This is a genomic window from Saccharopolyspora halophila (assembly GCF_039531955.1).
Lineage (GTDB): Bacteria > Actinomycetota > Actinomycetes > Mycobacteriales > Pseudonocardiaceae > Saccharopolyspora > Saccharopolyspora halophila.
Genome location: NZ_BAAARA010000002.1, coordinates 56,646 through 287,331 on the forward strand (window position 1 = coordinate 56,646; position 230,686 = coordinate 287,331).

Sequence of the window (230,686 nt, forward strand, 5' to 3'; positions counted from 1 at the left end):
GCACTGGCCCACCAAGGAGCAGCTGTTCGAGTCGCTGGTCCTACGCGAGTCGCTGGGCCTGTTCGCCGAACTCACCGCAGCGCTGCGCGCCGAACCGGAGATCATCCGCCCGCACCGGTACTACCCGCTGGTCTTCCTCGCGACCCGGCGCAGCCCGCTGCTGCACGCGGTGGTCACCGGCGACACCGAACTGCTCGGCAACCTCAAGCGCTCGGCGCACCACGAGGAGACCGCTGGCGCGAGCGAGACCTACTACCGGCTGCTGCTCGATCGCGGGCTGCTCCGCGACGACGTGCCGCAGCTGCAAGCGGCGCTCAACGCCACCCTGACCGGATTCTTCATCACCGATCAGATCAACCCGGCCTACGCCGAGCTCGACGACGCGACCAAGGCCGATGCCCTGTCGCACACGATCCGGCGAGCGTTCGAACCGGACGTCGCCCCGGACCACGCGTCGCTGGTCGACGCGGCGGCCCGGACCACCGAGCTCTACGACGAGCTCACCGCCAGGTTCCGGACCTGGATCTACCGACCACCCCGCTAGGAGGGGACCGATGACCGCTCTCGCCGACATCTGGGGAATCAACGAGGCGCAGTTCTGGCTGCGCGAGGGCCTGCCGGAGCACAAGGTCCGCTACGACGAGCCCACCGGCGTCTGGGACGTCTTCGGCTACCCGGAGATCCAGCAGGCAATCACCGATCCGTCGACGTTCTCCTCGAACTCCCAGCGCCTGACGCCGAACGCCGACCAGCGTCCCAGCGAGGGCGTCCTCACCCAGCTGGATCCGCCCGAGCACCAGAAGCTGCGCAAGCTGGTCAGCCACGCGTTCACGCCGAAGGTGGTGGCCGATCTGGAGCCGCGCATCACCGAGCTGACCAACGAGCTGCTGGACGGGATGTCCGGCCGGACCGAGCTCGTGGAGGACCTGGCCTACCCGCTGCCGGTCATCGTGATCGCCGAGCTGCTCGGGGTGCCCGCGGCGGACCGGACCCTGTTCAAGCAGTGGGTGGACTCGATGTTCACCACCAGCGACCGGTTCTCGCTCAAGGAGCGGGCCGCGGAGCAGGAGGAGTACCTGGCCAAGGCCCTCGAGGACGTCGAGCAGCTCACCGACTACCTGCGCGAGCACATCCGGGAGCGGCGGGCGAAGCCGCGCGAGGACCTGCTGTCGAAGCTGGTGCGCGCCGAGGTCGACGGGCAGCGGCTCACCGACGAGGAGGTCGCCAACTTCGGCCTGGTGCTGCTCGTCGCGGGCCACATCACCACGACGATGCTGCTGGGCAACACGCTGCTGTGCTTGGACGCGCACCCGGAGCAGTTCGCCCGGGTGCGGACCGACCGCTCGCTGACGCCCTCGGCCATCGAGGAGTCGCTGCGGTTCCTGAGCCCGTTCGCGGCCACCGCGCGGTCGACCACGCGGGAGACCGAGCTCGCAGGCCAGACCATCGGCGCTGATCAGCTGGTGCTGCTGTGGCTGGCGGCGGGCAACCGGGACCCGCGGCAGTTCACCGACCCGGACGTCTTCGACGTCACCCGGGATCCCAACCCGCACCTGGCCTTCGGACGCGGCATCCACTTCTGCGTGGGCGCGCCGCTGGCCCGCCTGGAAGGCCGGGTGGCGCTGAACCTGATCATGGATCGGTTTCCGGACCTGCGCACCGATCCCGAGGCCCCGCCGGTGTTCATGCCCAATCCGAACATGACCGGGATCCGAGAGCTCCCGCTGCTGCTGTAGTCGCGGCGTGCCGGTCCGCACGCCACGACTGAATGCCCCGTACGGCGGCTCCTGCCGTGCACGATTCGTGACGCCACCACTCACTCGTAACCAACCGCCCCCAGCAGAATGGGTCAAACCACTCTTTCGGGTCTCGAATTGCAGCCATTGCGTATCCGCTCTTATTTTTTCCGCCGCCGCCCCGCGAAGAAATTGATAACGCGAGCGCGACACGTTCCGGTGAATGGCGACGTCCAGCAATGCAGCAGCTCCGGAGCGCCGGTAGAAAATGAGTCGGCACGGAAAGTCGGGTCCGCCAGATCCGCCGATACGCCGACATTTCGAATTGAGAGGAAGGCAACCCATGCGTTCGCTGTCTCGAGCCGTTGTTGTTAGCGCCCTGACCCTGCCCCTCGCCTTCGCGGGAGCAGGCCTGGCCAGCGCGGGTGGTGGCGGCCACCACGACCAAGGCGGCCACAAACACTGCGTCTACTACTCGTGCAACTCCTGGTGGCAGGCCACCACCACGGTGAACGATCAGGACGTCATCAACGCCGGCATCATCAACGGCTGACCCGACGCGGGGTCTCGTCGGGCGCACCGACGGGTGGCGTAGAAGAGATGGCGCGGGATGCGATCATTCGCACCCGCGCCATCTTTTCGCGCACGAGTCCGCCACCTCGAGCACCGGCGTCCGTTGAACGAACGAATTCATCCACTTCCCGGAAATGACCGATCAGGCGAAATGGGAACGATCGCGGACCGAATTCCAGCGATCCCGCGACCAGCACATCCAATCCCCATCAGCAACGCTCAACCGGCACCGCCGAACGCGGCCCGCTGGGCGGCGAGCAACCCGCGAACCGACATCGCACCCACCGAAGCTGCAACCCCCGTGCGGCCTCCTCGCGGGAGCACAGCAACGCGCCCTCCCCCGCTGCCCGGCGCGGGCCGCGCAGCGGACGGTCGAGGCACCGCCCGTCGCGCGGGTGGGCGGTCTGACAGTTTTGCCTAAAACTGTAGCGTGATTATGCCCGCTTTGTCCGGACAGTTTTAGGCAAAACTGTGGCCCCGCCAGCGTTGCGGGTGGTTTCCGGCGACGGATACGGTGTTACGTCTAGTAACAGATACTTTCCGCCTCGAGGGAGCTTCGCCATGCCTGTCCCGGACGCGTTCTCGAAGGCCGTCGGCGCCGCCTGCACGCAGACCAGCGAACTGGCCGGACAGGTCCGCGACCAGGCATCCGACCAGATCGCGCGGTTCTCCGGCCGGGCCGCGGGCTGGGTCGATCAAGCCGGTGCCGCGGTCGCCGAGTTCACCGAGCAAGCCGCCGCGAAGACCGCCGAGATCGGTCAGAACAGCGCCGAACTCGCCGGGAACGTCACCCGGCAGGCGTCCGGCAAGATCTCGCAGCTGACCGTGCACTGCGCGGACAGCCTCAGCGAACGGCTGGTCGAGGTCGGCGAGCGGTTGTCCCGCCGCGACTGAGCCGCCGCCCCCGGGCCGCGCGGTCCTGCTTTCGTGGAGGATGGAAGCACGTCGACCGCGGAGGGTGCACGTGAGCGAATTAGGGGCGTTGCTCGCCGGCCGATACCGGCTGGAGGAGCAGCTCGGCAGCGGCGGCATGGGTGTCGTGTGGCTGGCGACCGACGAGCTGCTGCAGCGCCGCGTCGCCGTCAAGGAGCTGCACGCCGTGCTGGCCGCCGACCCGGCGGCCGCCGAGGAGGCGCGGCAACGAGCCATGCGCGAAGGACGCATCGCGGGCAGGCTCAACCACCCGAACGCGATCGCGGTGCACGACGTCACCGAGCAGGACGGCCTGCCGGTGCTGGTGATGGAGTACTTGCCATCGCGCAGCCTCGCCGACGTCCTCGCCGAACAGGACCGGATGGCCCCGGAGGCGGTCGCGAGCATCGGCGCGCAGGCCGCGGCGGCCCTGGCCGCGGCGCACGAGGCGGGCATCGTGCACCGCGACATCAAGCCGGCCAACGTGCTCATCGGCGACGACGGCACCGTGAAGATCACCGACTTCGGGATCTCGCACGCGGCCGACGACATCGCGATCACCAAGACCGGCATCCTGTCCGGCACCCCGGCCTACCTGGCTCCGGAGATCGCCCGCGGCCAGGCACCGACCCCGGGATCCGACGTCTACTCCCTGGGCTCGACGCTCTACACCGCCGTCGAGGGCGAACCGCCGTTCGGCTACGACGCGGAGAACTCGATCGCTCTGCTGCACGAGGTCGCCGGGGGCGAGATCCGCCCGCCGCAGTCCGCGGGGCCGCTGACCGCTGTGCTCAACCGGATGCTCGCCGCCGACCCCGCGCAGCGCCCCGGCCCGCAGCAGGCCCGGGAAGCGCTGCAGGCCGCCGCGGCCGGACGTTCGCTGCCCACCGACGCGGACCTGACCCAGCCGATGAGCGCCCTCGCGGCCGACACCACCCCGAACGCACCGGTGGCCGCAGCGGGCAACGGCACGCAGCTGGACAACCGGCCCGTCGCGGAACCGCGGCGGCGCCGCAGGCTTCCCGTGCTCGCCGGTGCGGCGGCCGCGGTCGTGCTGCTCGTCGGCATCCTGCTGATCTCGCTGCTCTCCGGCGGCCAGGAGCAGCGGGCGAACCGCACGGCCTCTCCCGCGCAGATGGAGCGGCTGGTCGCCGACTACTACGCCCTGCTGCCCGAGCACACCGGCAACGCCTGGACCCACCTGGGACCGGAGATGCAGGCCGTGGGCCGGGAGCGGTACAACAGCGCCTGGCGGCCGGTGACCGAGGTCTCGGTCTTCGCCGCCCCGACGACGGTCGGGCGCAACACCGTCCAGGTCGGCATCGAGAAGACCCTGACCGACGGCACCCGCGTCCGCGAGCTGCACAAGCTGGGCATCCTCGTCAGCCGCGGCACCCCGCTCATCAACACCGATGGGGTCCTCAACAGCGAGACCATCGCCCCGCCGCCCCCGCCACCGGCACCGGAACCTCCGCGGGAAGAGCCGGAGGAGAAGGAGCAGGAGAAGAGGGACGAGGGCGACAAGGGCAAGGGCAACGGCAACGGCAACGGCAACGGCAAGGGCAACGGGCGCAAGGGCGAGGACGAGAAGAAGGGCGAGAACGGCTGACGCCCCGGTCGGTCAGTCGCGGCGCAGCAGCTTGATGATGAACTGCCCGACGATGAACCAGATCAGCGCGGCCAGGCCGTAGTTGAGGATCACGCCCAGCAGTGCGTCGTCGGGCGTGAAGACGTCCCCGAGGCCGAGCACGAAGGTCTGCGCCAGGGTGTAGATCAGCGAGACGAAGCCGTTGCCCTGGTTCGCGTCCAGCACGACGAACAGCACGTGCAGCGCGAAGATGATGACGACCACGGCCACCACCATCCGGACGACTTTGGCGGCGGTCTCGCGGCCGTCACCGCGCCGCCTGCCCGGCGAACGTCCGTCGTAGTAGTCGTCCCGGCGCGGGTACGGCTCGTGGTAGCCGTCCCGGTAGGGATCGTTCGCGTCGTACGGGTCGTTCCCCCGCGGCGGCCGGTAACTCATGATGCGGATTCTCTCGGCGATCATCGGGGTCGACAACTCGGGCCGACGCCCGCCGCACGACGCGCCGAGAAGAAGAAAGACCCCTCCGGAGAGGGGTCTTTCGAGCCGGGAGGTCCGACCCGGATTTCAAGCGGAAGATTTCCCTCCCGCTGGCTCCGCTGCGGTTCACCGCAGAATCGAACGCGCGTCCAAGATCTCGCCACCTCGCCGCGAGCGGATTCTCCGATTCCGGAAAGCGCGGGAAGAAATCAGCGGCGGCGAAGCGCCTTGATGATGAGCTGACCGCCGACGGCCCAGACCAGCGCGGCGAGGGCGTAGTTGAGCACGACGCCGAGCAGTTCGTCGCCGGGGGTGAAGACGTCCCCGAGGCCGAGCACGAAGGTCTGCGCCAGGGTGTAGATCAGCGAGACGAAGCCGTTGCCCTGGTTCGCGTCCAGCACGACGAACAGCACGTGCAGCGCGAAGATCGCGACCACCACACCGACGACCACCCGGACGATGTTGGCGATCGTCTCCGCTCCGTCGTCGCGGCGCTGATCCGGCGGAGGCCCTTCGTAATAACCGGGATGATTCGGCGGATGCGGGCTATAGCCCTGCTGGGGCGGAGGGCCTTGGCGCGGGTCGTAATTCATGGTTGCGGATTGTGTCCACCGTCCCCCTTATGGGGCAACCCCATGATTCATCGACGCATCGAGAGAAGGGCCACCTGTTTCCTTGGCGACTGCGAATTCGGGCGCCGTTGATCCCTCAACCAGGAAATACGTAAGTTTGTGTTTGGAAACTAAATTGCAAATGGGGCGCCGCATTCGATGACTCACCGTAGGGCATAATTCACCCTATTGGCGATTCGCGCGAATTATGCTGTTCCCCGTTCGTCTCCTCGAAGGAACTTCGGGCGAGGTTCTCGAGCAGGCGCTGGACCACCGGGGCAGGTCGTCGCCCATGACGTCGGCGGGTTCGAAGTTCTGGCTGTGGCCTTCGAGCCGGCTCAGGTCAACGCAGCTGTCGAGATCGCGAACCCCGAGCATCCCGCCTTCGCGGTCGTCACCGAGCACAAGCGGCGGCTCGGTCAGCGACTCGCCGAACTGGTCGCCGAGGCCGGGATCCCCGAGCCCGAGCAGGTCGCCGCGGACATCGTCGTCATCTACGAGGGCACGATCACCGCGTTGCTGCTGGACCTCGATTCGGCCCCGTTCGAACGGGCACGCCGCCTCGCAGGCGAAGCGCTGCGCGCAGCAGGGCTCTGAGCGCGGATCACGGGCGCCGAAGGGGCCTCCCGGGCCGATGCCGACGCGCTCGCCCCGGTTGCCGATCAGGGAAACAGCGCGAGGCTGGCGAAGCTCCGCCGCCGGCCTCGATCGCAGCGTCGGCGAGACCACCCGAACAGCAAGAAGCCCCTGCTCAGCGAACTGAGGGGGGCTTCGAGCTGTCTCGACCAGACGTGCGCCCGTAGGGATTCGAACCCCAAACCTTCTGATCCGTAGTCAGATGCTCTATCCGTTGAGCTACGGGCGCCTGTTCAATTGTTGGACCCTACCCCATCGGGGTCGACTCCCTTGCGGAGGCTCCGGGATTTGAACCCGGGAGGGGGCGTAACCCCCAACCGCATTAGCAGTGCGGCGCCATAGACCAGACTAGGCGAAGCCTCCCGGCGTCCTTCGCGGCCACCGGAAAGTACTTTACACACCCGCTCCGCGGCCCAAAACAGGGGGGTCCCCTCAAGGCGCCGGGAGGCCTCGCTCATTCCGCTCGATCAGCGCTGAGCTGCACGAAAGGATCCAGCGCGGCCGGGTTCTGCAAGGCGTCCCGGCTGACGGCCTTCTCCGGAGGGGTTCCGGCGAGGATCTTCTTCACCGGAACCTCGAGCTTCTTGCCGTTCAGCGTCCGGGGCACCTCGTCGACGACGATGAAGCGGTTCGGCACGTGCCGCGGGGACAGCTCGCTCCGCAGCGCGGACTTGAGCTCGCCCTTGATGTCGCCGAACCGCGCGCCCTCGGCCAGGACGAGGAAGCAGAGGAGTTCGCCGTCGGTCTCGCCCGCGCCGGAGGTGTCGATCACCAGGGAGTCGGCGATCTGCTCGAAGCCCTCCACGACCCGGTAGAACTCGGCCGTGCCCATCCGGACGCCGCCGCGGTTGAGAGTGGAATCACTCCGGCCGTAGATCACCAGCGATCCGCGATCGGTGATCCGGACCCAGTCGCCGTGCCGCCAGATTCCGGGGAAGGTGTCGAAGTAGGCGTCCTGCAACCGGGATCCGTCCGGGTCGTTCCAGAAGAACACCGGCATCGTCGGCATCGGCTCGGTCAGCACGAGCTCGCCGACCTCGTCGTGCAGCTCGTCGCCGCGCTCGTCGTAGGCCGCCACCGCAGCGCCCAGCATCGGGCAGGAGATCTCGCCCAGCCACACCGGAACGTCCGGGGCGGCGCCGACGAACGCGGTGCACAGGTCCGTTCCGCCGGAGACGCTGGCGATCTGCACGTCGGCCCCCACCGCGTCGGCGACCCAGCGGAAGCCGTCGGTGGTCAGCGGAGCTCCCGTGGAGCCCACCGCGCGCAGGGCCGACAGGTCGAACGCGTCCTTCGGGCGCAGCTCCCGCTTGAGGCAGCTCTGGATGAACGGCGCCGAGGTGCCGAAGTAGGCCACCCGGTAGCGGGCGGCCAGCTCCCAGAGCACCGAGAGCGACGGATGGCCCGGGCTGCCGTCGAAGAGCACCACCGTCGTGCCGGTCAGCAGTCCTCCGACCAGGAAGTTCCACATCATCCAGCCGGTGGTGGTGTACCAGAAGAACCGCTCGCCGGGCCCCAGATCGAAGTGCAGCCCGAGCACCTTGAGGTGCTCCAGGACCATGCCGCCGTGCCCGTGCACGATGCCCTTGGGCAGGCCGGTGGTACCCGAGGAGTACAGGATCCACAGCGGGTGCTCGAAGGGAACCGGCGTGAACTCCAGCGCCGCTCCCCTGTTGTGCGCCAGCAGCTCCCGCCAATCCAGCGCGCCATCCAGCGGCCCCTGGCCGAGGTAGTCGACGAGCACCGCGGTGGTCTCGGGCATCTCGGCGCGCAGTTCGTCCACAGTGGAGCGGACGTCGAACCGGCGGCCGCCGTAGCAGTAGCCGTCCACCGCGATGAGCACCTTCGGCTCGATCTGCACGAACCGGTCGGCGACCGCGCGGGCGCCGAAGTCCGGGGAGCACGACGACCAGGTCGCGCCCAGGCTCGCGGTGGCCAGGAACGCCACCAACGCCTCCGGGCAGTTCGGCACCAGGGCCGCCACCCGGTCCCCCGCCCGCACGCCCAGCTCCACGAGCGCGGAACGCGCCGCCGCGACCCGGTCGCGCAGCTCGCCGAAGGTGATCTCCTCGCTGCGACCGTCCTCCCGGACGAACACCACGGCGAGGTCCTCGTCCGCCTTGCCCTCGCCCTCGCGCAGGGCGTGCTCGGCGTAGTTCAGCGTCGCGCCCGGGAACCACCGCACGTCCGGCATCCGCTCGCCCGCCAGCACCCGCTCGGCGCGGTCGTGGAAGCGCACCTCGAAGAAGTCCGCGATCGCCTGCCAGAAGGCGGGCAGGTCGTTCACCGACCACTGCCACGAGGCGTGGTAGTCGGGCAGATCGACATCGCGCTCACGGCGCAACCAGTCGCGGAAGGCGGCCATCCGGCTGGCGGCCACGCGCTCGGGGCTCGGTCGCCACAGCAACTCGGGTTCCATGGATTCTTCCTAACCCATGCCGGGGAGGTTGAGCCAGATCTCGATGCCCGTCGTCGACCTGTCGTGCGCGCGGCGTCGAGCGAGCCCTCAGCGCAGGTGCAGGTCGAACCAGTTGCGGGCGCGCTGCCATGCCTCGCGGGCGGCGTCGACGTCGAGGTCGAAGCGGTGCCCGGCATCGGGGAAGCGCACCACGTCGGTGGCGACCTCGGCCGAATCGGCGACCTCGCGGAGCTTGTCCACCTCCCCCGCCGCCAGGTCGTGCCCGTAGAGGCCCAGCCAGGGACAGGACAGCTCACCGGCGACGTCGACCAGCGGTGGCAGCTCGCCCGCCAGCGGCTCCACGATCCCGCTGCCGCCGACGCTGACCGCGGCTCCGATCGTGCGGCTGGCGGCCACCACCAGCGCGGCCGAGCCGCCCACGTCGAAGCCGATCACGCCCTGCAGGTCGGTCGGCACGCCGCGGTCGGACAGCCACAGGAACGCCGCGTCCGAGTCGGCCAGCAGCGCCTCGCCGGAGAGCTTGTCCAGCAGCTCCTCCTCGTGCCGATCGGCGGCGATCTCGTCGGTGTGGTCGCGGTGGTAGAGGTGCGGCACCGCGGTGAGCCAGCCCTCCTCGGCCAGCGCGGTGGCGATGGCGCGCACCCGCGCCGTGACGCCGCGCGCCTCGTGCAGGAACACCAGGCCACCGCGCACCACGTTGTCGGGTTCGGCCACGGTCAGGCGCAACCCCGTGCCGTCGGTGAGCGCGACCGTCTCGGTCCGGGTTCGGGTCATGCGTCGCAGCGAACCATGAGCAGGTGAACCGCGGATAACCACTTCCACCGAACGGGGCAACGATCTGCCCCACGATCACCGAACCGGACCAACCACCCCAGCACACCTCGCGCTCCCCGCGCCCGGCAGCACGGAACCGTCCCGGTGGCAATGCTCCGTTGCGGGCGCCCCGGCGAGTTGGGGGCAGGTGCGGTGCGCGCGCGGCCGCGTTGGGGCTAACGTCCGAGGGAACGTTCGAGCGCCCGTCGTCGAACTCGTGGCCGCGACGCCGCTGGCCGGAGCCACATCGGCGGTGTCCGGAGCCGGACCGGGCGCCCGCACCGCGACGAGATCGACGACGGGTCGAGGGAGTAGGAGATTCGATGAGCGCGCGCACCCGTGCCGACCTGGAGCAGTTGCCGGCTTACGTGGCCGGTCGGACCGTCCCGGGTTCGATCAAGCTGGCCAGCAACGAGGTCTCCGAGGGGCCGCTGCCCGCCGCGGTCGCGGCGATCAACGAGGCGGCGACGCAGGTGCACCGGTACCCGGACATGGGCGTCGCGACGCTGACCGGAGCACTCGCCGAGCGCTACGACGTGGCGCCCGAGCAGATCGCCGTCGGGTGCGGCTCGGTCGCGCTGTGCGAACAGCTCGTGCAGGCCACCTGCACCGCCTCCGACGAGGTCGTCTTCCCGTGGCGGTCGTTCGAGGCCTACCCGATCATCACCCAGGTCGTCGGCGCCAAGCAGGTGCGCGTGCCGCTGACCGGTGCGCACGCGCTCGACCTGGAGGCGATGCTGGCGGCCATCACGCCCGCCACCCGGCTGATGTTCGTGTGCACCCCGAACAACCCGACCGGCACGTTGCTGCGCGGGGCCGAGCTGGACGCCTTCCTCGACCGGGTGCCCTCGGACGTGCTGGTGGTGCTCGACGAGGCCTACTTCGAGTTCGTCGACGACACGGACGCGCCGGACGGCGTGGAGATCACCCGTGCCCGGGACAACGTGGTCTCGCTGCGCACCTTCTCCAAGGCCTACGGCCTGGCGGGCGCGCGCGTCGGCTACGCGATCGCGCAGCCGAAGATCGCCGAGGCGCTGCGCAAGGTGTCCATCCCGTTCAGCGTGAACGCGCTCGCCCAGGCCGCCGCGGTCGCGTCGCTGCGGGCGCCAGAGGAACTGCGCCGACGCTGCGCCGACGTCATCTCCGAGCGCGCGCGAGTGCACGCCGAGCTGACCGCGCTGGGCTACGAAGTGCCGGAGACGCAGGCGAACTTCGTGTGGCTGCCGCTGGGTTCGCGCACTCCCGCGTTCAACGAGCACTGCCTGGCGAACAAGGTCGTGGTGCGGGCCTTCGGCGAGGAGGGCACCCGCGTCACCATCGGCACTCCCGAGGAGAACGACCGGCTGCTCGCGGCGGCTAAGTCCTTCCCCGGCTGAGGAGATGCTTCGGTCTCGGATTGGCCTGCGGGCACCGGGATCCGCGACTCGAGCATGTCGGAAGGGATCCGGAAAAGAGCAACGGTGGTGGTCAGCGAAGAGAGGGGGAGTACTTCGCCGACCACCACCGTTGCGGTGCGGTCGTTTGAGCCGAAACGACCTTTCCTGCGTGCGTAGTGAGCTACGCAGCACCGGAATGTAGTGCCGTGCCGGGGCTCTCGCCAGCGATCACGAGTCGTTCCACTCGTTCAGGTGGCAAGAGCCCCCGGACGGGCGGGGTCAGCCAGTGACCGCGTGGTGCCCTTCCACGACGACCGGGGTCGGGGCTTCCGGCAGCTTCGACGGGCTCTCGCTGGCCGGGGGCTCCTCGGCCGGGTGCTCGTCGGCCGGGGGCTTCTCAGCCGGGGGCTTCTCAGCCGGCGGCTCCTCCTCGGCCGGCGGCTCCTCAGCGGGCGGCTCCTCCTCGGCCGGGGGCTCCTCGCCCGGGTGGTCGACGATCGGGGCGTTGGTGCACACCACGTTCTGCGGCGACGCGATCGGGACGACCGCGCCGAGGACAGCGATGTTGTTGCCGCACAACTGGATCGGCAGCACGCTCGCGTTGTTGTCGTTGCCGATGTTCACACCGTCGTTGTCGGTGCTGTCGGCGAACGCCGTGCCGCCCGTCAGCATTCCGGCACTGACGATGAACGCACCGACCGTGCAAGCCGTCTTGCGCATAGATCGCATCCTTTTCCTAGTTCTTCCGGGAACGAACCCGCGGCCGAGTCACCGCAGGTGGACCAACGTGCCGAGGGGCAACGAGGTCAACAACCGCAGAGCGTCGGAGGGGACCCGCACGCAACCGTCGCTGGCGGCCTTGCCGAAGACCGAAGGGTCCGGCCAGGTGTGAAACGCGACCGTGCCAGGGCCGCCGCCGTAGGTGTTGTAGGTGTCCGAGTGGATGCCCATCGGCAGAATGATCGGACTGAACTTCGTCACCGTCTCCTCGATCGCGGCCATCAGGTAGGTCCGGCCGCGCGGCGTCGGCGAATCCGCCGACCCCACCCCGGCCGTCCACTGGCCGATCACCGACCCGTTCTTGCGCACCTCGAGGTGCCGGGCATCGACGTCGACGTTCACGACGTACGGACTGCGGGCGCGTTCCACCTTCCCGTCGGTGCGCACCCAGCCGGTGGCACCGTTCGGACGGGACGGCAACAGCACCTGCGCCCACTTGCCGCGCTCGGCGACGATCGGCACCCAGGTCGGGTTGTTCAACTGCTTCGCGGGCAACTTGGCGAAGACCTGGCCACCGGGTGACTGGTGCACCGCCAAGTCGTCGAGCACGTGCAGCACCACACCGTCAGTTCCCGCTTTTGGCGCGGAATCCTTTGGCGCGGCGGGAAAATCGGCGAACGTAGTCGCGTCCGGCTGCATCCCCAGGTCGGCCTTGGCCATGGCACGCGGCGGGTCGGCAGCCGGCTCGGCGGCCACCCCGCAACCGGAGAGAGCAAGGCAAGCCAGCACAACGGCCGACAGCGACCGCGTGGTTCGTCCGGCCGCTGCGCTACCCCTCCGACGAATGCTCATGATCGACTCCTGGCCCCTGTCGTACGGCTCGCAGGGCATCCGCTTCGGACCCGCTACGGAAAAGCCCCGCGATGGCACTGACCTGCAGAAGATCAAGCGCCGACGGGAAAGCTATCCCGCACCCGGAACCGCAACCAGCCAGACCGCACAATGTGAATCAGCATCGACACCTGCGCTGATCAGGAAAAACGTGATCTACTTCTGGATGCGAGCAAGACGTTAGCCAGAGATCGCCACACCATCGTGTGGATTTATTTACCTCGTTAGAGTTACCTTTTCCGTTCCGCTCCTTCGAGAACGGGACATACAGAACGAAAACTTTGAGCCCGGAAAGCCGTTCGTGTGACCCCGGGAGAGGTCAGTCCATGGCGCGGCGGAGGAAGAACTTCACGCCCAGCACGCCGAACACCCCGATGGCCGCCAGCAGCGCCAGCACGCACACCCACGCGGGCATGTGCGGGATGCCCGGCAGCAGCGCGCCGCGCATGCCCTCGCTGACGTAGGTCAGCGGGTTGAACGCGCAGACCACCTGGAACCAGCGCAGGTGATCCAGCTGCACCCACGGGAACTGCGTCGCGCCGGTGAACATCAGCGGCGCCAGGATCACCGAGAACATGATGTTGATCCGCCGCGGCGGCACCGCGGCACCCACCGTCATGCCCACCGCCGCGCCGGCGAACGCCCCGAGCACCATGCACAGCAGCGCGAACGGCAACCCGGCCAGGTCCCATTCGATGCGGCCGAGCATCCACATGCCCAGCGGCACCATCAGCACCGCGGCGAAGATCCCGCGCAGCGCGCCGAAGAGCATCTTCTCCACCGCCACCCAGGACACCGGCATCGGCGCCAGCAGCCGATCCTCGATCTCGCGGGAGTAGGAGAAGTCCAGGACCAGCGGGAACGACGTGTTCTGCAGCGAGACCAGGAACGCGTTGAGCGCGATCATGCCGGGCAGCAGGATCTGCGCGTAGCCGGGCTGGGTGTAGCCGAGCTCGCCGAGGACCTTGCCGAAGATGAACAGCAGCGCGACCGGCTGCACCAGCACCTGAGCGAGGAAGCTGGGCAGCTCCCGGCCGGTGACGAAAACATCCCGGCGCAGTACCGCGACGAAGGCGACCACCGAGCTCAACGGAGTTCCCTCCCGGTCAGCTCGATGAACACGTCCTCCAGCGTCGCCTGCCCGAGCGCCAGGTCGCCGACCGGAACCCGGTGCTCGTGCAGGGTCTGGGCGACCGGGCCGAGCAGCGCGGCCGCCTCACCGCCGACGTAGAGGCGCAACCGCAGTTCCTGAGCACCATCGGTGAGGGCGCGCTCCCCGATCCGCTCGACGCGTTCCACGCCGTCCACCGCCGACAGCAGCGCGGCGAGCTCGCCGGGGTCGAAGCCGTTCGGTCGCACGGAGGCGTCCAGCGTTCCGCTGCCGGGCAGCGACTTGATCAGCGCTTCCGGGGTGTCCAGGGTCAGCAGTTCGCCGTGGTCGACCACGCCCACCCGATCGGCGAGCTTCTCCGCCTCATCCATGTCGTGCGTGGTCAGCACCACGGTGACGCCCTCGGCGCGCAGGTCGTTGATCCGGTCGTGGACGAACAGCCGCGCCTGCGGGTCCAGGCCGGTGGACGGCTCGTCCAGGAACAGCACCTCCGGCTTGTGGATCAGCGCGCGGGCGATCATCAACCGCTGCGCCTGGCCCCCGGAGAGGTCGTCGATCCGCGCCTTGCGCTTCTCGGACAGCCCCATGCGGTCCAGCAGCTCGTCGGCCAGCCGATTGCGCTCCGCGCGACCGACGCCGTGGTAGATGGCGTGCCAGACCAGGTTCTGCCGGGCGTTGAGCGACCGGTCCAGGTTCACCCGCTGCGGCACGACGGCGACCTTGCGCCGCGCCCCGACCGGATCGGCCGCCACATCGACCCCGCCGACGCTGGCCCTGCCCCCGGTGGACAGGACCCGCGTGGTGAGGATGCCCACGGTGGTCGTCTTGCCCGCTCCGTTGGGCCCGAGGAGACCGAACACCTCCCCGGCGTGCACCTGGAAGCTCAGCCCGCCGACCGCGTCCGCCTTGCTCTTCGGATAGCGTTTGCGCAGGTCGCTGACTTCAACCGCGACGGTCACAGGCACCTTCTCTCGGTTCGCGCGGCAGCCCCAGGCCCCGGCGCCGCTCGATGGTAGCCAGCCGCACCGGCGAGCCGACACACACTTTTCGCCAACCCGCCCCCAGGTCAGCCCGCGCTCGGTAACCTGAACAGGTGACCAAGGCGACGGAACAAGCCGAATGGCTCAGCGAGACCGAGATGGCGGCGTGGCGCGCCTACATCGTCGGCAGCGCACTCCTGGAACACCGGCTCAACCGCGAGCTGCAGCTCAGCTACGGGTTGTCCATCGCCGACTACGAGATCATGGTCCGGCTCTCCGAGTCCCCGCAGCACGAACTGCGGATGAGCGAGCTGGCCAGCGAGATCGCGCACTCCAAGAGCCGCATCTCGCACCAGATCCGCAGGCTGGAGAAGGAAGGTCTGGTCTACCGGCGGGAATGCCCGGAGGACGGCCGCGGCGTGCTCGCGGTGCTGACCGAGAAGGGCATGACCAAGCTCCGCGACGCCGCCCCCACGCACGTCGCGGGCGTGCGCGAGCACATGATCGACCTGCTCGAACCCGAGGAGCAGGAGACCCTGGCCAAGATCTTCACCCGCCTCACCGACCGGCTCCGCAGCCTGGAGTGAGCCCGGACCGGCTGTAGTCCGATCATGCCCGATTGGCTAGGCTGCGCCCCGGGGAAGCGTGGCAGAGCGGCCGAATGCACTCGCCTTGAAAGCGAGCGAGCCGAAAGGCTCCGGGGGTTCGAATCCCCCCGCTTCCGCTCGATCGACCAGCGAAGACAGGGTCCGGTTGTGGATATCCGCACCGGGCGCTGTCCCGTCTCAGCTCCGGTCTCGGCAGCGCTTCGGCCCGGCCTTCTCCCGTCGCGGAACGTGCGACTGTCGCTCTCGGAAGGGGCGCCATTCCCGGTCCGCCGATTCAGCTTCGCGCTGCTTCTTCCCTGGCGCCAGCCCGCAGGATGACCAGCAGCAACTCCCCCCGGGGGTGGCTCATGACGATGCCGCGCACCGCGGAGCCCAAGGTCCAGGGCGTCTCCCCCAGGAACAGCTGCAGCACCACCGCCAGCCTCGAGGCGTGCTGAGCCACCTCGGTGCCCAGCAGCAAGTGAGCTGTCTAGCCGATTTGACGATTGCGCGTCTAGCGGGCTAGACATAGAGTCGTGGTGAACAGGCGACTACGGCTGCGGGCGCTGCTTGCACTGCTGCGGCGACAGGCCCGTCAGCACGGGTTCCGGGTCGAGGAGCTGCCTGGACGCGGGAAGGGATCACACCGCACCTACGTGCTGATCGATGCGGAAGACACCGAAGCAGGACGGATCACGCTGCCCGACCACCGTCGAGAGCTTTCGTGGACGGTCCTTCGCAGCACCGAAACCAGATTGGCGCCGCAGCTCGGCGACCGGTGGATGGAGGAGAAGTGAACGAGCAGCGCCCGGTCTACACGGCAACCATCTCCCGCGAGGACAACATGTGGGTGGCCGTCGTTGACGAGCTTCCAGGCGGCGCGACGGACACCCCGAACTTCGCGGATCTCGAGGTCTACGTACCGGACATGATCGCCTCGCTGACCGACACCGAACCCGCGGACTTCACCGTGCGGTGGCGGTACGAGCACGGTGGACGCGATCTTACCGAGAGGCTGGCGAACTACCTGGAGTGGGAGAAGTGGTGCGGGTTCGCCGCCGCCGAGCGCGATCAGGCTCGACGAGCTGCGATCGAGGAGATGCGCGCAGCGGGGTTGAGCCTGCGCGCGATCGCCGACGTGGTCGACCTCTCGCACCAGCGAATCGCACAGATCGCGGGCGCCGAACCACCGGCCCCGGAAGTCTCCTACCCCCAGATATCCATCACGGCCGAATTCGTCCAGCATGCTCTGCACGCCTGGAAGGCGCAGGAACGCGGCGATGCGGGACTGGCCGATCGCGAACACGCGCAGGCGCACGCTTCCGCACGACAGATCCGGGAGACGAATGAGGACTACCGGCCGGACATCGCCGGTGCACCTTCCCAGCTCGCCGTGAACGCCCTGGCCGCCTTGCTGACCCGAGCGCTCAGGACCGACGCCGATGAGCGGCGAAGTTTCCTCGCGGCGGTGTCGCACGTGCTGACAACAGCGGCGGAAGAACCGGGCGTCGCCTGACCGCCTTCCACGGATAGCGCCGTACCGTCGGGCGATGTGGATCGAGCAGGTTGCCGTCGTGGTCGATGACTACGACCGAGCGATCGAGTTCTTCGTCGGCTCCCTGGGGTTCGAGCTGGTCGAGGACTCGCCTTCGCTGACCAACGACGGGCGCGTGAAGCGGTGGGTCGTGGTGCGTCCTCCCCGGGGCCCCGACCGGATTGCTGCTCGCGCGAGCCGACGGGGATCGGCAGGCCCAGGTGGTCGGCGATCAGTTCGCGGGCCGGGTCGGGCTGTCCTGCGGGTCGAGGACTTCGACGCGCAGTACCAGCGGATGCGAAGCGCCGGGGTCGAGTTCGTGACCGAGCCGCGGGATGAGCCGTACGGGCGGGTCGCCGTGTTCCTGGATGTGGCCGGGAACCGGTGGGACCTGCTCGGTGCCGGCGGCCGGGAAGCTACCGCCAGCCCGCCCGATGGGGTCTGAAGCGGGCGGTTCACCGGGTTGACATTCGTTGGTGGTGGGCTCGGGGTCCGGTGTTGCGGTGGTGCTGCGAGGATGGGGTTCGTGGACGAGATGCGAGAGACGAAGACACGGCCCCGCGCCGTTGCGGCGGTCTGCGCGCACCTGGGCATCGGGGTCGACGACGAGCAGGCGAAGCTCGCGCGGGATCGGCTGAACAAGTCGCTGGCCAACTACCGGGTCGCGCTGCTGCCCGAGGAGTCCGCCGACGCTGAGACCGTCAAGTCCTGACCCGCGCACGACCGCGGGCCCGGCACCTCCCGAGGGAGGCCGCCGAGCCCGCGGTGGTTTCGCGAATCAGCTGGCGTTGTGGCCGTGCGGGATGGCCCTGCCCTCGTCCGCGGCGAAGGTGGCGGCCTGCGCGCGCAGGCGCGCCCGCTCCTCGCGGGTCTGCATCCCGTTGACGGCCTCGGTGCTCTGCGAGTAACCGTCGATCACGTCGGCCAGTGCCCTGGCGTTGCGGTCCAGCGCAACCCGGTCGACGTTGCCGAGGTCATCGCCTTCCTGGTGGTAGTTCGGGTCGTAGGCGACGCCTGCCTGCCCGCCCCACTTGGCGGCCTGCTCCTCGGTCTTGACGCCCTCCGCGCCGGTGAACAGACCACCGGCCGGGATGCCCACCGAGATGAACTCGCCGTAGTCGGAGCGCCCGTTGAAGTCGGTGCCCTCCAGCTCGACGCCCCGCTCGGCCATCGCGTCGACGAAGTCCTGCTCGATCTGCGCCGAACCGTGCGGCCCCGGGCCCGCGCCCTCGCCATCGGAGTCGTCGCCGTCGTAGGCGAAGTAGCCCGCGTTCGGCGAGCCGATCATGTCGAAGTTCAGGTACAGCGCGATGTCGAGCTGCTGCTCGAAGCTCAGGCCCTGCACGTACCGGGTAGAGCCGATCAGACCGGACTCCTCGGCGCCCCACCAGGCGAACCGCACGGCGTTCTCGACCTGCGGTGAACCACCCATCCGCAGAGCCGACTCGAGCAGCGCGGCGCTGCCGGTGCCGTTGTCGTTGATGCCCGCGCCCTCCGGGACGCTGTCCAGGTGCGAACCGGCCATCACCACGTTGTCGGCGCGTCCGGTGCGGGTCTGCGCGACGACGTTGCGGGTGGTGACGGTCTCCAGGCGGGACTGAACGTCCAGGTTCACCTCGGCACCGGCCTGCCCGGCCAGGGTCTCGCCGACCTGCTGCGTCACCCCGGCGGTGGGGATCACCGCGTCGGCCGGATCGCCCAGCGTCCCGTTCAGCGGCCCCTCGACGTTGTTGTAGATGATCGTGGCGGCCGCGCCGTGATCGGCGGCGTTCTGCGCCTTCTTCGCGAAGGTGCAGGCACCGCGGGAGATCAGCACGACCGAGTCCGCGACGTCGGTGCCCTCGAAATCGGCCGCCTCGCAGCCCGGCGTGTCGTCGACGGGGATGACCGACAGCGGGGCGGTGAGACCGCCCTGCGGAGTGGCCGGGGAGTACTCCAGCGCATCGCCCTCGGTCGGCTGGCCGTCGACGGCCAGGTCGAAGGAGTCCAGGTAGAACGCGTCGTAGGTGAACTCCGGCGTGGACACGTCGAAACCGGCGTTGCGCAGCTTGCCCGCCACGTAGTCGACGCTGGCCTCGTAGCCCGGCAGGCCCGAGGCGCGGTTGCCGTCGTTCTGGTCGGCGATGCGCTGCAGCGCGATCAGGTGACGGTTGACCGCGTTGCCGTTGATGGTGTCGCCGAGGCTCGGCGCGGCGGCGCCAGCCGGATTGGCGGCCAGCAGCGCCGAAGCGCAGGTGAGCGCCACAGCCGCGGCCGTGCGTCTGGAGGTGATTCGCGAACTCATCATACTCCCCGATTGGGTGGATTTGGGTCGTTTGATCAGATTTGGGGGCATTGCCCCGGTCCAGTCAAGACGAACCGACCGATCTTTAAAAAGCACGAGTATTTCCCATATTTCCCCCGTTCGACGCCGCCTCCTGTTTCCGCGGCGCGCCTCGCTGGCTACCGTCGCGGGCATGCATGGGATTTCAATCCGCGAGCCCGGTGAGCCCGACGTCCTGGAGTGGACCGAACACCCCGACCCGCGCCCGGGCCCGGGTGAAGTCGTCATCGACGTCGCCGCGAGCGCGGTCAACCGCGCCGACCTCAACCAACGTCAAGGGAACTACCCACCGCCCAAGGGCGCGAGCGAGATCCCCGGATTGGAGTGCTCGGGGACCATCGCCGAACTCGGCCCGGACGTCACCGGCTGGCAGGTCGGCGACGAGGTCTGCGCGCTGCTGGCCGGTGGCGGCTACGCCGAGCGCGTCGCGGTGCCCGCCGTCCAGGTGCTGCCGAAACCCGCGGGGATCGACCTGGTGGAGGCGGCCGGGATTCCCGAGGTCGGCTGCACGGTCTGGTCGAACGTGGTGATGGAGGCAGGGCTCCGGCGCGGACACCTCTTCCTGGTGCACGGCGGCGCGGGCGGCATCGGCACCTGCGCGATCCAGGTGGCCAGGGCGCTCGGGGCGCGCGTGGCCGCCACGGCCGGTTCCGAGCAGAGCCGGGCGCTGTGCGCGTCGCTGGGCGCGGACCCGGTGATCAGCTACCGGGACGAGGACTTCGTCGCGGTGCTCAAGGAGCTCGGCGGGGCGAACGTCATCCTGGACAACATGGGAGCGTCCTATTTGGACCGCAACCTCTCCGCGCTCGCGATGGACGGGCACCTGGCGGTCATCGGCCTGCAGGGCGGCCGCAAGGCCGAGCTGGACATGGCGAAGATGTTGATGAAGCGCCTGCACATGTCGGCGCTGGGACTGCGCGGGCGCCCGCTCGACGGGCCGCAGGGCAAGGCGGCGATCGTCGCCGACGTGCGGGAGCGGCTGTGGCCGATGATCGAGAGCGGCGACGTCCGGTTGCCCGTGCACGCCCGGGTGCCGATGACCGACGCGTGGAAGGCGCACAGCACCCTGGAATCCGGGGATGTGCGGGGGAAGATCCTCCTGGTCCGGTGACGTCCCGCCCGGTGCGCCCGGCTCGCCCCCGCGAGTCGGGCGGCTCCGATTGCCGGGGCTCGGCATACTGGAGCCATGCAGCGTGACGAGGAGGGGCGGCCGGACGTGTTCGTCGTGGGTGATGACGGCAATCCCGTCGGCGCCGCAGCAGGAAGCGAAGCCGCCGAGAGCGAGCAGGAAGACGTCAACGGGCTCGTCGAGCAGCCCGCGAAGGTCATGCGGATCGGCACCATGATCAAGCAGCTGCTCGAGGAGGTCCGGGCGGCGCCGCTCGACGAGGCCAGCCGCAACAGGCTCAAGGAGATCCACCAGAGCTCCATCAAGGAACTGGAGCAGGGGCTGGCCCCGGAGCTCGTCGAGGAGCTGGACCGGCTGTCGCTGCCGTTCACCCAGGAGACCACTCCCTCCGACGCCGAGCTGCGCATCGCGCAGGCTCAACTGGTGGGCTGGCTGGAGGGCCTGTTCCACGGAATGCAGACGGCGATCTTCGCGCAGCAGATGGCCGCTCGCGCACAACTGGAACAAATGCGGCGGGGACTTCCCGCCGGTACCGGCCAAGGCGAATCCGACACTTCGGGCCGTAGCGGAACGGGACAATACCTGTGACCGTCCGTAGCACGCGGCGTCAAGCAGGCACTACGCATTAGAGTGATGCCCAACCCGAGCGTGCCCACGGATAGTCGGTACTCTTTCGCACTGTGCAGGCTACGAGCACGCTAGACAGCGATTCGGTACCGGCCGAACTGTCGTCGCGAACCTGGCGCAGGGCGTTCCAGGACTTCCACGACGGTATCCGGCAGCGGCAGCTATGGGCCCACCTCGGCTGGCAGGACATCAAGCAGCGCTATCGCCGCTCGGTCATCGGACCGTTGTGGATCACCATCGGCATGGGCATGACCGCGATGGCGCTGGGGCTGCTCTACTCGCAGCTCTTCGATCAGGAGATCGCGGAGTTCCTGCCCTACCTCACGGTCGGGTTCATCGTCTGGAACTTCATCCGCGACTGCCTGACCGAGGGTACCGAGGTCTTCATCTCCAACGAGGGCCTGATGAAGCAGCTGCCCGCGCCGATCAGCGTGCACGTGCTGCGGCTGGTCTGGCGGCAGACGCTGTTCTTCGCGCACAACATGATCGTCTACTTCGTCGTGCTGGCCATATTCCGGATGGACATCAGCTGGACGGTCATCTTCGCGATCCCGGCCTTCGCCCTGCTGATGGCCAACGGCGTGTGGGTGGCGCTGCTGTTCGGCATCGTCGCCACGCGCTTCCGCGACATCCCACCGGTGATCAACAGCCTCACCACGCTGGTGTTCTTCATGACGCCGATCGTGTGGAACGCGGACATCCTCAAGGAGAAGGCTCCGGAGCTGGGGTGGCGGGCCAACCTGGCCGACATCAACCCGCTGTACCACTACATCGAAATCATCCGCGATCCGCTCACCGGGGCCAACCAGGAGCTGTACCACTGGCTCATCGTCCTCGGCTGCACGATCGTGGGGTGGCTGCTCGCCCTGGTGGTGATGCGCAACTACCGCGCTCGCGTCACGTACTGGGTCTGATCGGGAGCGAACAACAATGGTCAGCATCGACGTCTGGAACGCGGCGGTCGACTTCCCGATCTTCGACGCGAAGTCCCGCTCGCTGAAGAAGGCCGTCCTCGGCAAGACCGGCGGCAAGATCGACAGCGACAACCGGGTACCGATCATCGAGGCCCTGCACGACATCAACCTGTCGCTGGAGCACGGCGACCGGGTGGCCCTGGTCGGCCACAACGGCGCGGGCAAGTCCACGCTGCTGCGGCTGCTGTCCGGGATCTACGAGCCCACCCGCGGCGGTGCGCGCGTGGTCGGCAAGGTCGCGCCGGTGTTCGACCTCGGCGTGGGCATGGACCCGGAGATCTCCGGGTACGAGAACATCATCATCCGCGGCCTGTTCCTCGGGATGAGCCGCAAGGAGATGGAAAAGCGCATAGACGAGATCGCCGAGTTCACCGAGCTGGGCGACTACCTGGCGATGCCGCTGCGCACCTACTCCACCGGTATGCGCGTGCGGCTGGCCCTGGGCGTCGTGACCTCGATCGACCCGGAGATCCTGATCCTCGACGAGGGCATCGGCGCGGTCGACGCGGAATTCCTGGAGAAGGCGCGCGACCGGCTCAACAGCCTCGTGCAGCGATCGGGCATCCTGGTCTTCGCCTCGCACTCCGACGAATTCCTCGTAGAGCTGTGCACCAGCGCCATCTGGATGGACAAGGGCGGGATGCGCGAGCAGGGCTCGCTGCGCGAGGTCCTGACCAACTACAAGGGCTACGACCCCTTCAGGAACCTGAGCGAGGAGACGCTGGCACGCATCGGCGCGTCCTCCAACGACAAGATCGGGAACAACGAGGGCTCATGACCACCGACTCCGCACAGCAGCTGCCCGCCGGTTCCGTCGTCGCGGTCGTCGTCACCAGGCACCGCCGCGAGTTGCTGGCCGAGTCGCTGAAGGTCGTGGCCGGCCAGACCCGGCTGCCCGACCACCTGGTCGTGGTGGACAACGGCCCCGACCAGCCCGCCAGGGACGTGGTCGATGATTGCCCGGTTCCGGCCACCTACATCCCGTCCGAGCGCAACCTCGGCGGGGCGGGCGGCTTCGCGCTGGGCATGCTCACCGCGCTCTCGCTCGGCGCGGAGTGGATCTGGCTGGGCGATGACGACGGCCGCCCCGACGACGAGCACGCGCTGTCGACCCTGCTGGAGGTCGCCGAGCAGCGGCGGCTGGCCGCGGTCTCGCCGGTGGTGGTCAACATCGACACCCCGGACACCCTGGCGTTCCCGCTGCGCCGCGGCCTGACCTGGAAGCGCAAGGTCGACGAGCTCGGCGGCGAGGACTTCCTGCCGGGCATCGCCTCGCTGTTCAACGGCGCGCTGTTCCGCGCCTCCACGCTGGACGTGGTGGGCGTACCGGACTACCGGCTGTTCTTCCGCGGCGACGAGGTGGAGATCCACCGCAGGCTCGGGCGCTCCGGGCTGCCCTTCGGCACCACGCTACGCACGAAGTTCCTGCACCCGGACGGGTCGGCGGAGTTCAAGCCGATGCTCGGCGGCCGGTTCCACGCGCAGGACCCCTCGGACGCGAACAAGCGCTACTACACCTACCGCAACCGCGGCTACCTGCTGTCCCAGCCGGGCATGCGCAAGCTCGGGATGCTCGAGGTGCTGCGCTTCGGGCTGTACTTCATCGCGCAGCGGCGCGACCCGAAGGCTTTCCGGGAATGGCTGGCTCTGGTCGATCAGGGTCGCAAGGAACGCTTCTTCCGTCGCTGAACGAATTGTCGTCCTGCACCCGTCGAGTCGCGGGAGGACGAACCGGCAATCGACTTCTGCCGCTGGTGTAACCGCGCGGTCACGGAATCCTGAGGCAGTCCTGAGAATTGACTGAGTTCCCAGCTCACCGCGTTACCGGTCGTGTCGATTTGCACATCTCCGGAACGCCGCGAAGGCACCCGGACCAGCAACTACTATTCTCCATTCGTGCTCAGTGGCCATGAGGAAAGCCGCCGAACGGACGATGGTTCGGCGCCGACCGAGATGAACGGCAACGAACCGTCGACGAAACGGCTGAAGCTGTTCGCAACGGTTCTCGGCGTGCTCGGCACGGTGCTCGCGCTCGCGGTGCCGTTCCTGCCGGTCAACTACGACATCACCACGCTCAAATGGCCGACCGCCGAAGGCACCAAGGACGTCTCCGCGCCGCTGGTCGCCTACGAGCCGGTGTGGCTCAAGGCCGACGTGCCCTGCCAGGCCGCCCGCAGCCTCGACGCGCGGAGCAACGGCCCGGCCGTGCTGCTGAGCACCAACCCGCCGAAGTCGGACTACGGCGACCTCACCGGCATGGTGCTGCAGATCAACAACGGGCAGCTGACCATGCTGGTCAAGGGCCAGCAGCTGGGCTCGGTCGCGATGCCCGGCGGCGACTGCTCGCTGCGGGTCAACTCCACCGCCTACGGCCTCAAGTCCACCGTCGGCGACCAGACCCTGGTCAACATCGCGGGCGACCGGCGGCCGCAGGTCACCGGCATCTTCTCCAGCCTCGACGACGAGCGGGACGACATCAGCGGGCTGTCCTTCGAGGCCCGCGTGGACACCCGCTACGAGAGCCAGCCGACCCCGCTGAAGCTGGCCGTCATGGCCGGCGCGGTGCTGTGCTTCCTCGGCGGCCTGGTGTGCCTGCGGCGACTGGACGTGCGGGCCGGGCGACGACCACCGCGCTGGTTCGCCACCGGCTGGTGGAAACCGACCCTGCGCGACGTCGCGGTGCTCGGATCGCTGCTGATCTGGTGGGTCATCGGAGCGATGACCTCGGATGACGGCTACATCCTGAACATCGCGCGAGCGCGCGAGAGCTTCGGCTACATCAGCAACTACTACCGCTGGTTCGGCGTGCCCGAAGCGCCGTTCGGCTGGTTCTACGAGCTGTACGCGCTGTGGGTGCAGGTCTCCACCGCGACACCGTGGGTGCGGCTGCCCGCGCTGATGATGGGCATCATCAGCTGGCTGCTGATATCCCGCGAGGTGCTTCCGCGGCTGGGCCAGCAGGTGCGCCGCAGCCACGCGGCGGGCTGGGCCGCCGCGGCGGTGTTCCTCGCCTTCTGGCTGCCCTACAACAACGGCCTGCGCCCGGAGCCGGTCGTGGTGCTGTTCTCGCTGCTGGCGCTGTGCGCCGTGGAGCGGGCGGTGGCCACCAACCGGCTGATGCCCGCCGCCCTGGGCCTGGTGGTGGCCGCGCTGTCGGTCGGGGCGAACCCGCACGGCCTGGTGTCCGTGCTGCCGTTCATCGCCGCGCTCAAGCCGCTGTTCCGGCTGGTGCAGAAGCGGGCGAACGAGTTCGGCTGGGTACCGGTGCTGGCACCGATCGCGGCGTCCGGGTTCGTGATCCTCACGCTGGTCTTCTCCGACCAGACGTGGCAGTCGGTCATGGACGCCACGAAGCTGCGCACCGAGATCGGCCCGAGCCAGAGCTGGTACGAGGAGCTCAGCCGCTACAGCCTGCTGTTCAGCCAGACCCCGGACGGCTCGATGACCCGCCGCTTCCCGGTGTTGCTGGTCATCCTGTGCCTGGTCACCTGCGCGGTCGTGCTGCTGCGCCGCGGCAAGATCCGCGGTTCGGCGCTGGGACCGAGCAGGCGGCTGCTGGCCGTGACCGCCATGTCGTTCGGCGTGCTGGTGCTGACCCCCACCAAGTGGACCCACCACTTCGGTCTGTTCGCCGCGTTCGGCGGTGCGCTCGCCGCGCTCACGGCGCTGGCGACCAGCAGCACCGTGCTGCGGTCCAAGCGCAACCGGGCGGTGTTCTTCGCCGGGCTGATGGTGATCCTGGCCTTCGCCACCACCGGGCCGAACGCCTGGTGGTACGTCTCGAACTGGGGCGTGCCCTGGTACAACATGCCGCCGCAGCTCCAGGGCTACCACGCCAGCACGATGCTGCTGGTGATCGCGGGCATCTCGCTGGTGGTGGCCTTCATCGAGCACCTGCGCATCGACGAGCACAACCCGAAGGTCGTCGACGAGCGGTTCGGCAACGAGGAGGGGCGCAGCCGGGCCCTCCGGATGGGTACCGCGCCGCTGGCGATCGTCTGCGCGCTGCTGGTGCTGTTCGAGCTGGTCAACTTCGGCAAGGTGATCCACAAGCAGTGGGGCAGCTACAGCCTCGGCGCGGACAACATCAAGCAGATCACCGGCTACAGCTGCGGCCTGTCCGACTACATCTACGTCGAGACGAATCCGCAGTACGGCATGCTGCGCGTCTCGGATTCGCAGCCGAGCGCGGCCGCGCCGAGCGAGAGCGAGCGCATCGGCATCCCGCCGCGCAGGCTGGAGGACAAGGAAGACGCCGCCCAGTACCTGCAAGCCAAGCTGGAGGGCTTCAACCGGCCCGGTTTGCCGTCCGGCGACGGCAGCGACCCGCAGGAGCCGGACTGGAACCCGCCGCACAACTTCGGCAACGACAACGCGCCGGTGTGGGGCAGCTACGACAACGCGGGCGTGGGCACCGGCGAGCTCCGCACCCAGTGGTACGACCTGCCGGAGCGCGCCCGCAACGGCGAGGTGCCCGTGGTGCTGTCGCTGGCGGGCACCGAGCTCGGGGCGAACTCCGTGGCCCTGGAATTCGGCCACGAAACCCCGAACGGCTTCCTGGTCACCGAGCGCAAGTACGTCACGGAGGCGGGCGCGCCGAAGTGGCGCGACTTCCGCTACACCCTCGGTGAGAAGGAGAAGGACGCCACCAAGATGCGCGTGGTGGCCGTGGACAACGCGCTCGGCCCGCGCGGCTGGGTGGCGGTCAGCGCGCCGCGCGCACCCCAGCTGGTGAACATGACCGACTTCGTCGGCGATCAGCCCGCGTTCGTGGAGTGGACGGCGGCGCTGACGCACCCGTGCCTGCAGCTGCCGCAGGTGCACCACGGCGTCGCGGAGATCCCGAAGTTCCGGGTCGCGGCGGGCGCCGAGGTGCGCGACGTCGGCCAGGGCTGGTCCTCGCCGGACGCGGGCGGGCCCTTCGGCTGGCTGAGCGTGGCGACGAGCATGCGCGAGCTGCCGACGTACCTGAAGAACAACATCCACCGGGACTGGGGCTCGCTGTACGCGGTGGACCCCTACGAACCGGACGCGCTGCCCGCGCAGTCGGCGATGGACGTGCACACCGAGCGGCACTGGGGCAACTGGCGGCCGGGCCCGCTGACCAAGACGGTCCAGCTGCCCGGCGACGTCCCCAGCTCGGACGACCGCAACGACGTGAAGAACTTCGCGCCGCCGGAGAACTCCGGTTCCGACCAGTGACGGTCGTTCCCGTTCGGGGTGATCGGGTCAGCTTTCGGTGAAACCGGGTTCCGGGGCCCACCGGGAGGTGCTGTGTTGGTGTCGGCCGCCCCGGACGGGGCGGTCCTCGCCAGCTGGAGGTTCCGATGTCCGAAACCCGTCCCGGCCTCGTGCTGCACCTCGCAGGGGTCCCGCAGCCGTTGCACATCGCCCTGGACGCGGGCGAAGCCGAGAACCTGACGACCCAACTACCGGACCTGATGAAGATGGGGCGGACCAGGACCCTGGGGACCGCGGACGGTGGCCACTTCACGGTCAACTTCACGCACGTCGCCACGGCGCACATCGAGCAGACCCGCTCCGACGCGAACGCCTACGGGGCTCCCTCCCGCGCCACCGGCTTCCGGGGCTAGGAGCCCGTGACAGTTTTGCCTAAAACTGTCCGGACATTTCGGACGCGAAGAGCTTGCAGTTTTAGGCAAAACTGTCAGAGCTGTCGCGCTCAGCGGCTCACCGCCCACGACCGCCGAGCAGGTGGTGAGATGCGCCCGGCTGATCGGCCGGACGCCCTTCTCGCGCGCTTCGGGCAGGTCAGTCGCGGAAGACCAGCAGCTTGAGCATCACGAAGTTGATCATCGTGCCGAGGCCCTGGGAGATGACCCAGAAGAGGGTGAACTGCCAGGGCTCGTGGGCGTTGAACGCCAGCACGAGAACCTGGTTGGAACCCATGTTGACGAAGAAGGTCGTGGTGTAGAGCACGGCGAACGCACCGGCCTTGGCCGTGGTGTTGCCGGTGCCCGCGCCTTGGAAGGTGAACTTGCGGTTGATGATGTAGGACGCGGTCGTGCCCAGGATGAAGGAGATCGACTTCGACACCCACACCGGCCAGCCGACCACGCCGAGCAGCAGCGAGTAGGTGGAGAAGTCGATGACGGCGCAGCCGCCGCCGATCACGATGAATCGGATGAGCTGGTTGAGCAGACCGATCTTCTTCGCATCGGCGCTGGCTGCGGACTCGGCCACGGTCACGGGGTCACCTCTGAATAGACGGCAGGGCCGGCGAGGGCGGAACGGGAACCGTCCGGCGGCTCGCCGAAGACGTGCTCCGAGCCGGGGGCGGCCTGGACGAACCCCCCAGAACAGCCCCGACACCGTCGGCACGAGGCGCGCACACGTCCCTCGCAAGTGTAGCGAGCGGACTTGACACCGCAGTCACGGCCATTAGCACCCGGCGGTATTCACCCCCGATACGCGGATAGACTCGGCTGGGTGGGATCGGTTAAGGACGAGCCTCAGACGCTGTTCCATGGCGAGCGCACCCCGCTCACCTGCGCTTACGCGCACGGCGTCACCGCCCGCCGGCTCGGCCGCAGTTACCGCGCCCCCGCTTACAACGAGACGGTGCCGGTCGCGGGCGGTCGGCGAAATCCGGCCAAGGAATCCGGCACCGGCTTCGAAATGATCGAGAAAATGGACCCCGGACGCGCCGAATGGGAAGAATTCATCCCATCGGTCGAATCGGACAACATTTTCGTTTCCGACCTTTCGCGAAGGCTGGGCCTGTGACCGCCGAATTCGTTACCAAAGACCTCTACGGCTGGGGCCGCACCGCGCCGACGCGGGCGCGCGTGCTCAGCACCAACGACGTCGAGAAGATCGCCGAAGCGGTGCGCACCGCCGATGACCGCGGCGTGCTCGCCCGCGGCCTGGGCCGCAGCTATGGCGATGTGGCGCAGAACGCCGGTGGCGTGGTCATCGACATGACCCCGCTGAACCGCATCCACGACATCGATCCGGACACCGCGATCGTCGACCTCGACGCCGGCGTCAGCCTGGATCAGCTGATGAAGGCCGCGCTGCCCTACGGCCTGTGGGTCCCGGTGCTGCCGGGCACCCGCCAGGTCACCATCGGTGGCGCGATCGCCAACGACATCCACGGCAAGAACCACCACAGCGCGGGCAGCTTCGGCAACCACGTGGTCTCCATGGACCTGGTCACCGCCGACGGCCGGATCCGCACCCTCACGCCCGAGGGCGAGGACTCCGAGCTGTTCTGGGCGACCGTGGCCGGCATCGGCCTGACCGGCATCATCGTTCGGGCGAAGCTCAGGATGACCCGGACCGAGACCGCCTACTTCATCGCCGACCTGGAGCGCACCGAGAACCTCGACGAGACCCTCGAGCTGGTCACCAACGGCTCCGAGGACAACTACACCTACTCGTCCGGCTGGTTCGACGCGATCTCCACCGACCACCGGCTCGGGCGCGCCGCGTTCAGCCGGGGCTCGCTGGCCAAGCTCGACGACCTGCCGCCGAAGCTGCGCGCCGACCCGCTGAAGTTCGACGCCCCGAAGCTGGCGACGTTGCCCGACGTGTTCCCGAACGGGCTGGCCAACAAGCTCACCTTCAGCGCGCTCGGCGAGGCGTGGTTCCGCAAGTCGCCGAAGGTCAAGCGCGGCGTGGTGGAGAACCTGACGGCCTTCTACCACCCGCTGGACATGTTCGGCGAGTGGAACCGCGCCTACGGCTCGAAGGGCTTCCTGCAGTACCAGTTCAGCACCCCGCTGAACGCCAACGAGGAGCTGCGCCGGATCCTGCTCAAGATCGCCAACTCCGGGCACTACTCGTTCCTGAACGTCTTCAAGCAGATGGGCGAGGGGAACCCGGCGCCGCTGTCGTTCCCGCACCCCGGTTGGATGGTCTGCGTCGACTTCCCGATCAAGCCCGGCCTGTCCAGGCTGTGCAACGATCTCGACGAAATGGTGCTGGGCGTCGGCGGCAGGCTGTACACCGCGAAGGACTCGCGGGCCAGCGCGGAGACCTTCCACAAGATGTATCCGCGGGTCGAGGAGTTCCGCAAGATCCGCCAGTCCGTTGACCCCGAAGGCAAATTCGCCTCAGACATGAGCCGGAGGCTTGAACTGTGATCGACGCCGTTGGCAATCCCCAATCCCTGCTGGTGCTCGGCGGCACCTCCGACATCGCGCTGACCACCGCGCGCAAGTACGCCGAGAACCAGCCCCTGCGGATCATCCTGGCCGACCGGCCGGAGGAGTCCGAGCGCCTCAACGCCGCGGCCGAGGAGCTGCGCAAGACCGGTAGCGAGGTGTCGATCCTGAACTTCGACGCCCGCAAGCCGGAGACGCACGCCGAGGTCATCGACAAGGCCTTCGCCGACGGCGACGTCGACGTCACCCTGATCGCGTTCGGCATCCAGGGCGACAACGAGCAGGGCTGGACCGACTTCGAGTCCGCCCGCGCGGTGGCCGACATCAACTACGTGGCCCCGGTCGGCATGGGCGTGCTGCTCGCGAACAAGCTCAAGAAGCAGGGCCACGGCAGCATCGCGGTGATGTGCTCGCCCGCCGGTGAGCGCGCCCGCCGGTCGAACTTCGTCTACGGCTCCTCCAAGGGCGGCCTGGACGTGTTCTACACCGGTCTGACCTACGCGCTGGAGGAGCACGGCGTGAAGGTCACCGTGATCCGGCCGAACTTCGTGCACACCAAGCTGACCACCGGCTTGAAGCCCCCGCCGATGGCGCAGACCCCGGAGCAGGTCGCCGACTGCATCATCGACGGCGTCGCCAAGGGCAAGGAGCAAGTCTACGCCCCGGGCCAGATGCGCTGGGTCATGACCGCGCTGCGGCACGTCCCGCGCAAGATCTTCCGCAAGCTGCCGATCTGATCGCACGCGCGCGAGCGGGGTCGCCGGATTCGTCCCGGCGGCCCCGTTTTTCGTGTCCGGCTTGACCTGGGGCCGGGACTGCCCGAGACTGATCGTCGCCGGTGCCCGTTTTGCCCGGACCCCGAAAATTTGTCCGCATCGGGCAACGTTTCGTCGCCGCGAGACGACTGTTGTAGGGGACGGGCTGATTCGGCACTGTCCCACGAGCAGCGCCTGGCGCTGCCCGCGTGAAACGCGGGCCCGGAGAAGTGGGGTTCAACGGACCCGCGGCCGTGGGTCCCCCGCCTGCCTGTTGGGGGACCCACGGAACACGCCGGACGACCCCGGGCCGTCGTGCGCGACCCCTCGCAGCCACCCCAGATCGCAGCACCCTATACGGGTTGCACAGTTTTGCCTAAAACTGTGCGTGATCAACGTCCGATTTGCCGGGACAGTTTTAGGCAAAACTGTGAACTCGTCCAAGCACACAGACCTTGATCCCAACCGGTCGAAGCTGCAGTTGACCAGCGGCAGTGTCGACCTGCACAGACTCCCGACTCTGCGGTGGTTCATTCAGCCTTCTCCTGGAGCCTGCTTCTTCTGGACATCGTCCTTAGATGCGCCTTCGCCAAATGAAGGTGATTGCAACTAACACAACTGCGGTCAGCGCTGTCGAATTGGTCACCAGCCAGTAGATCCCTGGCGGAGGGTCGGCCACTTGCACAATCAGATTAACCGAAGGCACTATAAAACCGCCGACGATGCCACACACCCACCATGCACTTGGAAATCCTACTTTCTTGCGATCAGCAAGCAGCTTACTGGAATCCATCCCGTTTCCGCTTACGAAGTCCCCACCTGATGCAGTACAACTGGACCGCCATAAACACTACGGATACCAGGCTGTAAATCAGGACAACCGATGAAAACGGGGGGTCCTTCAATGAAACCACCACCATCGCGACAGGCCAAAGAAGCCCCGCACCGGCAGAGGTCGCCCACCAAGTCAACGGGAGCTTTAGGTTCCCACTCGACGCCATTCTTCAACATTCCTGACATGTCAACTTTTGAGGACGGTCCACTCAGGTTTCGGTACTTCTTCTTAATGCTGCTTCCTTCGCCGCGCCCGTACCGTGTAAGTCGAGATAAAGACCACCACAGCGACGGCTGCACACACAATGAACGGGAGCGTGTTTTGAGCATCCCCCCACGGAACGATCCTGAAATATTGTAAAATGTACAACGGAAGCGACATGCCCAGGATGATCAACGAGGATCTGAATCCTGTAGCCACAAGGTCGCGACCTTTTTTCATGATATCCACCAACCCGTTCAGCAAATGACCATCGTGATGGCCAGCAACGCAACGCCTGCACCAACAGATCCCCAAGGACCGAAGGCCGCGCCCCATGTAAAACCTTGGTATACGCCCACACTTCTAAGAACCCATCCACATGTGGTGGAAATCTCTTCTTCCTCTTCAGGGCAGATAATTTGTTCTTTTGTCCCGTCCTGGTGGACGCGGTGGCAGGACTGATCTCGATAGGCGATCTGTTCGATTTCGTGTTCGGTGGCATCTGGTGGGGTTTGGATGGACTCCTGGTACTCAGCTTTGCGTCGTTCGATTTCGTCCTGCAAGGCTTGTTCGGCGGCTGCTGCCGCGGCTACGGCGGCTTCCGCAGAGTCCGAATCCTCCGCAGCTTCCAATGCATCGGTCCGGGCCTGGTCAGCAGCGACGTACGCGCTGCACCCAGTCAGCCGCCAGCATGATGGTGGGGTTGACGCCAACTATTTGATTGGACGTCAACCCCACCTCTAATACTAATCCAAGCAAGCAGATCTACTGGAATCCATCCCGTTTCCGCTTACGTAGTGCCCACCTGATGCAGTACAGCTGGACCGCCATAAACACTATGAATACTAGACTGTAAGTCAGAACAACCCAGCCAAAAGGTGGATCATTAATAAAAACCGCTGCCATCGCAGATGGCCAAAGAAGGCCCACCCCCACAAATGCCGTCCACCAAATAAACGGGAGCTTTAGTTTCCCTCGCGACGTCATTATTCATGCAGTCCTAACAAACCAAATTTCCTGCGATTCCCAATCCGATATCTAAAGCGCCAGTAGCAACGCCCGCACCTGCCGCCAATGCCCCTGCTCCTGCCGAAATACCAAGCCAAGCCGCGCCAACCCCCGTAGCTAAAAAGACCGCACCAACGCCAACAAAGGCCCATTGGCACGAGTTCATTCCTAGAAATGTAGGCTCTTCCTCTTCAGGGCAGGTAATTTCTTCTTCTGTCCCGTCCTGGTAGACGCGGTAGCAGTACTGGTTTTGATAGGCGATCTGTTCGATTTCGTGTTCGGTGGCATCTGGTGGGGTTTGGATGGACTCCTGGTACTCAGCTTTGCGTCGTTCGATTTCGTCCTGCAGGGCTTGTTCGGCGGCTGCTGCCGCGGCTGCGGCGGCTTCCGCGGAGTCCGAATCCTCCGCAGCTTCCAATGCATCGGTCCGGGCCTGGTCAGCAGCGACGTACGCACCGTCAGCGTAGGTGTGCGCTTGGCTGGAGTAATACCGCGCCCGGAACACCGACTTCGCCGCATCCCGCGCACTCCGCCGGGCGGAGTCCGCCGCGTTCTGAGCAGTGACCATTGCGGCCTGCGCCTGCTCCGACGAGGCCAGAGCCTCCTCCGCTGACGCTCGTGCCTGGTTGGCGTAGTCAGCCGCTTGCGCGGCCGAGTCCTGGGCTTGCTGGGCATACCCGGCAGCTTCGTCGGCTGCGTTTCGGGCTTCGGCGGCGGCTTGCGCGGCGGTGGACGCGTCCTGCATAGCGTTGGCTGCCGCTTGCATACCACGGCTCACCAGGCGGTCCATCTCCGCAGCGTGTGTGACGGCCCTTTGATCTCGCTGCTGGTACAGATGCTGGCCAGATTGGACGAATTCCTCGGTCCAGCCGGGCGGCCCGTCCAACGCGGCCTCTGCTGCGGCCTGCGTGCGCGGGCCTCCAGCGTCCTTGATCCGTGCCGCGTTGATCCGCATATCCGTATTACGTGCGGTGAACTGGCCCTCCTCCAGGAACTGCCGCACATCCTCCGGAGTTCCGTCCAGCGCGGCTTCGGCGGCCTCTGCGACTGCCGGCCCGATCGCGGCATCCTTGATCTGGACTGTGCGCAGCCGGTCATCGGTGACCCGGCCTTCATAGTCCTGGGTAGCCAGGAACTCCTGCACCTGAGCATCCGTACCGGCCAAGGCGGCTTCGGCAGCCTGACGGAGTCCGTCCCGGTCAGTCGTCTCCGCGATGCGTGTGACCGTGGCCCGATCATCCTGGACCACGGCGGCCTCGCGGCCGGTGTCCAACCACTGACGAATATCGGCGTCCGTACCGGACAGAGCATGCTGAGCAGCACGTTTACTCCACGTACCACCCGTTTTCAAGATGTTCACCGCAGCCTGTCGACCACTGGTCGACACGGTTTCCGAATCCGCACCTTCCGCAGTCGCGGCCTCCAACAACCGCTGCGTTTCGGCACTTATGCGTTTCCTCTCAGCCGCGTCCCAAGCTTGAAGGTCCTGCTGCTCTTTCCAAACCTTGCGCGCTTCATTCGCAGCGTCGACCAACTGCTGCTTGTCCTGTTCGATCCGTTCGGCCTCCGCATCGCGAGCCAGCGCCACTACCTGCTTGGCCTGCTCGGCCGCAGCCACTGAAGCCTTGGCGGCTTCGATCGCGGCATTGGCATGTGCGGTGGCCTCAGCAGCAGCGTCCTGCGCCTCGCCTGCGTGCTCCGCAGCCGCCTCCGCCGCTGCTGCGGCGTTGTTCGCGTGTTGGGCGGCTGAATCAGCCGCTCCGGCCGCGGTATTGGCCGCCGCCACCGAGCGGTTGGCCAGATCCGTTGCCGCATTGGCAGCCAGCTGGGCGCGCTCTGCCTGGGCCTGTGCCTCCGCGCCTGCCGCAGCCGCACGCTCAGCCTCCTCGTCAGCCACCCCGGCATACCGACTGGCCTCGGAGGCAGCCGCACCCGCCGCAGCCGCATTACCCGCAGCGCTGGCGGCAGACCGAGCAGCGCTCGCCGCCTGCTGAGACGCAGAACCAGCAGCACGAGCGGCATCCGCAGCCCGGTTCGCCCCCACCGCCGCGTTGCGCGCCGCCGCAGCCGCATCCCGTGCCGCCTGCGCCTGAGTGGCATCCATGGCCGCCGCCGACGCGGCCGAATACGCACGAGCGGCGGTCTGTCCGGCCATGCCTGCCGCAGAGGCCGCCCTAGATGCCGCATTCGCCGCGACCCGTGCTGCTTCATCGGCCGCGCTGGCCGCGTTGATCGCCGTGCGAGCAGCATCAGCGGCCTGCTCTGCGGTAGCCGCTGCCTCGGCCGCCGCAGCCGAGGCCCGAGCGGCATCGCCCTCGGCTGCTTCGGTTTCGGCGCGTGCCCGCTCCGCCGCGCGCTTAGCCTGCTCAGCTGCCTTCAGCGCGCGGTCTGTCGCCTGCTGGGCTTTCACGGTGTGCTCGTGCGCCTGCTGGCCGGCCTTTTCGGCACGTTCGACCAGCTCGGTTACCGTGGCCTTCTCTTGGTCGCGCGCCTGAGCGACTTCCCAGTCATGTTCCAGGAACCGGGTAAGCGCAGCATCGGTGTCAGCGTCCAGGGCACGTTCGGCGGCTTCCTGCACATGTGGACCGCCGACCGACTTGGCCCGCACCACCTGGATGCGCAGGTCGGTGTGATGCGGAGCCTTCCATCCCTCCTCCAGGAACGCCTCGAGCGCTTCCTCGGTGTCGGTGTCCAGCGCTTCCTCCGCAGCCACTGCCACTTGCTCGCCACCGGCATCCTTGACTCGCACCGTCCGAATGCGCAGGTCGGTGTGGTACGGAGCGCGGAAGCCTTCCCGCAGGAACGATTCCAATGCTTCGACGGTGTTGATCTGCAGAGCGTCGTTGGCGGCGGCCTTCGTGCTCGGCCCGCCCATTTCCATCATCTTCACGACTCGGTTGCGTAAGTCCTGCAGCCGGGCCACATCCGCCCCGCTGCTCAGGAACTCCCGCAGGTCAGCGTCGGTTCCGGCCAGGGCCGCGCCAGCGGCCTCGCGCATGGTTTCCCCGCCGTTGAGCCACATCTGCATGACAGCGGCTCGGTCCTCAGCGGTCACCGTCTGCTCCTGCGCCACCGCTACCGGGGCACTGCCCAATCCGGCCACCACGAAGCTGAGCACAGCGGCAGTGACGACACCCGCGCGAGCCGTACGTGCGCATCGTCTGCGCCTGTATTCGTATCTCTTCACGTCACTCCCCCAGATCGTTCCCATTTTCCCCAAAAAACTCTGGGAATGAAGCTAAATACACAGCGCACCACGCTGGGGCTATTGTCCGGTTTGCGCAATACTGCATTTGGACTAAACCCCTTTAAAGTGAAATGCGGCACATTCTGTAACACGACCCGGGATCCCAAAAAATGTGATGCGCAACATTGCGTCGAAGTAGCGGCGTTATGCCCGTTTCGTTACGGTCATTCCTCGCCTCTAAAAATCGATACTTGGATCCGCATGAAGTTCACGCCAAAACTCTTCGGCCTGTTCTCAATGGCAGCGCTGCTCACTGCTTCTGCGGGCGCCGCATCCGCTGTGAACAGCGAAGACAAGCTGACGAACGACGTAGCGGCCGAAGCCCCACCGCCCGCAGTCGAGCAGTACAACTACCCCGGCGCCGACCAGATTTTCACCGAACGGAGCATTCGGCTGCTCAGAGGTGACGGAAACATCGTTCTAGTCGACTGCGGCGCCGAGAAGACAGTCATCAAGGTGGAAGCCGTCGAGGTAGGAATCTCGTGCTACGAGGTCCTCGGCGAAACCGGCTGGCTCACGCTGGAAATTCCTCGCGTTTACACGATCGAGGGCGACGAACACAACGTCGTCGCGCACCTTACGAGCAACGGAAAAACGCAAGTGGTCGATATCGACCCCGGTGAACACACTTCTGTCGGCGAAGGTCAAGCCGACGGGGACCCTTCGACGCTCGTCAAGTTGCACGCTTCGTGAGCCGCTCATCGCCCGCCAAGGAGCTTCCATTGACACGCCCAGAGCATTTCCGGCGGCTCACGACCATGGCCGCCACCGTCACGAGCGCGGCATTGCTGGCGACGGTTCCCGCGCACGCCGTTTCCGGAGGGAACGTCACCGACACGGGCGCGCAGCCGTACCTGGCGAAGATCGACATCGGTTCCGATGAGGTCACCTGCTCCGGTGCGCTGCTCGCGCCCGAGTGGGTGGTGACCTCGGCGGCCTGCTTCGCGGCTGTCCCCAGCCAGCCGGAAGCCCCCGAGCCCGGGGCACCGCACACACCGACCACGGCCACGATCGGTGGCCTGCAGCGGCAGGTGGATCGGATCGTGCCGCGCGACGACCGGGACGTCGCACTGGCCCACCTGGCCAGACCGGTCACCAGCATCGAACCAGCCGCTCTGCCGACCACCGCACCGGCCCAGGGGCAAGCGGTGCAGACCTCCGGTTACGGCCGCACAGCCGACCAGTGGGTGCCCGACCAGCCGCGCACCGGTGAGTTCACCATCGGATCGGTCGCCACCGGTGCGGTGAACCTGCGGGGCACCGCCGCCGGAACCAGCATCTGCAAGGGCGATGCCGGCGGCCCGGTGCTGCGCGACGGCCAGATCATCGCCGTCGCGGGCGGCTCCCACCAGTCCGGCTGCCTCGGTGAAACCAGCGAGCAAACCGGCGCGACCGCCGCCCGGGTCGACAACATCATCGACTGGATGGCGGCCCAGGCCATCGACCTGCACGCCACCCCGGCGACCAAGAACGCGATCAACCTGAGCTGGACAGCTCTGGACGGCGCGGCCGCTTACGGCGTTTTCACCGCGACGACCGAGACCGTTGCCCTGATCGAGGACAACAAGCTCGGCGAGACCGGCGAAACCGCGTTCACCCACACGCGACTCCCCGCGGGGCAGGCGCGGTACTACCGGGTTGTCGCGTTCGATTCCGCAGGTGCCCAGATCGGCGTTTCCACCACCGTGCGGGCCACGACCCCCACCGATACGCGCACCGACTTCAACGGTGACGGCATGGACGACGTGGCCGCGTTCAACGGTCCCACCACCTCGGTGGCCCTCTCCGACGGTCAGGGGTTCGGTTCCGCCTCGCAGTGGAGCAGCCAGCTCGCCGGTAACGGTGCCGTCCCCATGTCCGGCGACTTCAACGGCGACGGCATCAGCGATGTGGCGACCTTCAACGACGGCGAGGTCAACGTCGCCCTGTCGGACGGCACCGCGTTCAGATCCCGGCAGCTCTGGCACAACCACTTCGGCCTGGCCAGCCAGGAAACGGCCGTCGGTGACGTCAACGGTGACGGTCTCGACGACCTCGTCGCCTTCGACCCCAGCGGCGATGTCTTCGTCGTCTTCTCCGAGGGCGACCAGTTCAGCATCGACGTCCACAAGTGGCACGACGGTTTCGCCACCGACACCGGCTCGCCCACCACGGGCGACTTCAACGGAGACGGCAGGGACGACATCATCGTCTTCAACGACGACGGGAAGACGCACGTCTCCCTGTCGGACGGCACCCGCTTCGTGCAAACCGGCTCGATCTGGCACCCGCTGTTCGCCCCCACCGGGGAAATCCCCGCTGTGGGCGACTTCAACGGCGACGGCATGGACGACATCGTCACCTTCCTGCGCGGCGACACCGGCGATGTGTACGTGTCGCTGTCCCAGGGCGATCACTTCCGGGACGATGACCAGCTCTGGAGCGACTTTTTCTCGATCGAGGACGAATGGCCGGGCGTCGGCGACTTCAACGGTGACGGCAAGAGCGATGTCGTGACCTTCACTCGCGGTGGAGAAGCCCAGGTCTACGTGGCCAGCTCCGCCGGAACCGCTTTCGAAGAAGGCACCCCGTGGCACGGTTCGTTCGTCGCGGGCGCGGAAGTCCCGCTGCCCAGCGCACAACGGTAGGTTCCCGGCGTGCCGCCCTCGGTCCCCTGCCGTGGGCGGCACGCGCGCTTCCCGCCCAGCGGCGTGACGGTTACCAGCAGTTTGGCCTGAAACCACATCCCTTCTGCGGGTGTGGTTTCAGGCCGAACTGCTTTTCTCCGGGGTACCGAAAGCCCGGCTTGGTGCCCTGGCGGGCGGGTTCACCCAGAACCGATCGGAAGATGGTTCTGGGCGAAAACCGCCCGCGGGTTCATGCTTCGTTGAGGCCCGGCGAGCCGTCCTCGACGACGAACGACGCCGCGGTCCGCACCGGAGCTCCCGGCTCGGTGACGTACGGAAGGACCTTGTAGTCCGCGCGCAGCTCGCCCGCGGTGATCTTGGTCGAGACGTACCCGCGCTGGTTGGCGTAGTAGCGCACGTGCGGGTTCTCGGCCAGGTACGTCTTCTCCCGCTCGGTCAGCTCGGCCGAACCGTCGCCCTTGCTGGTGATCGACGTGGTGGTCAGCTCGGTGCCGACGATCGCGTCCCCGTCGTGGATCTCGTTGGCCCAGTGGGTGTGCACGTCACCGGTGAGCACCACCGGGTTGCGGGTGCCCGCCTGCCGCCAGCCCCGCATCACTCGCTCGCGGGAACCGACGTAGCCGTCCCAGGCGTCCGGGTTGTAGCCCTTCTCGGCGCCGTTCTGGTAGTCGATCTCGGCGAACATCACCTGCTGGCCCAGCAGGTCCCACCGCGCCCCGGAGGACCGCAGCCCCTGCAGCAGCCAGCGCTCCTGCTCGGCCCCGGTCAAGCTGCGCTTCGGGTTCAGCCGTTCCGGGTCCTGGGTGGGGAACTGATCGTCGCCGACCTGGTCGTCGCGGTACTGGCGGGTGTCGAGCATGTGGAAGGTCGCCAGCGAACCCCACTGAACCCGCCGGTGCAGCCGCAGGTCGATACCGCGCGGCACCTGAGCGCGGCGCAGCGGCATGTTCTCGTAGTAGGCCTTGAAGGCGGCCTTGCGCCGCTCCAGGAAGTCCGGCTGCGGCTCCTCCGGGTTCTCGTGGACCTCGTCGGCCCAGTTGTTGTCCAGCTCGTGGTCGTCCCACACCACGACCCACGGAGCCGCGGCGTGCGCGGCCTGCAGGTCCGGGTCGGTCTTGTACTGCGCGTGCCGCTGCCGGTAGTTCGCCAGCGTCACCGTCTCCGGGCCCGCGTGATCGCGCGGGTTGCCGCCCGGGATCTCGTAGTCGCCCGCCTGGTACTCGTACTGGTAGTCGCCCAGGTGCAGCACCAGGTCCGGGTGCTCCTCGGCCACGTGCCGGTAGGCGGTGAAGTACCCGTGCTCGAACTGCGCGCAGGAGGCGAACACCATCGACAGCTCGCTCATCGCCTGCGGTAAGGGCGTGGTGCGCGCCCGCCCGGCAGGCGAAACCGATCCCTCGGCGCGGAACCGGTAGAAGTAGTCGCGGTCGGGGCGCAGGCCGGACAGCTCGACGTGCACGCTGTGGCCCATCTCCGGCGCGGCCTGCTCCTCGCCGCGGCGCACCACGTTCCGGAACCGCTCGTCGGTGGCGAGCTCCCACTGCACCGGCAGCGCCTTGTTCGGCATCCCGCCCATGCCGTCCTCGGCCAGCGGGTCGGCGGCGAGCCGGGTCCACAACACGAAACCGTCCGGGGCCGGGTCGCCGGAGGCGACACCGAGGCCGAACACCTCACCGCGGCGCGCGGCACCCGCGCCGGGCAGGGACCAGGCCGCGGGCGCCGCGACACCCAGCGCACCGGCGGCGGCAGCACCACCCAGCAACACGCTGCGGCGGGAAACGGGGAATTGGGGCACGAACAACCTCCCGATGTCGGAAAACGCACCACTATCACCGCAGCGGGTGAACCCGCCGGTGACCGCCGAGGAACCGGCACCCCAACTTCTCGCGAAAAAGACGGCGGCGCCCCCGGTTGCCGTGAACCGGGGGTGCCGCCGCAGCGGAAGGACNGCCGGCCAGGATCAGGCCGAGCACCATCAGGACCTTGTCCTTGAGGACCACTTCCTCCGGCTCGCCCGCGACGCCCTTGTCGATGTCGACCGCGTAGCGCAGGATCGCGATCACCATCGGCACGATCGAGATCAGGCCCCAGCGGGACATCTCGAACTCGCGGATGTCGTAGGCCCACAGGGCGTAGGACATGATCGTGATCGCGGCGGCGATGGCCCACACGAACCGCAGGTAGGACGGCGAGTACGCCTTCAGCGACTTGCGGATCTTGGCGCCGGTCTCGGCAGCCAGCTTCACCTCGGCGTAGCGCTTGCCCGCCACCATGAACAGCGAGCCGAACGCCACGATCAGGTAGAACCACTGGGTGATCACCAGGTGCGCGGCCGCGCCGCCCGCGATCGCGCGCAGCAGGAACCCGGAGGCGACGATGCACAGGTCGATCACCGGCTGGTGCTTGAGGCCGAAGCAGTAGCCCAGCTGCACACCGATGTAGACGGCCATGACGATCAGCAGCGGGGTGCTGACCAGTGCGGAGATCAGCAGCGACCCGCCGAGCAGCAGCACGCACACCGCGTAGGCGATCGGTACCGGGATCAGCCCGGCCGCGATCGGCCGGTTGCGCTTGGTCGGGTGCTGCCGGTCCGCCTCGACGTCGATCGCGTCGTTGACGAAGTAGATGCCGGAGGCGGCCATCGAGAAGACGATGAACGCGACGGCGGCGGCCAGCACGATGTTCGGCTGCAGGATCGCGCCTGCGGCGAACGGCACGGCCAGCACCAGGACGTTCTTCACCCACTGCTTGGGGCGAAGCTCCTTGATCAGACCGGTGACCAGCCCGGCTGGCGTTCCGGCCTTCTCGGTCACCTTCGCGTGGTAGGCGTCCGAGGACTTGTCCTTGAGGTCGTCGGTCTTGGCCGCCTCGCTCTCCAGGACCTCGCCGCCGAACTCGGAGCCGATGCTGCCCTCGGCGTCGGCCTCCACCTCGGCCCGCTTGGCGGTCTCGTCGTTGGCTTCCTCGGGTGTTTCCACCGAGGCTTGCTTGTTGTCAGGCACGGTTCCTCCGCCGTCGGATGACTCGCCGGAAACCCAGCGCAACGGCCCCGCCGAGCGCCGAGCCGGCGACCACGTCGCTCGGATAGTGAACCCCCAGGACGAGGCGGCTGACCATCATGGGCGGCACCAGGGCCGGGGTCAGCTTCTTGCCCGTCAACCCGCCGTAGAGCACCGCGGCGGCCGTCGTGGACGTCGCGTGCGAGGACGGGAAGCTCAGCTGGCTCGGCGTACCGACCAGCACCTGGATCTCGGGGTCCTTCGGGCGCGGGCGGCGGACCACCCGCTTGACCGCGATCGACGCCGCGTGCGCGGCGGCGACTCCGGCAGCGGCGGTGACCCACTCACCACGCCGCTCGCGGTCCACCAGAGCCCCGATCGCACCGATGGTCAGCCAGCCGGCCGCGTGCTCGCCGAACAGCGACATCGCGTGCGCGGTCTTCACCACGGCCGGTTTGGCCAGTGCGCCCTGCACCTTCCGCAGGGCAACGGTCTCGGGGGTGACCGTCGCCGGTGACTCCTCGTCGTGGGCGGCGACAGCCCTCTCGGGGGCGCTCGCCGTCGTCAGCTCTGCCACTACGTCTCCGCGAAAACTAGGGATCACTTCGAATCAAAGACTTGCTTCCAAGCGTCCGCACTCGTCAGCTCCGGAAGCGCGGCGCGGTACTCCTCGACCAGCCGGTCCCATTCCTGGGCCAGCCGCTTGTAGTTGGCGACCGACTGCCTGCCCAGCCGCTTGAACACCTCCGGGTCCCGCTTGCGGAACGCGACACCGCTGCCGTCCGCGTTGGAGACCGTCGCGCTGTCCAGGTTGCCGAGCAGGAACCAGCGGGCCGCCGCGGCGGGCACGTTCAGCTGCGGGCGCTCGCCGGAGTGCTGGTCGGGCTCCTTGACGTTGTGCAGCAGCGCCTTGGAGGCGCGCGCCGCGATCACCACCGGGTTCACCGGCGGGTTGAGCAGGCCCTCGGCCATGATCGGGTCCGCCGACGGCGGCGGGAACTCGCGGGCCGAGGAGACCGTCTTGGCGTCGTCGTAGTCCTTGCGCAACTCCCGCACCTCCGGCAGCGCCGTGCGCAGGCTGTCGAACAGCCCGGACGGGCCCGCCAGGAAGTCCTCGATCGCCTTCTGCTGCACGGCGACCGTGGAGTACTCCATCGACAGCAGGTGCCGCAGCGTCAGCTTCAGGCCCTGCTTGACGATGTTGTTCTTGACCTCGCCGGGGCTGTGCAGCGCGGCCAGGATCAGCCGGTTGCGGGTGTGGAAGTACGCCGTCCAGTCGGTGGCGTCGTTCTTGTCCGTCCACGGCATGTGCCAGATGGCCGCGCCCGGCAGCGTCACCGTCGGGTAGCCGTGGCCACCCGCCCGCAGCGAGTACTCCGAGTCGTCGTGCTTGATGAACAGCGGCAGCGGCATCCCGGTGCGCTCGATGACCTCGCGCGGGAACAGGCACATCCACCAGCCGTTGTAGGTGGAGTGGATGCGCTGGTGCAGCTTGGCGGTCTTGCGCAGCGGCTTCTTGGCGAAGTCGTGATCGGTGACCGCGCCGGGCGCGGCCCGCCAGATGCCCTGTCCGAGGTCGACCACTTCGCCCATGGTGTGCAGTCGCGAGCGTGCTTGCAGGTTGAGCATCTGCCCGCCGACGATGACCGGCTGGGTGGCCGCCCGCGCGAACGCGTTCGCGCGCAGCACGCCGTCCGGCTCCAGCGCGATGTCATCGTCGAGGACCATCACCTGGGCGGCGTCGGAGTTGTGGATGCCCTCGTACATCACCCGGCCGAACCCGCCGGAACCGCCGAGGTTCTCTTGCTCGATGACGTGCAGCTTGTCGCCGATGGCCTTGGCGGCCTCGTCGAAGCCCTCCACCTCGTGGATCTTCTGGGGGCCCTGGTCGGCCACGATGACCCGCTCCACCACGTGCATGACCTGCGGGTCTTCCCCGAGGGTCTTGAGCGCCTCGATGCACTCCGAGGGCCGGATGGTGGTGGTGCCGACCACGACCTGCTGCCGCGGCATCGGCTGGTCGGTGGTCCAGGCGCCTTCGCTGATCTCCAGCTCGGCGTCGTTGGTGAACAGGTCGAACCAGATCCAGCCGCCGTCCTCGAACGGCTGCAGCGAGACGTTGAACTCCAGCGAGCTCCACTCCTCGCTGGACACCGGCGTGCCCTGCAGGTGGACGCTGTCACCGTTGGCCTTGGAACGGTAGACGTCGAGCCGACCGGACCCCTTGACCTTCAGCCGCAGCACGACCTCTTCGATCCTGGTCCAGCGCTTCCAGTAGCTGGCCGGGAAGGCGTTGAAGTACGACGCCAGCGAGAGCTTGCTGTGCGCGGGCACGCGCAGGTGCCTGCGGGAGACCACGGTGGCGGTGCTGGCCAGCGCCTCCGGCTCGTCGATGTAGAGCGGACGCACGTCCAGCGGGTCCTCTCCCCGGGGGAAGACGATCCGCTGCAGCACCTGCTCCGCAGCGACATCAGAGGTTCCGGCGCGCACCGAAGTGACGTCGCTGAGCTTGCTCTCACCAGCGGCGTTGGGCTCTCGGGGGGTCCGGTCGGTCACGTCAGTCCTCCAGCGAGCCGTCCAGCGAACGGCCCTCGGTGAAGTATGGAGCAATCTTGTTGTCGAACATGCTCAGCGCCGAGCCGATGGCCATGTGCATGTCCAGGTACTTGTAGGTGCCCAGACGACCACCGAAGATGACCTTGCGCTCCTTGGCCTCCTGCTTGGCCAGTTCGCGGTAGGCCCCCAGCTTGCGCCGGTCCTCCGAGGTGTTGATCGGGTAGTACGGCTCGTCGCCGCTCTCGGCCGACCGCGAGTACTCGCGCACGACCACGGTCTTGTCGTCCGGGTAGTAATCCCGTTCCGGGTGGAAGTGCCGGAACTCGTGGATCCGGGTGTAGGGGATCTCCTCGTCGGCGTAGTTCATCACCGACGTGCCCTGGAAATCCCCGGTCTCCTTGACCTCGGTCTCGAAGTCCAGGGTGCGCCAGCCCAGCTCGCCCTCGACGTAGTCGAAGTAGCGGTCCAGCGGGCCGGTGTAGACGACCGGGACGTCTGCGGACAGCTCGCCCAGGACGTCGAAGTAGTCGGTGGACAGCTGCACCTCGATGTTCGGGTGCTCGGCCATCTTCTCCAGCCAGGCGGTGTAGCCGTCGACCGGCAACCCCTCGTAGGTGTCGCTGAAGTACCGGTTGTTGAAGTTGTAGCGAACCGGCAGCCTGCTGATGATCGACGCGGGCAGTTCCTTGGGGTCGGTCTGCCACTGCTTGGCCGTGTAGCCGCGGACGAACGCCTCGTAGAGCGGGCGACCGATCAACGAGATCGCCTTCTCCTCGAGGTTCTTGGCGTCCGCGGTATCGATCTCGGACGCCTGCTCGGCGACCAGCGCCTTCGCCTCGTCCGGGCTGAAGGCGCGCCCGAAGAACTGGCACAGCAGGCCCAGGTTCATCGGGAACGAGTAGATCTGCCCCTGGTGCTTGGTGAACACCCGGTGCTGATAGCTGGTGAATTCGGTGAACTGGTTAACGTAGTCCCACACGCGTTTGTTCGAGGTGTGGAACAGGTGCGCACCGTATCGGTGCACCTCAATACCGGTCTCGGGCTCCGCCTCGGAGTAGGCGTTGCCCCCGATGTGGTCACGACGGTCTAGCACCAGCACCCGCTTGTCCAGCTGGGTGGCGGCGCGCTCTGCGATCGTGAGGCCGAAAAATCCGGAACCAACAACGATCAGGTCATAGCCTGCGAAGCTCACATGCGTGAGGGTAGCTGGGCCAGAACACGACCCCGAAACCGCGTTGACGTTATTGGCCGCATACGACCACGAAGCGTGTCGATATCACTTCTATTTTCACGCCACTGCCGTTTGCGCTGCCCTTTTACACCCCACGACGAGTGAATTCGGACACCGGGTGCAAACCACTTCGCCATAGCCGTTTCTCGATTGGGCGACGAACCGGGCGAGTCGCGACCGGATACCATCGCGCCGACATCCACGCGCCCGGCACCGACCTTCCCGGCCCTGGTCATCGCGACGCACGGGCGCATCTACCAGCGGGATGGTGAGTTTTCGGTGGCACGCACTCGTGATGGGCGTCACCTGCTGATCGCGTTCATCGTGATCGAGGTTCTGGCGATCTGGTTCGTCCACTGGATCGACACCCGCGGCTACATGGACACCGAGATTTATCGCCTCGGCGCTCGTGCGTGGCTCAACGGTTATCAGCTCTATGGCGATCTGACACCTGAGTCCCCGGATTCGTCGACGCTGCCGTTCATCTACCCGCCATTCGCGGCGATCTTGTTCACCCCGCTGAACTGGATGTCGGTCGACACCGCCGTGTTCACCGTGGCGGTGTGCTCGCACCTGGCGATCCTGACCACCGCCTACGCCTTCGCGAAGTCCTCGCCGCACCTCGCGCCGCGGGCCGGGCTGGTCGCGGTGGCCACCGCGGGTCTGATGCCGTGGCTGACCCTGCTGGAGCCCGCGCGCGAGACGCTGAACTACGGCCAGATCAACCTCGTGCTGATGGCGCTGGTGGCCGCGGACTGCCTGCTGCCGCGCACCCGCTGGCCGCGCGGCCTGCTGGTCGGCCTGGCCGCGGCGATCAAGCTCACCCCGCTGGGCTTCCTGCTGCTCTTCCTGCTGCGCCGGGATCACCGGGCGATGGCGGTCAGCGCGGCCACCTTCGCGGCGACCGTGCTGATCGGCTGGCTGGCCATGCCGCGGGACGCGGCCGAGTGGTGGCTGGACGAGATGTGGTCGACCACTGAGAGCTTCGGCACCGTCTACGCGGGCAACCTGACCCTGCGCAGCCTGCTGGCCAAGCAGGAGCTGAGCGGGGTCGCCCTGGACGTCCTGTGGGTCACCGGGTCCGCGCTGCTGCTGGTGCTGGCGGTGCTGGGCATCCGGTACGCGCTGCGCGCGGCGGACGTGCCGCTGGCGCTGGTGATCAACGCCGCGTGGGTGCTGCTGGCCTCCCCGATCTCCTGGTCGCACCACTGGGTCTGGGTCGCACCGGCGCTGGCGCTGGTGTTCGCGATGTCGGTGCGCCGCCGCTGGTACGGGATGACCTTCGCGGCGGTGCTGTGCGCGCTGACCGTGGCGATCGGCCCGCAGTGGTACCTGCCCTACACCAACGATCGCGAGATGGACTGGACGTTCTCCCAGCAGATCGTGGGCAACGCCTACACGCTCATCGGCATCGGCTTCCTGGTCAGCGCCGCCGTGGCCTACGTGCGCTTCCGGCCGGTGACGCCGTCGCCGATCCCCAAGGCGCCGAGGACGCGCGAGCGGACCTGACCACCCGCGCGACGGTGCTGGTCCATTGCGGACGGTCGTCCTCGATCGTCCGCAACGGGCGAGATCACCGGAACGGCCGCATACTCGCTTCTCGGTAGATCGCCGCAGATCACGGTGCCGACCCCCGAAGCGAGGTCCTCGATGCCCTTTCGCACCGCCGCCCGGCTGGGCACGTCCGCGCTGCTGACCGCCGCGCTGCTGCCGCTGGCCAGCCCCACCGCGACCGCCGAACCCGCCCCGAAGACCGAGACCGTGCACGTCCCGCTGCGCGAGGTCACCGCCGCGCGCAGCGGAGCGCACCGGGTGCGCACCGATACCCCGTTCAAGATGGTCGGCCTCACCTGGTCCGGAGCCGATCCGGATCGCATCGAGGTGCGGACCCGCACCGGCGGCGGGTGGGGCGCTTGGACACCGCTGGAGACGCTGCCGGAAAGCCGCGCCACGGAGGCGTTGTGGACCGGTTCGGGCAACGACGCCGAGGTGCGCGCCTTCCGGGACCGCCGGAACGTCACCGCAGAGCTGGAGTTCGTCGGGATCAACCCGCCCGCGACGGCGCCGTCGCGGACCTCCCCCGGCGCCCTGCCCGGCGCGCCGCCGGTGATCACGCGGGCGCAGTGGGGCGCGGACGAGAGCAAGATGATCTGGCGTCCGGAGCGAACCCGGCTCGAAGCGGCCGCGGTGCACCACACCGCGGGCAGCAACGACTACAGCTGCGCCGACTCCGCGTCGATCGTGCGCGGCATCTACCAGTACCACGCGGTCGAGCTGGGCTGGGGCGACATCGGCTACCACGCGCTGGTGGACAAGTGCGGCACGATCTACCAGGGCCGCGCGGGCGGGCTGGCGGGCAACGTCGTCGGCGGCCACGCCGGAGGCTTCAACGAGCACACCTTCGGCGTCTCGATGATGGGCAACTACCACCGGGTCGACCCCTCGCCCAAGACCCTCGACTCGGTGTCGCGCATCACCGAGTGGAAGCTCTCCGGCGCGGGCGTCCGGGCCGACGACCGCGTCCGCCTGACCTCCGGAGGCGCGCGCAGCTCGAAGTACCCGGCGGGGACCTCGGTGGAGCTGCCCGCGATCTTCGCCCACCGCGACGTGAGCAAGACCGTCTGCCCGGGCCGGTACGGCTACGCGCACCTCGGCGAGATCCGGTCCCGCGTCGCCGACCTCCAGCGCGCCCCACAACCCTGAACTGCGGGCCGTTCCTGCTGGTCACAGGACTCTCGGCACGGCTTCACCTGATCGGGTCGAAGAGCGGTCGGTCGGGGCAGTACCGTCGGTGCCGTGCGAGTTGGGATCGTGATTTTGCCCGAACACCGGTGGTGGGCCGCCGAGCCGCTCTGGCGGATGGCCGAGGAGTACGGCTTCGACCACGCCTGGACCTATGACCACATCGGCTGGAAATCCCTGGTGGACAAACCGTGGTTCGACGCGGTCCCCACCCTGACCGCGGCGGCCACCGTCACCTCGACGATCCGGCTGGGCACCCTGGTCGCTTCGCCGAACTTCCGGCACCCGGTGCAGTTCGCCCGCGAGCTCACCGCGCTCGACGACATCTCCGACGGCAGGCTCACCCTCGGCGTCGGCGCGGGCGGCACGGGATTCGACGCCCAGGTCCTCGGCCAGGACGAGTTGTCGGCCGAGCAGCGCTCGGAGCGGTTCGGCGAGTTCGTGGAGCTGCTCGACCGGATCCTCACCCACGACGTGACCGACTACGACGGCCAGCACTTCAAGGCCGTGCAGGCCCGGCGCGCGCCCGGCTGCGTGCAGCTGCCGCGGATCCCGTTCGTGGTCGCCGCGAACGGCACCGCCTCGATGCGCCTGGCCGCGCAGCACGGCCAGGGCTGGGTGACCACCGGCCGCGGCGGGGACACCGAGGAGGCCTGGTGGCAGCGGGTCGCCGAGCTGTCGCTGCGCTTCACCGACATCTGCCACGAGCACGGGATCGACCCGCTCCGCGTGCCGCGCTACCTGCAGGCCGACGCGGCGCCGGAGTTCACGCTCGACAGCGTGGAACGCTTCCGCGACGTGATCGGCCGCGCGACCGAGCTCGGCTTCACCGACGTCATCACGCACTGGCCGCGCAACGAGAGCCCGTACGCGGGCTCGGAATCGACCATCGAGGAGATCGCCACCGAGATCCTCCCCGAGCTCTGAGGATGCGGGCAGCGGATCCTCGGACGCCGCCGGGCTCCGGGATCCGCCGCTCGAGCGGCGACCAAGCGCGAGCCGGGCCCGCCGGACGGCGGGCATGTGTTGCCGGCTCGCGCCGCGGGTAGTCCCGTCCGCAGAGGCCGTCGCGGCGTGGAGGTGGCGAGCATGTCGATGGAAACCAGGGTTCGATGCCTGCTGGACGAAGCGGGGACCACGTTCGCCGCCGAAGCGGGCATCAGCCTGCTGAACAAGCCCCGGCCGCTGTACCGGCTGCTGATGCTGTCGGTGCTGCTCTCCACCAGGATCAAGGCTGAGCTGGCGATGTCGGCCGCGCGCGAGCTGTCCGAGTTCGGCACCCCGGAGCGGATGTTCGAGGCGACCTGGCAGCAGCGCGTGGACGCGCTGGATCGCGCGCACTACACCCGCTACGACGAGAGCACCGCCACCGCGCTCGGCCGCGGCGCCGAGATGCTGCTCGACGACTACCGTGGTGACCTGCGGCGGATGCGGGCCAAGGCGGACGGCGACGTCGAGGAGCTGCACCGCCTGCTGACCGAGCTGCCCCGGCTCGGCCCGGTGGGCGCGAACGTGTTCTGCCGCGAGGTGCAGCTGGTCTGGCCGGAGCTGCGGCCCTACTTCGACGACCGGGCGCTCTCCGGTGCGGAAAAGCTCGGACTGCCCACCGATCCGCACCGGCTGGCCGAGTTCGTCGAGGGCCACGAGCTGTCCCGGCTGGCCGCCGCGCTGGTGCGCACCAACAAGAGCCGGTCGCTGACCGCCGAGATCACCGAGCTGGCCACGGCCTGACCGCCCGCGCACCGGGCGCGGGCGGATCGGCTCACTTCTTGGACTTGAGCGGCTCGAGCAGCTCCCGGCCGCCCAGGAACGGGCGCAGCGCCTCCGGGACGCGGACGGAACCGTCGGCCTGCTGGTGGTTCTCCAGGATCGCCACGATCCAGCGCGTGGTGGCCAGCGTGCCGTTGAGCGTCGCGGCGAAGCGGGTCTTGCCGTCCTCGTCGCGGTAGCGCGTGTTCAACCGCCGGGCCTGGAAGGTGGTGCAGTTCGAGGTCGAGGTCAGCTCGCGGTAGGCCTGCTGGCTGGGCACCCAGGCCTCGCAGTCGAACTTGCGGGCCGCGCTGGAGCCGAGGTCGCCCGCCGCCGTGTCGATCACCCGGTAGGGCACCTCGATCTTGGCCAGCATCTCCTCCTCCCAGTCCAGCAGCCGCTGGTGCTCGTCGCGCGCGTCCTCCTCGCGGCAGTAGACGAACATCTCCAGCTTGTTGAACTGGTGCACGCGGATGATGCCCCGGGTGTCCTTGCCGTAGGACCCGGCCTCCCGGCGGAAGCAGGTGGACCAGCCCGCGTAGCGAGCCGGGGCCTCGCCGAAGTCCAGGATCTCGCCCGAGTGGTACCCGGCCAGCGGAACCTCGGAGGTGCCGACCAGGTAGGCGTCGTCCTCCTCCAGGTGGTAGATCTCGCTGGAGTGCGCGCCGAGGAAACCGGTGCCGTCCATGATCTCCGGACGCACCAGCACGGGCGGGACGACCAGCGTGAAGCCCGCGGCGGTGGCCTGCGCGGCGGCCATGTTCAGCAGCGCGAGCTCCAGCTGCGCGCCGACACCGGTGAGGAAGTAGAACCGGGCGCCGGAGACCTTCGCGCCGCGCTCCATGTCGAAGGCGCCGAGCGCGTTGCCGAGGTCGAGGTGGTCCTGCACCTCGAAGTCGAACGCGGGCGGGACACCGACGTGCTTGAGCACCGCGAAGTCGTCCTCGCCACCCGCCGGCACGCCCGGCTCGACGATGTTGGACAGCGTCTTCTGCAACCGCTGCAGCTCGGCGTCGGCCTCGTTCTGCTCGGCCTCGGCCTGCTTGACCTGCGCGGCCAGTTCCTTGGCCTGGGCCAGCAGCGCGTCGCGCTCCTCGCCCTGGGCCTTGCCGACCTGCTTGCCGAGCGCCTTCTGCTCGGCGCGCAGGTTGTCCGCGCGACTGACCGCGGACCTGCGACGCTCGTCGGCGGACAGCAACGCGTCCACTGCGGACGCGTCCTCACCCCGTGCGCGCTGCGAAGCGCGCACCGCTTCCGGATCATCGCGTAGCGTCTTCAGGTCGATCACAGCTGGTCAGCCTAGCCGCTCCGCCGAACGATTTTCGTGCGGGGTGCGCGCAGGCTCGCGGCGGGACGGACGCGCTTCGAGCGACCGCTCGCGGCTCATCCCCGGATCCGGTGCGGCACGAAGGCCGCCCCGTTGTCGGTCACCAGCCCGGCCGTCTCGCGGATCCCGAGCCCCGCGGACTCGTCGCCGATCACCCACGCGCCCAATGCCGGGCGCATCCCGTCGAACTCGGGCAACGGGTCGAATGCCTGGTAGACGAAGCCCTCATCGCCGTAGACACCGCCGACGTGGGTCTCCCAGCCGGGGGCCACGATGCTGACGTTGTTGCCCTCCCTGCCCAGCTTCGGCTTGCGCACGTACTCGGTGAGCAGTCCGGGCTGGTCCAGGAACGCGGGCAGCAGGTTCGGGTGGCCGGGATGCATCTCCCACAGGATCGCCAGCAGCGCCTTGTTGGACAGCAGCATCTTCCACAGCGGCTCGATCCACTGCGTGGTCGGCAACGAGTGCACCGCGTGCTCGCCGAAGGTGTCGTCGACCATCCACTCCCAGGGATAGATCTTGACCACCGAGTTCATCGGCGCCTCTTCGAGATCCACGAACCGCTCGAGCAGGCCGTCCCAGCCGATCTCCTCGATGGCCAGGCCGACGGTGTCCATCCCCGCCTCGGCAGCCGTCTCCTGCAGGTAGGCGGCCGTGATGTGGTCCTCGCCCGTGGTCTCCTGCCCGGACCAGCTGAAGTGCACCTCGTTGGTGGCCAACCGGTCGGAGATCTCCGACCAGCGCTCGACGAGCTTGTCGTGGATGGAGTTCCACTGGTCATCGCCCTCGTGGCACTCGGTGAGCCAGTGCCACTGCACGACCGCGGCCTCCAGCAGCGAGGTCGGCGTGTCGGCGTTGTACTCCAGCAGCTTGGCCGGTCCTGAACCGTCGTAGCGCAGGTCGAAGCGGCCGTAGAGGTGCGGATCGCCGCGCTTCCAGGACTCGGCGATGTGCGGGCCCACCCAGTCCGGGAGGCCGAAGTCCTTGTACCGCTCGGTGGTGATCACGTGGTCGACGGCCTCCAGGCACATCGACTGCAGCAGCTCGACGTCGGCCTCCAGGGAGAGCACCTCGTCGAGGCCGAACTCGTAGTGCACGCCCTCGTCCCAGTAGGGCCGTGCGCTGCCGTCCGCGTTGCGCGCCGGGGTGCCGAAGACCAGCCCCAGCTCTTCGGTCTTGGCCTGCCAGTCCGGCCGTCGGGCCGTGGTCCTGCGCTCCACTCGTCAGCTCCCGCTGCCACCGGTCTTGCTGGAGATCCCGAACCCACCGCGCTGGATCGTCGAACCGGAGGTGCTCTTGATCGTCGAACCGGAGGGCTTGTTGAAGGTCGAGCCGGTGGCCGTGGAGCCGACCGGCGGTGCCGAAGCCCCGGAAGGGGTGTAGGCGTAGCGGTACTGCGGGACCATCGGGCCGCCCATGAACAGCGGCATGAACATCATGCCGCCGCTGACGTAACCGCCCTGGCTCTCCACGTACTCGGGGTCGCACTTCTCGTCCTCGGCGCGCGGGCCCGGTTGCTGCGCGCCTTCCTCGACGGCCGCGCAGTACTGCGTCTGAGCGTTCGCGCTCGCGCTGACCTCGGAGGCGCTGTACATGGCGGCGACCAGCGCGACCACGCCGACCGTGGCACCGCCGCCGATGAGGGCCTTGCGGCGCTTGGCGGTCTTGGCCGCCTCGGCCTCCTGCGCTGCCCGCTCCTCGTCCAGCCTGCGCTGCTCGGCGCTCTTGCGGGCGCGCCGCTCGGCGAGCGTGGGCTCGCGCGGTGTGGTGCTGTCCGGGTCCTGGTAGCGGATGCGGCCCTTGCCCTCGTCGGACTCGGGCACCTGCTGCCTCGGCTCTTCGGCGTTGTTGTCGCCCTCGGGCTCGTTGTCTGCCACCGGCTTCTCCGTCGTCACCACTACTCCCGCACGCCACAGTACTCGCACAGGTGACGCATCTGGCAACGAATCGGTTCCAAACAGCGAGGCGATGCCGCGCACTCGGGCGGGTGATTCGGCATGATGTGTTCGATGCCCTCCTCAACCCGGTCGAGCCGCCGCAAGCGGCGCAACACCACCATCGTGATGGTCGCCGCCGCCGTCGGCGCGCTGGCGATCCTGGTGGCCAGCCTGCTGCTCAACTGGCCGACCAGCGACTCGGACAACGCGGGCAGCGGATCCGGGACGTTCGGCTCGGCCCCCGCGCCGGACGTCGCGTTCGAGGCGAAAGCCGGCGAATGCCTTACCTGGTCGGAGTCGGACGCCTCCGACATCCGCAAGGTCACCTGCGCCGAGCCGCACCTCTTCGAGGTCACCGGACCGTTCGATCTCAAGGCCGAGTTCCCGCCGCAGGCGCCCTATCCGAGCGCCGAGCACTGGCAGCGGCTCAAGGAGGAGCGCTGCATCGAGGTCACCGACCAGTACCTGCAGGGCGAGTTCGACCCGAACGGCCGGTTCAGCATCGGCGCGTTCACGCCGAGCAAGGAGAACTGGGAGGACGGCGACCGCACGCTGCACTGCGGGCTGCAGCAGCCCGGACCGTCCGGCAAGCTCTACCCGGTCGAGGGCGCGGCCGGCGAGATGGACCAGTCGAACGTCTACCCGGCCGGTCGTTGCCTGGGCATCAGCGGCTCGCAGGTCTGGGACCCGGTGGCCTGCTCGCAGCAGCACGCGGTGGAGATCAGCGCGGTGGTCAACCTGTCCGAGGAGTTCACCGAGGGCTACCCGTCCGAGGACGACCAGGACACCTTCCTCGCCACCAAGTGCGAGGAGCTCACCGCCGGTTACGCGGGCGGGCCCGAGGTCGCCGAGGACAAGGGGCTGATCGTCTTCTGGGACACCATGCCGGAGGAGAGCTGGAACGTCGGCTCCCGCCTGGTCAACTGCAAGCTCGGCGTGCCGTTGCCGGACGGCAGCGGGCTGGCGCCGGTCACCGGCAGCGTGAAGAACCAGGTCAAGATCGGCAAGCAGCCCGCGGGCGAGCGCACCACCCCGACCCAGCCGGGCGCGCCGGCGACCAGGCCGCGCTGATGCCGGTGGAGATGACCCGGGCGCGGTTCGAGGAGCTGGTCTCCGATGCCCTGGACCTGCTGCCGCAGGAGTTCGCCCGCGCGATGAACAACGTCGTGGTGCTGGTCGAGGACCACCACCCGGAGGAACCGGAACTGCTCGGGCTCTACGAGGGCATCGCGCTCACCGAGCGGGACCACGACTACACCGGCGTCCTGCCCGATCACATCACGATCTACCGGGAGCCCCTGCTGCAGATGTGCGAGACCGAGCAGGACGTGATCGACGAGGTCGCGATCACCGTGGTGCACGAGATAGCCCACCACTTCGGCATCGACGACGACCGCCTCCACCAACTCGGCTGGAGCTGACCGCTCCCCACCCCGCCGGAACGCAACCGGGACACGCCGAGAACCCATCCCCAATCGGGGCCAACCCACCGAAAACCCTCGAAAACGCGACCCCGAATTCCAGGGAATTCCGTACCCCGATTTCCAGGGAATTCGGGTGGTGGAGGTCTAGGGGGTGATGCCGTCCCAGGTGTGGCAGGTCCAGCCCGTTCTGGTGTCGGGCGTGGATTCGAGGACGATCAGGCCGGTGTTCGGCAGGTGCTTGGCGTTGGCCTCCTCGCCCGGGACCGTGTCGACCAGGGTGCGAGCGGCGATCCGCAGCATCGCGCCGTGGCTGACCATCACGACCGTGCCCGTGTCGACGCCCTCGATCGCATTGCGGGCTCCGTCGAGGAACCGGGCCGTCGCCTCGCGGGCCGTCTCCCCGCCGGGCATGGCGAGATCGTGCTCACCCAGGTGCCAGCGCTCGTAGATGGCGTCGAAGACGCCGAGCGCCTCCGGCCCGCCCTGGGCCTCCAGGTCGCCCACGTAGATCTCGTGGGTTCCCTCGACGACCTGCACGTCCACGCCGTGCAGGTCGGCCAGCGGCGCCGCGGTCTCCTGCGCGCGCAGCGCGCGGCTGGCGTGCACCGCGACGACCTTCTCCTCGGCCAGCCGTTCGGCGAGCCCGCTCGCCTGGGTGCGGCCGAGCTCGGTGAGCCCCGGCCCCGGCGGCAGGGTGTCGATGATCTGCGCCACGTTTGACGGGGTCTGGCCGTGGCGGGCCAGGATGAGCCGTAATCCCGCCGGAGCGGTGAGTTGCAATCCGTCGATCACGCCAGACGTCCTTCCCGTACTGCTTCCAGCCATCTCGCCGACTTCTCGAAGGCCTGTTCAGAGGCGGCCGAGCGGATGTAGCCCGGCTTGCGGTCCGCCTTCGGGTACGAACCCAGGAACCGGACCGTGGAGCAGCGGCGCTTGAGCGCGGCCAGCGCCTCGCCGATCCGCGTGTCGGCCACGTGGCCGTCGAAGTCCAGGAAGAACCGGTAGTGCCCGAAGCGGTCCTTGACCGGCCGGGATTCGATGCGGCTCAGGTTGATCCCGCGCAACGACAGCTCGGCCAGCATATCGGCGAGGGTACCGACCTCGTCGCTGATCACAGCGCAGATCGAGGTGCGGTCCGCTCCGGTGGGCTCGGGCAGCGTCCCCGGCCGGCGCACCAGCAGGAAGCGGGTCACCGCGTCCCGGACGTCGGCGAGCCCGGCCGCCAGCCGGGTAAGCGACGGGTAGTGCTCGAGCGCGACCTCCGCCGAGACCGCCGCGTCGAACTCGCCCCGGGCCACGGCTGCTGCGGCGGCGGCCGTGGAGGCGACCGCGTGCTGCTCGGCCTTCGGCAGGTTCTCGCCCAGCCAGTCCCGCACCTGCGCGAGCGCGTGCGGATGGCTGGCCACGGTCTCCGCGCCGGACAGCGTCGTGCCGGGCCGGGCCAGCACGTCGAACTGCACCGGAACGACCGTCTCGGCGACCGCCACCAGCGGCTCGTCCGCCGTCAGCGCGTCCAGGGTGGCGGGAACCGAACCCTCCACGGAGTTCTCCACCGGTACCCCGGCGGCCAGCACCTCGTCGGAGCGCACCGCGGCCAGCGCCGTCGACACGGTCTCGTAGGGGACGAGATCGGATTCGAATTCCGCGGTCAGCAGCCGGGTCGCTTGCTCGGTGAACGTGCCCGGCGGCCCCAGGTAGGCGATTTCTGGCACGCGACCAGATTACGGCCGCGCGCCACCTCGCCGGTCATGGCCCGCACCAACGCTGCGTGACCGGAGCCGGGAGCCGCCCGCCGCTCGAACGGCACGTCGTGGCGGATGTGACGTACCCGATGCCACTACGCGGCGCATTCCTGCGATGCTGTGTGACGTGACCGCAGATTCGGAGCGCTCATCGGCGGAAGGAGCGGAGCCGGAGCTGCAGCTCGTCCTCTGCGCGTTGGACGGGCCGCTGGCCGCAGCCTGGCACGGGATCGCAGACGGCCGGCCCGGGCTTTCCGTGCACCAGGGATCGGTGCTGGACACGCAGGTGGATGCGGTGGTCAGCCCGGCCAACTCCTACGGCTGGATGCGCGGTGGCATCGACGCGATGTACGCCCGCGCCTTCCCCGAGGTCGAAGAACAGGTGCGCAGCGCCGTGCTGGCCTACCACGGCGGCGAGCTTCCCGTCGGCGAAGCGCTGCTGGTGCCCACCGGAGCGCCCAGCCCCATCTGGCTGATCAGCGCGCCGACCATGCGCGAGCCGGGCGACGCGCTTCCCGCCGACACCGTGCACCCCTACCTCGCCGCGCGGGCCGTGTTCCGGCTGTGGGCCAGCGCGATGCTGGACAACGGCGCACCCGTGCACCAGGTGGTCCGCTCGATCGCGATGCCCGGGCTGGGCACCGGGATCGGCGGTGCCGCACCGGAGCTGTGCGCGCACCAGGTGGCCGCCGCGTGGGACGAGGTGTTCGCCCGAGTCGATCTCCGATGATCAAGCGCGCACCGCGCGCAGTGAGTACCGTCGGGCGCACCGGCTGACACCGAGGAGGTATGAGCGAATGCTGATTCGCCGTTTGGCCCGACCGATGCTTTCCGCGATCTTCATCTTCGGCGGGATCAATACCCTGCGCGATTCGCAGAACCACGCGAAGGCCGCCGAGCCGCTGCTGGACAAGGCGCGCCCCGCCGTCGAGGCGCTGCCCGCCCAGGTTCCCACCGACGCCGAGACGCTGGTGCGCATCGACGGTGCGGTCAAGGTCGGCGCCGGGGCGCTGCTGGCGCTGGGCAAGTTCCCCCGCCTGTCGTCGTTGCTGCTGGCCGGCAGCATCGTGCCGACGACGCTCGCCGCGCACTCCTACTGGGAGATCGAGGACCCGCAGGAGCGCGCCGCCCAGCAGATCCACTTCCTGAAGAACACCGGTCTGCTCGGCGGGCTGATGCTGGCCGCGGTCGACACCGGCGGCAAGCCCTCGGTCGGCTACCAGGCCAAGAGCAAGGCCAAGAAGGCGAAGAAGAAGGCCGACAAGAAGACCGCGAAGGCGAAGAGGTAACCCTCGCCGTCCGGTCCGCCGGAAGCGTTCACTAGCGTGGGGTGCGTGCCGGTACGGGTGCTTTTGGTCGATGACCACGAGGTGGTTCGGCGAGGTCTGCGCGACCTGCTGGACACCGAGGACGACGTCGAGATCGTGGCCGAGGCGGGCGGCGTCGGCGAGGCGCTGACGCGCGCCCGGGCCGCCGAGTTCGACGTGGCGGTCATCGACATGCGGCTGCCGGACGGCGACGGCCTGCAGCTGTGCTCCCAGCTGCGGGGGCTGCCGAACCCGCCGTACTGCCTGGTGCTGACCGCCTTCGACGACGAGCAGGCGCTGGTGGGCGCGATCAACGCCGGCGCCTCGGGCTACCTGCTCAAGCAGGTGCGCGGTCAGGATCTGGTCAACGCCGTTCGCGAGGTCGCGGACGGGCGGTCGCTGCTGGACCCGGTCACCACCGGCCGGGTGCTGGCCAGGCTGCGCCAGTCGAGCAACCCGGAGCCGGACGAGCTCGCTGCGCTGACCGAGCGCGAGCGCCGGGTGCTGGACCTGATCGGCGAGGGCCTGACCAACCGCCAGATCGCCGAGCGCCTCTTCCTCGCCGAGAAGACGGTGAAGAACTACGTCACCTCGGTCCTGGCCAAGCTGGGCATGGAACGCCGCACCCAAGCGGCCGCCTGGGTAGCCCGCCGCCAGGAGAACCCCTGACGACAGTTTTGCCTAAAACTGTACGGACATTTCGGGCGCCGAGGCCTGACAGTTTTAGGCAAAACTGTCACCGCTGCTGCGCGGACCGGGGTCGGCTCAGGTCGGTAGGGGGACTTCCCAGGTGACCGTGGTTCCGCTGTCCGGGGAGCTGGCTACGGCGCAGCGCCCGCCCGCGGCGACCGCTCGTTCCTCCAGGTTGCGCAGACCCCGTTTGCTGACGTCGCGGGGGATCCCGCAACCGTCGTCGACGACCTGCAGGCGCAGGCCCGACGACGAGCGGCGGACGCGGACCAGCACGGTGCGCGCGCCGGAGTGCCGGACGATGTTGGACAACGCCTCCCGCAGCGCGGCGCGAGCGTGGTCGGCCACCTGGACGGGGACGTCCGAGAGGTCGCCGTCGATCTCGAGCTTCGGCGGGCGGCCCAGCAGTTCGCCCGCGATCTGCACCTCGGAGCGCATCGAATCGTCCAGCGCCGGCGCCTGCTCCGAGGTGTCCGGATCCGGTGCGCGCAACGTGCGGGCGGTGGCCCGGACCTCCGCGATGGCCTGATCGATCTGCTCGACGGTTTCGGTCAGCCGCTCCGCGTCGGCGCTCTCCAGCCCGCCGGAGACGCGGCGCTGCAGCACGTCGAGCTGGACCCCCGCGGCGTAGAGGCGCTGCACGATCACGTCGTGCAGGTCCCGGGCGATGCGCTCGCGCTCCTGGTAGACCGCGATGCGCTGGCGGGCGGTGGACCCCTCGGCGAGCACCAGGGCGAGACCCGCCTGCGCGGCGAACGAGGTCAGCACGTCCACCGCGACCCGGTTGAAGCTGTTCGCGCCGCGCCGCCGGTAGACCGCCAGCGCGCCGAGGCGGCGCTCGTTGGTGCCGAACGGCGCGACCGCGAACGGCCCGTAGACGCGCAGCGAAGCGGGCACGTAGGGAGCGGTGAGCGGATCGTCGATGAGGTCGTCGACCACCACCGGGACGCCGCTGCGCGCCACGCGCGCGGCCGCCGATCGCGAGGAGAGCACCGTGCCGACGGGATCGGCGAGCGGTCCGGTGGCCGTGGGCGCGCCGTAGGCGGCTTCGACCGTCAGCCGGCCGTCGTCGGCGCGCACAGTGACCACGCCCAGATCCGCCTCGGCGAGCTCCGCGGCGCGGCGGACGACCAGCGGCAGCACGTCCTCCGGGTCCTCCGAGGACAGCGCGGCCTTGGTGATCTCGGTGGACGCGGCGAGCATCCGACTGGCGAGAGTGGCATCCATGTCCCCCTCGAGGCTATACATCCCGGCCTGGTCACGCCGGGTCCGGCCGGTGCGGTTCACGACACACCGCGCAGCGCTCGGAGGCCGCCGCCCGTCGCGTGCAGCACCAGGTCGGCCTCGTCGGCCTCGCCGCGGCGGTGCGTGACGTGCACGACCGTCCGGCCTGCCAACTCGGTGCGCAGCCGCTGCAGCAGCGCTTCGGCGGTGGGCTCGTCGAGGTGGGCGGTGGGCTCGTCCAGCAGCACCACGTCGGCGTCGGCGAGCAGGGCCCGCGCGAGGGCCAGCCGCTGGGCTTCGCCGCCGGAGAGCTCCGTCCCGCCGCTGCCGACCAGGGTTCCCAGCTCCCATCCGGGCAGCCCCGCGGTGGCCAGTGCCCCGCTGAGCTCGTCGTCGGTGGCGCGCGGCGCCGCGAGCTTGAGGTTCTCCCGGATCGTGGTGGTGACCAGCTGCGGGTCCTGCGGGCACCAGGCCACCCGCGCGGGCGTGCGGGCGCGGCCGCGCTCGGCGGGCAGGAACCCGAGCAGCAGGGCGAGCAGCGTGGACTTGCCCGCACCGGACGGGCCGACGACGGCCACGTGCGCCCCGGCGGGCACGTGCAGGTCCACCTCCCGCAGCACCGGCGCGGCACCGGGCCAGGCGACGTCGACACCGGTGAGCTCGATCTCGCCGTCGGTTCCGCCGCGCTCCTCCGGCTCCCCGGCCTCGGCCAGCAGCGGGACCAGGCGCGCGTGCGCGGCGCGCAGCGATCGCCACTGCTGCGCGGCGGGCGGTAGCAGCGCGACCGCTTCGGCCGCCGCCAGCGGGACCAGCGCGAGCAACGGGGCGAGTTCGGGGGCCAGGCGGCCCTGGTCCACGGCGATCGCGGCGAAGTACGTGCCGCCGAGCACGGCCAGGCCGATCAGCAGCGTGTGCACCGCCGTGGCGGCGCCGGTGCCGAAGGCGGCGCGGCGGGCTCGCCGGGCCAGTCGTGCGTCGGCGTCGGCCAGCTCGGCGCGGTGCCGCGAGTGCGCGCCGAAGGCGAGCAGCTCGGCGGCGCCGTCGAAGAGCGCGAGCACCCGGGAGGCGACCTCGCGGCGGCCATCGGCGACGGCGGCGGTGGCGCGGCGTTCGGCGACGACGGCCGCCAGCGGCGCGGCCACGACGGCGATCAGCACCGTCCCGGCCAGCACCAGTCCGGCTTCCGGGAGGACCAGCACCTGCAGGATCACGGCCGAGGTCAGCACGACACCCGCGATCAGCGGCGGCAGCAGCACCCGCGGGACCAGGTCGCGGACCGCGTCGACGTCATCGACCAGCCGGGCGACGCCCTCGCCGCGGCGCAGCCCGGCGGTGCGCACCGGGCCGAGGCGAACCAGCGCCGCCCACAGCCGTTCCCGCAGTTGCCCGGCCAGCCGGAACGCGGCGTCGTGGGTGACCAGGCGTTCCAGGTAGCGCAGCACGGCGCGGGAGAGCGCGAAGGTGCGCACCCCGACCACGGCCACCGACAGGGTCAGGATCGGCGGTTGCTGGGAGGCCCGCGCGATCAGCCACGCGGACGTGGCGGTCAGCGCCAGACCGGAAAGCAGCGACAGCGCCCCGATTCCGGTCCCGGTCAGCACCCGCCAGTCGACGAGGTCGCGCAACCGGCCGCGGCGCGCGGTGGTTCCGGTATCGACCGCGTCGGTGCCCGGGGCTTCCGGAGCGCTCGACGGCGGTTCCTCGGCGAAGCGGTGCCCGGCGAGGACCACGATCGCGCCCGCATCAGCGGCGCGCTCCACGGCGGCCTCGACCCGCGCCGCGGTGGACGGGTCGAGGTGGGCGGTGGGCTCGTCGAGCAGCAGGATCGAGGCGGTGCCGCGCAGCCGCAGGAAGGCCCGCGCCACGGCGACGCGCTGCCGCTCCCCGGCGGACAGCTCGTCGATGCGGCGATCCCGGAGGTGTTCGGCGGCGGCTTCGGCGAGCGCGTCGTCGAAGTGCGCGGACAGGTCCGGCTGGTCGGCGGTGGCGACGGCGAGCTCATCGGCGACCGTGCCGCCGGTGAAGCCGGGCCGCTGCGGAACCCAGGCCAGGTGCCTGCGCCATTCCCGCACGTCCGGCACCTCGCCGCCGAAGGCGATGGTGCCCGATTCCGGCGCCGTGAAGCCCAGCAGCACCGAGAACGTGCTGGACTTCCCGCTGCCGCTGGGACCGATGCCGTCGAAGCCCGCCAGCCGCAGCACCCGCCCGGGCAGCGCGGTGAAGCTCAGCCCGTCCGGCGCGAATCCGTCCCGGCGCCGCACGCGCAGCCCGCTCACCCGCAGCCCCGGTTCTTCCGAGGAGGTCACCGCGAAGCCCGGTTCGTCCGCGTCCTGCAGCGCCCGATCGACGCGGCGGACCGCTTCCACGCCGTCCTCGCTGGCGTGGTGCGCGGCACCGACCGCGCGCAGCGGCAGGTAGCACTCCGGGGCCAGGATCAGCACCAGCAGCCCGACGGACAGGTCGAGGTCGCCGGAGACCAGCCGCAGCCCGATGCCGACGGCCACCATCGCCACCGACAGCGAGGCCAGCAGCTCCAGCACCAGTGCGGACAGGAACGCGATGCGCAGCGTCGCGACCGTGCCGCGCCGGTGCTGTTCGCTGACCTCGCGCACGACCGCCCGCTGCGCCCGCGCGCGCCCGAACGCGGTCAGCACCGGCAGGGCGCGGACGAGTTCCAGCAGCCGCGCCGACAGGCGGTGCTGGGCGTCGGTGGCCCGGGCGGTGCGCTGCTCGGTGAACTTGCCGACCAGCCAGGCGAACAGCGGGATCAGCGGCACGGTCAGCACCACGACCAGTGCCGAGACCCAGTCCGAGAACAGGATCCAGGCGCCCACCATCGCGGGCACCACGGCGGCGGTGACCAGTGCGGGCAGGTACTTGGTGAAGTAGGCGTCGAGCGCGTCGAGGCCCTTGGTGGACAGCGAGGTCAGCTCCGCCCGGCCCAGCCGGGAGATCCATTCCGGGCCGCGCCGCAACGCGGAGTCGAGCAGCAGCCCGCGCAGCTCCTCCTTGGCCCCGGCCGCGGCCCTCGCGGAGACCGCCTCGGTGGCCCAGCCCAGCGCCGAACGTGCCACCACGGCGATGGCCAGCACCACCAGCCGATCGGTGATGCCCGCGACCGGCACGTCCCGCACGACCACATCGGCCAGCGCACTGCCCAGCGCCCAGGCCTGCGCGATCAGCGCGACCGCGTTGCCCGCGGCCAGCAGCCCGCCCACGAGCAGCGCGCGCCGGGCCGCCGCGGACAAGCGCGGCAGCGCGCCCAGCGGGCCGTTCACGGCGCGTGCACCGGCGGGATGTGCTTGGTCCCGATGCGCTTGCTGAACACCCAGTAGGTCCAGCCCTGGTAGACCAGCACCGCCGGGGTGCCGAAGGCGGCCACCCAGGTCATCACCACCAGCGGGTAGTGGCTGGCCGCGGTGTCCGCGATGGACAGCGAGAACGCCGGGTCCAGGGTGGACGGGATGACGTTGGGCCACAGCGTGCCGAACAGCGTCACCACCACCCCGGTCAGCGCCAGGCCCTGCAGGAAGAACGCCTGCCCCTCCCGATCGGCGGCCACCCTGGCCAGCCCGAGCAGCCCGGCGAGCACCGCGATGCCGAGCGGGATCCAGGTCCAGGACGCCCCGCCGCGGAACTGGGCGATCAGCACCAGCGCGACCACCGGCAGGAGCAGCGGCAGCCCGGCGCGCAGCGCGAACCTGCGGGCGCGCAGCCGCATCTCGCCCTCGGTCTTGAGCGCCAAGAACACCGCGCCGTGCAGCATCGAGAAGCCGACCACGGCGAGCGCGCCGACGACGCTGGGCACGGTGAAGATCGTCCACCAGCCGCCGACGCGGTCGCCGTTGGCGTCCAGCGGCAGGCCGAAGACGTTGGCCGACAGCACCAGTCCCACCACGGCCGGCGAGATCCAGGACGCCAGCACGATCACGGTGTCCCAGGTGCGGCGCCAGCGGTCGGTGTCGACCTTGCCGCGGTACTCGAAGGCGACGCCGCGCCCGATCAGGGCCAGCAGCAGCACCAGCAGCGGCAGGTAGGCGGTGGAGAACAGCGAGGCGTACCAGCCAGGGAAGGCGGCGAAGGTGGCACCCGCGGCCACGATCACCCACACCTCGTTGCCGTCCCAGACCGGGCCGATGGTGTTGATCAGGACCCGGCGTTCGGTGTTGTCCCGCCCGAGGACGGGCAGCAGCATTCCGACGCCGAAGTCGAAGCCCTCGAGGAACAGGTAGCCCAGCCACAGCAGGGCGATCACGAGGAACCAGAAGGTGGGCAGATCCATCTCGTGCCTCTCAGTACGCGAAGGACAGGGCGTCGTCGGAATCGGCGTCGTCCCCGGACTTCTCCGGTGGCATCACGGCCTCGAAACCGCCGCGGGCGAAGCGGATCATCAGGAAGACCTCCACGATCAGCAGCACCCCGTAGAGCGCGGTCAGGCTGATCACCGAGGTCAGCATCTCGCCGGGGCTCACCCCGGAGGAGACGGCCGCGGCGGTGTACATGTAGACGCCGTCCACCCCGGAGGGATTCGGGTTCGGCGCGACCACGAACGGCTGGCGGCCCATCTCGGTGAACACCCAGCCGGAGATGTTGCCGAGGAACGGCGCGCCGATGCCCAGCAGCGCCAGCGGCGCCCAGAACTTGCCCTTCGGGAAGCGCTGCTTGCGGGTCAGCCAGAGCACCACCACTCCGCCGAGCGCGGCGAGAGCCCCGAAGCCGATCATGAGCCGGAATCCCCAGTAGGTCACGGGCAGCAACGGCTGGTAGTTGATGGGCTGGCCCGCGTACTGGCCCAGTCGCGGATCGTCCGGGTAGTGCGTGCCGTAGGCGGCCTGGTACTCCGGCGTCAGCTCCTGCACCCCGTCGACCTTGCTGGTGAAATCGCCCTCGGCCAGGTAGGACAGGATGAACGGCACGGTCAGGCTCTTGACGTCCTCGCAGTTGGGGCGGCTGACGTCACCGACGGCGAAGATGGAGAAGCTGGCGGGCTGCTCGCTGTGGCACAACGCCTCGGCGGAGGCCATCTTCATCGGCTGCTGATCGAACATGAGCTTGCCCTGCACGTCGCCGGAGATGGCCAGCCCGGCGAAGGCGACCACCGCGACCCAGGCGCCGAGGCGCATCGAACCGTGCCAGGTGCGCCGATCCTCCTCGTCGATCTCCTCGCCGGTGCTGTCGGCCCGCTTGCGCTGCCGCGCGATCTGCCAGGCGGCGATGCCGATCAGGAACCCGCCGGCGACGGCGAAGCAGCCGAAGACGGTGTGCGGGAAGGCCGCGAGCACGGTCGAGTTGGTCAGCACCGCCCAGATCGAGATCAGCTCCGGCTTGCCCTCGACCATCCGGATGCCCACCGGGTGCTGCATCCAGGAGTTGGCGGCCAGGATGAAGTAGGCCGACAGCACGGTGGCCAGCGAGAACGCCCAGGCGCACGCCAGGTGCACGCCCTTGGACAGCCGGTCCCAGCCGAAGATCCACAGGCCGAGGAAGGTCGACTCGACGAAGAACGCCAGCAGTCCCTCCATGGCCAGCGGCGCCCCGAAGACATCGCCGACGAACCGCGAGTAGGCGCTCCAGGCCATGCCGAACTGGAACTCCTGCACGATGCCGGTGACCACGCCCATGGCGAAGTTGATCAGCATCAACTTGCCCCAGAACTTGGTCATCTTCAGGTAGCGGCGGTTGCCGGTGCGGTACCAGGCCGTCTGCATTCCGGCGACCAGGATCGCCAGTCCGATGGTCAGCGGCACCATCAGGAAGTGGTAGACGGTCGTGATCCCGAACTGCCAGCGAGCGATGTCGAGCAGATCCACGACCCCAGCCTGCCGCCCGCACACCGCGAAGCGCAGAGGCGGGATGCCCGATTCCCACGGCCGAGTGTCCCGAGCTGAGCAGGACCAAGGTCCTGAAGCACCCAGAGCGAGCACGGACCGGGGCAGATCAAACGATCCGGCGACATTACACCGACGAACAGGTGCCGCAACAGGCCGAAAACGACCTTCCGCCCCGCGCACCCGTCCCGCCCCGCGAAGCGGGCCCGGCACGCCGGAGAAGTGCTCAGCTGAGCGCTGCGGCGACCGCCTCGGCCGTCTCCACGACCAGCGGTCCGACCTCGTCCACGTCGAACGGCTGCAGCGCCACCACACCGACCGAGGCGCGCAGACCCGCGACCGCCCGCACCGGCGCGGCCACCCCGAAGGCGCCCGGCTGGAGATCGCCGGTGCTGACCACCCAGCCGGGACCACCGGGCGGCAGGTCCACCGCGCGACCGGCGGCGCCGCGCTGGACCGGGTGCCGGGTGCCCACCCGGTAGGAGAGGTGATAGCTGGTCCACGTCGGTTCCACCACGGCCACGGCCTGCGCCTCGGTCCCGTCGGCGACCGTGAGGTGCACCGTGGCGCCGACCCGCTCGGCCAGTCCGCGCAGCGCGGGCGAGGCGGCGGCGCGCAGCTGGGGCTGCACCCGCCCGGCCAGCCACAGCACGCCCAGCCCGAGACGGACCCGGGACCCCTCCCGGCGCACCAGACCTCGCGTCTGCAGCGGCCCGAGCAGCCGGTACACCGCCGCGCGGCTCACCCCGATGCGGTTCGCGAGGTCGCTGATCGTGGGCGCCTCGCTCTCGGCATCGGCCACCGCCTGCAGCAGGCTCAGCCCGCGCTCCAGGGTCAGCGAGCTTTCCCTGGCCGGCTCCCCGGGTACGGCCTGGACCGGGTCGGGTCGAGCCACCGCGTCACCTCCGAACAGCCGCGAGCACCGTTCCGGTCACCTCGCCCAGGCCGACCACCGAACCGTCCGGCCCGGGTGCGCTCCCCGACAGTGTCACCCGGTCGCCGTCCTGGAGGAAGGTCCGCTGCTCGCCGTCGGACAGCGTGATCGGGTCGGAGCCGCCCCAGGTCAGCTCCAGCAGGCAGCCCCGCTGCTCCCGCTCGGGCCCGGAGACCGTGCCGGAGGCGAACAGGTCGCCCGGACGCACCGGCGCGCCGTTGACGGTCAGGTGCGCCAGCTGCTGCGCCGCCGACCAGGCCATGTGCTCGAAGCGCGGTTGCGCCAGCGGTGTCTCGTTGCACCGCACGCCGAGCGTCAGGTCCAGGCCCCACGGCTCGTCCTCGACCAGGTAGGTCTGCAGCGGGTGCGCGGGTGGCGGCACCGGGATGCGGGCGTGCTCCAGGGCCTCCAGCGGGGTGATCCAGCCGGACATCGAGGTCGCGAAGGACTTGGCCAGCAGCGGCCCCAGCGGCTTGGACTCCCAGGACTGGATGTCCCGCGCCGACCAGTCGTTGATCAGCACGGCGCCGAAGACGTGATCGGCGAAATCGCCGGTGGCCAGCTGCGCGGCGGGTTCGCCACCGCAGACGAACCCGACCTCGGCCTCGAAGTCCAGCCTGCGGGTCGGGCCGAACGCGGGCTGCACGTCGCCCGCGGTCTTGCGCTGGCCGGTGGGCCGGTGGACATCGGTGCCGGAGACGCAGATCGTGCCGGACCTGCCGTGGTAGCCCAGCGGCAGGTACTCGAAGTTCTCCGGCAGCGGCGAGGAACCGCGGCTCATGATCCGCCCGGCGTTCTCCGCGTGGTGCCGGGAGGCGAAGAAGTCGACGAAGTCGCCGACGGTGAACGGCATCGCCAGCGTGTGCCAGTCGGTGCGCACCAGGTTCGCCCCGCGCGGCGCCGAGTCGGCCGTGACGATGGCCTGCAGCCGCTCCCGCAGTTCCCGCCAGGCCTCCCGGCCCGCGGCCAGCAGCGGGTCCAGGGAATCGCCGACGACCAGCTCGGCCACGCGCGGCCCCAGCTGGTCGGCCACATCGCGCAGCGGCAGCGCGTGCCGCCCGACCCGGACGGCGACCACCGGGCCGTTCCCGGTGGTCAGCACCCCGTACGGCAGGGTCTGCGGGCCGAACGGGCGATCCGGCGCGAACTCGGCGTCGGCGATCCAGGTCACAGCAAGCCCAATCCTTCCAGCTCGGCGACGGGATCCTTCAGCGAGCAGGCACCGTACGAGGAGAACACGTCCCGCACCGCGTTGGCCGCGTCGTCGGACAGCGCGCGTGCCTCCTCGGCCAGCGCGGCGCCGTCGGTGCTTTCCAACGCCGCCCGCACATCCTTGCCGGAAAGCGAGCGCGCGGTCGCGACGAGCAGGTTGAGGAAACCGTGATGGGTGAATCCGGTGTCCGGATCGGTCGCCCGCACGGCGGTGTGCATGCCGGTGGTCGACTTGAACGGCACCTCCAGCGAGCCCGCCATCGTCAGGAAGTCGCTGACCTCCTCGATCGACGGGATCGCGCCCGCGGTCTGGCCACCGGTGCGCAGCTTCGGCCAGCAACCGTGCTCGGCGACGCGGCGGACGGCCTCCAGCCAGCCCTCGCTCCCCCGGCGGGGCTCGACGACCCGGATGATGTCCTCCGGCACGAACTCCGAGACCCGCTCCAGCCAGACGTCGTCGACGTCCGGCGGGCAGGGCATCTCGACCATCCGCAGGGCCAGCAGTTCCTGGCGCCCCTCGATGATCGACAGGGACTTGGGCAACCCGCCGAGGCCGGTGTCGCACACCAGCGACAGCGGTACCGGGTTGGCGGGACGGGCCTTGGCCAGCTCGGTGATCAGCTCGGCGAGCCGGGACGCCTTGCACAGCATCGGGCCGAGCAGACCGGCGTAGCCGCCGGCGCGCGCGTCGAGGTGCTCGACGACGGCCTGCTCCACCGCGACGCCCACCTCTCTGGGAGTCCCCGGTGGGAACAACGCAGCGTCGTCAACAAGACGGGCGAACAGTGGTGGGATGCCGCGCGGACCGGGCGCGCGAAGCTCTACAGCGCTTGACACGGAAGACACGCTATTGCAGTCGCGCCGAGTGAACAAAGATGCCCGATAAACGGACGCCCGGGCGGGTCATGCACGCCTCCTCAATCGAATTCGGCCGTCATCATGCACCCAGCGCAATCGGCCATAGCCACCCCCTCAGGGGACGGTACGCATCGGCACGCCGACGCGCCGGGAAGAGTCGGCCCGTTTGGCCGCCCCGCGGTAGCCGCACCCCTGGTAATAAGGGAGGGCGCGCACCGGACGCGGGTTTGGACACCCGCAGTATTCGATGTTAAGTTAGGCTTACCTAAGCAGGAGGTGAGCGGTGGGCGAGACGAAGACCCGCAGGCCGGCCAGGCCCAGTGCCGCGGAACGCGCCAGAAGCATCGCCAAGCGCGGCGGCAAGGCCGCCCTGCTGCAATCCGGCGCGTCCGCGGAGCGGGTAACCCCGCACCTGCACCACGTGCACCCGGACGGCACCGCCACGATCCTGCTGCCGGACGACCACCCGATGATCGGCGCGGCCTGGCACGCGCCGCGCGGCGAGGTCGCCGCCGTGCTGGAGCTCGCCGACCCCACACCGGTCCGCCTCCGCGAACCCGTCCGCGGCCTGCTGTGGCTCACCGGCTGGCTGCGCCTGCTCGACCCGGACGAGGCGCACCACGAGGCCCTCTCGGTGGTCGACGACCGCCCGGACCCGCGACTGCTCGACGCGGGGCATACCGCGAAGGTCCTGCGGCTGGAGTCCGCGTCGATGGTGCTGGCCGACGCCGAGGGCACCTCCTCGATCGAGGCGCCGGACTTCCGGTCGGCCAACCCGGACCCGTTCTGCACCTACGAGGACGCCTGGCTGCGGCATCTGGAGGGTTCGCACCGCGACGTGGTGGGGCTGCTGGCCCGCCACCTCCCGGAGAACCTGCGCGGCGGGCACATCCGCCCGCTCGGCCTGGACCGCTACGGCCTGCGGCTGCGCGTGGAGTCCGCCGACGGCGACCACGACGTCCGGCTCGGCTTCTCGCAGCCCACCGACACCACCGAACACCTGGGCCGGGAGCTCCGCAGGCTCGTGGGATGCCCGTTCCTGGCCGAGCAGCGACGCGGCGAGCCCTAACGCCGGTGACAGTTTTGCCTAAAACTGTGAGGTTCTGGCGTCCGAGATGTCCGGACAGTTTTAGGCAAAACTGTCGCCCCTGGGCGACGCGGGGATCAGGTGACCTCGTCCGAGAACCAGGTGGCCACTCGGGTGATCCGCCCGTCGCGGAAGCGCAGGCGCTCCGATCCGCAGCCCTGCAGCACCGCTTCGGAGATCTCCGGGTTGCGGGTCACCAGCCAGAGGAAGGCGTGCGCCACGGTCCAGGCCCGGCCCTCGCTGGTGCCGTCGGCGAAGTGGACCTGCAGTCCGCCCGGCTCGCAGTGGCGCAGCTCGATCAGGACGCCGTCGCGGATGGCGAAGAAGTCGCTGTCCTCGCCCGCGCTGTTGAACGAGTCGAAGGCCCGCACCCCGCCGAGCGCCCGCGCGGCGATCGCGGGCAGCTTCGCCGAAGCCGGTCGGGCCGCGGGGGTGCCCCACAGGAATACGTCCACGTCCACCTCCGGACTCGGCTCCATCGATCAGACGTGACCACCGCGCCAAGTGGTTCCGATGCAAGCTCTTGCCGTTCTCAACGGATGACCGGATTTCCCTAGCGGACAACCGGATTCCGCTTCTGCGCCGATCGCACCAGCGGTGCGGTGCGCGGAAGCGGCACTCCGCGTGCGGCAGTGTGGCATGGCGGTGCCGGTACCGTGCGCGGGGTGAGCACCTTGCGCGCCTGGCTGAGCCCGACCCACCCCGGCCGACCCGCTGCGATCACCGATCCGGCCGAGCGCCGGGCCATCGTGATCGAGCTGGTCCTGGTGTTCACCGTGACCCTCGGCCTGGCCGGGTTGCAGAGCCTGCTGTCGCTGCTGGACTCGCTGCTGCGACCGGCACCGCTGTCCGAGCAGCAGGTCGCGATCAACGCACCGCAGGCCGACCTGGGCCTGCTGGACATGCTCGCCCAGCTGGCCGGGGCGCTGCGGCTGGTGGCCTGGGGCGGGCTCGGGCTGTACCTGCTGTGGCGCGGCGGGATGGCGCTGTGGCGGATCGGCCTGGACCGGTCGCGCCCCGGCAAGGACGCGCTCGCGGGAGCCGGGCTGGCCGCGCTGATCGGGATCCCGGGGCTCGGGCTGTACCTGGCGGCGCACGCGATGGGACTGAGCCTGACCGTGGCGCCCTCCACCCTCGGGGACGCGTGGTGGCGCGCCCCGGTGCTGGCCCTGTCGGCCTTCGGCAACTCCTTCGCCGAGGAAGTGCTGGTGGTCGCCTACTTCCTGACCCGGCTGCGACAGCTGGGCTGGGGCGAGAACCGCTCCCTGCTCGTGGCGGCGATCCTGCGCGGCAGCTACCACCTCTACCAGGGCTTCGGCGGTTTCGTGGGAAACCTGATCATGGGGCTGGTCTACGGCCGGATCTGGCAGCGCACCAACCGGCTCTGGCCGCTGATCGTCGGTCACGCGCTGATCGACATCGTCGCCTTCATCGGCTACGCGAGCCTGCGGGGGCAGGTGTCCTGGCTGCCGTAGCCGCGCGCCTTCGGTCCGCGCAGCAGGACGCAACGGATCGCTGTTTCAGGCGACCTTCCGGTTAATGATCGCGCGAAATGCGGTGCAACCGACGACGGTTCGGTGCGTCCGGCGCTAGGCTGCCGAATGTGACTCGACCGCATGTGGAGAGCGAGGTCGGGCCGTTGCAGTCGGTGGTGCTGCACCGGCCCGGTACCGAGCTCAAGCGCCTGACCCCGCGCAACAACGACCAGCTGCTCTTCGACGGGATCCCCTGGGTGGACCGCGCGCAGGAGGAGCACGACGCCTTCGCCGAGGTCCTGCGCGGCCGCGGCGTGGAGGTGCTGCTGCTGCGCGACCTGCTCGTCGAGGCCCTCGCGGACCCGCGAGCGCGGGCGGCGGCGGTGCACACCGGCGTCGATGAGCGCAAGCTCGGCATCGGCATCGCCGACACGCTGCGCTCGCACTTGGCCCGGGCCGATGACGCGGAGCTGGCCGAGATCCTCATCGCGGGCATGACGTTCGAGGAGCTGCCCGCGTCCGAGGGCGCCTCGCTGGTGCGGCGGATGCACCACCCGCACGACTTCGGCATCGAGCCGCTGCCGAACCTGCTCTTCACCCGGGACTCCTCGGCGTGGATCGCGGACCGGGTCGCGATCGCGGCGCTGGCCATGCCCGCGCGCAGGCGCGAGGCCGCGCTCACCGACCTGATCTACGCGTACCACCCGAGGTTCCGGCACGCCGCGCGCGCCTACGGCGCGCATTCCGCACCCGTCGAGGGCGGCGACGTGCTGCTGCTGGCCCCCGGGGTGGTCGCCGTCGGCGTCGGCGAGCGGACCACCCCGGCGGGCGCGGAGTCGCTGGCGCGCTCGATGTTCGCCGACGATCTGGCGCACACCGTGCTGGCGGTGCCGATCGAGCAGCAGCGCGCCTCCATGCACCTGGACACCGTGTGCACGATGGTCGACACCGACAAGGTCGTGATGTACCCGGCGATCCGCGACTCGCTGCAGGCGTACTCGCTGCGCCCCGCCGACGGGCGGCTGGAGGTCTCCGGTCCCGAGCCGTTCCTGGACACCGCCGCGGCGGCGATGGGCATCGAGCGGCTGCGCGTGATCGACACCGGGCTCGACCCGGTCACCGCCGAGCGCGAGCAGTGGGAGGACGGCAACAACACGCTGGCGGTCTCCCCCGGCGTCGTGGTGGCCTACGAGCGCAACGCGGAGACCAACGCGCGGCTCGAGGAGGCCGGAATCGAGGTGCTGCGCATTTCCGGTTCCGAACTCGGTTCCGGGCGCGGCGGACCGCGCTGCATGTCCTGCCCGATCACCCGCGCCCCGCTCAGCGACTGAGTCGACCCACTGGATCGGGTGAAATTTCGACCGTGCGGCAGATCATATTTCCGGAACAGCCGAACACCGAAAGAGCGAGGTGGCAGCCGACCAGGTTCTCGCGAATCGGAACGGATCAAGGTTTTCGCAGCTAACGGCGCTGCGCGAAGATCGAACCAGCGAGGTTTGCCTTGACTCATTTAATTTAGGCAAACCTTTCTGGAGGCCCGCGTCAGCCAAGGGAAACCAAACCATTCTTAGGTTTCCCTGCGATGAATCTTGAGCAATTCCAGAGTACCTTGATGGCATGGCTGTCACCGCGAAGAAAATCCAGCACAAGGAATCGCAGTTCGAGAAGCTGCTGCAGGAACAGGTCCGCAACGAGCTCACCGCTTCGCAGCAGTACATCGCGGTCGCGGTCTGGTTCGACGACAACGATCTCCCGCAGCTGGCCGCGCACTTCTACCGCCAGTCGCTGGAAGAGCGCAACCACGGGATGATGATCGTCCAGTACCTCATGGACAACGACATCACGCCGCAGATCCCGGCGATCGAGCAGGTACGCAACGAGTTCTCCGAGACCCGCGAGCTGATCGCGCTGGCCCTGGAGCAGGAGCGCGAGGTCACGCGCGAGATCGAGACGCTGGCCAAGACCGCCCGCGACGAGGGCAACTACCTGGGCGAGCAGTTCATGCAGTGGTTCCTCAAGGAGCAGGTCGAGGAGGTCTCCTCGATGTCCACGCTGCTCAACGTGGTCGATCGCGCCAAGGGCGACCTGTTCAGCGTGGAGACCTGGCTGGCCCGCGAATCCGTCGGTGACGGGGGTCAGGACCCGACCGCGCCCAAGGCCGCCGGCGGCGCCCTGTAACCCTCGGCGACCCGGTTCACGAGTCCCGCGAGCCCGTCGCACCGGGCTCCGCGGACTCCCGGGGGACCACTGGCACCCCGGTCGGCTCAGCCGTCCGGGGTGTTGTTCTCTCCGGAGGGGGTCTCCTGCGGCGGGCCCTGCTGCGGGTCCTGCCCCTGCTGCCCGTCGCCGTCGCTGCCGCTCGGCGAGTTGGGTGCGGTCCCCTCGCCCGACGGGGCCGATTCCTCCTGCCGCTCCGGGGTGCTCGGGGGCGTCTCCACCGGACGGCGCAGGATCGACGGTTCCGGGGGCTCGCTGGTGCGCCGGGGATCCGGCCGCTCGGTGCGCTGCGACGGCTCGGTGCGGTCACCGCCGCCGCCACCGCCACCACCGCCGGGCGGGACCCACCGCGGCGGCATGCCCGGGCTGTGCCCGCTCGGGGGCTCGGGACGCGTGGTGCCGTGCGGCGGGCTCGGCGCGGGCGTCGGGTGCTGGACCACCGGCGGAGCGGGCCCCGGCGCGGGCTCCTGCGAATTCATCTGAACGACGGCGATGCCACCTCCGGTGCCCAGCACCGCCAGCAGCGCGGCCGCACCCGCGGCCAGCGCCGCGTTGCGATGCCTGCGGCGACGCGCGGCGGCCACCATCGACCACTCGGCGCCGGTGCGCACCGGGACGTCCAAGCGCTCGTCGCGCAGCACCCGCCGCAGCTCGTCCTCCGGGTCCATCACGCGTCACCTCCCTCCGCCGCCGGGCCGAGCCGTTTGCGCAGCGCGGACATCGCCTTGCTGGCCTGGCTCTTCACCGTTCCGCAGCTGACCCCCAGGGTCTCGGCGATCTCCACCTCGGAGAGGCCCTCGTAGTAGCGCAGCACCACCACCGCGCGCTGCCGCGACGGGAGTTCGCGCAGCGCCTCCCAGATCGGCTCGTTCTCCAGGCGATCCTGCTGCGGGACGGACGGGACGTCGGGGAACTCGGCGAGCAGCGTCTCCTTGCGGGTGCGCCGCCAGCGGCTGATGTGCGCGTTGGCCATCGCCTTGCGCACGTAGGCGGTCGGGTCCTGGCAGTTCGAGCCGATCCTGCTCCAGCGCGCACCGACCTTCTCCAGCACCGTCTGCACCAGGTCGGCGGCGTCGTGCGGATTACCGGTCAGAGCGTGTCCGTAGCGCATCAGCCCGGGTAGAGCCACCCGGACGAATTCGGCGAAGTCGTCTTCCGTCGCTGCCATGTCCCCCCGGCGCGCGTGCCCCAGTCGCATCCCGGGCGTCTCGGCGGCGGCAACGGCGGGCGAGTGCGCGGTCACACCTCCACCTCCAGACATCCGGTCCAGCTGTGGAGGACACGCGTCCGGAAGCGCGCGGGTTGCCCGATCGCCCGAGATCACCCGTTCCGCGCAGCGGTGCGATCGCCCGCACCGCTGCGCGGTGGTGAGTTCCGGACGGTCAGCGGATGGTCACCTGGCGACCGCGCAGACCGTCGCGGGCACGCCGCTCCGCGGCGTCCAGCGGCTGCTCGTCGAGCGAGGTCAGCGCCTCGTCGAGCCTGCGGCCCAGCGCGGCGGCGGGCTCGTCCCACTCGCGGGCGTGCATGTCCGGGTCCAGGTCCCACACCGGCACCAGCAGCCCGTGCGCGCGGAACGATCCGGCGTAGCGGCTCTCCTCGCCCAGCGCGAGCTCGCCGCGCGCGGACAGCCGGGCCATCGCGCTCAGCAGCTTCTCCTCCGGCTCCGGGCGGACCCAGCGCAGATGCGCCTTCTCACCCGCGTCGACCCAGTACGCGGCCTCCAGGCCGTGGAGCCGCTCGGTGGGCATGATCGCCGCGTTCGCGCGCTCCAGCGAGAGCGCGACCTCGCCGGTGGGTTCCACGTCCTCCGGCAGCCACCAGGCGAAGTCCGAGTGCAGCTCGATGTCCAGCTTGGCGTCGACGTCCAGGACGTCCTGCAACCGCGGCGGGATGCTCCCCGCCTCGGCGGTTTCCGGCCCGACGACCGGCAACGACTCGCCCACCTCGGCCTGGCCGACCCACTCGATCGCACGGGCCAGATCGCGGCTGATATCGCCGGAATGGGTCTGCACCTGCATCCCGACGAAGGCCACGTCGTCGTTGCGGCGCAGCGCGGCGGCGGCCATCGGCAGCACGCTGGCCAGGGTGACCGGCGAGCCGTCGCGCAGCGGGAGCTTCGCGGTCGCCGACGGCACGAACTCGCGGAGCGCGACGAGCTCGGGCTCCATCGCCAGGCCCTCGAAGGGCCTGGTCACGATCACGTCAGCGGCGCCACCGGCACGGCCGTGGCAGTTCTTGTACCGCTTGCCGGAACCGCACGGGCAGGGCTTGCGCGGACCGACGGCGCCTTCCGGCTGGGGCTGGGTCGCGGCTCGCTTCGACACGGCAGATCCAATCGCTAGCAGTGACTACTCAGCGACGCTACCGAACCTGGCCAAATCGGGATCATCCAGGTGGGAACGGGTGGCGTCGGGCCGGTTCGTCGCCACGTAGCGCACTCCCGACCGCTTGCACAGCTCGATGTCGGCGGGCTCGTCGACGGTCCAGCAGTAGGTGTCCCGTCCCAGCGCAGCGACCCGGGAGACGAAACCCGGATCGGCGCGCAGCAGGCGTACGTCCGGCCCGGCCACGTCGGCCCAGGTCGGCAGCACCCCGCCGCGACGCACGCCGCGGATCTGGGAGAGCAGCAGCACGGTCGGCACCCGCGGCGCGGCCGCCTTGAAGCGCCGAACTGCGGCCTCGGCGAACGACATCATCAGCACCGGCGCGTCCGCGCGGACCCGGGGCGTGGTCAGGCCGTGCCGGGCCAGCAGCGCGGCCAGCTTCCGCTCGACCAGTCCCCCGTAGCGGGCCGGGTGCTTGGTCTCCACGAACAGCCGGGGCCGATTCCGCAGGTCAGCCAACATGCCGAGCAGTTCGTCGAGGGTGAGCACGCCGTGCTCCGGTTCGTGCGGGTGATGCCAGGATCCGAAGTCCACCCCGGCCATCTCCGCGACGGTGAGGTCGCTGACGGCGCCGCGCCCGTTCGAGGTGCGATCGATGCGGCGATCGTGCACGCAGACGAGCTGCCCGTCCCTGCTGACCCGGACATCGCATTCCAGCCCGTCCGCCCCCTGCTGGAGCGCCTGCTCGAAGGCGCCCCGGGTGTGCTCGGCGCGCGACGCGGAGGCTCCCCGGTGCGCGACGACGGCGGGAAACGGCTGGGGCACGCGACCCATTATGCGCACCGGCGCGCAATCGCCCCGGGACCCAGCCGGGCGGCGTGTCCGATTTTCACCCGATGAACGCATTCGACGCCGGTCAGCGAGGCGCGGTGCGCGGACGTTCCGGGCGCTCCGGTTGTGGTGCCGCGCGCACTCCGCGAACGCGGAACAACCGCAGCTCGGTCGGGTCGAGCGGGGTGAGCAACCTGGTCAGCTCGTGCACCACCCGCGCGGTGAGCACGGCCAGCGCGGTGACCAGCGCGGCGTTGATCGCGTGCAGCACCACGCCGTCGGCCATCGCCTGCACGCCCTCGCGGAATCCCCAGGCGAACGCGAGCAGCCCGAAGATCAGGGTGGCCGCCCACAGCACCCACCAGAACCGGACCGCGAGACTCGGCGACGGACGGGCACCGGGCTCGCGGGCTCCCTCGGCGACCAGCACCGAGTGCTCCAGCTCGGCCAGCACCGAACCCGGCACGAACAGGTTCAGACCCGGCACCAGCACGCCCACCAGGACCTGCCAGTCCGGGCGCGCGCTGCGCAGGCCGGAGCGCTCGGTCGCGGCGGCGCGGGCGCGCAGGCCCCAGAGCACGACGAACACCCCGCAGAGCACGCCGAGCAGCCAGAGGATCAGCCCGGTGGTGCCGACCAGCGCATCCGAGATCGCCAGCACCGGACGCGAGAGCGTCCCGTCGCGGCTGATCACCAGCAACGCGTAGCGCCAGATCTCGGCGGCGGTGGCCAGCGCGGCGACCCCGGCGGTGACCCACAGGACCGCGATGGCGGTGCCGGCGGCCGCCTCGACGCGCTCCATCGGGTCGGCGCCGCGGCGCGCGGGCAGCGCCAGCGGCCAGCGCCACGCGAGCTGCGGAAACCCCCAGCGCGGCACCGCCGGGTAGGACGGCGGACCGGCGTACGGCCGCGGCTTGCGCCGGGGCGGAACTCGGCGCGGACCGCCGGGCGGAGTGGCGACCCACTCCGTCCGGGGCTGCTGCGGGGAGTTCGTCACAGCACGTAGGGCTCGCTGCCGGTTTCCTCGGACACCATCGGCTTGCCGATGGCCGACCAACCGTTCATCCCGCGCTCGACGTTGACCGCGTCCCAGCCGTTGGCGTTGAGGTAGGCGGCGACCTTCGCGGACCGGCCGCCCGAACGGCAGACCACGTAGACCTGGTCGGCCTGCGGGATCTCGTCGAGGCGCTGCACCAGTTCGCTCATCGGGATGTGCACGGCCTCGGGCGCGTGCCCGACCTGCCACTCGTTGCTCTCGCGGACGTCCAGCAGCGCGCTGTTCTCCGGCAACCGCTCGGGCAGTTCCTCGGGCTGCACGCCGGGCACCGGCCCAGGAGGTGGAGTAGTCACCCCGCCGATGGTGCCACGTGCGGTGTCAACTGCGCGTGAGGGGACACCGAGCCGTGACCTCCGCGCCCCGCCGCGCGGGGGCGAACGGACGAAGCGTCCCGGACCGACCGGCCCGGGACGCTCCTCCTCGAACTCGTTCGCCCGCTGGAAGCGCGGGTCAGGACGTCAGTGGCTGACCTCCTTCTCGGCGCCCGCCCCGGTCAGGGAGCGGACCTCCATCTCGGCGTACTTCTCGCCGCCGTCCTCATCCTTGCTGAAGATCGTGCCCAGGTAACCGAGCAGGAACGACAGCGGGATCGACACCAGACCCGGGTTCTGCAGCGGGAACACCGCGAAGTCCGCACCGGGGAACATCGCGTCCTCGTTGCCCGACACGGCCGGGGACAGCACGATCAGCACGACCGTGATGATCAGACCGCCGTACATCGAGGACAGCGCACCGGTGGTGGTGAACCGCTTCCAGAACAGCGAGTACAGCAGCGTCGGCAGGTTCGCCGAGGCCGCGACCGCGAAGGCCAGCGCGACCAGGAACGCCACGTTCTGCCCGTTCGCCGCGATGCCGCCGAGGATCGACAGGATGCCGATGACCACCGCGGTGATCCGGGCGACCCGGACCTCCGCGTTCTTGTCGTCGACGGCGCCCTTCTTGATCACGTTGGCGTAGATGTCGTGCGCGAACGACGCCGAGGCGGTGATCGTCAGACCGGCGACCACCGCCAGGATGGTGGCGAAGGCGACCGCGGAGATGAAGCCGAGCAGCAGCGGACCGCCCAGGTAGGAGGCCAGCAGCGGCGCGGCCGAGTTCACCGCGCCCGGCGCGTTCTTGATCTTGTCGGCGCCCACCATGGCGCCCGCCCCGTAGCCCAGCACCAGGGTGAACAGGTAGAACAGGCCGATCAGCCAGATCGCCCACACGACCGAGCGGCGCGCCTCCTTGGCGGTGGGCACGGTGTAGAAGCGCATCAGCACGTGCGGCAGACCCGCCGTGCCCAGCACCAGCGCGAGGCCCAGCGAGAGGAAGTCCAGCTGGCTCGTCGGGGACTCGCCGTACTTGGCGCCCGGGTTGAGCACGCCCTCGCCGCCGACCTCGGCCGCGTGACCGAGCAGGCCGGAGAGGTTGAAGCCGTAGATGGCCAGCACCCAGGCGGTCATCACGAAGGTGCCCGCGATGAGCAGCGCCGCCTTGATGATCTGCACCCAGGTGGTGCCCTTCATGCCGCCGATCAGCACGTAGACGATCATCACGGCGCCGACCACGGCGATCACCAGGGACTGCGCGGCCTGGCTGGTCACGCCGAGCAGCAGGGCGACCAGACCGCCGGCACCGGCCATCTGCGCGAGCAGGTAGAAGAAGCTCACCGACAGCGTGGAGATGGAGGCGGCGGTGCGCACCGGACGCTCCTGCATCCGGAAGCTGAGCACATCGCCCATCGTGTACTTGCCGGTGTTGCGCAACAGCTCCGCGACCAGCAGCAGGGCCACCAGCCAGGCCACCAGGAAGCCGATCGAGTACAGGAAGCCGTCGTAGCCGTTGACCGCGATGGCGCCCGCGATGCCGAGGAACGAGGCCGCCGACAGGTAGTCACCGGAGATCGCGATGCCGTTCTGCCAGCCCTTGAACGAGCGACCCGCCGCGTAGTAGTCGGCAGCCGTCTTGGTGTTCTTGCTGGCCCGGAACACGATGACCAGCGTGGCCACCACGAACGCCGCGAAGATGCCGATGTTGAGCAAGGGGTTTCCACCGGTCGCCGCCTGGGCGAGCGGCAGGGACGCGTGCACGAGGTTCACTTGTCGCCTCCCTCAACCGTGTCCTTGATCTGTTCGGCGATCGGGTCGAGGTTCTTGTTCGCGTAGATCACGTACCAGGTGGTGATCGCGAACGTGGAAACGAACTGCAGAAGACCGAGCACCAGGCCGATGTTGATGTTGCCCACCAGCTTGATGCTCATGAATCCGTGCGCGTAGTCCGCGAGCAGCACGTACACCAGGTACCAGGCCAGGAACAACGCCGATACCGGGAAGATGAAGTTACGTAGCTTGCGACGCAAGGAAGCGAATTCGGGGCTGCTTTGCGCAGCGGCCCAGGTTTCGGCGTTGATACCGGACCCGGACCCGTCTTGGTCCGTGGCTCCCACGGCACTCCTCCCACCAAACAGATGTCCACGCCCCGTGCAGGTCACGGAGCCGCGAACCGGAATGTCAACAACGCCGGAACGCTACGGACCTGCAGGATCTGATGTGAAGGACCGTTAGGAGTAGGAACGCTAACGATCGAGTGAAGAACTGTAGCCGAAATAGCAGCGGGAAGAATGCGTCGATTGGGCGATTTTTCACTCGGTCGGCCTATTGATCGACGAATGCGATCGGACGATTAGCGACGGAAAGTTGTTGTTTGCGCGAACAATGATTCTTCTGCAGCAGAAGTCCCGCCGAACGGAGGTACGCGATGCGTCCCTCCACCACCTGACGAATGCGACTACCGCTGGTGCCGTCCGCCGGACGGCCCAGAGCCCTCGGTCGGGGGCATGTTCACGAAACCGAGCCGATCCGGCGCGTGCAACCGCAGCATCAGCCGCGCGACACCGCTGGGGATGCGGTTCCGGGTGGCGCGGCTGACCCCGTAGGTCACCGCGAACGCGATCGGCACCGTGACCAGTGCGGGCTGGCCCGCGAGCTCCGCCCACCAGGTGCCCGGTCCGGCCAGGCCGGCCAGCGCGAAGGCCGCGACCAGCACCCCACCGGTGATCATCCCGCAGGTGGCGCCGATGTCGGTGAGCCCGCGCCACCAGATGCCCAGCACCAGCACCGGGCAGAACGTGGACGCGGCCATCGCGAACGCCAGCCCGACGCTCTGCGCGATGTCGTGGTCCTCCAGCGGCAGCGCCAGCAGCACCGGAACCACGCAGGACAGCGCGGCGCCCGCCCGGAAGCTCATGGTGCGCCCCCACAACCCGTCGCGGGACGAGAGCACCCCGGCGAGGCTGACCACCAGCCCGGAGGAGGTGGACAGCAACGCCGCGAACGCGCCCGCCGCGGTCACCGCGGCCAGCACCCCGCCGAGCCAGTTGCCCAGCATCGCGTGCGGCAGCAGCAGCACCGCGGCATCGGTGTGCCCGGTGACCAGCAACCTCGGCGTGTACAGCCGGGAGAGCAGCCCGAAGATCGTCGGGAACAGGTAGAACGCGCCCAGCAGCGCAAGCACGTAGAGCGCGGTGCGCCGCGCGCCCTCACCGGAGGGGTTGGCGTAGAAGCGGCCCAGCACGTGCGGAAGACCCATCGTGCCCAGGAACGTCGCGATCAGGATCGAATAGGTCTCCAGCAGCCCGGAGACCCCGTCGCGCTGCGGCAGCAGCCAGTTCTCGTTGTTCGGCTCGGCGTCCGAGACCACGGGAACCGCCGCGCCAGCCGGGAAGCGCAGCTCGCTGCCCGCTTCCACCAGGTGCGTGCCCGGTTGCAGGTAGACCGCGCCGGGCTCGCCCCCCGGATCCGACTGCGCGAGCCAGACCGGTTCGCTGACCTGCAACCGCACGTCGGTGTCGATGTGCACCGCGGTGTCGCGCGGGAACACCGGCGGCACCGGTTCGCCCAGGGACTGCTGCTGCTGGCCGGTGACGAACACCAGCAGCAGCGCGAAGGCGGGCAGCGTGATCGCGAACAGCTTCACCCAGTACTGGAACGCCTGAACCAGGGTGACCGCGCTCAGCAGGCCGGTCATGATGCTCACGTACGCGATCACCGCGACCACGATGATCCCGAGGTGGTGGTAGCGGAATCCGCCGATCGCCGAGAGCGTCAGACCGGCCGCCTGCAGCTGCGGCACCAGGTACAACCAGCCGATGATCACCACGAAGACGGTGCACAGCGAGCGCAGGTTGAGCGAGTTCAACCGCGCTTCGACGAAGTCCGGCATGGTGAAGGCCCCGGAGCGGCGCATCGGCGCGACCACGAACAGCATCAGCGCGAGGTACCCGGCGGCGAATCCGATCGGGTACCAGAGCGCGTCGACGCCGTCCTTGAGCACCAGCCCGGCCACACCGAGGAACGAGGCCGCGGACAGGTATTCGCCGGAGATCGCCGCCGCGTTGCGCTCCTCGCGGACGGGCTTGCGGGCGGCGGAGAAATCCCTGGTGCGCGAGGTTTTCGATCCCCACATGCCAACGCCCACCGTCGCGATCACGATCAACACGACGCCGGTGAGGGACCACAGATCGGAAATCATCGCACCATGCCGCCCAACGGAGCACTTCCGTCGAAGATCATGCCAGACCCGGCGGGCGGATTGAACTGGTCGCGCGAGGCGGCGCGAGGAGCCGGGCCGGACGTGCCGCCCGGCGCCGAGGATCGCTGCTCAGCCGTGCGACGCGGACGAGCCGATCACTCGTCGAGCATGTTGGCGAAGTCCTCTTCGTTGCGCTCGGCCACGCGCGTGCAGACCAGGCCGATACCGACCAGCACCGGGTAGATCAGCACGCCGAGCACGAGCCACGGCACCCGCAGGCCGAAGGGCTGGAACTCCCCGATCTCCGGAACCAGCCAGAACAGCAGCGGAAGGCCGAACAGCACGAGCACGGTGATCCCGGTGAGCAGCAGTGCGACCCGCAGCTGCCGCTCCACCAGATCGCGGACGAGTCCTTCCAGCGCCCCGGTCTGCTCCTCCAGCTCCACCCGCACGCGCGGGACCTGGCGGCCGCGCCGGTCGGCCAGCACCACCCGCTTGCGGCGCGGCCGCGGTGCCGAATCCCCGAGCTTGGCCCGGATGTCGAACCCCTCGGGACTCATCGGCGGCTCACTGCTCGTCCCAGTTCTGCCGGGGTGCCCGCACCAAGCGGTCCTTGAGCTCGCGGGTGTGCCTGCGCGAGACCGGCAGTTCGGTCTCCGAGCCGCCGCCGAGCACCACCGAGTAGCCCGACGAGGACATCCGCAGCTCGGTGACCAGGTCCAGCGACACCAGGAAAGACCGGTGGATGCGCAGGAATCCGGCCTCGGACCAGCGCTCCTCCAGCTGCGCCAGCGGGATTCGCACCAGGTGCGAGCCCTCGCTGGTGTGCAGCCGGGCGTAGTCGCCCTGCGCCTCGACCCAGCGCACCTCCTTGCGCGGGATCATCCGCGTGGTGCCTCCGAGCTCGACGGGGATGACCTCGTCGTCGTCCGGAGCGGGCGCTTCCAGCTGCCGCTGCGGCTGCCGGTCGTCGCCACCACCGTTCTGCTGCTTGTTCCGCTCGATGGAACGCAGCGCGCGATCGACCCGCTCGGAGTTCGCCGGCTTCATGATGTAGTCCAGCGCCCCGACTTCGAACGCCTCGAGCGCGTTCTCCTCGTGTCCGGTGATGAACACCAGCGCGGGCGGGTTCCGGAAGGCGGCGAGCACGCGGGCGAGTTCCATCCCGCTCAGTCCCGGCATCGAGACATCGGCGAACACCGCGTCCACGATGGACTCATCGCCGTCGCGACGACCGGCCAGCTCGGCGTCGTCGCTGCGCATCAGGCGCAGCGCCTCGGCAGCGTCGAAGGCCGTCAGCACCCGCCCGACGCGTGGGTTGCTGCCGAGCAGGTAGTTCATCTCGTCCAAGCCGGCGCGTTCGTCGTCCACGGCGAGGACGACGAGCCCTGCGGGATTCTCTCGTGTACTCAAAGCAACCCAAATCGTGCCGCGCCGTTGGCGCACCTGTCCATGTCCCGATCCGGTACCACGCTCGGCGCTCGGAGACTCGTTGTTAGCGCGGTCTACCCGGCCGTGGCGAGCATTCGGCACCATTTCGGGCGCTGTGGAGCGATTTTTCGCCCGTTTAGCGTAAGAAACTACTCTGAACAAGTTACGCGATCAACGCCGCAGCGATCCTCCGTCCGGCTCAATTCCACGGCCCGACGGAGGACCGCCGGAATCGGGGCTCAGAGCCCGAAACGACTCCACAGCGCGCGGTGCTCCAGCGCGTCGAACGTGGACAGCACGCTCTCGGCGGGGCTTCGGCCCATGACCGCCGAAGCGCTCATGCCCAGCCGCGCGAGCAGCGGCTTGCGTGCCTCCACCGTCTGGATGTGCGCGTCCGGGTACTTGCTCTCCACGATCTCGCGCAACGTGCCGACGCCGTCGACGAGCCCCAGCTCGGCTGCCTTCGAACCGGTCCACACCTCGCCCGAGAACAGCTCGCTCTCCGAGCCGGAGAGCTTCGCCCCGCGCCGCTTCCGCACCCAGTCGGTGAACTGGCCGTGCAGCTCGTCCTGCAGACCGCGCAGCCACCGCACGTCCTCCTCCTTCTCGGGGCGGAAGGGGTCGAGGCGCACCTTGTTGTCGCCAGCGGTGTAGACGCGTCGCTCGACGCCGAGCTTGTCCAGCAGCCCGGTCATCCCGAAGCTCGCGCTGACCACGCCGACGGATCCGACGATCGAGGTCTGGTGCGCGTAGATCTCGTCGGCGGCGCAGGCCAGCCAGTAGCCGCCGGAGGCCGCGACGTCCTCGCAGAACGCCAGCACCGGCACGTTCTTCTCCGCGGCCAGACCGCGGATCCGGTCGGCGACCAGCGCGGACTGCGTCGGCGCACCACCGGGCGAGTTGATCGACAGCACCACTGCGGACAACCGGTCCTGGCTGAACGCGCGGGTGAGTGCGGACTCGGTGGTCTGCGTCGAGATCGTGGGCCTGCTCATCGGCGAGGGCTGCGGGGTGATCGGCCCGTGCAGCTTGACCACCGCGACCACTGGACCGCGTTCGGCCTTCTCGGCGAGCTTGCCCGGCAGCTTTCCGGTCACGTTGCTCACCAGGTCGGTGAGCTTGTGCGGCGTGTTGTCGTTCATACCGAAACGCTACCGGCTGATCGCCGGTCCGGCGGCCAACCCCACGGGCTGCTCGGCGACCGGGTGCGCGGCCGGGCGAACGCCGGGGGCGAACTTGGGAACCCGCATCATGACCTTCATGCCCGCGCCCTGCTCGGTCTCGACGACCAGGCCGTAGTCGTTGCCGAAGGTGGCCCGCATCCGGTTGTTGATGTTGCCGAGGCCCACGTGCGCGCCCGTGAGGTGCGCGCTGGCGAGCTCCTCGTCGAGCAGTTCCGGGTCCATCCCGATGCCGTCGTCGTCGACGCTGATCAGCGCCTCCGAGCCGTGGTCCTCCGCGGTGACCGAGACGGTGCCCCCGCCGGGCTTGTTCGCCAGCCCGTGCCGCACGGCGTTCTCCACCAGCGGTTGCAGCGCCAGGAAGGGCACCACCACGGGCAGCACCTCGGGAGCGATCTTGAGCTCGACGCTGAGCCGGTCCGGGCCGAACCGCGCGCTCTCCAGCGTCAGGTAGCGGTCGATGTTGCGGATCTCGTCGGCCAGCGTGGTGTAGAGACCGCTGTTGCGGAACGAGTAGCGGGTGAAGTCGGCGAACTCCTGCAGCAGATCCCGCGCGTGCTCCGGATCGGTGCGGATCAGCGAGCCGATGGTGTTGAGCGCGTTGTAGATGAAGTGCGGGGAGATCTGCGCGCGCAGCGCCCGAACCTCGGCCTGCGCGAGGCGTTCCTTGGACTCCTGCAGCTCGGCGAGCTCCAGCTGGGTGGACACGTAGTGCGCCACCTCGCCCGCGGCGACCATCAGGCGCTTGCGGTCACCACCGGCGATCACGCTCAGCGCGCCGCGCACCTCGCCCTCGACGGTCAGCGGCACCACCGCGCCGTGCCGCATCGGGCAGGGGCGCTGCTCGCACACCACGTCGCCGTGGTCCAGGAAGTCCCGCTTGCCCGTCCGCAGCACCTGCTCGATCTTGGTGCGCAGGTCGGCGTAGTGGTGGTTGGCTTCGCCGTCCCAGCTCAGCAGCGTGCCGTCGGCGTCGACGATGCCCACCGCCACGCAGGACAGCAGCCTGCGCAGGTGCGGGGCCGCACCGTCGGCCGACTCCTGGTTCAGGCCCTCGCGCAGGAAGGGCGCCACGCTCGTCACCCCGTGCAGGGCCGCCAGCGTGGCGTCCTCCACCGAAGTGCTCACCCGGCGTGCGCGGCACAGCAGGACGAACATGCCGAGCACGGCGAGGGCCGCGAGCGTGGTCAAGACCGTCCGCTCTGTCAACAACTCCGCCACAACATCAATCTGCCCGACCCGTGCGCACAGAAGCAAGACGACTACGGTAAGTGCGATATTTCCGTCGGTGAACGGTCCAGATCGTTCTGCTCAGCGGAAGAGCCGCCCCTGCGCAGGAATGATGACCTGTGCACAACTCGGCGAGTTGTCCACAGGTTGTGGACAGGTCACTTCAGCAGCCGGGACATCCGCCGGTCCGCCAGCTGTTTTCCACCGGTTTGACAGGTCGGGCAGTACTGCAGCGACCGGTCGGTGTAGGAGACTTCCCGGACCGTGTCACCGCACACCGGGCACGGCAAACCGGTACGGCCGTGCACCCGCATCCCGGAGCGCTTCTCGGCCTTCAGCCGCGCGGCGTCCTGCCCCACCGAGCGCTGCACGGCGTCACCGAGGATCTGCTGCGCACAGGAGTGCAGCCGGTCGACCGCGGCGTCGTCGAGCCTGCCCGCAACGGCGAACGGGGACAGCCGAGCGGCATGCAGGATCTCATCCGAATAGGCGTTGCCGATGCCGGCGAGCGCGGACTGATCGGTCAGCAGCGTCTTGATCCGCTCGGTGCGGCCCCGGAACAGTTCGCCGAGCCCTCCGGCGTCGATCTCCAGCGCGTCCGGGCCGAGCCGGGCCAGCCCCGGCACCTCCGCCGGATCGGTGACGACCCAGATCGCGAGCCTCTTCTGGGTGCCCGCCTCGGTGAGGTCGAATCCCGGCCCGCCGAGGTGCACCCGCAGCGCGATCGGGCTCTTGCCCGGTTTCGGCGGCGCGGGTGAGAGCTCGTCGGACCAGCGCAACCAACCCGCCCTGGCGAGGTGGCACACCAGGTGCAGACCGTCGCAGTCCAGGTCCAGGTACTTGCCGTGCCGCCGTGCGTCGGTGACCGCCCGGCCCCGCAGATCGGAGTGCGGTGGCCGAACCGTCTTCAGCGCGCTCATCGACGCGGGATCGACGCGCGTGACCGAGCGCCCCACCGCGTGCGCGCGCAGGTGCTGGGCCAACGCCTCCACCTCGGGAAGTTCCGGCATCACCCCAGTGTGCCCAAGAACCGGCCGCCGCACTCGGCTCGCGAACGCGGCGGCGGGCGAACCCGAGCTCGGCCGTCCCGGCTATCGCGGCCATCGCGGCTATTCGGTGGGCTGGAGGCTGCCGTTCATGTCGGGCTCGGCGTAGAGCTCGATCTCGCGGGCCACCTTGGAGACCTCGGTGCGGGCGTCCACGTAGCCGCGCACCACGCCGACCCAGGTCTCCGGCGGGTTCTCGTCGGCGTCACCGGGAGTCGCCGCGTAGACCGACCACGGGCGGTGGACCAGCCACCGCACCGGGAAGAACAGGATCACCAGGACGAGCAGCGTGATCAACCACCAGGGGACGATCACCTCCTCCGGGGTCCACACGATGAACAGAACCACCAGGAACCCCAGCGCCGCGCCGACGATGATCGACGGTCCCGAACCACCGTTGACCTCGTGCTCGAACTCGTCCACCGAAATCGGGTTGGACCACTCCAGATTGGCCTTGATCGTCCACTCGCGGCCGTCGGAGCCTCGCACCACCCGGTTCATCGTCGCCTCCCCGCCCACCCGGGCTGGTCACTGGAACACCAACTCGTCGCGACCGGTGGTCACCCGGCGTGGGGCCACCGTACCGACTCCGTCATCGACGGCACGGCCATTGTCGATCATGACCCCTGGTCACGCCAAGCGGAGCCACCCCGCGTCACCCGTCCGCCGCGCAGTCCGGGGCCCCCCATGAACACCCGTTGAACGGTGCGCTAAAGTACTTACTAACAGCGAACGGGGCGGCGAGCTCCGGGATGCACTGAATACGCGGATGTAGCGCAGCGGTAGCGCATCACCTTGCCAAGGTGAGGGTCGCGGGTTCGAATCCCGTCATCCGCTCTCACCGAGAACCCCCGGTCGATACTTCGGCCGGGGGTTCTCGCTGTTCGCTCCGGGCAACCGCACCCGCGCGCAGGCCCCGCCCACGCAGTCCCCCGCACACCGCGCAGGCGTGCCGGGCGTTCTCGGGTGCCCGATGCCTCGACCGGCCGCAGCAACGGGAAAGCCCCAGCCGGAGCTGGTCTGCCGTGCGGATCGGCGTGGTCGGAGAGCTGGGCGAGGACCGGCTCGGAGATGCACCGGCCCCCGCCCGGACCGCGGCGACCCCTGGCCAAGACGCGCGCCGCGGTGGCTGGCGGCCGGGGTGTCGGGGTCACCCCGGCCGGGACCGGTGCCGGTGTCGGCTGGGGGTGGCAACACGGGCACCGGGGTCTACAGGGCGGCGAGCCCTTCGAGCAGCCGCAGCAGCACCTCGGGCTCGCGGCACCACCCGGCACCGGCGAGCGGCGACGGCGGCGCCTCGTCCAGCGACGGCGGCAGATACAAGCGGTCGGTGCGCTCGGCTGGCGCTTCGGCGGGCGGCCCGGCTGGCGTTTCGGCTGGCGTTTCGGGAGGCGTTTCGGGCGGCGGCAACGTGCCGGACCACGACACGGCCCGGACTCGCGGACCTGCGACCGGGAGCGGTGGCGCGATCACTGCTCGACCGCCGGAACCGCGCCACCCTCGACGACCTCGGGCGCCTCCTCCGGCCGCACCATCTGAGCCAGCGCGGAGAGCCGGTCGGCGAGGTTCTCCAGCTCGGAGTCCGGCACCTCACCCCGGGGCATCCGGTGCGCGGCGTCGTCGAGCGCCCACTGCACCTCCCGCATCCGCAACGCCGCCTGCGCGTTCTGCCCGCTCATCGGGCATTCGCCAGCGGCATCGGCACACCCGCCACGCGGTGCGCCTCGGCGTTGCAGGCATCGCAGGTCGGGTGCAGCCACGCCGCCTCACCGCAGTCGGCGGTCGTCGTCACGCCGCACAGGGACTCGAACCGGGCGCCGTCGCGGGGCATGTCCTGCGTGGTCGCGTGACGAACCCGATCGGCACCGGGTCGCCAGCTGAACGGATGCGGTCGGAACACGATGAGCCCCCAAAGCTACGGTGTGAGCGCAATAACAATCTGTGCCAGTGCCGATAGGCTGGCATCAATTGGCACACCCGGCAATGGCCCGATCGAAGGACGATCGACATCGCGCTACGCCGCGCTCTAGGGTTGCGGGCATGGCTGTCACCGCCACCACCCAAACCAGGGCCCTCGGATTGCGCCTCCGTGAGATCCGCGAATCCGCAGGTCTCAGCACCCGCGCGCTCGCCACACGACTCGGGATAGACCGGTCAACGATCTCCCGCTGGGAGTCCGGTAACCGCGTGCCTGGCACCGCCGAGGTCGCCCGTGCCCTGGATGCCTGCGGTGTCACCGGTGACGCGCGAGACGAAACCCTCAACCTTTCCCGGGGCCAGCACGAACCCCAGTGGCTGGCGGTCTCGGCCGGAGACCGCAGCAGACAGCTGTCCGCACTGATCGACCTGGAACGGAAAGCGCGCCGGATTACTAACGTGTCGCCGTCGCTGATCCCCGGGTTGCTGCAAACCTCCGACTACGCCCGCGCCATCATGCGTGCCGCCGAGGTGCCACCAGGGGAGATCGAAACGCGGGTGGCCACTCGCATCGGCCGTCAGGAGATCATCACCGGACGCCAGCCCGTCGAGCTGCACGCCCTGATTGGCGAGGCCGCACTCTGGCAGCACATCGGCGGCGCTACCGTGCTGGCCGACCAGCTGCGCTCCCTGCTCGATCTAAGCCGATACGAGCACGTCACCGTTCAGGTCATCCCCGCCAAGGCCGGCTGGAACCCAGCCCTTGAGGGCCAGTTCGTGTTCCTCGAATCGTCCCTGTACCCGCCCATGGTGCACATCGAGAACAGGCGTGCAGGGCTGTTTTTCCACGAGGACGCAGATACCGCCGAATATCGATCCGCAGTGGAAACAGTAGAGAAAACGGCGATGAGTCCCGCCGCGTCCGTGGAGCTCATCGCTGGTGTCATCAAGGAACTGGAGACGACAGCATGAGTTTAACGCGGACCCCGACGGGCTGGCGGAAGTCGAGCCGCAGCGCAAACACCGACACGTGCGTCGAGGTCGGCCGCATCGACGACGGCGCTGCCGTGCGCGATACGAAGGACCGCAGCCTGGGCTACTTCACGGCCAGCCGTGAGCAGTGGGCCTCGTTCCTCGACGCAGTCAAGTCGGACCGCTTCGACGGCTGACAGCCGACGCAGAAGCACCCCCTCGGCCTGCCCGGTCGAGGGGGTGCTGCTGTTTCGGCTGGGTCAGCTCTGGATGCCCAGGCCAACCGGGCAGGAGACGCCGGTGCCGCCGAGGCCGCAGTATCCGTTCGGGTTCTTGGCGTCCGAGAGGTACTGCTGGTGGTAGGTCTCGGCGTAGTAGAAGGCCTTGAGCTCGGCGATCTCCGTGGTGATCGGGCCCTTGCCCGCCTCGGCCAGCGCTGCCCCGAACGCGTCGCGGCTCGCCTCGGCCTCGGCCTTCTGCTGCTCGTCCGCGTAGTAGATGGCCGAGCGGTACTGGGTGCCCATGTCGTTGCCCTGGCGCATGCCCTGGGTCGGGTCGTGGTTCTCCCAGAAGGCCTTCAGCACCTGCGAGTAGCTGATCTTCGCCGGGTCGAACACGACCAGCACCGCCTCGGTGTGCCCGGTCAGGCCGGAGCAGACCTCCTCGTAGGTCGGGTTCGGGGTGTACCCGCCCGCGTAGCCGACCGCTGTGCTCCACACGCCCTCGGTCCGCCAGAAGACCCGCTCGGCACCCCAGAAGCAGCCCATGCCCACCACTGCGGTGGCCATGCCCTCGGGGAACGGGCCGACGATGCTGCGATCGGTGAACACCGCGTGCTGCGGGTCCACCGGCATCGGGGTGTCCCGGCCCGGAAGAGCCGACGCCGGGTCGATCATGCTCGTCCTTGCACCGAAAAGCGCCATGTCCGCCACGATACGCCCCGCTCAGCGCGGGTCGTCCCGATTGGGATCCACACCTCGCGGGCGAAACGGCCGGGTCTCCTCGAGGTCCGGCCGCGGCGGGCGCACCGGGCGCTGCGGTCCGCCCGCTTCCCCGGACAGCCGTCTGGTCAGCGGCGATTCCTCCCGTGGGGCCGGACGCCGCGGTGCGGACGGTCGGCGACCCGGCGGAGGCGCCGGGACCTGCCTCGGTGGCGGACGCCATGCCGAACCAGGCGTCGCCTGCGGTTCCGCGGGGCGGGGCGGTCCCACCGGGCGGGGCGGTTCCGCTCGGGAGGGGCGTTCGGGTCGCGGTGGCGGCTCCGCACGAGCGGGACCTCCGGGCGCCGGTGGCGGTTCGACGTGATGGCGTCCCGTGCGCGCGGCGGGCTCCGGATCGGCGTCCTGCTCGGCCTCCGGGGGCGCCGCGGGAGCGGCGGGCTCCGCTGGGGCCACTGGGGCCGGGGTGAGCAGGTGCCGCAGCCGCATCGTCGGGTCCTCGACGTACTTCCACGACAGCGTGCCCAGGACGTAGGCGATGGGAGCGGCGCAGGCCAGCAGCAGCCACTCGTTGCGGATACCGCCCAGCGCCAGCAGCTGCTGCGTTGGGAAACCCCACACGTAGACGCCGTAGCTGCCGTTGACCCACACCCCGGGAACCGTCAGCCGGTCCGGCCAGAAGTGCCCCGCGACCACGACCGCGTAGCCGACCGCGAACGCCATCAGGAACGACGCCGCGATGCTGTTCGGCATCGCAACCAGCACCGCGATCCCGGCGATCGCCGCCAGCGGGGACAGCGGAATCCGGTACAGGTTGAGCACCACGCCCAGCGCGAACGCGACCAGGAACGCCACCAGCGACTCGATCGGCACGCTCAGCAGCGATCCGGCCGACTCGGCGCCCGGCGCCTGCTCCAGGTAGCGGTCCCACACCACCAGCCCGGCCAGCGCGAGCACCGCCAGCCAGCGCCGGTTCTCCTTGGCCGCACCCACTCCGAGCAGCACGAACAGGCCCGCGTAGGCGAGCAGTTCCATCGGAAGCGTCCACAGCGAGCCGTTGACCGCGTCCGGCCACGGGTTGTCGGTGAACACACCCGGCAGTTCGTGCTGCAGACCCAGCAGCCCCGCGTTGTTAACGACGTAGCCCCAGGTGCCGTGCGCGCTGAAGTACTCGCCGGCGGGCAGCTCGCTGATCAGCGGGCCGACGATCAGCGCCATCCCCACCGAAGCGGTCAGCATCGGCGGCCAGAGCCGCAGCACCCGCTTGACCCCGAACCTGCCGAGGTGCGGATCGCGCATCCAGCTCTCGGTGATCTGGAAGCCGCTCATCGCGAAGAAGCCCATCAGCACGCCCTCGTCGGGCTGCACCGGCCACCAGGCCGGGAACAGATCCCCGTGGCCGGACAGCGGCGAGCTGTGCCCGTAGATGACCACCAGCGCGCCGATCATCCGGATCCACGCGAACCCGTGCGCCGGATCGGCGAACAATTCCGGGCGAGCGTGCTCGACGCGCGCTGCCCCCACCCGAATCACCTCGTTACCCGACCCTCGCCATGAACAGGGATAGCCTATCCGCGGCCGGTGATCGTCCGGGGCGCTTTGCCCGAGTCACCGGAAGTCGGCGGGTCGTTTCGACGTGCGGCGGAGTCGCGGTTTCCGGTTCCGGACGGCGCGCTACCCGCGCGGCACCGCGCACCACGCCCTGAATCGGCTCCTGAGGCTGGGCACAGACCTATTTCGTTATCCGGACAGCGCCCCGATCATCCGTGCCGGGGTGCCAGAATGTCGTGGCATCGGGCGATCGCGAACATCCGGAAAGGGCCTATCGGTGACCTGGCAAGACGAGCTGCAGAACCTGGACGCCGAACTCGCGGCGGGACGCATATCCGCCGAGGAGTACCGGCAGCGCCGCGACGCTCTGCTCGCCCGGGACCCGAACGGATTCCCGGAAGAGGACGCGACCAAGACCGCCGAGCCCGCGGTCGGCGAGGAATCGACCACCACCGTGGGGCCCGTCACCGGCGAGGAGTCCACGACGACGGTCGGCCCCGTCACCGGCGAGGAATCGACCAGGGCCGTCGAGCCCGTCGCCGGTGAGGAATCGACCAAGCAGGTCGAGCAGCCCGCGCAGCAGCCTTCGCAGCCCTCCGCGCAGAAGGACCCGTTCCCGCCGGCCTTCAGCTGGAGCGATGCCGCCAAGCAGGGCGTCCAGCAGCCGCAGCAGGGAGCGCAGCCCTCCGGTGCCGGCGAGGAGACCACCCAGGTGGTGCGCCCCGTCGCCCCGCAACCGCCCGCGGACCCCACCGGAGCGCCGGGCAGCAACACCCCGCCCCCGCCGCAGTGGGGACCGCCCCAGCAGCGTCCGCAGGCGCAGTGGCCGCCGATCCACCCGCAGTCGCAGCCCCAGCCGCAGCAACCGCCCTGGGGACCGGTGGAGACCACCGGCACGCCGTGGGGCGATGGCCTGCCCGGCGCGGCCGAAACCGGCGACGCGCCGTGGATGCGGCAGGGCCCGGAGGTCTTCGAGAAGGCGGCCAAGCCCGGCAAGGGCAAGCTCATCGCCGGGCTGTCCATCGGTGGGGCGCTGCTCGTCGCGGTGATCGTCGCGGCGGTGTTCTTCTTCACCAGCCAGAGCGACGACCGGGCGGCCGGGGAGAACCAGACCGCTGCTCCGCCGCCGCCCGCGACCTCGACGTCGAAGCCGCTTCCCGAACCGCCCGCGGCCAAGCCCGCGCCGCCCGGTTCGCGGGAGGCGCTGGTCGCGGTCCCCGGACCGCCGCACCCGTGGGCCGGGTTCCTGGACGTGCCGAGCGTGCAGGGCGAGAAGGCGAACCTGCTGCTGCCCGTCACCGAGACGGCTCTGCAGAACGGCCTGGTGGACGGCTGGTTCAACGGCACCGAGGGCACGAGCCCGAAGAGCACGCTGATCGCGCTGAAGCTGCCCGATCAGCAGGCCGCGAAGACGGTGGTCGAGAAGTACCTCGCCGGCCAGCGCGGTCTGTCGAAGGTGAAGTCGCTGTCCTACCAGGGCGTTCCGGTCGTCTCCACCGATGCCACGTTCCGCACGGCCTACGTGGCGCACAACTACGCCATCATCCTCGACGTCTCCGGCGACCCGGCGGCCGAGCAGGCGCAGCAAGCGGCGCAGGACACGTTCGAGAACCTGCTCGACCAGCAGCTGGCCCAGACCCCGCCCACCGCGCGGGAGTAGCCCCGCAGCACGTCGAACGGCACGTCCCCCGGCCGGAAGCCGGCGGACGTGCCGTTCTCGTCAGTCCCGGTCGAGCTCGGCGAGCAGGTCCTGCAGCGCCGATTTCGAGGCGTCCGGGCCGAATTGCCGCGTCACGGCGGCCTTGCCCGCCGCGGACAGGTTCGTCCAGCTCTCGTCGTCCGAGAGCAGGGTGAGCACGCCGTCCGCGAGGGACTCGGCGTCCGCACCGATCAGCACGTCCTCGCCCGGCCGCAGGTGCATGCCCTCCACCGCCACCGGTGTTCCCACCACGGGCACGCCCAGCGCGAGGCTCTCCCCCACCTTGCCCTTCACGCCCGCGCCGAAGCGCAGCGGCGCCAAGGTGACCCGGGCCGCGGCGTACTCCGGTTCCAGGTCCGGGACCCAGCCGCGCACCCGCACGCCCGGGCCTTCCAGGGCGTTGACCTCCTCGGTGGGGTTGCTCCCGATGACGTGCAGCACCGCTTCCGGGCACTTCCGCCGGACCAGCGGCATGACCTCGCGCGCCGCCCACCGCGCCGCGTCGACGTTCGGCGGGTGGTCGAAACCGCCGACGAACAGCACATCGCGGCGGCCCGACGGGCGCGCCTGCTCATCGGGGATGTGGTGAACATTGGACAGCAACCGGACGTCGGCCTCCGGCACGAGCTCCCGCAGCAGCGCCTGCTCGACCTCCGAGACGACCAGGGTGACGTCGCAGGCCCTGGCCAGGCCGAGCTCCATCTGGCGGGAGGCGAACGCCTTGCGGGTCAGCGCCTTCGCCGTGTCCCGCTCGCCCTGCTGCTCGGCCAGCTCCGCCTCCCGCTCCAGCCGCAGGAAGTGCACGTCGACCGTGTCGAAGGCGATCACGGCCTGCGGGGCGCGGGTGCGCAGCTCCTCCAGCAGGCTCCACGCGACCTGCGGGCGCGACAGCAGCGCCAGCGAGATCTCCGAACCGGCCTCGTGCACGAAGGCCTGCTGCAGCTCGGGCGCGGAAAGCACGGTGACGCCGAGCTGCTGCAACCGCTCGGTGTAGGGCTGCAGCGGAGCGTGGTTGGCGGGCATGAACACCACCCGGCAGCCCAGCTCGACGAGCTGGGCGAGCACCCGCTGGATGCGCACCGAGCCGGAGTCGTAGTCCGGGCGCGGCACCTGGTGGTCCTTGACCAGCACGATCGGCCCGTGGTGCCCGCGCGAACCGCGCTGCCGGGCCAGCCACAGGTTGCGCGGCGAGGCCTCCGGCAGGTGTTCGGCGGCCAGCGTCGCGGACCACTTGTCGACGAAGACCCGCCGGTTGATCTCCTGGTGCCGCTTCACCCCGGAGCTCTCGTCGGTTCCGTTGGACACGCCCTCGTGGTGCACGACCACGGCCTTCGGCTGCACGACGGTGCGGTAGCCGGCGGCGCGGACCGCGAAGGCCAGGTCGGTGTCCTCGTAGTAGGCGGGCGCGAATCGCGAGTCGAAGCCGCCGACCTGCCGGAACACGTCGGCGCGCAGCAGGATCGCCGCACCGGAGCAGTAGTCGACGTCGCGCAGCACGTTGAACTCGGCGCCCGCCGCGTCGCGGTCGCGGCCGTAGTTCCAGCCGGTGCCGTCGGACCACACGATGCCGCCGCACTCCTGCAACCGCCCGTCCGGGTAGACGAGCTTCGCCCCGACCATCCCGATGCGCTCGTCGGAGCGGGCGGTCTCGACCAGGACGTCCAGCCAGGACTCGGTGACCTCGGCGTCGTTGTTCAGGAAGAACAGGTACTCACCGCGCGCGTGCTCGGCACCGAGGTTGCAGGCCCCGATGAAGCCGAGGTTGCGCTCGGCGCGTACCAGCCGAACGCCCTCGCACTCGGCGAGCTTGGCCGCGCTGTCGTCCGGGGACGCGTCGTCGACGACGATCACCTCGAACGGCACGGACACGATGTGCCCGCCCAGCATCCGCAGGCACTGCCGGGTGTAGGGCCACTTCCCGTGCACCGGCACGATCACGCTGACCAGCGGCTTGTCGCTGCGCGGCACGGGCAGCGGTCCGGTCTCGGGCTGCTCGGCGACCTGCGGGACGCCGGGCTCGCGGCCGAGCAGGAGCTCGTAGGCGTCCCGCCTGCCGGTGCCGCGCGGCGCGACCCGCTCCACGACTTCGCGGTACTTGCCGACCGCCCGCTGCACCAGCGCGGAGTTCTGCGCGGCGAGTTCGGCGTTGCGCTCGCCCAGCTCGGAAGCCTGCCGCTCGGCGTCGGCGACGCGGGTCTCCAACCCGGCCACGGTGTCACGCAACCACTCGATGCGCGCCGCGTCCCGTTCCCCGTCCCGCTCGCGCCGTTGCAGCTCATCGGTCAGCCGGGCGAGCTCGCCCGCTGTCTCGTCGGCCCGCTCCTCCGCCGACTTCCGCAGCTCCTCGACCCGGGCGACCGCCGACTTGAGCTCCTCGGACTCGGTGCGACTGCGCTGGTAGAGCTCGTTGAGCCTGGACACGTCGGCCACCGCGGCATCGCGCTCGCTCTCCAGCGAACCCACCTCGGCACCGCGCGCCAGGGTCAGCGCGGCATCGGTGAGCACCGCCGCGGCGGGCAGTTTCGGCAGCTGCCGGTTCGAAGCGATGCCCAGCAAGTAGGTGTGCGGCACGCCCTGCCGCACGGTCCACGAGCCCTCCCCCGGTTCGAGCGTCTGCAGCCGCACGCCCTCGATCGCGGTGTCCGGATCGCCGTGGTCGAACGGCACCAGCAGCGAACCGGCGGTGACGTTCTGCTTGAGCACCGCCACGTGCCGGAAGTTGTCCTCCAGCAGCGAGTGGTACTGCTGCGCGGTGAGTTCCCGCACGTGGAACGGGTTCTCGTTGCCGTGGTCGTGGCTGTAGACGGCGGTGTCCGGGGTGCTGCTGAAGAACAGCCCGTCCTGGGTCAGCTTGGACTTCACCAGCGCGAGCACCGCGTCGTGGTCCTCGACGTGCTCGATGGCCTCGAAGCAGACCACCACGTCGAACGGCGCGGCGTCGGCGAGCAGGTCCGGGTCGGTGATCGAACCGACCCGGAAGTCGGCCCCGGGATAGTTGCGGCGGGCGTGCTCGATGGTGCGCTCGTCGATGTCGATGCCGACGACCTCGGCGCCTTCGGCGGCCAGCAGCGCGGCACCGTAGCCCTCGCCGCAGGCCAGATCGAGGACGCGCTTGCCGCGGACGAAGCGGGCCGCCAGCGCGTACCGGTGGTAGTGCTCGTAGACCACCTGCACGTCATCCGCCCAGGGAACGCAGCGCTCCCCGGTCCAGTCGATCAACCGCTCGTCCATCGAACCCCTCACCGAATCGACAAATCCACCCGCAGGTTAGTCCCCGCCCTGCCCTGATCGGGGCCGGTTCGACCTTTCCGCGCAGAACGGACATCCGGGCGAAGATGAGAATGTTTTCATCCCCCTTTCACACGTGGTTGGCTCGGGCTGAGCAGAGTGGAGACATGCGTTCCGTGCCCAAGGGCGTCCTGGTGCTGGCCGCGCTTGCCCTCCCCGTCGCGGCGGTGCTGATCAGCTTCGCGCTCACCGACTCGCCCCGCGCTCCGCAGGTTCCCGAGAGAGTGCAGATCGGCAGCACTCCGGGACCGGACCCGACCTCACCCACGGTCGAGCCGCCACCCGGTCCCGGATCGGCACCCGCCCCGCCGGCCGATCTGCCGCCGCCAGCGCCCAACGACGACGACGGCGACGACGACCTGGACGACCATGACGACTGAGGCCCCGGCCAATCCCGTCATCAAGATCGCGAACCGCAGGGGCACCCGCGTGCCCGCCCGGGCTCAGATCATGGGCTGGCTGCTGCTGGTGCTCGTGGTCGTGCTGCTGGCGATCGTGCTGATGGTCCGCAACTACCTGCACGACCAGGTCGAAGATCGGGCCACCTCGGCGATGGAGCAGGAGGCCCGGGAATTCGCCAAGTTCGCCGAGCGCGGGCGCGATCCGATGACCGGCAGGCTGATCACCAGCCCGGAACAGCTGCTGCGCACGTACCTGAGCCAGCAGTACCCGAGCGCGGACGAGGCCATGGTCGGCGTCTGGCGCGGTCCCGCCGGGTTGGACGCCGTCTACCAGGAGCAGGGCGAAGCCCTGCGAGCCGCGACGCACGACGAGGCCCGGCTGCGGCAGGTGATCGGCGCACCGTCCGGCTACGGCGAGCTGACCACCGGGTCCGGCCCGGTGCGCTGGCTGAAGGTCCGCGCGGACACCGCGCAGGGCACCTCCGCGTGGCTGGTCGTCGAGCACCACAGCGCGGCGGCCACCGCCGAAGCCGACCGCAGCGTGCGAGTCCTGCTGCTGGTCAGCGCGGTGGGCGTGGTGCTGGCCGCGCTGATCTCGTGGGTGATCGCCGGTCTGATCCTGGCTCCGGTGCGCGCCGTGCGGCAGGCGGCCGCGGAGATCAGCGAGCACGATCTGACCCGGCGCATCCGGGTCGACGGCCGCGACGACGTCGCCGCGCTGGCGGACCAGTTCAACGCGATGCTGGAGCGCCTGGAAGACGCCTTCGGCACCCAGCGGCAGTTCGTCGACGACGCCGGGCACGAGCTGCGCACCCCGATCACCATCGTGCGCGGCAACCTGGAACTGCTCGGTGACGACCCCGCCGAGCGGGAAGAGGTCGTCCGGCTGTGCACCGACGAGCTGGACCGGATGGCCCGCATCGTCGACGACCTGCTGGTGCTGGCCAAGGCCGACCGGCCGGACTTCGTCACCCCGGCCATGACCTCGCTGGCCGAACTGACCAGCGACATCGACGCGAAGGTGCGCTCGCTGGGCGAGCGCCGCTGGGTCCTGGAGGACATCGGGGAGGGCGAGCACCCGCTGGACGCGCAGCGGATCACCCAAGCCGTGGTGCAGCTGGCGCAGAACGCGGTGCAGCACACCGAGGAGGGCTCGACGATCCGGATCGGCTCGTCGGCCGCCGACGGTGTCGTCTCGCTGTGGGTCTCCGACGAGGGCCCGGGAGTGGACCCCGCGGAGATCGAGCAGGTCTTCGCTCGGTTCACGCACGGCAGCGGCCGCAAGGGCGGTGCCGGGCTGGGCCTGGCCATCGTCAAGGCCATCGCCGACGCGCACCGCGGCCAGGTGCGCGTGCTGTCCGAACCCGGCCGGGGAGCGACCTTCCGACTGGAACTGCCCGCGAACGGAGACCGCTGTTGAGCAGGATCCTGATCATCGAGGACGAGCAGCGCATCGCGGCCTTCATCGACAAGGGGCTGCGCGCCAACGGTTTCGCGACCACCGTCGTCGGCGACGGGGATGCCGCGCTGCACGAGCTGCTGACCGGCGAGCACGACCTGGCGGTGCTGGACCTCGGGCTGCCGCGGCAGGACGGTTTCGCGGTGCTGCGCGAGGTCCGCGCCCAGCGCGTGACGGCACCGGTGATCATCCTGACCGCCCGGGACTCCGTGCACGACACGGTCGCGGGCCTGGAGGGCGGCGCCGACGACTACATGACCAAACCGTTCCGCTTCGAGGAGCTGCTGGCCCGGGTCCGCCTGCGCCTGCGCCCGGCCGAGCGCGCCGCGGAGGTCACCGTGCTGCGCTCCGGCGAGGTGTCCCTGGACCTGCGCACCCGGCGCGCCCAGGTTCCCGCAGGAACCGTCGACCTCACCGCGCGCGAGTTCGCCCTGCTGGAGCTGTTCTTGCGCCATCCCGGCCAGGTGCTGAGCCGCGAGCAGATCCTCTCGCACGTGTGGGGCTACGACTTCGATCCCGGTTCCAACGTCGTGGACGTCTACGTCCGGACGCTCCGCCGCAAGCTCGGCGAGGGACACATCGGCACCGTGCGAGGAATGGGCTACCGCCTCGCCAGCTGACCACCGAGGCGCTCTCACCAGCTGTGGATAAGTCTGTCCACAGCTGTGCACAACTCCCCACGGGCGAGCCCCTTTTCGCACGTCACCTGCATGTGGACAACTGCGCCTCACAGGCTGTGGACAACTGGGCGCCCGCGGAGGTGAAAGCCTTCTCACGACTGGTTCACGCCAGGCTCAGCGGAGCCGCCGAGAGTGATCAGCGTGCCGACGACGACCACGGACCACGCGAGCGGCCCACCGCGCCGCACCGCGCCCGCCCGCGAACCGGAAACCGGACAGGGCTGGGCCCTCGGCTTCACCGCCGCCGCGCTCGGACTGCTCGCCGTCCCCGCGGTCCTGACCGTGCCCGCCCAGGCCGGCTCCGGGGAGCTGAGCAGGGACGCGCTGATCACCCTGCTGGTCTTCGCGGGCGCCGTGATCGGCTGGATCGGTAACCGCCTGGACGACACGTTCGTCGCCCTGGTGGCCGCCGCCGCGCTCGTCGCGCTCGGCCCGCTGGAGCCGGCCGAGCTCTTCGCCGCCCTCGGCGGGAACCAGATCTGGCTGCTGGTGGCCGCGTTCATGCTGGCCGCCGGGATCAACCGGACCGGGTTGCCCGCACGGCTGGCCGTGTGCCTGGCCGCCCGCGCGCGGACGCCGCGCGCGCTGTTCCACCTGCTCACGCTCGGGTTGGTGAGCACGGCGCTGCTGATCCCCAGTACCAGCGGCCGCGCCGCGCTCGCCCTACCGCTGCACCGGGGTCTGGCGCACGCCCTCCCGCGCGGCCTGCTGCGCGCCACTGCGCTGCTGCTGCCCGCGGTGGTGCTGCTGTCGGCGATCGCGACCCTGGTCGGCGCGGGCGCGCACCTGATCACCAGCCAGGTGCTGGCAGCGACCCTCGGGCAGGGCATCGGCTTCGGGCAGTGGTTGCTGTGGGGGCTGCCACTGGCCGCGGTCAGCTCGCACCTGGCCGCCGAGCTGGTGCTGCTGCTGTTCACCACCGGTGCGGACCGGCGACGCGCGCTGCGCGTGGACGCGGCGGACCTGCGCGCTCGCTTGGAGGTGCCCGAGCGGATGCGGCCCGCCGAGCACCGCGCGGCCGGACTGCTCGGGGTGGTCGTGCTGCTGTGGAGCACCGAGGCCTGGCACGGCCTGCCGCCCGCGCTGGTCGCGCTGGCCGCCGCGCTGCTGATCACCTCGCCCGGCGCGGGCACCGTCGAACCCGGCGCCGCGATCGCCGAGATCCCCTGGTCGTTGCTGCTGTTCATGGCCGCCACGACCGCTCTCGGCGGCACGCTGACCCACTCCGGCGCGGCGGGCTGGATCGCCGGGCACGCGCTGATCGGCGACCGGCCGGAGTCGCTGCTGATCGCCGTCGTGCTGATCAGCACCGCCGCGCACCTGCTGGTGCAGTCCCGGTCGGCGCGCTCGTCGGTGCTGATCCCGCTGCTGATCCCGGCGGCGCTGGCGGTCGGCGCGAACCCGGTCGCGGTGGCCTTCGCCTCGACCGCGGCAGCCGGGTTCTGCCACACCCTGCCGTCCTCGGCGAAGCCGGTCGCGATGTTCGCCCGTCTCGACGACGGGTTCGAGCCGCGCGACCTGCGCAGGCTCTCGTTGCTGCTCGCCCCCGCGCTGGCCGGGCTCGTCCTGCTGTTCGCCTTCTTCGTCTGGCCGGTCCTCGGCCTCTCGCTCTGAGCACCGAACCACCCACTGTGGAGGAAACCATGCTGCGCATCGCCGTCGCCCCGAGCGGATTCAAGGAATGCCTGGACGCCGAGCAGGTCTCCGATGCCATCCGCACCGGAATCAGCCGGGTCGCCCCGCGAGCCGTGGTCGACAGCGTTCCGCTGATCGACGGCGGCGAGGGCTCGGCACGATTGCTCGCCCGCGCCACCGGCGGGCACCTCGTTCCGGTCTCGGTCACCGGGCCGGTCGGCGAGGCGGTCGCGGCGCACTTCGCGCGGTTCGACGGCACGGCGTTCGTGGAAATGGCCGCCGCGGCCGGGCTTTCGCTGGTCCCGGCGACGCACCGCGACCCGGGCCGCACCACCGGTCGTGGCGTCGGCGAGCTCATCTCCGCCGCGCTGGAGGACGGCGCGCGGCGAATCATCGTGGGCTGCGGGGACTCCGGGATCTGCGACGGCGGCGCCGGCGCGCTGCGCGCCTTGGGCGCCGAGATCCGCGACGAGCGCGACGAGCCGATCGGCGAGGGCGGGATCGAGCTGCTGCGCGCGCGGCGCATCGACGCCACCGGACTGGACCCCCGACTGTCCGATGTGGACCTGGCCGTGGCGGTGAACCCGCGGAACGCGCTCTGCGGGCCGGACGGGGTCGCGCGCCGCTACGGACCGCAGAAGGGCGCGACACCGCACCGGGTCGAACAGCTGGCCGCGGCGATGTCCCACTGGGCCGGGCTGCTCGCCGCGCACAGCGGCGCCGACCCGGCCGCGTTACCGGGAGGCGGCGCGTCCGGCGGACTCGGCGCAGGGCTGGCCGGAGTGCTCGGCGCGCGGCTGGAATCGCGTTTCGACACCTTCCTCGCCAGCACCGATCTGGAGCAGCGGTTGCGCACCGCGGACCTGGTGATCACCGCGGAGGGCGCGATCGACGCCTCCACCGCCCTCGGCAAGATCCCCACCGAGGTGGCGCGGCGGGCGAAGCGGCACGGCAAGCCGGTCATCGCGCTGTGCGGGACCATCGGACCGGGCGCCGACACCAGCTACGAGCACGGCATCGACGCCATCACCGGGATCCTCACCGGCCCGACCGCGCTGCCCGACGCGATCACCCGCGCCCCGGAGCTCATCGCCGATGCCACCGCCCGCACGCTCCGGATGCTCCTGCTCGGCACGACGCTGCGCGCGGCCTGAACGACCCCGCGACCACGCGATCTTCTGCCGCCAAACCCATTTCACCCAGGGCGCCCGAACTCGACCAACCGCGCGGACCGATCAAAAGCGCCGGGGACGCCCCTCGATGAGAGGGATTCCGCGCACCCGGCGCCGCTCACTTGATCGACGCCCGCGAGCTGCCGCTGACCTGCCTGAGCCGCAACGCCGAAGCCGTGCACACGAGCAGCAGCCCGACGATCATCAAGATGAAGTTCAGCGGTTCGGCCTCGAACGAGAGGAACCAAAGATCGCGCGGGCCAGCAAGAATCCCGACCCGACTCCCAGAAGAACGAACTGCGGACCAGACCCTCTGGGGTGCTCGCCTTCCAAGATGCTTCCCCTCGACGAAAGAGATGCTGGTCCACTCGGTCGTTGATCCAACTACCGGAGGCCTCGCCGCGTTCGCGCAGCGAGGCCCGAATTCCTCGACGGCTCTTACGGGTCCTTGCAGAATGCGGTGGAGCCGCTGTTTCAGGTGGGGGACTCAGCCTGCGCCGCCGCGGGTTCTCAGACGTCGTCGGGCGAGGACAGCCGCGGCGCCGCGCAGGTTGCTGCTCAAGGAGCGGATCCCGCAGCTACACGGCGCGTCAGGTTCCGCTCCCGGCACCGCCCCGCAAACCTCGAACTGAAATGTCTCCTTAGCGGCCCGCCGCGTAGCCCTGGGCGCCCCTGGGATTCGCCGCGGCCTTGAGCAGGCCCGATTCCGGATCTCTGGAGACCGCCGAGAGACGGCCCAGCGACCAGGGTCCGGTGTCCTCGACCCGGTGGCCGCGAGCGCGCAGATCGGCGATCGCCTCGGCTCCGATGCGGGATTCGACCTGAGCGCCCGCGGGTTCCCACTCGCGGGGGTAGAACGAGCGCGGGAAAGCGGTGCTGTGCCAGGCCGGGGCGTCGATGGCCTCCTGCAGGTTCAGGCCCGCGTGGACGTGCGCCAGCCAGAAGCACAGCTGCCACTGGTCCTGCTGATCGCCGCCCGGGGTGCCGAAGGCCAGCGCGGGCTGCCCGTCCCGCAGGGCCAGCGACGGGCTCAGCGTGATCCGGGGGCGCTTGCCCGGGGCCAGCGAGTTCGGCAGCCCCTCCTCCAGCCAGAACATCTGCGCGCGGCTGCCCAGGCAGAAGCCCAGTTCCGGGATCGTCGGCGAGGACTGGAGCCAGCCGCCCGAGGGCGTCGCCGAGATCATGTTGCCCCAGCGGTCGACCACGTCGATGTGCACCGTGTCGCCGCGGGTCTCGCCGTCGGAACCGACCGTGGGCTCACCGATGCCGACTCCGCTGGGATCGGCCGCACCGCCCACACCGCGCTCCTCGGCCACGAACGCGGGCAGCTGCGGGGCGCGCCCGCCCGGGTGACCGGGCCGGAGCTCCCGCGAGGCCGTCGCGCCGATGAGATCGCGCCGGTGGGCGGCGTACTCGCGCGAGACGAGATCGTCGAGCACGCCCTCGGCGGCCGAATCCCCGTACCACGCCTCGCGGTCGGCGAAGGAGAGCTTCGCCGACTCCAGGGCCGCGTGCACCGTGTCCGCCGTCGGCACGCCGTCCACGTAGGACACGTCGAACCCGTCGAGCAGCCGGAGCTGCTGGGCGAGCACCGGGCCCTGGGACCAGATGCCGAACTTCGCCAGGCTCCAGCCGCCGGGCAGGTCCACCTCGAGCGGTTCGGCGTAGGTGGTCTCGAACTCGGCCATGTCCTGCGCGGTGAGCACGCCCGCGTGATCGCGCCCGGAGTTGTCCCGGTGCGGCGTGCGCACGAACTTCTCCACCGCCTCGGCCACGAACCCCTGCGACCAGGCGTGGCGAGCGGCGTCCAGCTGCGCCTCGCGGTCGCCGCCCGCCGCCTCCGACTCGGCGAGCAACCGTTCCCAGGTGTCCGCCAGCGCCGGATTGCGCAGCACCGACCCCGGCACGGGCACCCCGCCCGACGCGGTCAGCCACGTGTTCGCCGAACTCGGCCAGTGCTCGGCGAACATGCCGCGCACCATGCCGATGGTGTCGCTGATCCGTCCCACGATCGGATAGCCGCCGCGGGCGTAACCGATCGCGTAGCCGAGCACCTCGCGCAGCGACTTCGTGCCGTGGTCGCGCAGCAGGGTCAGCCAGCCGTCCCACGCGCCGGGCACCGTGGTGGCCAGAAACCCGGTCCCCGGAACGAGTTCCAGGCCCAGCTCGTCGCGGTAGTGCGCGATGGTCGCGCCCGCGGGCGCCTGCCCCTGCCCGCACAGCGCGCGCGGGCGCGGGTCCGCGGCGGTGGCGAACAGCGCGGGCACCTCACCGCCGGGGCCGTTGAGGTGCGGCTCCACGACCTGCAGCACGAATCCGGCCGCGACGGCCGCGTCGAAGGCGTTCCCGTCGTCCTCCAGCACGGCCATACCGGCTGCCGAGGCGAGCCAGTGCGTGGAGGCGACCATCCCGTGGGTTCCGGCGAGTTCCGGGCGCGTGGTGAACACCCGCCCACGATAGGCCGCCGGACATCACCGATCGAGTGCCTCGCGCCACACCGGTGCGAGCGGGATCAGGTCACATCGCCGGGACCGGCATCCGTCCCACGCCCTGCCAGGACAGCCCCGCGCGGCGCAGCACGTCCGGGTCCAGGTGGTTGCGGGTGTCGACCACGGCTCGCCCGGTCAGCACCCCCGCCACCCGGCTCCAGTCCAGGATGCGGAACTCCTGCCACTCGGTGAGCACCACCAGCGCGGCCGATTCCTTCGCCGCCAGGTACGGGTCGTCCACCAGCGTCAGCGCCTCCGGCAGTCCGGGTTCGTCGCCGCGCAGCCCCGGGTCGTAGGCGACCAGCTCGGCGCCCTCGGCGGCCAGCAGGCGGGCCACCTCCAGCGCGGGCGAGTCGCGCAGGTCGTCGGTGCCCGCCTTGAAGGTCAGTCCCAGCACGCCCAGCCGGGTCCCGGCCAGCAACCCGCCGCAGGCCTCCCGGACCTTCTCCACCATCCGCGTGCGCTGGTGCGCGTTCGCCGAGATCGTGGCGTCCAGCAGCGGGAAGTCGAAGGACACCGCGTCGGCCACCTGCAGCAGCGCGGCGGTGTCCTTCGGCAGGCACGACCCGCCCCAGCCGGGGCCGGGTTGCAGGAACGACTGCCCGATCCGGCGGTCGTAGCCCATGCCCTCGGTGACGTCGGTGATGTCGGCGCCCAGCCGCTCGCACAGCTCCGCGATCGCGTTGACGTAGGAGAGCTTGGTGGCCAGGTAGCAGTTCGCCGCGTACTTGACCATCTCGGCGCTGGCCGCGTCGGTGAGCACCGTCGGCGCGCCCAGCCGGGCGTAGAGCGCGGCGACCCGCTCGGCCGCGTCCTGGGTGTCCGAACCGACCACGATCCGGTCCGGGTTGAGGAAGTCGTGCACCGCGGAACCCTCGCGCAGGAACTCCGGGTTGCTGACCGCGGCGACGTCCGCGCGCCCCACCAGCTCGGCCAGCCGCGCGGCGGTGCCCACCGGCACGGTCGACTTGGTGACCAGCACGCAGCCGGTCGGCAGCACCTCGCGGACCTCGTGCGCGACCGACTCGACCACCGCCAGGTCCGCGGCACCTCCCGACCCCATCGGGGTGGGCACGCACAGGAACACCACCTCGGCCTCGGCGACCGCGCCGGCCGAACCGACCACGAATCGCAGGCGTCCGGCGGCGATTCCCTCCTGCACCAGCTCGGCCAGGCCCGGCTCGTGGATGCCGACCTCACCGCGGTTGAGCTGTTCGACCTTGGCGGCGTCGACATCGCTGCACACCACTCGGTGACCCAGCGATGCCAGACACGCGCCGGTGGTCAGTCCCACGTATCCGGTTCCGACGACGACGATTCGGCGGGCGAACACGATCACCACACCCCTTCACCTCGAACGACCTTGCCGGCCGCCACCCCGGAACGGATCGTGGCACGCTTCCGCGCTCGACAGATCCGGCTTCGCCAACTGTTCAATCGCTGTACTTGCCAGGTGACGAGCCGGTATCCCTGCGTTTAGGCTGACCGCCCGTGGAAACACGACGCCTGGGGGAATCCGGTCTGGTGGTCTCTGCGGTCGGTCTCGGCTGCAACAACCTCGGCAGGCCGAACACCGCGACGCAGGACCTGGCCGGAGCGCGCACCGTCATCGACGCGGCGCTGGATTCCGGCATCACCTTCTTCGACGTGGCCGACGCCTACGGCTCGCCGCGCGGGCGCAGCGAGGAGCTGCTCGGCCAGGCGTTGTCCGGCCGCCGCGAGCAAGCGGTGATCGCCACCAAGTTCGGCATGGACATGCAGGGCGGCAACGGCCCCGACTTCGGCGCCCGCGGTTCGCGGCGCTACCTGCGCCGGGCGGTGGAGTCCTCGCTGCGACGGCTGGACACCGACTGGATCGACCTCTACCAGCTGCACCGGCCGGACCCGCTGACGCCGATCGAGGAGACCCTCTCCGCGCTCGACGACCTGGTGCGCGAGGGCAAGATCCGCTACGTCGGGCACTGCAACCTCGCGGGCTGGCAGCTCGCCGACGCCGCCTGGACGGCTCGGTCCGCCGGGCTGACGACGCCGATCTCGGCGCAGAACCACTACTCGCTGCTGGCCCGCGAGGCCGAACGCGAGATCCTGCCCGCTTGCAGGCGGTTCGGGGTCGGGTTGCTGCCGTACTTCCCGCTGGCCAACGGACTGCTGACCGGCAAGTACCGGCAGGGGCAGGCGCCACCGGAGGGCAGCAGGCTGGCCGGGCACGGTCCGGCGTTGTCCGAGGCGCCCTGGGAGCGGATCGAGAAGCTGCGGGTCTTCGCCGAGCAGCGCGGGATGCCGATGTCCTCGGTGGCGCTGGGGTGGCTGGCCTCCCGCGATTCCGTCGGTTCGGTGATCAGCGGGGCCACCACCGCCGAGCAGGTGCGGGCGAACGCGCACGCCGCCGCGTGGCAGCCGAGCGACGAGGAGATCGCGGCGATCGACGCGATCTGCCCGGTCGACTGAGGGGTTTCCGCATCCGGCGGTAGCCGCGTGCGGTGTGCGACTCGGCCCGCACCGCCGCGGGTTCTGACCGTCGTGCGGCGAGCACGGCGACGCCGCGCAGGCCGCCGATCCCGGCAGCCGCGCGGCGCGTCGGGTTCCGCCACCACCCGCACCGCCACCCGAGCCCGAAGCTGAAGTCTCTCCGCGCCCGCTCCTGCATCGCGACAGACACCCAGCGTCAGCGCATGTCGCTCGGACGGGGGTGCTGATCCGCTCGGACAGCCGACGCGCGGAGGGTGTGATGACGACCACGCTCTTGGGCATGGAGCTGATCGGGGTAGCTGCACTGTTCGTCGTACTCGCACTGCTCGCGGCGCTGCCGCTGGTGGTGCTGCTGCACCTGGTGGAGGCGACTTCACCGAGGAAGGTGCCGCGGGATCGCTGATCGCGGCCGCCGGGACCGCTGTTTCGGGTTCAGCGCTGGGCATGTCGGAGCGCGGGTGCTAGACATGCTCGGGTAGCGGCAGTCGAACCCGAAGGATCGGTACATGCAGATCAGCGAGACCGCGGCCATCGTCACCGGCGGGGCTTCCGGCCTCGGCGCGGCCACCGCGCGAGCACTGGCCGGACGCGGCGCGAAGGTGTTCGCGCTGGACCTGCCGGATGCCATCGCCAAGGCGCCCGAGGTCGACGGGGTCACCTACGTCGCCGCCGACGTCACCGACGCCGAGCAGGTGCAGGCCGCCGTCGGGCAAGCCGCCGGTGGTGAGCACCCGCTGCGGATCGTGGTGAACTGCGCCGGAATCGGGCCGTCGGCGCGCATCGCGGGCCGCAAGGGACCGCACGACCTGGAGCTGTTCCGCAAGGTCCTGGAGATCAACCTGCTCGGCACGTTCAACGTGCTGCGGCTGGCCGCCGAGGCCATCGGCAAGACCGAGGCCGACGAGCACGGCCAGCGCGGCGTCGTGATCAACACCGCCTCGGTCGCCGCGCAGGACGGTCAGATCGGTCAGGCCGCCTACGCCGCGTCCAAGGGCGGGGTCGCGAGCCTGACGCTGCCCGCGGCGCGCGACCTGTCCTCGAGCGGGATCCGGGTGATGACCATCGCGCCGGGCATCGTGGACACCCCGATGCTGGCCACCGTGGGCGAGGAGATCCGCCAGAACCTGGCCGACGGCGTTCCGTTCCCGAAGCGCCTGGGCACCCCGGACGACTACGCCCGGCTCGCCCTCGACATCGTCGAGCACGACTACCTCAACGGCGAGGTCATCCGGATGGACGGCGCGCTCCGCATGGCCCCTCGCTAGCCGCGAGCGTGACAGTTTTGCCTAAAACCGTCGCACGATCATGTCCGTTTTGCCCGGACAGTTTTAGGCAAAACTGTCACCACCCGCTAGAGGTCTTCGGCGTGGGGGATTTCTGCCGGAGCTCGGTCGGTCATCCAGTTGCGGATGACCCAGGTCGCCCGGACGTCGTCCTCGTTGTAGGTGAGCAGGCGCTCGCGCTGGGTCTCGTCGATCTCGCCGCCGCCCAGGCCCACCGCGTCGCGGTACCAGCGCATCGAGTTCTCGCCGCTGGCCTCCGGATCGCGCCAGGCGAAGCCCGCGCTGGGAGCGATCACCTTCAGGCCCTTGCCGCGCGGGCACAGGAACTGGTCGCGCACGATCTGGAACAGATCGACCCACTCGGCCGAGGAGATGAACTCGCGGACCTCGGCCACCGTCGGCACCCCGGGCTTGCCCGCGAACCGCTCGGCCGAGGCCAGCATCCAGCGGTTCTCGGCGAGCTCGTTGTAGCAGTACGCGCGGAAGCTCAGGCCGCGCTCGAAGGCGTACCGACGCACCTCGGTGAACCAGGCCCAGAACTCGGCGAACGAGCGGCCCTCGTCGTCCGAGGGCAGCGGGTCCCAGGTCGCGAAGGCCCGGTAGCCCCGCGGCCACCCGATGTCCGCTCCGGACAACCAGCAGCCCCAGAGGTAGGCACCGGCGTCGGCGTAGGACTCCATGTCCACGTCGACCTCGACGTCCCCGCGCGGCACGTCGAGCTCGCGCACCCGCCGCACCAGCGGAACGTCCTGCAACCACGCCTTGGCCTGCAGCACCGCGTCGGTGTTGCGCACGCCGGTCAGGTTCAGCTCGTCAGCCCGGGACAACGGCATCGCGGCCAGCTCGTCGACCGTGGAAACGCCCTGATCGCGGAGCACCGCAGCGTCCTCACCGCGCACCACCAGGCTGACGTCGCGGTTCTCCCGCAGCTGCGCCTCGCAGGTCGGCCACCACGGGCAGCCGCGGCACTCGTTGATCCGGGACGGCTGCGCCAGCGGCTCGGCGCGCTGCGCAGCGGCTTCGGCCACCGCGCGCCGGTCACCGAAGCGGGCCTCGTACTCGGTCAGCGCCGTGCGCCCGCCGGGCCAGTTCGGGTTGCGCAGGTCGTGCCAGACCACCACGTCGGCATCCACCCCGATCGCCCCGCCGTAGCGGTCGCCCGCGTCCATGCCGCAGGCCTGCAGCAGCCGCACCGCGTGCGCGAGCCGCATCTGGTCGCGGGGCTGCGGCCGGACCTTGCGCGTCCGGTCGGTCGCGGCGAACTCCGGCAGCGGCGTCTCGATCGGCGAGACCCGCGCGCCCTGCCCGGGGTCGGTGGTCTTGTGCCGGGCGATCAGCACCGGCACGTAACCGTCCTCGGTGCGCACCAGCAGGTCGATGCCGCCGCGACGCCCGCCGTCGCCGTCATCGGGCAGCTGCGCGGCGGAGATGTAGCGCGCCCCGGAGCGCATCGCCTCCAGCGTCAGCCGCGCGCGGTCGCGCTGGGTACCGGTGCGCGGGATCTCGGTCCATTCGGAGCCGAAGGTCGCGCCGAACCAGTCGGCGATGCTGCGCCGGTGCTCGGCCGCATCAGCGATGCGCTGCTCGATGCCCGGATCCAGCGGAGCCTGCGGCACGTCGCGGGAGTCCGGGTCGTTCTCCAGGTGCACGCGTCGACGACAACGCGTGACGACGCCAGCGTCGAGCAGCACCTTTTCGTTCACGAATCAAGGGTATGTCCTGCTACCGACAGCCGCGTCCATCACCCCGGTGCCATGCGAGCCGCATTCGTCACCGCGCGTGCACGATGGTGTCTCGGTGTGCTCGCCGAGCTCGCTCGCGCGAGACTTGAGGTGATCGCGGACTTGGGAGGTGCGGACACGGTGAGCAGATTCACTGCCCGGAACAAGCGGTGCGGCGAGCACCGCGGGCTGTTCGGCAAGGCCGGGAAGCGCAAGCGTCGCGATTGCGCGCGCAGCAGGCTGGAGGAGGCCGCGGCCAGGCAGCGGATCGCGGACGCCCCGGAGGCCGGCGCAGCGGTACCGGTGGACAAGAAGACGGCCAAGGCGCTGAAGAAGGCCGACAAGAAGACCGCGAAGGCGATCAGCAAGGGCGAGCACGGCCGGATCACGCCGAGCAACGCCAAGAAGGCCATCGGCATCGCCAAGATCGCCGGTCCCGTGCTGGCCCCCTTCGCGCTGAAGGCGGCGCGGTCCGCGCGCGAGCGCGTGGACCGGTCCCGGGCCCGCAAGCTGGGCGTGCCGGTCGAGGAGCTGGGGCGCTACACCGGCAGGGGCGCGGCGCTGCACGCCCGGATCGCCGGTGACACCAACGCCCTGCAGGACCTCCGCGATCAGGCGCCGGACAGCGAGACCCAGCTCATCGCCGAGCGCTACGCGAAGAAGACCGAGCAGCGCCTGACCCAGCTGACCAGCGCGGTCCGCGCGGCCGAGCGGATGCCCGCGCAGCGCCGGAAGTCCACGCACCGCTCGGTGGACAACGAGCTCGACCACATCGAGTCCGAACTGCTGGACAAGTTCGGCGTGACCGCCCGCTGACGCGAGAGCGCCCCCGGCCGAGACCGGGGGCGCTGCGCCGGAACGGCTGATCCGGACGTCACTTGCCCGGAATCGTCACCAGGCCTTCCTCGGCCATCCAGTCCCTGGCGACGTCGGCCGGGTCGCGACCGTCCACGTCGACCTGGGCGTTCATCCGCATCAGGTCCTGGTTGTCCAGCTTCGCCGAGACCTTCTCGAAGATGCCGGTCAGCTGCGGGTAGCGCTTCAACAGCTCGTCCCGCGTGGTCAGACCGATGTTGTACCGGGGGAAGAACTTCTTGTCGTCCTCCAGGACGTGCAGGTCCAGCGCCTCGATCCGGCCGTCGGTGGTGAACACCTCGCCGAAGGTGCAGGTGCCGTCCGCGGTCGCCTGGTAGATCGAGCCGTCGCTGAGGACCTTGACCTTGGACGGATCGGCCTTGAACCCGTAGGTCTCCTCCACGCCGGGCAGACCGTCGTTGCGCGTGGCGAACTCGGTCTCGACGCAGAACGTGCCCTCCTCCGGGCGCTCGGCGAGCACCTTCGGGATCTCGGACACCTTGTCGATGCCGAGCCGCTGGGCCGCTTGCCGGTTGACCGCGAAGGCGTAGGTGTTGTCCACCTGGTAGTCGATCGCGGTCCAGGCGACGCCGTTGCGCTGCAGGTCCTGCTTCTTGACCGCCTGGAACTGCTGCTGGGCGTCCGGGATCGGCTCCGCGTTGCCGTTGTAGGCGATCCAGGAGGTCCCCGTGTAGTCCCACAGCACGTCGATCTGGTCGCTGACCAGGGCGTTGCGCGCCGTCGACGACCCGACGATCGAGGTGAGGTCGCGGACGTCGGCACCGGCGGCCGCCAGGGTGAACTCGGCGATGTAGCCGAGCACGATCTGCTCGGTGAAGGCCTTCGAGCCCACCGTGAACGTCTCGCCCTGCAGCTCCGGGACCGGCTTGATCGCGCCCGGCGCCACCTCGAGCGGCACCGGGCTGCCGGAGCTCAGCCCGCAGCCGGCCAGGAGGGTGCCAGCCAGCGCCAGCGAGGCCGCCTTCACCGCGTTCCTGCGCGTGCGCAGCTTCATCGCAACCCCCTCGGCGACAGGTACGTCTCGGCCAGCGCGCCCAGCCAGTCGACCAGCAGCGCGAGGGCCATCGCCAGGACGGAGCCGACGATCATGACCGTGTAGTCGTTCAGCTTGTAGCCGGTGTCGATGAGCTCGCCAAGACCACCGGCACCGACGAACAGCGCGAGGGTGGCGGTGCCCACCGCCAGCACCAGCGCGGTGCGCAAGCCGGCCAGGATGTAGGGCACCGCCAGCGGCAGCTCGATGCGCAGCAGCACGCCGGTGCCGGACATCCCGACGCCGCGACCGGCGTCGATCAGCGACCGGTCCACCTGCTGCAACCCGACGATGGTGTTGCGCAGCACCGGCAGCAGGGCGTAGAAGGCGATCGGTCCCGCCGCGACCCAGAAACCGGTCTTGCCGCCGGTGAACAGGAAGAACAGCACCAGCAGACCCACTGCGGGCGCGGCCTGGCCGATGTTGGCCACCCCGATCACCAACGGCGCGATCTTGCCGGCCCAGCTGCGGCTGAGCAGCACGCCCAGCGGCACTGCCACCAGCACCACGATCAGCGCGACCGCGAGGCTGATCAGGAAGTGCGTCCAGGTCAGCTGCGCGATGTTGGGCAGGTTCAGGCTGCGGAGCGTGACCTCGTCGTTGTTCCGGCTGAACGCCCAGACCAGCACGGAGACGACCAGCACCAGCACCAGCAGCGGCTGGACCAGGATCCGCAGCCGCTCGGCTCCCCCGGAGCCGGAGTCCGATGCGAACTGGCTGCTCATGAGGCATCACCGGCGGAGTCGGCGGTGTCGTCGGAGTGCTCTTCCTGCAAGCTCTTGATCGTGTTCATCACGGTGTCGATGTCCACGATGCCCTCGTACTGACCCCGCGAGCCGGTGACCACGGCGACGCCGTCGTCATCGGTGAGGATCGCTTCGAGGGCGTCCTGCAGCGTGGAGGCGGGCGAGACCGAGTCCTCCACCGGGCGACCGGCGCGGGAGAGATCGGAGACCGAACCGGCCTCGCGGGCGGTGGCCCAGCGCAGCGGGCGGTTTCGCTTGTCGAGCACCAAACCGATCGCGCCGCGGCGGGTGCCCAGCTTCTCCACCAGCACCGACGGGGCGTCGTCGGCCTTGGCCGTCGGCACCTCGCCGACCTCGATCTCGCGCACGCGCCGAAGCGTGAGCTGCTTGAGCGCGGCACCGGCTCCGACGAACCCGGCCACCGTGTCGTCGGCCGGGTTGGCAAGGATCGCGTCCGGCGTGTCGTACTGCAGGATCTTCGAGCGCTCGCCCAGCACGGCGATCCGGTCGCCGAGCTTGACCGCTTCGTCGAAGTCGTGCGTGACGAACACGATCGTCTTGCCCAGGTCCTCCTGCAGGCGCATCAGCTCGTCCTGCAGCACACCGCGGGTGATCGGGTCGACCGCGCCGAAGGGCTCGTCCATCAGCAGCACCGGCGGGTTGGCCGCCAGCGCGCGGGCCACGCCGACCCGCTGCTGCTGACCACCGGAGAGCTGCCGCGGGTAGCGGTTCCGGTAGATGTGCGGCTCCAGGTTGACCAGCTCGAGCATCTCGTCGATCCGGTCGCTGGTGCGCTTCTTGTCCCAGCCCACCAGTCCGGGCACCAGGCCGACGTTCTCGCCGACGGTCATGTGCGGGAACAGGCCGGCCTGCTGGATCGAGTAGCCGATCTCGCGGCGCAGCTTGTCCGGGTCGAGCCCGAGCACGTCCTGCCCACCGATGCTGATCTTGCCGCTGGTCGGCTCGATCAGGCGGTTGATCATCCGCATGGTGGTGGTCTTGCCGCTGCCGGACGGGCCGACCAGGCAGACCGTCTCGCCCGCGGGAATGGTCATGGTCACCGACTCCACCGCGGCCTGCTTCGAGCCCGGGTAGCGCTTGGAGACCTCTTCCAGCTTGATTTCCACGCCGTGCCCGTTGGTCGGGCCGGTCTTGTCCTCGTCAGCCACGGATACCCCTCGAAGTCGTCAACCGGCCGAACAGCACGAACAGGGCGTCCAGCAGCAGCGCCAGGATGATCACACCCACGGTTCCCGCCAGCGCCATGTTCAGCGCGTTCGCGCCACCCAGCTGTCCCAGCCCGCTGAAGATCAGGTTCCCGAGACCGGGTCCCTTGGCGTACGCGGCGATGGCCGCGATGCCCATCAGCATCTGGGTGCTGACCCGCATACCGGCCAAAATGGCCGGCCAGGCCATGCGCAGCTCGACGCGGGTGAGCACGCCGAACCGGCTCATGCCGATACCGCGCGCCGCGTCCAGGATCGGTTGATCGACCGTGGACAGACCTACGATCGTGTTTCGCACGATCGGCAGCAGCGCGTACAGCACCAGGGTCACCACCGACGGCGCCACACCCAGCCCGAGAACCGGGATGAGCAGGCCGAACAGGGCGAACGAAGGAACTGTCAGGACCGCGCTGGAAAGTGCGGTGGCGATCGCCGCTCCAGCGGGGCTGCGGTAGACCGCAACCCCGACCAGAACGCCGACGATCGTTGCCAGCACGATGCACTGCACCACCATGCTGACGTGCTGGTACGAGTTCACCAGCAACGACTGCCACCTGGATACGACGTAATCCAGGAGATTCACTAGTTACTCTTTCTTGTCAGCTTGCGCAGCGACATCCGCTGATCCGTCGCCACCGCCCTCGTCGGCGGCGATCCCGGCCTCGTCGTTCTCGGCCGGCGGCGTGGCCACGTCGCTCTCGGCGGGCGCGGCCTCCTCGTTCTCGGCGGGCGTGGTGACCAGCTGGAACTCACCGTCGTGCTCCTCGGTACCGACGATGACCGCCTGCTCGAGAACCTCGGCACCCTTCTGATCGCGCAGCGTCATCGGGTCCGTGCGCAAGTCCTTCAGCATCGCGACGCACATCAGCACCATCACGATGGCGAACGGCAGCGCGCCGAGGAACGTGAGGTTCTGGATCCCCTCCAGCGCCTTGTCCTTACCACCGCCGATGACCAGCATCACGGCGGCCACGGCACCGGTGGCGGCACCCCAGAAGATGACCACCCAGCGGCTGGGCTCGATGGCACCGCGCTGGGAGAGCGCGCCCATCACGATGGAGGCGGCGTCCGCGCCCGAGACGAAGAAGATCGCCACCAGGACCATCACCAGCACCGCGGTGACCAGCGGCAGCGGCAGGTTCTCGAACAGCGCGAAGGTCTGCGCCTCCGCGGAACCACCCGCGTAGACGTCCGTGCCGCCCTTCTGGGTGTGGATGGCGGCACCGCCGAAGATCGCGAACCAGACCAGGCTCACCACGCTGGGCACCATCAGCACGCCGCCGATGAACTGGCGGATCGTGCGGCCGCGGCTGATCCGGGCGATGAACATGCCCACGAAGGGCGTCCAGGAGATCCACCAGGCCCAGTAGAAGATCGTCCAGCTGGCGAGCCAGGACTGCATCTCGGAGCCGCCGGTGGCGCCGGCGCGCGAAGCCATCTCGCCGAACTGGCTCATGTACGAGCCGATGGCGGTCGGCAGCAGGTCCAGGATGAACACCGTCGGACCCAGCACGAACACGAACACCGCCAGCAGCGCGGCCAGCACCATGTTGATGTTGGACAGCCACTGGATGCCCCGGGCGACACCGGACACGGCAGAGACGATGAAGCACACCGTCAGCACGGCGATGATCGCCACCAGGATGTCGGTGCCCGCCTCGCCGATCGGCCAGCCCGCGGCCTGCATACCGCTGCGGATCTGCAGCGTGCCGATGCCCAGCGAAGCCGCGGAGCCGAACAGCGTCGCGAACAGCGCGAGGATGTCGATCAGCTTGCCCAGCGGGCCCTCGGCGTTGCGCTTGCCGATCAGCGGGACGAACACGCCGCTGATGGTCTGCTTGCGTCCCCTCCGGAAGCTGGAGTACGCGATCGCCAGACCGGCCACCGCGTAGATGGCCCACGGGTGCAGCGTCCAGTGGAACAGCGAGGTGGACATGGCCACCGTGATCGCCGCCTCGCTCTCACCGGGAACGGTGCCCGGGGGCGGGGAGACGAAGTGGCTCAGCGGCTCGCTGACGCCGAAGAACATCAGGCCGATGCCCATACCGGCGGAGAACATCATCGCGATCCAGGACACGGTGCGGAACTCGGGTCCCTCGTCGTCCTGTCCGAGCGGGATGCGGCCGTACCTGCTGAAGGCGAGGTACAGGGCGAAGATGACGAAGCCGGTGGCCGCGAGCACGAAGCCCCAGCCGGTGTTGGTGAGCAACCAGTCGAGCGCCGCGCCGGAGGCGGAGCTCAACGAATCGGTCCCCAAGCCACCCCAGGCGACCACACCGAACATGATCAGTGCGGTGATGCCGAACACGATCCAGTCGGTGCGCGGTTTATCCAGAAAGGCCGCTTCGTTCGGTTCTACGATTTGGTGACCCGGTGGGCCACCGCTTTGTTCAGTTTCGGTCGACACAGGTTTCGGCGTCACTTTGGGCGACGCCCCCTCCTCTCCGTCGTCAGTTACGACGGACCGGAAAGAATCCGTCGGATTCCCAGGTCCGGGCCGCTGCAACCAGTAAACCGTGACCCAAATGGGTGACTAAGGCAAGCTCACCCACCGTTATCGTGGCCGAGCCGACACCTAGACTGCTCTGCGTGACGGCCCGCCCAGCACCCACGCGAGGCGCACTGCGCGTCCTGCGCGGCGGCGGCTTGGCCTGCACGTCGGCATCACTTTCGGTAGCCGCGCACACCGCCGCAGGCGGCCCGGTGCCCGCCGCCGGAATGACCGCATTCGTCACCTTCCTGCTGGCCGGCTCCGGGATCGCGCTGGCCGATCGGCAGCGCGGGCCGTTGGGCATTCTAGGGGCTCTGGGTGCCAGTCAACTGGCACTTCACGCTTTCCTCGAGATCATGTCGGGCAACCACCCGGCAGCCGGAGCGCACGCCATGCATCTCCCGGCGCCGACCATGGCGCTGGGACACGTCGCAGTGGTGCTCTTCACCGGACTGGTGATGACCCACGCGGAGCGCGCACTCTTCGTAGTGGCACGTCTCCTCCGGGCCATCCTGCCGCGCAAGACCGGCCCGCTGCCGGTGCTGACGCCGCCGCCCGCGGTCTGCATTCCGGCACCGATCGCCAGGACCCTCGCGCAACTGATTCACCAGCGAATCCACGCGCAGCGCGGACCCCCGAAATCTCCATTCCACAACATTCCGGTGCGACCAAACACCGTTCTGTTGAATTTCAATCTTCGAACGCCTACACGCGCGTGAGTAACAAGATCTTCAGGAGATTTCAAGCACTATGTCGACAAAGCGATTCGTGGCCCGCTCCGCGGCGGGGGCGGCCGCAGGCGGGATCCTGCTGGCCCTGAGCGCCGCACCCGCCCACGCCCACGTCAGCGCTAATCCGGAAACCGCAGAGCAGGGCGGCTACGCGAAGATCGCCTTCCGGGTTCCCAACGAGCGGGACAACGCCTCCACGGTCTCGGTCAAGGTGACCCTGCCGGAGCAGTATCCGCTGAGCTCGGTGCGCGTGAAGCCGATGCCGGGCTGGCACGCCGAGCTGGAGAAGGTCCAGATCCCGCCGACCGAGGTCGCCGGCTCCGAGGTCACCGAGACGGTCCGCAGCATCACCTGGACCGCGCAGCCGGGCAAGGCCATCGCGCCCGACCGGTTCGAGGAGTTCGAGGCCTCGCTCGGGGCGCTGCCGGAGAAGACGGACGAGCTGCAGCTGCCCACCACCCAGACCTACGACAACGGCGAGGTCGTGAAGTGGGACCAGCCGACCCCGCCGAACGGCGAGGAACCCGAGCACCCCGCGCCCACCTTGCAGCTGGTGCCCGCCGAGGGCGGTCACCACGGCGGCGGCTCGACGCAGCCGACCGACCAGCACAGCGGACAGGAAGCCGCGCACGCCTCCGACGAGACCGCGCGGTACCTGGGCGGCGCCGGACTGCTCGTCGGTGCCCTGGGCATCGGCGTCGGCGCCGGAGCGCTCGCCCGCAGCCGCCGGTCCGGCGGGAGCGACTCATGAGGCGGCTGATCACCGCGGGCGCGCTCGCGCTGGTCGCGCTCATCGGCACCGCTTCGCCCGCGCTCGCGCACAACGTGCTCGTCGGCAGCGACCCCGCGGACGGCGCGCAGGTGCGGACCGGGCCGAAGGAGGTCCGCCTGAACTTCGACCAGCCGGTCAAGGCGGGCGACGAGTACAACGCGGTCACCGTGATCGGGCCGAACGGCGGGCACTGGACCGCGGGACCGGCGCGGGTGGAGAGCAACGCGGTGATCGCGCCGGTGCGCGATCTGGGACCCGCGGGCTCCTACACCGTGGGCTATCGCGTGCTGTCCAACGACGGTCACCCGGTGTCCGGGAAGGTCGGCTTCACGCTGACCGCGGCGGGCAGCGGCACGCCGGGGCAGCAGCCCTCGGCGACCGCATCGCCGGAGCAGTCGGAGTCCGGCTCCTCCGGGATGCCGGTGTGGCCCTGGATCGCCGGAGCCGCGGTGCTCGTGCTCCTCGGGCTCGGGCTCGCGCTGCGGCTGGGCAAGCCGAAGAGCTGACCTGCGCGGGGACGTCCCGGGACTCGGTGCCGGGACGTCCCCGCAGCAGCACGTCGCGCCTACTTGTTCCGGATCCGGACGCGCTCGAAGACGACCGGGTCCAGCTCCCGGCCGCGCACGGCGTGCGGCGGAGCCATGAACCACGGCTGGATGACATCGGTGCCCGCGTCGGCGGGCGACCACACCGGGACGAAGCCCTGGTGCACCAGGGAGACCGCGAAGTCGACCGAGACCTCGTGGTTGTCGCCCAGCGCGGCCGTGCCGTGCCAGGGCATCACCGCCGCACCACCGAGCGGGACGAACCGCAGGCGGCCCGGAACGGGTCGCAACGACAGGCTCATCCGCACGCTGCCGCGCCACAGCGCCGAGTAGTCCAGCTCGGCGTCGACGTGCTTGTTGGCGAGGTAGGTGATCGTCTCCCGCCACGTCTGCCGCAACAGCTCCCGGCGCGGTTCGCGCAGCTCGCCGCGCAGGTCGAAGGGATCGGCGTAGACGCCCCGCGCGTGGGCCAACGGGTCGCCGCCGGGATGCGGCAGGTCGACCGCGTGCAGCACCGAGCGGAACAGCTCCACGAACCGCGGCTGTCCGGGCAGCGCCGGATCCCGCTCATCGGCGGCGGCCAGCGCGGCGAACGGGTCCTCGCCCGCGTCCAGACCGGCCAGCGCCGTCTCGTAGCGGTCGCGGTGGAACTCCAGCAGCTCGGGACGCCGGTGGTGCTCGCACCCCACCTCGGTGGCGGCCTCGTCGATGTTGCGCACCCGCACGAGCTCGTCCGCCCCGGTCTCGGCCAGCATCCGCTCGAAGTCCGCGTGGTAGCCGCCGTAGCGATCGGCCGAGCGATAGCGGAAGTGGCTCGGATCGGCCAGCGCGGTCACCCGGATGCCCGGCGGGTGCACCACGCGGACCGCGGCGTCGAGCTGCAGCAGCCGGACGAGCATCGCCAGCTCGCCCAGGTCGGGACGGCCGCCGAGCGCCTTGAGCCGCGAACCGTCCTGCTTGGTGGGCGGCCCGAGCAGCACGAACGGCACCGGGAGCCCGTCGCGCACCACCGGCCGGAGATCCCGCTCGGCGTGCTCGGGCGGGTACGCCGGGCGGGAGGCGCCGAACGGCTTGGCCACCAGCACCCGCCAGATCGCCGACTCGCCACCGTCACCGGTGTCGCGGACCCGCTCGCCCAACCGCCTGCCGGCCTCCAGCGCGTTGCCGCGCAGCGCCCGGACGATCGCGGCGCGCTGCTCGGCGGTGAGCTGGACGCCGTTGCTCCACCAGGTCGGCCGCGTGCTGAACTCGCCGACCCGCAGCCGGGCCGGCGAGCTCGCGTGCGACAGCTGCGGCCGCGTCGCGTGGCCGCGTCCCAGCGGCATCGGCTGCGGCAGGACCTCGAAGGTGCCGATGGCACCGGGCTCGTCGACCCCGGTGAACTCCGGGGCGGCGACCGGCACCACCAGCGCCTCCGGGAACCCCGCGCGCAACGCCGCGAGGTTGTCCGCCTCGTCGTCGAAGGCGGCGATCGGCTCGCCCGGCATCTCCCGCAGCGCGGCGACCTTCTGCGCCGCGACGTCCGAGCGCTCCTCGGTGGTGCGCAGTGGCAGGTGGCCGAGACCGTGCCTGGCGAGCAGTTCCGAGGTGGCCGCGCGCATCCGGTGCCTGCGCCCGGTCACCAGCACGACCTGCCCGCCCGCGTCCTCGACGTCGCGGACGAAGCTGCGCACACCGGGTGCGGGCTCGTCGGTCAGCAGATCGTCCCGCTCCCAGCCGATCGCGGAGCGGAACTCGGGGTAGAGGTCGTCGTCGGGCAGCCCGAGGTGTTCCAGGAACGGGCGCCAGCCCGCCTCGTACAGGCCCGGCAACAGCGACAGGTCGAAGGCGAAGTCCAGGACGCCGTGCCTGCGCGAGACCTCCTCCAGCGCCGCGCGCACCCGCTCGCGCGGGTGCAGCGCGCAGAAGTCCAGGTCCAGGGCGACCAGCGGGACCGGGATCGAGGGGTCCTTGCGACGCGCCGCGGCGCGGTCCCGGATCAGCCGCAGCACCCGCTGCAGCAGTTCTTGCTGGTGCTCGGGGACGCCGTGCACGAACGGCCGCCAGGGGTGGTGCCCGGTCAGCGCGCTCAGCAGCCGGTCGGACAGGTCGCACAGCTCCTCGGCGAGCACCCGCTCGAGGTCGTCGAGCTCGCCGCCCGCGGACTCGATCAGCTTGGACAGCAGTTCGTGCAGCTCGACGATCAGCTGCGGGCAGCGGTGCGGGTCGGCCGGTTCCAGACCGCTCAGCACGACCATCCCGTCGCGGGGACGCACCCGCAGCTCGCCGGCGGGCAGCCAGTCCAGCGCGAGCAGCCCGCGCACGGTGATCACCACCGGCCGGATCAGGAACTCCAGCACGTAGCCCGGCTCGGACCAGCCGTCCGGGCGGGAGGCCAGCAGCTGCTTCAGCGGCCGTTCGTCGTCGTCGAAGTCCTCGACGAGGAGACTTCTCAGCTCGACGCCGCTCGACGTCGAGCCCGCCACCCGGCAGTACCGCGGAAGCAGGGGGTCGCGCGCGATGATCTCGCGCGCGGTGGCCGGCAGCAGGCCGGAACCGTTCACCGCATCTCCTCAAAGCCTGGTGGGCCTCGCGGAGGGGCGAACCATCGGCGAAACGCGATGCGCAGCGGTACTTCACCCGGGCCGATCCCGGGCCCTACCGATCAGCGAAACCGCAGCTCACAACGGCGAAATCGCGATGCGCGCGGGCCGGAACCCGTTCCCGGCGCCGAGTTCGGCGCAAGTCGCCGAGCGGTCATTCACCGTCGACGAGTTGCACCGGCGCGGGCCCCCGGGGAGTCTCCTGGGCGCGAATCGTGGCCTTGCAACGTCGCTGCAGCTCCCGGCGCGAGATCCAGCCCCTGGCGTAGTGCCGGTAGGACTGCCCCAGCCACACCAACCCGGCGAGGTGGTCCGCGTGCCGCCCGCGCTTTTCCGGCGGCAGCAGCGGCATCGTCGCCAGCTGGGAGTCCACGACCTCGTCGAGCAGCTGAGCCGAGACCAGCGCACGCGACCGCGCGCCCGGCAGAAAGTCAGCGATCCTCATGAAAGCCCATCCGCTAGCACAGATCGGTGCACCGATTCGCTCGTATGGTCTACCCCTCCAGACCCAACGAAGTCACCATGGATAACCAGAATTTCCCGCAAAAGGCCCCAATATCGCCCGTTCGGCGGCAGTGCCGGCCTCAGCTGCGGGACGCCCGGCGGGCGTGTGATCAGGAGCCCCCGAATCAGCTGTACGGGGCCCACTGGGTGTCCAGATCGCCTTCCCGGATCGTCCGCAACCGCCACTGCAGCTGCTCGCGGACGCTCGGATTGCTGTGCACGATGGGCAGCACTCCGGTGGTGATCTTGAGTTCGCGCAGCTCGCGCAGGACTCCGAAGCCCTCCCACGAGGTGATGTCGAAGCCGTAGGCCTCGGCCAGTTCCTCGTGCCAGGACGACGGGAAGCCCATCCGCAGGCTGCCGACCGCGATCGGCGTCAGGTCCCACTCCGGCTGCCCGACGCACAACGAGTCGAGGTCGCACAGCAGCGGGCCGTCCGCGCCGCCGATCACGTTGCCCAGATGCGCGTCCGCGTGAATGATCGAGGGCGGCAACGGGAACTCCAGCTCCTCCAGCCGTTGCTCCAGGTAGTCGCAACGTTGCTGGAGAAATCTGTGGTCTGCCGGGTCGAGGTCCACCGCGTCGTCCAGCCTGCGCCGGATGTCGGCCATCGGCCGCCACTCGGGGAAGGTGTCCGACAACGGCTGGGCGTGCATCTGCCGCAGCAGCGAGCCCAGATCGGCACTGCCCGGGGTGGGCCCGTCCTCCGGGACGAACTGCCAGAGCGTCGCGCAGTGCGGACCCACGTTGACCGGCTGTTCCACGCCGGGAAGCAGGCGCACCGCGGGGACTCCGTGCATCGCCAGCCAGTGCGCGGCCTCCACCGCCGTGCGCGCGCGGTGCGCGAACGACGGGGAGAGCACCACGCGGACGATGACCGGATCGTCGCGGAGCAGGAAAACGCCGTTGTTGATGAATCGAAGGAGCCGCGCACCACGCGGGTTCAGGCCGACGGATGCGCAGATCTCGGTCAGTGCCAGTTCGAGCTCAGGCGGGATGCACTGACCCTGTTGAACCTGGTATGTCGTCATGCTCATGTTCTCAAACCGGGAATCACCGGCTCGGTCGACGAAGGTCGACCTCACGCCTGACGGAACTTCCGGACTTCCTCGAAGAGGTCACGGGCGTCGGAATTCGCCCGGTGCTTACTCGCTTCCAGCTCGAGCGGCTTGAGCCGGTCGGCGACCCGTGCGGACTTGACGCGCTCGCCGAACTGGAGTGCTCGGAGCCCGACCTTGAGTCCTTCCTGCACGTCGCCTGCGCGGAAGTGGTTGGTGGCCTGCAGGCTCAGCCCGAACACGTGGGTTCGCTGCATGTCCGCGCCGTAGGCCTCGTTGCACTTGATGGTCTCGGCGACCGCGATCGACGCGTGCTTCTTCGGATCGAACACCGACAGCGCGTCGTGCGCGGAACCGATCATCCCGTGCAGATCGTTCTCGGTGAAGAAGCGGACCCAGTCCGGTGCCTCGTGCACGTTGGCACGGGCGAACTCGTCCCTGGTACGACCCACCATCTTCTGCACCTGGTCCGGCTTGTTGAGCATCCCGTAGGCCCACGCCTCGTTGGCGCACAGCACGGCCACGGTCAGCGCCGAACCCGATTCCTGGGCAGCGATCTGCCCCAGCTGGAAGAGCTTCAACGCCTCGTTGGGCTCCTGGTAGTGCAGGTAGACCCGGCCCATCCGGTAGAGCACGCTGGCCACCAGGCTGTCGTCGTCGGCCTGCTTGGCGAACTCCAGGGCCCGGCCGAAGTGGCCGCGCGCCGGGTCCAGCAGGCCCACGTCGAAGGACGTCCAGCCGGCCAGGCTGTGCATGTCGGCGAGGGCCATGAACAGGTGCTTGCGGACCCCTTCGCTGGAGGTCGAATCAAGCAGCTGCTGGGCCCACGACAGCTGGGCGACGACGGCGTCCCGGCACGTGCCCCCGCCGTAGCGGTAGTCCAGGTCGCGCAGCGCCTTGGTGGCCGCCTGGATCTGCTGGACGTCGGACATGCCTATTCGGGACGGGGCTGGCGTCTGGGCGCTGGCCGGCGCCCAAGCGCTGTCCTCGGCGCCGAAGACCGCGGCACCCATGGTCACCGCGGCGGCGTGGGACAGGAACTTCCGCCGCTTCACCGATTCGTCCTCCTCAGCCTCCAGGACGTCGTCCGACTGCTTGACGCGCAGTTCGGTCGTCCCGTCGTAAGCGAGGCCCATGAAGCCCCGCGGGATGCAGAGCCCATCGGCTATTCGGGCCAGCACGTCATAGGCCATGACCTGCCTGCCCTTGAGGATCTCCGACACCTCGGACTGGGATTGTCCGGTCGACGCAGCGATCTGCCGCTGCGAGACACCATGCTTGCGCAGGTGCCGGTACACCTCGCTGACGTTGCGTCGGGCCAGCGCATCCCGCATCTCCCGCTCATTCCAGACGTCGGGAGCGACGGGCGAGCCGCCAGATCCGATGTTGTTCACTTAGACCCCCTGACGCTCTGAACGGGCGTTGCTCGCAGAGTAAGCGCACTACGGCAACCCGGTGAAGCCCGTATCGGTAGAGGTGATCGGTTGCGGTGAAGTCCGGTTACCGCTTATCGCGGCCGTTGGCCCGGTCGTCGCCCTCCATCTAGGCGAACCCGCCCCGCAAGCCCCAATGTAGTCATCGGCAAACAACGGAGCACGGATGGGACGGGCAATCGACGTGGACACGCCAGCAACGGAGAACCGGTGGCACGGCCCCGGATTCGGCCGCCAGGCCGAGCCGGCGCCGGGCGATCGCCGTCGCTGGTGGCACATCGACTGCCGCGATGTGGCCAACGCGCATCGCGACCTGACCGTGCTCGTCAATCGGGACAAGGTCGTTCTCGTCGGAGAACCTGACCACACCGCGGAGCTGAGCAAGCGCGGTGCCGGTCAGTTGGCGATGGCGCTGCGGGATGCCGCGGCGCAGGCCAGAAAGTGACGGTGAGGAGTTCTCATGGACGCGATTCTGGGGACGGTGTTGCGCAGCGCGGTGCGTGAGCGGCTCGATGTTCTCTCCGAGCTCGCCAACCGCGGAGATGCCGCCTCCCTGCTGTCCGTGGCACGAACCGAGATCCCCCGGCTCATCGAGGGCTGGCGGACGCTCCTGACCGCGCACGAGGCCGACGAGAAGGGCAACTGCCCGGAGTGCTCCGGTCGTCGGAGTCCGCAAGCAGCACCCTGCGCGGTGTGGCGGTCCGCCTACGACCACCTGGTGGCGGGAGCACTCGCACCTAGTCCCGCCCGGCACCAGCTATCGGCGCAGGAGCTGCGCCCGGAGCTGGTGCCGTAGGCCGGCGGACTCGGCCCCGGAAAGCAGCAGCTCCTCCCCCGGCCGGGAGGCCGAGTTACCGCCCTGGGTGGCGGCCGATGATTTCGGCCGAGTTTTCCCCGACCCCGACCGAGCGCATCGGCCGCCACCACCCCGAACCACAACTTCATAGGAAGCTCCGCAGTGGTCGACCCCCGACCGGCCACTGCGGACGCAAGCTCCGCGGGTCGGTGCTGATGCACTCCCCTCCCCCGACCGGTACCGGCCCGCGGACACCAACCACTCCGGCACCGTTTCCCCGGACGGCCCGGAGCTGGAAAGGCCCTGGAGCTCGAATTCCCCGACCCGAGCCCCAGGGCCTTTCAACGTCTCGAGCACCGCTCACTTGCGCCGGAGGCGGGCCTTGGCCGCGAACCCCTCGTCCAACCGCACGCCGGAGGAAACCGGTCCGCCGCGGGGCGCCGGTAGCGAGTCCTGCTCCGGGAGGTGGGTCTGGCTCGCGGGCACCATCGCCCACGGCTGCCGCGGCCCGAGCAGCGGCGAGTAGACCGGGACGAAGCCCTGGTCCAGCAGCGAGACCGCGAAGTCCACCGCGACGTGCCCCCTGGGGTCCAGGACCCCGGTGCCCTGCCAGGGGAGGACACCGGAACCGCCGAGGTAGGTGAAGCCGAGGCAGCCCTCGCGGACCGCGCTCAGCGTCAGCCGGATCCGGTTCGGGATCAGGCCCTCGTAGTCGAACTCGGCGTCCACCTGCATCGTGGCCATGTACTGCAGGACGATGTGCCAGGTGCGGCGCAGCGCCGCGGCGCGGGCCTGGCGGACCTCGGCGCGGGTGGCGGGATCGGTGAGGTTGTAGATGTCGGCGTAGACCGCGCGGGACCACTCCATCCGGTCGGTGCGCGGCGGGACCGTCACCGGAACCGAGTACACCAGGGACATGAAGATCTCCCGGAACAACCCGATGACCTGCGGGGCGAACTCGTCCGCCCGCAGCGTCCACTCGTGCACCCGCTCCAGGGTGCGCAGCGGGTTGTCGGTGATGTCGTAGTCCCGCAGCCGGTCGGCGAGCAGCCTGCTGTACGCGGCGACCCGCCTGGCGCGCTCGGCCGGGAGCCCCGGACCGAAGCGCTGCTCGGCCAGCGCGTCGATCTCCCGCACCGCGGTCCGGTCGCCGATGCCCGCGATGTCCACGTACTCGCGGAGCTTTCGCTGGTAGGCGTCGGTGATGGAGGCCGGCCGGGTCCGGAAGTGCCTGCCGTCGGTGAGGATGTTGAACCGCAGCCCCGGCGGGTGCACCGCCGCGACGGCGCGGTGCATCTCGCGCAGCCGCGCCATCGCCCCGAGCTCGGCCAAGTCCGGCAGCGGACCGGCCGCCTTGAGCCGGTTCAGGCACTGCTTGACCGGGAATCCCAGCAGCACCACGTCGATCGGTTCCCCGGCCCGCACCGCCGCCTCAGCGTCGCGGCGCAGGTCGGCGGGCTGGTAGTTCGCCCGCGAGCCCTTGATGAACTGCTTGCGGGTCAGCACGTGGTGCAACGCGTCCAGCACGCGCTCGGTGTCGCTGGGCCGATCGTCGTGCAACCCGAACTTGGTCGCGGCCGCGCGTCCGGTCCGCCGGGCCGATCTGTCCACGTCGCCCAGGATCGAGTCCACGACGGACCAGGTCTGCTCCTCGGTGAGGTGCACGGCCCACCGGCGCGCCAACGGGTTTCGGCGCATCGCGCCGATCTGCAGCTCCTCGAGCGAGTGCGTGTTGGACAAGCGCGGGCCGAGACTTCCCGATCGGGGCCGCGTTTCGAACGTGGCGACCACCGCGGCGTCATCGCCCGGCGACGTCTCGGCCGGACGTTCCGCGGCCAGCCCCGGGATCTCCACCGCCACCGGCAGCGCGTCCTCGAACTCGGCCGCGACCGCTCGCCGGTTGGCCAGTTCGTCGTCGAAGACCGCGACCACGTCGACCCCGAGCCGCCGCAGCTGCTCCGCCTTGGCCTCGGCGATCGGGCGCGTGCCGTCCTCCGGCGCGAACAGCAGCGTCGCGTCCGGCACCCCGGCATCGGCCAGGGCCTGCTCGGTGACCTCCCGGAACCGCTCGCGCCGTCCGGTGCAGAACACCACCCGGCCACCGGCATCGCGCACGTCCCAGACGAACCGGCCCAGCCCGGCGTTGACCCGGTCGGTGGGCAACTGCTCCCTCGGCCGGGATTGGAAGGCGCGCAGGAACTCCCCGCGCAGCCGCTCGAAGTCCACTCCCGGGTAGCGCTCGCCGAGGCCGCTGCGGCGCACGAACTCCCACCAGGATCCGGGCGCGTGGGTCGGCAGCACCGGCAGCGTGCCGGGCCCGGCCAGTTCCAGGATGCCGTCCGGCGCCCCGTCCCGGGGACCGGAGATGGCGCGGGCCGCGTCCATGATCCGCTGCAACGGCACCAGGCCGCAGAGATCGACATCGATGACCACGGCCGGTTCCGGCCCGCTCGGGTGAAACCGCCTCCTGCGGGTGGCCAGCTGGACCTTCTCCAGCACCGATTTGAGCACCGCGTCCTGCGCGGCAGGCACCGTGTGCGCGTAGTTCTGCAGCGGCTGTTCGCCGGAGAGCAGCTCGGCGGTGTGCGGGGCGAGGTAGCGCAGCTCCTCGGTGACCACCCGGCCCACCTCGTCGCGGACACGTGCCCTGCCGTCCTCCGGCCGGAGCTCGGCGAAACCGTCGCCGAGCTTGTCCAGCGTGCTCACCAGAGCCCGCACCCCGGCGGTCACCTCGGCGCGGGTGGGTCCTCGGGTGATCCGGTCGTGATCGGTGATCACGACCCGTCCGGTGGCCTGCAGCTCCGGCGACAGCTCGAAGGCGAAACCGCCCTCGTCCAGCGCGAGCAGCCCGAGGTCGTGGGCGTCCAGGGCCATCCGGAACACCCGCAGCAACGGCCGCACGAAGTGCTCCAGGAAGTGCTCGAGCTCGTCCTCGTGCCGCTCGAACCGGTTGTCCAGCACGACCCGCAGCAGCCCGGGCGCGCCGTCGGCCGGGCGCAGCAGCGCGCTCAGCCCCGCGGCGATGGTGCCGCCGGGATGCGTCGGGTGCGCGGGAGCGGGCTCGGCGGTCCGCAGCACCGCGGCCGCACCGGTCGCGGTGTCCACCACCGCGCCCGGGATGGACTGCGTCGCGCAGTGCATCCGCAGGTCCGGGTCCGATTCCACGACACCGGCCAGGAGCTCCGCGCGGTCGAGCCGGTGCATCGCGCTGTCCCGGGACTCGACGCGCTGCAACCCGACCGCACCGCTGCGCCGTCCCACGGTGGTCCGCTCGACCGGGAACGGCACGCCGCGCCCGGTCGCGGTCAGCACGGACAGCGATCTGCGGGCGCGCTCCCGGTCGCTGCCGTCGAGCAGTTCGATTCGGTCGACGGACACCCGGTGACAACCGTCCGGGTGCTCGCCCAGGTCGGCTCCCACCGCGCCGCTCAGCCGCTGCAGCCACGCCCCGTCGAAGCTGCGCCGGGTGCGGCGCAGCCGGACCAGCGCCCGGTACAGGTCAGCCCAGGTGGGGGCGGCGCCTAGCGGCAGCCCGCTGCCGATCCCGGCGAGCCGCAACGCGCCGTCCGCACCGCGTTCCACCCACAGCCCGTAGCCGCCCGCGGCGAGCAGCGCGTTCGACTCCGCGATGGTGATCTTCTGCCACAGTCCCGGCGGTGGGATCTCCTCGTCCGCGGGACACCGGTGCTGCGGCGTCTCCTGCGGGGCCGGCGAGGTCTGGGCCTCCCGGGCCGTCACGATGCCGCGGTACACGTCGCGCGCCCTCGCACCGAACGGGCTCTGGGCACCGAGAGGGCGCAGACGTCGGCAGACCAGCCCCGTTCGTACATTTCACCCGAGCGGGCGATCTCTCGGGCGCCGGAAAGCGGGAGGGCAGCCGCGCAGTAACCCACAATGACCTTTCTGTCACGGAGAATGACGACTCTCGTCACACTAGATAGGGCCCCTGCGCGTTGACAACATGACTCACTGCATACCGAATAGGTGTAACGCTCGAGGGGCGCTGGAGCGAATAGGTTTTTCACTCGCTTGAGCTGTAACACCGGCCGTTGGTCAAGTTCCGGCAGGCGAATTCACTCGTCCGAACGACGTCGAACACTGCGTGTCCGGAACTACGACGCCGCGCAGCACCCCAAACTGGGCACCGACTGCAATACCAGGCTTCCGTTCGCCGAACTCCGGTCGACCGCGCGTGCTCGTAAGTACACCGGGCGCGCCGGTTGCTTCCGGAGGTGGTCGGCGAACTCGATCCGAGGAGTTGCATTGCCAGCAGGAATCGCCCCGCTGCGGCGAAAGCCCGTACAGCAGCGAAGTACTCGGCGCGTCGAGAAGATGCTCACGGCGACCGCCGAGCTCATCGACGAGGTCGGCTACGACGGGTTAACGACCACGCTGATCGCGGAGCGGGCCGGCGTGGCGGTCGGCTCGCTGTACCAGTTCTTCCCGGACAAGCGCGCGGTCGTGCAGGAACTGGCGTTGCGCAACCTCGAGCGCTTCGTGCAGACGATCTCGGAGCGGTTCGAGACCGAACGGCACGCGCACTGGTGGCAGGCCGTGGACACGGTCTTCGACACCTACCTCGCGATGTACCGGGAGGTGCCCGCCTTCAGCAGGCTGCACTTCGGCGATGTCGTCGATCTGCGGCTGCTGGACCCCGGCAGGGAGAACAACGCGGTGATCGCCGAGAAGCTCACCGAGCTGATCAGCACCGAGTTCGACCTGGATCCGGCCGATCTGCTGCTGCCGCTGACCGTCGCGGTGGAGGCGGCAGACGCGGTTCTGCACCTGGCGTTCCGGCGCGACGGGCCGGAGGGCGACCGGTGCATGATCTCCGAGGCCAAGGATCTGGTGCGGGGGTACCTGTCCACCCGGATCCCGGAGGGCGCTGAGGGCCCACCGGCGCCGAAACCGGCCGCGGCGCCGGCAGGCAAGAGATCCGCCAACTACCCGAACGACCTGCCCTCACCGCGATAGGTCGGCACCTGTCGCACGGTCGACGCCGCGGTGTCGACCAGGTGGTAGTGCTCGAACCGCTCGGCGAGCTCACCGGCCTTGGCGTGCCGGAACCAGACCCGGTCTCCGATCGCCAAGTGCCGGGCCGCCGCACCGGTCACGGGAGTCTGCACTTCGCCCGCTCCCTCGGCGCCGAGCAGCGCGAGCCCCTCGGGCCAGTGCGGCACCGGCACGCGATCGGCACCCGCGACCCCGGAGGCGATGTAGCCGCCGCCGAACACGGTCGCGATCCGCTTCGCGGGCCGGTGCACCACCGGCAGCGCGAACAGCGCGGCGGGGCGCGGCCGGAAGGCGCGGTAGGCGTCGAACAACGTCGGGCCGATCAGGCCCGAACCGGCCGCGATCTCGGAGACCACGCCTTCGGCCGCAGTGCGCTCGAGACTGCCGGTACCACCGCCGTTGACGAACTCCAGCTCGGCCACCTCGCGCACGTCCGCGACCACGGCAGCGCGGCGCTCGGCGAGTTCGGCCGCGCTGCGCCGCTGGATCCAGCGCAGCGCAGCACCGCGCAGCGGGCGTCCGGCGGGCGCGTCGCCGAGCCCGGCGATCTGGCCCTCGTAGGCCATCAGCCCGACGAGCCGGAACCCCTCGCGACGCACCACCTCCTCGGCGAAGCCGCGGACCTGCGAGCGGGTGTGCAACGGCGACCGGCGAGTGCCCAGGTGCACGCCTGGCAGCGGTTTCCAGGAGGCGTCGACCTCGGCGCACACCCGGATCGGCGGGCGGTTCGGGCCGAGCGCGGCGTCGACGAGGTCCAGGTGCTCCGCGGAATCGACCATGATGGTGATGGCAGCGGCCGCCGCCGGGTCGGCGGCGAGTCGCCGCAGCGCGGCGCGGTCGGCCGTCGGATAGGCGACCAGCAGGTCGTCGCCGAGTCCCTCGGCGTGCAACCACAGCGCTTCGGCCAGCGTGTAGCACATCAGGCCCGCGCAGCCGGGCTTGTCCAGGGCGCGGCGGATCAGCTCGCGGCATCGCACGGACTTGGTGGCGATTCGAATCGGGTACCCGGCGGCGCGACGCACCAGGTCATCGGCGTTGTGGTCGAAGGCCGCCAGGTCCACGGCGGCCAACGGCGGGTCCAAATCGCGGGTGATCTCGTCGATCCTGCGCACGGCTCAACACTAAGCCCCACCCCTTGTTAAGTGAGAGAGTTTCACATAACTTCAGCCCTCCGTGCCGCCCAGCACCACCCGGACGGCCCAGCGCGACTGGCAGCTCAGTACGACGCGAAATTCACTCGCAGTTCTGGGAGTTCTTCGGCATGCAGCGATGGAGCAACTGGGGACGAACGGCGGCCGCGACCCCGAGCTCGGTGGTGACCCCGCGGGACACCACCGAACTCGCCGCCGCGATCGAGCGGGCCCGCCAGGAGGGCCGCACCGTGCGCGCCCTCGGAGCAGGGCACTCCTTCTCCGCGATCGGCTCCCCGGATGCCGGCTGTGCGCTGGACCTTTCGCAGCTCTCCGGGATCATCCACGCCGACCCGGACACCGGACTGGTCACGGCGCACGCGGGCACCCCGCTGCACCGGCTCAACGCCGAGCTGGACGGGCTCGGCCTGGCCATGCCCAACCTCGGCGACATCGACCGGCAGACCATCGCGGGCGCGATCTCCACCGGCACGCACGGCACCGGCGCCGACCTCGGCGGGCTGGCCACCCAGGTCGAATCGCTGGAGCTGATGCTCGCCGACGGCACCGAGACGAGCTGCTCGGCCGAGCGGAACCCGGAGCTGTTCGCCGCCGCCCGGATCGGGCTCGGCGCTCTGGGCGTGATCACCGCCGTCACGCTGCGCTGCGTCCGCTCGTTCACGCTGGCCGCCGAGGAGCACCGGGCGCAGCTCGCCGAGGTGCTGGACGGGTTCGCCGAACTCGCCGCCGGGAACGACCACTTCGAGTTCCACTGGTTCCCGCACAGCGAGAAGGCGCTGGTCAAGCGGAACAACCGCTGCGCGGGACCGCCGCGACCGCTGAACCCGGTGCGGCACTTCGTGGAGTACGAGCTGCTGGAGAACAGCCTGTTCGGCGCCGTGTGCGGGCTCGGCCGCGCGGCGAAACCGCTGGTGCGGCCGCTGAACCGGGTATGCGCCGCGGCCTGGTCGGCCCGCTCGTACCGGGACCGCTCGTACCGGGTGTTCACCACGCCGCGCCGGATCCGCTTCGTGGAGAGCGAGTACGCGTTGCCGCGCGAACTGCTCCCCGAGGTGCTGCGGGAACTGCGCGGCGTGGCCACCCGGCTCTCGGATCCGGTGATGTTCCCGGTCGAGGTGCGGGTCGCCGCGCCCGACGACGTGTGGCTGTCCACCGCGTACCGGCGTCCGACCGCCTACATCGCGGTGCACCAGTCCATCGGGATGCCGCATCGCGAGTGGTTCGACGCCTTCGAGGACATCGCCGGGGCGGCGGGCGGCAGGCCGCACTGGGGCAAGATGCACCGCTTGGACGCGGCGGCGCTGCGCGAGCGGTACCCGCGCTTCGACGACTTCCGCCGGATCCGCGCGGCGGTCGACCCCGATGGAGTGTTCGCGAACCCGCACCTCAACCACGTGCTGGGGCCTGTGGATAACTCGATCTGATTACTCCACGGCGGCACCCACCGCCTCGGTCACCGGAACGTCCCCGTTCACCAATTCGAGAGCCATGCCCGCGGTGCGCCGCTCAGCCAGCAGAGCCGCGAGCACCTCGGCCACGTCGGCTCGGGTGACCGCATCCCTGGCGACCTCGGTACCGAGCATCACCCGCCCGGTCGGCGGGTCGTCGGTGAGCCTCCCCGGCCGCAGGATCGTCCAATCCAGATCCCGCTCCCGCAGGTCCTGCTCGGCGGCGCGCTTGGCGTCCAGGTAGGCACCGAAGACCGGGTCCACATCGGGCGGATTGGGGCTGCGGGTGCCCATCGAGCTCACCTGCACGAAGCGCCGAATTCCCGCCTGCTGACAGGCTTCTGCCAGCAGCACGGAGGCGCCGCGGTCCACTGTGTCCTTGCGCTCCGCGCCGCTGCCCGGACCGGCTCCCGCGGCGAACACGGCGGCGTCCACACCGGACAACCGATCGGCCAGCCGGGAGGCGTCGGCGGCTTCCAGCTCGGCCACCTCCGCGGTCACGCCGAGGTGGCCGAGCTCGGTGACGTGGTCCGGGTTCCGGACCAGTCCGAGCACCGAGTCACCGCGCTGCGTCAGCAGCACGCCGAGCTGTCGAGCGATCTTTCCGCGGGCTCCGGCAATCGCGATTCGCATGCCCACATGGTATGCCGAAAACCCGAGCTCGACCGATCCAGCAGCCCACACACCCGACCTGTGGACAACTCAAAATCCCTGTGGATAACTCCCAGGGGGTTCCCCACCCAACTCACCCGCCCGCAAGCGGCACCCGAGCAGCAGCGGTGACAGTTTTGCCTAAAACTGTGAGGACCCGGCGCCCGAAATGTCCGGACAGTTTTAGGCAAAACTGTCACCGCACCAACACGAGGTGAGCCGACGAGCGCGCAGGAGCGCTGGATCCCAGCCCTCCGCGGACGGACTCGCTTCTGGCGCGGGTCGAGTCCGTCCGCCTTCTCCCCCTCAGCAGGCGCACACCCCCGCCCACCGAAGTCCCAGCGCGGCCGGGTGCCGCGGGTCAGCTGCGCGAGGGCGTGGGCGCCTCTGCGGCCAGCAGCTGCTCATAAACGATCTCGTTGACCCACCGGGAGATCGCGGTGTGCTCCATCGGAGGGGCGTCGTCGAAGCCGTGCCCGTCCATCTCGACGCGGATGTCGTCACCGTCGGCGCTGAGCACGCCGATGCCGAACTGGCGGGCGCGGATCAGGCAGGTCTCGGCGAAATCGGGGGCCACGGCCACGTTGCGCGGCACCACGATGGCGGCGTTGGCGAAGCGGGCGAACGGCACGGCGGCGGTCAGCGCGGTGCGCCAGTGCCGCGCCGGGGCGAGGATCCCGGTGATGCGGGCGGCGGGTGGCGGCACCCGGCCGTCCATCTCCGGCCACACCCAAGTGGCGATCTCGGCGCGGTCGGCGACCGGCCCGCTGCCGAAGACGAGCCGCTCGGCGTGCGCGTCCGGGATCAGTTCGGCGGTGGCGATGATCTGCCTGCCGAGGAGCTTCACCGGCGGCAGCACGCTGCCGGTCCAGCCCAAGGTGTCCACCGCCCGCTGCGACAGCCGTCCCATCGAGGCGGTCGATCCCAACGGCGATCGGACCTGCGTCGTCGAACAGACCTTGAGCTCGTCTTCGGACCAGGCATGTCCCGGCATTCCGGTCACAGCTTCTCCGCCTCCCTCAAGCAGGCATGCACTCCAACGGCTGTTTTCCCCAGACCCGCGTCGCGGGGCTGACTCCGACTAAAACAGCTTTGGAGGGTTTTTGCGCTGCTCATCCGGGGTCGCTGCGATCGGCGGCGGTTAGCGGTCGGTGACCGGTCGACGAGTGACATCGGCGCTTCAGCCCGGCGATGCGGCCATTCAGGTGAGCTGGCGCCGACACTCGTACGACGACGCGATGCATCCCGCATTCCAACTTCGGAAAATCACTGCACAACAGCAGGTGGAAGCACCAGACCTGCGCTAACGTACATTCGTTCGATTAATCGACGAACGTTCAGCGGAATATTCACTCTTGCCAGCGACCCACTCCGGCGCTATGGCGACGGCGCTCGAGCCGGGCCTTCGGCGAACGACCGCGAACCGGAAACCGAACCTCCGCCGCGCCGGCTCAGCGCGGTAGCGAAGCCGTCCCGGCGCGCTCCTGCTCGGCGAGGCGCTGGGTGATCCCCTCGGCCGCGGGCAGCAGCGGTTTGACGAGCTTAGCGACCTCGGCTCGGGCGCTGTGCGTGACCACGCCGAGCGCGGCGACGACGGCGCCGTCCGGAGCGCGCACGGGGACGGCCACCGAGCAGTTCCCGAGGGTCATCTCCTCGTTGGCCTGGGCGAAGCCGCGGGTCGGCACGGACTGCAACTCGCGCCCCAGCCGTCCGGGCTCGGTGATCGTGTAGGGCGTGTGCCGCGACAGGCCCCGCTCGCAGCACTCGTGCAGCACGGCGGCGGGCGCGTGCGCCAGCAGCACCTTGCCGACGCCGGTCGCGTGCAGCGGTAATCGTCCACCCGCGCGCGAGACGATGGACACGGCGCGCGGCGTGGTGAGCTTCTCCACGTAGACCGCGTCCGCTCCGGCCCGCACGGCCAGGTGGACGTTGTCGTGCGTGTTGCGGCACAGCTCCTGCATGTGCGGCAGCGCGGCCTCGCGCAGCCTGCTGTTCACCGGGGCCAGCAGCCCGATCTCCCACAGCCGCATGCCGACGGTGTAGTGCCCGTCGGAATCGCGCTCCAGCGCACCCCACATCTCCAGCTCGCGCACCAGCCGGTGCGCGGTGGCCAGCGGTATGTCCGCGCGGCGGGCGATCGCGGTCAACGTCATCCGCCCGTGCTCCGCGTCGAACGCGGTCAGCACGCTCAGCGCGCGACCCGTCACCGAACGCCCCGGATCTCGACTGTTCCCGGCCACGGCCACCTCCGACACCAACCCCCAGCCGGACAACAAGGCCCAACCCCAGCACAAGGAACCGGCGTCGCCAACCCTCGAAGCCGGACGACCTCCCGCGACCCCGCTCTGACCCGCGAGAACGAGCAGACAACCGGAAGGGGCAGGCACGTCACCAGAACCGGCGAATCTCCCCGCCGACCGGAGCGGCACCGCCGGGGCAAATTTCGCTTGTGTGAGCATGTGATCCGTTTGAATCTTTTGTCTGTTTCGGGGAGAAGGAATGGCGAGATCTGGGGCGTCGGGCATCGAGACCGAGAACGGGGTGATACCGGATCCGACCGAGGAGCGCGCGGAGCTCGGCGCGCATCAGCGATCCCGCGTGCGGCCCTTCCGGGACGCGAGCGCCTGGCTGATCGGCGGCCTGTCGCTGCTGGTGACCGGCCTGTTCATGGTGGTGAGCCTGGCCTACAACCAGTGGAACTTCATCCCGCCGCTGGACGACGTCTACATCCACCTGCAGTACGCGAGCAAGCTCGGCGCCGGGCACTTCCTGCAGTACAACACCGGTGATCCGATGAGCACCGGCGCGAGCAGCCTGCTCTACGTCGTGATCCTCGGCGCCTTCTACCTGCTCGGCGTGCACGGCACGGCGCTGCTACCCGCCGCGATGGTGTTCGGCGCGCTGTGCATGGCGCTGACCGCCGCGATGACCTACCTGCTCGGCACCCGTCTGGCCGGCCGTCCGGTGGGCATCAGCGCCGGTCTGCTGATCGCGCTGAGCGGACCGCTGGCCTGGGGGGCCACCAGCGGCATGGAGATCGCGTTCACCGCTTTCCTGCTCGTGGCGCTGCTCCTCGCGTTCACCTCGGAACGCGCCGCCGGCCGGTTCTGGTGGACACCGCTGCTCGCGGTGGCCGCCGCGCTGACCAGGACCGAGGCGTTGGTGTTCGCCGCGGTGCTGAGCGTGGCGATGATCTGGCACCTGCTGGTGCACGCGCGCGGCACCGCCATCTCGCGGCCCCGGTTGATCGGGCGGATCGCCTGGATCGGCCTGCCCGCCTACACCGCCGCGGCGCAGTACTTCTTCTACTGGGCGATGACCGGTTCGGCGGAGCAGAACGGCGTGCTCGCCAAGTCGCTGCTGCACACGCCGATGGTGTACCCGCTGGAGGTCGCCGACGAGACGCTGACCAACTTCCGCGACTTCCTCACCGCCTTCAGCGGCCTGTCCACCTGGGACTACGTGTTCCCCGGGGCGCTGCTGCTCGCGGTGGTGGGCGCGGTCGGCCTGTTCCGGCGCGCCCCGCAGTGGCGCGGCCTCGCGCTGGCCACCGGCATCGGCGTGATCCTGGTAATGGGGTCGGTGGCGACAATGATCTTCTCGGACTCCCACCACCTGCGCTACGTGCAACCGCTGCTGCCGATCGTGCTGCTGTTCGCCGTGCTCGGGATCCACTGGATCGGCCAGCTGTTCAGCGGCGGCGCGCAGAAGTCGGTGTTCACCGGCGGGATCGTGCTCGCGCTGCTGTTCAGCGCCTCGCAGCTGCCCGCGTGGGGCCTGCGGCAGGGCGAGCAGGCCGCGGGCATCCGCGACCAGCAGGTGACCATCGCCAACTGGATCAAGGGAAACCTCCCCGAGGACGCCAACGTCGCGATCAACGACGCGGGGGCTCTCGCCTACTTCTCCGACCGGCACGTCGTCGACCTGATCGGGCTGACCACCAACGGCTTCGCCACCGCGAACCTGCACGGCGCCGGAAGCCTCTACGAGGAGCTGCGGCGGATGCCCGAGCAGCGGCGGCCGGACCACTTCGCGATCTTCAACTCGTGGAGCGTGCACGACCTCGAGCAGGCCGGGGTGTTCGGCGAGCAGCTGGCCTCCTTCGGGCTGACCTCGCCGACGTTCTCGCACGTCACGATCGGCGGAGGCTCCGCTTGCCAAGCGGCTCGGAACTGCAACAGGGTCACGATCTACGAGGCCGACTGGAGCGGGCTGGGCAGCGGGGATGAACCGCTGCGGCCGTTGCAGGGCCGGTTGCGGGACCGGATCAACGTCTCCGATCTGCAGGACGAGCAGCGCCACGACTACGAGGTCCTCCCGGCGCACCAGGGATTCCAGCCCTACACGCACCTCAAGACGGTGACCGAGCCGGCTGGCGAGGTCACCGACAGCGGACGGCACGTGGTCGGCGGGGAACGGTTCACCATCGGCGGCCTCGCACCGGGGCGGTCCGCGACGATCACCAGCCGGGTCGATGTGACCGATGCCGCCTCCACCGACAAGGTGCGGGTGCGCGTGAACGGAGCCCCGGCCGGAACCTGGACGTTCCCGGACGATCCGCGCGGCTGGTCGGAAACCACGTTCACCATCCCGGCCGATCTGGTCACCGACCCGACAGCGACCGTCGAGCTCGTGCCCACGCAGGAATTCCTGGGCCCGTACCCCGACTACAACTCGTACCCCTACTGGATCACCCAGTAGGAACTGCGGAAAAAGGACAGAACGACAGCGGGGCGCTCGGCGAACACCGAGCGCCCCGCTTGTTCACCGAAAGCAAATCCGCCGAAGTGACACACCCCACGCCGGCGAGAACCCGCCGTCCTCACGGATCCCGCGCACCACCTGACCAGGGGAAACGCACCGCACCGCAGGGGTTCCGGGGAAGTCGCTCCCCGGAGCAGCACAACGAAAAAATCCCCCCGGCGAAGTGCGCCGGGGGGATTTTCGAGTGGGCGAGGAGGGAGTTGAACCCTCACGTCCTTTCGGACACACGGACCTGAACCGTGCGCGTCTGCCATTCCGCCACTCGCCCGTGGCTGGTTGGAAGCCTATCTTGCTCGCTTCCTGGCCTGGGAACCGGGGGTCGCTTGCGCTTTCCCCTGCTGCCCTGTGGACGAGAAAAAGATTAGCACGGGGTTCGGAGGGGGCTTCGCAGGGGGGTCGAAGAAGTTGGGAACTGGGCGATGTCCGGACCCGTTGACCCAGATACGATGGTCAGCAGGTGTCGTACGCGTGAAGGGATTTTGCCGTGGGCCTCGTTCAGCGCTTCGAGCGCCGACTCGAAGGCATCGTCGGTAATGGCTTTGCGCGCGTGTTCGGCGGCAACGTGGTTCCCCAGGAGGTCGCCCAAGGCCTCCAGCGGGATGCCGAGCTGCACGTCCGCGAGCTTGCCGGTGGACGGATGCTGGCTTGTAACCGCTACGTTGTTCAATTGAGCCCGTCGGACCACGATCGACTCACCGGCGATGAGGCCCGGGTGACCGACCTCCTCGCCGACTGCGTTCAGGAGCATCTCACCGAACAGGGGTGGGACACATATGGTGACGTCGTAGTCTCCCTGGAGCGCTCTGAGACGCTGCACACGGGACAGTTTCGAATCAGTTCGGCCGTCGACCCCGACGTAACCCGACGGCCGGCACAACCGCGTACCGCAGGAGACCGACCCATGAGCCAGCCACCAGGCCATTACCCCCAGGGAGATCCGTACAACCAGCAGGGCCAGTACGGCTACGACCAGGGCTACGGCCAGGACCCCAACTACGCCTACGGCCAGCCGGGTTATGACCAGGGCTACGGCCAGCCCCCGCAGGGCTACCCGCAGCAGCCCGGCTACGACCAGGGTTACGGTCAGCCGCCGCAGGGCTACGACCCCGGTTACGGCCAGCCCCCGCAGGGCTACGGCCAGCCCCAGCCCGGTTACGACCCCGGCTACGGCCAGCCGCCGCAGGGCTTCGACCAGGGCTACCCGCAGCAGCCCCCCTACGACCAGGGCTACGGCCAGCCCCAGCCGGGTTACGACCCCGGCTACGGCCAGCCGCCGCAGGGCTACGGTCAGCCGCCGCAGGGTTATGACCAGGGCTACGGTCAGCCGCCGCAGGGCTACGACCCCGGTTACGGCCAGCCCCCGCAGGGCTTCGACCCGGGCTACGGCCAGCCGGGCGGTGCGTACCCGCAGAGCGCTCCTGGCGGATTCCCGGACCAGGGCTACGGTCAGCCGCAGCCCGGCGGCGCGTACCCGCAGAGCGCGCCCGGTGGCTACCCGGCAGGTGCCCCGCGCGGCCAGATGACCGCCACCCTGCTCCTGGACGACGGTTCGAACCGCTCGTACACGCTGCAGCACGGCTCGAACGTCATCGGCCGCGGCCAGGAAGGCCAGTTCCGGCTGCCCGACACCGGGGTCTCGCGCAAGCACATCGAGATCACCTGGGACGGTCAGTCCGCCATGTTGGCCGATCTCGGTTCGACAAACGGCACCACGGTGAACGGCACTCCGGTGCAGACTTGGCAGTTGGCAGACGGCGACGTGATCAGGGTCGGGCACTCCTCCCTGGTCTTCCGCGCTCAGGCCTGAGCGCGGACGCCAACCCGCGGATACGAGTAGGAGCGTTCACAACAAGTGCCGGAGCTGGTGATTCAGCTGACCAGAGCAGGGTTCCTGGCCCTGCTCTGGTTGTTCGTACTGGCTGCGCTTCGCGTGGTTCGTTCGGATCTCTACTCGGCCTCGGGCATGCGAGTCCCGATGCCAGGTGCGAGTCGGTCCCCGGGCAAGGCCCGGGGCAAGAGCAAGGTGCCCCGCCAGATGGTGGTGACGCACGGCGCTCTCGCCGGCACGCGCATTTCCCTGGACGGCCGGCCGATCCTGATCGGTCGCGCCGATGACTCCACGTTGGTGCTCGACGACGACTACGCGTCCACGCGGCACGCTCGGTTGTCACTTCGCGGCTCCGATTGGTACGTGGAGGATCTAGGCTCCACGAATGGCACATACCTCGATCGGGCGAAGGTCTCGGGGCCGACCAAGGTTCCGCTCGGCGTTCCGATCAGAATCGGCAAGACGGTGATCGAGCTGCGCTCATGACCCTCGTCCTTCACTACGCAGCCCGCAGCGACCGCGGCCTGGTTCGTTCCAACAACCAGGATTCGGTCTATGCCGGCCCACGACTACTCGCCCTCGCGGACGGCATGGGTGGACATGCCGCCGGCGAGGTCGCCAGCAAGGTCGTCATCGCGGCGCTCGCGCCGTTGGACGACGACGAACCAGGCGACGACCTGCTCGGCCAGCTCCGCGGTGCGGTGATGGAGGGCAACAGCGCCATCTCCGAGCTGGTGGCCGACGACCCGGACCTCGACGGGATGGGCACCACCCTGACCGCTGTGCTGTTCGCAGGCAGCAAGCTGGGGCTGGTGCACGTCGGCGACTCGCGCGCCTACCTGGTCCGCGACGGCGAGCTGACCCAGATAACCCACGACGACACCTTCGTGCAGTCGCTGATCGACGAAGGCCGGATCACCGAGGAGGAGGCCGCCAACCATCCGCAGCGCTCGCTGCTGCTGCACGCGTTGACCGGTCACGAGGTGGAACCGAGCCTGGCGATCCGCGAGGCGCGAGCGGGAGATCGCTACCTGCTCTGCTCGGACGGGCTGACCGGACCGGTCAGTCCCGAGACGATGGCGGAGGCGCTGCGCATCCCGGATCCGCAGGCTTGTGCGGACCGGATGATCGAGCTGGCGCTCAAGGGCGGCGGTCCGGACAACGTAACCGTGATCATCGCCGACGTCGTCGACGTCGAGTTCGGTGACGACGCCCCCATCGTCGGGGGTGCGGCGGGAAATGGCGATGAGCATCCGCAACCCGATTCGTCTGCGGCGCGCGCTTCCGCGGTGACCATGCCGCGGCAGCAGCCGCAGCGTTTCGAGCCCACCTCACCACCCGCGAGCAAGCAGTCGCGCAAACCGCGCTGGCTGCTCTCGCTGGCGGTGACCAGCGGCGTGCTCATCGCATTGGCGGCAATCGCACTGGTTGGGCGTTGGTGGGTGCTCAACCAGTACTACCTCGCGACCAACGAGTCCGACGAGGTGGTGATCTTCCAGGGGGTGCAGGGCAATGTGCTCGGTGTCTCGCTGAACTGGCAGGTCGAGGGCTCGTGCCCGGAGGGTTCCGCGGCGGGCTGCAAGCCGATCAAGATCACGGATCTGCAGGAGGCGCAGCGTCCCGACGTGCGCAACGGCATCACCGAGGTCAGCGGTTTGGACGAGGCTCGCGAGGCGATGCGGCGGCTGCGCATGACCGCGCTGCTCCCGGAGTGCCAGGAGCCCAAGCCCGCTCCGCCGACCCAGCCGCCGAACACGCCACCCCCTCCCGGGCAACCGCTCCCGGGACAGCCCAGCGGCCAACCGTCTCCCGGGCAGACCTCCCCGGAGCAACCCGACCCGAACACGGAGACCTCGGCCGCGGACGCGACCCCGCTGCAACCAGAGGAGCCTAAGCCGGGCGTGAACTGCCGGACGGTGAGTTGATGTCGGATCCGGCCATCGCGACCGGAGCAGCAGGCGGAGCCCCCCGAGTGACAACTCGGCGGGGCACCGAACTGTTCATGCTGGTTTTCACCGCGATCATCATCACCTCGGCGCTGACCGTGGTCGAGCTGTCCCAGGAGCAGACGGTCACTCGGGAGCTGCTCTTCTACGGGCTCGCGTTCCTGGTGCTCTACGGTGCGGCGCACTTCGCGGTGCGCTACTTCGCGCCGTACGCCGACCCGCTGATCCTGCCGCTGGTGGCGCTGATCAACGGCGTGGGACTGGTGATGCTGCACCGGCTCGACCTGGCGCCGGTGGTCGGCGCCCCGTACACGCCGAAGCAGATCCTTTTCACCACGCTGGGCGTGATCATGTTCGGCCTGGTGCTGTGGCTGATCAAGGATCACCGCACGCTGTCGCAGTACGGCTACACCTGCGGGTTCGTCGGGATCGCGCTGCTGGCCCTGCCCGGCGTGCTGCCCGCCAGCATCTCGGAGGCCAACGGGGCGAAGCTGTGGATCAACCTCGGCTTCATCTCGATCCAGCCCGGTGAGTTCGCCAAGATCCTGCTGCTGGTCTTCTTCGCCTCGTTCCTGGTGTCCAAGCGCGAGCTGTTCACCACAGCGGGCAAGCGGTTCCTCGGCGTGGACTGGCCGCGCCCGCGCGACCTCGGCCCGGTGCTGTTCGCCTGGCTGCTGTCCATCGGCATCGTGGTGCTGGAGAAGGACCTGGGCACTTCGCTGCTGTTCTTCGGCATCGTGCTTGTGATGATCTACATCGCGACCGAGCGCGCGGTGTGGGTCGGCCTCGGCGTGACGATGTTCGCGCTCGGCTGCGTGATCGCGTTCAACCTGTTCTCGCACGTGCAGGTGCGGGTCAACAGCTGGCTGGACCCGATGGCCCGCGTGGCCGAAGGCGAGTCAGACCCGAGCTACCAGCTGCGCACGGGCCTGTTCGGGATGGCCTACGGCGGTATCCCGGGAACCGGCCTGGGCAGCGGGATGCCCAACATCACCCCGCTGTCGTTCAGCGACTTCATCATCCCGGCGCTGGGCGAGGAGCTCGGCCTGATCGGGCTGGTCGCCCTGCTGATGGCCTACCTGCTGCTGATGATGCGCGGGCTGCGCAGCGCGCTGGCGGTGCGGGACTCCTTCGGCAAGCTCTTCGCCGGCGGCCTGTCGTTCACCATCGCGCTGCAGCTGTTCGTCGTCGCCGGTGGTGTCACCGGGCTGATCCCGATGACCGGTCTGACCGCTCCGTTCCTCGCGGCGGGCGGGTCGTCGATGCTGGCCAACTACATCCTGGTCGCACTTCTGCTGCGGATCTCCGACGCGGCGCGTCGTCCGCAGGCCCCCGCGAAGCCGAAGCCGAAGCAGGCGCCGATCGCGGAGGCGCATACCGAGCTGGTGGAGCGTCCCCAATGAACAAGCCGCTGCGCCGAGTGGCGCTGGCCATGATGGCGATGGTCGTGTTGCTGATGGCCAACATGACCTACGTCCAGGTCATCAAGGCGGGCGAGTACCGCGACGACGCGCGCAACATCCGCACGCAGCTCGAGGAGTTCTCCCACGAGCGGGGCCAGATCATCGCCGACGGGCAGTCGCTGGCGGTCTCGAACCCGATCGACAACGAGCGCTACCAGTACCAGCGCAGTTACCCGAACGGTCCGCTGTACGCCCCGGTGACCGGCTTCTACTCGTTCTTCTACGGGTCCAACGGCGTCGAGCGGGCCCGGGACAAGATCCTCAACGGCACCGCGGACAGCATGGCCTTCGGCCGGATCTCGGACATGATCACCGGCAACAAGCCGCGCGGCGGCAACGTCGAGCTGACCCTCGACCCGGCCATGCAGCAGGTCGCCTACGAGCAGCTGACCAGCAAGGGCTTCCAGGGCTCGGTGGTCGCGCTGAACCCGCGCAACGGCGCGATCCTGAGCATGGTCAACGCGCCCTCCTACGATCCGAACCGGCTGACCGGCACGGACAACAACGAGGTCGCCGAGCAGTGGAATCAGCTCAACGACGCGCAGGGCAACCCGATGGCCAACCGGGCGGTCTCCGAGGTCTACCCGCCCGGTTCGACCTTCAAGCTGGTCACCACGGCCGCCGCGCTGGAGTCCGGCTACACCCCGGACAGCCAGGTGGAGACCGCCGCGGAGATCCGCCTGCCGGGCACCGCCAGCGCCACGCTGCCGAACTACGCCAACACCACCTGCAAGGGCAGCACGCTGACCCTGGCCCTGGCGCACTCCTGCAACACCGCGTTCGCCAAGATCGCCGGTGAGGTCGGTGCCGACAAGCTGCGGTCGACCGCAGCGCAGTTCGGCTTCGGCAAGGACATCTGGATGCCGATGAGCATCGCGAAGTCCGAGATGGGCCCGATGGAGGGGCCGGCCTCGCTGTACCAGAGCGGCATCGGCCAGCGGGACGTGCGCGTCACCCCGATGCAGAACGCGATGATCGCGGCGGCGATCGCCAACGACGGCGAGGTGATGAAGCCGCAGCTGGTCGAGGCGACCCGGGCTCCGGACATGGAGACCATGGACACCCTCGAGCCGGAGTCCATGGGCCAGGCGGTCTCGCCGGACGTCGCGCACCAGATCCGCGACATGATGCTCAAGTCCGAGGGCTTCACCAAGGGCGGTGGCAAGATCACCGGCATCGAGATCGCCTCGAAGACCGGTACCGCCCAGCACGGTGATCCGGGGGACAAGCCGCACGGCTGGTACGTCGCCTTCGCCCCGGCCGAGAACCCCACGATCGCCGTCGCGGTGATCGTGGAGAACGGTGGCGACGAAGGCGCCGAGGCCACCGGTGGCTCGCTGGCCGCACCCATCGGCCGCGAGGTCATCCGGGCCGGTCTGCGAGGAGGTGGCTGATCCGTGCTGACCACCGGCCAGTTACTCGCCGAGCGCTACCGGTTGAGCAGCCGCATCGCCGTCGGTGGCATGGGCGAGGTGTGGCAGGCGGTCGACGTCCGGCTGGACCGGACCGTGGCCATCAAGGTGCTCAAGGCCGAGCTGTGCGGGGACGCCGAGTTCCTGCACCGGTTCCGCACCGAGGCGCGCACGACCGCGTCGCTGAACCACCAGGGCATCGCGGCGGTCCACGACTACGGGGAGACCGCCGCAGCACCGGACGGTCCGGACGACACCGCTTACCTGGTCATGGAGCTGGTCGAGGGCAAGCCGCTGGCGAGCATCCTGGCCGAGACGCAACGGATCACGATCGAGCACACGCTGGACATGCTGGAGCAGGCGGGCCGGGCGCTGCAGGCCGCGCACGAGCGCGGGCTGGTGCACCGGGACGTCAAGCCGGGCAACATCCTGATCACTCCCGAGGGCAAGGTGAAGTTGACCGATTTCGGCATCGCCAAGGCGGCCGACGCGGCACCGGTCACCCGCTCGGGAATGGTGATGGGCACGGCGCACTACATCGCGCCCGAACAGGCGCTGGGCAGCGAGGCCACCCCGGCCAGCGACGTGTACTCGCTGGCGGTCGTGGGCTACGAGTGCCTGATGGGACACCGGCCGTTCCTGTCCGACAACGCGGTGACGGTCGCGATGATGCACATCCGCGAGATCGCACCACCGCTGCCGCCTGACGTGCCGCCGGGGGTGCGCGCGCTGATCGAGGCCACGCTGGTGAAGGACCCGCGCAGGCGCTACGCCGACGGCGGCGAGTTCGCTGGCGCGGTCGCCGCGGTGCGCGCGGGCATGCCGCTTCCCGCACCCGCGTCGATGGTCATGCCGCAGCAGCGGCAGATCAACGCGCCGGCCACCAGCGGACCCACGATGCCCGCGATGCCGCAGGCCGCGGCTGCCGGGCAGCCGATGGGCAACACCTACCCGCCCGGCGTGATCCCGCCCCAGGCGGCGACAGCGCAGACTCCGATGCCGCAACCGCAGCAGACGGCCGCGGCACCGCCGCGTGGCCATCCTCACCCCGCTCGCGGTGGCAGGGTCGTGCTGTGGGTGGTGGCGGCCGTGCTCGCCGTCGTTGTGCTGGTCGCCATTGGTTGGTTGACCTATTGGACGGCCCACCGCAACATCCTGGGGCAGGCCGGAAGCAACCTCACCACCACGCAGGACCTGGCTTCCGCGCGCGCTATGGGACAAACTGCGCGGCAGGCCCCCACGGACGGAACGTTTCGCGTGGGTCGGCCGATGAATGAAGTCGGGGATACAGCACGGACCGCGTCGGCGGCCGGCACGACCGTCGGCACGATTGTCGACACGGACCGGCGGCTCGGCATGATGGGACGACCGTTGACAAGGATCGGAACGACCATTCGATGAGTTCACCTCGACTTCTGTCCAACCGATATGAGCTCGGTGAGACTCTCGGCTACGGCGGCATGTCCGAGGTGCACCGGGGCCGGGACACGCGTCTGAGCCGGGACGTCGCGGTCAAGATTCTGCGCGCCGACCTCGCACGCGACCCCACCTTCCAGCTCCGGTTCCGCCGCGAGGCGCAGAACGCCGCAGCGCTGAACCACCCGGCCATCGTGGCCGTCTACGACACCGGCGAGACCGAATCCGAGAACGGGCCGCTGCCCTACATCGTGATGGAGTACGTCGAAGGCCGGACGCTGCGCGACATCGTCAAGACCGAGGGTCCGCTCCCGTCGCGGCGCGCGATGGAGGTCATGGCCGACGCCTCGGCGGCGCTGGACTTCAGCCACCGGCACGGGATCGTCCACCGCGACGTCAAGCCGGCCAACATCATGATCACCCTTTCCGGCGCGGTGAAGGTGATGGACTTCGGCATCGCCCGCGCGCTGGCGGACGGCCAGGCCGCGGTCACCCAGACCGCCGCGGTCATCGGCACGGCCCAGTACCTCTCGCCGGAGCAGGCGCGCGGCGAGGCCGTCGACGCGCGAAGCGACGTCTACGCCGCGGGCTGCGTGACCTTCGAGCTGCTCACCGGGGAGCCGCCGTTCACCGGCGACTCGCCGGTCGCGGTCGCCTACCAGCACGTGCGGGAGGAGCCGCGCAAGCCCTCCGACGTGGTGCCCTCGGTACCGGCCTCGCTGGACGCCGTGGTGCTCAAGGCGCTGAGCAAGAACCCGGACAACCGGTACCAGTCGGCCGCCGAGATGCGCGCCGACCTGGTGCGAGTGCTGTCCGGGCAGCGCCCGAAGGCTCCGATGATCATGTCGGAGGAGGAGCACACCGCGATGCTCGGCCAGGGCGCGAGCGCCGGCGCGGCCGAGACCGAGATGATGGGAACGGGCAAGCACCGGAACGACGACGCGGTGCCCTACCCGGACGAGGAGCCGGAGCGCAATCGCCGCAGGCCCTGGATGGTGGCGCTGGTCACGCTGGCCGTCGTGGCGGTCCTCGCGCTGGCCGGGTGGCTGGTCACCAGCCTGGTCAACGACGAACCGGAGCAGGTCGCGGTGCCCAACTTCGTGGGCCAGACCGAGCAGGTCGCCCAGCAGCAGGCCCGCCAGCAGGGCTGGCGGCCGGTGCCCAAGAGCTGCTTCTCCAACGAGCAGGGCCGCGGCAAGATCGTCGAGCAGGAGCCGAAGCCCCGCACGATGGTCAACAAGGAGCGGTCCCCGCAGCTGGTGCTGTGCCGGGGCGAAGGTCCCGAGGAGGTTCCGATCCCGGACCTCAAGGGCCTGAACATGAGCCAGGCGCAGCAGAAGCTGGAAGCCGCCGGGCTCAAGATCGCTCTGACGCCGAAGAAGCAGGAGACCGACGACCCGAGCCTGGTCGACAAGATCATCGACTGGGACAGCAAGGGTCAGTCGGTGCCCAAGGGCACCACGATCACCGTGACGGTCGGCCAGGAGATCCCGGAGACCCAGATCCCGGACCTGCGCGATCAGCCGTACTCCACGGCGAAGGCCTTCCTGGAGGGCGCCGGGTTCAAGGTCAGCAAGCAGACCACCGACTCCGACAAGCCCGCCGACACCGTGGTGGACCAGTCCCCGTCCCCGGGCACCGAGGCCCGCAACGGTTCGACGGTGACGCTGACCGTCTCCAACGGCGATCAGATCACCATGCCCGACCTGCGAGGGAAGTCCAAGAGCGAGGCCGAGAAGGCGCTCAAGGACATGGGCTGGACCGGCTCGATCCAGGAGCAGAAGCAGCCGACGGGCGACGAGTCGCAGGACGACAAGGTCGTCGGTTCGTCCCCGGCGGCGGGCGAGAAGATCAGCAAGGGGCAGTCGGTCACGCTCTACATCGGTGACTACGACAGCGGCATCACCAGCGGCGAGTCGCCGGGCAGCGGGGACAGCCTGTTCCCCTTCCAGGACAACTAGGAACTGCCGACCGAACTCGGGGCGGTGACCGTCGATCGGTCACCGCCCCGTTCGTTCGCGCGGGTTCGCGCCCGCAGCACGCGTGCGGGCGCGGTGGTCAGCGCTGCGCGGCCGCCGCCACCGCGCGCATCTCGCCCTCGAGGGTCTCGACCAGCACGGGATCGACCGGATGACCCGATGCCGCCATCCAGTTGGCCAGCATCCGGTGCCCGCCGTCGGTGAGGACCGACTCGGGGTGGAACTGGACGCCCTCGATCGGGAGCTCGCGGTGCCGCATGCCCATCACGATTCCGGACTCGGTGCGGGCGGTGACCTCGAAGTCGTCCGGAACGGTGTCCGCGCGCACGATCAGCGAGTGGTAGCGGGTCGCCACGAACGGCTCCGGCAGGCCGGCGAACACGCCCGCTCCGGAGTGCCGGATTTCGCTGACCTTGCCGTGCAGCAGTTCGGGCGCGCGCTCGACGGTGCCGCCCCAGACCGCACCGATGGCCTGGTGCCCGAGGCACACGCCGAGGGCGGGCTTGCGCTCGGCGGCGCAGCGCTGGAGCAGCTCCATCGTGCGGCCCGCCCGGTCCGGTGTCCCCGGTCCGGGGCTGAACAGGATGCCGTCGGCGTCGGCCACGTCGTCGTCGGCGACGACGTCGTTGCGCCGGACCGTGCACTCGGCACCCAGCTGAGCCAGGTACTGCACCAGGTTGTAGACGAAGCTGTCGTAGTTGTCGACGACCAATACGCGCACGCCGACAGCCTACGTGGCCGAGGCCATCGCTTTCAGCACCTGCCTCGGGAGAAGTTTCGGTTCAGGGTTCGCGTGGCGGTGCGGGTAGCGGAACTCGGACGCCGCCGGGCCGCGGCACCCGCGACGCGAGCACGGGCCGCGCGCTAGCGCGTCGTGACCTCGTTGAACGGCAGGAGCGGTTCGACCGCGGGGAAGACCGCGAAGAGCAGCACCGCGACGACCGCGGCCGCCAGCAGCACCGCCTGCACCGCCTTGGCGGCGACCGGCCCCGGCAGGTGGCGCCAGATCCAGGGGTACATCAGCGTTCCTCCAGCTCGTCCGGGCGCAGCTGCGGGCTGCCCGCGATCTTGGGGTATTCGGTGGTCAGCACTCCGTGGACGATCAACCGCTGGCGGGCGGAGAACTCGGGGTGGCAGGTGGTCAGGGTGATCAGCCTGCTCGCCCCGGGCGCCAGCACATCGGCCACCGGCGCCCCGGGCACCGGGTCGATCACGTCGCCGCGGCTCGGACCGACGATCCGCCTGCCGCTGACGTCCTGGTAGGGCCCGGTCATCGGCGCGACCCCCGCGCAGCGCGGGTCCCCGCCGTGCTCGTCCCAGCCGGTTCCCTCGCCGGGCAACGGCAGCACCCGGTAGACGTACCAGTGCGTCGCGGTTTCCACCACGAGCGGATCGCAGGAGTTCAGCCGATCCAGGTCGTTGAACGGAGCACCACGGCCGATCCGGTGACCGGCGACGGCGAAGTTGCCGGGCTCGCCCGGCCACTGGGTGCCCTCGTAGTGCCCGGGACCGTCCTCGAGCGTCTCCGCGTCGGTGCCCTCCAGAACGGTGAAGTTCAGATCCGGCCCCAGCGTCGGCAGGTACAACCGGGCGAAGCCGGCGCCGCGCTCCGGCGGCGGTGGTTCCGGGATCACCTGACCGCGCGGCTGATCGTCGCGCTGCTCTTGCCAGCGCGACTGCAACCGCTCGGAGGCCGCGTGCTGCTGCCGCGCCGTGAACCAGTCGGTGACGTAGACCGTGTAGAAGACGAACAACAGCACCACCAGTCCGGCCGTGATCAGCAGCTCGCCGATGAAGCGGACCACGCCGCGCGGGCCGATCGGCCGTTCGGGCTCCGGGGGCGAGCTCTCGGATGTCGCTGCGGTGGAGACCACGAAGTCGTTCCTCTCCGGTCACGGCTTTCAGCCAGGGGTGCCCGAAAACGGCTCCGATTACGTTAACGTGGTGGGCACAGAAAACGAGTCGTTCCGACAGCTCGCCCGGATCGGGAAGCTCCCGGCGGGGGTCGGGACGGCAACCGACCGGGCACGCGGCGCCATCGCGAACGCCGCCCACACGGCGTCCCCGCGAACGGCCCACTGTGCCGCATCACCTGGCGAGGACATCTATGCCGAAGTCCAAGGTCCGCAAGAAGGACACCTCCGCCCCGGTCGCCGACCGCCGCACGCCGGTGAAGGCGCAGGCCGTCGGTCCATCGCACCCGCTCTACGTCGCCGTGATGCTCGGCTTCATGATCCTCGGGCTGCTGTGGTTGGTCACCAACTACATCGCTGGAGACAAGATCGGCTTCATGGCTGACCTGGGTGGGTGGAATTTCGCCGTCGGCTTCGCGTTGATGATCATCGGGCTCCTGATGACCATGCGCTGGCGCTGAGCCGACCGCGCGGACCAGCACGAATACTGTTCCGATACGCCCTGGCCCGGGGGTCCGCAACTCGAGATCCCGGTACGGCGCCAAGGCGGTGTCGGTTCGTGATCGAGCTCCGGAGGGCCGACCCTTCGGGGCTCACTCATCCCATCGGCCGCTTGACAGGCGGTCACCGAACCACACATGTGTAACTAGTCCCCAGTGGGGATAAGTCCTGTGGATAACTCCTCGATAGCGGGTGGATGACAGTGGACGCGGATCCTGGACCGACCTGCTGGGCACCCGCGAAGGGCCTGGTCGCGTGCGGCTGGGCGCTCGCAGCGGGCGCCGCGGGCTGGCTCGTCCTCGCCGACGCCCCGGCGGACCGGTTGTTCGTCGCGGTGCTGCTCGTGGCCCTGGTCGCCGCCTCGGCGTACGGCTCCCTGATCCGCCCGCGGCTGCTCGCGGACAGCACCGGTCTGACTGTTCGCACCCTCACCGGCAGCAGGCACTTCGGCTGGCCGCAGGTCACCGTCCGGGTCCGCGAACACCGCCACTTCGGCCGCACCAACGCGGGCCTGGAGATCGACGCCGACCAGCACCTGATAGTGCTCGGCAGGCTCGACCTCGGTACCGACCCCTACGAGGTCGCCTTCCAGCTGCACGACCTCAAGCCGTAGCGGCGTTCCCGGCGCGCCGCCCCCGCACGATGATCGGGCCCGGCGCGCGAGCTCGGCTCAGCGCGGCATGGTGCACCTGGTCTGCATCCCGCTGCCGAAGCACGAGATGTCGCCGAACTGCACGTCCCGGGTGATGATCACGGCGATCAGCACCACGAGCAGCCCGACGAGCGCACCGGCCTGCACGAGGTTCCGGTTCTGCCGCGGCGCGTAGACCAGCGCCGCCGTGGCGGCGACGCCCAGCACCAGGCCGCCCAGGTGCCCGAGCAGCGAGATGGCGGGGATGCTGATGCTCAGCACGATGTTCAGGCCGATCACGATCAGCACCGGGCGCAGGCTCACCTTGAGCCGCAGCGCCGCGATCGCGATCCCGCCCATCAGCCCGTAGACGGCTCCGGAGGCACCGGCGACCGGGGCATCGGCCGCGCCGAAGAGGAACACGGCGACGCTGCCGCCCAGCAGCGAGAGCCCGTAGACCGCGATGAACCGGGAGCGGCCGAGCAGCAGCTCCAGGTCCCGGCCGATCACCCACAGCGCGATCATGTTCATCGCGAGGTGCAGGAAGCCGATGTGCAGGAAGCCGGAGCTCAGCAACCGCCACCACTCGCCGGCGGCGACCGTGATCGGCAGCATCGAGAAGTCGGCGAACAGCGCGGAACTGAAGTTGCGCATGCTGCCCGCTTGCAGCGCGGTGATCGCGAAGATCACCACGTTGACCGCGATGAGCGCCGGAACGAGGATCGGCTTCTCGCGCAGCCGGGCACCCGCGACCGTCGTGGGTCGCCGGGTGGTGCTCTCGGCCTTGGCGATGCAGTCGACGCACTGCATGCCGACGGAGGCATCGCGCAGGCAATCCGGACACGCGGGCCGGTCGCACCGGACGCAGCGCAGCCCGGTCGGGCGATCGGGGTGCCGCACGCAGCCGGGAAGCTGCGCCGGCGCCCCGTCCGCGCCGGGTTGAGATCCGGGGGGCACAGTCATTCTGGTTACCTCCCGGGCGGCGTCAGCCGCGCTCGATCGAAACCTTCTCGATGACGATGTCGTTGACCGGGCGGTCGTTGCGACCGGTCGGAGTCGTGGCGATCGTGTCCACCACGTCCCGCGATTCCTGGTCGGCGACCTCGCCGAAGATGGTGTGCTTGTAGTTCAGCCAGCTCGTCGCCGCGACGGTGATGAAGAACTGCGAGCCGTTGGTGTTCGGCCCCGCGTTGGCCATCGCCAGCAGGTAAGGCCGGTTGAACTGCAGCTCCGGGTGGAACTCGTCGGCGAACTGGTAGCCGGGGCCACCCCGTCCGGTGCCGGTCGGGTCACCCGTCTGGCACATGAAGCCGTCGATCACGCGGTGGAAGATGACACCGTCGTAGAACGGCCCGGAACGTTCACCCTTGGCGTTCGGCTCGGAGTATTCCTTGGTTCCTTCCGCAAGGCCCACGAAGTTGGCCACGGTCTTGGGCGCCTGGTCGGGGAACAGGTTGATCCGGATGTCGCCCTGCGAAGTGTGCAGGGTCGCGGTCACCGTCGTCCCAACGAGCGATCCGTTGTCTTCAGCCACCCCATCATCCTGCCATCGAGCGCGCTGAACTTTCTGTCTGGGTGCAGTATGGGTTGATCCACCCCTTCTGGGGCGCTCCTCGCGCGTGTGCGCGAACGCCACTCGAGGTCGACCCGCACAGCCGGGCCAGGGAGGCACCGAATGGATGAAGTGAAGGCGATGACCAAAGCCGGCGAAAGCATGGGAAAGACAGTGGGCACGGGGGTCCGCTCGGCCCGCCACGGCGCGGCCCGGGCCGGTGAGGCCTGCGGAACCGTCACCAAGCAGGCCGCCGCGTTGGCCGAACGGGAACTGGCCAATCGCGGTGTCGACACCGACGAGCTGCAGGAGAGGCTGGCCCAGCGCGCCACCGGCATGTCCCGCAAGCAGCTGGCCAAGCGCACCAAGAAGGCCCGCAAGAAGTGGGACAAGCGCACCGCGAAGTCCCGCAAGCAGTGGGCGGAGAACGCCGCCGCCGCTCGCAAGGAGCTGGCGGCCCGGATCGATCCCGAGCCGAAGAAGCGGCGCAAGTGGCCCTGGGCGCTGCTGGTGCTGGCCGCGCTGGGCGCGGCCGCTGCCGTGGCGGTGGCGCTGACCCGGCGCCCGGAGGAGATCCCGATCGCCGATGCCGACGACCGGGATCCGTACCCGAAGCCGGCTCCCCGGCACCGCCTGCAGGAGGACGACTCCCCCGTCCCGGCCCAGACGGACGGGCACCCGCCCAGCAGCAAGCCGACGGAGAACCCCAACCACTGACCCTCGAGCAGAAGAGGCCGGGGCCGACGGGCCCGGCCTCTTCTACGTCTCCCACCCGTAACCCGCACCAAGAGCACGAGCGCAACCGTCGGAGCCCCACGGATCAAACCGATGAACTGCGAAAACGCGTGCCTCGAACGAGAGACAAGCGATCACTATTAATAGTCAGAGCAATCACTGACCATCACCAACAGTTAAAACCACGAATAACCCGCGCTCAGCCACGGCGAGGCGGCTCGGAGAGCGAGCGGCACTGCTCCGAGGGCGAGCCCCGAGGCTGGTCCGAGAGCAGACCGAGCGAGCCCCGAGGCAAGCAGCCAACGAAACCCAACCACCGCACCGCAGCGGGCTTGGAGGAGTCACTCCCCCAACCATGATGACGGAGCGACAAAAGCGAAAACGCCCCGCGTTGAAGCAGGGCGTCACAGTCGCGAAGTGGAGACGAGGGGAATCGAACCCCTAACCCCCGCCTTGCAAAGGCGGTGCTCTGCCAATTGAGCTACGTCCCCGGGTCCGGGTCGGCTCTGACGAGCCGGGTCAGGCGGCCCCCCTCGCGGGCTCAGGCCTCGGCCGTGGCCTCGCGCCAGAGGTCGGCCTCGGCCTTGGCGGCCTTGTTCCGGCGAACCACGAAGAGAACAACACCGGCAACTGCGACGAGCGCGAGCAGCTTCTTCATTCCGGTCGCCTCCTAATCGGGCACGCAGCCCGTGTGTTCAAGAGCTGGGGAAATCGGGAAGAAATTCCCAGTGGGCCTAGGGGGACTTGAACCTCCGACCTCTTCATTATCAGTGAAGCGCTCTAACCGCCTGAGCTATAGGCCCTTATTGCGTTGTGCTGAAAAGACTACAGGACGGTCATCCCCGCCCGAACAGGGGGGTCCAGGTCGGGCCGGCCCGCGGCGGTCCGGCCCGACCTGGACGGACGGACCGGACCACCCCGTTGCCGGGTCCGCACGGCCTCACTCGCGCTCGGAGAGCGTGACCTCGATGCCGCCGGCGAAGTCGGCCGCCACGTTGTAGATGAACGCGGCGACCGTGGCCAGCGCGGTGATCAGCACGATGTTGATCGCACCGATGATCGAGGCGACGCCGAACACGCGACCAGCGCTGATCAGCGGCTCGGTGGCCGCGTCATCGGGCTGGGTGAGCTCGGTGAACGTGCCGTTGAGCGAGTCCCACACGCCCATGCCGTCGAGCACCCCGTAGAGCACGGCCACGGCGATCATCCAGATGAAGAACAGCGCGACCGACAGCACCAGCGCGAGCTTGAGCACCGACCACGGATCGAGCCGTTTGACCTGCAGGCTCGCCCGTCGCGGGCCGCGGCTCGGCCGCCGCGCCGAGGTCGCGTTGGGCGTGCTGCCGCGCGCGGAGCCCGCCGCACCGCCGGCACCGGCACCTGCTCCCGCACCGGCGCCGGTGAACGAGACCTGGGTGCGCTCGGCGCCCATGCCGGCCAGCGGGGTGCGCACGGTGTCCTGCTCGGCCGTCGCCTTGGGGATCGTCTGGGTCTCCTCGGCACCACCGCCTGCCGTGCCGTCCGCCGAGCCGGTAGCGGACGTCTCGGCCTCCGAGGCGGCCGTGGCCCGCTGCCACGGCGGCGGGGCCTCGGTCCCGCCGAGCGCCTCACCGCCGTCGTCGGCAGCCTGCGCCGAGGACGTGCCGGACTCCGCGGCCGCGTCCTCGGCGTTCTCGTGGGCTGTCTGGGTGCTGACCGAAGTCCGGTCCGCATCCTGCTGCTGCGGGTCCGAGGACTCCGGCTTCTCGGAACGTGTCACGAGCGATCCTTCGGTGATCGTCGGCGTCGATGTGCCCCGTGGTCGCCCACGGTTTTACTTCTGCTGCTCCGGCCCCGCAGCGTCCGGGTCGGCGGCCTCGTCGGCGTTGCGGGCGATGGCCACCAGCGAGGAACCCTCGTCGAGGTTCATCAGACGAACACCCTTCGTCTGCCTGCCGGCCTTTCGCACCTCCTTGGCGGTGGTCCGGATGACCCCGCCCCCGGAGGTGATCGCGTACAGCTCGTCGTCGAGTTCGGCGATGAGCGCAGCCACAAGCCTGCCACGCTTGTTGTCGTACTGAAGAGTCAGCACGCCCTTTCCACCCCGGCCCTGGACCGGATAGTCCTCGATCGGCGTCCGCTTGGCGTAACCACCGTCGGTGGCGACGAGGACATACCGGTCATCGCGGCACACACCCATCGCGAGCAGCTCGTCGCCCTGGTTGAACCGCATGCCGAGCACGCCGGAGGTGGCCCGGCCCATCGGCCGCAGCGCCTCGTCGGTGGCGTGGAACCGGATGGACTGCCCCTCTGCCGAAACCAGCAGCAGGTCGTCATCCGACGAGCACAGCACGGCGCCGACGAGCTCGTCGTCATCCTTGAGGTTGATGCAGATAAGTCCACCCGATCGATTGGAATCGAAATCGGTCAGACGGGACTTCTTGACCAGGCCGTTGCGCGTCGCCAGCACCAGGTACGGCGCCGCGGTGTAGTCCTTGATCTGCATGACCTGAGCGATCTGCTCGTCCGGCTGGAACGCCAGCAGGTTGGCCACGTGCTGCCCGCGGGCGGTGCGGTTGGCCTCCGGCAGCTCGTAGGCCTTGGCGCGGTAGACCCGGCCCTTGTTCGTGAAGAACAGGATCCAGTCGTGCGTCGAGCAGACGAAGAAGTGCGAGACGATGTCGTCCTGCTTCAGCGCCGCGCCCTGCACGCCCTTGCCGCCGCGCTTCTGCGCCCGGTACAGGTCCGTGCGGGTGCGCTTGGCGTACCCGGTGCGGGTGATCGTGACGACGACGTCCTCGTCGGCGATGAGGTCCTCCATGGAGACCTCGCCCTCGAACGGGACGATCTTGGTGCGCCGGTCCTCGCCGTGCTTGTCCACGATCGCGGCGAGCTCGTCGCGGATGATCGCGCGCTGGCGCTCCGGCTTCTCCAGGATGTCCTTGAGGTCCTCGATCTCGCGCTCGATCTCGGCCAGCTGGTCGATGATCTTCTGGCGCTCCATCGCGGCCAGCCTGCGCAGCTGCATCTCGAGGATCGCGTTGGCCTGGATCTCGTCGATGTCCAGCAGCCCGATCAGACCGGTGCGCGCCTCGTCCACCGTCGGCGACTGCCGGATCAGCGCGATGACGTCGTCCAGGGCGTCCAGCGCCTTGGCCAGACCGCGCAGGACGTGCGCCCGCTCCTCGGCCTTGCGCAGCCGGTACTTCGTCCGGCGGACGATGACGTCGATCTGGTGCTTGACGTAGTACCGGATCGTCTGGTCCAGCCGCAGCGTGCGCGGCACGCCGTCGACCAGCGCCAGCATGTTCACGCCGAAGGTGGTCTGCAGCTGGGTGTGCTTGTAGAGGTTGTTGAGCACGACCTTCGGGATCGCGTCCCGCTTGAGCGTGACCACGATCCGCATCCCGCGCCGGGAGTTCGACTCGTCGGCGATGTCCGAGATGCCGGAGATCTTGCCCTCGCGGTGCATCGTCGCGATGTTCTCGATGAGGTTGTCCGGGTTGACCTGGTACGGCAGCTCGGTGACGACCAGGATCGTGCGGCCCTTGTTGTCCTCTTCGACGTTGACGACGGCGCGCATCTTCACCGAGCCGCGGCCGGTGCGGTAGGCGTCCGCGATCGCGTTGTTGCCCAGGATCAGACCGCGGGTCGGGAAGTCCGGGCCCTTGATCCGCTGCATCAGCGCTTCGAGCAGCTCGTCGTCCTCGGCCTCGGGGTTGTCCAGCAGCCAGTTGACCCCGTCGGCGACCTCGCGCAGGTTGTGCGGCGGGATGTTGGTCGCCATCCCGACCGCGATGCCGCCACCGCCGTTGACCAGCAGGTTCGGGAAGCGCGACGGGAGCACGTCGGGCTCCTGGGTGCGGCCGTCGTAGTTGTCCGAGAACTCGACGGTGTCCTCTTCGATGTCGGCGAGCATGTGCGTCGACAACGGGTCGAGCCTGCACTCGGTGTAGCGCATGGCCGCGGCCGGGTCGTTGCCCGGCGAGCCGAAGTTGCCCTGACCGTCGATGAGCGGGTGGCGCATCGACCACGGCTGCGCGAGGCGCACCAGCGTGTCGTAGATCGCCGAGTCACCGTGCGGGTGATAGTTACCCATCACCTCGCCGACCACGCGAGAGCACTTCACGTACCCGCGGTCCGAGCGGAATCCCGCGTCGTGCATCGCGTAGAGCACGCGGCGGTGCACCGGCTTGAGGCCGTCCCGCACGTCCGGCAGGGCGCGCGAGACGATGACGCTCATCGCGTAGTTGATGTAGGAGTTCTGCATCTCCTGCTGGAGTTCGACCGGTTCGATCCGGCCGTGTTCCGGCGGCAGGATTTCAGTCATGCTGGTCCTTTGCTTCCTTCGAAGTCCGGGTGATTACCTGCGCGCCGGCGTCACACGTCGAGCATGCCGGCATCCTTGGCGTTGCGGGTGATGAACGAGCGCCGCGCCTCGACGTCCTCGCCCATCAGGACGCTGAACAGCTCGTCGGCGGTGGCGGCGTCGTCCAGCGACACCTGCATCAGCAGCCGGGTCGACGGGTTCATGGTGGTCTCCCAGAGCTCTTCCGGGTTCATCTCGCCAAGGCCCTTGTAGCGCTGGATTCCGTCGTCCTTGGGCAGCTTGCGGCCCTCGGCGGCACCGCGCTCCAGGAGCGCGTCGCGCTCCTTGTCGCTGTAGACGTAGTCGGGCTCCGCGCGCGGCCACTTGATCTTGTACAGCGGCGGCTGCGCCAGGTAGACGTGCCCGGCCTCGATCAGCGGGCGCATGAAGCGAAACAGCAGCGTGAGCAGCAGCGTGCGGATGTGCTGGCCGTCGACGTCGGCGTCGGCCATGATCACGATCTTGTGGTACCGCAGCTTCGAGAGGTCGAACTCGTCGTGGATGCCGGTGCCCAGCGCGGTGATGATCGACTGGACCTCGTTGTTCTTGAGGACCTTGTCGATCCGCGCCTTCTCCACGTTGATGATCTTGCCTCGGATCGGCAGGATCGCCTGGAAGCGCGACTCGCGGCCCTCCTTGGCCGAACCGCCCGCCGAGTCGCCCTCCACGACGTAGAGCTCGCACTCGTCCGGCTGGTTGGACTGGCAGTCCTTGAGCTTGCCGGGCAGGCCGCCGATGTCCATCGCGCTCTTGCGACGGACCAGCTCCTTGGCCTTGCGCGCGGCCATCCGCGCCTGCGCCGAGGAGACCGCCTTGTTCACGATCGTCTTGGCCTCGGCCGGGTTGCGGTCGAACCAGTCGGTCAGCCACTCGAAGGCGGTCGTCTGCACGAACGACTTGACCTCGGTGTTGCCCAGCTTGGTCTTGGTCTGCCCCTCGAACTGCGGCTCGGAGACCTTCACCGACACGATCGCGGCCAGGCCCTCGCGGACGTCGTCACCGGTGAGGCTGCCGTCCTTGTCCTTGAGGAGCTTCTTGTCCTTGGCGTAGGCGTTGACCACGCGGGTCAGCGCGGAGCGGAAGCCCTCCTCGTGGGTACCGCCCTCGTGGGTGTTGATCGTGTTGGCGAAGGTGTACACCGACTGGTTGAAGCCGGAGTTCCACTGCATCGCGACTTCCAGGTCGTGACCCTCGCCGGAGGCGTTGAACGACACCACCCGCTGGTGGATCGGCTCCTTGGTGCTGTTGATGTGCTTGACGAAGTCCTCGAGCCCACCCGGGTAGTGGAAGGTGCGCTCCTTCGGCCGGGCGGCCTCCTCGCCGTCGATCTCGCCGTCCTCGCCGGTGGCGCGCTCGTCCCGCAGCGTGATGATCAGCCCCTTGTTCAGGAAGGCCATCTCCTGCAGGCGGCGCGCGATCGTCTCGGCGTTGTAGGTCGTGGTCTCGAAGATCGTCGGGTCGGCCCAGAAGGTGATCGTGGTACCGCTCCGGTCGGTCTTCTCGCCCTTCTCCACGTCGGCGACCGGTTTGGAGTCCTTGTAGCGCTGCCGCCAGACGTTGCCGTCCACGTGCACCTCGGCTTCCAGCGCCGTGGACAGGGCGTTGACCACCGACACACCGACGCCGTGCAGACCACCGGAGACCGCGTAGGAGTCGCCGCCGAACTTGCCGCCCGCGTGCAGCACGGTCAGAACGACCTCGAGGGTCGGCTTCTTCTCCACCGGGTGCAGGCCGACCGGGATGCCGCGGCCGTCATCGGTGACCCGCACGCCGCCGTCGGCCAGCAGCGTCACCTCGACCTTGGTCGCGTGGCCTGCCATCGCCTCGTCGACCGAGTTGTCCACGACCTCCTGCACCAGATGGTGCAGACCGCGCTCACCGGTCGACCCGATGTACATGCCCGGGCGCTTGCGGACGGCCTCAAGGCCCTCAAGAACGGTGATGGATGACGCGTTGTATTCACTCTTCTTCGGTGCCACGGGCCTCGATTTCTCCTAGAGCCGACTGTGCTGTCACGGTGATCGGTCGATGCCGGTTCGAACCTGTCTCCCGCACCGCGGACCACTTCGGGGCGACTCGTCTGCCGGCGCCGCACCCCGGGTGCACCCGACGCTGCGACCGGCCGCTCTCGACCGGGGCCGACCGCCGTCGCGGCCGGGTCGTGGGCGCGTCGGGCCACACCCTGTTCTGATTCTACTTGTCGCCCCGCACAGAAGCGGGGCAAGGACACCCCTGACTTGCTCACAGAGCCGAGAACTCGACTGAATCCACCATCGAGGAGCCGCGAACAGTTGCGGTGGGATCTCGGTGGCGATCCGCCGCCAGGGAGCGGATCAGCACCGCCGGGGCAATCCCGCCCCGCCGACCGACCGGGAAACCGGGACGGTCCGCATCCCGCAGATTACTAGCCGTAGGTGTCCCGGGGGCCACGTCCCGGCACGTGTCGCGGACCGTATCGCCAGCTCGGAGCGGCGGGGCCCTGCACCTTGATCCGCTTGACCACGTCGCGGCCCACCCCGTCGGCGATCCGCTTGAGGATCTGCCGCTGCAGCAGCCGCAGCTGCGTGGCCCAAGCCGTGGACTCCGCCTGCACGGTGAGCTCGCCGTCCTTGAGCGCGACCGGCTTGGTGTGCTCGGCCACCTCCTCGCCGACCAGCGCTCCCCACTTGGCGAAGACCTGACCGCCGGTGAGGTTCTCGGTCCACCCGCGGTCCTTGGCGATCCGCGAGGCGAGCTTGCCGAGCGGCTGCGGGTCGCGGTCGTCCGGCCCCGCGGCCGACCACCCGCGACGACGCCGGGTGCGCACCTTGCCCTGGGGCTTCGAGCCGCGCTGCTTGCGCTTCGCCGCGGACTGCTCGCGAGCGGCCTGCAGGGCCGCGCGGGCCAGGTCGGGGCCGCGCATCTCGCCGTCCTCGACGGGCTGCGGATCACCCGGCGAGGACCGGTTATCCACAGCCTTATCCCCAGATGTGGGGACATCCACAGGTTCATCCGCGGTGCCCGTCACCCTGGGTTCATCGTTTTGGCCGTCTGCGCCTCTCCCGGAACCCCCGTCCCGGGGTCCATCACTCGGCACGGTGGACCTCGCCTTCACGGACGTCGAAGCGAACACCGGTCAGCTCCTCCGGCACGTCCTCCGGCACGGCAGCGGTCACCAGGACCTGCTCGGCGTCGGCGACCAGTTCGGCCAGCCGGGCCCGGCGCCGCCGGTCGAGCTCGGCGAACACGTCGTCCAGGATCAACACCGGTTCGGCGCCATCATCGGTGAGCAGGTGGTAGGAGGCCAGCCGCAACGCCAGCACGAACGACCAGGACTCGCCGTGGCTGGCGTAGCCCTTGGTCGGCAGGTCCCCGAGCAGCAGCTCCAGGTCGTCGCGGTGCGGGCCCACCAGCGAGACCCCGCGCTCGATCTCCTGCGGGCGGACCTGCTCCAGCTCGGCCAGCAGCGCCGACTCCAGCGCCGCGACCATCTCGTCGTGCGCGGGCTGCTCCCGGCCTGGCTCCCCGTAACCGGCGGGCAGCGACTCGCCGAGACTGCTGCGGTAGCGCAGGTCGGCCACCCGCCCGGATGGCGCGGTGGCCTCATCGGTCGCGGCGACGCTGGCGTACGCCCTGGTCACGTGCGGTCCGAGAGCCGACACCAGGGCGAGCCGCCCGGCCAGCAGCTCGGCGCCGAAGCGCGCCAGATGCCCGTCCCAGACCTCCAGGGTCCGCACATCGGCCTTGCCGCCGCCCTTGCGCGCGGCACCTGCCGACTTCAGCAGGGCGCTGCGCTGGCGCAGCACCCGCTCGTAGTCCGAGCGCACCCCCGCGTACTTGGGCGAACGGGCGACCAGCAGCTCGTCCATGAACCGGCGGCGTTCGCCCGGGTCACCGCGCACGATGGAGAGGTCTTCCGGCGCGAACAGCACGGTGCGCAGGATCCCCAGCACGTCGCGCGGCTTACCGGCCGCGCCGCGGTTGATCCGGGCGCGGTTGGCCTTGCCCGCGGTGATCTCGAGCTCCACCAGCAGCTCGCGGCCGCCGTTGACCACCGCGGCGCGCACCACTGCCCGGTTCGCACCGTCCCGGACCAGCGGCGCATCGCTGGAGACCCGGTGCGAACCCAGCGTCGCGACGTAGCCGATCGCCTCGACCAGGTTCGTCTTGCCCTGGCCGTTCGCCCCGACCAGCACGGTGATCCCCGGGTCCAGCGACAGGTCGGCGTGCGACCAGGACCGGAAGTCGTTCACCTGCAAATGACGCACGTACACGGCAGTCCAACCTAGTGGTCGCCAAGATCCGATTTCGTGGCGCCCGCCCGGGTCCGGCCCGACCTGCGATGGGGGTGACCGGTCCGAAACCGATCACCCCCGATGGCGGTATGCGGCGGCAGCCGCCGTCTCAAGTGCGGGGCTCAGCTCGCACCGCCGGGGGTTCTGACGCGTCGTGTGGCGAGGACAGCCGTGACGCCGCTTGTGGCTACTCAAGGAGCGGATCCCGCAGCCACGCGACGCGTCAGGTTCCCCTACCTGCACCGCCCCGCAAGCCCCACACAGAAAAAGTCCCTCAGTCGGACTTCTGCACGGAGTGACCGCCGAACTGGTTGCGCAGCGCGGCGACGGCCTTCATCGCCGGGGAGTCGTCCTGCCGGGAGGCGAAGCGCGCGAACAGCGCGGCGGTCATGACCGGGGCCGGGACCGAGTTGTTGATCGACTCCTCGATGGTCCAGCGGCCCTCGCCGGAGTCCTGCACGTAGCCGCGCAGCTCGGAGAGCTCCGGGTCCTCCTCCAGCGCCCGGACCAGCAGGTCCAGCAGCCAGGAGCGCACGACCGTGCCGCGGCTCCACGCCTTGATCGTGGCAGGCACGTCGGTGACCACCCCGGAGGCGTCCAGCAGCTCGAAGCCCTCGGCGTAGGCCTGCATCAGGCCGTACTCGATGCCGTTGTGCACCATCTTCGCGTAGTGCCCGGCACCGACCGGTCCGGAGTGCGCGAAGCCCTCCTCGCGAGGTCCCTCCGGGCGCAGCGCGTCGAAGATCGGCATGGCCCGCTCGATGTCCTCGGTGTCACCGCCGGCCATCAGGCCGTACCCGTTCGTGGCACCCCAGACGCCGCCGGAGACGCCGACATCGACGTACTTGATGCCGTTCTCCGCGAGCAGCGCCGCGTTCGACTGGTCGTCGGTGAACCGCGAGTTGCCGCCCTCGATCACCAGGTCACCCGCCGACAGCAGGCCGGACAGCTCCTCGACGGTCTGCCGGGTCGGGTCACCGTGCGGAACCATGATCCACACGACGCGCGGACCGGACAGCTTCTCGACCAGCTCCGCGATCGACGCGACATCGCTGACGTCGGCGTTGCGGTCGTAGCCGACCACCTCGTGGCCGGCGGCCCGCAGCCGCTCGCGCATGTTGAAACCCATTCGGCCGAGGCCGACAAGCCCGAGTTGCACTGGAAATCCCCTATCCGAACAAATGTGTCGACTGCCGGGGTCGGCGCGCGGCCGGCCTCCTGGGGGCGATAGCTCGCCCGCTGAATCGATCTGACTTCGAGCCTAACCACCAAGGCCGGCAGCCGTCGGCTGGCGGTGGGCCGGATGTGACGCACCACCAGCCGAACCGGAATCAACCCGGGAGACGCACCGGCATCAGCAGGTAGAGGTAGCCCTCCTGAACGGTCCCGTCCTCACCGATCGGCTTGATCAACGCCGGGCGGTTGGAGGTGGTGAACTGCAGCTGCGCCCGGTCCGACTTGAGCGCGCCGAGCCCGTCCATCAGGTAGGTCGGGTTGAACGCGATGGTGAGCGGCTCGCCGGAGAGCTCGACCGGGAGCTCTTCCTCGGCGGAGCCCTCGTCGTCGCCACCGGCGGTCAGCCGCAGCAGGCGGTCGGAGAACTCCAGCCGCACCTGCGTGCCGCGCTCGGCGACCAGCGACACGCGCTTGATCGCCTCGGCCAGCGGAGCGACGTCGACGTCGGCGGTCACCGCGCTCTCGGAGGGCAGCAGCTGGCGGTACTTCGGGAACTCCGCGTCCAGCAGCCTGCTGGTGGTGCGCCGGGTGGAACCGGACAGGCCGATCAGGCCATCGCCCGCGGCCAGCGAGATCTCCACCTTGCTGCCGCCGACGCTGAGCGTCTTGGCGGAATCGGCGAGCGTCTTGGCCGGGACCAGCACCGAGGTGTCGGCGAGCGTCGTGCCCGGCTCCCAGGTGAACTCGCGCATCGCCAGCCGGAACCGGTCGGTGGCGACCATGGTCAGCTTGTCCGCGTTGATCTCCATCCGGATGCCGGTGAGCATCGGCAGCGTGTCGTCCTTGCCCGCCGCGACCGCGACCTGGCCGACCGCCTCGCTGAACAGATCACCGGGCACCGAGCCGACGTGGTCGGGCATCGCCGGCAGCGCCGGGTAGTCCTCGACCGGCATCGTCGGCAGGCTGAACTTCGAGCTGCCGCAGCTGATGCTGACCCGGGAGCCGTCCACGGTGAGTTCCACCGGGCGGTTGGGCAGCGCCTTGGTGATGTCGGCCAGCAGGCGTCCGGAGACCAGGGTCTTGCCGCTCGCGTCGATCGAAGCCTCGGTGGTGACCTGCGCCGAAACCTCGTAGTCGAAACCGGAGATGGTCAACGCCTCTCCGGAGCTCGCATCGAGCAGCACGCCGCCCAGCACCGGAACCGGTGGCCGCGACGGGAGGCTGCGCGCGACCCAGGCGACGGCGTCGGCCAGGCCGTCGCGCTCCACGCGGATCTTCATGGGTGTCCTTTCGGTTTCAGCCGTGGCTTGGCTGCCGAGAACTTGTCGAGCCGTGCGCGGCTGGAAGGTTCGATGGGCTTCGCGCCGAGGCGAAGCGTTCCGCGATGAACGCACCGAGCAAGGCGACCGAACCGGTGGTGCAGCAGATCGCCGGGCGAAGTTCACGGATGCGGTCCTCGCGGAAGTTCCACCGTAGAGCGTGCTCGTGGAGATCCGCATCCGGGTCCTGGCGTTCACCTGGCGGCTTCGAGGCGGTCGCCGGGAGGTTGTCCACTTGTCCACCGCCCCTCTTTCTTTTCTCTTCTCTTCTTTAAAGAGAGGAAATGAGCGCAGTAGTAGTAAGGGCTGTGAGTTGTGGGGACAAGTCCCCTTTTTGCTGGTCGTAGCGCCTCGTGCGGTGTGGACGACCACTGGAAGTAACCGGGGACTGCGACAGCCGGGTGGTGGACAACTTCTGACCCCCTTCGATCGCTCCACAGTCATCCCCAGTTGTCCACACTTCGATCCCCAGTTGTTCCCCGGGTTGTCCCGATCCCCCGTGGATTTGCACTTCTCCACCGGTCGGGTTGTGGGCAAGGTTGTGAGAGAGCTGTTGGCAACCCGGCGAAGCCATGTGGGCAGACGGGGGTGCAGATGTGCACAGCTTGTGGATGAATTGGGGAAATCTCCAGGTCAGCCCTGGGGATGGAGGTCGCTGTGGACATCTCCCCGCTGCGCGGTTTTTCTGCCGGGGAGATGAGGTGAAGCCCACCCGGGTGCGCAGAAAAGTTCGCCGCCGCCGCGGCCGCCAGCGGGTGCGAAGAGCGACGAATTGGCCACGAGGAGTGCTGATCGCGGGCCCGCGGGGCACCCGCTGCGGCCTCGCGGTCGGTTCGGGCGGGCGCGATGGCCCGTGCGGGGCTCGCGAATCTTTCTGATTTCGGGGGTTGGCCGGGCCGAGGTGGTCCAGCAGAAAGGTTCCGGGGTCGCGCTCGCGGGGTCCGATCCGCGCGGTGCGCCGCGCTGCGGCGCCCGCCGAGCGGTGGTTCACCCCGGCCGGATCGGCTCGGATCTTTCTGGTGGACCGGGTCGACGCGGGCGACCCCCGTTAGCAGAAAGATCGGGCGTTCGCCGCCCGGGCAATCACTCCAGGGGACTCAAAATCGGGCCGCAGCGGCCAAATGAGCGCCTCACCGGATAAAACCGCAGGTCAGAGGAGCGGCTAGCTGGCCGGTGAGGCCCGGGCATCGGCTCCTGCCGCGCGCAGGACCGCGCAGTGGCAGGGCGGAGCAACGGTTCCTCAGCGGGACTGCTGCTTGATGCGGGCGGTGAGTTCCTGGACGTGCTCGTAGACCCGGCGGCGTTCGGCCATCTCCTTGCGGATCTTCTTGTCCGCGTACATGACCGTGGTGTGGTCGCGACTGCCGAAGGACTGCCCGATCTTGGGCAGCGACGAATCGGTCAGCTCGCGGCACAGGTACATGGCGATCTGCCGGGCCTGGGCCAGCGCCTTGGTCTTGCCCGGTCCGCACAGGTCGTCCATGGTCACGCCGAAGTAGTCCGCGGTGACGGCCATGATGGTCGGCGCGGTGATCTCCGGCGTCTGCGAGTCCGGGATGAGATCGCGCAGCACGATCTCGGCCAGCTGCAGATCGACCGGTTGCCGGTTCAGCGAGGCGAAGGCCGTGACCCGGATCAGCGCGCCCTCGAGCTCGCGGATGTTGCGCTCGATGCGCGAGGCGATGAACTCCAGCACGTCGGCGGGCGCGTTCATCCGATCCTGGGCCGCCTTCTTGCGCAGGATCGCGATCCGGGTCTCCAGCTCGGGCGGCTGGATGTCGGTGATCAGACCCCACTCGAAGCGCGTGCGCAGCCGGTCCTCCAGCGTGCGCAACCCCTTCGGCGGGCGGTCCGAGGAGACCACGATCTGCTTGTTCGAGTTGTGCAGCGTGTTGAAGGTGTGGAAGAACTCCTCCTGAGTACCTTCCTTGCCCTCCAAGAACTGGATGTCATCGACCAGCAGCACGTCGACATCGCGGTAGCGGCGCTGGAAGGCCACCTGGCGGTCGTCGCGCAGCGAGTTGATGAAGTCGTTGGTGAACTCCTCGGTCGAGACGTAGCGGACCCGCATCCCGGGGAACAGCCGCTGCGTGTAGTGCCCGACCGCGTGCAGCAGGTGCGTCTTGCCGAGACCGGACTCGCCCCAGATGAACAGCGGGTTGTACGCCCGGGCGGGGGCCTCGGCCGCGGCGACCGCGGCGGCGTGCGCGAACCGGTTCGACGAGCCGATCACGAACGTGTCGAAGGTGTACTTCGAGTTGAGCCTGGTCTGCGAGGTCGGCGGCGCGTGCTTGGGCGCGGTGAACGGCTGCCCCTGCTGCTGCTCGACGGCCTGCGCGGAGTGCCCGGAGCGTCCGAAGGTCGGCCAGACGCCGTTGTCCTCGGGCTCGCCGGTGGCCTCGGAGCTCTCGGCCGCAGGCGCTTCGGCCTCGGCGGAAGCATCGGTCGCCTGCGCGCTCGGAGCCTCGTCCTGCTGCGGGGCCGGTTGGGCCGACTGCTCGGAAGACTGCTGCGGTTCCGGTTCGGCCGCGGGCTTCGGTGCTTCGCCGCCGGGCCACTTGAACTCGGTGGTCGGGAAGTCGACTCCCGACTGGGGCTCCGGCTTGGCGTGCTTCGGTTCGCCGGTCGGTGCGCTCGGGGCCGAGGACGGCGGAGCTGGTCCGGCGGAGGTCGATGCCCCGGGGCTCGGCCGCGGGGAGTTCGGCGGCGGGTCGCTCGGCACCACCGGGATCGACCCGGTGTGCGCGGTGTGCCCGAAGTTATCCCCAGATGTGCCGAAGCTGGGGATGGATACGTACGTGGCGGAGGACTGCTGCTGCTCGGCTTCGGCGGAAGCGCCGTTGCCCGCCTCCGGTGCGGGTGCGGCGACCGGGCGAGTCGGCGCGGGCACCGCGGTGTCCACCTTGACCGCCAGCGAGACCGTGCGCCCGAGCCTGCGGGACAGCGCGTCGGTGATCGGGTCGCGCAGCGCGCGCTCGATGGCTTCCTTGGCGAAATCGCTGGGAGCGGCCAGCAGTGCGGTCCCGTCGAGGAGACCGATTGGCCTGGTCACGCGCATCCACGCGCGCTGTTGCGGGGACAGGGTGCCGGAGGACAGCTCCTGCACCACCTCTTCCCAAACCCGACCGAGATCGGCTTGGTGGTCGGACACCGCCTTGCTCCCCTCCCCTCGCTGAATTCGTCCCCGGTTGCGGTCCCGAGGGTCAGCCCCCAAGGTTGCATGGGCAGCGGACGACGAGCACGGGACCAGCGTAGGCGACTCTGAGGACACACGTGTCCACAGAGTTGTCCACAACGTGTGTATGAAGGTACGGCAGGCCGCTTCGGTAGTTCCCCCTGGGGCCGGTGTACCAGCTGCGACCGAGGTCAGGCCCTCGACCAGACCGACGCTCCCACCCATCGGCCTGCGCCATCGCAGACAGGCACGCTAACAAGGAGCTGCCACGCCCACAACCAGATCCCGGAGGCTACCCGGTCGCCGCGGTGTGGGAGCCTGCGGGGGAACCGGAGATGCGGAAGCGAGCACCAGCAGCCCGTCGTCTCGGGACCGGCGCGGCGGTTCTCCCCGCGCCCGGGAGACACCACCGCCGCGCTCGCGCGGACTCGTTCGCACGCCGTTGCCGACCCCGGTTGTGCACCTGCCGTTGGCCCTGGCGTACCCTCGTACAGTCCCCCGTTCTGTGGAGCGGGCATGTCGCTGCGCCGACTTTTCGTACGGCCGGTGACCGCGGGTTCCCTCGACATGGTGGGCCCGACCCAGGGACATCCAGACCGAACCGTGGTTCTTTGTGGCCTCGGTGCCTGTAGTAACCGGGAGATCCGACCGTGAGCAAGGGCAAGCGCACTTTCCAGCCGAACAACCGCCGCCGTGCCAGGAAGCACGGGTTCCGGCTGCGCATGCGCACTCGCGCCGGCCGGGCCATCGTGGCCGCGCGCCGTCGCCGGGGCCGCGCGCAGCTGTCTGCCTGATCGCGTCCGGCTGTGCTTCCCGCGGCAGCCCGGCTGACCAAGAACCAGGAATTCCGCCTGGTGGTTCGTCGTGGCCGCCGAGCAGGACGATCCCGTCTGGTGGTCCACGCACTGCGTCCGGACCCGGCGATCGCGAGCTCGGCTGCAGCCGTCGGCGAAGCCTCGTCGGAAGTCGAACAGAACACGGCACCCACCCGGGAGTCGACAGGATCGACCCGGGTGGGTTTTGTCGTGAGCAAAGCCGTGGGTGTCGCGGTGGTCCGCCACCGGGTCGCCCGCAGGCTGCGGCACCTGATGCGCGACCGCCTGCCGAACCTGCCGGAAGGCACACTGGTGGTGGTGCGCGCACTGCCTGCGGCGGCCCACGCCGCCAGCGATGAGCTCGGTGCGGATCTCGACGGGGCGTTGCGCAAGCTGCGCATCCACCACCCCGACGGTCCGCCGGTCATCTCGAAGTAGTGACCGGGCCGCAGGGCAATGGCCGGTTCGAAAATGATGGCGGGTTCGTGATGGCACAGGACCGAGAGCACGACACCCCCGGGCGTCCCAGCCCGGCCGCGTGGTTGCTGCTCGCGCCCGTGCACGTCTACCGCAAGTTGATCTCACCGCTGTTGCCGCCGACGTGCCGCTTCTACCCGAGCTGCAGCGCCTACGCGGTCGAGGCGCTCACCGCGCACGGGTTCTTCCGCGGTGGCTGGCTCACCCTCCGCAGGCTGCTGCGCTGCGGACCCTGGCATCCTGGTGGCCTGGATCCGGTCCCGCCTGCTCGTCGGCGGTCCGCGACCACCGGCGTTCGCGAATCTGACAAAACCGCCGAGGAGTAGCGTGCTCGACTTCATCTACTACCCCGTGTCGGCCATCCTCTGGTTCTGGCACAAGGTGTTCGGCTTCGTGCTGGACCCGGCCAGCGGGTTCGCCTGGGCGCTGGCGGTGGTCTTCCTCGTCTTCACCCTGCGGGCGCTGCTGTACAAGCCGTTCGTGCACCAGGTCCGGTCGATGAAGAAGATGCAGGAGTTCGCGCCGATGGTGCGCGACCTGCAGAACAAGCACGGCGACGACCGGCAGAAGCTCGCCGAGGAGATGCAGAAGCTGCAGAGCGAGCACGGGTTCAACCCGCTGTCCGGCTGCTTGCCGATGCTGGTTCAGGTGCCGGTGTTCATCGGTCTGTTCCACGTCCTCAACGGGTTCAAGCCCGGCGCGGAGTCGAACTTCGTCTTCGATGCCGAGGGCGTGAACTCCTTCGTCGCGGCCGACCTGTTCGGCGCGAAGCTGTCCAACCACATCAGCCAGTCCCCCGAGGTGCTCGCGAGCTTCGGTACCGACCGGGTGTCGATGCTGGTGGTCGCGGTGCCGCTGATGATCGCCGCCGCGATCGCCACGCACTTCACCGCCCGGCACTCGATGGAGCGGCAGAGCCAGGAGGCCACGGCCAATCCGCAGGCCGCCATGATGGGCAAGCTGATGCTGTGGATCTTCCCGATGTTCGCGATCATCGGTGGTCCCTTCCTGCCGCTGGCGATTCTGATTTACTGGCTGGCCAACAACTTCTGGACGTTGGGGCAGCAGCGCGTGGTGTACCGCAAGATCGACCGCGAGGAGGCGGCGTCGGCCGAGAGCTCCGACGCGCCCGCGGTCGTGGACTCCGCCGTCGTCGAGGCCTCCCCCGGTGGTGAGACCGCCGAGGACCGCACGACGGAAGCGGGTAAGGACCAACCCGGTGAGATCCCCGGGGCGATCGAAGACCGTTCTCGTGACACCGACCAGCCGGGCGAGTCCCGCTGAGTTCGTCGCGAACCCCTGGAGAGGAGACACCCAGTGTCTGAAACTGTGCAGGAGTCGACCCCGGCCGAAGCCGAAGAGACTGTGACCGAGGAGTCCGGGTCGGCCGAGGAGTCGGCCGAGGAATCCGGCGCCGAGCAGGTGTCCAACACTGAGGCCCTCCTGGTGCAGGAAGGCGATGTCGCGGGCGACTACCTGGAGCGGTTGCTCGACTTGCTGGACTACGACGGCGATATCGACCTGGACGTCGAAGCCGGCCGCGCGGTGGTCAGCATCGAGGGCGGTAGCGACCTGGAGCAGTTGGTCGGCAATCGGGGCCAGGTGCTCGAGTCCCTGCAGGAGCTGACCCGGTTGGCCGTGCAGCAGGAGACCGGCGTCCGCAGCCGGCTCATGCTGGACGTCAGCGGCTGGCGCGCCGGCCGTCGCCAGGAGCTCACCGAGCTCGGCCGCAGCACCGCCGAAGAGGTCCTCAGCTCGGGCAAGGAAACGCGGATGCGCCCGATGACCCCGTTCGAGCGCAAGATCATTCACGACGCCATCGCCGCGGTCGACGGCGTTTACAGCGAGTCGGAGGGTGAAGAGCCGAACCGCAAGGTCGTGGTCTTCAAGAGCTGACGGCTCCTCGATCGGGCCCTCGCCACATCGTGGCGGGGGCCTTTTTTCGTGCCCGCCGAAGGGCGCGGTTCATCGCATCACCGTGACGTTTTGTCGACAGGTCTCCCCCGCCTCATCTCCGGCTTGTGTCCGCCGCGGGTTTCACGTGAAACCCTTCTGCAACCCTGGTCTGGCTGAATGGGTGCTGCGACCGAATGGGAACCGCGGGCCGCTCGCGCCCGTTCGGTTGCGTTTCAGGTGAAACGAGGGTTGGTGCTCGACGCCGGATCGCGATCCGGCAGTCTGGGTGCGAAGTCCTTGTTCCACGTGAAACGACGGGGTGAATGTCTTGACCGGAGGTGCGCCGGAGTCGGCGCGGGACGTATTCGGTGATCGCTTGGAGCTCGCCGAGCGGTTACACGAGCTGCTCCAGGAGCACGGAATCCAGCGCGGACTCATCGGCCCGCGGGAATTGGACCGGCTCTGGGAAAGACATCTGCTGAACTCTGCGGTTCTTGCGGAGTTGCTCCCACCGAAAAGCCGGGTTGTGGACGTAGGCTCTGGGGCGGGGCTCCCGGGCATCCCGCTGGCGATCGCTCGCCCGGACCTGACCCTCACCTTGTTGGAGCCGATGGCTCGACGGGTGGCCTGGTTGCAGGAAGTCATCACCGAGTTGTCGCTCACCGCCGAGGTGCAGCGAGGTCGTGCCGAGGAGGGCCCGGTGCGCGAACGGTTGGCCGGCTCCGATGTCGTAACCGCGCGCGCCGTCGCTCCGATGGAACGGTTGGCGAAGTGGTGCCTCCCCCTGCTGCGGCAGGACGGCAAGCTCCTCGCGATGAAGGGCGAGAGCGCGGCCGAAGAACTGCAGCGGGACGAAGCGGCGATCGCGGCGGCCGGTGGCGGCCGCGGTGAAGTTGTCCAATGCGGAGTCGGCTCCCTGGAGGTGCCGACGACCGTGGTTGTTGTGGAACGGGTCGCGGCGACCCGAAAAGCGTCCGGTCGACGTCGTGAGGGTGCACGTCGAGCGAGAAAGGATCGTGGACGGTGACGGACTCAAACGGGGTTTCACGTGAAACGAAGGGGTCGAAGCGCGCGATGGGCGCGATGCGATTCCCGTCGGGCCCGGAATCGGAGTCGATGAGCTTCGGTCGGGACGACATCGGCTGGACCCCGATCATGGAGGAAGCCCAGCGCGCCACCCGCGTGCTGCACCCGGAAGAGCTGGACCTCCCCCGCCCCAACAATCGCCGCATCATCACGGTGGCGAATCAGAAGGGCGGCGTCGGCAAGACGACGTCCACGGTGAACCTCGCAGCGGGGCTGGCGGTCCACGGGCTCAAGGTGCTGGTGATCGACCTCGACCCGCAGGGCAACGCGAGCACCGCGCTCGGCGTCGAGCACCGCGCCGGAGTCCCCTCGATCTACGAGGTGCTGCTGGGCGAGACCGCGGTCGGCGATGCCGCCGCGCAGTCGACGCAGTCCGAGAACCTGTGGTGCGTGCCCGCGACCATCGACCTGGCCGGTTCGGAGATCGAGCTCGTCACGATGGTGGCCCGGGAGGGCCGGCTGAAGGAGGCTCTGAACTCCGACTCGGTCAACGAGCTCGGCTACGACTACGTCTTCGTGGACTGCCCGCCGTCGCTCGGCCTGCTCACGGTGAACGCTCTGGTGGCCGCGCACGAGGTGCTGATCCCCATCCAGTGCGAGTACTACGCGCTGGAAGGGCTCGGGCAGCTGCTGCGCAACATCGAGCTGGTGCAGTCGCACCTCAACCCCGCGCTGTGGGTCTCGACGATTCTGCTGACCATGTACGACGGGCGCACCAAGCTGGCGGACCAGGTGACCGCGGAGGTGCGGGATCACTTCGGCGATCTGGCCCTTCGCACGGTCATCCCGCGTAGTGTCAAGATTTCGGAGGCACCGGGCTTCGGCCAGACGGTGCTGACCTACGACCCCGGTTCTCGGGGTTCCATGAGTTACCTGGATGCAGCGCGAGAGATCGCGGAGCGGGGTGTCGAAAGGACGACAGCATGACCGAGCGACGAGGTGGTCTTGGCCGCGGTATCGCCGCACTGATCCCGAACGGTCCGCCGTCGGGCGCCGACGGCGCCACGCTGAGTGCGGATGCGGGGCAGGTGCGCGGTGGCGACGTGCCGAGTGCCCCGTCCCCCACTCCGGCACCCCCGGAGGAAGAACCCTCGGTTTCACGTGAAACCGAGGGCGGTTCGGTGGCCGGTGCGACCTACCGCGAGATCGCGATCGCATCGATCACGCCGAACCCGAAGCAGCCGCGCCAGGTCTTCGACGAGGACGCGCTGCAGGAGCTGCAGCACTCCATCCGCGAGTTCGGCCTCATGCAGCCGATCGTGGTGCGGGAGCTCGACGAGCCGGACCGGTTCGAGCTCATCATGGGTGAACGCCGGTGGCGTGCTTCGCAGCTGGCGGGACTGGAGTTCATCCCGGCGATCGTCCGAGAGACCAAGGACGACGCGCTGCTGCGGGACGCGCTGCTGGAGAACATCCACCGCGTGCAGCTCAACCCGCTCGAAGAGGCCGCTGCCTATCAGCAGCTGCTCGACGAGTTCGGCGTCACTCACGATGAACTGGCCGATCGGATCGGTCGCAGCCGCCCGGTCATCACCAACACGATCCGCCTGCTCCGGCTCCCCCTCGAGGTGCAGCGCCGGGTCGCCGTCGGTGTCCTCTCCTCCGGGCACGCCCGCGCGCTGCTCGGCCTGGAGGACGTCGGTCATCAGGAGGATCTGGCGAAGCGGATCGTCGCGGAAGGACTCTCCGTCCGGGCGACCGAGGAGCAGGTGACGCTGAAGAAGTCGGAGGCTCCGGCCAAGTCGAAGCCGGCCAAGCCTCAGGTGGAAGCCCCCGGCTTCGATCGGCTGGCCGATCGGCTGTCGAATCACTTCGACACTCGGGTGAAGGTTGAACGTGGACGCCGGAAGGGAAAGATCGTTCTGGAGTACGGCTCGGTGGACGATCTGGAGCGCATCGCGGAGATGATGTTGGGCGAAAAGGCCCGCGGAATCCACGAAGAATGACACAGGGGCCTTTCGTCACGGTGACGATCACTCTCGTCGCCGAAGACGAGCGCTGAGGTCTGAACTAGAAGAGCGGCCCGGCCTCCCCTGCGGAGGCCGGGCCGCTCTTCGTTTCACGTGAAACGACGCTAGCGCTTCATCGCCCGCTCGACGAGCGAGGCGTAGGTGTCGCCGAGCGATCGGCCGGCCGCCTCGACGCCCATCGGCATCAGCGAGGTCTCGGTGAGTCCCGGCGAGACCTTCACGTCGAGGAAGTGCGGCACGCCGTTGGTGTCGATGATGGCGTCGGTGCGCGACACGTCGCGCAGCCCCAGCAGCCGGTGCGCGGCGATCGCCAGCTCCCCCGCCGCGGCCGCGGCGTCGTCGCCGATGTCCGCCGGGGCCCGGTAGCTGGTGAGTCCGGCGGTGTAGCGGGCGGTGTAGTCGTAGACCCCGTCGGCGGTCTCGATCTGCACCGCGGGAAGGGCTTCCGGCCCCTGCTCGCCCTCGATCACCGTGATGGCCACCTCGGTGCCTTCGATGAACTTCTCCACCAGAACCGCGTCGCCGTAGGACAGCGCGCCGACCATCGCCGACGGCAGGTCCGCGGCGTCGGTCACCACCTGGGCGCCCAGCCCGGAGCCGCCCTGGTCCGGCTTGAGCATCAGCGGCAGTCCGAGCTTGGCGACCAGCGCGTCCAGCACGGACTGGGCGCCCAGCTCGCGGAAGGTGCTGTGCGGCAAAGCCACCCAGTCCGGAGTGGTCAGCCCGGCACGAGCCAGCTCGGCCTTGGCCGTGGGCTTGTCCCAGGCGCGCCGGCAGGCGTGCGAACCGGTGCCCACGTAGGGGATGTCGAGCATCTCGAGCAGCGTCTGCACCGAGCCGTTCTCCCCCTCGCCCCCGTGCAGCGCGATCACGACCGCGTCCGGGCGCTCCTCGGTGAGGCGGGAGAGCAGTTGTTCGTCCGCGTCCCACTCGGCCACCGTCATTCCCGTGGAACGCAGTGCGGCGGACAGTCGGCGGCCCGAACGCAGCGAGACATCGCGCTCGTGTGACAGCCCGCCTGCGAGGACAGCAACCCAGCGATCAGACACTTCTCGAAACACCTCTAAGGACTTGTAAACATTGAAGTCCACTGCGCCCGCACGAGGAGCGCAGTGGACCGGTACGTGTTCGGCCGACTCAGGCGGTGTCGGGGGATGGCGCCTGCGGGCCCGGGACGCTCCGCTGCGGAACGGTACCGAAGGTGCGGACCAGCTCCATCTCCTCGGTCAGCACGTTGGCGAGCCTGCGCACGCCCTCCCGGATCCGATCCGTCGTCGGGTAGCAGAAGGACAGCCGCATCTGCCTGCTGCCGAAGCCGTTCTTGTAGAACCCGGTGCCCGAAACGTATGCCACGCGCTGGGTGACCGCGCGCGGCAGCATCGCCTTCGTGTCCACGCCCTCCGGCGCGGTCAGCCAGACGAAGAAGCCGCCGTCGGGCTTGGTCCACGTGCAACCCTCCGGCATGTACTGATCGAGGGCGGCCATCATCGCGTCCCGGCGTTCCCGGTACTGCTCCTGGAAGATCTTGATCTGGCCCTGCCAGTCGTGCGTGCTCAGGTAGCGGCTCACGATCATCTGGGTGAGCGTGGGCGGGCACAGCGTCGCCGACTCGGCGGTGAGCACCAGCTTCTCCCGGATGGCCAGCGGGGCCAGCACCCAGCCGACCCGCAGGCCCGAGGCGAAGGTCTTGGAGAAGGACCCGAGGTAGACCACGTTGTCGGCGTCCATGCTGCGCAGCGCCTGGTACGGCTTGCCGTCGAAGCCGAGCAGCCCGTACGGGTTGTCCTCGATCACGAGGATGCCCGCCTCCTTGCAGATCTCCAGGATCTGCGGTCGGCGCTCGGGGGCCAGCGTGATGCCACCGGGGTTGTGGAAGTTCGGGATCGTGTAGAGGAACTTGATCCGCTTGCCCTGCTGCTGCACCTCGGCGATGGCCTCGCGCAGCGCGTCCGGCTGCAGCCCGTCGTCGTCCATCGCGACGTGCACGATCTCGGCCTGGTAGGCCCCGAAGGAGCCCAGCGCGCCGACGTAGGACGGGCCCTCGGCGAGGATGACATCACCGGGGTCGCAGAAGATCCGGGTGATCATGTCCAGGCCCATCTGGGAGCCCGCGGTGACCACCACGTCGTCCGGGTGGGCGGTGATGCCCTCCAGGGCCATCACGTCGCAGATCTGCTCGCGCAGTTCCGGAACGCCGTGCGCCGATCCGTACTGCAGCGCGACCTGGCCGTCCTCGGCGATCAGCCGGGCGACCTCGCCGCCGATCGAGTCGAGCGGCAGCGCGGCGAGGTTGGGCATGCCACCCGCCAGCGAGACCACCTCGGGGCGGCTGGCGACGGCGAAGAGAGCTCGAATCTCGGAGGCGGTCATCCCTGCGGTCCGCTCGGCGTAGGCCGCTCGGTAGGCGTCGAGGTTGCGGACGCTGTTCTCCGCGGGCTGTTCCGGCGTGGCCGGCTGATTTCCGTGCTCCGACATATCGCGCTCCGGTTTCGTCGTGCGCTTCACACCGCCCGTTGGCTCGCGCGGACGGTTGGGCGATTCTATAGGCCCTATCGCTCGTTGGTAGCGCCGATGTAACAGGCACCTCCCAGTCTGCTGGTCGCGCGCGCGTTCCGCGTGGTGGCAGCTGGGGCGGCAGCGGGCCACCGCGCCGCTCGCGGGGCTCTCGGTGCGGGCGTCGTGCGGTGGGGACCGCCGCACGTTTCACGTGAAACCGCGCTCCTCCCGCGCGGCACGTGTGATCTCACTCCATCGAGGTGGTGCGTGGACGCAGCGGTGCTTCCGGTGAGGGTGCGCGGGACCTTATTCTGGTCGCGGCGCCCGTCTTCCGGGCGCGGGTTCACGAGGGTTGCCAGGAGGTCAGGTGTCGCGACGCGTCGTCGGCGTCACGCTGGACAACCTCGACCACCTGCCCCCGCGCTGCCGCCGGTGCGTTTACTGGGAGCTGGCACCGCACATCCGGGAGCAGGCCGAGGAGTTCGGCGAAACGGAGCTGGAGAAGGAAGCCTGGGTCTCCAGCATGCTGCTGGAGTGGGGCTCCTGCGGCCGGATCATCTACGTCGACGACGTACCCGCCGGATATGCGGTCTACGCTCCCCCGGCCGCCGTTCCCGGTGCCGCCGCTTTCCCGACCGCTCCGGTCAGCGCAGACGCCATTCTGCTCACCGCCCTCCACGTGCAGCCTGAGTTCGCCGAGGGCGGCTTGGGACGGGTCCTCGTGCAGAACGTGGCCAAGGACCTCACTCGACGCGGTGTGAAGGCGATTGAGGCCTTCGGAGACCTGACCGAGGAGGCCGGGTCCTGCGTGATCCCGGCGGGCTTCCTGCAGAAGGTCGGCTTCAAGACGGTCCGGCAGCACCCCAAGTGGCCGCGCATGCGGCTGGAGCTGCGCACCGCCATCTCCTGGAAGGAGGACGTCGAGGCGGCACTGGAACGCCTGCTGTCCTCCGTGACCATCAAAACGGCGGAACCCGCTCGGTAGTTTTCTGGTTTGGGGCTTGCGGGCCGGTGCGAGTAGCCGATTTCGGCTCGCCGTGCGTGGGGCTTGGGTGGTTCTTTTTGCTCCGGTGGTCGGTTTGCTGGCCGGTGCGGGTAGGGAACCTGACGCGCCGTGTGGCTGCGGGATCCGCTCCTTGAGTAGCCACCTCCGCGGCGTCGCGGAGGTCCTCGCCACACGACGTCAGAACCCCCAGCGGTGCCGGTTGAGTCCCACACTTGAAACAGTGGCTGTCGCCGCGACCACTTGAACAGCGGCTGTCGCCGGGCTGAGGCCGTGAGCCGTGCTTGGCCGTGCGTGCCCGCGGTGTAGCTCTGCGCGGAACGACTCGCGGGCGCTGGCTGCGTACGCCTTACGCGCCTTCTGCGCGGGCCAGCTCGTGGCGCAGGAGGTCGTCGAAGGTGAAGGTGCCCGTCGGCTGATCGTCCTTGCCCAGCAGGTAGAGCCGCTTGACCGCTACCAGCAGGCCCTCGGCGACCACGTCCCGGAACGACGGGTCGAGCAGCCGGGTGCGGTCCAGCTCGTTGGTGAGGTAACCGATCTCCATGCGGACGGCGGGCATCTTGGTCAGCCGCAGGACGTCCCAGGTCTTGGGGTGGCTGCCGCAGTTGCGCATGCCGGTGCGGGCCGCGATCTCGCGCTGCAGGAAGCCGGCCAGCGCCTCCCCGACGTTCGAGGTGGTGCCGTTGCCGGTGCCGAAGTGGAAGCTCGCCACGCCCTCGGCCCGCGGCGAGGGGTTCGAGTCGATGTGCAGCGACAGGAACATGTCGGCGCCGGCCTCGTTGGCGAAGGTGGCGCGGTCGGAGTCCGCCGGGCAGGCGTTGGGCCCGCGGGTGATCAGCGCCTCCATCCCGGTGGCGACCATCCGGCCCTCGAGCCTGCGGGCGAGGTCCCAGGTCAGCTCCGCCTCGCAGTTGTCCCCGACGCACACGCCGCGATCGGTGCCGCCGTGGCCGGGGTCGATGACGATGCGCTTGCCGCGCAGCCGGGGCCCCGAGCGGCGCACCTTCTCCTGCTCGCGCAGGAACACCGGGCGGCCGCCGCGGACCTTCGGAGCCAGCTGCTTGAGCGCGCGCAGCGTGCCGGGCCCGCAGATGCCGTCGGAGTTGAGCCCGTAGTCGCGCTGGAAGCTGCGCAGGGCCTGCTCGGTTTCCTGGCCGAAGATCCCGTCCGGGTGGCCGGCGTCGTAGCCCAGCTCGAGCAGCCGCTCCTGCAGCGCGAACACGTCATCGCCGCTGATGGGCTTGGAGACCATGAACGCCAGCGAGCGGTCGCCGAGTCGCCAGCGAGCGTCGGTCAGCGCCCGGTAGGTGGCCGGGCCGACGATGCCGTCGGTGATCAGCCCGCGCTGCTGTTGGAAACCACGTACCGCCTGTTCCACCGTTTCGTCGAAGACGGCCTGGCCGGACCGGTCGGTGGCAGGCAGCAGACCCAGCGCCTCGAGGGTGTTCCTGATCTCGGCAACGGCCGGACCGACGTCACCGCGGTGGAGCAGCTGCATGCACTCCTCGCTCGATTCAGGCGCCGGTTCCATTCCGGCGCGGAGGATGGTCGGGAGAGCCCCGACTCCGTTTCTGCGTGGACGGGCCACGAACGTGTGGTCCCGACGGGTCATTGTGCCTTGCGTTCCGGACCCCGGCGCTGCGGCCTACGCCCACCGGGCTCAACTGCGACAACAGGACGTGTGCGGCCGACCCCGCCGAGTGGGTAGAAACGACGAACCCGCCGTCCGCATCTATCGATGAGACGGCGGGTTCGCGTTATTGGGTTGCCCTACGAGGAGTCCTAATTCACAGGAAGTCGGACAGGTCGTCGAGCAGCGCGGCCTTCGGCTTGGCGCCGACGATCTGCTTGACCGGCTGACCACCCTGGAAGACCAGCAGGGTCGGCACCGACATGACCTGGTAGTCGCGGGAGACGCTGGGGTTCTGGTCGATGTCCAGCTTCGCGACGGTCAGCTTGTCGGAGTGCTCCTCGGCGATCTCCTCGAGGACCGGGGCGACCATCTTGCACGGGCCGCACCAGGTGGCCCAGAAGTCGACGAGCACGACCTTGTCGCTGTCGAGGACCTTGCTCTTGAAGGAATCGGCGTCCACGGTCACGGTGTTGTCGGCCATGATCATCTCCTTTTCGGGGGGTAGGTGTGCGCTGAGCCCGGTGCGGGCTCGGAGTCAGTTGCCGACGGCCGCGGTCTCGGCGGCGTGGGCGTGCTCGGCCAGCCAGCGCTCGGCGTCGATGGCGGCGGAGCAACCGGAACCGGCGGCGGTGATGGCCTGCCGGTAGGTGTGGTCCACCAGGTCACCGCAGGCGAAGACGCCCGGGACGCCGGTGTGCGTGGACGGCTGCTGGACCTGCACGTAGCCCTCGGCGTCCAGCTCGAGCTGGCCCTTGATCAGCTCGTTGCGCGGGTCGTGCCCGATGGCCACGAACATGCCGCTCACGTCCAGCTCGGAGTGCTCCCCGGTGACGGTGTCGCGCAGCTTCAGGCCGCTGACCTTGCCGTCGCCCTGGACCTCGTCGACGGTCTTGTTGGTCAGCCACTTGATCTTCTCGTTGGCGCGGGCGCGCTCCAGCATGATCTTGGACGCGCGGAACTCCTCGCGGCGGTGGATGATCGTCACCGACCTGGCGAACTTGGTCAGGAAGGTGGCCTCCTCCATCGCGGAGTCACCGCCGCCGATCACGGCGATGTCGTGATCGCGGAAGAAGAACCCGTCGCAGGTGGCGCACGAGGACACGCCGTGGCCGAGCAGCTTCTCCTCGCCCGGCGCGCCCACGTAGCGGGGCGCGGCGCCCATCGCCAGGATGACCGCGTGGGCCCGGTGCTCGACACCGTTGACGACGACGGTCTTGACCTCGCCGGAGAGGTCGACGCGCTCGACGTCGTTCGGGCGCAGATCGGCCCCGAAGCGGGCGGCCTGCGAGCGCATCTGCTCCATCAGGTCGGGACCCATGATCCCGTCCTTGAAGCCCGGGTAGTTCTCCACATCGGTGGTGGTCATCAGGGCGCCCCCGAACTGGGACCCCTCGAAGATCAGCGGCTCCAGCTCGGCCCGGGCCGCGTACACCGCTGCGGTGTAGCCGGCCGGACCAGAACCGACAATGATCACGTTGCGGACGTCGCCAGTCACCGCGCCCCTTCCGTCGTAAGCGTGTGCGCCGCGCTGCTCGCGCGACGGCATTCGAATCAACGCGATCCTATTCGCCGGTGTTCCCGATCAGCCGGATGCGGTGCCGCATGGCACAAGACCCCGGCCATCTCCCACATGGTGAGAGCCGGGGTCTCGTGGTGTGCCGTGCCGCTGGTCCGGTCAGGAACCCCCGAAGGTGCTGTCCGACAGGGTCGCCGGATTGCCCTGGCCGCAGCCAGGGCCGACCGTCAGGAGGCGGAACTTCCCGATCCCGCCATCGGGCAGGATCAGCAGCTGAGCGCGCTGCCCGTTGAGCGTGATCTCCTTGGCGCCCATCGGCTTGCCACCGGAGACGCCGTTGGCCTGCAGGCAGCTGATCAGCCGCTGCGGGTCGTTCAACGACCGCAGGTACTGATCGGACTTCATGACCTGCGAGAACTGTTCGCCATTGAGCTGGACCTGATCGCCTCGCAGGGCCATCGGCGGGTTCGCGGGCGCCGAGTTCCCGCCGGGCTGCTGGCCGGGAAGCGCCGTCTGGTCCTGCTGACCGGTGCCGGGCAGCACGGCGAAGACCACGGCGGCGGCCGCGGCGGCCACGCCGGCCAAGCCCGCTCCCAGGGCCCACCGCTGGTTGCGGCGCCGCTTGGCGGCGGCGAAGTCCACCACCTGCCCGCCGGTGGCGGGCTGCTGCGCGGGGGCCGGTTGCCCGGGAACCTGCTGGTGCGGGGCGACGGGCTGCTGCGGGGTCCGGTTGCGGACCTCCTGGGCCAGCGCGTCCTCGATGCGGCCCGAGACGTCGGCGGGCATGGTCAGCGGTGGCAGGTCGCCCAGTTCGGCGCTGGTGGCGTCCAGCGCGGCCAGCGTCTCGCGGGCCTCGGGGTCGGCGTCGACTCGCCGGCGCAGTTCGGCGGCCGCCTGCTCGTCCAGCGCCCCCGCGTGCAGATCGGCCAGCTCCTCCAGGGACGGTGGCCCCTGCGGCGCGCCCGCGCGCCGGTACTCCCCACTCATCGTCCCTCCCGTCGACGCATGACCATCGCGTCATCTGGGACGTTCGCATCTGCACTCGGGTTCCGCAGATGCCCCAGAGTTTTCGCGAGCTTCGCTCGACCACGCGCGCAGCGGCTCTTGACCGTGCCGTCGGCGATGCCGAGGAGGCGGGCGGCTTCGGACACCGAGTAGCCGTGCACGTCGACGAGCACGATCGGTGCGTGCTGCTCCTCCGGGAGCTCGGCGAGCGCGTCCTGCACCGCCATCCTGGTGTCCTGATCGGCGATCGAGTCGCGGGGAGCCGCCGGTTCCGGCCCGTTCTCCGGGAACGGCACGGTGGGCCGGGCCTGGCGGCGGCGGATCCGGTCCAGGCAGGCGTTGACCACGATGCGGTGCAGCCAGGTGGTGACCCGCGATTCGGCCCGGAACGACGCGGAGTTGCGAAAGGCCGAGATCATCGCGTCCTGCAGCGCGTCGGCGGCCTCGTCGGGGTCGCGCGTGGTGCGCAGCGCAACAGCCCACAGCCGATCTCTATGTCGGCGGAAGAGCTCGGAGAACGCGTGCGGGTCTCCGTTGTTGTGCGCCGCGATGAGCTCGGCATCGGATGCGGCGGGGGCAGACACGGTCCAAGACCTTACTGATCGTGCACACCGCCCGGGAAGCGCCCGTGGCCACCGCCCGGCCGCGACGCTACGCCCCCTCGCCGACCAGCGACGAGGGGGCGTGCGAGCGCGGATCAGCCCGCGCTACCGGTCACCTTGATCTCGTTGATCTTGGACGCGAAGTTGCCGCCGTCGGCGGGCGCGAGCTTGGTCAGGACCACCAGGATCTTGCTGCTCGGCGCGGCCGCGTTCACCTTGATCGGGGTCTCGCCCGCGTTGAGCTTGCCCGACCCCAGCAGCTTGGAGTCCATGCTCGGCGAGCCCTCGACCTGGCGGATCTCCACCTGGGTGCCCGGGCTCGGCGAGTTGATCACGACTTCCTGCACGACCGTCGGGTGATCCAGCGTCAGCACGGCACCGGTGCCGGTGTTGATTCCGTTCGGGCCGAGCTGCTGGAAGTAGTTGTACGTCGACCAGTCGGTGCTCGGATCGCCGTCGTAGAGGTGCGGGATGCTCGTCGGCGCGTCCGGCTCGCCCTTGACGGTGTAGGAGACGCCGTCGGTGATGCCCACCGGAGTCGCGGGCGGCGGAGCCTGCGACGACTGCTCCTCGGACGGCTCATCACCGCTGATCACGGTGCCGGTTCCGCCCCCGTCGGTCTCGGTGAAGATGCCGATCACGCCGACCGCGATCCACCCGATCACCAGGATGGTGGCCGCGGCGAGCACCCCCACGCTGATCATCAGCTTCTTGCGAGTCCTCTTGTCCGGCCGCGGATCCTCGCGGCGCCACACCTCACCGGCGTCGACGGTCGCGGTGTCCCCGCTGGTGGCTTGGGCCGGAGGATCGTACGTGGCGTACTGCTCGAGCACGCGCAGCACGGCCGCGCCGGTCCGCACTCCGCCGGTGGTGCCGGTGGAGTCCGGGGTGCCCAGCGCGCGCACCGCGACGGTGGACAGCTCCATCGGCACGGTCGGGCGCAGCGTGCGCGGCGCGACCAGGTCGCCGTCCGGGCCGGTGGGTGCGGTGGGCAGGCCTTCGGGCGCGTCGCCGAGCGCCCAGCGGCCGCTCAGCAGCAGGTACAGCGCGGCGCCGAGGCCGCGCACGTCGTCGCTGGAGGTGGCGTGCGCGAGCGGACCCGGGAAGGCCATCCGCACGTCGCCGTCCGGGGTGACCCGGATGCGCTGCGGGTGATCGGCGCCCAGCACCAGCCCCGCGTGGTGCGCCGCCTCGACGGCCGCCGCCAGCGGCTGCATCAACCGGGCCGCCGTGCCGGGCGGCAACGGGCCCTCGGCGACCAGGTCGAGCAGGTCGGTGCCGTGGGTCCACTCGGAGATCACCAGGCCGAGAACGCCTGCCGGGTCGGTGTTGGACGGTGTGACGACGTCGAGCACCCGCGCGACGCCGATGTGGTTGAACGTGCTGGCGTGCATCGCACGTTCCAGGGTGCGTCGCGCGTTGTTGGCCGCTTCGGCGTCCGACCGGTCCCCGACGAGGATGGTCAGCGCCACGTCGCGGCCCAGCACGCCGTCCTTGGCACGCCACAGCTGGGCGTCGCAGCGGTCGTCCGCGCCGACCTGGGACAGCAGCCGGTATCGGCCGTGGTCCAGCACGCGGCCCGGCGTCAGCGCCGCCCCGGCGTCGGCGCCCGGTTCGTCGTCTTCGTTCGAGATCTGCTCGGTGGGTTTGCTCGTCACCTTCCCTCTCCCGCTCCTTCCGGTCCGCCTAGGGGTTTTGGATACACCCGTGCTCCCTCACGGAAGGAGACTTCTGCGTCGAGGGTACGTGACGCGAATGTCAGCCACGACGTAGCAAACCGGTGACGCGCCCGATGGCGGGTTGCAATTCCGCCACTCGCAGTATCGACATCACTCCGAAGATCACGGCGAAGCCGACCGCGCTGCCCGCGAGCAGCTGCAGCCAACCGGTTCCGGCTCCGGCCGGTCCGGGGATCAGCGCGTCGATGCCCTGCGACACGCCCCAAGCGGCGAAGCCGCCGATCGTCGAGGCGATCAGCGACTTGCCGAGAGTCTTGAGGAACCGGGAACTCCCGAGCGGTCCGAGCCGGTGGCGCAGCCACATCTCGCCGACCAGCCAGCCGACCACGAAGGTGGCGGAGTTGACGAAGGTCAGCCCGTAGACCACGGTCTCGTGCGGCAGCGTCCAGGCGACCACCACGGCGAGCAGCACCTTGGCCACGGTCATCACGACCATGATCAGCGTCGGGGTGCGGGCGTCGCTGAGCGCGTTGAACGTGCGCATCTGCATCAGCGTCAGCGCGTAGGGCAGCACCCCGAAGGCCGAGACGGCCAGCGCGATGCCGAGCGTCGTCGCCGAGCCGGTGGAGCCGCGCAGCGCGAACAGCGACAGCGCCAGCGGCACGCCGAGCGCGGTCATCAGCGCGCTGATCGGCATCAGGCTCACCGTCGAGAGCCGGTTGCCGAGCGACAGGTCGTCGATGACCTTGGCGTAGTCCGCGTCGGCCGCGGCCGCCGACATCCGGGGCAGGATCGCGGTCATGATCGAGAAGCCGATGACGCCGTACGGCAGCTGCAGCAGCATCCACACGTAGTTGTAGATCGACCACGCGCCCGCGTCGGCGCCGAAGGCCACCCGGCTCAGCGCGATCAGACCGACCTGGCTGACGGCCACGTAGCCGAGCATCCACAGCGCCAGACCGCCGAACTCGCTCAGCCGCGAGTCCCAGCCCCACTTCCAGCCCCAGCGGAAGCCGGTGCTGCGCATCGCGGGGACCTGGATCAGCGCCTGGCTGAACACGCCGAGCGTCACGCCTACGCCCAGCGTCAGCACGTGCGCGTCGGTCATCGACACCGGGTTGACCGTCATCTCGCCGGGCAGCGCCCAGTAGACGCCGATGGTGGCGATCACGACCATGTTGTTGACCACCGGAGCCCAGGCCGGCGGGCTGAACGCCTGCTTGGCCTGCAGGATCGCCCCGGCGAGCGCGGAGATGCCGTAGAAGAAGATCTGCGGCAGCAGCAGGTAGGCCAGCACGTTGACCAGGTCCATGTTGGACGCGTCGGAGTCGGTGACGAACACCCAGGTCAGCAGCGGGGCGCAGACCACGGCGATCAGCGTGCCCAGTCCGAGCACCACCACCGCCAGCGTCATCAGCTGCTGCTTGAAGCGCAGCCCGCCGTCCTCGTCGCTCTTCTGCGAACGCACCAGCACCGGAACCACGACGCTGGTCAGCACACCACCGACGAGCAGCTCGAAGATGCTGTTCGGCAGCGTGTTGGCGACGGTGAACGAGTCGTTGATGACGCCGAAGCCGACCACCGAGGCCAGCATCAGCTTCCACAGGAAGCCGGTGATCCGGCTGATCAGGGTCGCGATCGCCATCGAGCCGCTGGCCTTGAGCAGCGAGGGCTTGCCCGGCGAGACCGGGCGGATCACCGTGGTCTGCTCGACGGCCTGCTCGGCGGCCTGGTCCGGTCCCGGTTCGGCGGGCACCGCGCGCAGCGGCTGCGTCTCCGCGACGTGCCAGCCCCGATGCGGCTGTCCCTGCTGGTTTGCTGCGGGGTGGATCGGGCGGGTGGGCCCGTCCGGGGACGCTCCCCGCCTGGGGTCGGTTTCTCGGTTCAACGCCTCAGTCCTTCGCCCGCAACGGAGCGATCGCCCCGATCGTGTCGCTGCACAGCTTCTCAGCTCTGGTCGCGATCACCGTCGGTGGTGTTGGAGCGGGCATCGTCCGGCACGGCTGACAGCTCGACCGTGGACTCCTCGCCGGAATCCGCCGGATCTCCGGAAGCGCGGCGTTTGCGCCGGTCCTTGACCTTCTTGACGATCCGCCGCACGGACATCAGCACCAGCACGGCCCCGGCGATCCCGGTCAGCCAGGGAATCATCGCGCCGTAGTTGGTGGACTCCATCAGCAGCCGCTTGGGATTGCCCAGCCGCGTCCCGCCCTCGGTGGTCAGCCGCACGTCGAGGGTGAACTGACCGGAGCGCTGGGCGTCGGCTTGCAGCATGAACTGGCGTCGCCCGTTGGCGGGCACCGTGGCCGACTGGCCGCCGAAGTCGTGGTGCACGGTCACGCCGGGGATCGGCGGGATGTGGAAGACGATGCCGACGTTGAACGGCAGGTCGTTGACCACCGTCACCGGGATCGGGCTGTCCGACTCGGTGCGCGTGGTGCGGCCGGGGAACTCCTCGATGCGCACCAGCCCGAGCACGTCGTTGATCGGCTTGGTCTCGCGGCGCACCCAGTACGAGGCCGCGCCCGGGTTGTCCCGCCAGGCGCTGGACACCGCGTGCAGCAGGCCGTTGCGCAGCGGCGTCGTCACCCGCCCTGGCGGGACCGGGTTGGCGAACTCCGGGCTGGAGGACCGGGCCAGGTCGCCGACCTTGTAGTTCTGCGCGGCCAGCCGGTTGATGACGTCGCGCGGGATCTCCGAGCTGCTCGCCTGCACCGGGTAGGTCAGGTCGGCCTCCGGGAGGTCGGCCGGGTCGGGCTGGGGTAGCGGGCTCGGATCGATGAAGTGCGCGTCGGCCAGCTTCTGCATGCCCGAGAGCAGCGACTCGAGGTCGTCGGCGCGCATCTGCCAGCGCCGCGGCGGGACCATCACCGAGGTCGAGTTGCCGATGAAGCCCTGGGTGGCGCGGAAGGTCAGCGCGCCCAGCGCGTTCTGCGCGGTCACCGTGCCCTGCCCGGGATCGGGCGAGTTGGCGGTGACCTGGTGCACGGTGTCCAGCTTGGGGTCCAGCGCCCCGGCAAGCAGCGGGTCGATCGGGACCCCGGCGATGTCGTGCCCGCGCAGCTTCACCGGCGACAGCGAGCCCGGCGGGATGTCGACCGCGCGGGTGTCCAGCAGCGCGGTCTCGGGCAGGTCGGCGGACAGCGGTCCGGACAGCGCGCCTTCGATCGGCCAGAGCACGTCACGCGGCTCGGTGTCCAGGCCGTCCCTGGCCGCGATCAGGTCGGCGCCGTCGAGCGCGCCCTTGACCAGGTCGGGCAGCCCCGCGCGGCTGAGCGCGACCACGTCGGCGTCGGCGTAGGGCAGCGGGATCACACACCGGCCGGAGACGGCCTGGCGCAGCTTGGTCAGCCACAGATCGGCGGCGTTGCTGCCGATGCCCTCGACGAGCGAGCCGTCCGGCTTGCGCACCTGGTAGCCACCCTGCATCGCCTTGGCGGTGATCAGCAGGTCCGGGTCGATGGCGAAGCACAGCGAGTTGCCCAGCGAAGATCCCGGTGGGATGCCGTCGATGACCGCCTGCACCAGGTCGTAGAGGCGACCGCCGGGGGCGAGCTCGGCGGACAGCTGATCGTCGACGAGCACGGCTCGTCCGTGCGGCAGCGCCTCGCGCTCCAGGCGCGGCTTGTCGACGATCGGCACGAGCATCGTGGTCGGGGTGGGCGCGGCCGGCGGCGCGGGCGGGGTTCCGGGCAGACCGGTCACCGGCAGCATGAACTGCGCGTCGGCGATCCGCCTGCGGCCGTCGGCCGAGCCGTTGATGTTGACCAGCAGCGGGTAGACGCCGGGCTCGGAGATCTGCAGCTGGTCCAGCGGAACGCGGATCTGCACCGGGAGCCGCTGGCCGGGCTCGACGCGACCGGGGATGTCGGAGAACCCGGGGCCGTGGCTGCTCGGCGGGCCCTCTCGCATGTAGCGCTGCACCTGGGGCTCGCTGGCGGGCGGGTCGCCCGCTTCGATGCGGCCCTCGATGTCGGTGATCGGCTCGTCGCCGTTGTTCGTCAGGATCCCGCTGACCACGACCTCACCGGGAGAGCTCGGCTCCACGACATTGGGAGTGACCTTGGTCACGTCGAACTGGCCCGGGCTACCGGCCTGCGCGCTCGCCTGCGGGACCGGAAACATCGCGCACACCAACACCGCGGCCAGCGCGGCCAGCAGAAACCTCACCCCGGCTCCGTCCCGGTACTCCTCGTCGGACGGACTCCGAACCGCTCGGCGGAACCGTCGCCGCGCTCGGTCAGCGCCCGTCGCACCAGCCGCCGTTCATCGGCGTAGGCCAGTACCTCGTCCAGTTCCCTCAGCGGCACCCAGGCCACTTCGGTGACTTCCACGTCCTCGTCGGAAAGCTCGCCGCCCACCGCATCCAGCAGGTAGTGGTGCACGGTCTTGTGAATCCGCCGGTTGCCCGCGACGAACCAGTAGTCGATGGTGCCGATCGCGGTCACCACCCGGCCGATGATGCCGGTCTCCTCGGTGACTTCCCGAACCGCGGTCTCCTCCGGGGTCTCACCTGCTTCGATGTGCCCCTTCGGCAGCGACCACAGCAGCCGGCCCTTGCGGTCCACCCGTCCGATGATCGCAGCGAGGCCCGCGGTGCTGTTCACCACCAGTCCCCCGGCGGAGGTCTCGTCGACCGTTCGCAGCCTGTGTCGCCGGCGTCGGTTCCGACGCCCCGGCTGGTTACCGCCGGAGCGGCCGGGCGACGGGGGCATGCGCCCGATGGTAGTGCGATCAGCGCCACCGCGGTGGTGCGGTCGTTCACGCGTCGCGGCGAGACGCGCCCGCGCCCGGGCGCGCCGCCGCTGGGCGCTCCCGGCTCGGTCACTGCGGTTTCGCGAGGTGGCGGGCTTGTCCGACAGCGCTCGACCGGAGCCCTCCAGCAGGGTTAAACGGCTGGCTGCACGCCCGATACCCTGGTGAATCGTGTCCTCCTCCAAGCAGACCCACTCGGGCCGGCCCACCCCGGAACTCCAGCGCGATGCGCAACGCAACGCGGTGGTGGAGCTGATCCGGGTCGCTCCGGTCGCCGAGGAGCTGGGCGAGCGCTTCAGCGCAGCCGGGCACAAGCTCTTCCTGGTCGGCGGCAGCGTGCGCGACGCGATGCTCGGCAGGCTGGGCACCGACCTGGACTTCACCACCGACGCGCGCCCGGAGCGCGTGCGCGAGCTGCTCACCGGCTGGGCCGAGACGATCTGGGACACCGGCATCGAGTTCGGCACCCTGGGCGCCTACCGTCGCGGCACCACGGTGGAGATCACCACCTTCCGCGCGGACAGCTACGACCGCGTCGGCCGCAATCCCGAGGTGGACTTCGGCGACACCATCGACGGTGACCTGGTGCGCCGCGACTTCACCGCCAACGCGATGGCCATCGAGCTTCCCGCGCGCACCTTCGTCGATCTGCACGGCGGCATGGCGGACCTGGTCGCCAAGCGGCTGGACACCCCGGCGGCCCCGGAGGACTCGTTCAACGACGACCCGCTGCGGATGCTGCGCGCGGCCCGCTTCGTCGCCCAGCTCGGCTTCACCCCCGCCGACCGCGTGGTGCGCGCGATGACCGAGATGTCGGCCGAGATCTCCCGGATCACCCCGGAGCGGGTGCAGGCCGAGCTGTCCAAGCTGTTGTGCGGGGAGTTCCCCCGGCGCGGTATCGAGCTGCTGGTGGACAGCGGCCTGGCCGAGCACGTGCTGCCCGAGCTGCCCGCGATGAAGCTGGAGATCGACGAGCACCACCAGCACAAGGACGTCTACGCGCACTCGCTGACCGTGCTGGACCAGGCCATCGACCTGGAGCGGGCGGACGACGAGCAGGGCGAGCCGGACCTGGTGCTGCGGCTGGCCGCGCTGCTGCACGACATCGGCAAGCCCGCGACCCGGAGGTTCGAGCCGGGCGGCGGGGTGAGCTTCCACCACCACGAGGTGGTCGGCGCGAAGATGACCCGCAAGCGGCTGCGCGCGCTGCGCTACCCGAAGGACGTCATCAACCAGGTCAGCGATCTGGTGTTCCTGCACCTGCGGTTCCACGGCTACAGCGACGGGCACTGGACCGACTCCGCGGTGCGCCGCTACGTCAACGACGCGGGCCCGCTGCTGCCGCGGTTGCACAAGCTGGTGCGCGCCGATTGCACGACCCGCAACAAGCGCAAGGCCACGGGGCTGCAGCGCGCCTACGACGATCTCGAGGAGCGCATCGCCCGGATAGCCGAGGAGGAGGACCTGGCGAAGGTCCGCCCGGATCTGGACGGCAACGAGATCATGCAGCTGCTCGGCGTGCAGCCGGGACCGATCGTCGGCAAGGCGTGGAAGCACCTCAAGGAGCTGCGCCTGGACCGCGGACCGATGTCGCGCGACGAGGCCGTGGACGAGCTGTTCAAGTGGGCCCGCGAACAGGGCATCGAACACCCCTGAGGTGAATTCGCAGGTCACAGCCCCGAGTTGTGTTGCTTTTATTAGCGAGAAGTCAATAGCGGCTGGTAATGCTCGCTGTTAACTCTTGTTGGGATCGTTCTGGCGGATTCGGTGTCACCGGATCGGCCTGGGAGGGGTCCGCGCGCGGGCATCCGGTGAGATCATGTGCGCGTGGGAACGGACGTTGAGGTGGAACCCGGCGCGCTGCTCGTCGCGGCGCCGCAGCTGCTGGACAAGAACTTCCGGCGAGCGGTCGTCTACGTGATTCACCACCGGGCGGAGGGCACGCTCGGGGTCGTGTTGAACCGGCCGAGCGAGGTCGCGGTCGAAGAGGTCCTCCCCAAGTGGGCCGAGCACGCCATCGAACCCCGCTCCCTGTTCGTGGGCGGGCCGGTGGAGCAGCGCACCGCCATCTGCCTGGCGACGCTGCGCGCGGGCGAGCGCGCCGACGCGATCGAGGGCATGGTCGGCGTGCGCGGTCCGGTGGGCCTGGTCGACCTCGACGGCGACCCGAACGCGCTCGTGCCGAAGACCCGCGGCCTGCGCTTCTTCGCCGGTTACGCCGGCTGGGACGCAGGCCAGCTGGCAGGCGAGATCGAACGCGGCGACTGGCACGTCGTCCCCGCGCTACCGGACGACGTCATCGCCGACCAAGGCCAGGAGCTCTGGTCCAAGGTGCTCCGACGGCAGGGTCCACCGCTCGCCTTCCTAGCCACCCACCCAGGCGACGTGAAGCTCAACTAACCACCCCTCGGCTCACCGGTCGCCCTCCCACACCGGGGAGGCGGTGACAGTTTTGCCTAAAACTGTCCGGACACTTCGGGCGTCGAGACCGCACAGTTTTAGGCAAAACTGTCACGCCCACCGCTCGGGTGCCGCAGTCGCCCGCCCCTGCGCAGAGCTGTCGAGTTGTCCACAGACCTGTGGACAGATTCCTGTGGATAACTTGGGGAGGCTTTGAGAGCAGCTGGTCAGGCGCTGCAGCAGCCGCCCGCGCAGCCCGTGCACGGACCGCAGGGGCTGGGGTTGACCCGGGACGGGGGCGGGACGGTTTCGGCTGCCCGGTTGCCGATGAGACCGCCCACGGTCATCAGGGCGAAGGCTCCGATCAGCCCGATGATCGCGACCATGGCAACGGTGAAGCCGGTGGCCAGCATCGGCTGGGCGATGCCGGAGAGCGCGGCGATACCACCCGCGGCGACCATGGCCGGTCCCGCCGTGCGGTTGGCCAGCTGGAACGCCTCCTCGCTGCGCATGGCGGCAGGCGTGCGGACGCCGACGTAGGTGTTGCGGGGCAACCGCCCGCGCAGCCCCCGGAAACCGAGCGTCAGCAGGGCCGCGCCACCGAGGACCAGGACCGCGCAGAGAATCAGCTGAACAGCGAGCACCGGGACAGCCTAAACCTCCACCTCGCGGACACCCGCCGGACATCCGCATCCGGTGTGCTGTCCCACATGGTCACAACACCCCGAGCTCTGCCGGCCGCCGTGCTGCTCGCCGCGGTCACCGCGCCGGTCGCGACGGCCGATCCGGCGCCGCGCACCGAGCTGATCGGCGAAACGACGCTGCCGCACGCGATGCGGTTCGAGGGAACGACGGTCGGCGGCCTCTCCGGCATCGACCACGACCCCGCCACCGACGAGTACCTGCTGATCTCCGACGACCGCTCGCAGCGGCAACCGGCGCGCACCTACACCGGGCGGTTCGAGGGCGGCGAGTTCCGCCTGACCGGTACGCACCCGCTGCTCCGGCCGGACGGCAGCACCTATCCCCCGGGCTCGGTCGACCCGGAGGACGTCCGCTACGACCCGCGCAGCGGCCGGACCTGGTGGACCAGCGAGGGCGAGCGCGGCGACCGGCTGATCGACCCGGCGATCCGCAGCGCGGGCGCCGACGGGCGGCACACCGGCGGCATCCCGATCGCGGACAACCTGCGCATGGCCGCCGAGACCGGACCCGGGCAGAACGAGGCGCTGGAAGGGCTCACCTTCGCCGCAGGAGGGGCGCTGCTGGTCACCGCGATGGAGGGGCCGCTCCTGCAGGACGGCGAGTCCCCCACCACCGAGCACGGCGCGCTGGCTCGGCTGACCGTCCAGGACCGCACCGGTCGCGTCCTCGGCCAGCACGCCTACCCGCTCGATCCGGTCTTCGCCGAGTCGCCCACCGGGGACGCGGGCAACAACGGCATCTCGGCGATCCTGTCCGACGGGCGCGGCGGCTACCTGGTCGTGGAGCGTTCCTACGTCAGCGGAGTCGGCAACTCCATCCGCATCTACCGGGCCGACCCACGCGGCGCCACCGATGTCCAGCACGTCGACTCGCTGGCGGACGCGGAGGTGCGGCCGGTCCGCAAGCGCCTGCTCGCGGACCTGTCCGAGTTCGACTTGTCGGCCGTCGACAACATCGAGGGCATCACCTGGGGTCCGCGGCTGCCGGACGGGCGCCGGACGCTGGTGCTGGTCAGCGACGACAACTTCAGCGCCGGGCAGACCACCCAGCTGATCACGCTGGCCGTTCGCTGAGGCCGTTTTCGCTGGTCGGTTAGACTGAGCCCGTGAGCGCACGCCGACTTCTTCGTTGGCCGCGTTGAACGTCCGGAGACGGTTCGACGCGGCGACCCCTCATGCCCACCCGGGCCTGGGGGGTTTTCCATTTTCAGGAGGCGGCACACTGGAGCGCACGACGCGCGCGTTCCGGCGGAGCGGGGAAGGACGCAACTGATGAGTGGCCAGGCAGACGCGGCAGGTAACGGACCCGCGGAAGAGGTTCCGCGCTTCCGCTACACCGCGGGCATCGCGAGCGAGATCGAGCATCGCTGGCAGCGGGAGTGGAACGAGCGCGGCACGTTCCACGCGCCGAACCCGGCGGGTTCGCTCTCCGAGGGCGAGGTGCCTGCGAACAAGCTGTTCGTGCAGGACATGTTCCCGTACCCGTCGGGCTCCGGGCTGCACGTCGGTCACCCGCTGGGCTTCATCGGCTCGGACGTCTACGCCCGCTACCACCGGATGCTGGGCCGCAACGTGCTGCACACGATGGGCTTCGACTCGTTCGGCCTGCCCGCCGAGCAGTACGCGGTGCAGACCGGAACGCACCCGCGGACCACGACCGAGGAGAACATCGAGCGGTTCCTGGGCCAGATCCGCCGGCTGGGCCTGGGGCACGACGAGCGCCGCCGCATCGCCACCACCGACATCGAGTTCTACCGCTGGACGCAGTGGATCTTCCTGCAGATCTTCAACGCCTGGTACGACACCGACGCGGGCAAGGCGCGCCCGATCGGCGAGCTGGAGAAGGAGTTCGCCAACGGTGAGCGCGCCACCCCGGACGGCCGGGCGTGGTCGGAGCTCTCCCGGTCCGAGCAGCGCGCGATCATCGACTCCCACCGCCTGGTCTACCTGTCCGAGGCGCCGGTCAACTGGGCGCCGGGCCTGGGGACCGTGGTCGCCAACGAGGAGGTCACCGCCGAGGGCCTGACCGAGCGCGGCAACTTCCCGGTGTTCCGCCGCAACCTGAAGCAGTGGATGATGCGGATCACCGCCTACGCGGACCGCCTGGTCGACGACCTGGACCGGCTGGACTGGCCGGACAAGGTCAAGACCATGCAGCGCAACTGGATCGGCCGCTCGCACGGCGCCAACGTCCGGTTCGCCGCGGGCGGCCACGACATCGAGGTCTTCACGACCCGCCCGGACACCCTGTTCGGCGCGACCTACATGGTCCTGGCCCCCGAGCACCCGCTGGTCGACGAGCTGACCGCCGCGGAGTGGCCGGAGGACGTGGACGAGCGCTGGACCGGCGGCGCGGCGACCCCGCCCGAGGCGGTGGCGGCCTACCGGCGCGCGGCGTCGATGAAGTCCGACCTGGACCGCCAGGAGAGCAAGGACAAGACCGGTGTGTTCACCGGCGGCTACGCCACCAATCCGGTCAACGGCGCGCAGATCCCGGTGTTCATCGCCGACTACGTGCTGATGGGCTACGGCACCGGCGCGATCATGGCGGTGCCCGCCCAGGACCAGCGCGACTGGGATTTCGCCACGGCGTTCGGCCTGCGGATCATCCGCACGGTGCAGCCGGCCGAGGGCTTCGACGGCGAGGCGTTCACCGGCGACGGCCCGGCGATCAACTCCGCCTCGGAGACCACCGGGCTGGACATCAACGGTCTGGACGTCGAGGAGGCGAAGAAGACCGTCACCGCCTGGCTGGAGGAGCACGGGCACGGCAACGGCACCGTCGAGTACAAGCTGCGCGACTGGCTGTTCGCGCGGCAGCGCTACTGGGGCGAGCCGTTCCCGATCGTCTACGGCGAGGACGGCGTTCCGCAGGGCATCCCGGAGGACCAGCTGCCGGTGGTGCTGCCCGAGGTCGAGGACTACGCGCCGCAGACCTTCGACCCGGAGGACGCCGATTCCCGCCCGTCCCCGCCGCTGGCCAAGGCCACCGACTGGGCGCACGTGGAGCTGGACCTGGGCGACGGGCTCAAGCACTACGAGCGGGACACCAACGTCATGCCGCAGTGGGCCGGTTCCTGCTGGTACCAGCTGCGCTACATCGACCCGGACAACTCCGAGCGGTTCGTCGACCCGGCCAACGAGAAGTACTGGATGGGGCGCGACACCGCCGAGCACGGCCCGGACGATCCGGGCGGGGTGGATCTCTACGTCGGCGGTGTGGAGCACGCGGTGCTGCACCTGCTGTACTCCCGGTTCTGGCACAAGGTGCTCTACGACCTGGGCCACGTCTCCTCGGAGGAGCCCTACCGCAGGCTGTACAACCAGGGCTACATCCAGGCCTACGCGTTCACCGACTCGCGCGGCGTCTACGTCCCGGCCGAAGAGGTCGAGGAGTCCGGCGGGAAGTTCTTCTACCAGGGCGAAGAGGTCTCCCGCGAGTACGGGAAGATGGGCAAGAGCCTGAAGAACTCGGTGTCGCCGGACGAGATGGCCGACGCCTACGGCGTGGACACGCTGCGGCTCTACGAGATGTCGATGGGCCCGCTGGACGCCTCGCGCCCGTGGGTGACCAAGGACGTCGTCGGCTCGCACCGGTTCCTGCAGCGGCTGTGGCGCAACATCATCGACGAGCACACCGGCGAGCTGCGCGTCACCGACGAGCAGCCGGACACCGAGATGCTGCGCGCGTTGCACAAGACCATCGCCGGGGTCCGGGAGGACTACTCGGAGCTGCGGTTCAACACCGCGGTGGCCAAGCTGATCGAGCTCAACAACCGGATCACCAAGGCCTACTCGTCGGCCGAGGGCACGCCGCGCTCGATGGTGGAGCCGCTGGTGCTGATGGTCGCGCCGATGACCCCGCACCTGGCCGAGGAGCTGTGGAACCGGCTGGGCCACGACGAGAGCCTGACCTACGGAACCTTCCCGGTCGCCGACGAGCAGTACCTGGTCGAGGACTCGGTGGAGTACCCGATCCAGGTCAACGGCAAGGTCCGCTCGCGCATCGAGGTCCCGGCCTCGGCCGATCAGGAGGCGGTCAAGGCCGCTGCCCTGGCCGACGAGAAGATCGTGGCCGCGCTGGAGGGCGGCGAGCCGCGCAAGATCATCGTCGTGCCGAACCGCCTGGTGAACGTGGTCGCCTGACCTGGCGAACTCGACCGCGGGGCATCCTCGACTCGCCGAGAACGCCCCGCGTTTTCACGCCGTCTCCCGGGCACACTCGTGGTGAGCGAGCTCTCATGGCACGGGTTACCCGTCGGTAACTAAGCTCGCCGCAAACCACCGAGCTGGGAGGACCGCATGACCGACGCCGCTTTCGACCCGGGTGTACTGCGCCGGCTGCTCGACGGGCGATGGGCGCACGTGCGGGACAAGGTCCGCGAGACCCTGCACGAGACCGATCTCCCTTCCGGCGACCACCTGGACACCGAGGGCCACCGCGCGCTGACCCTGGAGCAGATGCGCACGCTGGCCAAGTCCGGCATCCCGGAGCTGGGCTTCCCCGCCGAGTACGGCGGTGGCGGTGACCCGGCCGGTTCGGTGGTCTCGCTGGAGATGCTGCCGGGCAACCTCTCGCTGATGGTCAAGGCGGGCGTGCAGTGGGGCCTGTTCGGCGGTGCGGTCGTCGCGCTGGGCACCGAGCGGCACCACGAGCGCTACCTGCGCGACATCATGAGCCTGGAGCTGCCGGGCTGCTTCGCGATGACCGAGACCGGGCACGGCTCGGACGTGCAGAACCTGCGCACCACGGCCACCTACGACCCGGCCGCGCAGGAGTTCGTCGTGCACACCCCGCACGAGGCCGCGCGCAAGGAGTACATCGGCAACGCGGCCCGCGACGGCCGGATGGCCGTGGTGTTCGCGCAGCTGATCACCGAGGGCGGGAATCACGGCGTGCACGCCCTGCTGGTGCCGATCCGCGAGCAGTCCGGCAAGGTCGCCGGCGGCGTGCGGATCGAGGACTGCGGCCGCAAGGCGGGTCTCAACGGCGTGGACAACGGCCGGATCTACTTCGACCAGGTCCGGGTTCCGCGCGAGAACCTGCTCAACCGCTACGGCGACGTCGCCGAGGACGGCACGTATTCGAGCCCGATCGACAGCGTGGGCAAGCGGTTCTTCACCATGCTCGGCACGCTGATCCGCGGCCGGGTCTCGGTCGCGGCCACCGCGGGCGGGGCGGGCAAGCTGGCCCTGGAGATCGCGCTGCGCTACGGCGACGTGCGCAGGCAGTTCGAAAAGCCCGGCGAGAGCGGCGAAGTCGCGGTGCTGGACTACCTCGGCCACCAGCGCAAGCTGCTCCCGGCGCTGGCCAAGAGCTTCGCGCTGCACTTCGCGCAGCAAGAGCTCGTCGCCTCGCTGCAGGAAACCCTGGGCTCGGGCGACGAGCGCGCCCAGCGCGAGCTGGAGTCCCGCGCGGCCGGGCTGAAGGCGGTCACCACCTGGCACGCCACCGAGACCATCCAGGCCTGTCGCGAGGCCTGCGGCGGCGCGGGCTACCTGTCCGAGAACCAGCTCGCGGGGCTCAAGGCGGACACGGACGTGTTCACCACGTTCGAGGGCGACAACACGGTCCTGCTGCAGCTGGTCGCCAAGGGACTCCTGACCAACTACAAGGACCAGTTCGACGAGCTCGGCACCCTGGGGCTGGCGAAGTTCGTCGCGGACCAGTGGGTCGGCGCGGTCTTCGAGCGCACCGCGACGCGTTCCCTGGTGCAGCGCATCATCGACCGTTCCGGCGAGGACGACATCCTCGACCGCGGCTGGCAGCTGAAGATGTTCGACGACCGCGAGAACCACGTGCTCGACGGTCTGGCGCGTCGGTTGCGGAAGGCGGACAAGTCCAACGCCTTCGAGGTGTTCAACAACGCCCAGGACCACGTGCTGCGCGCGGCCCGCGTGCACATCGACCGGGTGGTGCTGGAGGCCTTCGTCGGTGCGATCGACCGCTGCGAGGACGAGGCCACGGCGACGATCCTGGACAAGCTGATGGATCTGTACGTGCTGTCCAACATCGAGGCGGACAAGGCCTGGTTCCTGGAGCACGAGCGGATCAACCCGCGCCGCGCCAAGGCCATCACCCAGGCGGTCAACGACCTCTGCATGCAGCTGCGCCCGCACGCGGTGGAGCTGGTGGAGTCCTTCGGCATCCCCCGGCAGTGGCTCACGGCACCGATCGCCACCGGCGCGGAGCGTGCCCGCCAAGACCGCATGGCCGAGCACGACCAGCAGTTGGGAACTGTTTAGGGGCCGGTTTGCGTAGCGGCGCGGGGAGCGGAACCTCAGACGCCGCCGGGCTGCGGGATCCGCGACTCGAGTAGCGGCCTGCGCGGCGCTGCGGCTGTCCTCGCCCGACGACGTCTGAGAACCCGCCGCGGTGCTGGCTGAGCCCATACCTGGAGCAGCGGCTTCGCCGCATACTGCACGGACCCCTTGGGCAACACTGTCACGTTCCCTCGGCGGGTGCGTTCCGCAACGGTTCTAGTTCATCGAGGGGTCTTCGTCCTCGGGTGGTTTCGCGTGGGCGCCCAGCAGGGTTCCGCGCTGCCAGGGCTCCGCCGCGTGCGCGCTCTGCCGGGTTTCCGCGCCGGCGTCCGGGTCGGTCAGCAGGTCGTTGGGCAGGAACAGCACGGCACGCGTCCCGCCGTAGGGCGAGGCGGGTTCGACGAACGCCCGGAAGCCGTGGCGGGCGGCCAGCAGCCCGGTCGCCGCGAATCCGAGACCGGGCGGGTCGCCGAGCTTGTTGATGTCAGCGGATTCCCGGCCGGTCAGCAGGGCTTTCGCGCGGTCGTGCTGTTCGGCGGTCATGCCGGCGCCGGCGTCGTCGATGATCGCGGACAGCCCGTTCTGCGCGGACTGGAAGTGCACCTGCACCGGCGTTTCCGGCGGGGAGTACCGAGCGGCGTTGTCCAGGAGTTCGGCGAGCACGAGCGTCACCGGCTCGACGGCGCGCCCGATCACCGAAACACCCGAGTCGTTGTGCACCTCGACGCGCGAGTGGTCCCGGATCCGCGCGGTGGCGGCGGTGACCGCTTCCGGCGCGGTCGCGGCCGCGTGCCGCTGCGCGGGACGGGAACCGCACAGCAACGAGGTCGCCTGCGCCCGCCGGGTCAGTTGCGCGCAGCGGTGTTCCAGCTCGACGCGGGCGCGCGTGTCGTCGGGCAGCCCGGCGATGACCTCGCGCAGCTCCTCGGCGTGCTCCTGCATCCGCCGCATGCTGGAGATCAGCGTCGCCCGCGCGGCCCGCTCGGCGCGCTGCTGCGATTCCTCGGCGAACCCGGCGAACTGCCCCACCGCGGTCTGCACGTCCTGCCCGAAGGGCGATTCGGAGAGCTCGGCGGACAGCGGCCCCGGCACGTCGATCGGCAATCCGCGCTCGACGTCCATCAACGCGGGCAGCCTGCGGGTGACCAGATGATGAGTCTCGGCGTCCCGCAATCGGATCCGCCGGTTCAACCGCCAGATCACGCCCAGCAGCAGGCACAGCAGAACAACGGAAACGGCGACGACGCCCCACAACACGAATTCCACTAGGAAACGCTCCGAACTGTCCGCGCAAGCAATTCCGGAGAAATCACTCCCGGCGGCGCGAAGCTACCACGCAAAACCCGAAATACCCGAAAGTGTTTTACTGATCAACTAGGTGGCGAAGAGTGATCACCAGACCGCGCTGACCAGCCGTTTCGAGTGACGATCCGAGGGGTTACCGAACCCGCAAAAGCTAGACAACTTCGGACGCCTACTGAAGTGAACCCAGGCATTCGTGCCTGAAACTGAAACAGGAACCTCCCGGCTTGCTCGGCGGCCTATCAAGCCCCGCTCCCCGGCCGGCTCGTTAGAGGTCGTGGAGTCTGCGCATTGCTCGGCGAATCAGTTGTCCGCTACGCGGGCTTCCCTGCTTCTGAACCCGGTTCTGGCCATCACCACCTGGACGTCCATGCGCCGAACACTGCTCGCGTGACCACGAGCGGTACGCGACCGCAAAACGCGCTGAGAGGGCTCGTCGGCGGCGCTCTGGGAACGCTGCCGCACCACCTCGGTGGCCGGTGCGGGCGGACGCGCCGATCACGCGACCGTGCGGAGTCGCCGATCCCCGCCACAACCGACGCGGACCAGCCCTAACGTTCCCCACGAGTCCCACCGATCAGGCGGTATGCCCGGGCGTTCGCTGCGTGCCACGCTGAAGTGTTGATCTCCGACGGCTTGGGGGAAAGCGTGGTTGAGCGACAGCACGCTGTCGGCAACGAGGTGGACGCGTCGGTGCAAGGCATCGTGGTTCAGACCGGATCGATCACCGGTGACGTGCATTTTCGCGGAGGCACCGCGGGAGAGGCCGCACCTAGGCAGCTTCCCTCCGCGACGCCGCATTTCGTCAACCGCCTCGTCGAGCAGGACGCGCTGACGACGCTGTTGTCCGGCCCGCGCGCCGAGGGCGCCGTGCTGATGTCCACCATCGATGGGACGGCCGGTGTCGGTAAGTCGACATTGGCGGTGAACTGGGCGCACCGGGTCCGGGAGCGCTTCCCGGACGGCGAGCTCTACGTCAACCTGCGCGGCTTCGACCCGGTTGCGGAGCCGATGACGCCGAACGAGGCACTGGGCTTCTTCCTCGCCGCGCTCGGAGTTGCGGCTGATCGAATACCCGCAGGTGATGATGCGCGGGCCGCGATGTTCCGGACGCTCGTGCACGACAAGCGGATGCTGGTGCTGCTGGACAACGCACGTGACGCGGCCCAGATCCGTCCGCTGCTCCCGGCCGCGCGCGACGCCCTGGTCCTGGTCGCCAGCCGCAACCGGCTCGACGAGCTGGTCGTCCGGGAAGCGGCGAACCGGATGAGCCTCGACGTTCTCGACGACGCCGAATCCCGCGAGCTCCTCGCCCACTACCTGGGCGAAGACGCTTTGGCCGGGGATCCGGAGGCCGTGGGCGAGTTGATCCGGCACTGCGCGGGCCTCCCGCTCGCGCTGGGCGTGGTCGCGGTGCGTGCCGTGGAGTTCGACTGCCCGCTGAGCGAACTGGTCGAAGAGTTGAGCGGCGAGCGAGAACGCCTCGACGCCCTCGACTCGGCCGGTGAGACGGGCGTGCGCGCGGTGTTCTCCTGGTCCTACCGCTCGTTGTCGGCGGAGGCCGCGCGGTTGTTCCGGCTGATGGGCCTGCCGACGGGCGCGGACATCGGCGCGGACGCACTCGCCGCGCTCGCCGACCGGACCAAGCGGGACCTTCGCCGTCCGCTGGCCGAACTGCTGCGGGCCAACCTCGTGGAGCAGCACGAGCGCGGGCGCTACCGCTTCCACGACCTGCTCCGCGCGTACGCGGCCGAGTGCGCCGCGACCGACGAACGGGAAAGCGACAGGCAGGATACTGTCCGGCGGTTGCTCGACTTCTACCTGCGCACGAGCGCGAGGGCCGATTACGCGAGGGCGGGCGGCGACTCGCGCGGATTCGTGGTCGACCTGCCGGACTCTTCGATCGAAGGGCTCGTCTTCGGCACCGATGCTGAGGCGCTCGCCTGGTGGGACGCCGAACGGCACAACATGCGCGCTGCCACGCTGCAGGCAAGAAGTTTCGGTCTGAACGAATACGTCTGGCAGCTGCCGCGAAGCCTGATGTTCTTCTTTCACCTGCGCGGATACGCGGATGACTGGATCGAGGCTTACACCTGTGCCATCGAATCCGCTCGGTTCCTGGGTAACGACTACGCGACAGCGTATCTGCTGTTCGAAATGAGCGTGGCCCACTATGACCGAGGTGATGTTGATAGCTCGGAAAGTTATGCAGCCCAGTCTCTTCCCTACTTCGAAGCGGCCGGGGACACCCACGGCAAGACCGAAGCGCTGATCGGGGTGGGGGTGATGCGGGTCGAGCGGGGTGATCTCGAAGATGCCGTCAAACCCCTCGAAACGGCCGTTTCCATCGGGCAGGAGCGCCGGGACCTCTACACGCAAGGTGCTTCGCTTAACGGCCTTGGTCTGCTGAAAGCCAAGCTCGGCTTGTTCGGAGCGGCCCACGCCCATTTTGAACAGGCATTGCGCGCGTACCGCGAAGTTGGTGAGAACGTCGGCGAGGGATTCGTGCTGCACCACATTGCCGATACCCACCGGACATCGGGGAACCTGGAAGCCTCGATCGAGGCATACCGCCGCGCAGCGGAACTCCGTTTGGAGATCGACCATCGGCCGGGCGCTGCGGCAAGCCTGCGCAACCTGGGCAACGCGCGGCACGAAAGCGGTGACCTGACCGGTGCGCGCGAGGCACTGCAAGCAGCGCTCGGTCTCTACGAGGAAATAGATCCGGACACGGCAGCCGCTGTACTCGATGAAATCGAGGTTCTTCCTACCTCCTGATGGAGGTGACGAAAGCCGACCATTGCTCCGGGGTGAAGGCGAGCGTGCCGCCTGCGCGGTTCTTGGTGTCTCGGACGAGGACGCGGTCCTGGGTTCTGGCGACTTCCACGCATGCCTGGGAGTTGGACGTGTAGCTGGACGTGAACCAGTCCGGGTCGGTCGAACGTATTCGTAAGCCACTCACACGGCCAGGTTATCCCGTCGGGACCAGGGAGCGGATGAGTCGCGCGGACTCCTCGCGGTCCAGAGCGAAGGCCGCCGCTTCCTCGTAGGAGGCCTGGTACTTCTCCACCATCGGCGCGGAGTCGATGATCTCCATCGACACGGCCGTTTCCTGCCACGCGATCGGCGGCAGGTACGAGCTGGCGAAGTTCAGCAGGTGGAACGTGGAACTCCCCATGGCGCCGTAACTTCCGGCGGAGAACGGGATGACCCGGACGTCGAGGCTGCTAGGCAGCTGTTCGATCAGGTCGAGCAGGTGGTTCAGCTGTTCGGCGAGCACGCCCGTACCGCCCACCTGCTGGTGCAGGACCGATTCCCCCAGCAGGACTTGGGCGTGCAGCGGGTCGTCGTCGAAGAGGCGCTGCTTGCGCCGCATTCGCACCTCGGTGCGCTGCTCGACCTCGGACATCCGCAGGTTCGCCTTGTCGCCGCGGTGCAGGGCGCGCGCGTAGCTCTCGGACTGCAGCAGGCCGGACATGACCGCGTTCTCGAAGCTGCGGATCCGGGCCGCGCCGTGCTCGTAACCGAGGTATCGCAGCAGCTCGGTGGGATAGATGCTGGTGCAGGGCGACCACCACCCGCGTCCCGTGCTCTGATCGCGCAGCGCCAGCAGTTCATCGCGGGTGGAGTCATCGAGTTGGTAGGCGGCGATCAGCTTCCGCAGCTTCTCCTCGACGATCGTCCGCCGGCCGTACTCGACGTTGCTCATGTAGTTCTGCGTGATGCCAATGGATTTCGCGGCTTCGGCGCTGGTCATGTCGCGTTCCGTGCGAGCCTGCTTGAGGCGTCGGCCGAGTTCCCACGCGGCGAGCGTCGGCGAAGCGGGTGGCATGCGGAACCTCCGGCGATATCCCTGAGTGCGGGCACCACATCTAGCACATCCAACCCTAATGAGCGATACCAACGGAAGTATTTCCTGCGCTAACTTGCTTGATCAAGCGGTGGCGATGCTCCGAGCCCTCCCCTTCCGGCGTGGTCGCCTCCGCTTTCCCCTCGACGCGGAGGAGATCCGGATGCTTTTCCCCGGCCTGGAGGCCGAGAAGCCGGTGGCCTACTGGCGGCCGTGCGGCGGGCTTCGGCACGGCATGGCCGCCACCGAGGTGCCGCGCCCCGGTCAGGAGCGTCGCACGTTGTGCGGTGAGCTCCTGAACATCGTCGATGCCTCGGAAATCGACTGGCTCGCGCCCACTTGTGAAACCTGCTGGACCGCGGCGATCGCGCTGCGGGACGCTCAAGAGTCCACATAGGACGGAAACGGAGATCTCATGAACATCGTGCTCGCACTGCTGGACGCGCGGCCGGTGGCCGCCTCATCGGTCGGTTTCGTCGCCGTGGCGGGGCTTCTCGCCGCGGTCTTCCCGCTGCGCGGCGGAAGTGGTCAGCACGCGCACGCGGGGCCGGGCGCGCTGACCGTCCCGCAACTGCGCGATCGGATGGAAACCGCAGCACGACCACGAATCCCGGGACCGGAGCAACTCGCGCGACTGGCCGCGCACGCCGAGTGCCTGCCGAAGCGAATGCGGCAGAAGCTCGATCTGCCACCGGGTTACGTCGGCAGGCACCGGCTCATCGAGTGGCCGCCGGAGTACAAGGTCGAGTTCCACCCGCCACGAGCCGAGATCTCCTTCGCCTGGTCGGCGGCGCACTAGCGCAAGCCGGTCTCCCGGGCGAGCTCGTCGAGCAGCGTGTCGAACAGCCGGTCCGCGTGCTCGAGGTCGAACGGGAAGCGGTCGAAGACCTCCAGCGCGATGTGCCCGTACAGCCGGATCCACCAGCGCAGCAGGAAGTACACCGCCTCATCGCTGAGCGCCTCCGGGGGCATCCGCACGCCCGCGCGAACGAAGGCCTCCGCGAAGGCGGTTCGGTGCGCGGAGAGGTCCGGGAGCGCGACGGCGGGCTGATCCCGCAGCCCGCCGTTGAGCGCGCTCTCCGCCATCAGCGGCCCGACCACGCTCAGGAACACCCCGCCGAGGCGGTCAGGTTGCGCCTCGCGCTCCCGGGGTGCGGCGAAGACCAGCGAGAACTCCTTCGGGTGCGCCAGAGCCCAGCTGCGGAACCGGCAGCAGACCGCGAACATCCGCTCCAGGAAGTCCTCCCCCACCGGATCCAGCGCGACGCGCAGATCATCGGAGAGGTCCACGCAGATGTCGGTCGCCAGCCTGCGCAGCAGCTCCTCCCGCGAGTCGTAGTAGCGGTACAGGGCGGGAGCGGTGATGCCCAGCTCGCGGGCGATGGCGCGCAGCGTCACCGCCTCGCTGCCGTGCTCGACCAGCAGGGCCCGGGCGTGCTGCCGGATCTCCTGGTCGGTTGCGGCGCGATCCCGGTCGCGCCGCGGCGCCTGAGTCATCCGTGGCTCCTGAGCTGGGTAAACGGCGTTCACGCCACGGTAGTCGTTCCGCGGGCTGCGGCCTAGTCCCGACCTGGGGCGGGAGATGTGCGTCTCGGCCGGGTGAAATTCGAGGGTCGGGTTGTACAAGCTGGCAGCAGCACTTGTGAGTCTTTGGAGGTCCGGATGGCCGAGGTAACCGTCTACAGCAGGCCGGGGTGCCCGTTCTGCATGTCGCTGCGTTCCGGATTGCAGCGCGCCGGGCTGGACTTCACCGAGATCGACATCTGGCAGGACCCGAGTGCCGCGGAGGTCGTGCGCTCGATCGCCGACGGCAACGAGACCGTCCCGACCGTGGTCATCGGTGACTGGCGGGCGGTGAACCCCTCGGCGGCCGAAGTGTTCGCCGCCGCTGAGAAGTAGCCCGCGAACGATCCGGAAAATGAACGAGCCGGCCGCACGGGGGGCGTTGCGACCGGCTCGCTCTTCGTTGCGATCGTCGATGGCGCGAATACCGACGAGCGGCAACTGCGTTCAGTGTGACGCGGATGGTCGGGAAAAAGATCCACCTTGACAGCGGATTTAGCTCGAACGGTGGATCCATAGTGGAATAATCGTTTGTGGTTTGAAGCACAGGACTTTCGGAAAGTTCATCGTTGCCGCAGGCAGTTCGATTATCCGCGCCGTTCGTCGGGATTGCTCCTGTTCTCCCGAGAAGCGGGACGAGCCCCGACCTGATCGGCCGGGGCTTGCTTCGGATCGTGTTGGCTGGTGTCCACCGGATCTCCCGGGATGGACCGCCTGTCCGGCAGTTCGCTCGTCGGTGGCAATCGGTCCGGGGATTCCGCCGCGTGCTCGCGGGGCTCCTCCTCGGGTTCCTCGCCGGCGGGCTGCGGCCGGGCTGCGAAGAAGCCGATCGACTGCTGCAGTTGCTCGATGAGCTGGTCGAGACGGGTTTTCGGTCGGGCGATCTGCACGGTCATCGTCATGCGTCCAGCCTGCGGTTCGCGGGGTGCGCTGCGGATCCGTACTGCTACTCAGTTGTTACCTATGAGTAATGCCTCGCCTGCTGCAAACGGGCGACGTAGGAACCACTGGGCACCACTGCGGGTGTTTTCCCGCTCGCATTCGTTCGCGCCGTTCAGGGGATGCGTGCTTCCCTCGGAGTCGGCGAAGTCACGGGCTGTTCTGGCCCGTCCGGGTGCCCATCTAGCGGCGCCGTGCTCGCCGGGACAAGCTGCGGGTGGCGGGAGCGCGAGTTTCCGGTACTTCTGCTGAGCAACGTGGAAAGGTATGGTCTAGACCATGTCGCGATTGACTGGTGTGGGAGTGAGTTCCGGCCGAGCAGGTGGGCCCGTGGTCCGCGTGGCCGATCCGCTGCCCGAGCCCGCCACCACTCCCGCGCCCGCCGATCCGGTCGCCGAGGCGGCCCGGATCGGGCCCGCGGCCGATGCCGTCTCCGAAGCGCTGTTCGCGCGCGCGGCGAAGGTCTCCGGGGACGCGAAGGCCGTGCTGGAGACCACCGCCGCCATGGCGATGGACCCGGCGCTGACCTCGCAGGCGGAGCAGAACGTGGCCAACCGCTCGTTGCCTGCCTCGCGCGCGGTCTTCGAGGCGGCCAACGGCTTCGCCGACGCGCTGCGCGCGGCGGGCGGGTACATGGCCGAGCGCGTGCGGGACGTGCACGACGTGCGCGACCGGATCATCGCCTTCCTCGAGGGCGTCACGCCGCCGGGCGTGCCGGACCTGGAGCGCCCGAGCGTGCTGCTCGCCCGCGATCTCGCACCCGCCGACACCGCCGATCTGGATCCCTCGCTGGTGCTGGCGCTGGTGACCGAGGAGGGCGGACCGACCAGCCACACCGCGATCCTCGCTCGCTCGCTGGGGATTCCGGCGGTGGTCGCCGTGCGGGGCCTGCTCGACGCCGAGGGCGTGGGCGCATCCGTGGACGGGGACACCGGTGCGGTGGAGCTGTCCGAGTCCGAGGTCGAAGTCCAGGTCGCCACCCGTGCGACCGAGGCCGAGTGGGACGGGGTCGGTCGCACCGAGGACGGCCACCCGGTGAAGGTGCTGGCCAACGTCGGATCACCGGAGGACGCGCGCGCCGCCGCGGAGGCCGGGGCCGAAGGCGTCGGCCTGTTCCGCACCGAGTTCTGCTACCTCGGAGCCGACCGGGAACCCACCGTGCAGACCCAGCGCGCGGCCTACGCCGAGGTGCTCGCGCCGTTCGCCGGCAAGCCGGTCGTGGTGCGCACGCTCGACGCCGGGGCGGACAAGCCGCTGGCCTTCCTGGCGATGGGCGAGGAACCGAACCCCGCGCTGGGCGTGCGCGGACTGCGCGTCGCCTTCGATCGGCCCGAGGTGCTCGATCGCCAGCTGGAGGCCATCGCGGGCGCGGCCGCCGATTCCGGTGCCGAGGTCTCGGTGATGGCCCCGATGGTCGCCACCGCCGAGGAAGCCGCCTGGTTCGCCGAGCGAGTGCGCGCGGCGGGCATCGAGCGGGCCGGTGTGATGATCGAGGTCCCGGCCGCGGCGTTGTGCGCAGCCGAGATCCTGCAGGCCGTCGACTTCGTGTCCATCGGCACCAACGACCTCGCCCAGTACGTCTTCGCCGCGGACCGGATGGCCGGTGCGCTGGCCGAGCTCAACGACCCGTGGCAGCCCGCGCTGCTGCGCCTGATCGGCATGATCGGCGAGGCCGGTCGCCAAGTCGACAAATCGGTGGGCGTCTGCGGTGAAGCCGCCGCCGATCCCGCCCTCGCCGGCGTCCTGGTGGGGCTGGGCGCGACCAGCCTCTCCATGAACGCGGGTTCGCTGCACCAGGTCGGAGCGGCCGTGTCCGCCCACCCGCTGACCGCCTTCCAGTCGGCGGCCCGCGAGGCCACCGCGGCATCCACTCCCGCCCAAGGCCGCCAATCCGCCAAGCCGTGACCTGGCAGTTTTGCCTAAAACTGTCCCGAGATCTCGGGCGCGAAGACCGCGCAGTTTTAGGCAAAACTGTCACGTGCGCTCGCGAACGGACCGGGCGACCTCGTCGATGAGGCGGGTGCAGCGGCCCGGGTCCGCCAGGTCCTCGGCCGTCACGACGACGACCTGCCAGCCGTTGGCGCGCAGCCAGGCCCGTCGCCGCTCGTCGCGCTGGAACTGCTCGCGGTCGGCGTGCCAGGCGCCCTCGTACTCGACGGCGACCTTCGCCTCCTCGAAACCTAGGTCCGCGCGCAGCGCGCTGCCGAACTCGCCCGGGATCTCGAGCTGCGGGACCGGGTGCAATCCGCCGCGCGCGAACCGCACCCGGAGCACGGATTCGGGGATCGACTCGGCGCGTCCGTCGAGCAGTTCGAAACCTCGGCGAACCTGACGGATGCCGTGGTCGTGACGGCCGCTCAGGAACCGTCCGAACGCCTCCGCCGTGATGAGCTCCGCGTGCAGCAGCGCGTCGACGTAGGCGATCCCGCGCTCGAGCGGGTGACGCGCCAGCAGGTCGAGCGCGGTGCGCTCCGGTGTCGCCAGCTGCACGCCCATCCACGGCACTTGCTCGAACGGGTACTTGCGCACGTTCCACGTCCGGACCCCGTAGGTCCTCTTGCAACCGGCTACCAGCACCTCGACCGGATCTCCCGGCAGCGCGAGCGGGACGCCGTGCAGCGTCGCCGCCGACCGGCCGGTGATCACGGCGTCCCCGGGAAGGACCATCGCCGCGGCATGGCAGCGCAGCTCGTGCGTCAGCGGGGTTTGATCCGTCCGGTACACGCCTTGGACGACGCGATGACACGCCGCCCTGCGCAGATCGTTGTCGGTGAAGCCGTCCTGCAGCGTTTCTCTCCGCGTGAAGAGACCGTCGATCGCACCACGCCCGAGCGAGTTGATAGCAGCCACGCAACGCAGGCTGCGCACCTCGCGCCCCCGAAGGAAAGCGTTCGCGAAAATCTGTGGACAACTCGCCCCGCAGTGGATAACTCGCGACCGCGGAACGGGTGACTGCTGACAGTTTTGCCTAAAACTGTCCGGGCATTTCGGGCGCGAAGACCGCGCAGTTTTAGGCAAAACTGTCACGACTACTCGGGGGTGGGGTCCTCGCCGTCCTGGTCGAGGCCGTGTTCGATCGCGTAGCGGGCCAGCTCCACTCGGTTGTGGAGCTGGAGCTTGCGGAGGGTGGACTGGACGTGGTTCTCCACCGTGCGGTGCGAGATGACCAGCTTGTTGGCGATCTGGCGAGCCGTCTGGCCCTTGGCGACCTGGCGCAGGACCTCGGTCTCGCGCTCGGTGAGCTGCGGAGCCTCGGTCTCGGAATCGGGCGTGATGGCCATCCGCCGGTACTCGCCCAGCACCAGCCCGGCCAGACCTGCGGTGAACACAGCGTCACCCGCGGCGGTGCGCCGGATCGCGTCGACCAGCTCCTCGACCGAGGCGGACTTGACCAGGTAGCCCGAGGCACCCGCCTTCACCGCCTCCAGGACGTCCTCGTGCTCACCGGAAGCCGACAGCACCAGGACCCGGGTGCCGGGCACCTCCTGGGTGATCTGCAGGGTCGCGTGCACCCCCGAGACGTCGCCGAGGTTGAGGTCCATCAGGACCACGTCCGGCTTGACCGTCTTCGTGATGCGCAGCGCCGACGCCGCATCGCCTGCGGTCGCGGAGACCTCGAAGCCGCGTTCGGTCAGGTCCCGGGCCACCCCGTCGCGCCACATCGGGTGGTCGTCGACGACCATCACGGTCACCGGCGGCTCGCTCATCGATGTCCTCCTCTGCGCCGTTTCCCCGGTGCTGCGGCGGCGCGCGGCACCCGGAGCTCCCACTCGGTTCCCTCGCCGGGCGCGGTGTCCAGGTCGATCTTCGCACCCATCGACTCGACACGTCCCCTTATCGACTTGGCGATACCCAGCCGGCCCTCGGCGGCCGCCGCCGACAGCCGGCCCTCCGGGATGCCGGGGCCGTCGTCGCGGATGCTGAGCACGATCTCCTCCGGAAGTTCCTCCAGCAGCACCCACGCCTGCGCGCCCGGGGCGTGCTTGTCGACGTTGGCGAGGGCCTCGCGGGTCACGGCGAACAGGTCCGCGGTGCGCGGCTCGGGCAGTCGCACGGGATGGCCCGGCACCGACACGTGCACCCGTGCGGTGCGCAGCACCTCCAGCCGGGCGGCCAGGTCGGTCTCGCCGCTGTCCGAGGACTCCGGCGTCGTGGCGATCAGCGAGCGCAGCGCGATCTCCTGCTCCCCGGCCAGCTCCGCGAGCTCCGCGGCCTCGCCGCCCAGGTTCGCGCCGCGCTGCCGCACCCGCGCGAGTACCTGCAGCACGCTGTCGTGGATCGACCTGGCGAGGCGCTCCCGCTCGGCGGTGGCGGCCTCGGCCTGCATCGCCCGCGCGAGTCGTTCGGTGGAGCGGCGCGCGGTGTTGGCGGCCAGTCCGATCACCAGGCCCACGCCGATCAGCAGCACCGCGTCCATCGCCATGTCCGAGCCGCCGCGGCCGCGAACCAGGTAGTTGCCCGCTGTCGCGACCACGCCCGCGATCAGGCCACCGGGCATCCCCCAGTGCACCGCGGCGGCCGTGACTCCCGTGGAGTGCCAGACGGTCACCACCGACGGGTCGCCCGCGAGCATCTGGTCCTGGGTGAGGATGAACTCGTTGATGCCGAACAGCGCGTTCACCACGACCACGTCGGCCAGCACCATCCGGTTGGTGCGGCCGTTGCGGTTCCAGTAGCGCCACACCGTGAACCCGGTCCACGCGGCCATGCAGCCGATGCACACCGCCGCCAGCCAGGGCCGCTGGTAGCGCTCGTACTGCATGCCGAACCAGAACAGCGCGTACAGGAACGTCACCACGCGGAAGACGTTGTGGCTGCGCCACAGCGGCGTGCGCCCGTCGGGCACCTGAGGCGGTGTTGGTCGTGAACCGGTCAAAGCTTCCTCCCAGCCCACCATCCTGCCCCAGATCCGGGCGCGTCGGGACCACCGGTTCGATCACCGCTGGACTTGAGCCCGGATCGGGAAAAACGCCCGGTCGTGGGCTTCGAGGCGAAACGCCGTCGAGGTTGGAGCGTTGTGCTTCGGGGGGATGGCTCGCTGTGCGAGGCTGCCGAGGGGAGGTGAGGAATGCGGGACTGGCTGCTGTGGCGGTTGCCACCGGCGGCGATCGGTTACGTGCTGGGGGTCGAGGCGGCGGCGATCGCGCTGGTCGCTCTGGTCTTCACCACGGGACGGCATCCTGACCCGCGCGAGCTGCAGACCTTCGCCGCGCTGGCGGGCACCGCGTTCGCGGTCATCGTGATCACCTCGGTGTCGATCAAGCTGCGCAAGCAGATCCGCCGCGACCCGTGGACCCTGCACATCGTCTACCTGGCAGCCGGAATCCTGCTGCTGCCGCCGAACCTCCTGGTGCTGCTGCTGCTCGGTCCCACGCTGCACGGGGTCCTGGACAACCGGCCCGAGCCCTACCGGTGGCTGTTCACCACGGCGGCCACCGGCATCGCCATGTTCACCGGTCGCGCGGTGGTCGGCTGGGACGAACCGCAGTGGAACCCGCTCACGTTCTTCGCGCTCGGCGTGGTGCTGCTGATGATGCGCGCGATCGTGGTCGCCGGCGGGATCCGGTTGCGCGATCCGGAGGCCAAGCGCCAGGCCGTGCTGGGCGAGCCGATCGACGTGCTGCTGGGCATCGTCGCCGCGAGCCTCGGCGGGCTGCTCGCGGTCGCGATGAACGAGCAGCCGATCAGCGTGCTGCTGGCAGCGCCCCCGATGGTGCTGCTCGACCTCGCCGGGCAGTTGCCGACCTGGCGGCGCACCGCGCAGCGCGACAGCAAGACCGGCCTGTCCAACGCCGAGCACTGGGAGCGCACCGCGCGCGTGGAGCTGCTGCGCGCTTGCCAGCGCGGCCATCCCGTCGCGGTGCTGCTGGCCGATCTGGACCACTTCAAGAAGGTCAACGACGAGATCGGCCATCTCGCGGGCGATACCGTGCTGGCCGCGGTGGCGATGATGCTGCAGGCCAACGTGCGAGGTGACGACTCCGTCGGGCGCTTCGGCGGCGAGGAGTTCGTCATCCTGCTGCCCGGGACCGACCCGCAGACCGCCTGCAAGGTCGCCGAGCGGATCCGGTTGGCCGCCGAGGTCATGTCGGTTCCCGCGCGGGACATCCACGGGATGCACCGCGATCTCACCGATCTCACCGTCAGCGTCGGGGTGGCGACCACCAGCCGCTTCGGTTACGAGCTGACCGATCTGCTGGTGGCGGCCGACGCGGCGATGCTCGCCGCGAAGGCCAGCGGCCGCAACGCCATCAGCTTGGCGTAGGAGATGTTCCAGTTCGGCGTTCGCGTGGCGGGGCCGGGAGCGGAACCTCGGACGCCGCCGGGCTCCGGGATCCGCGACTCGAGCATGACCGCGATCCGCGGCGCTGCGGTCGTCCCCGCCCGGTGCCGGCTGAGCACCCGCACCGGTGCCGGCTGAGTCCCGCACCGCAGCGGCTCCGCCGCACTGTGCAAGGCCCCTAAGCGCGGTCGTCGGCTTCTTCGTCCTCCGGTGGGTCCGGTGAGGTGTCCTCCGACGCTTCGGCCTCGTCCGGTTCCGGTTCGTCGGCCTCGGTCTGCTCGGGCTGGTTCAGCGTGCGGATCGCCGAGTTGAGCACGGCGACGATCGGGACGGCCAGCAGCGCGCCGACGATCCCGTTGACGACCACACCGACGCTGATCGCGAGCACGACGCCGAGCGCGTGCAGGTGCACGGCGCGGCCGAGGATCAGCGGTTGCAGGATGTTGCCCTCGATCTGCTGCACCACCAGCACGACGCCGATGACGATCACGGCGATCACCCAGCCCTTGGTGACCAGCGCGACCAGTACGGCGACCGCTCCCGAGGCGACGGCACCGATGATCGGCACGAAGCCGCCGAGGAACACCAGCGCGGACAGCGGGATCGCCAGCGGTACGCCGAGCAGTGCCAGACCGGTTCCGATGCCGATCGCGTCGGCGACCGCGACCAGCGCCGTCGCGCGGACGAACCCGACCAGCGAGGTGAAGCCGGCCACGCCGGCGGCGTCGACGCGGTGGCGGACGTGCTGCGGCACCAGCTTGATGACGAACAGCCACACCCGGCGGCCGTCGTAGAGGAAGTAGATGAGCGTGAACAGCGCGAGCACCAGCCCGGTCAGGAAGCTGCCGAAGGTGCCCGCGGTGTTGAGCGCACCACTGGTCAGCGCGGACTGGTTGGCCTCCAACCACTCCCGGGCGCGATCCAGGAACTGGTTGATCTGCGCCTCGCCGATGTGCAGCGGCGAGGTGGCCAGCCAGCCGCGCAGCTGGTTGAGACTGGCCAGGACCTGGCGCTGCATGCTCGGGAAGCCGTTGATGAACGCGTTGATCACGAAGCTGAACACGCCGCCGACCGCGGCCAGCCCGCCGATCAGCACGATCGCGGTGGCCAGCGATCGCGGCACTCGCCTCCGGCACAGCACCGCCACGGCCGGGGCCAGCAGGGCGGCCAGCAGCAGCGCGATGGCCACCGGGATCACGACCACGTAAAGGCGGCTGATCACCACGCCGATCAGGTACAGCGCGGCGGCCAGCACCAGCGTCCGCCAGGCCAGCGCGGCCGATACCCGCAGCACGGTGGGGATGGCCGCGGCCGCGTCCCGCTTGTCGATCTCGGTGTCGCTCACAACAACACCGTATCGCTGATCTTGGGTTCGCAGCTGCCCCGAACGAGTCGTCGATGACGGTCGACCCGCAACTCGGTGCATGTAACACGATGTAGCGAACCGTGTTCCCTTCGCTTATCAAACCGGGTCGCGGTTTGAAAGGCTGCGCGGCGCAAGGGAGGACGAGCTCCAGTGGGGAGTCACACCGGCCGAGGAGGTTCTGCACCGCGATGTCCGTCCGTGACCGCACGAGTCCGGCCGCCGGTAGGAGGCGGTTGCTGGGGCGTGCGCTCGTCGTGGCGGGAGCGACGGTGGTGAGCACCTCCGCGGCCTGGCTGGCAGGCGCCGGGAATCCGGCGAACGCCGCCGAGCCGCAGGCCGACGAGCAGGCACCGGTCGTCGCGCAGGCCACTGATTCCACCGAGACGCCCGGAATCGTGGACTCGCGGACCGGTGCCGGTCCCGCGGCGTCCCCGCTGGACGACCTCGACCCCCGAGCCCTGGTCCGCTCCGGACCGGCGCAGCGACTGCTCACCCCGATCGACGGTGCGCTGCGGGACCCCGCCGAAGGCGTCCGGCACGTCGCCGAGACGCTGCCGATCGTCGAGTCCGAATCCGTCCCCAGTGGACAGCAGACCGATGCCCCAGCGCCGGAGCCGTCGATGACGACCCCGACCCCGCCCCCGACCGCCGGTACCGAACCGGCGCAGCCGCGCCACGAATCCCCGCAGGTCGCGGCGACCGATCCCCCGATCCACGACTCCCCGTCCGCCGGTACCGCAGCGGAAGAGAGCGCGCCGTCCGCGCCGATCACCGAGCGGCACACCCCCGAACCCCAGCGCGCGCCCACGCCGCCCGCGCGCGACGAACGGCTGCCCGTCTCCACCGGCGCTGCGTCGGTGCACACCGCCGACCTGCAGCAGACCGGTGCCGCGCTGGGCAGGCACCCGGCCGCGCCGGAGGACGAGCACATCGCTCGCGGCGCGCTCGCGCAGCACAACGACACCGTCCTGCACGGCGTGCCCGCACCACAGCCAGGGGCGAGCCCCGACTGATCCGCGCCCGGCGACGAGTCCGCGACGCGGCGGACTCGTGCGCCGCGAACGTGCGCAAATCCCCTCCGCCGCCCGAACCACGCGCAAGGTCTTGGTGCGGTGCGGCGCCCCCGAAGTTGTTTCCCCACGAGCTGGGGACCTGGTTAAGGAGAGATCCATGCAGACTTGGGCGAAGCGCGGAGTTCAGGCCGCGCTGGTCACTGGTGGCATGCTGGCCGTCGGTTCGGGGGTCGCGTCCGCCGGAGAATCCCCGCAGCGTCCGATGCCGCAGGGCGCGCCCGCCCCCGGTCAGGCGGGCACCGCGCCCAACGGTGACCAGCTGACCGGTGAGCTGTTCCCGGCGGACGCGCAGTACAACCGGCCGGTGATCGACGAGCGTTCGGAGCCCGCGCTGGCGGGCCGCCTCGACGTCGAGCGCGACCTGATGCCCTCGGTCGAGAACGAGATGACCCGGGAGCTCCCCGCGCTGCGCTTCCTGGACTCGCCGCTGCAGCTGGCGGGCTGGGTCGCCGATCCGGGCGCGGCCAAGCCGCTCGACCTCGGTCGCTCCGCGCACGGCCAGCCGCCGGTCACGCCGTCCGAGGGCTTCCAGCGCTCGCTGAGCTGGGCGGGCCCGATCGGCGAGGTGGTGCAGCGCGAGGAGACGGCCGCCGATCTGGTCATCCCGCACGACGACCTGGTCTACTTCGACGGTTTCGGCCAGGCCGACGGCATCGTGGACCTGTGGGACCCGCTGGTGAAGCAGGACGAAGCCCCGCTGATCGGCCAGGAGGAGTCGGACGTGCTGGCGTTCGACTCGGTCGACCTCACCGACGCCGAGCTGCCGGGCTTCCGCGACCGGCTGCACGCGGTGCCGCCGCTGGTGCTGGCCAACGCGCTGTCGATCATCCCGGTGGAGCCCACCCCGCGCGCCGAGTTCGTGCCGCTGCACGTTCCCGGTGAGGACCAGGCCAAGGCCACCGAGGTCCCGCCGCTGGACGGGCTCACCGCCCCCGAGCTGGCCAAGATCGTCGGCACCTCGGTGCGCGGTGGTCCGGGCGTCTCCGCCCCGCTGCCGGGGCTCGGACAGCTCAACGCCCTGGACGGCGGGCACACCTCGGTGCCGGCTCCGAGCCGCATCAACGCGGCCCTCGACGAGCAGCCCGGCACCGGCGGTTCCCCGCTGCTGGGCCAGATGCCGGACGTGCGAGACGCCACCACGCCGATGCCCGCGCTGACCCCGGAGATGATCCGCAGCTTCGAGGAGGCCGAGACGGTGGTCATGGCCCGCATCTGATCCGCGACGAAGAACGGGCCCGTCCGCTCGGACGGGGCCGTTCGTCGTTCGGGACCGCTTCGATCGGGTGCGGGAGCCGCCCACCTCGCCGGGCGACGGCGGCCGGTACGCGCCGTCTCAGGTGTGGGACTCGGAAGGCGCCGCGGCGGGTTCTCGGACGTCGTCGGGTGAGGGCAGCCGGACCGCCGCGCGAACGGCGGGCTGAAACACCTCCTAGGACTCCTCGCCGCGCGGGTCGGCGGTCTCCGGGAGTTCCCCGCGATGGCGCCACCACAGGTAGGCGTAGGCGGCCAGCAGCGCCAGGCCGAACCACACGTAGGACGTGCCCACGAACTTCTCGAAGGCGTTCCAGCGCATCTCCAGGCCGTCGCCCTGCGGGACCTTCCAGTGCGGCCCGAACATGAAGCACCCGCCGATCACCGAGAACAGCACCACCGCGCCGAAGTCCCGTCGCACGTAGGCGGCGCCGATCAGCAGGATCAGGCCGGGGATCGCCCACACCCAGTGATGCGACCAGGAGATCGGCGAGAGCATCAGCCCCAGCACCGCATTGATGGTCACCGCCATCGGCAGGTCCCGCTGCTTGATCGCGTGCAGCATCCCCAGCACGGCGATCACCAGGACCAGCGCCGCCAGCACGGCGAACACGATCGTCAGGTGCGGCACGTGCAGCTTGGTCAGCAGCGAGCGCAGCGACTGGTTGCCCGCGTAGACCGAGGCGTCCCCGGTGAACTTCGGGCCGAACTGCACGTTGGAGCTGGCGAACATCTCCTCGAGCCAGAACCGGCGCGCGTTGTCGAAGGTCACCAGCGCACCCAGCAGCGCGGTGCCGAGGAAGGTCAGCAGCGCGGTGAGGATCATGCGGAAGTCCCGGCGCAGCAGCGGCAGCAGCAGGAACACCAGCGGTGTCAGCTTGATGCCGGCCGCGATCCCGATCAGCAGGCCGCGCGGGTAGGGCAGCTTCTTGGTGCCGTTGACCCGCCACAGGCAGTCGACCACCACCAGCGCCATCAGCACCAGGTTGATCTGCGCGTAGGTGAGCGTCTCCATGATCGGCTCGCTGATCGTCACCAGCGGTAGCAGCCCGACGGAGACCAGCAGCACCTTGTCCCGGTGGGCCCGCAGGAACATCGACTCGCGCAGCACCACGTACAGCGAGACGAGCAGCGCGACGTGGCTGACCAGCATGATCACCGCGGTGGAGATCGTCTTGGGCACCAGCGCCAGCGGTGCGAAGACCATCGCCGCGAAGGGCGGGTAGATGAACGGCAGGTTCAGCCCGGACTCGGTGGCCGGCAGGTTGTGGTACAGGTCCTCGCCCCGCAGCAGCGCTTGCGCGCCGAGCCGGTACACCTCGCCGTCGATGTGGTCGTGCGTGTTGATCGTGGACACCATGACCAGCGCGATCAGCTCCGCGACCGCGACGGCCGCCAGGAAGGTCCGCTGCTCGCGGAGCCGGTCGGCGAGCGGAACCCGGTCCGCGTTTACGGGCATCTCCTTGCACCATTCTCTCGCTGCCACCTGCGAACAGGGTAGAGATCTGCGGTGGGAGGCCAGGCCGGAGGCATCGGTCGTCGGATCCACCCCATATGTCCCTCGATTCACCTGCCCGAACGATCAAGTCGAACGCACTGACACGTCTCGTGGGTGAATGAAGGTTGAAGAACTGACGCACGGTTATGTGCACTGCGTAAATACCACCGTTACGGGTGGTGGCTTCACTCTTGAAAGAGGCCCCGCGGCGAGGGGAGGCTCAAGCGGACTGCTCCATTCGGCGGGTGAGGGGAGGGCCCAATGAGTGTCCTTGACGTGGCAACGGCCCAGCTGGCACCGATGTGGGATGAGCTGGTCAGCGGGCTGAACGTCGGGATGCTGTTGACCGATGAGCGGGGTCAGGTACTGGCCACCAACGATGTCGCGGCCGATCTGATGCAGTTGGCCAAGTCGGATCTGCTGACCGGGAACCGGCCAGACGGCTGGCAGGTGCGCGATGACACCGGCGCTCGGATGCCGGACTGGGCCGACCTGGCCGGCCAGGTGCTGCGGGCGGGCACGCCGATGTCCATTCCGCTGGTCATCGTCCGCGGCGGGCAGTCGCAGAGCCGCGTCTGGGCCGACTACCACGCGGTTCGCGTGCAGGGCCGCAGCCGCGTGCTGGTCCTGCTGCAGCCGGTGCACACCGACGTCCCGCACAGCCGGGGCCTGCTGGATCCGCTGACCGGACTGCCCGGCCGGGTCCTGCTGCTGGACCGCCTGGAGCAGGCGCTGACCAGGGCCCGCAGCCGCGGCACGCTGTCCACGCTGGTGCTCGTCGACGTGCACAAGCTCGCCGAGATCAACAAGCGGCACGGCTTCGAGCGCGGCGACGAGCTGCTGAACACGCTGGCGAGCAGGATGCGCGAAGGGATGACCGACGAGCACACCGTCGCCCGCTACGGAGGCGACGAGTTCGCGGTGGTGGCCGAGCACCCCAGCGGAACCGGCGAGCGCATCGCCGCTCAGACGCGCGAGGTGGCGGGCTGGCCGGTCCGCGTCGGCCGCCGCCGCGAACGCCCCGGCCTGCGGGTGTCCTGGGTGACCACGGACGGATACGCCTCGGTGCACTCCGTGCTGGCACGCGCGGAGCAACAGCTCCAACGCTGAGGGAGGGAGGTGACCGTGGGGAAGGATTCGACCCCTGCCGAACGAAGGGGCACCCGCGGAAGCCTCGCGGGTGCCCCTTCCTCGCGCTGTTCGCGGTCGTCGCCGGTCAGCGCTCGGCGTTGCCCGCGATGAAGTCCTCGACCGCCTGGTAGGCGGCGGAGTCGGCGTACTGCTCCGGCGGGGACTTCATGAAGTAGGACGAAGCCGACAGGATCGGGCCGCCGATGCCGCGGTCCTTGGCGATCTTGGCCGCGCGCAGCGAGTCGATGATGATGCCCGCCGAGTTCGGCGAGTCCCAGACCTCGAGCTTGTACTCCAGGTTCAGCGGCACGTCGCCGAAGGCGCGCCCCTCCAGCCGGATGTAGGCCCACTTCCGGTCGTCCAGCCAGGGGACGTAGTCCGACGGGCCGATGTGCACGTTGCTCTTGCCCATGTCCCGGCCGACCTGAGAGGTCACCGACTGCGTCTTGGAGGTCTTCTTCGACTCCAGCCGGTCGAGCTCCTTCATGTTCAGGAAGTCCATGTTGCCGCCGACGTTGAGCTGCATCGTGCGGTCCAGGTGCACGCCCCGGTCCTCGAAGAGCTTGGCCAGCACGCGGTGCGTGATGGTGGCGCCGACCTGCGACTTGATGTCGTCGCCGACGATCGGCACGCCCGCGTCGGTGAACTTCTGCGCCCACTCCGGGTCCGAGGCGATGAACACCGGCAGCGCGTTGACGAAGGCCACGCCCGCGTCGATGGCGCACTGGGCGTAGAACTTGTCGGCGTCCTCGGAGCCCACCGGCAGGTAGGAGACCAGCACGTCGACCTCGGCGTCCTTGAGCGCCTGCACGACGTCGACCGGCTGCTCGTCGGACTCCTCGATGGTCTCCCGGTAGAACATGCCGAGACCGTCGTGGGTGTGCCCGCGCTGCACGGTGACGCCCAGCGGCGGGACGTCGGCGATCTTGATGGTGTTGTTCTCGCTCGCGACGATGGCCTCGGAGAGGTCCCGGCCCACCTTCTTGGCGTCCACGTCGAACGCGGCGACGAACTTCACGTCGTTGACGTGGTAGTCGCCGAAGGTGACGTGCATCAGGCCGGGGACGTTGCTTCCCGGCTCGGTATCGGCGTAGTAGTGCACACCCTGCACCAGCGATGCAGCGCAGTTCCCGACGCCGACGATCGCCACTCGTACGGCGTGGCCGGGACGATCTTCGCCCATGGCAGGGGCCTCCTTCTTGCTCATCAGTCGTGTCCTCGCACTTCTCACCCGCCGGCTTCCGGCCGGCCGGATGCCGAGGCAGCTGCCTGCTCGGCGCGTTCGGTTTCGATGATCTCTTCGAGCCAGCGAACCTCGCGTTCGCTGTGGTCCAGGCGGAGCCGGTGCAGCTCGCGGGTGTAGCGGTCGAGGCTGCCGGTGTCGCTGCTCAGCGCGCTGCGCAGCTCGTCGCGGCGCTCCTCGATTCGTCGCCTGCGCCCCTCCAGGATTCGCAGCCGGACGTCGGCCGGAGTGCGCGAGAAGAACACCATGTGCACGCCGAAGGCGTTGTCGTCGCTGGCCCGCGGGCCGCAGTCCGCCACCAGTTCGGTGAACCGCTGCACTCCCGCTTCGGTGATCCGGTAGACCCGCCGCGTGCGACGCCCCCAACCGGCGGCGTCCCCGGCGTCCTCTTCGATGAGCCCGGCGCGCAGCAGCCTGCGCAACGTCGGGTACAAAGATCCGCAGGAGAGCGCGCGAAACACGCCGAGCGAGTCGTTCAGCCGTTTCCGCAGCTCGTAGCCATGCATCGGGGAGTCGTGCAGTAGCCCGAGCACGGCGAGTTCGAGCATGTGCACCTCCTGCCGGCGTCCCGCTGCCGATCAACGTTGCTCTCTGGGAAACCACCGGAACTCCGCGCGGGGACTCGTCTGTCCGCAGCCCCCGGGGGAACTCCGTTCGGATTATATCGCGCCGATATATCGAGGTATAACGTCCAGCGGTTCGCAGGCGTGGGCATCATCACTGCTCGCGGCCCCGGCCAGGCACGCCTGCCCTGAACGGGCGCATGGAGGAGTCCCAACCAGCACGTACCCTGTGGTCGTGCGGACCCAACGGCAGGTGGTCGACTACGCGTTGCAGCGCCGAGCGCTGCTGACGCAGTTGCACGCTGGCCGCGTCGGGGTGTCAGAGGTCTGCGACGCCGACCCGTACCTGGTGCAGGCGGCGAAGTTCCACGGTGAGCCCAGCGAAACGATCTGTCCGGTGTGCCGGAGAGAACCGCTGACCAACGTTGCCTGGGTGTTCGGCGACGAGCTCAAGAACGCGTCCGGACAGGCGCGCAAGCCCGAAGAGCTCGACCGGATGGCGAACCAGTACGAGGAGTTCAACGTCTACATCGTCGAGGTATGTCGCACATGTAACTGGAACCACCTGGTGCTTTCGTACGTGCTGGGAACCGGTGGGTTGAACGATCGACCTTCCCGGCGCAAGACTGCAGCAGAGTGAGCTCGCTCAGTGGTCCCCGCGAGCGCTCGCGCCGATGCGGCGCAACCCCGACGTGAACGCATCACCGGCGTCGCCCCGACGCCACTGGAGGCCAACTCGTGAACGACGAGCGAGACGACCAGCCGGGTCGGCATTCCCGGCCGCAGAACCCCGAGGGTCGTCCCACTCCGCCACCCCCGCCCCAGGGCCCGCCGCCCGGTGGCCAGGGGCGGCCACCACAACCACCACCGAACCGGCCAGGTCCGCCACCCCCGCCCCCCGGCGGGGGTGGTCCAGCGTGGCCGGGCGAGGGCGGGCAGAACCCGCCGCCTCCGCCACCCGGCCGCCCGCAGCGCCCGGGGCCGCCGCCCGGGCAGCAGCCGGGTGCCGAGCAGTGGCCGGAGGAACCGGAGGAGCAGACCGGTGCCTGGACACCGGACTTCGACGACGATTCGTCGTCGGGTTCCTCGCTGAGCAGCAGGCTCAGCGGTGACGACGAGCCCGATCCGCCGGCGGGCCAACCGCCCGCAGCGCCGCCGCCGGGCCCGCCGGGACGTCCCGGGCCACCGCCCGGGCCGGACGCCGCGCGCCAGGGTCCGCCGGGCGGGCCGACGCCGCCCGGAGAACAGCCGACCCAGAACATTCCGAAAACCCCCGCCGAGGGTTCCGGTTCCGGCGGAGCCGCTGCCGGAGCCGCTGGTGCGGCGGCTGCGGGTGCCGCCGGTGCCGCCGCGGGGGGAGCCGGTCGCGAGCCGAACCTGATCACCCATCAAGATCAGGGAAGCTACGACTACTACGCCGACTACGACGATGATCTCGACGCGGACCCCCACGGTGGGTCGGACGTCCCGCCGGGCCCGGGCTCCTCGGAGACCGTCGGCGCGGCGCAGGGCGGCGTCGAGTTCAGCGAGGATCCGGACGACGAAATGAGTGCCCAGCAAGCCAAGCGCGCCGTGTTGTGGCGGCGGGTCCGACGGGGTTGCTACCTGGCCGCGGCAGCGGCGGTGATCATCCCGGTCGTGGTGTTCATCTACGGCTACATCGTCTGGCAGCCGCCGGACGAGCAGAAGCTGCTCAACATGAAGCAGCCGTGGACGATCGAGTTCGCCGACGGCAGCCCGATGGCGACGATCGCCGACTCGAAGGCTCGCGAGGTCGTCAAGAGCATCGACGAGGTCGCCCCGGCGATGCGCCACGCGCCCATCGCGGCCGAGGACGCGAACTTCTACTCCAACCCCGGGTTCAGCTTCACCGGCATCTTGCGCTCGGTGTACTTCATGTTCACCGGCTCCGGCGTCGGTGGTGGTTCCACGATCACCCAGCAGTTCATCAAGCTGGACCTGGAGCTGAACCAGAAGGACCCGGCCTACGTCCGCAAGGTCAAGGAGATCGTGCTGGCGTTCAAGATCACCAATGACCGCCCCAAGGACCAGATCCTGGTGTCGTACCTGAACACGGCCTACTACGGCCGTGGGGCGAACGGCATCACCGAGGCGGCCGAGGCCTACTTCGGCAAGGCGCCGAAGGACCTCAATCCCTCCGAGGCGGCGTTGCTGGCCGGCGTGGTGCAGCGCCCGACGGACAACGACCCGCGGGAGAACCTGAAGCAGGCGACCGATCGGTTCGAGTACGTCGCCGACCAGATGGAGGTCAACGGCTACGTCTCCAAGGCCGAGCGGCAGCAGATGGCGCTTCCGGAGACCCGCCCGAGCAAGGCGTGGCGCAAGGACAGCCGGCTGACCCCCGAGCAGTACATGGTCCAGATGCGGGTGATCGACGAGCTCTCCGAGCAGGGCCTCGACCAGGGCACCCTCTCGCGCGGCGGGTACACCGTGCGCACCACCCTGGACAAGAAGGCGCAGGGCGCGGCGATCAAGGCGATCGAGACGCAGAAGGAGAACCTGCCGGACACCGTCAAGAGCTCCCTGGTCGCCGTCGAACCCGGCAGCGGCGAGGTCAAGGCCTACTACGGCGACGGTCAGGTCGGTGGCTACAACTGGGTCGACGCACCGCAGGAGCCGGGTTCCTCGTTCAAGCCGTTCGTCGCGCTCGCCGGACTGCACAAGGGACGCGGCGTCGGCGAGACCTACGACGGCAGCAGCCCGCAGGAGATCGCCGGTACCGAGTTCGCCAACGCCCCCGGCGTTGAGTGCGACGACCCGCAGCGCTGCGGTCTCCGCGAGGCCATGACCAAGTCGGTCAACACCGTGTTCGTCAACATGGCCGCGCAGCTCGGCCCGCCCAACATCGCCGAGGCCGCCTACAACGCAGGCATCCCGCGTGACTACGGCGGCGGGCCGTCGCTGCAGAGCCCGGACGGTCTGGTGCACTCCGGTATCGCGCTGGGCATGTACAAGGTCAAGCCGATCGACATGGCCAGCGCCTACGGCACCTTGGCCGCCCAGGGCAAGCACTTCGAGCCGCACATCGTGGACTCCGCCACCAGCAGGGACGGGCAGACCGTCCGGTACCAGCAGGAGGAGCCGACCACCCTCTACGACGAGTCGGCGAGCATGGCCAACAAGCTGGCCTTCAACACGCTCTCCTCGATGCTGGAGGTCGCGGACCACGCGAAGATCGGGCTGGACCGGCCGGTGCTGTCCAAGACCGGTACGCACCAGTTCCGGGACACCAAGAAGAACCAGAACGCCTGGATGATCGGTTCGACTCCGCAGCTCTCGGCCGCGGTGGCGATGATGGGCACCGAGAAACAGATGCCGGCGGCGCTGGAGGACAACAGCGGCGTCAGCTTCTACGGCTCCAAGTACCCGGGTAGCGCGTGGCAGGAGTTCATGCGGATCTACCACGAGGACAAGCCGGTCGAGCAGTTCAAGAAGGCCGATCCGATCGGCCGGTTCAAGAAGGCTCCGCCGCCGCCTCCGCCGACATCCAGCGAGCCGCCGACCTCGGAGACGATGCCGTCGGAGACCTCGGAGGAACCGCCGACCTCGTCCACGCAGCCCGGCAACGGGAACGGCAACGGCAGCGATGATTGCGGCGGCCTGTTCCAGCCGCCGTGCGATCAGGAGTCGTCGCAGGAGGAACCGACCTCCACCGAGTCCGTGCCGGACCAGTTCGGACGTGACCCGGAAGACGAAGGTGGTTGGGGCAACTAGCCGGACCTACCGATCCGAGTGAACGAGGCACCCGCCGATCCGGCGGGTGCCTCGTTCACTTCTCACCGCCGAGTAGCATCCGGGCGTGTCCACTGATCCCTCGACCGAGAGCGAACCGGCCGCGCGACAGGTGAGTTCGGCTCCGGTGGACCGCGATTCGCTGGGCCCCGCCGACCGCGTCGCTCCCACGTGGACCGAGTCGACGGCCAGGCAGCTCAGCCGCGTGCTCGGCGGGCCGATGGGCAGGCACGCGCAGGTCGGGCGGCAGTGGTTCTTCACCCCGCTGCGCGTGGTGCTGCTGCTCGCGGTGCTGCTGCTGGCGGCGGGGTGGCTGTTCAAGGCGCCCTGCCAGACCACCTACGAGACCGAGTCCGGAACGCAGCTGGACTGGCGGGACAGCAAGCAGTACACCGCCATGTGCTACACGGACATCATCCCGCGCTACGGCATGGGCGATCTCGCCCCGGACGACGCGTTCCCGTACAAGACCGGCTGGGTGGAGAACGAGGGCACTCCCGAGGAGCACGTCCGGTACATGGAGTACCCGGTGCTCACCGGGTTGTTCCAGTGGATCAACGCCCGTGCCGCCGACGGCTGGGCCACCCTGGCCGGGTTCGGCGTGCTGCCCACCGGGCTGCTGACGGTGCTGTACTTCAACATCAGCGCGCTGTGGCTGGCGGGCGCGTGGCTGGTGACCATCTGGGCGGTGGTGGCGCTGTGCCGCCGGCGCGTCTGGGACGCGGCCATCGCCGCGCTGTCCCCGCTCGTGTTCGTGCACGCCTACACCAATTTCGACGCCCTGGCCACCGCGCTTAGCACGGTCGGCCTGCTGGCCTGGTCGCGGCGCAGACCGGTGCTGGCAGGGGCGCTGATCGGCCTGGGCGGTGCCACCAAGCTCTACCCGCTGCTGTTCCTCGGTCCGCTGCTGGTGCTGGCCTGGCGCGCCGGGAAGCTGCCGGAGGCCGCGCGAACGGTGCTCAGCGCCGCGGTCGCCTGGCTGGCGGTGAACCTGCCGATATGGCTGGCCTTCCCGGTCGGCTGGGGAGAGTTCTTCCGGCTCAACAGCTCGCGCCCGGCGGATCCGGATTCGATCTACAACGTGCTGATGCACTTCACCGGCTGGTCCGGTTTCGACGCCGGGTCGGACGGCATCCCGGTGCTGCTCAACGCGGTCAGCCTGCTGCTGTTCCTGCTGGCCTGCGCCGCCATCGGCTGGCTCGCGCTGGCGGCTGCGACGAGGCCGCGCCTGGCCCAGCTGTGCTTCCTGGTGGTCGCGGCGTTCCTGCTGACCAACAAGGTGTGGAGCCCGCAGTACTCGCTCTGGCTCGTTCCGCTGGCGGTGCTGGCGGTGCCCCGCTGGCGCCTGCTGCTGGTCTGGATGTTCGTCGACGCCGCGGTCTGGGCCCCGCGGATGTACTACTACCTCGGCACGGCCAACAAGGGGCTTCCGGAGGGCTGGTTCCTTGGCGCGGTCGTGCTGCGGGACCTGATGGTCGTGCTGCTGTGCGCGGTGATCGTCCACGAGATCCTCAACCCGGTCCGGGACAAGGTCCGGGTCTCGCTCTCGGCTCGCAGCGAGCGACCGGCAGGCGCGGTGGACGATCCCTGCGGCGGCTTCCTCGACGGCGCTCGGGATCACTTCGTACTACCGGGCGTCGCACGTTGGGGCCAACCAGCTGTCCGAAGGCGGCCATCACCTCTAGCTTCGAAGCGCTGACCACACACCACCGGAGGTGTACTGAGCAATGCTTCGAACCACCGCAGCTGCAGTCCTCGCCGCAGCGGCCGCCACGGCCCTGGCCGTTCCCGCGACCGCGGCCCCGCAACCGGTCCAGGTCCACCTCGGCGAGGTGAAGTGCCAGGACCTGAGCTCGACCGTGGCGATGGTCCCCGAACTGCAGGAGGCCTTCCAGGACGCGGCGCACACACCGGTGGTCGGGTACCGCATCACCGCTGGCCCGGACGCGCCGATGACCGAGTACCAGTTCAAGGTCAACGGCGAGGTCAAGGGCTCTGGCGCGGTCGGCGCCGAAGGTCTGGTGAGCTCCTCGACCTCGATCCCGAACAACAAGCAGGTCCTGGTCGAGGTCACCTCGGGCGACAAGGTCCTGGCCACCAGGACCTACCACCCCACCTGCTGAGTCGCGGTCCCTCCCAGCCCGCACGACGAGGATCGGTCGCAGCGCGAAGCGCCGCGGCCGATCCTCGTATTTTCACTGCCCATTTCGCCCGAACCGCTCCGATGTCCGTGAAATGCGGAAGGGGGATCCCGCCGCGTCTCGGTCAGCCAACTCGACGTCCGGGGAGCGATGCACCGGGGAGACACGAATATCCTTGCACTTGGGATGATTCAGACATAGCGTGAGCTGTGCGTTCTGGCGGGGGCTGATATCGATTACTGGCCCGGAAGGCGGGCGGGTATATGGCATTGTTTTCGGTCGCGTTTTTGGCGTTCACTTTGACTCCGATGTTTTTGCTGGTCAAAGTCGCCCACGCGTTCATCCGCAAGCAGGTGCTGTTTTCTTCGCGTGGTTCGCCGAAGGTGCCGTTCGAGGTGGCAGCTTGGCTCCTGCTGGGTGTCCTGGACTGCTTTTTTGTAGCTGGCTCGTACGGCTTTTTCTTGGATCCGGAAGACAGTTGCGGGCAGGGTACGGGCGCGCGGCTTCTTCATGCGGAAATCCTCGGGTACCAGTACAGCGTTCAGTGCGTCTATCCCGATGGATCCATGGATGCGAACCAGGTTCCTTGGCAGGTCAACCTCACCACAGCGGTGTTCGCGGTAGCTGCGGTCGCGGTGATCGCGTTCGCAGTCGGTCGACTCCTGGTTGCGCGTTCCCACGCCGCCCGCTAGCCCTCGCCGGTCCTTCCCCGACCGGTGTGGTCAGGGCAAGGACCAGGGCTCGCCCTGAGGCTTCGCGGGCCGATGTCGGCGAGGGTGGAGACATGACTGCTTACAGCTCCACTTCACTCACCCGTCCGCACGACGAAGCGCTTATCGCCGGGGTCTGCGCGGGGCTGGCCCGCCGCTTCGGGATGAAGCCGACGACGATGCGCATCCTGTTCCTGGTGTCCTGCCTGCTGCCCGGACCGCAGTTCGTGGTCTACCTCGTCCTGTGGGTGCTCATCCCGAAGTCCTGATCAGCGCCGGGCGTGCGCGTCCAGGATGTAGGCGATCGCCGAGGTGATCTTGGCGGCGAACGGCAGGTCCAGGGACTCGTCCGGGACGTGGGCGTTGCTGTCCGGTCCGAGGGCGCCGGTGACCACGAACTGGGCGTCCGGGTAGGCGCGCTGCAGCAGGCCCATGAACGGGATCGAACCGCCCAGGCCCATGGTGCGCCACTGCGCGCCGAAGACCTCGTCGCCCGCCTGGTCCATGGCCGTCTCCAGCCACGGGGCCACGTCCGGGGCGTTCCAGCCCAGACCGGCCTCGCTGGAGCCGATGGTCACCTCCGCGCCGTAGGGCACGTCCTCGGTGAGCTCGCGCTCGACCGCGGCCAGCGCGGCCTCCGGGTCGGCCGTCGGCGGCAGCCGGAAGCTCAGCACCAGCGTGGTCGACGGGCGCAGCACGTTGCCCGCGTCGGCCGGTTCCGGCAGGCCCTCGCCGCCGATCACCGACAGGGTGGGGCGCCAGAAGTTGTTCAGCGCCAGCTCGACCTCGTCCTCGCTGACCGGCCGCATCCCGTCCGGCCACGGGACGGAGCCGCGCACCATGCCCGGCACGGCCTCGACCGCGGCGCGGGCCTCGGCGATCCGGTTGGCCGGGATGTCCACGTTGAGCTCGGGCAGCAGGATTCCGCCGGTCGCGGGGTCCTCGATGCGGTCCAGCAGTTGGCGCATCACCCGGAACGAGCTGGGCACGATCCCGCTGGCGATGCCCGAGTGCAGGCCGCTGTCCAGCACCTTGACGGTGACCTCCACGGAGACCATGCCGCGCAGCGAGTTGGTCAGCCACATCCGCTCGTAGTCACCGGCGCCGGAGTCCAGGCACACCACAAGCGACACCCGGCCGAGCCGCTCGGAGAGGTGCTCCAGGTAGGCGGGCAGGTCGGGGCTGCCGGACTCCTCGCCGGTCTCCAGCAGGACCACGCAGCGCCGGTGCGCACCGCCGTGCGCGCGAACCGCCTCGATCGCGGTAACCGCCGCGTACCCGGAGTAGCCGTCGTCGGCGGCACCGCGGCCGTAGAGCTTGTCACCGCGGATCACCGGGGTCCACGCGTCCAGGCCCTCGGACCAGCCGCCCACCGGCGGTTGCTTGTCCAGGTGCCCGTAGAGCAGCACGGTGTCGTCGTCTTCGGCGCCCGCGTTGCCGGGGACGTCCACCAGCAGCAGCGGCGTGCGCTCCGGCAGTCGCACGACCTCGACGTTCGCGCCCTCGATGCCCCGGTCGTCGATCCAGGCCCGCACGTGCTCGATCACGGCGTCCAGGTGCCCGGAGTTCGCCCAGTCGGCGTCGAAGGCGGGCGACACGGCGGGAATCCTGACCAGTTCGCTCAGGCTCGGCAGCACCGAGTCGTTCCACGCCTGGTCCACGGTCTTGGTCACTGCTGCTCGATCCACGACCGCGATCCTATGCCCGCCCGTCCCGCGATGTGGGCCCCGGCGATCGAAACCGGCGTTTCCCCGGGCGGGGACGGGTCAGCTCCCGGCCGCTCCGCCCGCGGCCGCCGCCGCGCCGGCCACCACGATCACCGTCATGGTCGCCGCGATCACGTCGCTGACCGCTTCGCCCACCTGCTCGCCCTTGCTGATCTGCTTGAGCCGGGCGCGCTCGGCCGAGTCCAGGCCGAGCTTGGGGGCGAGCCCGGTGGCCTGGGTCAGCGCGCACAGCAGGGCCAGGCGCTCGTCCAGGGGAACTTCGTTGCGCGCCGCCGCGCGGATCCGCCCGACCAGCAGGTTCCGGGTGGACAGCTCCGGGAAGTACTTCTGGTACGGGATGAACAGGAACTTCTTCTGCTCGCAGTACATCAGCCCGCGTGCCACCAGCGCATCCGCGTGCCTGCGGCGCGCGTTCGTCCGGCTCTGGATGAAGGTTGCCGCCTGCACCGGCTTGCCCTTGCGGTGCAGCCAGGCGAGCGCGTCGTCGGCCCAGGCGAGACCGGTCGGGGCGGTCGCCAGCGGGGCCACCTTCTTGTTCGTCAGCTCGACCTGGCGGTTGAGCACCAGCTCCCCGAGCTCGGCGGCACCGGTGTGGTCGCTGGCGTAGTAGGAGCCCTCCGGCCGGTGCAGCAGGAGGACGAACTCCTCGGGCAGGCTCAGCTGGTTCATGTCCGGATTCTGGCACCGGAGCGGACGGGGCGGGGCCGATTCAGGGCGGTTCGCCTGAAATTCGCAGGGCGTCGTCGCGGGGCGGCCCCGACACGTTCGGGCGAGTCGGCGCAGGGCTTCTTGACTGGACTTTTTTGCGAAGTTTCACCCCACCCGGCCCAATATCGGTACCGCGAAGGTCCGGAAGTCATCAGTTGGACTTCCATTACTTCGATGACCTGCGGATACTCCCTCGTCTCCGGCGATCTACGGTGGTCACACGGAGGCGGATGGATCTGCACTGGATCGATCCGAATCCGTGTGGCAGGACTCACGGAAGTGACGGGTTTCATGCCAGGATGGCGGGGAGCGATCCAACGCCTCGCTGGGCTGACCGGGTGACCCACCAGGTCGCAACCGTTCGGTCTGCGGGGCAAGCCGGGCCAATCGCCACAAGCGAGCGGTTCGGCGCGACAAGAGGAGATCACCTATGTCCCCCGAGCAATGGACGCGAGCGACCCCATCCGGCGACCCACCTTCCGAGACACCTGCCGCTACCGCAGCGAAACCCACACGGGAGCAGGTGATCGCCGGTTTGCGCGCGACGAGCGAAGGTGGAGCTGACCTGGTTCAGCTCCTCAGCCCAGAAGGTCAGCGGATCCATCATCCCGACTTCGACATCGACATCTCCGCGGACCAGCTGCGCGACCTCTACCGGGACATGGTCCTGGTCCGCCGCGCCGACCGCGAGGGCAACGCGTTGCAGCGCCAGGGCCAGCTGGGCATCTGGGTGCCGCTGCTCGGCCAGGAAGCCGCCCAGATCGGCGCAGGTCGTGCGCTGCAGCCGCAGGACATGGCCTTCCCCAGCTACCGCGAGCACGGCATCGCCTGGTGCAGGGGCATCGATCCGACCGAGCTCCTCGGCATCTTCCGGGGGACCGACCACGGCGGCTGGGACCCGATCGCGACCGGGTTCCACCTGTACACGATCGTCATCGGCAACCAGTGCGTGAACGCCACCGGCTACGCCATGGGCCAGCGCTTCGACGGCAAGGTCGGCGATGACGACGGCGAGGCCACGATGGCCTTCTTCGGCGACGGAGCCACCAGCCAGGGCGACGTGCACGAGGCCATGGTCTGGTCGGCGGTTTACGACGCGCCCGTGGTGTTCTTCTGCCAGAACAACCAGTGGGCGATCTCCGAGCCGCC

204 protein-coding genes, 7 tRNA genes and 2 pseudogenes (2 of these 213 only partly in view) are annotated in these 230,686 nt (G+C 69.6%); 99 read left to right on the forward strand and 114 right to left on the reverse strand.

The window, feature by feature from the left end; all coding sequences use genetic code 11:
* The 5 genes from ABD289_RS03145 to ABD289_RS03165 all read left to right on the forward strand — a co-directional run.
* A protein-coding gene (locus ABD289_RS03145) for a TetR/AcrR family transcriptional regulator (RefSeq protein ID WP_344126300.1) crosses the window boundary here: on the forward strand, nt 1-544 show its 3' portion. It extends 134 nt beyond the left edge of the window; only the last 544 of its 678 coding nucleotides appear in the window; the start codon falls outside the window, past its left edge; it ends in the stop codon at nt 542-544.
* A gap of 10 nt (nt 545-554) precedes the next feature.
* Nucleotides 555-1,736, forward strand: coding sequence for a cytochrome P450 (locus ABD289_RS03150; protein WP_344126302.1), 1,182 nt, complete (start codon nt 555-557; stop codon nt 1,734-1,736).
* 343 nt (nt 1,737-2,079) lie between these two features.
* Nucleotides 2,080-2,289, forward strand: coding sequence for a hypothetical protein (locus tag ABD289_RS03155; RefSeq protein WP_344126304.1), 210 nt, complete (start codon nt 2,080-2,082; stop codon nt 2,287-2,289).
* A 581-nt stretch (nt 2,290-2,870) separates the two neighbouring features.
* On the forward strand, nt 2,871-3,203 hold the full coding sequence (locus ABD289_RS03160) for a hypothetical protein (protein WP_344126306.1): 333 nt from the start codon (nt 2,871-2,873) through the stop codon (nt 3,201-3,203).
* A 70-nt stretch (nt 3,204-3,273) separates the two neighbouring features.
* Nucleotides 3,274-4,830, forward strand: coding sequence for a serine/threonine-protein kinase (locus ABD289_RS03165; RefSeq protein ID WP_344126308.1), 1,557 nt, complete (start codon nt 3,274-3,276; stop codon nt 4,828-4,830).
* Nucleotides 4,831-4,842: 12 nt separating this feature from the next.
* On the opposite strand, the gene ABD289_RS03170 is transcribed toward ABD289_RS03165, so the two are convergent.
* Both ABD289_RS03170 and ABD289_RS03175 read right to left on the reverse strand, forming a co-directional pair.
* A complete protein-coding gene (locus ABD289_RS03170; RefSeq protein ID WP_344126310.1) occupies nt 4,843-5,247 on the reverse strand; it encodes a hypothetical protein in 405 nt (134 codons plus the stop codon).
* 248 nt (nt 5,248-5,495) lie between these two features.
* The gene (locus ABD289_RS03175) at nt 5,496-5,879 is read right to left on the reverse strand and encodes a hypothetical protein (protein ID WP_344126312.1); all 384 of its coding nucleotides are present in this window, start codon (nt 5,877-5,879) and stop codon (nt 5,496-5,498) included.
* 339 nt (nt 5,880-6,218) lie between these two features.
* Here ABD289_RS03175 and ABD289_RS03180 point away from each other — a divergent pair, with 339 nt between their 5' ends.
* The gene (locus ABD289_RS03180; RefSeq protein ID WP_344126314.1) at nt 6,219-6,494 is read left to right on the forward strand and encodes a hypothetical protein; all 276 of its coding nucleotides are present in this window, start codon (nt 6,219-6,221) and stop codon (nt 6,492-6,494) included.
* A 195-nt stretch (nt 6,495-6,689) separates the two neighbouring features.
* Here ABD289_RS03180 and ABD289_RS03185 read toward each other — a convergent pair.
* The 4 genes from ABD289_RS03185 to ABD289_RS03200 all read right to left on the reverse strand — a co-directional run bounded on the left by ABD289_RS03185 (nt 6,690) and on the right by ABD289_RS03200 (nt 9,726).
* Nucleotides 6,690-6,762 (reverse strand) — tRNA-Arg (locus tag ABD289_RS03185).
* 44 nt (nt 6,763-6,806) lie between these two features.
* A tRNA-Ser gene (locus ABD289_RS03190) sits at nt 6,807-6,896 on the reverse strand.
* 91 nt (nt 6,897-6,987) lie between these two features.
* Complete coding sequence (locus ABD289_RS03195; RefSeq protein WP_344126316.1) at nt 6,988-8,952, reverse strand: acetoacetate--CoA ligase; 1,965 nt, start codon at nt 8,950-8,952, stop codon at nt 6,988-6,990.
* A gap of 87 nt (nt 8,953-9,039) precedes the next feature.
* Nucleotides 9,040-9,726, reverse strand: a complete 687-nt coding sequence (locus ABD289_RS03200; protein ID WP_344126318.1) for a dienelactone hydrolase family protein — start codon at nt 9,724-9,726, stop codon at nt 9,040-9,042.
* Between the two features lie 362 nt (nt 9,727-10,088).
* Between ABD289_RS03200 and hisC the strand changes: the two genes are divergently transcribed.
* Nucleotides 10,089-11,141 (forward strand): histidinol-phosphate transaminase, encoded by a 1,053-nt coding sequence (hisC, locus tag ABD289_RS03205; RefSeq protein ID WP_344126320.1) that lies wholly within the window; start codon nt 10,089-10,091, stop codon nt 11,139-11,141.
* A gap of 279 nt (nt 11,142-11,420) precedes the next feature.
* Here hisC and ABD289_RS03210 read toward each other — a convergent pair whose 3' ends face one another.
* From ABD289_RS03210 to ABD289_RS03225, 4 genes are all read right to left on the reverse strand, one after another.
* Entirely contained in the window at nt 11,421-11,861 is a 441-nt protein-coding gene (locus ABD289_RS03210) for a hypothetical protein (RefSeq protein ID WP_344126322.1), read from the reverse strand.
* A 48-nt stretch (nt 11,862-11,909) separates the two neighbouring features.
* Nucleotides 11,910-12,713: a L,D-transpeptidase family protein gene (locus tag ABD289_RS03215; RefSeq protein WP_344126324.1), complete on the reverse strand. Its 804-nt coding sequence runs from the start codon at nt 12,711-12,713 to the stop codon at nt 11,910-11,912.
* 358 nt (nt 12,714-13,071) lie between these two features.
* Nucleotides 13,072-13,842: an ABC transporter permease gene (locus ABD289_RS03220; RefSeq protein WP_344126326.1), complete on the reverse strand. Its 771-nt coding sequence runs from the start codon at nt 13,840-13,842 to the stop codon at nt 13,072-13,074.
* The gene (locus ABD289_RS03225) at nt 13,839-14,822 is read right to left on the reverse strand and encodes an ABC transporter ATP-binding protein (RefSeq protein WP_344126329.1); all 984 of its coding nucleotides are present in this window, start codon (nt 14,820-14,822) and stop codon (nt 13,839-13,841) included. The genes ABD289_RS03220 and ABD289_RS03225 overlap by 4 nt, the downstream gene beginning before the upstream one ends.
* A gap of 134 nt (nt 14,823-14,956) precedes the next feature.
* Here ABD289_RS03225 and ABD289_RS03230 point away from each other — a divergent pair, with 134 nt between their 5' ends.
* Together ABD289_RS03230 and ABD289_RS03235 are read left to right on the forward strand one after the other, a co-directional pair.
* Nucleotides 14,957-15,430: a MarR family winged helix-turn-helix transcriptional regulator gene (locus ABD289_RS03230; protein ID WP_425564539.1), complete on the forward strand. Its 474-nt coding sequence runs from the start codon at nt 14,957-14,959 to the stop codon at nt 15,428-15,430.
* 52 nt (nt 15,431-15,482) lie between these two features.
* Nucleotides 15,483-15,567, forward strand: a tRNA-Ser gene (locus tag ABD289_RS03235).
* 158 nt (nt 15,568-15,725) lie between these two features.
* Here the strand turns inward: ABD289_RS03235 and ABD289_RS03240 are convergent.
* Complete coding sequence (locus tag ABD289_RS03240; protein WP_344126331.1) at nt 15,726-15,911, reverse strand: hypothetical protein; 186 nt, start codon at nt 15,909-15,911, stop codon at nt 15,726-15,728.
* Nucleotides 15,912-15,966: 55 nt separating this feature from the next.
* On the opposite strand from ABD289_RS03240, the gene ABD289_RS03245 reads away from it, so the two are divergent.
* The 4 genes from ABD289_RS03245 to ABD289_RS03260 all read left to right on the forward strand — a co-directional run bounded on the left by ABD289_RS03245 (nt 15,967) and on the right by ABD289_RS03260 (nt 17,676).
* Nucleotides 15,967-16,227: a hypothetical protein gene (locus tag ABD289_RS03245; protein WP_344126334.1), complete on the forward strand. Its 261-nt coding sequence runs from the start codon at nt 15,967-15,969 to the stop codon at nt 16,225-16,227.
* Nucleotides 16,224-16,946: a hypothetical protein gene (locus ABD289_RS03250; protein ID WP_344126336.1), complete on the forward strand. Its 723-nt coding sequence runs from the start codon at nt 16,224-16,226 to the stop codon at nt 16,944-16,946. The genes ABD289_RS03245 and ABD289_RS03250 overlap by 4 nt, the downstream gene beginning before the upstream one ends.
* Nucleotides 16,947-16,980: 34 nt before the next feature.
* Nucleotides 16,981-17,409, forward strand: coding sequence for a VOC family protein (locus tag ABD289_RS03255; protein ID WP_344126338.1), 429 nt, complete (start codon nt 16,981-16,983; stop codon nt 17,407-17,409).
* 81 nt (nt 17,410-17,490) lie between these two features.
* Nucleotides 17,491-17,676, forward strand: coding sequence for a hypothetical protein (locus ABD289_RS03260; protein WP_344127179.1), 186 nt, complete (start codon nt 17,491-17,493; stop codon nt 17,674-17,676).
* Nucleotides 17,677-17,742: 66 nt separating this feature from the next.
* Here the strand turns inward: ABD289_RS03260 and ABD289_RS03265 are convergent, their stop codons facing one another.
* Nucleotides 17,743-19,248 (reverse strand): M28 family metallopeptidase, encoded by a 1,506-nt coding sequence (locus ABD289_RS03265; RefSeq protein ID WP_344126340.1) that lies wholly within the window; start codon nt 19,246-19,248, stop codon nt 17,743-17,745.
* Nucleotides 19,249-19,420: 172 nt separating this feature from the next.
* On the opposite strand from ABD289_RS03265, the gene ABD289_RS03270 reads away from it, so the two are divergent.
* The 7 genes from ABD289_RS03270 to ABD289_RS03300 all read left to right on the forward strand — a co-directional run bounded on the left by ABD289_RS03270 (nt 19,421) and on the right by ABD289_RS03300 (nt 27,611).
* Nucleotides 19,421-20,398 carry an NAD(P)H-quinone oxidoreductase gene (locus ABD289_RS03270; RefSeq protein ID WP_344126342.1) on the forward strand — a complete coding sequence of 326 codons (978 nt, stop codon included), beginning with the start codon at nt 19,421-19,423 and terminating at the stop codon, nt 20,396-20,398.
* Nucleotides 20,399-20,473: 75 nt separating this feature from the next.
* Entirely contained in the window at nt 20,474-21,004 is a 531-nt protein-coding gene (locus ABD289_RS03275) for a bacterial proteasome activator family protein (protein WP_344126344.1), read from the forward strand.
* Between the two features lie 92 nt (nt 21,005-21,096).
* The gene (wzm, locus tag ABD289_RS03280; protein WP_344126346.1) at nt 21,097-21,957 is read left to right on the forward strand and encodes a galactan export ABC transporter permease subunit Wzm/RfbD; all 861 of its coding nucleotides are present in this window, start codon (nt 21,097-21,099) and stop codon (nt 21,955-21,957) included.
* Nucleotides 21,958-21,973: 16 nt separating this feature from the next.
* Nucleotides 21,974-22,795: a galactan export ABC transporter ATP-binding subunit Wzt/RfbE gene (gene wzt / locus ABD289_RS03285; protein WP_344126348.1), complete on the forward strand. Its 822-nt coding sequence runs from the start codon at nt 21,974-21,976 to the stop codon at nt 22,793-22,795.
* The gene (gene glfT1, locus ABD289_RS03290; protein WP_344126350.1) at nt 22,792-23,706 is read left to right on the forward strand and encodes a galactofuranosyltransferase GlfT1; all 915 of its coding nucleotides are present in this window, start codon (nt 22,792-22,794) and stop codon (nt 23,704-23,706) included. The genes wzt and glfT1 overlap by 4 nt, the downstream gene beginning before the upstream one ends.
* A 207-nt stretch (nt 23,707-23,913) precedes the next feature.
* Nucleotides 23,914-27,219: an arabinosyltransferase domain-containing protein gene (locus ABD289_RS03295; RefSeq protein ID WP_344126352.1), complete on the forward strand. Its 3,306-nt coding sequence runs from the start codon at nt 23,914-23,916 to the stop codon at nt 27,217-27,219.
* A 125-nt stretch (nt 27,220-27,344) separates the two neighbouring features.
* Nucleotides 27,345-27,611 (forward strand): hypothetical protein, encoded by a 267-nt coding sequence (locus tag ABD289_RS03300; protein ID WP_344126354.1) that lies wholly within the window; start codon nt 27,345-27,347, stop codon nt 27,609-27,611.
* 178 nt (nt 27,612-27,789) lie between these two features.
* Here ABD289_RS03300 and ABD289_RS03305 read toward each other — a convergent pair whose 3' ends face one another.
* The gene (locus ABD289_RS03305; RefSeq protein WP_344126356.1) at nt 27,790-28,227 is read right to left on the reverse strand and encodes a GtrA family protein; all 438 of its coding nucleotides are present in this window, start codon (nt 28,225-28,227) and stop codon (nt 27,790-27,792) included.
* 240 nt (nt 28,228-28,467) lie between these two features.
* Between ABD289_RS03305 and ABD289_RS03310 the strand changes: the two genes are divergently transcribed.
* From ABD289_RS03310 to dprE2, 3 genes are read left to right on the forward strand one after another with little or no spacing between them, the layout of a single operon-like run.
* Nucleotides 28,468-28,764, forward strand: coding sequence for a hypothetical protein (locus tag ABD289_RS03310; RefSeq protein ID WP_344126358.1), 297 nt, complete (start codon nt 28,468-28,470; stop codon nt 28,762-28,764).
* The gene (dprE1, locus tag ABD289_RS03315; protein WP_344126360.1) at nt 28,761-30,125 is read left to right on the forward strand and encodes a decaprenylphosphoryl-beta-D-ribose oxidase; all 1,365 of its coding nucleotides are present in this window, start codon (nt 28,761-28,763) and stop codon (nt 30,123-30,125) included. Before ABD289_RS03310 ends, dprE1 begins: the two co-directional genes overlap by 4 nt.
* Nucleotides 30,122-30,883, forward strand: coding sequence for a decaprenylphospho-beta-D-erythro-pentofuranosid-2-ulose 2-reductase (dprE2, locus tag ABD289_RS03320; protein WP_344126362.1), 762 nt, complete (start codon nt 30,122-30,124; stop codon nt 30,881-30,883). The genes dprE1 and dprE2 overlap by 4 nt, the downstream gene beginning before the upstream one ends.
* Before the next feature lie 1,311 nt (nt 30,884-32,194).
* Here the strand turns inward: dprE2 and ABD289_RS03325 are convergent.
* The gene (locus ABD289_RS03325; RefSeq protein WP_344126364.1) at nt 32,195-32,569 is read right to left on the reverse strand and encodes a hypothetical protein; all 375 of its coding nucleotides are present in this window, start codon (nt 32,567-32,569) and stop codon (nt 32,195-32,197) included.
* A 368-nt stretch (nt 32,570-32,937) separates the two neighbouring features.
* The gene (locus ABD289_RS03330; protein WP_344126366.1) at nt 32,938-36,000 is read right to left on the reverse strand and encodes an ALF repeat-containing protein; all 3,063 of its coding nucleotides are present in this window, start codon (nt 35,998-36,000) and stop codon (nt 32,938-32,940) included.
* 177 nt (nt 36,001-36,177) lie between these two features.
* Between ABD289_RS03330 and ABD289_RS03335 the strand changes: the two genes are divergently transcribed.
* Both ABD289_RS03335 and ABD289_RS03340 read left to right on the forward strand, forming a co-directional pair.
* On the forward strand, nt 36,178-36,885 hold the full coding sequence (locus ABD289_RS03335; RefSeq protein ID WP_344126368.1) for a hypothetical protein: 708 nt from the start codon (nt 36,178-36,180) through the stop codon (nt 36,883-36,885).
* A gap of 29 nt (nt 36,886-36,914) precedes the next feature.
* Nucleotides 36,915-38,819: an FG-GAP-like repeat-containing protein gene (locus ABD289_RS03340; protein ID WP_344126370.1), complete on the forward strand. Its 1,905-nt coding sequence runs from the start codon at nt 36,915-36,917 to the stop codon at nt 38,817-38,819.
* Between the two features lie 229 nt (nt 38,820-39,048).
* On the opposite strand, the gene ABD289_RS03345 is transcribed toward ABD289_RS03340, so the two are convergent.
* From ABD289_RS03345 to glf, 5 genes and pseudogenes are all read right to left on the reverse strand, one after another.
* A complete protein-coding gene (locus tag ABD289_RS03345) occupies nt 39,049-40,614 on the reverse strand; it encodes an alkaline phosphatase D family protein (protein ID WP_344126373.1) in 1,566 nt (521 codons plus the stop codon).
* Between the two features lie 163 nt (nt 40,615-40,777).
* Nucleotides 40,778-41,698 (reverse strand): annotated as a pseudogene (locus ABD289_RS03350) (decaprenyl-phosphate phosphoribosyltransferase); the annotation flags it as partial.
* 115 nt (nt 41,699-41,813) lie between these two features.
* Entirely contained in the window at nt 41,814-42,395 is a 582-nt protein-coding gene (locus tag ABD289_RS03355; RefSeq protein WP_425564540.1) for a phosphatase PAP2 family protein, read from the reverse strand.
* Nucleotides 42,396-42,418: 23 nt separating this feature from the next.
* Nucleotides 42,419-44,374 carry a glycosyltransferase gene (locus ABD289_RS03360; protein WP_344126375.1) on the reverse strand — a complete coding sequence of 652 codons (1,956 nt, stop codon included), beginning with the start codon at nt 44,372-44,374 and terminating at the stop codon, nt 42,419-42,421.
* 1 nt (nt 44,375) lies between these two features.
* Nucleotides 44,376-45,566, reverse strand: coding sequence for a UDP-galactopyranose mutase (gene glf, locus ABD289_RS03365; RefSeq protein WP_344126377.1), 1,191 nt, complete (start codon nt 45,564-45,566; stop codon nt 44,376-44,378).
* A 318-nt stretch (nt 45,567-45,884) separates the two neighbouring features.
* Here glf and ABD289_RS03370 point away from each other — a divergent pair, with 318 nt between their 5' ends.
* The 4 genes from ABD289_RS03370 (at nt 45,885) to ABD289_RS03385 (ending at nt 50,078) form a co-directional block, all read left to right on the forward strand.
* Nucleotides 45,885-47,114, forward strand: a complete 1,230-nt coding sequence (locus ABD289_RS03370) for a glycosyltransferase 87 family protein (protein ID WP_344126379.1) — start codon at nt 45,885-45,887, stop codon at nt 47,112-47,114.
* 141 nt (nt 47,115-47,255) lie between these two features.
* Complete coding sequence (locus ABD289_RS03375) at nt 47,256-48,308, forward strand: N-acetylmuramoyl-L-alanine amidase (protein ID WP_344126381.1); 1,053 nt, start codon at nt 47,256-47,258, stop codon at nt 48,306-48,308.
* A 93-nt stretch (nt 48,309-48,401) separates the two neighbouring features.
* On the forward strand, nt 48,402-49,274 hold the full coding sequence (locus ABD289_RS03380; RefSeq protein WP_344126383.1) for an LLM class flavin-dependent oxidoreductase: 873 nt from the start codon (nt 48,402-48,404) through the stop codon (nt 49,272-49,274).
* Between the two features lie 162 nt (nt 49,275-49,436).
* Nucleotides 49,437-50,078 (forward strand): endonuclease, encoded by a 642-nt coding sequence (locus ABD289_RS03385; RefSeq protein WP_344126385.1) that lies wholly within the window; start codon nt 49,437-49,439, stop codon nt 50,076-50,078.
* A gap of 31 nt (nt 50,079-50,109) precedes the next feature.
* Here the strand turns inward: ABD289_RS03385 and serS are convergent, their stop codons facing one another.
* The 3 genes from serS to ABD289_RS03400 all read right to left on the reverse strand — a co-directional run bounded on the left by serS (nt 50,110) and on the right by ABD289_RS03400 (nt 53,300).
* Nucleotides 50,110-51,384, reverse strand: coding sequence for a serine--tRNA ligase (serS, locus tag ABD289_RS03390; protein WP_344126387.1), 1,275 nt, complete (start codon nt 51,382-51,384; stop codon nt 50,110-50,112).
* Nucleotides 51,385-51,479: 95 nt separating this feature from the next.
* Nucleotides 51,480-52,643, reverse strand: a complete 1,164-nt coding sequence (locus ABD289_RS03395) for a glutathionylspermidine synthase family protein (RefSeq protein WP_344126390.1) — start codon at nt 52,641-52,643, stop codon at nt 51,480-51,482.
* Between the two features lie 3 nt (nt 52,644-52,646).
* A complete protein-coding gene (locus ABD289_RS03400; RefSeq protein WP_344126392.1) occupies nt 52,647-53,300 on the reverse strand; it encodes a DUF1190 domain-containing protein in 654 nt (217 codons plus the stop codon).
* Nucleotides 53,301-53,432: 132 nt separating this feature from the next.
* Between ABD289_RS03400 and ABD289_RS03405 the strand changes: the two genes are divergently transcribed.
* Together ABD289_RS03405 and ABD289_RS03410 are read left to right on the forward strand one after the other, a co-directional pair.
* Nucleotides 53,433-54,431 carry a septum formation family protein gene (locus tag ABD289_RS03405; protein ID WP_344126394.1) on the forward strand — a complete coding sequence of 333 codons (999 nt, stop codon included), beginning with the start codon at nt 53,433-53,435 and terminating at the stop codon, nt 54,429-54,431.
* Nucleotides 54,431-54,781 (forward strand): metallopeptidase family protein, encoded by a 351-nt coding sequence (locus tag ABD289_RS03410; RefSeq protein ID WP_344126396.1) that lies wholly within the window; start codon nt 54,431-54,433, stop codon nt 54,779-54,781. Before ABD289_RS03405 ends, ABD289_RS03410 begins: the two co-directional genes overlap by 1 nt.
* 147 nt (nt 54,782-54,928) lie before the next feature.
* Here ABD289_RS03410 and ABD289_RS03415 read toward each other — a convergent pair whose 3' ends face one another.
* Together ABD289_RS03415 and pheA are read right to left on the reverse strand one after the other, a co-directional pair.
* Nucleotides 54,929-55,576 (reverse strand): histidine phosphatase family protein, encoded by a 648-nt coding sequence (locus ABD289_RS03415; protein ID WP_344126398.1) that lies wholly within the window; start codon nt 55,574-55,576, stop codon nt 54,929-54,931.
* Nucleotides 55,573-56,496 (reverse strand): prephenate dehydratase, encoded by a 924-nt coding sequence (gene pheA / locus ABD289_RS03420; protein WP_344126400.1) that lies wholly within the window; start codon nt 56,494-56,496, stop codon nt 55,573-55,575. Before pheA ends, ABD289_RS03415 begins: the two co-directional genes overlap by 4 nt.
* A gap of 145 nt (nt 56,497-56,641) precedes the next feature.
* Here pheA and ABD289_RS03425 point away from each other — a divergent pair, with 145 nt between their 5' ends.
* From ABD289_RS03425 to ABD289_RS03435, 3 genes are all read left to right on the forward strand, one after another.
* Complete coding sequence (locus tag ABD289_RS03425; RefSeq protein WP_425564543.1) at nt 56,642-57,256, forward strand: macro domain-containing protein; 615 nt, start codon at nt 56,642-56,644, stop codon at nt 57,254-57,256.
* Nucleotides 57,257-57,323: 67 nt separating this feature from the next.
* Nucleotides 57,324-57,815 (forward strand): DoxX family protein, encoded by a 492-nt coding sequence (locus ABD289_RS03430; RefSeq protein WP_344126404.1) that lies wholly within the window; start codon nt 57,324-57,326, stop codon nt 57,813-57,815.
* 45 nt (nt 57,816-57,860) lie between these two features.
* Nucleotides 57,861-58,502 (forward strand): response regulator, encoded by a 642-nt coding sequence (locus ABD289_RS03435; RefSeq protein ID WP_344126406.1) that lies wholly within the window; start codon nt 57,861-57,863, stop codon nt 58,500-58,502.
* A 96-nt stretch (nt 58,503-58,598) separates the two neighbouring features.
* On the opposite strand, the gene ABD289_RS03440 is transcribed toward ABD289_RS03435, so the two are convergent.
* The 7 genes from ABD289_RS03440 to ABD289_RS03470 form a co-directional block, all read right to left on the reverse strand.
* The gene (locus ABD289_RS03440; protein WP_344126408.1) at nt 58,599-59,750 is read right to left on the reverse strand and encodes a GAF domain-containing sensor histidine kinase; all 1,152 of its coding nucleotides are present in this window, start codon (nt 59,748-59,750) and stop codon (nt 58,599-58,601) included.
* A 56-nt stretch (nt 59,751-59,806) separates the two neighbouring features.
* Nucleotides 59,807-63,025 carry a thiol reductant ABC exporter subunit CydD gene (gene cydD / locus ABD289_RS03445; protein ID WP_344126410.1) on the reverse strand — a complete coding sequence of 1,073 codons (3,219 nt, stop codon included), beginning with the start codon at nt 63,023-63,025 and terminating at the stop codon, nt 59,807-59,809.
* Nucleotides 63,022-64,029, reverse strand: coding sequence for a cytochrome d ubiquinol oxidase subunit II (gene cydB / locus ABD289_RS03450; protein WP_344126413.1), 1,008 nt, complete (start codon nt 64,027-64,029; stop codon nt 63,022-63,024). The genes cydD and cydB overlap by 4 nt, the downstream gene beginning before the upstream one ends.
* A 10-nt stretch (nt 64,030-64,039) precedes the next feature.
* Nucleotides 64,040-65,557 (reverse strand): cytochrome ubiquinol oxidase subunit I, encoded by a 1,518-nt coding sequence (locus ABD289_RS03455; RefSeq protein WP_344126415.1) that lies wholly within the window; start codon nt 65,555-65,557, stop codon nt 64,040-64,042.
* 244 nt (nt 65,558-65,801) lie between these two features.
* Entirely contained in the window at nt 65,802-66,470 is a 669-nt protein-coding gene (locus tag ABD289_RS03460) for an IclR family transcriptional regulator (protein WP_344126417.1), read from the reverse strand.
* 4 nt (nt 66,471-66,474) lie between these two features.
* A complete protein-coding gene (locus ABD289_RS03465; RefSeq protein WP_344126419.1) occupies nt 66,475-67,680 on the reverse strand; it encodes a fumarylacetoacetate hydrolase family protein in 1,206 nt (401 codons plus the stop codon).
* The gene (locus ABD289_RS03470) at nt 67,677-68,558 is read right to left on the reverse strand and encodes a hypothetical protein (protein ID WP_344126421.1); all 882 of its coding nucleotides are present in this window, start codon (nt 68,556-68,558) and stop codon (nt 67,677-67,679) included. The genes ABD289_RS03465 and ABD289_RS03470 overlap by 4 nt, the downstream gene beginning before the upstream one ends.
* Before the next feature lie 304 nt (nt 68,559-68,862).
* Here ABD289_RS03470 and ABD289_RS03475 point away from each other — a divergent pair, with 304 nt between their 5' ends.
* On the forward strand, nt 68,863-69,648 hold the full coding sequence (locus ABD289_RS03475) for a DUF2470 domain-containing protein (RefSeq protein ID WP_344126423.1): 786 nt from the start codon (nt 68,863-68,865) through the stop codon (nt 69,646-69,648).
* Between the two features lie 95 nt (nt 69,649-69,743).
* On the opposite strand, the gene ABD289_RS03480 is transcribed toward ABD289_RS03475, so the two are convergent.
* Nucleotides 69,744-70,145 (reverse strand): hypothetical protein, encoded by a 402-nt coding sequence (locus ABD289_RS03480; RefSeq protein ID WP_344126425.1) that lies wholly within the window; start codon nt 70,143-70,145, stop codon nt 69,744-69,746.
* A 186-nt stretch (nt 70,146-70,331) separates the two neighbouring features.
* On the opposite strand from ABD289_RS03480, the gene ABD289_RS03485 reads away from it, so the two are divergent.
* From ABD289_RS03485 to ABD289_RS03495, 3 genes are all read left to right on the forward strand, one after another.
* A complete protein-coding gene (locus ABD289_RS03485; RefSeq protein WP_344126427.1) occupies nt 70,332-71,141 on the forward strand; it encodes a CPBP family intramembrane glutamic endopeptidase in 810 nt (269 codons plus the stop codon).
* Between the two features lie 143 nt (nt 71,142-71,284).
* Nucleotides 71,285-72,472, forward strand: coding sequence for an arginine deiminase (locus ABD289_RS03490; RefSeq protein ID WP_344127119.1), 1,188 nt, complete (start codon nt 71,285-71,287; stop codon nt 72,470-72,472).
* A gap of 286 nt (nt 72,473-72,758) precedes the next feature.
* The gene (locus ABD289_RS03495) at nt 72,759-73,319 is read left to right on the forward strand and encodes a ferritin (RefSeq protein ID WP_344126429.1); all 561 of its coding nucleotides are present in this window, start codon (nt 72,759-72,761) and stop codon (nt 73,317-73,319) included.
* Between the two features lie 86 nt (nt 73,320-73,405).
* Here the strand turns inward: ABD289_RS03495 and ABD289_RS03500 are convergent, their stop codons facing one another.
* From ABD289_RS03500 to ABD289_RS03570, 15 genes are all read right to left on the reverse strand, one after another.
* The gene (locus ABD289_RS03500) at nt 73,406-74,029 is read right to left on the reverse strand and encodes a hypothetical protein (RefSeq protein ID WP_344126431.1); all 624 of its coding nucleotides are present in this window, start codon (nt 74,027-74,029) and stop codon (nt 73,406-73,408) included.
* Nucleotides 74,026-74,601 carry a SigE family RNA polymerase sigma factor gene (locus ABD289_RS03505; protein WP_425564544.1) on the reverse strand — a complete coding sequence of 192 codons (576 nt, stop codon included), beginning with the start codon at nt 74,599-74,601 and terminating at the stop codon, nt 74,026-74,028. Before ABD289_RS03505 ends, ABD289_RS03500 begins: the two co-directional genes overlap by 4 nt.
* Before the next feature lie 139 nt (nt 74,602-74,740).
* Nucleotides 74,741-75,685: a DUF5926 family protein gene (locus tag ABD289_RS03510; protein ID WP_344126433.1), complete on the reverse strand. Its 945-nt coding sequence runs from the start codon at nt 75,683-75,685 to the stop codon at nt 74,741-74,743.
* A 24-nt stretch (nt 75,686-75,709) separates the two neighbouring features.
* Nucleotides 75,710-76,519, reverse strand: a complete 810-nt coding sequence (locus ABD289_RS03515; protein ID WP_344126435.1) for a glycerophosphodiester phosphodiesterase — start codon at nt 76,517-76,519, stop codon at nt 75,710-75,712.
* Nucleotides 76,520-76,601: 82 nt separating this feature from the next.
* A complete protein-coding gene (locus ABD289_RS03520; protein WP_344126437.1) occupies nt 76,602-77,513 on the reverse strand; it encodes a DUF4328 domain-containing protein in 912 nt (303 codons plus the stop codon).
* Complete coding sequence (locus ABD289_RS03525) at nt 77,510-77,866, reverse strand: rhodanese-like domain-containing protein (protein WP_344126439.1); 357 nt, start codon at nt 77,864-77,866, stop codon at nt 77,510-77,512. The genes ABD289_RS03520 and ABD289_RS03525 overlap by 4 nt, the downstream gene beginning before the upstream one ends.
* A 165-nt stretch (nt 77,867-78,031) precedes the next feature.
* Complete coding sequence (locus tag ABD289_RS03530) at nt 78,032-79,654, reverse strand: solute symporter family protein (protein ID WP_344126441.1); 1,623 nt, start codon at nt 79,652-79,654, stop codon at nt 78,032-78,034.
* Nucleotides 79,651-80,001, reverse strand: coding sequence for a DUF485 domain-containing protein (locus tag ABD289_RS03535; protein WP_425564545.1), 351 nt, complete (start codon nt 79,999-80,001; stop codon nt 79,651-79,653). The genes ABD289_RS03530 and ABD289_RS03535 overlap by 4 nt, the downstream gene beginning before the upstream one ends.
* Nucleotides 80,002-80,342: 341 nt before the next feature.
* On the reverse strand, nt 80,343-82,085 hold the full coding sequence (locus ABD289_RS03540) for a sodium/solute symporter (protein WP_344126443.1): 1,743 nt from the start codon (nt 82,083-82,085) through the stop codon (nt 80,343-80,345).
* A gap of 155 nt (nt 82,086-82,240) precedes the next feature.
* Complete coding sequence (locus ABD289_RS03545) at nt 82,241-82,645, reverse strand: hypothetical protein (protein WP_344126446.1); 405 nt, start codon at nt 82,643-82,645, stop codon at nt 82,241-82,243.
* Nucleotides 82,646-82,652: 7 nt separating this feature from the next.
* Nucleotides 82,653-83,498, reverse strand: coding sequence for a LytR/AlgR family response regulator transcription factor (locus ABD289_RS03550; RefSeq protein ID WP_344126448.1), 846 nt, complete (start codon nt 83,496-83,498; stop codon nt 82,653-82,655).
* 257 nt (nt 83,499-83,755) lie between these two features.
* Nucleotides 83,756-84,658, reverse strand: a complete 903-nt coding sequence (locus ABD289_RS03555; protein ID WP_344126450.1) for a S49 family peptidase — start codon at nt 84,656-84,658, stop codon at nt 83,756-83,758.
* A 9-nt stretch (nt 84,659-84,667) separates the two neighbouring features.
* A complete protein-coding gene (locus ABD289_RS03560; protein ID WP_344126452.1) occupies nt 84,668-85,918 on the reverse strand; it encodes a GAF domain-containing sensor histidine kinase in 1,251 nt (416 codons plus the stop codon).
* A 167-nt stretch (nt 85,919-86,085) separates the two neighbouring features.
* On the reverse strand, nt 86,086-86,937 hold the full coding sequence (locus ABD289_RS03565) for an Fpg/Nei family DNA glycosylase (RefSeq protein ID WP_344126454.1): 852 nt from the start codon (nt 86,935-86,937) through the stop codon (nt 86,086-86,088).
* A gap of 99 nt (nt 86,938-87,036) precedes the next feature.
* Complete coding sequence (locus ABD289_RS03570) at nt 87,037-87,474, reverse strand: DUF983 domain-containing protein (protein ID WP_344126456.1); 438 nt, start codon at nt 87,472-87,474, stop codon at nt 87,037-87,039.
* Between the two features lie 264 nt (nt 87,475-87,738).
* On the opposite strand from ABD289_RS03570, the gene ABD289_RS03575 reads away from it, so the two are divergent.
* A tRNA-Gly gene (locus tag ABD289_RS03575) sits at nt 87,739-87,810 on the forward strand.
* A gap of 372 nt (nt 87,811-88,182) precedes the next feature.
* Here ABD289_RS03575 and ABD289_RS03580 read toward each other — a convergent pair.
* Genes ABD289_RS03580 through ABD289_RS03590 form a run of 3 tightly spaced genes read right to left on the reverse strand, consistent with a single transcriptional unit; the run spans nt 88,183 to nt 88,873 of the window.
* Nucleotides 88,183-88,401 (reverse strand): hypothetical protein, encoded by a 219-nt coding sequence (locus ABD289_RS03580; protein WP_344126458.1) that lies wholly within the window; start codon nt 88,399-88,401, stop codon nt 88,183-88,185.
* A gap of 41 nt (nt 88,402-88,442) precedes the next feature.
* Nucleotides 88,443-88,652: a hypothetical protein gene (locus ABD289_RS03585; RefSeq protein WP_344126460.1), complete on the reverse strand. Its 210-nt coding sequence runs from the start codon at nt 88,650-88,652 to the stop codon at nt 88,443-88,445.
* On the reverse strand, nt 88,649-88,873 hold the full coding sequence (locus ABD289_RS03590) for an HC3 family zinc finger protein (RefSeq protein WP_344126462.1): 225 nt from the start codon (nt 88,871-88,873) through the stop codon (nt 88,649-88,651). Before ABD289_RS03590 ends, ABD289_RS03585 begins: the two co-directional genes overlap by 4 nt.
* Nucleotides 88,874-89,013: 140 nt before the next feature.
* Between ABD289_RS03590 and ABD289_RS03595 the strand changes: the two genes are divergently transcribed.
* Both ABD289_RS03595 and ABD289_RS03600 read left to right on the forward strand, forming a co-directional pair.
* The gene (locus tag ABD289_RS03595) at nt 89,014-89,862 is read left to right on the forward strand and encodes a helix-turn-helix domain-containing protein (protein WP_344126464.1); all 849 of its coding nucleotides are present in this window, start codon (nt 89,014-89,016) and stop codon (nt 89,860-89,862) included.
* A complete protein-coding gene (locus ABD289_RS03600) occupies nt 89,859-90,059 on the forward strand; it encodes a DUF397 domain-containing protein (protein WP_344126466.1) in 201 nt (66 codons plus the stop codon). The genes ABD289_RS03595 and ABD289_RS03600 overlap by 4 nt, the downstream gene beginning before the upstream one ends.
* 63 nt (nt 90,060-90,122) lie before the next feature.
* On the opposite strand, the gene msrA is transcribed toward ABD289_RS03600, so the two are convergent.
* Together msrA and ABD289_RS03610 are read right to left on the reverse strand one after the other, a co-directional pair.
* Nucleotides 90,123-90,785: a peptide-methionine (S)-S-oxide reductase MsrA gene (gene msrA, locus ABD289_RS03605; protein ID WP_344126468.1), complete on the reverse strand. Its 663-nt coding sequence runs from the start codon at nt 90,783-90,785 to the stop codon at nt 90,123-90,125.
* A 21-nt stretch (nt 90,786-90,806) separates the two neighbouring features.
* Complete coding sequence (locus ABD289_RS03610) at nt 90,807-92,324, reverse strand: acyltransferase family protein (protein WP_344126470.1); 1,518 nt, start codon at nt 92,322-92,324, stop codon at nt 90,807-90,809.
* Nucleotides 92,325-92,628: 304 nt separating this feature from the next.
* Here ABD289_RS03610 and ABD289_RS03615 point away from each other — a divergent pair, with 304 nt between their 5' ends.
* Nucleotides 92,629-94,011, forward strand: a complete 1,383-nt coding sequence (locus tag ABD289_RS03615) for a hypothetical protein (RefSeq protein ID WP_344126472.1) — start codon at nt 92,629-92,631, stop codon at nt 94,009-94,011.
* A gap of 60 nt (nt 94,012-94,071) precedes the next feature.
* On the opposite strand, the gene ABD289_RS03620 is transcribed toward ABD289_RS03615, so the two are convergent.
* The gene (locus ABD289_RS03620; protein ID WP_344126474.1) at nt 94,072-97,281 is read right to left on the reverse strand and encodes a glycosyltransferase; all 3,210 of its coding nucleotides are present in this window, start codon (nt 97,279-97,281) and stop codon (nt 94,072-94,074) included.
* Between the two features lie 164 nt (nt 97,282-97,445).
* Between ABD289_RS03620 and ABD289_RS03625 the strand changes: the two genes are divergently transcribed.
* The 5 genes from ABD289_RS03625 to ABD289_RS03645 all read left to right on the forward strand — a co-directional run bounded on the left by ABD289_RS03625 (nt 97,446) and on the right by ABD289_RS03645 (nt 102,667).
* Nucleotides 97,446-97,718 (forward strand): hypothetical protein, encoded by a 273-nt coding sequence (locus tag ABD289_RS03625; protein WP_344126476.1) that lies wholly within the window; start codon nt 97,446-97,448, stop codon nt 97,716-97,718.
* Nucleotides 97,708-99,159, forward strand: a complete 1,452-nt coding sequence (locus ABD289_RS03630; protein WP_344126478.1) for a sensor histidine kinase — start codon at nt 97,708-97,710, stop codon at nt 99,157-99,159. The genes ABD289_RS03625 and ABD289_RS03630 overlap by 11 nt, the downstream gene beginning before the upstream one ends.
* Nucleotides 99,156-99,818 (forward strand): response regulator transcription factor, encoded by a 663-nt coding sequence (locus ABD289_RS03635; protein WP_344126480.1) that lies wholly within the window; start codon nt 99,156-99,158, stop codon nt 99,816-99,818. The genes ABD289_RS03630 and ABD289_RS03635 overlap by 4 nt, the downstream gene beginning before the upstream one ends.
* A gap of 201 nt (nt 99,819-100,019) precedes the next feature.
* Nucleotides 100,020-101,492 (forward strand): SLC13 family permease, encoded by a 1,473-nt coding sequence (locus tag ABD289_RS03640; protein WP_344126482.1) that lies wholly within the window; start codon nt 100,020-100,022, stop codon nt 101,490-101,492.
* Nucleotides 101,493-101,521: 29 nt separating this feature from the next.
* Nucleotides 101,522-102,667: a glycerate kinase family protein gene (locus tag ABD289_RS03645; RefSeq protein ID WP_344126484.1), complete on the forward strand. Its 1,146-nt coding sequence runs from the start codon at nt 101,522-101,524 to the stop codon at nt 102,665-102,667.
* A gap of 659 nt (nt 102,668-103,326) precedes the next feature.
* Here the strand turns inward: ABD289_RS03645 and ABD289_RS03650 are convergent.
* Nucleotides 103,327-105,132 carry a gamma-glutamyltransferase family protein gene (locus ABD289_RS03650; RefSeq protein WP_344126486.1) on the reverse strand — a complete coding sequence of 602 codons (1,806 nt, stop codon included), beginning with the start codon at nt 105,130-105,132 and terminating at the stop codon, nt 103,327-103,329.
* 70 nt (nt 105,133-105,202) lie between these two features.
* Complete coding sequence (locus ABD289_RS03655) at nt 105,203-106,507, reverse strand: UDP-glucose dehydrogenase family protein (protein WP_344127125.1); 1,305 nt, start codon at nt 106,505-106,507, stop codon at nt 105,203-105,205.
* 158 nt (nt 106,508-106,665) lie between these two features.
* Between ABD289_RS03655 and ABD289_RS03660 the strand changes: the two genes are divergently transcribed.
* The 3 genes from ABD289_RS03660 (at nt 106,666) to ABD289_RS03670 (ending at nt 108,908) form a co-directional block, all read left to right on the forward strand.
* The gene (locus ABD289_RS03660) at nt 106,666-107,622 is read left to right on the forward strand and encodes an aldo/keto reductase (RefSeq protein WP_344126488.1); all 957 of its coding nucleotides are present in this window, start codon (nt 106,666-106,668) and stop codon (nt 107,620-107,622) included.
* Nucleotides 107,623-107,902: 280 nt separating this feature from the next.
* Nucleotides 107,903-108,046, forward strand: a complete 144-nt coding sequence (locus ABD289_RS03665; RefSeq protein WP_344126490.1) for a hypothetical protein — start codon at nt 107,903-107,905, stop codon at nt 108,044-108,046.
* A 103-nt stretch (nt 108,047-108,149) separates the two neighbouring features.
* Nucleotides 108,150-108,908: an SDR family NAD(P)-dependent oxidoreductase gene (locus ABD289_RS03670; RefSeq protein ID WP_344126492.1), complete on the forward strand. Its 759-nt coding sequence runs from the start codon at nt 108,150-108,152 to the stop codon at nt 108,906-108,908.
* Nucleotides 108,909-108,994: 86 nt separating this feature from the next.
* Here ABD289_RS03670 and ABD289_RS03675 read toward each other — a convergent pair whose 3' ends face one another.
* Nucleotides 108,995-110,629: a TM0106 family RecB-like putative nuclease gene (locus tag ABD289_RS03675; RefSeq protein ID WP_344126494.1), complete on the reverse strand. Its 1,635-nt coding sequence runs from the start codon at nt 110,627-110,629 to the stop codon at nt 108,995-108,997.
* 159 nt (nt 110,630-110,788) lie between these two features.
* Between ABD289_RS03675 and ABD289_RS03680 the strand changes: the two genes are divergently transcribed.
* Nucleotides 110,789-111,463: a DUF6474 family protein gene (locus tag ABD289_RS03680; protein WP_344126496.1), complete on the forward strand. Its 675-nt coding sequence runs from the start codon at nt 110,789-110,791 to the stop codon at nt 111,461-111,463.
* Between the two features lie 58 nt (nt 111,464-111,521).
* On the opposite strand, the gene ABD289_RS03685 is transcribed toward ABD289_RS03680, so the two are convergent.
* The 5 genes from ABD289_RS03685 to ABD289_RS03705 are packed head-to-tail and all read right to left on the reverse strand — an operon-like array spanning nt 111,522 to nt 116,836.
* Nucleotides 111,522-112,517 (reverse strand): glycine betaine ABC transporter substrate-binding protein, encoded by a 996-nt coding sequence (locus ABD289_RS03685; RefSeq protein WP_344126498.1) that lies wholly within the window; start codon nt 112,515-112,517, stop codon nt 111,522-111,524.
* Entirely contained in the window at nt 112,514-113,281 is a 768-nt protein-coding gene (locus tag ABD289_RS03690) for an ABC transporter permease (protein ID WP_344126500.1), read from the reverse strand. Before ABD289_RS03690 ends, ABD289_RS03685 begins: the two co-directional genes overlap by 4 nt.
* Nucleotides 113,278-114,471, reverse strand: a complete 1,194-nt coding sequence (locus ABD289_RS03695) for an ABC transporter ATP-binding protein (protein WP_344126502.1) — start codon at nt 114,469-114,471, stop codon at nt 113,278-113,280. Before ABD289_RS03695 ends, ABD289_RS03690 begins: the two co-directional genes overlap by 4 nt.
* Nucleotides 114,464-115,111, reverse strand: a complete 648-nt coding sequence (locus ABD289_RS03700; RefSeq protein WP_344126504.1) for an ABC transporter permease — start codon at nt 115,109-115,111, stop codon at nt 114,464-114,466. The genes ABD289_RS03695 and ABD289_RS03700 overlap by 8 nt, the downstream gene beginning before the upstream one ends.
* 3 nt (nt 115,112-115,114) lie before the next feature.
* On the reverse strand, nt 115,115-116,836 hold the full coding sequence (locus ABD289_RS03705; protein WP_425564548.1) for a BCCT family transporter: 1,722 nt from the start codon (nt 116,834-116,836) through the stop codon (nt 115,115-115,117).
* A gap of 281 nt (nt 116,837-117,117) precedes the next feature.
* On the opposite strand from ABD289_RS03705, the gene ABD289_RS03710 reads away from it, so the two are divergent.
* The 3 genes from ABD289_RS03710 to ABD289_RS03720 are packed head-to-tail and all read left to right on the forward strand — an operon-like array spanning nt 117,118 to nt 119,028.
* On the forward strand, nt 117,118-117,738 hold the full coding sequence (locus tag ABD289_RS03710) for a hypothetical protein (protein ID WP_344126506.1): 621 nt from the start codon (nt 117,118-117,120) through the stop codon (nt 117,736-117,738).
* A 31-nt stretch (nt 117,739-117,769) separates the two neighbouring features.
* A complete protein-coding gene (locus ABD289_RS03715) occupies nt 117,770-118,501 on the forward strand; it encodes a YcnI family copper-binding membrane protein (protein ID WP_344126508.1) in 732 nt (243 codons plus the stop codon).
* Nucleotides 118,498-119,028, forward strand: a complete 531-nt coding sequence (locus ABD289_RS03720; protein ID WP_344126510.1) for a copper resistance CopC family protein — start codon at nt 118,498-118,500, stop codon at nt 119,026-119,028. Before ABD289_RS03715 ends, ABD289_RS03720 begins: the two co-directional genes overlap by 4 nt.
* Nucleotides 119,029-119,087: 59 nt before the next feature.
* Here ABD289_RS03720 and ABD289_RS03725 read toward each other — a convergent pair whose 3' ends face one another.
* The 4 genes from ABD289_RS03725 to ABD289_RS03740 all read right to left on the reverse strand — a co-directional run bounded on the left by ABD289_RS03725 (nt 119,088) and on the right by ABD289_RS03740 (nt 124,545).
* Entirely contained in the window at nt 119,088-121,610 is a 2,523-nt protein-coding gene (locus ABD289_RS03725; protein WP_344126512.1) for an L-tyrosine/L-tryptophan isonitrile synthase family protein, read from the reverse strand.
* A gap of 193 nt (nt 121,611-121,803) precedes the next feature.
* Nucleotides 121,804-122,094, reverse strand: coding sequence for a hypothetical protein (locus ABD289_RS03730; RefSeq protein WP_344126514.1), 291 nt, complete (start codon nt 122,092-122,094; stop codon nt 121,804-121,806).
* Nucleotides 122,095-122,278: 184 nt separating this feature from the next.
* Complete coding sequence (locus ABD289_RS03735) at nt 122,279-123,190, reverse strand: phosphotransferase family protein (RefSeq protein ID WP_425564549.1); 912 nt, start codon at nt 123,188-123,190, stop codon at nt 122,279-122,281.
* Between the two features lie 44 nt (nt 123,191-123,234).
* On the reverse strand, nt 123,235-124,545 hold the full coding sequence (locus tag ABD289_RS03740; protein WP_344126516.1) for a helix-turn-helix domain-containing protein: 1,311 nt from the start codon (nt 124,543-124,545) through the stop codon (nt 123,235-123,237).
* Nucleotides 124,546-124,810: 265 nt separating this feature from the next.
* Between ABD289_RS03740 and ABD289_RS03745 the strand changes: the two genes are divergently transcribed.
* Entirely contained in the window at nt 124,811-125,089 is a 279-nt protein-coding gene (locus ABD289_RS03745) for a hypothetical protein (RefSeq protein WP_344126518.1), read from the forward strand.
* A 15-nt stretch (nt 125,090-125,104) separates the two neighbouring features.
* Nucleotides 125,105-125,440, forward strand: coding sequence for a hypothetical protein (locus ABD289_RS03750; RefSeq protein WP_344126520.1), 336 nt, complete (start codon nt 125,105-125,107; stop codon nt 125,438-125,440).
* 360 nt (nt 125,441-125,800) lie between these two features.
* Here ABD289_RS03750 and ABD289_RS03755 read toward each other — a convergent pair whose 3' ends face one another.
* On the reverse strand, nt 125,801-129,178 hold the full coding sequence (locus ABD289_RS03755; protein WP_344126523.1) for an L-tyrosine/L-tryptophan isonitrile synthase family protein: 3,378 nt from the start codon (nt 129,176-129,178) through the stop codon (nt 125,801-125,803).
* 594 nt (nt 129,179-129,772) lie between these two features.
* On the opposite strand from ABD289_RS03755, the gene ABD289_RS03760 reads away from it, so the two are divergent.
* Nucleotides 129,773-130,414 carry a TetR/AcrR family transcriptional regulator gene (locus ABD289_RS03760; protein WP_344126526.1) on the forward strand — a complete coding sequence of 214 codons (642 nt, stop codon included), beginning with the start codon at nt 129,773-129,775 and terminating at the stop codon, nt 130,412-130,414.
* On the opposite strand, the gene ABD289_RS03765 is transcribed toward ABD289_RS03760, so the two are convergent.
* The gene (locus tag ABD289_RS03765) at nt 130,384-131,565 is read right to left on the reverse strand and encodes an amino acid deaminase/aldolase (protein ID WP_344126528.1); all 1,182 of its coding nucleotides are present in this window, start codon (nt 131,563-131,565) and stop codon (nt 130,384-130,386) included. The two genes, ABD289_RS03760 and ABD289_RS03765, sit on opposite strands and share 31 nt — an antisense overlap.
* Nucleotides 131,566-131,714: 149 nt before the next feature.
* Between ABD289_RS03765 and ABD289_RS03770 the strand changes: the two genes are divergently transcribed.
* On the forward strand, nt 131,715-133,028 hold the full coding sequence (locus ABD289_RS03770) for a D-arabinono-1,4-lactone oxidase (protein ID WP_344126530.1): 1,314 nt from the start codon (nt 131,715-131,717) through the stop codon (nt 133,026-133,028).
* Here the strand turns inward: ABD289_RS03770 and ABD289_RS03775 are convergent, their stop codons facing one another.
* From ABD289_RS03775 to ABD289_RS03785, 3 genes are all read right to left on the reverse strand, one after another.
* Nucleotides 133,029-133,685, reverse strand: coding sequence for an SDR family oxidoreductase (locus ABD289_RS03775; protein ID WP_344126532.1), 657 nt, complete (start codon nt 133,683-133,685; stop codon nt 133,029-133,031). It lies immediately after the preceding gene.
* Between the two features lie 379 nt (nt 133,686-134,064).
* Nucleotides 134,065-134,697 carry a hypothetical protein gene (locus ABD289_RS03780; RefSeq protein WP_344127131.1) on the reverse strand — a complete coding sequence of 211 codons (633 nt, stop codon included), beginning with the start codon at nt 134,695-134,697 and terminating at the stop codon, nt 134,065-134,067.
* Nucleotides 134,698-135,154: 457 nt separating this feature from the next.
* The gene (locus ABD289_RS03785) at nt 135,155-135,943 is read right to left on the reverse strand and encodes an IclR family transcriptional regulator (protein WP_344126534.1); all 789 of its coding nucleotides are present in this window, start codon (nt 135,941-135,943) and stop codon (nt 135,155-135,157) included.
* A gap of 259 nt (nt 135,944-136,202) precedes the next feature.
* Between ABD289_RS03785 and ABD289_RS03790 the strand changes: the two genes are divergently transcribed.
* Nucleotides 136,203-138,404, forward strand: coding sequence for an ArnT family glycosyltransferase (locus ABD289_RS03790; protein ID WP_344126536.1), 2,202 nt, complete (start codon nt 136,203-136,205; stop codon nt 138,402-138,404).
* Nucleotides 138,405-138,652: 248 nt separating this feature from the next.
* On the opposite strand, the gene ABD289_RS03795 is transcribed toward ABD289_RS03790, so the two are convergent.
* Nucleotides 138,653-138,735, reverse strand: a tRNA-Leu gene (locus ABD289_RS03795).
* A gap of 216 nt (nt 138,736-138,951) precedes the next feature.
* On the opposite strand from ABD289_RS03795, the gene ABD289_RS03800 reads away from it, so the two are divergent.
* Genes ABD289_RS03800 through pknB form a run of 7 tightly spaced genes read left to right on the forward strand, consistent with a single transcriptional unit; the run spans nt 138,952 to nt 148,493 of the window.
* Nucleotides 138,952-140,274, forward strand: a complete 1,323-nt coding sequence (locus tag ABD289_RS03800) for an FhaA domain-containing protein (RefSeq protein ID WP_344126538.1) — start codon at nt 138,952-138,954, stop codon at nt 140,272-140,274.
* Nucleotides 140,275-140,319: 45 nt separating this feature from the next.
* Nucleotides 140,320-140,781 carry an FHA domain-containing protein FhaB/FipA gene (locus ABD289_RS03805; protein WP_344126540.1) on the forward strand — a complete coding sequence of 154 codons (462 nt, stop codon included), beginning with the start codon at nt 140,320-140,322 and terminating at the stop codon, nt 140,779-140,781.
* Nucleotides 140,778-142,220 carry a PP2C family protein-serine/threonine phosphatase gene (locus ABD289_RS03810; RefSeq protein ID WP_344126542.1) on the forward strand — a complete coding sequence of 481 codons (1,443 nt, stop codon included), beginning with the start codon at nt 140,778-140,780 and terminating at the stop codon, nt 142,218-142,220. The genes ABD289_RS03805 and ABD289_RS03810 overlap by 4 nt, the downstream gene beginning before the upstream one ends.
* Nucleotides 142,220-143,644: an FtsW/RodA/SpoVE family cell cycle protein gene (locus ABD289_RS03815; protein WP_344126545.1), complete on the forward strand. Its 1,425-nt coding sequence runs from the start codon at nt 142,220-142,222 to the stop codon at nt 143,642-143,644. Before ABD289_RS03810 ends, ABD289_RS03815 begins: the two co-directional genes overlap by 1 nt.
* Entirely contained in the window at nt 143,641-145,098 is a 1,458-nt protein-coding gene (locus ABD289_RS03820; protein ID WP_344126547.1) for a peptidoglycan D,D-transpeptidase FtsI family protein, read from the forward strand. Before ABD289_RS03815 ends, ABD289_RS03820 begins: the two co-directional genes overlap by 4 nt.
* A gap of 3 nt (nt 145,099-145,101) precedes the next feature.
* Nucleotides 145,102-146,517, forward strand: a complete 1,416-nt coding sequence (locus tag ABD289_RS03825) for a serine/threonine-protein kinase (RefSeq protein ID WP_344126549.1) — start codon at nt 145,102-145,104, stop codon at nt 146,515-146,517.
* Nucleotides 146,514-148,493: a Stk1 family PASTA domain-containing Ser/Thr kinase gene (gene pknB / locus ABD289_RS03830; protein WP_344126551.1), complete on the forward strand. Its 1,980-nt coding sequence runs from the start codon at nt 146,514-146,516 to the stop codon at nt 148,491-148,493. The genes ABD289_RS03825 and pknB overlap by 4 nt, the downstream gene beginning before the upstream one ends.
* A gap of 97 nt (nt 148,494-148,590) precedes the next feature.
* Here the strand turns inward: pknB and ABD289_RS03835 are convergent, their stop codons facing one another.
* The 3 genes from ABD289_RS03835 to ABD289_RS03845 all read right to left on the reverse strand — a co-directional run bounded on the left by ABD289_RS03835 (nt 148,591) and on the right by ABD289_RS03845 (nt 150,385).
* A complete protein-coding gene (locus tag ABD289_RS03835; RefSeq protein WP_344126553.1) occupies nt 148,591-149,232 on the reverse strand; it encodes an aminodeoxychorismate/anthranilate synthase component II in 642 nt (213 codons plus the stop codon).
* A 143-nt stretch (nt 149,233-149,375) separates the two neighbouring features.
* The gene (locus tag ABD289_RS03840) at nt 149,376-149,531 is read right to left on the reverse strand and encodes a hypothetical protein (RefSeq protein WP_344126555.1); all 156 of its coding nucleotides are present in this window, start codon (nt 149,529-149,531) and stop codon (nt 149,376-149,378) included.
* Nucleotides 149,531-150,385 carry a class E sortase gene (locus ABD289_RS03845; RefSeq protein WP_344126557.1) on the reverse strand — a complete coding sequence of 285 codons (855 nt, stop codon included), beginning with the start codon at nt 150,383-150,385 and terminating at the stop codon, nt 149,531-149,533. The genes ABD289_RS03840 and ABD289_RS03845 overlap by 1 nt, the downstream gene beginning before the upstream one ends.
* A gap of 233 nt (nt 150,386-150,618) precedes the next feature.
* Here ABD289_RS03845 and crgA point away from each other — a divergent pair, with 233 nt between their 5' ends.
* Both crgA and ABD289_RS03855 read left to right on the forward strand, forming a co-directional pair.
* Entirely contained in the window at nt 150,619-150,885 is a 267-nt protein-coding gene (crgA, locus tag ABD289_RS03850) for a cell division protein CrgA (RefSeq protein ID WP_344126559.1), read from the forward strand.
* Between the two features lie 236 nt (nt 150,886-151,121).
* Nucleotides 151,122-151,538: a PH domain-containing protein gene (locus ABD289_RS03855; protein ID WP_344126561.1), complete on the forward strand. Its 417-nt coding sequence runs from the start codon at nt 151,122-151,124 to the stop codon at nt 151,536-151,538.
* Between the two features lie 57 nt (nt 151,539-151,595).
* Here ABD289_RS03855 and ABD289_RS03860 read toward each other — a convergent pair whose 3' ends face one another.
* Together ABD289_RS03860 and ABD289_RS03865 are read right to left on the reverse strand one after the other, a co-directional pair.
* The gene (locus ABD289_RS03860) at nt 151,596-152,519 is read right to left on the reverse strand and encodes a rhomboid family intramembrane serine protease (protein ID WP_344126563.1); all 924 of its coding nucleotides are present in this window, start codon (nt 152,517-152,519) and stop codon (nt 151,596-151,598) included.
* A 22-nt stretch (nt 152,520-152,541) separates the two neighbouring features.
* Nucleotides 152,542-153,090, reverse strand: coding sequence for a peptidylprolyl isomerase (locus ABD289_RS03865; RefSeq protein WP_344126566.1), 549 nt, complete (start codon nt 153,088-153,090; stop codon nt 152,542-152,544).
* A 141-nt stretch (nt 153,091-153,231) separates the two neighbouring features.
* Between ABD289_RS03865 and ABD289_RS03870 the strand changes: the two genes are divergently transcribed.
* The gene (locus ABD289_RS03870; RefSeq protein WP_344126568.1) at nt 153,232-153,825 is read left to right on the forward strand and encodes a hypothetical protein; all 594 of its coding nucleotides are present in this window, start codon (nt 153,232-153,234) and stop codon (nt 153,823-153,825) included.
* Nucleotides 153,826-154,261: 436 nt separating this feature from the next.
* On the opposite strand, the gene ABD289_RS03875 is transcribed toward ABD289_RS03870, so the two are convergent.
* The 11 genes and pseudogenes from ABD289_RS03875 to dnaA all read right to left on the reverse strand — a co-directional run bounded on the left by ABD289_RS03875 (nt 154,262) and on the right by dnaA (nt 168,111).
* Nucleotides 154,262-154,334: transfer RNA gene (locus tag ABD289_RS03875), tRNA-Ala, on the reverse strand.
* 59 nt (nt 154,335-154,393) lie between these two features.
* Nucleotides 154,394-154,501, reverse strand: a pseudogene (locus tag ABD289_RS03880) (DLW-39 family protein); the annotation flags it as partial.
* Between the two features lie 71 nt (nt 154,502-154,572).
* Nucleotides 154,573-154,646, reverse strand: a tRNA-Ile gene (locus ABD289_RS03885).
* A gap of 137 nt (nt 154,647-154,783) precedes the next feature.
* Nucleotides 154,784-155,602 (reverse strand): DUF3566 domain-containing protein, encoded by an 819-nt coding sequence (locus tag ABD289_RS03890; protein WP_344126572.1) that lies wholly within the window; start codon nt 155,600-155,602, stop codon nt 154,784-154,786.
* A 54-nt stretch (nt 155,603-155,656) separates the two neighbouring features.
* A complete protein-coding gene (gene gyrA, locus ABD289_RS03895) occupies nt 155,657-158,152 on the reverse strand; it encodes a DNA gyrase subunit A (RefSeq protein ID WP_344126574.1) in 2,496 nt (831 codons plus the stop codon).
* A 50-nt stretch (nt 158,153-158,202) separates the two neighbouring features.
* The gene (gene gyrB / locus ABD289_RS03900; RefSeq protein ID WP_344126576.1) at nt 158,203-160,170 is read right to left on the reverse strand and encodes a DNA topoisomerase (ATP-hydrolyzing) subunit B; all 1,968 of its coding nucleotides are present in this window, start codon (nt 160,168-160,170) and stop codon (nt 158,203-158,205) included.
* A 425-nt stretch (nt 160,171-160,595) separates the two neighbouring features.
* The gene (locus tag ABD289_RS03905; protein WP_344127133.1) at nt 160,596-161,093 is read right to left on the reverse strand and encodes a DciA family protein; all 498 of its coding nucleotides are present in this window, start codon (nt 161,091-161,093) and stop codon (nt 160,596-160,598) included.
* A gap of 163 nt (nt 161,094-161,256) precedes the next feature.
* A complete protein-coding gene (gene recF, locus ABD289_RS03910; RefSeq protein ID WP_344126578.1) occupies nt 161,257-162,444 on the reverse strand; it encodes a DNA replication/repair protein RecF in 1,188 nt (395 codons plus the stop codon).
* A 295-nt stretch (nt 162,445-162,739) separates the two neighbouring features.
* A complete protein-coding gene (gene gnd, locus ABD289_RS03915; protein ID WP_344126580.1) occupies nt 162,740-163,624 on the reverse strand; it encodes a phosphogluconate dehydrogenase (NAD(+)-dependent, decarboxylating) in 885 nt (294 codons plus the stop codon).
* A gap of 172 nt (nt 163,625-163,796) precedes the next feature.
* Complete coding sequence (dnaN, locus tag ABD289_RS03920) at nt 163,797-164,921, reverse strand: DNA polymerase III subunit beta (RefSeq protein WP_344126582.1); 1,125 nt, start codon at nt 164,919-164,921, stop codon at nt 163,797-163,799.
* A 1,279-nt stretch (nt 164,922-166,200) separates the two neighbouring features.
* On the reverse strand, nt 166,201-168,111 hold the full coding sequence (dnaA, locus tag ABD289_RS03925; RefSeq protein ID WP_344126584.1) for a chromosomal replication initiator protein DnaA: 1,911 nt from the start codon (nt 168,109-168,111) through the stop codon (nt 166,201-166,203).
* Nucleotides 168,112-168,785: 674 nt separating this feature from the next.
* On the opposite strand from dnaA, the gene rpmH reads away from it, so the two are divergent.
* The 8 genes from rpmH (at nt 168,786) to ABD289_RS03965 (ending at nt 174,355) form a co-directional block, all read left to right on the forward strand.
* A complete protein-coding gene (rpmH, locus tag ABD289_RS03930) occupies nt 168,786-168,929 on the forward strand; it encodes a 50S ribosomal protein L34 (RefSeq protein WP_125092573.1) in 144 nt (47 codons plus the stop codon).
* Nucleotides 168,930-168,941: 12 nt separating this feature from the next.
* Complete coding sequence (rnpA, locus tag ABD289_RS03935; protein ID WP_344126587.1) at nt 168,942-169,388, forward strand: ribonuclease P protein component; 447 nt, start codon at nt 168,942-168,944, stop codon at nt 169,386-169,388.
* Between the two features lie 50 nt (nt 169,389-169,438).
* The gene (gene yidD / locus ABD289_RS03940; protein ID WP_344126589.1) at nt 169,439-169,753 is read left to right on the forward strand and encodes a membrane protein insertion efficiency factor YidD; all 315 of its coding nucleotides are present in this window, start codon (nt 169,439-169,441) and stop codon (nt 169,751-169,753) included.
* A gap of 1 nt (nt 169,754) precedes the next feature.
* Nucleotides 169,755-170,711, forward strand: a complete 957-nt coding sequence (gene yidC / locus ABD289_RS03945; RefSeq protein ID WP_344126591.1) for a membrane protein insertase YidC — start codon at nt 169,755-169,757, stop codon at nt 170,709-170,711.
* Nucleotides 170,712-170,744: 33 nt separating this feature from the next.
* The gene (locus ABD289_RS03950) at nt 170,745-171,323 is read left to right on the forward strand and encodes a Jag family protein (RefSeq protein WP_344126593.1); all 579 of its coding nucleotides are present in this window, start codon (nt 170,745-170,747) and stop codon (nt 171,321-171,323) included.
* A gap of 328 nt (nt 171,324-171,651) precedes the next feature.
* Nucleotides 171,652-172,350 (forward strand): 16S rRNA (guanine(527)-N(7))-methyltransferase RsmG, encoded by a 699-nt coding sequence (gene rsmG / locus ABD289_RS03955; protein ID WP_425564552.1) that lies wholly within the window; start codon nt 171,652-171,654, stop codon nt 172,348-172,350.
* 89 nt (nt 172,351-172,439) lie between these two features.
* Nucleotides 172,440-173,336, forward strand: a complete 897-nt coding sequence (locus ABD289_RS03960; protein ID WP_344126597.1) for a ParA family protein — start codon at nt 172,440-172,442, stop codon at nt 173,334-173,336.
* Nucleotides 173,333-174,355, forward strand: coding sequence for a ParB/RepB/Spo0J family partition protein (locus ABD289_RS03965; protein WP_344126600.1), 1,023 nt, complete (start codon nt 173,333-173,335; stop codon nt 174,353-174,355). The genes ABD289_RS03960 and ABD289_RS03965 overlap by 4 nt, the downstream gene beginning before the upstream one ends.
* 128 nt (nt 174,356-174,483) lie before the next feature.
* Here ABD289_RS03965 and ABD289_RS03970 read toward each other — a convergent pair whose 3' ends face one another.
* Both ABD289_RS03970 and ABD289_RS03975 read right to left on the reverse strand, forming a co-directional pair.
* Nucleotides 174,484-175,428: a D-alanine--D-alanine ligase family protein gene (locus ABD289_RS03970; protein WP_344126602.1), complete on the reverse strand. Its 945-nt coding sequence runs from the start codon at nt 175,426-175,428 to the stop codon at nt 174,484-174,486.
* Nucleotides 175,429-175,516: 88 nt separating this feature from the next.
* Entirely contained in the window at nt 175,517-176,854 is a 1,338-nt protein-coding gene (locus ABD289_RS03975; RefSeq protein ID WP_344126604.1) for an aminotransferase-like domain-containing protein, read from the reverse strand.
* Between the two features lie 388 nt (nt 176,855-177,242).
* On the opposite strand from ABD289_RS03975, the gene ABD289_RS03980 reads away from it, so the two are divergent.
* Nucleotides 177,243-177,860, forward strand: a complete 618-nt coding sequence (locus tag ABD289_RS03980) for a GNAT family N-acetyltransferase (RefSeq protein ID WP_344126606.1) — start codon at nt 177,243-177,245, stop codon at nt 177,858-177,860.
* Nucleotides 177,861-178,227: 367 nt separating this feature from the next.
* Here the strand turns inward: ABD289_RS03980 and ABD289_RS03985 are convergent, their stop codons facing one another.
* The 9 genes from ABD289_RS03985 to ABD289_RS04025 form a co-directional block, all read right to left on the reverse strand.
* A complete protein-coding gene (locus ABD289_RS03985) occupies nt 178,228-179,376 on the reverse strand; it encodes an N-acetylmuramoyl-L-alanine amidase (RefSeq protein WP_344126608.1) in 1,149 nt (382 codons plus the stop codon).
* 289 nt (nt 179,377-179,665) lie between these two features.
* Nucleotides 179,666-179,992, reverse strand: coding sequence for a thioredoxin (gene trxA, locus ABD289_RS03990; RefSeq protein WP_344126610.1), 327 nt, complete (start codon nt 179,990-179,992; stop codon nt 179,666-179,668).
* A gap of 54 nt (nt 179,993-180,046) precedes the next feature.
* Nucleotides 180,047-181,006: a thioredoxin-disulfide reductase gene (gene trxB, locus ABD289_RS03995; RefSeq protein ID WP_344126612.1), complete on the reverse strand. Its 960-nt coding sequence runs from the start codon at nt 181,004-181,006 to the stop codon at nt 180,047-180,049.
* Nucleotides 181,007-181,186: 180 nt separating this feature from the next.
* Nucleotides 181,187-182,014 carry a hypothetical protein gene (locus tag ABD289_RS04000; RefSeq protein ID WP_344126614.1) on the reverse strand — a complete coding sequence of 276 codons (828 nt, stop codon included), beginning with the start codon at nt 182,012-182,014 and terminating at the stop codon, nt 181,187-181,189.
* Nucleotides 182,011-182,616, reverse strand: a complete 606-nt coding sequence (sigM, locus tag ABD289_RS04005) for an RNA polymerase sigma factor SigM (RefSeq protein WP_344126616.1) — start codon at nt 182,614-182,616, stop codon at nt 182,011-182,013. The genes ABD289_RS04000 and sigM overlap by 4 nt, the downstream gene beginning before the upstream one ends.
* A gap of 113 nt (nt 182,617-182,729) precedes the next feature.
* Nucleotides 182,730-184,292, reverse strand: coding sequence for a protein kinase family protein (locus ABD289_RS04010; RefSeq protein ID WP_344126618.1), 1,563 nt, complete (start codon nt 184,290-184,292; stop codon nt 182,730-182,732).
* Nucleotides 184,293-184,392: 100 nt separating this feature from the next.
* Nucleotides 184,393-186,201, reverse strand: coding sequence for a murein biosynthesis integral membrane protein MurJ (gene murJ / locus ABD289_RS04015; RefSeq protein ID WP_344126620.1), 1,809 nt, complete (start codon nt 186,199-186,201; stop codon nt 184,393-184,395).
* A 59-nt stretch (nt 186,202-186,260) separates the two neighbouring features.
* Nucleotides 186,261-188,483, reverse strand: a complete 2,223-nt coding sequence (locus ABD289_RS04020; protein ID WP_344126622.1) for a DUF6049 family protein — start codon at nt 188,481-188,483, stop codon at nt 186,261-186,263.
* Nucleotides 188,480-189,028, reverse strand: coding sequence for an NUDIX hydrolase (locus ABD289_RS04025; protein WP_344126625.1), 549 nt, complete (start codon nt 189,026-189,028; stop codon nt 188,480-188,482). The genes ABD289_RS04020 and ABD289_RS04025 overlap by 4 nt, the downstream gene beginning before the upstream one ends.
* 211 nt (nt 189,029-189,239) lie before the next feature.
* On the opposite strand from ABD289_RS04025, the gene ABD289_RS04030 reads away from it, so the two are divergent.
* Both ABD289_RS04030 and ABD289_RS04035 read left to right on the forward strand, forming a co-directional pair.
* Complete coding sequence (locus ABD289_RS04030; protein ID WP_344126628.1) at nt 189,240-190,724, forward strand: CCA tRNA nucleotidyltransferase; 1,485 nt, start codon at nt 189,240-189,242, stop codon at nt 190,722-190,724.
* A 171-nt stretch (nt 190,725-190,895) separates the two neighbouring features.
* Nucleotides 190,896-191,468 (forward strand): YqgE/AlgH family protein, encoded by a 573-nt coding sequence (locus ABD289_RS04035; RefSeq protein ID WP_344126630.1) that lies wholly within the window; start codon nt 190,896-190,898, stop codon nt 191,466-191,468.
* A 227-nt stretch (nt 191,469-191,695) separates the two neighbouring features.
* Here the strand turns inward: ABD289_RS04035 and ABD289_RS04040 are convergent, their stop codons facing one another.
* Nucleotides 191,696-192,112: an SdpI family protein gene (locus ABD289_RS04040; protein ID WP_344126633.1), complete on the reverse strand. Its 417-nt coding sequence runs from the start codon at nt 192,110-192,112 to the stop codon at nt 191,696-191,698.
* A gap of 66 nt (nt 192,113-192,178) precedes the next feature.
* Here ABD289_RS04040 and ABD289_RS04045 point away from each other — a divergent pair, with 66 nt between their 5' ends.
* The 3 genes from ABD289_RS04045 to ABD289_RS04055 all read left to right on the forward strand — a co-directional run bounded on the left by ABD289_RS04045 (nt 192,179) and on the right by ABD289_RS04055 (nt 198,418).
* Nucleotides 192,179-193,246: an esterase-like activity of phytase family protein gene (locus ABD289_RS04045; RefSeq protein ID WP_344126636.1), complete on the forward strand. Its 1,068-nt coding sequence runs from the start codon at nt 192,179-192,181 to the stop codon at nt 193,244-193,246.
* Nucleotides 193,247-193,444: 198 nt separating this feature from the next.
* Entirely contained in the window at nt 193,445-196,318 is a 2,874-nt protein-coding gene (gene leuS / locus ABD289_RS04050; protein ID WP_344126638.1) for a leucine--tRNA ligase, read from the forward strand.
* Between the two features lie 156 nt (nt 196,319-196,474).
* Nucleotides 196,475-198,418, forward strand: coding sequence for an acyl-CoA dehydrogenase family protein (locus ABD289_RS04055; RefSeq protein ID WP_344126640.1), 1,944 nt, complete (start codon nt 196,475-196,477; stop codon nt 198,416-198,418).
* Nucleotides 198,419-198,652: 234 nt separating this feature from the next.
* Here ABD289_RS04055 and ABD289_RS04060 read toward each other — a convergent pair whose 3' ends face one another.
* Complete coding sequence (locus tag ABD289_RS04060) at nt 198,653-199,702, reverse strand: sensor histidine kinase (RefSeq protein ID WP_344126643.1); 1,050 nt, start codon at nt 199,700-199,702, stop codon at nt 198,653-198,655.
* Nucleotides 199,703-200,359: 657 nt separating this feature from the next.
* On the opposite strand from ABD289_RS04060, the gene ABD289_RS04065 reads away from it, so the two are divergent.
* Nucleotides 200,360-202,516, forward strand: a complete 2,157-nt coding sequence (locus ABD289_RS04065; protein WP_344126645.1) for an ATP-binding protein — start codon at nt 200,360-200,362, stop codon at nt 202,514-202,516.
* Here ABD289_RS04065 and ABD289_RS04070 read toward each other — a convergent pair.
* Nucleotides 202,506-202,700 (reverse strand): DUF397 domain-containing protein, encoded by a 195-nt coding sequence (locus tag ABD289_RS04070; RefSeq protein WP_344126647.1) that lies wholly within the window; start codon nt 202,698-202,700, stop codon nt 202,506-202,508. The two genes, ABD289_RS04065 and ABD289_RS04070, sit on opposite strands and share 11 nt — an antisense overlap.
* Before the next feature lie 9 nt (nt 202,701-202,709).
* Nucleotides 202,710-203,570, reverse strand: coding sequence for a helix-turn-helix domain-containing protein (locus ABD289_RS04075; RefSeq protein WP_344126649.1), 861 nt, complete (start codon nt 203,568-203,570; stop codon nt 202,710-202,712).
* 58 nt (nt 203,571-203,628) lie between these two features.
* On the opposite strand from ABD289_RS04075, the gene ABD289_RS04080 reads away from it, so the two are divergent.
* Both ABD289_RS04080 and ABD289_RS04085 read left to right on the forward strand, forming a co-directional pair.
* Nucleotides 203,629-203,985: an HC3 family zinc finger protein gene (locus ABD289_RS04080; protein WP_344126651.1), complete on the forward strand. Its 357-nt coding sequence runs from the start codon at nt 203,629-203,631 to the stop codon at nt 203,983-203,985.
* A gap of 18 nt (nt 203,986-204,003) precedes the next feature.
* A complete protein-coding gene (locus ABD289_RS04085) occupies nt 204,004-204,387 on the forward strand; it encodes a hypothetical protein (protein WP_344126653.1) in 384 nt (127 codons plus the stop codon).
* Here the strand turns inward: ABD289_RS04085 and ABD289_RS04090 are convergent.
* Entirely contained in the window at nt 204,384-205,085 is a 702-nt protein-coding gene (locus ABD289_RS04090) for a TetR/AcrR family transcriptional regulator (RefSeq protein ID WP_344126655.1), read from the reverse strand. The genes ABD289_RS04085 and ABD289_RS04090 overlap by 4 nt on opposite strands.
* A 165-nt stretch (nt 205,086-205,250) precedes the next feature.
* Here ABD289_RS04090 and ABD289_RS04095 point away from each other — a divergent pair, with 165 nt between their 5' ends.
* On the forward strand, nt 205,251-205,487 hold the full coding sequence (locus ABD289_RS04095; RefSeq protein ID WP_344126657.1) for a glutaredoxin family protein: 237 nt from the start codon (nt 205,251-205,253) through the stop codon (nt 205,485-205,487).
* Between the two features lie 251 nt (nt 205,488-205,738).
* Here ABD289_RS04095 and ABD289_RS04100 read toward each other — a convergent pair whose 3' ends face one another.
* Nucleotides 205,739-206,053 carry a hypothetical protein gene (locus tag ABD289_RS04100; protein ID WP_344126659.1) on the reverse strand — a complete coding sequence of 105 codons (315 nt, stop codon included), beginning with the start codon at nt 206,051-206,053 and terminating at the stop codon, nt 205,739-205,741.
* Between the two features lie 316 nt (nt 206,054-206,369).
* Here ABD289_RS04100 and ptsP point away from each other — a divergent pair, with 316 nt between their 5' ends.
* Nucleotides 206,370-207,995 carry a phosphoenolpyruvate--protein phosphotransferase gene (ptsP, locus tag ABD289_RS04105; RefSeq protein WP_344126661.1) on the forward strand — a complete coding sequence of 542 codons (1,626 nt, stop codon included), beginning with the start codon at nt 206,370-206,372 and terminating at the stop codon, nt 207,993-207,995.
* Nucleotides 207,996-208,064: 69 nt separating this feature from the next.
* Here ptsP and ABD289_RS04110 read toward each other — a convergent pair whose 3' ends face one another.
* The 3 genes from ABD289_RS04110 to macS all read right to left on the reverse strand — a co-directional run bounded on the left by ABD289_RS04110 (nt 208,065) and on the right by macS (nt 210,966).
* Nucleotides 208,065-208,940 carry a DUF559 domain-containing protein gene (locus tag ABD289_RS04110; RefSeq protein ID WP_344126663.1) on the reverse strand — a complete coding sequence of 292 codons (876 nt, stop codon included), beginning with the start codon at nt 208,938-208,940 and terminating at the stop codon, nt 208,065-208,067.
* A 179-nt stretch (nt 208,941-209,119) separates the two neighbouring features.
* Nucleotides 209,120-209,797, reverse strand: coding sequence for a response regulator (locus ABD289_RS04115; protein ID WP_344126665.1), 678 nt, complete (start codon nt 209,795-209,797; stop codon nt 209,120-209,122).
* The gene (gene macS, locus ABD289_RS04120; RefSeq protein ID WP_344126667.1) at nt 209,794-210,966 is read right to left on the reverse strand and encodes a MacS family sensor histidine kinase; all 1,173 of its coding nucleotides are present in this window, start codon (nt 210,964-210,966) and stop codon (nt 209,794-209,796) included. Before macS ends, ABD289_RS04115 begins: the two co-directional genes overlap by 4 nt.
* 192 nt (nt 210,967-211,158) lie before the next feature.
* Here macS and ABD289_RS04125 point away from each other — a divergent pair, with 192 nt between their 5' ends.
* On the forward strand, nt 211,159-212,355 hold the full coding sequence (locus ABD289_RS04125; protein ID WP_344126669.1) for a GGDEF domain-containing protein: 1,197 nt from the start codon (nt 211,159-211,161) through the stop codon (nt 212,353-212,355).
* Nucleotides 212,356-212,551: 196 nt separating this feature from the next.
* Here the strand turns inward: ABD289_RS04125 and ABD289_RS04130 are convergent, their stop codons facing one another.
* Nucleotides 212,552-213,718: an AI-2E family transporter gene (locus tag ABD289_RS04130; RefSeq protein ID WP_344126671.1), complete on the reverse strand. Its 1,167-nt coding sequence runs from the start codon at nt 213,716-213,718 to the stop codon at nt 212,552-212,554.
* A 209-nt stretch (nt 213,719-213,927) separates the two neighbouring features.
* Between ABD289_RS04130 and ABD289_RS04135 the strand changes: the two genes are divergently transcribed.
* Nucleotides 213,928-214,752, forward strand: a complete 825-nt coding sequence (locus tag ABD289_RS04135) for a hypothetical protein (protein WP_344126674.1) — start codon at nt 213,928-213,930, stop codon at nt 214,750-214,752.
* Between the two features lie 157 nt (nt 214,753-214,909).
* Entirely contained in the window at nt 214,910-216,028 is a 1,119-nt protein-coding gene (locus ABD289_RS04140) for a hypothetical protein (protein ID WP_344126676.1), read from the forward strand.
* A gap of 213 nt (nt 216,029-216,241) precedes the next feature.
* Here the strand turns inward: ABD289_RS04140 and ABD289_RS04145 are convergent, their stop codons facing one another.
* Nucleotides 216,242-217,522, reverse strand: coding sequence for a glycosyltransferase 87 family protein (locus ABD289_RS04145; RefSeq protein ID WP_344126678.1), 1,281 nt, complete (start codon nt 217,520-217,522; stop codon nt 216,242-216,244).
* Between the two features lie 300 nt (nt 217,523-217,822).
* On the opposite strand from ABD289_RS04145, the gene ABD289_RS04150 reads away from it, so the two are divergent.
* Nucleotides 217,823-218,671 (forward strand): sensor domain-containing diguanylate cyclase, encoded by an 849-nt coding sequence (locus ABD289_RS04150; RefSeq protein WP_344126680.1) that lies wholly within the window; start codon nt 217,823-217,825, stop codon nt 218,669-218,671.
* 106 nt (nt 218,672-218,777) lie between these two features.
* Here ABD289_RS04150 and ABD289_RS04155 read toward each other — a convergent pair whose 3' ends face one another.
* On the reverse strand, nt 218,778-219,875 hold the full coding sequence (locus tag ABD289_RS04155; protein ID WP_344127135.1) for an inositol-3-phosphate synthase: 1,098 nt from the start codon (nt 219,873-219,875) through the stop codon (nt 218,778-218,780).
* A 44-nt stretch (nt 219,876-219,919) separates the two neighbouring features.
* Nucleotides 219,920-220,483 (reverse strand): PadR family transcriptional regulator, encoded by a 564-nt coding sequence (locus tag ABD289_RS04160; RefSeq protein ID WP_344126682.1) that lies wholly within the window; start codon nt 220,481-220,483, stop codon nt 219,920-219,922.
* Nucleotides 220,484-220,733: 250 nt separating this feature from the next.
* Between ABD289_RS04160 and ABD289_RS04165 the strand changes: the two genes are divergently transcribed.
* The 6 genes from ABD289_RS04165 (at nt 220,734) to ABD289_RS04190 (ending at nt 227,371) form a co-directional block, all read left to right on the forward strand.
* The gene (locus ABD289_RS04165; protein ID WP_344126685.1) at nt 220,734-221,138 is read left to right on the forward strand and encodes a DUF5318 domain-containing protein; all 405 of its coding nucleotides are present in this window, start codon (nt 220,734-220,736) and stop codon (nt 221,136-221,138) included.
* Nucleotides 221,139-221,236: 98 nt separating this feature from the next.
* Nucleotides 221,237-224,233: a transglycosylase domain-containing protein gene (locus ABD289_RS04170; RefSeq protein WP_344126687.1), complete on the forward strand. Its 2,997-nt coding sequence runs from the start codon at nt 221,237-221,239 to the stop codon at nt 224,231-224,233.
* Nucleotides 224,234-224,318: 85 nt separating this feature from the next.
* Entirely contained in the window at nt 224,319-225,950 is a 1,632-nt protein-coding gene (locus ABD289_RS04175; RefSeq protein WP_344126689.1) for a glycosyltransferase family 87 protein, read from the forward strand.
* A 28-nt stretch (nt 225,951-225,978) separates the two neighbouring features.
* Nucleotides 225,979-226,374 carry a hypothetical protein gene (locus tag ABD289_RS04180; RefSeq protein ID WP_344126691.1) on the forward strand — a complete coding sequence of 132 codons (396 nt, stop codon included), beginning with the start codon at nt 225,979-225,981 and terminating at the stop codon, nt 226,372-226,374.
* Nucleotides 226,375-226,700: 326 nt separating this feature from the next.
* Nucleotides 226,701-227,084, forward strand: coding sequence for a hypothetical protein (locus ABD289_RS04185; protein WP_344126693.1), 384 nt, complete (start codon nt 226,701-226,703; stop codon nt 227,082-227,084).
* Nucleotides 227,085-227,176: 92 nt separating this feature from the next.
* Nucleotides 227,177-227,371 (forward strand): PspC domain-containing protein, encoded by a 195-nt coding sequence (locus ABD289_RS04190; RefSeq protein WP_344126695.1) that lies wholly within the window; start codon nt 227,177-227,179, stop codon nt 227,369-227,371.
* Here the strand turns inward: ABD289_RS04190 and ABD289_RS04195 are convergent, their stop codons facing one another.
* Together ABD289_RS04195 and ABD289_RS04200 are read right to left on the reverse strand one after the other, a co-directional pair.
* Complete coding sequence (locus ABD289_RS04195) at nt 227,372-228,790, reverse strand: M20/M25/M40 family metallo-hydrolase (RefSeq protein WP_344126697.1); 1,419 nt, start codon at nt 228,788-228,790, stop codon at nt 227,372-227,374.
* 78 nt (nt 228,791-228,868) lie between these two features.
* Entirely contained in the window at nt 228,869-229,498 is a 630-nt protein-coding gene (locus tag ABD289_RS04200; protein WP_344126699.1) for a GOLPH3/VPS74 family protein, read from the reverse strand.
* A 469-nt stretch (nt 229,499-229,967) separates the two neighbouring features.
* On the opposite strand from ABD289_RS04200, the gene pdhA reads away from it, so the two are divergent.
* Nucleotides 229,968-230,686, forward strand: partial view of a pyruvate dehydrogenase (acetyl-transferring) E1 component subunit alpha gene (gene pdhA, locus ABD289_RS04205; protein ID WP_344126701.1) — the 5' portion only. The gene runs 508 nt beyond the window's last position; the window shows 719 of its 1,227 coding nt (coding positions 1-719); its start codon is at nt 229,968-229,970; its stop codon lies off the right edge, out of view.

Excerpts from the sequence above, each read along its gene's own strand:
- ABD289_RS03150 (WP_344126302.1), top strand. The coding sequence starts at position 555 with ATGACCGCTCTCGCCGACATCTGGGGAATCAACGAGGCGCAGTTCTGG.
- ABD289_RS03155 (WP_344126304.1), top strand. The coding sequence starts at position 2,080 with ATGCGTTCGCTGTCTCGAGCCGTTGTTGTTAGCGCCCTGACCCTGCCC.
- ABD289_RS03160 (WP_344126306.1), top strand. The coding sequence starts at position 2,871 with ATGCCTGTCCCGGACGCGTTCTCGAAGGCCGTCGGCGCCGCCTGCACG.
- ABD289_RS03170 (WP_344126310.1), bottom strand. The coding sequence starts at position 5,247 with ATGAGTTACCGGCCGCCGCGGGGGAACGACCCGTACGACGCGAACGAT.
- ABD289_RS03175 (WP_344126312.1), bottom strand. The coding sequence starts at position 5,879 with ATGAATTACGACCCGCGCCAAGGCCCTCCGCCCCAGCAGGGCTATAGC.
- ABD289_RS03195 (WP_344126316.1), bottom strand. The coding sequence starts at position 8,952 with ATGGAACCCGAGTTGCTGTGGCGACCGAGCCCCGAGCGCGTGGCCGCC.
- ABD289_RS03200 (WP_344126318.1), bottom strand. The coding sequence starts at position 9,726 with ATGACCCGAACCCGGACCGAGACGGTCGCGCTCACCGACGGCACGGGG.
- hisC (WP_344126320.1), top strand. The coding sequence starts at position 10,089 with ATGAGCGCGCGCACCCGTGCCGACCTGGAGCAGTTGCCGGCTTACGTG.
- ABD289_RS03210 (WP_344126322.1), bottom strand. The coding sequence starts at position 11,861 with ATGCGCAAGACGGCTTGCACGGTCGGTGCGTTCATCGTCAGTGCCGGA.
- ABD289_RS03215 (WP_344126324.1), bottom strand. The coding sequence starts at position 12,713 with ATGAGCATTCGTCGGAGGGGTAGCGCAGCGGCCGGACGAACCACGCGG.
- ABD289_RS03255 (WP_344126338.1), top strand. The coding sequence starts at position 16,981 with ATGTGGATCGAGCAGGTTGCCGTCGTGGTCGATGACTACGACCGAGCG.
- ABD289_RS03265 (WP_344126340.1), bottom strand. The coding sequence starts at position 19,248 with ATGAGTTCGCGAATCACCTCCAGACGCACGGCCGCGGCTGTGGCGCTC.
- ABD289_RS03270 (WP_344126342.1), top strand. The coding sequence starts at position 19,421 with ATGCATGGGATTTCAATCCGCGAGCCCGGTGAGCCCGACGTCCTGGAG.
- ABD289_RS03275 (WP_344126344.1), top strand. The coding sequence starts at position 20,474 with ATGCAGCGTGACGAGGAGGGGCGGCCGGACGTGTTCGTCGTGGGTGAT.
- wzt (WP_344126348.1), top strand. The coding sequence starts at position 21,974 with ATGGTCAGCATCGACGTCTGGAACGCGGCGGTCGACTTCCCGATCTTC.
- glfT1 (WP_344126350.1), top strand. The coding sequence starts at position 22,792 with ATGACCACCGACTCCGCACAGCAGCTGCCCGCCGGTTCCGTCGTCGCG.
- ABD289_RS03300 (WP_344126354.1), top strand. The coding sequence starts at position 27,345 with ATGTCCGAAACCCGTCCCGGCCTCGTGCTGCACCTCGCAGGGGTCCCG.
- ABD289_RS03335 (WP_344126368.1), top strand. The coding sequence starts at position 36,178 with ATGAAGCTAAATACACAGCGCACCACGCTGGGGCTATTGTCCGGTTTG.
- ABD289_RS03375 (WP_344126381.1), top strand. The coding sequence starts at position 47,256 with ATGCCCTTTCGCACCGCCGCCCGGCTGGGCACGTCCGCGCTGCTGACC.
- ABD289_RS03385 (WP_344126385.1), top strand. The coding sequence starts at position 49,437 with ATGTCGATGGAAACCAGGGTTCGATGCCTGCTGGACGAAGCGGGGACC.
- ABD289_RS03405 (WP_344126394.1), top strand. The coding sequence starts at position 53,433 with ATGCCCTCCTCAACCCGGTCGAGCCGCCGCAAGCGGCGCAACACCACC.
- ABD289_RS03410 (WP_344126396.1), top strand. The coding sequence starts at position 54,431 with ATGCCGGTGGAGATGACCCGGGCGCGGTTCGAGGAGCTGGTCTCCGAT.
- ABD289_RS03425 (WP_425564543.1), top strand. The coding sequence starts at position 56,642 with ATGCTGTGTGACGTGACCGCAGATTCGGAGCGCTCATCGGCGGAAGGA.
- ABD289_RS03430 (WP_344126404.1), top strand. The coding sequence starts at position 57,324 with ATGCTGATTCGCCGTTTGGCCCGACCGATGCTTTCCGCGATCTTCATC.
- ABD289_RS03440 (WP_344126408.1), bottom strand. The coding sequence starts at position 59,750 with ATGGATGCCACTCTCGCCAGTCGGATGCTCGCCGCGTCCACCGAGATC.
- cydB (WP_344126413.1), bottom strand. The coding sequence starts at position 64,029 with ATGGATCTGCCCACCTTCTGGTTCCTCGTGATCGCCCTGCTGTGGCTG.
- ABD289_RS03480 (WP_344126425.1), bottom strand. The coding sequence starts at position 70,145 with ATGGAGCCGAGTCCGGAGGTGGACGTGGACGTATTCCTGTGGGGCACC.
- ABD289_RS03495 (WP_344126429.1), top strand. The coding sequence starts at position 72,759 with ATGGCTGTCACCGCGAAGAAAATCCAGCACAAGGAATCGCAGTTCGAG.
- ABD289_RS03515 (WP_344126435.1), bottom strand. The coding sequence starts at position 76,519 with ATGGGTCGCGTGCCCCAGCCGTTTCCCGCCGTCGTCGCGCACCGGGGA.
- ABD289_RS03540 (WP_344126443.1), bottom strand. The coding sequence starts at position 82,085 with ATGATTTCCGATCTGTGGTCCCTCACCGGCGTCGTGTTGATCGTGATC.
- ABD289_RS03545 (WP_344126446.1), bottom strand. The coding sequence starts at position 82,645 with ATGAGTCCCGAGGGGTTCGACATCCGGGCCAAGCTCGGGGATTCGGCA.
- ABD289_RS03555 (WP_344126450.1), bottom strand. The coding sequence starts at position 84,658 with ATGAACGACAACACGCCGCACAAGCTCACCGACCTGGTGAGCAACGTG.
- ABD289_RS03565 (WP_344126454.1), bottom strand. The coding sequence starts at position 86,937 with ATGCCGGAACTTCCCGAGGTGGAGGCGTTGGCCCAGCACCTGCGCGCG.
- ABD289_RS03570 (WP_344126456.1), bottom strand. The coding sequence starts at position 87,474 with ATGAACCGGGTGGTGCGAGGCTCCGACGGCCGCGAGTGGACGATCAAG.
- ABD289_RS03585 (WP_344126460.1), bottom strand. The coding sequence starts at position 88,652 with ATGAGCGGGCAGAACGCGCAGGCGGCGTTGCGGATGCGGGAGGTGCAG.
- ABD289_RS03595 (WP_344126464.1), top strand. The coding sequence starts at position 89,014 with ATGGCTGTCACCGCCACCACCCAAACCAGGGCCCTCGGATTGCGCCTC.
- ABD289_RS03600 (WP_344126466.1), top strand. The coding sequence starts at position 89,859 with ATGAGTTTAACGCGGACCCCGACGGGCTGGCGGAAGTCGAGCCGCAGC.
- msrA (WP_344126468.1), bottom strand. The coding sequence starts at position 90,785 with ATGGCGCTTTTCGGTGCAAGGACGAGCATGATCGACCCGGCGTCGGCT.
- ABD289_RS03620 (WP_344126474.1), bottom strand. The coding sequence starts at position 97,281 with ATGGACGAGCGGTTGATCGACTGGACCGGGGAGCGCTGCGTTCCCTGG.
- ABD289_RS03625 (WP_344126476.1), top strand. The coding sequence starts at position 97,446 with ATGCGTTCCGTGCCCAAGGGCGTCCTGGTGCTGGCCGCGCTTGCCCTC.
- ABD289_RS03630 (WP_344126478.1), top strand. The coding sequence starts at position 97,708 with ATGACGACTGAGGCCCCGGCCAATCCCGTCATCAAGATCGCGAACCGC.
- ABD289_RS03645 (WP_344126484.1), top strand. The coding sequence starts at position 101,522 with ATGCTGCGCATCGCCGTCGCCCCGAGCGGATTCAAGGAATGCCTGGAC.
- ABD289_RS03665 (WP_344126490.1), top strand. The coding sequence starts at position 107,903 with ATGACGACCACGCTCTTGGGCATGGAGCTGATCGGGGTAGCTGCACTG.
- ABD289_RS03670 (WP_344126492.1), top strand. The coding sequence starts at position 108,150 with ATGCAGATCAGCGAGACCGCGGCCATCGTCACCGGCGGGGCTTCCGGC.
- ABD289_RS03685 (WP_344126498.1), bottom strand. The coding sequence starts at position 112,517 with ATGAAGCTGCGCACGCGCAGGAACGCGGTGAAGGCGGCCTCGCTGGCG.
- ABD289_RS03690 (WP_344126500.1), bottom strand. The coding sequence starts at position 113,281 with ATGAGCAGCCAGTTCGCATCGGACTCCGGCTCCGGGGGAGCCGAGCGG.
- ABD289_RS03715 (WP_344126508.1), top strand. The coding sequence starts at position 117,770 with ATGTCGACAAAGCGATTCGTGGCCCGCTCCGCGGCGGGGGCGGCCGCA.
- ABD289_RS03720 (WP_344126510.1), top strand. The coding sequence starts at position 118,498 with ATGAGGCGGCTGATCACCGCGGGCGCGCTCGCGCTGGTCGCGCTCATC.
- ABD289_RS03730 (WP_344126514.1), bottom strand. The coding sequence starts at position 122,094 with ATGAGGATCGCTGACTTTCTGCCGGGCGCGCGGTCGCGTGCGCTGGTC.
- ABD289_RS03735 (WP_425564549.1), bottom strand. The coding sequence starts at position 123,190 with ATGAGCATGACGACATACCAGGTTCAACAGGGTCAGTGCATCCCGCCT.
- ABD289_RS03740 (WP_344126516.1), bottom strand. The coding sequence starts at position 124,545 with ATGCGGGATGCGCTGGCCCGACGCAACGTCAGCGAGGTGTACCGGCAC.
- ABD289_RS03745 (WP_344126518.1), top strand. The coding sequence starts at position 124,811 with ATGGGACGGGCAATCGACGTGGACACGCCAGCAACGGAGAACCGGTGG.
- ABD289_RS03750 (WP_344126520.1), top strand. The coding sequence starts at position 125,105 with ATGGACGCGATTCTGGGGACGGTGTTGCGCAGCGCGGTGCGTGAGCGG.
- ABD289_RS03760 (WP_344126526.1), top strand. The coding sequence starts at position 129,773 with ATGCTCACGGCGACCGCCGAGCTCATCGACGAGGTCGGCTACGACGGG.
- ABD289_RS03770 (WP_344126530.1), top strand. The coding sequence starts at position 131,715 with ATGCAGCGATGGAGCAACTGGGGACGAACGGCGGCCGCGACCCCGAGC.
- ABD289_RS03775 (WP_344126532.1), bottom strand. The coding sequence starts at position 133,685 with ATGCGAATCGCGATTGCCGGAGCCCGCGGAAAGATCGCTCGACAGCTC.
- ABD289_RS03780 (WP_344127131.1), bottom strand. The coding sequence starts at position 134,697 with ATGCCGGGACATGCCTGGTCCGAAGACGAGCTCAAGGTCTGTTCGACG.
- ABD289_RS03790 (WP_344126536.1), top strand. The coding sequence starts at position 136,203 with ATGGCGAGATCTGGGGCGTCGGGCATCGAGACCGAGAACGGGGTGATA.
- ABD289_RS03810 (WP_344126542.1), top strand. The coding sequence starts at position 140,778 with ATGACCCTCGTCCTTCACTACGCAGCCCGCAGCGACCGCGGCCTGGTT.
- ABD289_RS03815 (WP_344126545.1), top strand. The coding sequence starts at position 142,220 with ATGTCGGATCCGGCCATCGCGACCGGAGCAGCAGGCGGAGCCCCCCGA.
- ABD289_RS03820 (WP_344126547.1), top strand. The coding sequence starts at position 143,641 with ATGAACAAGCCGCTGCGCCGAGTGGCGCTGGCCATGATGGCGATGGTC.
- pknB (WP_344126551.1), top strand. The coding sequence starts at position 146,514 with ATGAGTTCACCTCGACTTCTGTCCAACCGATATGAGCTCGGTGAGACT.
- ABD289_RS03840 (WP_344126555.1), bottom strand. The coding sequence starts at position 149,531 with ATGTACCCCTGGATCTGGCGCCACCTGCCGGGGCCGGTCGCCGCCAAG.
- crgA (WP_344126559.1), top strand. The coding sequence starts at position 150,619 with ATGCCGAAGTCCAAGGTCCGCAAGAAGGACACCTCCGCCCCGGTCGCC.
- ABD289_RS03855 (WP_344126561.1), top strand. The coding sequence starts at position 151,122 with ATGACAGTGGACGCGGATCCTGGACCGACCTGCTGGGCACCCGCGAAG.
- ABD289_RS03860 (WP_344126563.1), bottom strand. The coding sequence starts at position 152,519 with ATGACTGTGCCCCCCGGATCTCAACCCGGCGCGGACGGGGCGCCGGCG.
- ABD289_RS03870 (WP_344126568.1), top strand. The coding sequence starts at position 153,232 with ATGGATGAAGTGAAGGCGATGACCAAAGCCGGCGAAAGCATGGGAAAG.
- gyrA (WP_344126574.1), bottom strand. The coding sequence starts at position 158,152 with ATGACTGAAATCCTGCCGCCGGAACACGGCCGGATCGAACCGGTCGAA.
- ABD289_RS03905 (WP_344127133.1), bottom strand. The coding sequence starts at position 161,093 with ATGCGCGGCCCCGACCTGGCCCGCGCGGCCCTGCAGGCCGCTCGCGAG.
- dnaN (WP_344126582.1), bottom strand. The coding sequence starts at position 164,921 with ATGAAGATCCGCGTGGAGCGCGACGGCCTGGCCGACGCCGTCGCCTGG.
- yidD (WP_344126589.1), top strand. The coding sequence starts at position 169,439 with ATGGCACAGGACCGAGAGCACGACACCCCCGGGCGTCCCAGCCCGGCC.
- ABD289_RS03960 (WP_344126597.1), top strand. The coding sequence starts at position 172,440 with ATGAGCTTCGGTCGGGACGACATCGGCTGGACCCCGATCATGGAGGAA.
- ABD289_RS03965 (WP_344126600.1), top strand. The coding sequence starts at position 173,333 with ATGACCGAGCGACGAGGTGGTCTTGGCCGCGGTATCGCCGCACTGATC.
- ABD289_RS03975 (WP_344126604.1), bottom strand. The coding sequence starts at position 176,854 with ATGTCGGAGCACGGAAATCAGCCGGCCACGCCGGAACAGCCCGCGGAG.
- ABD289_RS03985 (WP_344126608.1), bottom strand. The coding sequence starts at position 179,376 with ATGCAGCTGCTCCACCGCGGTGACGTCGGTCCGGCCGTTGCCGAGATC.
- trxA (WP_344126610.1), bottom strand. The coding sequence starts at position 179,992 with ATGGCCGACAACACCGTGACCGTGGACGCCGATTCCTTCAAGAGCAAG.
- ABD289_RS04000 (WP_344126614.1), bottom strand. The coding sequence starts at position 182,014 with ATGAGTGGGGAGTACCGGCGCGCGGGCGCGCCGCAGGGGCCACCGTCC.
- ABD289_RS04025 (WP_344126625.1), bottom strand. The coding sequence starts at position 189,028 with ATGCCCCCGTCGCCCGGCCGCTCCGGCGGTAACCAGCCGGGGCGTCGG.
- ABD289_RS04045 (WP_344126636.1), top strand. The coding sequence starts at position 192,179 with ATGGTCACAACACCCCGAGCTCTGCCGGCCGCCGTGCTGCTCGCCGCG.
- leuS (WP_344126638.1), top strand. The coding sequence starts at position 193,445 with ATGAGTGGCCAGGCAGACGCGGCAGGTAACGGACCCGCGGAAGAGGTT.
- ABD289_RS04055 (WP_344126640.1), top strand. The coding sequence starts at position 196,475 with ATGACCGACGCCGCTTTCGACCCGGGTGTACTGCGCCGGCTGCTCGAC.
- ABD289_RS04075 (WP_344126649.1), bottom strand. The coding sequence starts at position 203,570 with ATGCCACCCGCTTCGCCGACGCTCGCCGCGTGGGAACTCGGCCGACGC.
- ABD289_RS04080 (WP_344126651.1), top strand. The coding sequence starts at position 203,629 with ATGAGCGATACCAACGGAAGTATTTCCTGCGCTAACTTGCTTGATCAA.
- ABD289_RS04085 (WP_344126653.1), top strand. The coding sequence starts at position 204,004 with ATGAACATCGTGCTCGCACTGCTGGACGCGCGGCCGGTGGCCGCCTCA.
- ABD289_RS04090 (WP_344126655.1), bottom strand. The coding sequence starts at position 205,085 with ATGACTCAGGCGCCGCGGCGCGACCGGGATCGCGCCGCAACCGACCAG.
- ABD289_RS04095 (WP_344126657.1), top strand. The coding sequence starts at position 205,251 with ATGGCCGAGGTAACCGTCTACAGCAGGCCGGGGTGCCCGTTCTGCATG.
- ABD289_RS04100 (WP_344126659.1), bottom strand. The coding sequence starts at position 206,053 with ATGACGATGACCGTGCAGATCGCCCGACCGAAAACCCGTCTCGACCAG.
- ptsP (WP_344126661.1), top strand. The coding sequence starts at position 206,370 with ATGTCGCGATTGACTGGTGTGGGAGTGAGTTCCGGCCGAGCAGGTGGG.
- ABD289_RS04115 (WP_344126665.1), bottom strand. The coding sequence starts at position 209,797 with ATGAGCGAGCCGCCGGTGACCGTGATGGTCGTCGACGACCACCCGATG.
- ABD289_RS04125 (WP_344126669.1), top strand. The coding sequence starts at position 211,159 with ATGCGGGACTGGCTGCTGTGGCGGTTGCCACCGGCGGCGATCGGTTAC.
- ABD289_RS04135 (WP_344126674.1), top strand. The coding sequence starts at position 213,928 with ATGTCCGTCCGTGACCGCACGAGTCCGGCCGCCGGTAGGAGGCGGTTG.
- ABD289_RS04140 (WP_344126676.1), top strand. The coding sequence starts at position 214,910 with ATGCAGACTTGGGCGAAGCGCGGAGTTCAGGCCGCGCTGGTCACTGGT.
- ABD289_RS04145 (WP_344126678.1), bottom strand. The coding sequence starts at position 217,522 with ATGCCCGTAAACGCGGACCGGGTTCCGCTCGCCGACCGGCTCCGCGAG.
- ABD289_RS04150 (WP_344126680.1), top strand. The coding sequence starts at position 217,823 with ATGAGTGTCCTTGACGTGGCAACGGCCCAGCTGGCACCGATGTGGGAT.
- ABD289_RS04155 (WP_344127135.1), bottom strand. The coding sequence starts at position 219,875 with ATGGGCGAAGATCGTCCCGGCCACGCCGTACGAGTGGCGATCGTCGGC.
- ABD289_RS04160 (WP_344126682.1), bottom strand. The coding sequence starts at position 220,483 with ATGCTCGAACTCGCCGTGCTCGGGCTACTGCACGACTCCCCGATGCAT.
- ABD289_RS04180 (WP_344126691.1), top strand. The coding sequence starts at position 225,979 with ATGCTTCGAACCACCGCAGCTGCAGTCCTCGCCGCAGCGGCCGCCACG.
- ABD289_RS04185 (WP_344126693.1), top strand. The coding sequence starts at position 226,701 with ATGTTTTTGCTGGTCAAAGTCGCCCACGCGTTCATCCGCAAGCAGGTG.
- ABD289_RS04190 (WP_344126695.1), top strand. The coding sequence starts at position 227,177 with ATGACTGCTTACAGCTCCACTTCACTCACCCGTCCGCACGACGAAGCG.
- ABD289_RS04200 (WP_344126699.1), bottom strand. The coding sequence starts at position 229,498 with ATGAACCAGCTGAGCCTGCCCGAGGAGTTCGTCCTCCTGCTGCACCGG.